Source organism: Variovorax sp. dw_954 (assembly GCF_018449755.1).
In the GTDB taxonomy this organism is placed as follows: domain Bacteria; phylum Pseudomonadota; class Gammaproteobacteria; order Burkholderiales; family Burkholderiaceae_C; genus Variovorax.
In genome coordinates this window covers 1-228,152 of sequence record NZ_JAAVVD010000007.1, presented here as the reverse complement: position 1 = coordinate 228,152, position 228,152 = coordinate 1, and the positions used below count along the sequence as shown (strand labels likewise).

The window sequence follows — 228,152 nt, the reverse complement described above, 5'->3', positions numbered from 1 at the left end:
AACAGTTCCTCCCCGAAGGCCGGCGACAACATGCTGCCGCCGGAGCCCGCCGTGCCGTGCAGCACGAGCACCGCCTCATTGGCGGGCGAGCCGAGCGTGGTGTAGTGCAGGCGCACCTCCGGCAGGACCTCGCCGGTGCTGAAGCGGAAGTCTTTCGCGACCCAGTCACCCTCGCTCGCGGGCGGCAAGGCGGCGGCCGATGCGGTGAGCGCGACGGATGCAAGGAGGAACAGGGCAGCGCAGGCCCGGCGCAGTGTTGTTGTCATGGGGTGTCTCCGTGAAAGCCGCGGTCGCGGCCAGGCCACTTTAGGCACGACATCGAGCGCTTGCCCATCAGGGAGTGCACCGAGGTGCGATGACGCCCCGCACCGACACAAGGCACGCTCGCGGGTTGGCACCATTTGCGTGCGGCCCCGTTTTTGCTTGAATCCCTCGCACTGCTCTCCCTCTCTCCATCGGATCCCAGAATGAACAAGCGTCAGTTGATCAAGAATTTCCTCGCCGTGTCGGCCCTGGGCCTGGGCCTCGCCGCCACGGCCATTGCCCAGACCGCCACGCCCATCAAGTTCCAGCTCGACTGGCGCTTCGAAGGCCCCGCTGCCCTCTTTCTGCACCCCGCCGCCAAGGGCTACTTCAAGCAGGCCGGCCTGGACGTGACCATCGACGCGGGCAACGGCTCGGGCGGCGCCGTCACGCGCGTGGCTTCGGGCGCCTACGACATGGGCTTTGCCGACCTGGCCGCGCTGATGGAATTCCACGCCAACAACCCCGACAGCCCGAACAAGCCGGTCGCGGTGATGATGGTCTACAACAACACGCCGGCGTCGGTCATGGCGCTCAAGAAGAGCGGCATCACCAAGCCCTCCGACCTCAACGGCAAGAAGCTGGGCGCGCCGGTGTTCGACGCAGGCCGCCGCGCGTTCCCGATCTTTGCCAAGGCCAACAACATCACCGGGGTCAACTGGACCGCGATGGACCCGACGCTGCGCGAAACCATGCTGATGCGCGGCGACATCGACGCCATCACCGGCTTCACGTTCACCTCGCTGCTGAACCTGGAAGCGCGCGGCACCAAGGCCGCCGACGTGGTGATCCTGCCCTACGCCGATAACGGCGTGAAGCTGTATGGCAACGTGATCATCGCGTCGCCCAAGCTCATCAAGGAGAACCCGGCCGCCATCAAGGCTTTCCTCGCCGCCTTCACCAAGGGCGCGAAGGAAGTCCTCGCGAACCCGGCCGTGGCCGTCGAGTCGGTGAAGGCGCGCGACGGCATCATCGACAGCGCACTCGAGACGCGCCGGCTCAAGCTGGCGATCGACACCGTCATCAACAGCCCCGATGCACGTGCCGAAGGCTTCGGCGCGGTGAACTCGGGGCGGCTGTCGCTCATGGCATCGCAGGTGTCCGACGCCTTCAACACCAAGAGCCGCGTGAACCCGGATGCGGTGTGGACCGCGGCCATGCTGCCGCCCGCCGCCGAGCTGAACATCCTGCGCAAGTGATGGGCGCCGCCGACGCGACGCCCGAAGCGCCCTTCGTCGACTTCCAGGACGTCTGGCTCGCCTACAACGAGGAATTGCTCCGCGCCAATCACTTCGCGGTCGAGGCCATCGACCTGAAGGTGAAGCGCGGCGAGTTCATCGCCATCGTCGGGCCGTCGGGCTGCGGCAAGTCGACCTTCATGAAGCTGGCGACGGGGCTGAGGATGCCCTCGATCGGCAGGATCCGTATCGATGGCGCACCCGTGACGGGGCCGCTCAAGATCTCGGGTATGGCTTTCCAGGCGCCGTCGCTGTTGCCCTGGCGCACGACCGTGGACAACGTGCTGCTGCCGCTGGAGATCGTCGAGCCCTATCGCTCGTCGTTCAAGGCCAGGCGCAAGGAATACGTGGAGCGTGCGCGCAAGCTGCTGCAGAAGGTCGGCCTGGCCGGCTATGAAGACAAGTTCCCGTGGCAGCTTTCCGGCGGCATGCAGCAACGCGCGAGCATCTGCCGCGCGCTCATCCACGAGCCGAAGATGCTGCTCCTCGACGAGCCCTTCGGCGCGCTCGACGCGTTCACGCGCGAGGAGCTATGGTGCATCCTGCGCGACCTCTGGACCGAGCAGCGGTTCAACGTGATCCTGGTCACGCATGACCTGCGCGAGTCGGTGTTCCTGGCCGACACGGTGTATGTGATGAGCAAGAGCCCGGGGCGCTTCGTGGTCCGGCGCGAGATCGACCTGCCGCGCCCGCGTGAGCTGGAACTGACCTACACCAAGGAGTTCACCGACATCGTGCTGGAGCTGCGCGGGCACATCGGCGCCATCCGAAATACCGGCATCGGCGCGGCTCAAACCGCGGCGGCGGTTTCGCCATGAAGAACAGCAGGCAGATCGAGCGCTGGTCGCCGTGGATCCTGCTGGTGGCAGTGCTGGTGCTGTGGCAGGTGATCTGCGCGGGCTTCGAGGTGTCGGAGTTCATCTTCCCGAGCCCGTGGCGCATCTGGACCCAGTTCTGGGAGTTCAAGCTGATCATCGCGGGGCACGCGTGGCGCACCTTCTGGGTGACGATGGCGGGCTTCGGCCTGGCGATCGTGGTGGGCGTGCTGCTGGGCTTCGTGGTCGGCAGCTCGCGCCTGGCCTATGCAGCGATGTACCCGTTGATGACCGCGTTCAACGCGCTGCCGAAGGCGGCCTTCGTGCCGATCCTGGTGGTGTGGTTCGGCATCGGCGCGGGCCCTGCCATCCTGACCGCGTTCCTCATCAGCTTCTTCCCGATCATGGTCAACATCGCCACCGGGCTGGCCACGCTGGAGCCGGAACTGGAAGACGTGCTGCGCGTGCTCGGCGCGAAGCGTTGGGACGTGTTGATGAAGATCGGCCTGCCACGCTCCATGCCCTACTTCTACGCCTCTCTCAAGGTGGCGATCACGCTGGCGTTCGTGGGCACGACGGTGAGCGAGATGACGGCGGCGAATGAAGGCATCGGCTACCTGCTGATCTCGGCCGGCTCGGCCATGCAGATGGGGCTGGCCTTTGCGGGGCTGGTGGTGGTGGGCGCGATGGCGATGGTGATGTACGAGATCTTCAGCGCGATAGAGAAGCACACGACGGGCTGGGCGCACCGCGGTTCACAGGGCGAGTGAGTCGGGTCTTCTTCCCCTCCCCTCCGGGGAGAGGGAGCAAATCCCGGCGATGCCCATGGCGCTGAGGTCGAGCGGCTCGACGGGCCCGGATGTCGGATTCGGCGGGAACTGGCACCGGAAATCGGGCACTTCATCGGATTCGGCTGGAGCCGCCTCCTGGCCCGTCCTAAGCTGCGCAGATCCACGTTGGCCTTGACAGCCGGCGGCAATGATGTCAAACCGGCGCGCAGCCCCCAGCGTGGGAGGCGAACAGGCTCCGCGAAGACTCCTGGCTCGAGGCTCGCATGCGAGATCGGCCGATAACCACAGGATCAAAGGCAATGTCATGGCCGGTGTTCCGTTCCAGCGCCATCGCTCGTGGTTCGAGAACGTCGCGATCTGGCTGACGGCCGGCGTCGCCTGCGCGCTGATGCTCGCGTCGTTCGAAAGCCTGTGGCTCTTCTTCCTCGAGTCCTTCTCGGACGCGTGGCCTGAGTTTGCCTGGTGCTTTCTGCGTGCCCTGGTGGCGGTGGCGGCATTGCTTCTGGTCTTGCGGCTCGGCACGGCATGGCTGCCCGAGCGCCGGGCGCTGCGCTGGCCGGCGTTGGCGCTGGTGATCTTCACGGCCGCCGCTGCGGGTTGGTTCGCCGAAGACGGCCTGACGCTTGTGCTGAGCGGCGAGCCCGTCTCGGATGGCGAGCGGCCCTACATGCTGCACACGATGTTCGTGCTCGCGCTGCTGGTGGGCGTGCTCGGTGAATATCGCTGGGCAAGCCTTCGCGCGGCGGCGGCGCTGCATGAAGCCGAATTGAATCGCGTCCGGCTGGAGAGCGAACTGGCGGCGGGGCGCTTGCAGGTGCTGCAGGCGCAGATCGAGCCGCACTTTCTCTTCAATTCGCTGGCTAACGTGCGCCGGCTGTTGCGCACGGACGGCAGGGCGGGCCGCGCGATGCTCGTCGACTTGATGCTCTACCTCGAAAGCGCGCTCCCGCGGATGCGCGACGACAGCTCGACGCTTGCGCGCGAGGCCGAGCTGATCCGGGCGTTCCTCGCCGTGCACCAGGTCCGCATGGGCGCGCGGCTCCAGTTTCACATCGACGTTCCACACGCTCTCGGCCGGCACATCGTGCCGCCGATGATGCTGCTGACGTTGATCGAGAACGCGCTGAAACACGGGTTGAGTCCGCTCGCCGAGGGCGGATCGATCAGCATCGTCGCCACCGAAGCCAACGACATGCTCGTGCTCCAGGTGGCCGATACGGGGCACGGTCTCGTGCCGGGGTCGGGCGGTGGCACCGGCCTGGCCAACATCCGTGCGCGCCTGAGGGCGATGTACGGTGCGGCGGCGGGCTTGTCGCTGCAACTCAACCAGCCGCGTGGTGTCGTGGCGCAAATTCACTTCCCTGTGCATGCGGTGTGAAGGTGCTCTCACACAAGAGACTCACGATGCCGCGCTCGTGCCTCGGCGCGTGGGCGGCGCGAGCCTGGCGTCGGATGGGTTGGCGGCACGTGCTGCTGGCGCTGCTGATCTCCATCGTGCGTAATGCAATCAATCCGCTCGGGGGGATTTTCTTTCCGCCAGTGGAACTGGTCGACCCCCTTGTTCCTTACCTCGAAGGCGCTTGGGCGGTCGCCAATATTCCAGTCATATATGCCGTGCTGATCGCCGACGAGGCTTTCGATGATGGTGTATCCCCGCTGCGTGCATACGGGTTGGCCGTCATCGCGCTCGTCGTTTTCGATCCGGCCATCACACGGCTGTACGGCCTTGTCTTCGAATTCCAACGATCCGCTGAACCGGGTCCAAGCAATTTCATCACGGGGCAGGATGAGGGCGTGGCACAGCTCGTGTGGTGGATGTTGGTCGCGTTGTACGAATTCGGCTTTGGCGTGTCGATCTACGCCTACTGGCGCGTCACGCAACGGACGACGCGCCGGGCCCAGGCTGCCGAAACCGAACGCGTGCGCAGCGAGCAGCGGGTGCAGACGGCGCGATTGCTCGCCCTTCAGTCGCGCGTCGAGCCGCAATTGCTGTTCGATGCGCTCCGGCGGGTTGGCGACTTGCACGATCGCGAACCACAGGCTGCAGATGCCTTGTTGGCCGAACTGATCACGTTGCTGCGCGCCATGCAGCCCGGTGGGGGCGCCGACACCTCCACCATCGAGCGGGAGTTTGCGCTCGTCGAGGCCTGGCTGCGGGTGTCGGGGAGTGCGGGGCGCGCGCGTAACCGAATCCGGCTGCACATGACGCCCGATAGCGCCAAGATCGGCATCGCTCCCATGCTGGTGCTGCCGCTGCTGCGCGAAGTGCTGGCGGTGCCGCGTGCCACGGAGGTCGAGTGGTGCCTGGACGCAGAACTCGTCGGGCAGCGTCTGATCGTCACGCTGCAGCCGAGCCCCGCTGACCTGACCGGGATCCCGGGCGTGCTGGCGCAGCCCAATCTCGCGCCGCTGCACGAGCAGCTCTGGCGGCTGTTCGGGCAGACCGCCCGCCTGGCCGTCTCGGCGGCCCCGCCGTGCCTGACGCTCGATCTGCCTCTTCTGCTGGGAGACCACGATGACCACGGCATTGATCGCTGAAGACGAACCGGTACTGGCCGCGGAAATCCGCGAGGAACTGGGGCGCCTGTGGCCCGGGCTGGTCATCTGCGCCATGGTGCACGATGGCCACGAGGCGCTGCGCCAGATCGAGCGGCATCGGCCGCAGGTGCTGTTCCTGGACGTCAAGATGCCGGGCCTCACCGGGATCGAGGTTGCGCGTGCGATGGGCACGCGCGCCCATGTGGTCTTCATCACGGCGTTCGACCAGTACGCGGTGCAGGCCTTCGAGGAGGGCGCCGTCGACTACCTGCTCAAGCCCCTCGACCCGGCACGCCTGGCGCGGGCGCTGCACCGCGTGAAGGAGCGCCTGGCCGCGCCGCCGGCCGACATGAGCGGCCTGCTCGAGCAACTCCAGCGTCGAGCCACCAGCGATCGCTTGCGCTGGATCACCGTCCTGCGCGGCGCGGACATCCACCTGATCACCGTGGAGGACGTCTGCTACTTCCGGGCCGACAACAAGTACATCGCCGTCGTCACGGCCGAGAGCGAATCGCTGATCACGACGCCGCTGAAGGAGTTGGTCGAGCGGCTGGATCCGGAGATGTTCTGGCAGATCCACCGCGGCGTGATCGTCAACATCAATGCGATCAAGAGCGTGCGGCGCGCGCTGGCAGGCCATCTCGATCTCCGCCTGAAGGAGCGTCCGGAGACGCTGCGGGTCAGCGCGGCAAACGCGCATCTGTTCAAGCACATGTAGCGCCATGAACTGGATTCGTCCGCGCCTGTCGCGGTTCGTCCGGGATTTCGGGGCGTTCGTCGGAAGAGCCCGCCGCTACGGGCGGCAATGCCTATGCTGGCACCGCGTAGCCGGGGCGCTTGACCATCGACGATCGTCGAGGCGAGGTGTACAGTGCCCTACCCCCCGGTCAACGTAGTCCACGGCCCGTATGTTCCAGAAGAACAGCGATGAATGCCCTTAGAAGGAAGACATCGGCAGTCTTGGTCGTCACCCTCTGCGCCGCCGCATCGCGGGCCCAAGCCTGCGGCGAAGTGATGCTTCGCGCGCTCGGTACGATGCGCTACCACGCCTTCGTGACCCACAATCCAGCGGCCATACTTCTGTACTCGGACGGTCCGGCGGGCAACGCCAGGCGCCCTGCGGCCACCGATGCCAGGCTCCATGACAACCTGGAGAAGGTGGGCCACAAGGTCAGCATGGCGCGAGGATCGGGCGAACTGGGGCATGCGCTGGCGCAGAATCACTACGACGTGATCGTCGCCTACGTAGACGACATGCTGGCAGCAACCGGCCAGATCGCGAAGGCCGCTCCCGAGCCAAAGCTGATCCCGGTGCTCGACGAGGCTTCGCACGAGCGCGAAATGCGAGCGCGCTTTCCGCGGCTCGTGACCGGGAACTTCAACGACCTGCTCAAGGCCATCGAGCAGGCGATGAGTGCCTAGCGAACCCACCGTGTGCTCGAAACACGAACGAGGGCGCCCCTCTCGGCGCATGGGGCTGCCCGTCCGTGGGGGCTTGCTGCCAACCTTGCTGACCACCATGGGCGCGATCTGCGCAATGCCGTGTGCCGCGCAGATCGGCAATGCCTTCGTGGTGCCCGCGCTCGATCTGACCGAGCAAGACAGCACCGCCAAGGGACACGGCTGGATGTCCATCGGCTATCAGAACACCTACATCGACGGTTTTTTCGCGCCGGTACCAGGCGGAAAAGCGCCGATTGGTGCTGTGCGAGTGCAAAGCCTCTCGCTCAACGCGGAATACTTCTTTGCGGACAGCTGGTCAGCGTACTTGGGCATTCCGTTCATCGAAAGCCGCTACGGCGGCGACTCGCCGCACTGCGTCTCCCAGGCGCCGCCGCAATGCCGAGGCGCAACGGTGCCCGTGCAGCCGCACCCCGAATCGAAATTCCTCGACGACGGCCATTACCACGGCACGTGGCAGGACTGGAACGTCGGCGTGGCCTATCACACCAATGTCGGCGACTATCTGATCAAACCGTCGGTCACGGCGTACATACCCAGCCACAACTACACCTTCTTCGCGCAAGCCGCGCCCGGCCAGGATTTGCGGAAACTGGAAGTCGCGGTGGAGGTCGCGCATCAATTCGAATTGAGCAATATCTATTACCGCGTGAACGTGGGTCACGTCTTCGCCGAGAAGACGCTGGGCCAAAGCATCGACCACAACCGGCTGGACCTTGAACTGGGCTACTTTCTCAACGATGCATGGACGGTCAAGGCGTTTGCTCTCGGCAAGAAGGGCCATGGCTACACCGGGGACTATGACCAGACCACCGAGCTCTGGTATCACCACGATCAGCGCGCCATGCACAACTACGCCAGTGTCGGCGCCGGTTTTGACTACCGCGTCGGGGAAAAGGACACGCTGTCCGTGACGGTGCAAAGGCTTGTCTGGGGACAATTCGTCTTCGACTTCAAGTATTCGATCGACGCCCACCTGACGCACTCTTTCTAGAGTGACGCGATGCCGGCGTTGCCCAGGAAGCGGTCCGACGCCGTCTCCACGAGGCGGCGCTGCACGAACGAATGGCGCGCGGCACCGGCGAGTTCCGCGTCCGGGACCGCTGCCAAGGTGTCTTGCGCGTGCGTGCCGAAGGGCGCGAAACTGAGGATCGCGATTCGCAGGATGGCGAGGAGCCCGTTGCGTGTCATGTCGACTCTCCGAGGGTGGCCTGGGATCAAAGGTACCCAGGTCCAGCACGAGCGGCCAGCCCGATCCGATGAATGCACGCCGGTACAGGACGAATCGAAACCTGCGTGGATCAACGCATGCCTGTGTCACCGGCGCGATCACGCAGAGCCTGAACGCCTGCTACGAAACCCAGACATCACTTCGCATCGCCAGCACGGAGACGGGCTCGACTCGCCCGCGAGTCGACACGGCGCCGAGGCCAGCTTCGTCGCCGCGGATTCTGGTTCGTCGCCCGGTTTGCCGCTTTCGTCGCTCCGGGATCGCGAGCGCCAGCGGGTTGCGCGATGCTGGCGCACGGATTCCAGGTCCCAAGGAGCAGCCGAATGATCGCCAAACGAACGATGATCCATCGTCTCCTCATGGATGAGCCGCTGAGCGAAGCGCCTGGCGCCCAGGTTGCTGTCCTCCTGGTCTTTGCCGGCTTCGAGTTCGATCCGCGGCGAGACGAGTTGCGCAAGGGCGGCGCCCCGATAGCGCTGCGGCCCAAGCCGCTCGCCTTGTTGCGGCATTTGCTGAAGAATCCCGCACGCCTGCTCATGAAGGATGAGCTGATCGCAGCACTGTGGGGCCCGACGGTGGTCACCGACGATTCGCTCGTTCAGTGCGTGGGAGATCTGCGTGCTGCTCTTGACGATCGGGACTTGCGCTTGATCAAGACCCTGCCGCGTCGTGGTTACATGCTCGACACCACCGTCGAGGTGGTAACGCCGGGACCTGTCAAGGCTGCTGCTGCGGCAACCCGACCAGTTTGGTTCCTCGGCACGTCCGCTTTCATGCCAGCGGACGCAGGCGAGATGGACCAAAGCCTGCTCGAGCTATTTCACGCGATGCCCCGTGAGAGTCGGCTAAAGCTGCTCTCGCTTCTCGTCAGGCCCGACCCTCGCAACGCTTTGTCTCGTCGGGCATAGCCCGGATTTGCCCCCTCTCCCCGAGGGGAGAGGGAGTAAAGCCCTGTCAAACTGCGCCGATGACCCAAGACCAGATCCTCCGCGCGCTGCGCCGCGCCAACGAAGTCGCCCAACGCGCCATGACCATGGGCCGCCACCCGTTCGGCGCGGTGCTCGTCGCCCCCGATGGCGAGACCGTCATCGCCGAGCAAGGCAACATCGACACCGTGCATCACGCCGAGGCCACGCTGGCGCGCACCGCCTCGCTCAACTACCCCGCCGATTACCTCTGGCAGTGCACGCTGGTCACTACCTTCGAGCCCTGCGCGATGTGCGCCGGCACCGCCTACTGGGCCAACATCGGCCGCGTGGTCTACGGCGCGGAAGAGGCGGCGCTGCTCGCGCTCACCGGCGACCATCCGGAGAACCCGACGCTGTCGCTGCCTTGCCGCGAGGTCTTCGCGCGCGGGCAGAAGAAGATCGAGGTGGTCGGGCCGGTGGCCGCGGTCGAGGAAGAAATGATCGCCACGCACCGCGGCTTCTGGGAGCGCCGGGGGCGGAGCTGAAGCTCTTCCCGCAGCCGCCTACCCAGCCGGAATCGTCACCAGCGGCATCACCTCCCTCGCCCCCGTCTCGGCCAGCGTGGACAGGATCATCACCATCGCGAAGGTGCGCTTGGACGGGATGTCGCGATCGTCGATCCAGAACCATTGGGTGCGGTAGGGCACCGCGACCAGCGCGTCCCCCGGTCGCTCCGCACTCGCCTTGATCTTCAGCAACCGCCCCAGCGTCGCGCTCGATGGCGCCTGGCTCGCACCGGCCCGGCCGTCGCGCAAATCGACCTCCGGCACCTCCACATATTCGCCCAGGCTCACGAGGATCTGCAGCATCGAACGCGTGAGCATCGCGATCTCGCCGGTGCTGGCAGACGCCGCGCCGAAGCCCACCCGGAATTCATTGCGGCCCGTGGTCAGGCGCAACAGGGTGCGCAGTTCCTGGAGCATGGCCTCTTCATCGGGCGAGCGTGTCCGCGAACTGAAGAACAGGACCACCGCCTGGTCGGCCTTGTCACCCTGCACCCGCATGCCCAGCACTTCCGAGTCCTGCAGCCTGCGCATCAGGTCGACCAATCGTTCATAGCGCCCGGCTTCCCGGCCGGTGCTGTCGATGCCGTTGACGCTGCGCACCACCACGCGCAGCACCAGGTCGATCGGCCAGCCCGCCTGCATGGCGAACAGCACGGCCGCCGGCGGAATCGGCGTGAGCATGCTGCGATTGAATTGCGCGCCAGTCAGCGGCGAATAGGTGATGGTCGGGCGGTCGGTCCACTTGCCCTGCGCGCCGAAACTCAGGTTGCTGGACGGCGGGACCAGCGTGTCATGGGCCCGCACGCCACCGAAGGACACGGTGCTTTCCAGCGTGTAGCCGCTGACGATCTGCGAGACCTCCAGGAACACCGGCATGTCGGAGTAGCGCGTGCGCACGATGTTGAGCAGCGTCTGCTCCTTCCACGAGCGCGCGACTTCGCCGTTGTAGTCGAAGCGGTCGCGCGCCACGGTGGGCGGGCCGACCCCCGCACAGCCCGCCAGCGACAGTGCGGTCATGCACAGCGGCGCCTTCAGGAATCGCCTGCGGTCGGACAAGGTCATGCGTTGCTCCTCGCGGTGCTGGCGCGGCCCGCGCTGCGCCGGGCGGCATGCTCGTTCGCGTTGTTGCGCGCGATCTTGAACGCAGGCCCGGTGGCGGTCAAGCGCCGCAGCGGCCACCTGAGGGCGCTCGGGTCTCATGCGACTTTGCAATCGAGCGCAGAACAAGGCGGAGCGCCGCAGGCAGTACCGCAGCACGGCAAGGCAACGCCGCCATGCGTTGGATTGCGAAGTCGTATCAGGCCCTGAGCGCGGCCTCGACGTCGCGGTGGAACCGGGCCGCGCCGCACTCCGTGGCGCCGAAGTACAAGGCCTCCTGCGCACCGCTGGCCAGCGTGGATTGCGCCGACACGCCCAGCGCGAAGTCCTCGTCGAGCGCACCCCAGAACGACGCCACGTTCTTGCGCCAGTAGTTGACGGACTTCTCGGTCGTCGGCAGTTCGGGCACCAGCGTGCTGCCGATCACGCGGCAGCGGTCCAGCGCCTCCGGCAGCACGGTGAACGCATTGGCATGGTCGCCCTCGTGCAGGATGAAGGTGGCCGGGAAGAAGTAGTAGATGATGTTGGCGTGCGGGCCGACCTGCCATTCGCCGGTGGGCCGCCCGCGCAGGCCTTCGATGCTGCGCTTGGGCAGGAACATGCGCTGGTGCTGCCGGTCGTGGTCTGCCACCAGCAGGTTGTCGTAGAACATCGGCGCAATGCTGTCGCGGTGCGCGTACTGGAAGTGATACGACTCGAGGTTGCCCTCGAACGGGATCTTCCAGTTGGTGGCGTTGTCGAACGCGCGTTCGCTCACCGGCTTCCAGCTGTCATAACCCCAGTTGCGCAGGTCGTTGCCGAAGCGACCGAGCCAGGCGGCCATGTCGATGGCACCGCTCTCGCCCGCCTTGACCACGCGCGGCACCACCCACACCAGCCCCAGTGCCTCTGCCACCGGCACGCGGGCCAGGGAGCAGTCCGATGCGGGCGCATGCGGGAACTCGTTCGCGTGCGGCCTGCCGCGCAAGGCGCCATCGAGGCCATAGGTCCAGCTGTGATAGGGGCAGATCATCACGCGCTGGCTCGACAGGCCCAGCGCCTTGATGCGTGCGCCCCGGTGGCGGCAGGCGTTGACGAAGGCATTGATCTCGCCGCCCTCGGCGCGCACGATGACCAGCGGAATGCCCGCCACGTCGACGGCGAACGTATCGCCGGCCTTGCCCAGCGATGCCGATGGGCACACGGCCAGCGGGTACTGCCGGAAGATCTTCTCCACTTCCTGCTGGTAGCGCGCCGCATCGAGGTAGCGCGACACCGGGCTGATATCGGGCTCGCCACGCTCGCTGCCTCTGGATTCGATCAGCGCGAGGGCGCGCTGGATCATTGCGACTTGTTCTTCGTGTCTCATTGGGGCTGTCTCCTGCCCCGGAATTCTGTCAGATCAATACCGTCTCGATCTCGGTCTTGACCTCCGTCATGAGCCGATGCAGCGGGCACTTGCCGGCCACGCGCAGCAACTCGGCGCGCTGGTCTTCACTGAGTGGGCCGGTGAGCTTCAGGGAAGTCTTCAGGCGATAGGTGCCCTGGCGCTCCTGCGAGTTGTCGCGATCGACCGTCACCTCGATGTCCTCCAGCGGCATCTGCTTGCGCCGCGCATAGAGCAGCACGGTGAGCGCCTTGCACGAGGCCAGCGAGGCGTCGTAGAGGTCGTGCGGCTCCGGGCCTTCGTCCTTGCCACCGCCCGCGGGCGACGCGTCCAGGGCGATCTCGTGGTTGCGGATCTTCAGGATGTGGCGCGTGCCGGCCATGTCGTCGCGACGTACCGTGATGCTCATGGGAACTCCTTTGTCTGGGGGCGGGTGGATCAGGCGCCACCATAGCGCTCTCCGCCTGCTTACTTGACGGGCGCAGCAACGGGCGGTGCTGCCGAAGGCGCTGCAGGCGCTACGGGCGTCGCGGGCGCCGGCGCAGGCGGTGCGGTGGAAGCAGCCGGCGCCGGCGCGGCCGCGGCCACCACCGTGGGCGTCAACTGGTAGCTCCAGGTCTCGCTGAGTTGCTTGCCGCCGCCGACCAGCGCCGCGCGCAGCTCGACAGGAATCTTCGGGTCCTTCACCTTGATGCGGATCGTCACGCGCCAGCCCTTGATCGTGGGATTGCGCTCCAGCGTGCTGCTGATCAGGTCGGCGTTGCCGTCCACGCTCACCTGCGGCGTCACTGCGGCATCGGCCGGCATCGCCATCGGCGACGGGCCTTCGAAGTCGATGAGGAAGGCGGTCGTTCCGTCGGGCTGGCGGATCAGGTTGGCCTGGGTCTGCTCGCCGGTGGTGTGGATGGTCTGGCGGACCCAGGCCAGGTTGCGCGGCATCAGCGCGGCCTCATCCAGGGTCCAGTGCATGCGGTAGTCGAACTGCAGGGCCTGGCCTGCTTCGGGCTGCACGTCGGGCGTCCAGAAGGCGACGATGTTGTCGTTGGTCTCGTCGGCCGTAGGCAGCTCGACCAGCTCGACCTTGCCCTTGCCCCAGTCGCCCTTGGGCTCGATCCAGGCGGTCGGCCGCAGGTCGTAGCGGTCCTTGAGGTCTTCGAAGCGGGAGAACTCGCGGCCGCGTTGCTGCAGGCCGAAGCCGCGCGGGTTCTCGACGCTGAAGGTGCTGATCGCGACGGCCAGCGGATCGTTGAGCGGACGCCACAGGCGCTCGCCGCTGCCGGTGTGGATGGCCAGCCCGTTGGAGTCGTGGATGGCCGGGCGGTAGCTGCGCTTGTCGGTCTGCTGGTTGGGGCCGTAGAGGAACATGCTGGTCAGCGGCGCGATGCCCAGCGTGCCGACCTTGCCGCGCATGAAGATGCGGGCCTGCACATCGAGCACCGTATCGGCGCCGGGTCGCAGGGTGAACTGGTAGGCGCCGGTCGCGCGTGGCGAATCCAGCAGTGCGTAGATCACCAGTTGCTGGTCTTGCGCCGCGGGCCGCTGCACCCAGAACTCGCGGAAGTTGGGGAACTCCTCGCCGCCCGGCGGCGCGGTGTCGATGGCCAGGCCGCGACCCGACAGGCCATACACCTGGTCCTTGCCGATCACGCGGAAGTAGCTCGCGCCCAGCAAGCTCATGATCTCGTCTTCCTTGCCGGGCTGGTTGATCGGGTACAGCACGCGGAAGCCGGCGTAGCCGAGGTTCTGCGTGGCGCTCTTGTCCAGCGACAAGCCGCCGAAGTCGAAGCGCTGCGCGTCGTACCTGATCTCGCTCACGTCGTTGCCGACGATCTCGTTGATGGTCACCGGCGCATTGAACTGCATGCCCTGGTGATAGAAGTTGAGCTTGAAGGGCGTGGGCTGGTCGCGCCATCCGAACTTCGCCGGCAGCGGCTGGATCTTCGCGTAGTCGGCGAACTGCATCTGCGCGAAGGCCGGCGGCAGGTTGCTCACCGGCGCCACGTAGGGCGTCGCCATCAGGTAGCGCGCCTTGGCCACCACGTCGTCGAGCGAGAAGGCATGGGCCTGGGCAACGCACAGCATCAGCGAAGCGGCAGCAATGCATTTCGAGGCGGTAGGCAGCGTGCGGCGCACGAGGCGCGCGGCGGCGATAGGTACCACTGAATCTCTCCTTTGGGAACGAACGCCAATGTAGCAAGCCATCGAGCAAATCCCACGCCAAGACCCCAATGCGGGGCAATGGCTGACAGTAGACTCCGCCTTTCTGCAACACCATCGCAGCGACGTAAATCGATACCCCGCCCGCCGGGACCACAAGACATTCATCGAATGAAAAAACTCTACGTGCTGGGTCTGGTTGCCAGCCTTGCCTGCCATTCGGCACTGGCCCAGACGGGCAGCACGCCCGCCTCGACGCCAGCCCCCGCCGCAGCGACCCCGCTGCTCAACGACAAGCCCGCCTTCATCGCCGAACTGATGTCGCGCATGACGCTCGACGAGAAGGTGGGCCAACTCCGGCTCATCAGCATCGGCGGCGACATGCCCCTCACGCGGCTGGCCGACGAGATCGCTGCCGGCCGCGTCGGCGGCACCTTCAACTCGGTCACGCGCAAGGACAACCGCCCGCTGCAGGATGCCGCTATCCAGCGCAGCCGGCTCAAGATCCCGATGTCCTTCGCGTATGACGTGGTGCACGGGCATCGCACGATCTTCCCGATCCCGCTGGGACTGGCATCGAGTTGGGACATGGACGCGATCACGCTGACCATGCGCACCGCGGCCATCGAGGCCAGCAGCGATGCGGTGGACATGAGCTTCGCGCCGATGGTCGACATCTCGCGCGACCCGCGCTGGGGCCGCACCTCGGAAGGCTTCGGCGAAGACCCCTACCTCGTTTCCGCCGCGGCGCGCGCGGCGGTCAAGGGCTTCCAGGGCGCATCGACGAAGAACGCCGACAGCGTGATGTCCGCCGTCAAGCACTTCGCGCTGTATGGCGCGGTCGAGGGTGGCCGCGACTACGCCACGGTGGACATGAGCCCGATGCGCATGTACCAGGATTACCTGCCGCCCTACAAGGCCGCGATCGACGCTGGCTCCGGCGGCGTGATGGTGGCGCTGAACTCCATCAACGGCGTCCCCGCCTCCTCCAACATGTGGCTGATGCAGGACCTGTTGCGCAAGGACTGGGGCTTCAAGGGCGTGGCCTTCAGCGACCACGGCGCCATCGTCGAGCTGATCCGCCACGGCGTGGCCAAGGACGAGCGCGAAGCGGCCAAGCTCGCGATCAAGGCCGGCATCGACATGAGCATGGCCGACGAGGTGTACCTGAAGGAACTGCCAGGGCTGGTGAAGTCGGGCGAGGTTTCCCAGCAGGAGATCGACAACGCCGTGCGCGAGGTGCTGAGCGCCAAGTACGACATGGGCCTGTTCCACGACCCGTACCGCCGCATCGGCAAGCCCGCCGACGACCCGGCCGACGTCAACGCCGAAAGCCGCCTGCACCGCGCCGAGACGCGCGACGTGGCGCGCAGGTCGATGGTGCTGCTGGAGAACAGGAAGCAGACATTGCCCTTGAAGAAGGCCGGCACCATCGCCCTGGTCGGCCCGCTGGCCGACGCGAAGATCGACATGATGGGCAGCTGGTCGGCCGCCGGCGTGGCGGCGCAGTCGGTCACCTTGCTGGAAGGCATGCGCAATGCGGTGGGCGACAAGGCGCGCCTCGTCTACGCGCGCGGCGCCAACATCACGACCGACGAGAAGATCGTCGAGTACCTCAACTTCATGAACTGGGACAAGCCGGAGGTCACGCAGGACAAGCGCACACCGGCAGCGATGATCGCCGAAGCGGTCAAGGTCGCGAAGCAGGCCGACGTGGTGGTGCTGGCCGTCGGCGAATCGCGCGGCATGTCGCATGAAAGCTCCAGCCGCGTCAGCCTCGACCTGCCGGCCGGCCAGCGTGCGCTGGTCACGGCCCTCAAGGCCACCGGCAAGCCGCTGGTGATGGTGCTGATGAACGGCCGCCCGCTGACGCTGGCGCGCGAGCAGAAGGAAGCCGACGCCATCCTCGAGACCTGGTACACCGGCACCGAGGGCGGCAACGCGATCAGCGACGTGCTGTTCGGCGACTACAACCCCTCCGGCAAGCTGCCCATCTCGTTCCCGCGCTCGCTCGGCCAGATTCCCACCTACTACAACAAGCCGCGCCTCGGGCGCCCGTTCACCGAGGGCAAGCCGGGCAACTACACCTCGCAGTATTTCGAGGAAGTGACCGGGCCGCTGTATCCGTTCGGCTATGGCCTGAGCTACACCGACTTCAGCCTGTCGGACGTGACGCTGTCGAGCAGGACGATGGCGCGCAATGCCAGGCTGGAAGCGAGCGTGACCGTGAAGAACACCGGCCAGCGCGCCGGCGAGACGGTGGTGCAGCTCTACATCCAGGACGTGGCCGCGTCGGTGGTTCGGCCGGTCAAGGAACTGAAGGATTTCCGCAAGCTGATGCTGCAACCTGGCGAGGAGAAGGTCGTGCGATTCACCATCGATGAAGACAAGCTGAAATTCTTCAACGCGCAACTGAAGTACGCCGCGGAGGCGGGCCAGTTCAACGTGCAGATCGGGCTGGATTCGGTGGCCGTGAAGCAAGAGGGGTTCGAACTGCAATGACCCAACCTTCCGGCCTCTTCGACAGCGGCGACGGCCAGATGCGCTGCAGCTGGAGCGCCGCCACGCCGCTCTACCAGCACTACCACGACAACGAATGGGGCTTTCCGGTGACGGACGACCGGCGCCTGTTCGAGAAGCTGTGCCTGGAGGGCTTCCAGGCCGGATTGAGTTGGCTCACCATCCTCAACAAGCGCGAGGCCTTCCGCGCCGCGTTCGCGAACTTCGAGGCCGAGAAGATGGTGCGCTTCGGCGAGAAGGACGTGGCGCGGCTGCTGGCCGACGCCGGCATCGTGCGGCATCGGGGCAAGATCGAGTCGGCCATCAACAACGCGCGCCGTGTGCTGGAACTGCGCGAGCAGCACGGTTCGCTGGCGGCGTACTGCTGGGGCTTCGAGCCCGACCCGAAGAGCAGGCCGAAGCGTTTCACGCTGGCCAATGTGAAGGCCATGACCACCTCGCCCGAATCGGTGGCGCTGTCCAAGGACCTGAAGAAGAAGGGCTGGACCTTCGTCGGGCCGACCACCATGTATGCGCTGATGCAGGCGATGGGGCTGGTCAACGACCACTTCGATGGGTGCCATGCGCGGGAGAAGGCGTTGAGGGCGCGGGCCGAATTGAAGGTGCCGAAGTAGCGATTGCGTGCTGCGCGCCGCGATCGAGGCGCGCATCGCCTCGCTGCGTTGAAGGTACGTGCCCGCGCTTGCCCCACCTTCGAAAGCCGCCCCGGACGAACCGCGCGGGCTACCTGCCAGGGCCGTGCGTCGGGAGACTCAGGACCCTACCAGAGCCGCCACCACTTGCGGCGCTGCGCCCGTCCCTGAGCCAAGGGCGCACCCATGGTGGTCGCGCCGCCAAGACGGCGGCGCATCTCGATCTCGTGCGCACGCGCGATGGAGCCCGCGTCGCGCGACCCCATCATCGACTTCCTGCGCCACAAGTGGGCGCGCGCCATCAGTTGGCTGTCGGAAAGTGCGCTGGGTTCGGTCATGGGGCGCATTCTGCGTGCGCCCGGCAACGCGGCGTATGTGGATGTGCTTGCATACAACACTTCGGCCCGCCCCGCCACGACATAGTTGCCCGCGGCGTGAACTATGTTGCATGGCGCGGCAGGAGGAGCCCGATTGCCGGGCACGTACCGTGCATGGCATATTGAAGACATCCAGGCGCCCCGCAGCGAACGCATGAACCCCGGCGACAACAACACATTCCCCCCGGAAACCTCTCTCGAAGAACGCGATGGCCGCTACCTGCGCAAGGCCATCGGCTGGTCGCATGCGGCTGCACGTCGCGGCAACCGGCCGTTCGGCGCCGTCATCGTCTCGGCCCACAACGAGGTGATCTGCGAGGCCTACAACAACACCGTCGAGACCGGCGACTGCACCGGCCACGCGGAGACCAACGCCGTGCGCGCGCTGGCCGGGCGCGGCCTCACGCGGGAGGACCTGGCGGGCGCCACGCTGTACGCGTCGGGTGAGCCCTGCGTGATGTGCGCCGGCGCCATCTTCTGGTCGAACATCGGCCGCGTGGTGTTCGGCATCGACGCCGCGCGACTGCGCGTGTTCCGCGGGGAGCGGCAGGACCAGCGCGATGCGGAGCTGTCCTGCCGCGATGTGTTCCGCGCGTCGCCGCATGCGATCGAATGCATCGGACCGGCGCTGCTGGACGAGGCGAGTGCGCCGCACGTGGGTGCGTGGAAGAGCTGATCTTCCGGTGACCAAGTGCTGCATCGCAGCACGAAAAACCAACCTTTAGTTGGGCGGCGGCACAAGCCCGCCCTGTTCGAATGCCTCCACCGCCGACCACAGGCGGACAGGAGACAAGCACATGATCGAACTGCAGGGCCGCAAGGCCCTCATCTCCGGCGCGGCGCAGGGGCTTGGCCTCGCGATCGCGCGGCTCTTCGTCGAGCGGGGCGCGCAGGTGATGCTCGCCGACATCGATGAAGCGGGCGCCGCGAAAGCCGCCGCCGACCTCGGGCCGCAGGCGCGCTCGGTACGCTGCGACGTCACGAAGGCTTCTGACTGGGCCGCCGCCATCGAAGCCACCACCACCGCCTTCGGCGGCCTCGACACGCTCATCAACAACGCCGGCATCGAGATCGTCAAGCCACTGTTCGACCAGACCGAGGAAGAGATCGGCCGGCTCATGAACATCAACGTGATGGGCGTGTTCCTCGGCATGCGCGCGGCGCTCGGCGCGCTGGTGGCGTCGGGCAAGGGCTCGGTGGTCAACATCTCGTCGCTGGCGGGCACCAATGGCGTGCCGCTGTTCGGTTCGTATGCGGCCTCGAAGGCGGCGGTGCTCCAGCTCACGCGCACGGCCGCAGCCGAGCTCAAGCCCACCGGCATCCGCGTCAACGCGGTGTGCCCCGGCTTCATCGGTACGGCGATGGTCGACCGGCTGATACCGACCGTCGAAGCCATCGTCGGCGTGCCCTTCAGCGCGCTGGTCGCGGTGAAGCAATTGCGACTCGGCACGCCGCAGGAGGTGGCCGAGATGACGGCCTTCCTCGCCTCCGACGCCGCCAGCTGGACCACCGGCTCCCACTACATCCTGGACGGCGGCCTGTCTGCCGGATTGCTATGAGCGCCGCTCGGCCGCCAGCAGGCGCTGGCACCGCAGTACGCAGCACGGAGGTTACCCAATGAGCACCAAGCTTCTTCAAGACAAAGTCGCCATCGTCACGGGCGCGGGGCGCGGGCTCGGCGAGGCCATCGCGCGTGCCTATGCGGCCGAAGGCGCGAAGGTCATCGTGTCCGACATCGATGCCGGCGCGGCGCAGAAAGTGGCGGGCTCGCTGTCGGGCGCCGTGGCGGTGGCTTGCGACGTGCGCGTGCCGGCACAGGTCGAGGCGCTGGTAGCGGCGGCCATCCGGCAGCATGGCCGGCTCGACATCATGGTGCCCAATGCCGGCATCGCCACGCTCTCGCCGCTGGCCGCGACCAGCTACGAGCAATGGCGTGAAGTGACTTCGGTCAACCTCGACGGCGTGTTCCTCTGCATCCGCTATGCAGCCCCGGCGCTGATCGCTGCGGGGGGAGGCGCGATCGTCACGATGGCCTCGGTCACGGCGAAGGGTGCCGTCCCGCTGATCGGCAGCTACGCCGCGGCCAAGGCCGGCGTCATGTCGCTCACGCAGACGGCCGCGGTCGAACTGCGCGCGCACAACATCCGCGTCAACGCGATCCTGCCGGCCTTCATCGAGACCGACATGGTCAGGCCGCGCAAGAAGGAGTTCGAGCAGATGCTCAACATCCCGGACTTTGATGCGGTGATCGCGCAGCGCCAGGGCCGCTATGGCACGCCCGAAGAAGTGGCGCACCTGGCCGTTTTCCTGGCCTCGGAGCGCGCCAGTTTCTCGAACGGCAGCGGCTTCGTCCTGGACGGCGGCGTGAGTTCGTCGCTGCTCTGATCTTTCCGCATCTGTCACCGTCACCAAACAAGGAGCACAACATGAGCGACAACAACAAGAAGCCCGTCGTCGTCTACGGCGCGAGCGGCTACACCGGCCGGCTGGTCTGCGAGTACCTGCGCGAGTTCGGCATCCCCTTCATCGCGGCCGGCCGCAGCGCCGACAAGCTCAACGCAGCGATGAAATCCAACGTCGCCGGCATCGAGACAGCAACCTACGAAGTCGTCGAAGTGGCGCACACGGTCGAGGCGTTGACCGCCCTCTTCACCGGCGCCTCCGTGGTGCTCAACACCGTCGGGCCGTTCGCCAAGTTCGGCCCCGAGGTGGTGGACGCCTGCCTGGCCGCGAAGTGCCACTACACCGACACCACCGGCGAACAGGACTGGCTCATCACGTTGGAAGCGAAGTACGGCGCCAGCTTTGCGCAAGCCGGCCTGCTGCTGTCGCCCGGCCTCGCGCAGATGTACACCACCGGCGAGATCGCCGCACAGCTCTGCCTGGAAACGCCGGGCCTCGACACGCTCGACATCGCCGTGTTCTGGGGCGGCAGCCCGACCATCGCGTCGACGCAGACCATCCTGGTCAACGCGGCCACGTCGAAGGCCTTCCACCTCTACCAGAACCAATACGTCGAATGGCAGCCCGACGCGGGCCTCTACAGCCTCGCCATCCCGGGCCAGCACGAGATGGCGCTGGCATTGCCCTGGGGCGGCACCTCGCATCCGGTGTGGTTCAAGAAGGATCCGCGCGTGTCCAACGTCAAGGTCCTGGGCGGCGTGTTCAACAAGCCGCTGATGCTGGGCGTGCCGCAGATCGTCGCGGCGGCGCTGAAGGCGACAGAAGGCATGAACCCGGACGACCGCTATGCCGCGCTGGCGCAGACGGCCGCGGGCGTGATGAACAGCATGCCGCCGCGCGAGAACCCGCGCCTGAACAAGTCGGTCGACTCGGTGCATGCGACCGGTCCGCTGGGTCGCGCGCACTGCGTGATCTTCGGCAACTGCAACTACAAGCAGACCGGCTTGCTGCAAGCCTATGCCGCGCATTCGCTGCTGCAACAGCCGCCGAAACGGGTCGGCTTCGCGTCGGGCTGCCAGGCATTCGGGCATCACGAACTGCTGGGTGTGCTGCGCAGCTTCGGCTTGGTAGCCAAGCCCGAGCTGACCGTGCACAACAACTGATGCGGACCCACCGATGACGACGAGCGCCCACGCGCCGCTGCGCACGCTGGCCGACGTCGAGGCGCTGGAGCAGTTGCCGATCGAGACCCGGCTGGAGCAGCCGGTGTCCAGCCATGCCGCCATCGCGCGGCAGGCCGAGGCCACGCCCGATGCGCCGGCGCTGACCTTCGTGCCGAGCGGTGATGCGGCCGACGGGGAAACGCGCTACGACTACGCCACGCTGTACCGCCGCGTCACGCAGGCGGCCAATGCGTTCATTGCGCTCGGCGTGGGGCGGACGGACGTGGTCTCGTACCTGCTGCCGAACCTGCCCGAAACGCACTTCGCGCTCTGGGGCGCCGAGGCAGCGGGCATCGTGAACCCGGTGAACCCGTTCCTCGAAGTCGAGCACATGGTCGGCATCATGAACGCGGCGGGCACGGTGGTGATCGTGGCGCTGGGCCGGCAAGAACAACCCGGCATCTGGGAAAAGGTCGAAGCCCTGCGCGACCGGGTGCCGACGCTGCGCGCCGTCGTGCGCGTGGGCGGCCATGGTCCCTGCCCGCCGTGGGCGCTGGACTTCGATGCGCTGCTGGCGCAGCAACCCGGCGACGCGCTGGTCGGCGCCGCGCCGCCGCAAGGTGACGACGTGGCCTCGTACTTCCACACCGGCGGCACCACCGGCACGCCCAAGCTGGCGCGCCGCACGCATTTCAACGAGGCGGCCAATGCCTGGGCCGTGTCGACCGCCCTTTCCATGGGGCCGCAGGACACGCTGCTGTGCGGCCTGCCGCTGTTCCACTCCAACGCGATGCTGATCACCGGGCTGGCGCCCTTCAGCGTCGGCGCGCATGTGGTGATGCTGTCGAGCGCGGGCTACCGGGATGCGCGCACCATCGGCGGCTTCTGGCGCTCGGTGGAACGCTACAAGGCGACCCTGTTCAGTTCCGTGCCAACGGTGCTGTCGGCGCTGCTCAACGTGCCGCGAGAGGGCGTCGACGTGAGCTCGTTGCGCTTCGCGGTCTGCGGCGCGGCGCCGCTCTCGATCGAATTGTTCAACCGCTTCGAGGCGGCCACCGGGCTCAAGTTGCTCGAGGGCTATGGCATGACCGAGGCCACCTGCGTGAGCTCTCTGAACCCGCGCGACGGGCACCGCGCCATCGGCTCGATCGGATTGCGCCTGCCCTACCAGCAGATGAAGGTCGCGCAGCTCGGCGCCGATGGCGAGCCGCAGCGCGATGCCGCGGTCGACGAGATCGGCACCATCCTGCTGCGCGGCCCGTACGTGTTCTCCGGCTACGTGAAAGACAGCGACAACAAGGGCATCTGCCTGGCCGACGGCTGGCTCAACACCGGCGACCTGGGGCGGCAGGATGCGCAAGGCTACTTCTGGCTGACCGGACGGGCCAAGGACCTGATCATTCGCGGCGGCCACAACATCGATCCCGCGATGATCGAGGAAGGCCTGATGCGGCACCTTGCCGTCGAGCTGGCCGCGGCGGTCGGCAAGCCGGACGGCCATGCGGGCGAACTGCCGATGGCCTACGTCACCTTGCGCAAGGGCGCAAGCTGCGATGCCGCCGAGTTGCTGGCGCACGCGCGCGCCGTGATCACCGAGCGTGCTGCCGTGCCGGTCGACGTGGTGGTGCTCGATGCGCTGCCGCTCACGGCGGTGAACAAGATCTTCAAGCCGAAGCTGCGCGAACTGGCGATCGAGAAGGCGCTGCGCGAAACGCTGCGCAAGGTGTGCGGGGATGTCGATGTCGAAGTGGCGGTGGCGCCGCATCCGAAGCACGGGCTGGAGGCGCGGATCGTGGCGCAGCGGCCTGGAGGTTCAGACGGCATGGCTCTTGTGCAGCAGGCCGAAGCGGAACTCGGGCGGCTTCCGGTGCGCTGGACGATCGACTGGAAGCCGACGTGAGCAGGCGCGTTCGCTCCACCGAGCGCTGACTTGATGCCGGGAATACGGGATCGGACTTGACCGTACGCGAAGGACGCGAAGGTTCCGCGAAGGACGCGAAAGGAAACCGAAAGATTCCTTCTGGATTTCCTTTTGTATTTTTTGCGTCCTTCGCGTTTCTTCGCGTCTTTCGCGTACGGTCAAGTCCGCATTCCAGCAACCGGCGAATCCCTGCAAACTCCATGTTCCAACGCTGACCAGCATCAGCCCAAACCAGAGGCAACAAACATGGCGCAAGGCAGCAGCGCAATGGGCAACGCAGGCGCCGCCGAGGCATCGGCCGCGGTGCTCGTCGAATCGCGGCTCGCGCCGCCACAGCTATCGCTTCGGCTGCTCGCACGTTCGCAGTTGTCCGCCCTGCTGCATGCGGGCCTCACGCGGCGCCTGCTGAGCGTCACCGCGCCAGCCGGCTACGGCAAGACCACCGCCCTCGCACAGTTCGTGTCGCAGCTCGACGCGCGCGGCATCACCACTGCATGGCTCAGCCTCGATGCCGAGGACAACGACCCGCTGCGCTTCCTGCGCTACCTGGCCGCCGCGCTGCACCATGCCGACGCGCGCCTCGGCCGCCACGCGCTGGCCCAGGCCGACGGCGGCAGCATGGCCTCGCCGGACGCCATCGTGGCCTCGCTGCTGCACGACCTGGTGAACCATGACCGGCGCCTGATTCTGGTGCTGGACGACTTCCACCTGGTGCAGCAGCAAGCCGTGCACCGCAAGCTCGAATGGCTGCTGGCGCACCTGCCGCAGAACGTCTGCCTGGTGATCGCCAGCCGCACGCGCCTGCCCTTGCAGGTGAGCCAGTTGCGCCTGCGCGGCGAGCTGCTCGAACTGGATGCCGCGCACTTCGGCCTCGGCCTCGACGAAGCCGCCGATTTCGTCGGGCGCGTGAGCGGCGCGCCGCTCGACCGCGCGCAGGTCGAGACGCTGCACGACCTCACCGAAGGCTGGATCGCCGGCCTGCAACTGGCCTCGCTCGCCCTGCGCGAGAGCGACGACCGCGGCGCCTTCCTCGCCGATTTCTCCGGCACCGACCGCGACATCACCGACTACCTCGGCGAGCAGGTGCTCGACAGCCTGCGGCCCGACCTGCGCGACTTCCTGCTCGACACCGCGGGCCTGGAGCGCTTCTGCGCCGAACTCTGCGATGAGGTGCTCGGCCGCCAGGACAGCCGCGCCATGCTGGCCGAGGTGCAGAGCCGCAACCTGTTCCTCTCGGGGCTGGACCGTTCCCGCACCTGGTTCCGGTATCACCACCTGTTCGCCGACTACCTGCGCGGCCGCAGCCGCGAGCGGCCCGGCGATGCGGCGCGCGCCATCAGCCTGCGCGCCAGCGACTGGTTCCAGCGCCATCGCCTGCCGCACGAGGCGGTGCGCTATGCGTTCGAAGGGCAGGACCTGGAGCGCGCGGCCGACCTGGTCGCCGACTTCTCCGCCGAACTGGTGCAGCACCGCGGCGAGCACGCGACCCTGCTGGCCTGGCTCACGCGGCTGCCGCAAGCCCTGGTTCATGCGCGCCCGAAGATCCGCACCGGCCACGCATGGTCGCTGGTGCTGACGCGACACTATCCGGAGGCCGAGCAGGAGTTGCGCGCGCTGGAAAGCGCTTGTGCGGAAGACGGTGACGATGACCTGCGCTGCGTGGTCGAGATGATCCGATGCGTCTACTGGGCCCACACCGGCGAGCCCTTGCTGGCCAAGTCGCGCAGCGAGGGCTGGCTCAAGTCATGGCCGCGTGCCAACGCCTTCCGCACCGGCGTGGTGGCCAACGTGCTGGCCAGCGGCTGCTGCGCCTCCGATGCCTTCGAACAGGGCCAGCAGGCGCTCGCCATCGCACGCCGCGCTTTCGAGGAGTGCGATGCCGACTACGGCCTGGCTTGGGCATCGGCGCTGGCCATGATGCTGGCCATGCGCCGCGGCGATTTCAACGATGCGATGGCGCAGGCCCGCACCGGCATCGCGACCGTGGAGCGCAGCCTGGGCCTCGCTTCGTACGCGGGCTCCATGCTCACGCTGCTGGCCGCGGAGGTCTGCTACGAGCAAGGCGACTTGCAGCAGGCCCGGCGCTTCATCGAGCTGGGCCTGCCCTTCATCGACGAGCACGGGCTGGTGGAGATGACGACCGCCGGCTACCTGACGCGGGCGCGGCTGTCGCGGCTGGCGGGCGACCCGGCCGCGGCCGATGCCTGCCTGCTCGAAGGCGAATCGCTCGGCCACCGGCTCAAGCTGCCACGCCTGGCGCGCATCCTCGCGGCGGAGCGCTGCACCTTGCGCCTCCAGGCCGGCGCGCTCGACGAGGCCCACAAGCTCGCGCAGTCCTACGGGCTGGTCGGCCCCGCCGCCACCGCGGTCGTGGATGAGGACGACAGCGTCTGCCTGCTCACACTGCGGCTGCGGCTCGCGGCCCAGCAAGGCGCAAGCCCCGCCGGTGCGCTCAACGATGCGATCCGGCGCGCCCAGCGCGACGGCCACCAGGCCCAACTCGCGCGGCTGCTGGCAATGAAGGCCATGCACCAGCACCGCGCCCTCGACCGCGCACAGGCGCTGCGCACGCTCGACGAGGCGCTCGCGCTCGGCGCCCGCTGCGGGCTGCTTCGAAGCTGGCTCGACGGCGATGCGCTCTTGCTCGACATGGTGGAGACGATCCACGCCAGCCGCGGCGACCTGCGCACAGCCAGCGGCAACCTTCGTCCAGCCAGCGCCGACAAGCTGGTGCCCCTCGCCTATCTCGAGCAACTGTTGCAAGCCGCCGGCCGCACCACGCCCCTGCCGCAACGGCCCGCCGCCGCGCGCAGCGAGACCGAGGAACTGACCGAGCGCGAACTCAAGATCCTGCGCCTGCTGAAGGCGGGACTCGGCAACCGCGAACTGGCGCAAAGCCTGTTCCTGTCGGAGGCCACGGTGAAATGGCACCTGCACAACATCTTCACCAAGCTCGGCGTGAAGAATCGCACCAGTGCGCTGGCGCGGGCGCAGGAGATCTCGTTGATCTGACCGCGGCCCACTACGCCATCAGCGCCTTCAACTTGTCGCTCAGCAAGGGCACGCTGCGCATCCTCACCCCCGTCGCGTCGAAGATCGCATTCGCCAGGGCCGCCGGCACCGGGCTTGAGGCCGCCTCCCCGGCGCCCAGCGGCGGCTCGTCGCGACGATCGATCAGCGCGATCTCGATGCGCGGCACCGCCGGGAAGCGCAGCAGCGGATAGCTCTGCCAATCGACGCTCGTGACGCGCGAGCGGTCGAAGGTGGTCTCCTCGTACAAGGTGCGCGACAGGGTCTGCAGGATGTTGCCTTCCACCTGCGCACGCACCGCGTCGGGGTTGATCATCAGCCCGCAGTCGTGCGCGCAGCAGACGCGCCGCACCGCGATCCGGCCGCTGTCGCGATCCACCTCGACCTCCATCGCCACCGCGACATGGGTCTCGCTGTTCTTGTAGTGGATGAAAGCCATGCCGCGGCCCATCGCGATGGCGCCGCGTGTCGGCGCGACACTGGGTGATGGCCGGGGCTTCCAGTCCATCATCTGCCCGACGCGGCGGATCACCTCCGCGCTGCGCGGGTTCGACACCTTCTGCAGCCTGAACGCCAGCGGATCGACCTTGGCCTTCGCCGCCAGTTCGTCGACGAAGCTCTCGACCGCGAAGCAGTTTGCCACCTTGCCCGGTGCACGGATGTTCGACGGCCGCAGAGGCGCCGGGCCGAGCCAGTGCGCCTTCACAACCACGGCCTTGGGCGCGTAGGGCGGATCGCCGTTCTGCGACACCAGGCCGGTCGACTGGCCGACCGGCTGGCGCATGCCCGCGGCGAGCGGCGACAGCAACGGAATCCATTCGAGGTTCGCGGTCGCGCGCGGCACCCACATGTCGGTCTGCCAGGCATCGATGCCGCCCTCGGGCGTGAGCGTCGCGGCCATGTCGAGCAGTTGCGGCGGGCCCTTCGGGTCCCAGCCGAGTTCGTCCTCGCGGCTCCACTGCACGCGCACCGGCTTGCCGACGGCCTTCGACAGCAGCACCGCATCGGCGGCGGCATCGTCGCTGCCGTTCATGCCATAGCAGCCGGGGCCGTCGAGGTAGATCACGCGCAGCTTGTCGCGCGGCACGTCTACCAGCGCGGCGAAGATGTTGAGGAAGCGGTGGCTCGCCTGCGACGCGGTCCACACCGTGCCCGCATCCGCGCGCACATCGGCCACCGCGCACGACGGCCCGATGGAACCGTGCGACTGGATCGGCCACGAATAGGTTGCGCGCAGCACGTCGGGCGCATCGCGCAAGGCATCGACGCGCGCGGCATCGCCCTTGGCCGTGATGACTTCCTCGGCCACGAACGGACCGCTGCGCGCCCAGTCGACCAGCGCGGCATGGCCGACCAGCGGCGCACTCTCGCTCCACTGCACCTTGAGTTCGCGCGCCGCGCGCACCGTGGCCCATTCGTCCGCACCGACAACGCCGACGAAATCCGCGATGCGGACCGCGCGCACGCCCGGCAGCCTGGCGACCGACGACTCGTCGACGGCCAGCACCTTCGCACCCACCGACGGCGGCCGCACGACGCGCCCGTGCAGCATGCCCTGCACCACCAGGTCATGCACATAGACATGCCGCCCCGTCACCTTGGCGGGAATGTCCGGACGCGGCAGCGACTGGCCGACCAGCTTGTAGTCGGCCGGCTTCTTCAGCGGCGCCTTCGGGTTCATCTTGACGTCGAAGCTGCGGCCACCGACCAGCGATGCAACGCCGACGCTGCGGCCATCGGCCGCGCTCACCTCGCCGCTGGCCAGCAACAGTTGCTCGACCGGCGCCTGCAGCCGCTGTGCGCCCAAGGCCAGCAGCGCCTCGCGCGCCGTCGCGGCGGCCTGGCGCAGTTGGACACCGCCGCGCATGATGCCGGTGCTGCCGGCGGTTGGTCCCTGGTCGGGCGTGAGTGCGGTGTCGCCTTCGATGAGTTCGATGCGCTCGACGCCGATACCCAGCTCCTCGCCCACCATCTGGCGGATCGCGATGCGATGGCCGGTGCCGAGGTCGACCTTGCCGGAATAAATGACCACCGTGCCGTCGGTGCCGATCGCGAGGAAGGAGTCGACGTTGTCGAGCGCCAGGCTGCGCGCTGCGCCCGCCGGTGCGCCCGCAGCCTGCCCAATTGCCGGGCCGCCCGGCGCCAGGCAGAAGCCGACGAAGAGCGCGCCGGCCTTGAGCGCGGCGCGGCGCGACAACGCGCCGGGGAGTGCGATCGCAGGGAGGAGATGCGCCATGGTCACGCCCTCCCCGCATCCGCCGCACGCTGCACTGCGCGCAGCACGCGGTCATGCGAGCCGCATCGACACAGGTTGCCGGCCAGCGCCTGCTGCGCCTGCTCGCGTGTGGGCCTGGGCGTGTGCGCCAGCAGCGCCACGGTGGACATCACCATGCCGTTGGTGCAGTAGCCGCACTGCGCGGCCTGCTCGGCGATGAAGGCGGCCTGCACCGGATGCGGCTTCGCGGGCGCGCCAAGGCCCTCGGCGGTGACGATGCGCTTGCCGGCCGCCGCGCCCACACTGGTCAGGCACGCGCGCGCCGCCGCCCCATCGAGCAGCACGGTGCACGAACCACACTGCCCCAGCCCGCAGCCGAACTTGGCCGCATGCAGGCCGAGGTCGTTGCGCAAGGCATAGAGCAAGGGCATGTCGGCGTCCCACGCGTCGATGGAACGCGGGGCGCCATTGATGTCCAGCGTGATGTTCGGCATGAACCCACTCCTTTGCAATTCATCGGGGAAGGGCAGCGTGCCACGCTTCGGTGGCACCGGCAATGGCGCTTTCGAGGGCCGGCGCCAAGGAGGCGCTGAACAAGTCCCCGCGAGGGCGCGCGCGTCGGCTCGGGATGGGATGCAAGGCGCGAACCGCAGCCATAGCCGAAGCTATGGCGAGGATTTGCAACGCCGCAGACCGCCCGAGCCGAGGATGCGCGGTCCGCGGAGGACTTGTTCAGAGCCTCCTAAGCTGGGGCCGCCGCCCGACCGGCGCCGCGCAGGCGCAGCACCTGCAGCACCATGCCGATCACGAGCACCACGAACACCACGCCGATCACCGGCTGCAGTCCCGGGTCTTCCGGGCCCGAGAACACCGGCGAGCCCGCGGGCAGCCGCGTCAGCGATTCGGTAAAGCCCGGGATCATGTGGAAGAAGAAGGTCAGGGTGTAGCTGAGGGTTTCGACGTACTTCGACGCCCGGCCGAACAGCGAGGTGCGCCCCGCCACGGCCGCGATCGCCAGCACGATCAAGGTCAGGATGCCCAGCGCATGCGGCTTGCCGAAGCCGCCATGCTGGAAGATGCCGAAGCCGGTGAGGCAGGTCAGCACGGTGGTCCAGATGTAGACCTGTCCCACCCGCGTGCCGGGCGGAATCTCCTTGTAGCGAAGCACGGCGATCACGGCCGCCGCGACCGCGACCAGGCTGATCGCCGTGTGAACGATGCCGAGGGATGTCAGTCCGAACATGGGCAGCTCCTCATCTTGAGAGACCGGCAGAATGGTCCGATCAGGCTGTGACACGCAAATATCGCGCCGAGCCTGGCGTGCAGCACGCTGGTGCAGCGATCATCGGCACTGTTGTGCCATCCAGCAACGGGGACAGGAAACCATGCGAAACGGAATCTACGAATCGAGCTTCACCACCGACAAGGGCATGCTGGGCACCGGCGCGGTGCTGATCCGTAACCAGCACGTCTACGGCGCGGACGACCTGCAGTTCTTTCGCGGTGAGATCGAGCAGGACGGCGAAGACCTGCGCGTCATCATGGAAGTCAATCGCCACAACTTCGCGGCCGCCTCCGCGTTCGGCGACGCCACCGTGTTCACGCTGACCTGGGTCGGCAAGTCGCTCGCCGACACGGAGTTCAGGATGAGTTGCCGGCCCGAGGGCGTGGAGGTGAAGGTGTACGTCTCTGGCCGATTGCTGAAGGAACACGAGTAGCACGCCCGCGACCGGCGGCGCAGGCCGGCGCGACGCGAAGTCTGGTTACATTCGACCGGCCGCCCTTCGCGCTTCGAGAGCGCTTCGATCCACGCGCCCGCCGGATGGACCTTCCGTCCGGCCACGCACCCGCTTCCCTCCATTCATGCCCTGGCACGCCCGCCTCCAACTCGACTACCAACAGGAATCCGGCCGCAGCGTTGCCCGTCATCGCCACGACGGGCCGCTGCGCATCCTGCAGAGCCTCTATCCGGAAGGCGACGCAATCTGTCACAACGTGCTGGTGCACCCGCCCGGTGGCCTGGTCGGCGGCGACACCCTGACCATCGACATCCACGGCGCGCCCGGCAGCCACGGCCTGCTGACCACGCCGGGCGCCACGCGCTTCTATCGCTCCGAGGGCGAGGTGGCGCTGCAGGACACGCGCATCCGGCTCGACGCCGATGCGCGCCTCGAATGGCTGCCGCTCGAAGCGCTCTGCTACAGCGGCTGCAAAGCGGAGAACCGCCTGCGCATCGAGGCAGCGCCGGGGGCGGAACTCATCGGCTGGGATGTGACGGCGCTGGGCCTGCCGAACGCCAGGCTGCCCTTCGAACGCGGCTCGCTGCTGCAGCACATCGAGGCGCCGGGCGTGTGGCTGGAACGCGGGCGCATCGACGCGAGCGACCAGCGCCTGCTGGCCAGCCCCATCGGACTGGCGGGGCACCGGTGCATGGCTTCCTTGTTCGTCGTGTCGGGCACGCCGATGGGAAAGGCGCGGCGCGATGCACTGCTGGAAATCGCGCGCGGGCTGGCCGATGCCGATGTGCTCGCCGAGAGCGCTGGCGCCACCAGCCCGCATGCGGAGATCGTGGTGCTGCGCGTGCTGGCGCCGCTGGTCGAGCCGGCGATGCAATTGCTGCGCCGCGTGTGGCAGGCCTGGCGCGCCGAACTGTGGAGACTGCCCGCGTCCAGCCCGCGCATCTGGGCGATGTAGCCCCGTCCAGGCGGACTCAGCGGCAGACGACCGTGGTGCCCACCGGCGTGCAGGTCCTGCCGTCGAGGCTCTTGTAGCGGTTCAAGGTGCCGGTGCGGTCGTAGTGATTGCCCTGCTTGTCGCTGCAGCCCGCGGCGTCGCAGTTGCGCAGGCGCGGACCCATGTTGCGCGGCGGAACGGGCCGGTAGCCGCCGTAGGGATAGCCGTAGTCGGCGACGACGGGGTCGCCGCCGTAGTCGCCGATGACGGGCGCCGGGGGCGCCGGCACCACGGCATGCGGGGGCGGCAGCGGGGCTGGCGCCGGGGTCGCAGGGCGGTCGGGCGGAACGGCATCGGACTCGCCGCGGTTCACCACCATCGGTTCCGGCAAGGTCAGGCGCGTGACCTTCGTGCTCGCAGGGCACTTGCCATCGGTGTAGCTCACATGACCCGCAGCGTCGGTGCAACGGACCACCTCGGCACTGCACAGCGGGCCGAACAGGCTCAAGGCAAGGAGGACGAGGATGCGGCGCATCGGACCACGATTGTGCGCCGGGGATGCGCGGCATGCATGCCGTCAGGGGCTTTGGGAAGGCCGCTCGGCGGTCTCGAGTCGATGTGGCTTTTCCATCTCGACTTGATCCCCCTGGGGGGCGGGCCGGGCGCAGGCCGGCCCTGGGGGCATCACCTCAGAACGGCGCGGACGCGTCCTCGGCCTCCGGCGTCTCGGCGCCGGGACGCGCCAGCAATTGATTCAGCAGGTTCGCCACCTGCTTGCGCAACGCGGTGTTCTCACTGGTCAGCTCCGCCACACGCTTGCGCAACGATTCCACGGTGTCCGCCGAGGGATCGGCCTTCTCCAGGGGCGTCTCCGCGTCAGCGGGCGCTTCCTCGCGTGGCTTGCGCTTGGCCTCGCGCACGCGCTTGGCGGCCTGCTTCAGTTCGTCCTTGCCGGCGGCCGCGGCGGCAACCTGCTCCTGCGCCGGCAAGCTGGCCACGGCCGCGCCCGCGCTCAGCGAGATCGTGCCGGCCTTGATCGCCTCGACCAGTTCGGGCGTGGCCTGCTTCTGGATCTTCTCGATCATCACGACCTGGCTGCTGCTCAGGCGCGCGGCCCGGGCCAGCGCCTCGCGGGAATCGAGCGGTTCGAGCGGCGGCACTGCGTGGTCGGCGCTGGCCGTTTCAGGCACAGCCGCGGTTGCCTCTTCCGTCGCGGGCGCCGCGGGAGGTGCGGAACGGCGCGCCGCCACGATCTCGCGCTTGCGCAGCGCCAGCACGCCGCGCTGGAAGTCGGAGATGCTGCGCCGTCCCAGGTGCTGGTCGATCATCCACAGGTGCACGTCCTCCATCGACTGGAAACGCGTGTTCTGCACCGTCTGGAAAGGAAGGCCGTGCTTCTGGCAGATGCCATAGCGGTTGTGGCCGTCGACCAGCACGTCGCCCCAGAGCACCAGGGCATCGCGGCAGCCTTCGGCCAGGATGCTGCGCTCCAGCGATTCGTATTCCTCCGGGGTCAACGGGTCGATATAGGCTTTGAGTTCTTCGTTGACGACGATGTCCATGGGGCGCGAGATCCGGGCAGTTGCAAAGGGGGCGCAATTGTAGAGATCCGCGCCGGAGGGGTCGTCAGGGAGCCTCAGGTGGCCGCCAGCGCCGGCCGGCGCCGCATGAACTCGGTGGCGTAGAAGGCCAGGGCCAGCGCCACATAGGCCCCGCCCAGCAGGCAAAGGCCCGTCCATCCGTGGAAGGTGTAGACCGCGGCCGCCAGGGCCGATGCCACGGCCGCACAGAGGAAGATGAAGGTCATGAACAGCCCGTTGAGCCGGCCGCGCAACTCGGGCGCCAGCACGTAGAGGCTGCGCAGGCTCAGCACCTGGCACAACTGCACCGCGCCGTCGAGCAGCACGCCCGCCGCCACCAGGCCGATCATCGAATGGAACCGGGCCGACACGGCGCCCAGCACAAAGGACAGCAGCGCGATCGCCATCGCGATGCCGGTCGCGGGTCGCGTCAGGCCCCGGTCCGCCAGCCGGCCCGACAGGGGCGCGGCCAGCGCACCCGCCGCACCCGCCAGCGCAAAGGCCGCGATGCCGCCCTGCCCCAGGCCGAACTCATGCGCCAGCAGCAAGGGCACGGCGGTCCAGAAGGTCTGGAAGGCCGCGAACATCATTCCCTGGTACGCGGCGCGCCGGCGCAGCACCGGTGTGCGCCAGGCGATGCCCGGCAGCGAGGCCATGGTGCGCGCATAGCCGACCGAGCCGTGCGGCTCGCGCCGGGGCAGCGCGCGCCACAGCACGCCGATCAACACCGTCATCAGCACCGCCGAGATGCCGAACACCGCGCGCCAGCCGAACGCCGCCGCCACGATGCTGGAAAACGGCCGCGCCAGCATGATGCCGGCGAGCAGCCCCGCCATGATGTTGCCCACCACCTTGCCGCGCGTGGCCTCGGGTGCGAGGTGCGATGCGAAGGGCACCAGCACCTGCGCCGCGACCGCGCCCGCGCCGACCAGCAGCGAGGCCGCCAAGAACCCGGCAGCCGAGGTCGAGAGCGTGATGCCGATCAGCCCCAGCACCGTGCCCACCAGCGCAGTGGTCACGAGTCGCCGGTTCTCGACCACGTCCGCCAGCGGCACGATGAGCAGCAGGCCGAGGCCGTAGCCCAGTTGCGTCAGCGTCATGATCAGGCCGGCAAGCCCGGCATGCAGGTCCAGGCTGAGCGCGATCGGCCCGAGCAGCGGCTGCGCGTAGTAGATGTTGGCCACGCAGAGGCCGCAGGCCACGGCGAACAGCCAGGTGAGAGCCGGGGAAAGGCCCGGAGCCGCGACGCGGCCGGAATCATGGGAGGGGGGACGGGGCACGGGAAGCCTTGTGGATGCGTTCCGGGGTCGACCCGGGGGCTGAAACCTTAGCATCCGTGCAATGACGGCGCAGCGCGCGGGGAATTCACGCAAGGCGCCGCCGGTCGCCATAATTTCCGTCCACTTCAAGGACTCGCCATGCCCCTCGTTCGCATCGACCTCGCCGCCGGCAAGAGCGCCGACCATCGCCGCACCATTGGCGATGTCATCTACGACGCCATGGTCAGCACCATCAACGTGCCGAAGAACGACCGCTTCCAGATCATCACGGAGCATGCGTCCGCGGATTTCATCGTCGACCCGACCTACATGGACATCGCGAGATCGCCGGACTGCGTCATCCTCCAGATCACGCTGAGCGAGGGGCGCACCGTCGAGCAGAAGCGCACGTTCTACAAGGCCATCGTCGACGGCCTGCATGAGCGGCTCGGCATGCGCCGCGAGGATGTGTTCATCAACCTGGTCGAAGTGCGCAAGGAGAACTGGTCCTTCGGCAATGGCGAGGCGCAGTACGCCGTCTGAACGCAGTCGCCCTGGACCTACCAAGCCTCACTTGGCATCTGTAGCACAACCGTGCTACATTCGAAGTCAATAGAGGGCCGAAACATGTCGACAACCACTATCCGCATCGAAGACGATCTCAAGGAGCGCATTGCTTCTGCCGCAGAGCGCGCGGGGAAGACTGCGCATGCCTTCATCGTGGAAGCAATCGCACAGACGGTCGAGCGGGTCGAAGCCGAAGAAGCGCTCCATGCCGTTGCGGAAAAGCGTTGGGCCAAGTTCCTGGCGACTGAAGAGACGGTGTCCTGGGACGAGGCGAAGGCTTATCTCGGTGCAAGGGCAAAGGGAGCCAAGCCGGCAAGGCCTGCGGCGCGACGGCTTGACCTGCCAACGAAGCCTGGATGACCCGCATTGAACTCGCCCCGGCGGTCTTCGATGACCTCGATCGATTCATCGACCACATGGAGCAATTCGAAGTTGCGAACTTCGCGCAGCGCATCAAAGATCTTGTCGCGGCGTTCGACATCCTTCGCCACAGTCCGTTGATCGGTCGGCCCGTGAAGAATGGCAGGCGCGAACTGCTCGTCGGCCGCGACTCATACGCCTATGTCGCGCGCTACCAATACATTCCAAACATTGACATGGTCCTCGTTCTTGCCCTTCGAAGCCAACGGGAATCCGGATTCAAACAAAAGCGACGATAGGCCGAACGGTTTCTACAACCCCCTGTTCGGATTGATCAGGTACTTCGTCCCCGTCGCCCGCTGGTTGTAGACCGCGATCGTGCCCAGGTCCAGCACGTCCGCCAGCGAGATCTCCTTCGAGTAGTGGCTTGCAAAGGTCGTCTTCAGTTCCGACGCCACACGCTGCTTGAGCACCTCCGCCGCGGCCGGCCCGATCTTGTTCAGGAACGGGAACAGCAGCCATCCGCCCATGCCCCAGGCCATGCCGAAATTGCGCACGAACTCCGTCGGACGCATGTCCAGGCCGCCGTAGAGGTACACCTGCTTGTGCGTGGCCGAGCCGTAGCGGCTGTATTCCCTGGCGGTCCTGTTGATCGCGGCTTCCATGCAGCCGAGGATCTGGCCGCCGAGCCTGCCGCCGCCGGTGGCGTCGAAGGCGATGGTGGCGCCAGTCTCGGCCAGTGCGTCGGTCAGGTCCTGCAGGAAGGTGGGCGCGCTCGAATCGCAGACATGCTTCACGCCCATTGCCTTGAGCAGGTCGGCCTGCTCCTGCTTGCGCACGATGTTCACCAGCGCGATGCCGTCCTTCATGCAGATGCGATTCAGCATCTGGCCGAGGTTGGACGCGGCTGCCGTGTGCACGAGTGCGGAATGGCCTTCGCGGCGCATCGTCTCGACCATGCCGAGCGCGGTCAGCGGATTGACGAAGGACGAGGCGCCGTCCACCGCCGTCGCGCCTTCGGGCAGCAGCAGCGTCTGCGCAACGGGCACGGCGCGGTACTGCGCATACATCGCCCCGCCAATGGCCGCCACCGTCTTGCCGAGCAATGCCTGCGCGGCCGGCGAGGAACCGGCCTCCACGACCACACCGGCGCCTTCATTGCCCACGGGCATCGATTCATCGAGCCGGCCGGCCATGGCACGCAGGCCGGCCTCGGGAACGCTGGCGGTGACGACGGGGCGATCCGCCGCCGAGCCCGATGCCTTGGCCGTGCTCATGTCGGCCGCGCCGAACAACAGCCCCAGGTCCGACGGATTCAGCGGCGAGCCCTTGACGCGAATCAGCACCTCGTCCGGTCCGGGCGCGGGCACCGGCACGCTGGCCAGCGACAGTTCAAGCTCGCCGTTTTTCTTGACGAGCGAACGCAGTTGCAGAGCCATGCGGTCTTCTGGAATGCTCATGAAAGTCGTGTCCTCTGGGTATCAACGGGGCGCATCGCCCTTGCGGTATTCGGCGGTCAGCTCATCGAGCCGTTGCTTGAGATCTGCGGGCAGCTGGTATTCGGCCGCGGCGAGCGTGGCATCGAGTTGCTCGGGCTTGCTCGCACCGAGCAGCGGCGCGGTGATCAGCGGGTTGGCCATCACCCAGGCGACGGAAAGCGTCGCGAGCGGCACGCCGGCTTCCTCGGCCAGCTTGTGCAGTTGGCTCACGGTATTGAAGCTGCGCTCGTTCCAGTAGCGGTCCTGGTACATCGAGCCGGCCGTGCCGAGCGTGAAGCGCGTGTTGTCCTCCGGCTTGGCGCCGGGCGCGTACTTGCCGGTGAGCAGGCCGCCGGCGAGCGGGTTGTAGGGGATCACGCCCAGGCCTTCCTCGCGCGCCAGCGGCAGCAGTTCGCGCTCGATCTCGCGGAACAACAGGCTGTAGCGCGGCTGCACCGACACGAACTGCGTCAGCCGCTTCACTGCCGCAATGCCGATGGAACGGGCGAGCCGGTACGACAGGAAATTCGACACGCCGATGTAGCGCGCGCGGCCTGAACGCACGATCACGTCCAGCGCCTCCAGGCTTTCGTCGAGCGGCGTGTTCGGGTCGTCGTGGTGAAGCTGGTAGAGGTCGACGTGGTCGGTCTGCAGTCGCTTCAGCGACACGTCGATCGCATCGAGCAAGTGCTTGCGCGAGTTGCCCTGGTCCCACGGATTGGGGCCGACCTTGTTGGCCGCCTTGGTCGCCACGATGAACTCGCTGCGCCGGCTCTTGCCCTGCTGGTTGAGCCAGCGGCCGATGATCTCCTCGGTGCGCCCGGTGGTCTCGACGGTGCCGCCGAGCGGGTACACGTCGGCCGTGTCGAGGAAGTTGATGCCGCCATCGGTGGCCTTGTCCAGGATGCGGAAGGACGTGGCCTCGTCGGTCTGCAGCCCGAAGGTCATGGTGCCCAGTGCAAGGCGCGACACGATGAGGCCGGTGCGGCCCAGGCGGGTAGTGGGGAGGCTCATGGGATGGCTCGCAGTGTTGGGGCGGCCATCTTAGTCAGCACCGCGAAATCGTGCTCGCGGCGTGCCAATCGCGCTCGGTCAGGCGCCTGCAGCCGCCTTCGCCCTGGCCGCCAGCGCGCCGAATTCCTCCTTGCCGAAGGCCGTGCCGAACATGCCCCAGCCGCCCTCCACCGCCTCGGTCAGCAGCACCCAGGTACGGGCCGGCAACGTCGCGTCGCCAGAGACCTTCGCGACGATCTCGGTCGCTTCCTTCACGATCTGCTTCTGCCCTTCGCGGTTCAGCGAGCCGGGCGGCGTGATGATCTGGATGCGCACCGTGCGAGCTTGCGCCGTGGCGGCCGTCTGCACTGCCGATGGCGCCATGCGGTGGATGTACGCCGCGGTGTTGTTCGTGTGGAATGGCCCGGGCGTTGCCACACCTTCGGCGCGCAGGACGGCCATCGAGAGGGCTTCGCCCAGTTCGCGGTCGGCGTCGGCGGGGAAGATGTCTGCGGCTGCGTAGACGTCGATCATGGGCATGGAAAGCTCCTTCGAGGGTTGACTATGATGGTGTGCATATATTCTTGACTATGACGATCATCATAGTCAAGCAATTATTCCAACGTGGAGAGAAATGCAATGGCAGCAGACGTTCGCAGCAAGATGGTCCTGGGCGCGGTGCAGTTGCTCGCCCAGCGCGGGCTGCAATCCACGTCGTTCTCGGAGGTGCTGGCGCTCACGGGTGCGCCGCGCGGCTCGGTCTATCACCACTTTCCCGACGGCAAGGACCAGCTCGTCGGCGCAGCGGTCGACCTGGCGGGCGATTTCCTGGTCGGCGCGCTGGAGCAAAAGGCCGGCGCGTCGGCCGAGGCTGTCACAGATCACTTCCTGGCGATCTGGCGCGCGGTGCTCACCCGCTCCGGCAACGGCGCGGGCTGCGCGGTGTTGGCGGTGACTGTCGCGACCGATTCACCGGCGCTGCTGGCGCATGCCACGAACGTGTTCCGCACCTGGCGCACGCGCCTGGGCACACTGCTTCAGCAAGGTGGCCTGACACCCGCCATCGCCCGGCAATTTGCCACCACGCTGATCGCCTCGGCTGAAGGTGCGGTGGTGTTGAGCCGCGCCGAGCAGGACATCGAACCTTTCGATACCGTGGCGAAGCAGTTGCGGGACCAGATTCGCAGGATGATGGCGGCGACCAAGGAGAAGGACAAGAAATGAGCATCTTCAACGAGCCCAAGATCGACTGCCACAACCATATCTTCGACCCCGTTCGTTTTCCGTACCAATCCGACACGCACTACCGCCCTGCCGGCCAGGAATGCGGCTCGGCGCAGCTCTTCATGCAGGTGCTCGATGCCTATGGCGTCGGGCATGCGCTGGTGGTCGGGCCCAACTCGGGCTACGACACCGACAACCGTTGCCTGCTCGATGCCATCGCGCAAAGCGGTGGGCGCTTCAAGGGCATTGCAGTGGTGGAGAACTACTGCAGCCTGGAGACGCTGGCGGCGCTGCAGGCGCAGGGCATCGTCGGCGTGGCGTTCAACCCGGCCTTCCTGGGCGTGGCCTACTACACCGGCACCGCGCCGCTGCTGAAGATGCTGCAGCAGCTGGGCATGCTGTTGCAGGTGCAGGTCGAGAAGGACCAGTTGCCGGACCTGCTGCCGCTGTTGAACGAATCGGGCGTGCGCATCCTCATCGACCACTGCGGCCGTCCGGAGCCGCGCGCCGGCCTGTCGAACCGGGCCTTCCAGGCGCTGCTGCAACTGGGCCGCAGCGGGCGCGCGTGGATCAAGCTGTCGGGGCTCACCAAGTTCTCGCACGAGCCGCATCCGCATGCGGACACGTGGCCGTTCATTCACGAGCTGGTGCGGGCCTTCACGCTCGATCGCTGCGTGTGGGGATCGGACTGGCCCTACCTGCGCGCGCCGGAGCGCGTCGAGTACGGGCCGCAACTCAAGCTGATCGAGCGGCTGTTCCCGGATCCGGTGGACCGGAACAAGCTGCTGTGGGACACGCCGCGGCAATTGCTCGGGTGGGCCTCAGACACTTAGCGCAAGAAGGTGTGAAGATTTCGTAGCGAGGGCGCCGAGGTCGGGCTGAGGACCGGAACCGCACTCTCGTGCGGTGAGGACCACAGGCCCGAGATCGGTGGCCGCAGTAGAAAGATTCACGCCTTCGATCAGGGCTTGGGATCCGCGAAGACTCGCTTCCAGTCGTTCTTCATGCTGACCACGACCCAGTTCCGGCGCACGGCCTCGTCCCAGGCCTTGTCCAGCTTGCCGAAAGGCGACGTGCGGTCGTAGGCGAACTCGCGTGCGGCATCGTCGTGGTGCACCAGCAGCGCAAGGCTGCGTCCGGGGCCGGCAACCGTGTACTGCAGCATCTGCAGGTCGCCGTCCGAATTGCCGAAGGCCAGGATGGGCCGCTGGCCGATGTGCATGTAGATGCCGACCGGCTTGCCCGGGCCGTCATTCAGGAAAGCCAGGCTGGGCTCACGCATCAGCGCGCCGTTGCCGTCGAACTTGACGCCCTGGGATGAGCCAACCACCTGCTCCGGCGGAATGCCATACACGGCCTGGCTCCAGGGGCGCATCACTTCCATCGTCCCGCCCGAGACGATGAAAGTCTTGAAGCCCTTGGCCCTCAGGTAGGCCAGCAGTTCGAGTTGCGGCTGGTAGACCGTCTCGATGTAGGGCCGCTTGAGGACCGGATGCCGCGCCGTGGCCAGCCACTGGCGCACGGCCTTGTCGTACTCGTCGACCGTCATGCCGCTGTTGCCCTGGACCAGCAGTTCGAGCAGCGGTTTCTCGCCGCCTGCCAGCGCGCCGCGCAGGTCGTTGGCGGCCAGCGCCTTGTAGACCGGGTTGTTGGCCCACTCCGGATGCTTCGGCGCGGCGGCGTTGACCTGGTCGATCATGAAGGCGAACTGCGTGTAGATGGGCTGCTCGGCCCACAGCGTGCCGTCGTTGTCGAAGGTGGCGATGCGCTGCGCCGGCGGCACGAAGCCTGGCGAGCCGTCCCGCGTCACGTCGTCGACAAAGGCGACGATCGCCTTCTTGGCCGGGCCGTCGTTCCACGACGGCAACGGGTCGCCGCCGCCGGCAACGCTCGCGCAGCCCGCCAGCAGGAGCGCGACACAGGCCGAAGTGAAGACCGCCGTGGCGTGTTGCCAGCCACGGGCAAAGGGGTTGGAGCTTTTCGGGGTCATGATGCGGCAGGCTAGCGGGCACGGGGCGATCCGGACATTGCCCTTTGGGGCAGAGCTTGCGTGCGTCGCGGCCCGGCTTCCGCCTCCGGCCGGTGCCTTCCGCGCAGCGCCGGCCCTTCGTGCCCGGCGACCGAGGCGCCAAGCGGCACCATCCGAAACGCGACGCGGGAAGATAATGCGAACTTCCTACCTATCTCAGCCTGGAATGCGCGCTTTCAGTGCCAATCAGTCGCCTGGTGAATGCATTGCGGCGGGTGCGCCGATGCGGGCGCGCGCGCCAATTTGCCGAAGGGCACCCTGCGGCGTTGCAGATGCTCGCCATGCACCCGGCATGGCAGTGCCTTGCGCCCTGCCCACTGTCCAGTGCGGCGCGCCGGCGAGACTTGCACCATGACGAAGTTCTGCGAATCCTGCCATTCGGCCAACAAGGACAACGCGAAGTACTGCACCGGCTGCAAGGGCAGGTTCTCGGGCTTCCGCTTTTCCGCCAATACCGTGGCCGCCGAATTTGCCGATACGCGCGAGCCATCGACGGCGATGTACCTGCCGCCATGGAAGCCGGAGCCGAACAGCGGCATCCCGACGGGCAAGATCCTGCTGGTGATGTTCGTGCTCTTGCTGGCCGGCGCCTTCGCATATTGGTATGCGCTGCGTCCTGAAGAGGGGCGCTTGCCGCTCAAGGGCCTCACCACCAACCTCGGGCAGACCACCGCAACGCCATCGGAACCCGCGCGGCCGGTGGTGATCATCGAGCACCGGGCCACGTCGCGGCGGCTCGTCGAAGGCCCGCCGCCGATGGATGCCGCAACGGCTGCAGCGCCCGGGACAGCTACCGCAGGCGCGACCCCTCCAAGGCAAAGACCTTGCACCGAGGCCCACGTGGCGCTGGGACTTTGCCCGAGGCGCTGAGCGGCGGTCTCCGGCATCGGCACAGGCGGCTGCACGCCGACGCCCTCTAGCGGCCCTGGTGCGTCAGCAACACATGCCCAAGCGCCAGCGAGGGGCAATATAGGAAGCTAAACTTCGTAGTTGTCCTGTCCAATGCTCGTCGATCCGGGAGACCCTTCCCATGCCCGCCCCATCCGCCGACCCGGCCACCGAAGCCGCCCATGCCCTGGCGGTCGACCTGCGCATGCTGGCGTCGCAGTTGCGCCGCCGGTTGCGGCAGGAGGCCTCTGTCGCCGACTGGACCGAATCCCAGCGTTCCACGCTGCTGAGACTGGAGCGCCAGGAGGCCGCCACGGTGACCGAGCTGGCGACGGCCGAAGGCGTGCGCTCCCAGTCCATGGGCGCCACCGTGGCCTCGTTGATCGAAGCGGGCTATGTCAAGGGCGCGCCAGACCCCGCGGACGGCAGGCGCACCCTGCTGTCGCTCACCCCGCAGGCACGCAAGACGATTCGCCAGGTTCGCGCCGCGCGTGAAGACTGGTTGCAGCGCACGATCTCGGCCCGCTACTCGCCGACAGAACAGAAGCAACTGAGATCCGCCGTGCGCCTGCTACAGCGCCTGCTCGATTGAAGCCGCCCCACTCCCACCGAAAGACTCCCATGCCCCTGTCCAGGCTCGACGCCCATCCCGCCCTCCTCCTCATCGACCTCCAGCAAGGCATCGTCGCCCTGCCGACGGCGCATCCCACGCCCGGCGTGGTGGCGCATGCCGCCGAACTGGCCGCCGCCTTCAGGCGCCGCGGCTGGCCGGTGGTGCTGGTGAACGTGGTAGGCGGTGCGCCCGGTCGCACCGACCCGCAAGCCGCGCGACCGGCGCCGGGCGCCGATTGGGCCCAACTCCTGCCCGAACTCGGTGCGCAAGCGCAGGACATCCGCATCAGCAAGAAGACCTGGGGCGCCTTCACCGGCACCGGACTGGAATCCGCCTTGCGCGAACGCGGCGTGACACAGGTCGTGCTGGCGGGCATTGCCACCAGCATCGGCGTCGAGTCGACGGCGCGGCAGGCGCATGAACTCGGCTTCCACGTCGCCCTGGTGGTCGACGCGATGACCGACCTCAACGAGCAGGCGCACGCGAACAGCCTGGCGCGCATCTTCCCGCGCCTGGGCGAGACCTGCCGCACACGTGACGTGCTGGCGCTGCTGGAAACCCTTTGAGCGAAACCTTCCGCTCGCTGCGCATCCGCAACTACCGCCTGTGGGCGGCGGGTGCGATGGTTTCCAACATCGGCACCTGGATGCAACGCACGGCGCAGGACTGGCTCGTCCTGACGCACCTGACCCACCACAACGCCACGGCCGTCGGCATCGTGATGGCGCTGCAGTTCGGGCCGCAACTGGTGCTGCTGCCCTTCACCGGGCTCGCCGCCGATAGGTTGAACCGGCGCAAGCTGCTGATGGCCACCCAGGCCGCGATGGGGACGCTGGCACTGGGCCTGGGCCTGCTCACCATCAGCGGCATGGTGCAGCTATGGCATGTCTACGTGTTCGCGCTGCTGCTGGGTTGCGTGGCGGCATTCGACGCGCCGGCGCGCCAGACCTTCGTGGCCGAACTGGTGTCCGATACCGATCTCTCGAACGCAGTGGCGCTTAATTCCACCTCCTTCAATGCGGCGCGCATGGTGGGCCCGGCCGTGGCCGGCATGGTGATCGCCGCCACCGGTCCCGGCGAAGCCTTCCTGCTCAACGCGCTGTCCTTCGTGGCCGTGCTCGTCTCACTGGCCTGCCTGCGCAAGAGTGAGCTGTTCTCGAGGCAGGGCCCGGTGGGGCGCAAGAGCGCGAGCCTGATGGAAGGCTTTCGCTATGTGTGGATGCGGCCGGATCTTCGCGCGGTGCTGGCGATGCTGTTCCTGGTGGCCACCTTCGGCCTGAACTTCCCGATCTTCATCTCCACCATGTCGGTCGGCGCCTTCCATGGCGGGCCGGGGCAGTACGGCCTGCTGTCCTCGACGATGGCGATCGGCTCGGTCACGGGCGCCCTGCTCGCGGCGCGCCGGGCGAAGCCGCGATTCGGGCTCCTCGTGCTCGGCTCGGCGGTGTTCGGCTTCGGCACCCTCGCTGCCGCGCTGATGCCGAATGTGATGGCGTTCGGCATGGCCCTGGTCGTCACCGGCGTGGCGGCGCAGACGATCACGACCTCCACCAACAGCCTGGTGCAGCTCTCGACCGAGCCCGCGCTGCGCGGCCGTGTCATCGCGATCCTGCTGGCGACGCTGCTGGGCAGCACACCCATCGGCGCGCCGGTGGTGGGCTGGGTCGCCGACACCTTCGGCCCGCGCTGGGCGCTGGGCGTGGCCGCCGCCGCGGGGCTGGCGTCCGCGGCCATCGGGTTGCGCTACCTGGTCAGACACCGCGGACTGCGGCTGCGCGTGGAAGGATGGCGGCTGCGATGGAGCATGCAGGCCGCTGCGAGCCCGGGGGCGGTGCGCGGGGGGGTGGCGGCGGAGGCGGCGGCAGAGTTGGCGGCAGCGGGGACGGAGGCGGGGCGCGTGGCTGGCTGATCGGCTGCAGGAGTGGGGGGACGCAGCGCGGGGTGGTGGCTGGACGCCGTGGTGTGCCGCCCTGACAAGATGGTGACGCAGGCCATCGCTGTGGACACAATGGCGCATGCAAGCGCTGCAACACATCGATCCGCGGTCCATGCTCGACACCTTGGTGAGCCTGGGCTCCGCCTTCATCCTCGGCGGGCTCATCGGGCTCGAAAGGCAGGTGCGACAGCGCACTGCCGGCTTGCGCACCAACACCCTGGTGGCGGTGGGCGCCGCCTCCTTCGTCGACCTGGCGCAGGGACTGTCGGGTGACGATGGCGCCGTGCGCGTGATCGCCTACGTGGTGTCCGGCGTCGGGTTCCTGGGCGCCGGGGCGATCATGAAGGAAGGCGCCAACATCTTCGGCATCAACACCGCGGCCACGCTCTGGGGCTCCGCCGCGGTGGGGGCCTGCGCCGGCGCCGACCGCATCGGCGAAGCCTTCGTGGCGGCGCTGTTCGTGCTGGCCAGCAACACGCTGCTGCGGCCCGTGGCCGACCGCATCAACCGCAAGCCGATGCGGGAAGAAGACAGCGAGGCCAACTACACGGTGCACGTGGTCTGCCAGAAGGCCGTGAGCGCCGAGGTGCACGACCGGCTGATCGAATGGCTCGAGGCGCAGGACTACCCCGCGCGCCATGTGGAGCAGAGTCCCTTCGGCCGGGAGGACGTGGAGACCCGGGTTGTCCTCTACGCCTCCTCGGTCGTCCCTGAACAGCTGGACGCGGTGATGGACAAGCTGGAAGCGCTGCCGGGCGTGACCCATGCGTTCTGGAATGCGAGCGCGCAGTCGTGACCAGGACGCATCTGCTTGCCGGTTCCTTGCCAGTCGCTGGACAGTCCACGTTGACGGCCATCCACGTGGTCGCCGAGTGCAAGCGCTTCCAGCCATGCGACTGACGCAGGCCCTGCCCCTGCGGACCTTCGGACTGGCGCGGTTGGCCGCGGGGGTGCTGGCCGCGCTCTGCATCGCCGCGCCCACGCTCGTCGTCGCGCAACAGGTCTTCCCCGGCGCCTCGTGGCACACGCCGGCCGACAACGGGCAGCCCAGTGGATGGTCCGCGGACAGGCTCAAGCTGGCGGATGACTATGCCGATTCGCTTCGCTCCGATGCCTACCTCGTGGTCCACCGCGGCGTGCTGGTGCATGCCTATGGGGACACCCGTCGGCCGATGAACCTCGCGTCGGTTCGCAAGAGCGTGCTGAGCGTGCTCTACGGCATCCAGGTGGATCGCGGCGTCATCGACCTGAACCAGACGCTGGGCACGCTGGACATCACGGACAAGGGCGGCCTGTCGGAGCGCGAGCGGACCGCCACGGTCCGGCAACTGCTGCAATCGCGCTCGGGGGTCTACCACGAGGCGGCTTACGAAACGCCGGAGGCGAAGAAGCGCCGGCCCGAGCGCGGCAGCCACGACCCCGGCGCCTTCTGGTACTACAACAACTGGGACTTCAACACGCTCGGCACCATCTTCCAGCGCCGCACCGGCCAGGACGTGTTCCAGGCCCTGAAGACCGACCTCGCCGAGCCCCTGCAGTTCGAGGACTTCCGCTACCCGCAAGACACGAAGTTCGAATACGAGCGCAGCTCGGAACACCCTGCCTACCTGATGTACCTGTCCGCGCGGGACCTGGCGCGCGTCGGGCTGCTGGTGAGCCGCGATGGCCAGTGGAACGGGCGCCAGATCGTGTCGACCGCCTGGCTGCGCGAGAGCACGAAGTCGTACAGCGCCGTGTTGGGCGGCAACGGGTACGGCTACATGTGGTGGCTGCCGTTCGTCGCATTCCCCGCATGGCGGCTGCCGGGCAACCATCCGCTGGTACTGGCGGACGGGGCCGGCGGCCAGTTCATGCTGATCGACCGGACGCGGGACATCGTGGTCGTTCATCGCGTGGACAACAGCAGGCTCTGGTACAGGCGCAACGCCGTGGATGTGGGTCAGTTCGCCGTGCTCGCCGCACGCATCATCGCGGCGGCGCCTGATGAGAAGTAGCGGGCAGCGCGTACCGACCGGGGGCGCGCCCTGCGGGAAAGCCGGCATTCGCATGCGCCTCGCACGCAGCACAATCGGCGCATTCCACGCTGAGAGCAAGGCCTCATGCAATCCGGCAAAGCCACCCAAATCCAACTCGACATCACGTCGGACCTGCAGAAGTGGCGCGCCTTCCTGGCCATTGCCGAACTCGGGAGCCTGACGCGCGCGGCGCTGTTCCTGGACAGCAACCAGTCGCTGCTGAGCCGTCACCTGAACGCGCTGGAGCGTGAATGCAAGGCCCGTCTCTTCAACCGCACCGGACGCGGCGTCGCGCTGTCGGACGTGGGCCAGCGCATCTTTCCTCTGGTGAAGGCCCTGCTCTCCGACGCCGAGCAACTGGAACTGGAAATCCACGGCGAGGCGCGCGAGCCAGCGGGGCGGGTCACCATCGGCTCGCTGCCCTCCATCACCAATCCGATCGTCGGGCGCCTGTTCAAGCAACTGCGCGATCGTCACCCCGGCATCCAGCTGAAGATCCTCGAAGGCTCCAGCGGGCAGGTGGAGGAATGGCTGGCCGATGCGCGCGTCGACATCGCGATCCTCTACCGCTACGGCACGGCGCTGCACGAGCAGGAGCAGGCGCTGGCCACGGTCGACAGCTACCTCATCGGCGCCGCGGGCGACCGGCTGACAGCGAAGCCGGAGATTCCCTTTTCGTCGCTGCATGAGCTGCCCTTCATCCTGCCGAGCGCGCCGAACGGACTGCGCACCGCGCTCGACGCGATGGCACGTCAGGAGCACATCACGCTGGCGCCGGTGCTGGAGGCCGATTCGCTGCCGCTCATGCGATCGACGGTCGCCGAGGCCCGGCTCTACACCGTGCTGCCCATCCACGCGGTGTGGACGGAAGTGCAGGAAGGCCGGCTGCAAGCCGCGAGGATCATCTCGCCGGCGCTGCAGCGGATCGTTTCCATGGCCTTGGCGCGCACCAAGGGACCGGGTCGCGCCGTGTCGGCGGTCGCGTCGGAAATCGTCAGCATCGTGGAAGACAGCGCACGCAGCGGCATGTGGCATTCCGGTGGGCACAGCGGCCCGTGACAGTCGACTTGACGAATGCAGGCTGGGCCACCGGGATGCAGGACAAGAAGCCCACTGGATGAGCCTCGCGTTGCACGACAGCGCATAGCAGCGTTGCGCCGGGCGCGAGTGCGCGCACGGTCCTTGTCCCCTAAGCTGGTTGGCAACAACCGACTCCAGGAGACACCTGCATGCCCCGAATTTCCCTGCCCGCCCCAGAGACCATGGACGCCGCGCAACGCGCCGTCTACGACAGGATCGTCTCCGGCCCACGCGGGCGCATCCAGGGTCCGCTGCGGGCCGCATTGCACAACCCGGAGCTCGCCGACAAATGGCAGGCCGTCGGCGCCTTGCTGCGCTATGGAACGTCCCTGCCACCGCGCCTGTCGGAGATTGCCATCCTCGTCACTGGGCGCGCCTGCAACTCGCCCTTCGAGTGGTACGCGCATCGCATCGAAGCCGAGAAGGCCGGCATCGAGCAGCCCATCATCGAAGCGCTCCTGGCCCAGACCGAACCGCCCGGCATGTCGCCGGACGACGCGGCCGTCTACCACTACGCCGTCGAGCTGAACCGGCACAACTCGGTGTCCGACGCGACCTATGCCACGGCACTCGCACGTTTCGGCGAGCGCACGGTGGTCGAGCTGACCGCGCTGGTCGGCTACTACACGATGGTCGCGATGACGCTCAACTGCCACGAGATCCCGCTGCCCGAAGGCGTGGCGCCGGCCTTTCCGTTGCCCCAGAAGGCCGCAATGCAATGAGCGCAGCGATCCCTGACACAGGCATGGCTGCTGCCGCGGGCTGGGACTGCCATGCCCACCTGTTCGGTCCCTACGAGCGCTTTCCGCTGGCCCCCGAGCGCAGCTACACGCCGCCTGAAGCGATCGAGTCGGGGTACCTGGCGCTGCTTGCGCGTCTTGGCCTGGCAAACGGTGTACTCGTGCATCCAAGCGCGTACGGCAAGGACCACGCGCTGCTGCTGCATGCACTCGCCGCGCAGCCCGCGCTGCGCGGTGTCGTCGTCATGCAACCGGGCGACGCACTGGCGCTCGCCGGCTTGCATGAACGCGGCGTGCGTGGTGCACGCTTCAGTCATCGCAGCGGACCCGGCGCCAACTTCGCAGGCAGCGCGTCATTCGACGACCTTCGTGCGCTGGCCCCCGCACTGGCCGATGCGGGATTGCATGCCGAACTCTGGACCGACTGCAAGGCCTTGCCTGCCATCGCGCCGCAGCTAGTGGACCTGCCGGTCCCGGTCGTGATCGACCACATGGGCGGCTTCGACGTCGATGCGGGCGTCGACGATGCGGGCTTCCGCACGCTGCTCGACCTGCTGGCCACCGGCAAGGTCTGGGTCAAGCTCTGCGCCTACCGCAACCTGCTGGGCTCACCGGACCGGGAAGCGGGACGGCCCTTCCAGCAGAAGATGATCGAAGCCAACCCCGAGCGCCTGCTGTGGGGCAGCGACTGGCCGCACCTGCGCGTGACGCCCGCGCCCGACGCCGCGCAATTGCTCGCCATGTTCAGAGACTGGGCGGGGAGCGAGGCCCTTGCGGACAGGGTGCTCCGCCTCAATCCGGAAGGGCTCTACCGATGAACGCAGCGGGCCGCCGCTGCGTCCGGATCGATCAACCGTCGACAGGCTCCGTGGCTTGAAAGGAAGGGCGGGCCTGCAAGCTTGCGAACCATTCGGCAAGACGCGGCGCAAGCGTGCGCCAGCCCAGTGATTCGAAGCGGTAATCGAGATACCCGAGCGCGCAGCCCAGCGTCACGTGGCCGATGGAGAAAGGCGCGCTGCCGATGAGTTCGGCCTCCGCGTCGAGCAGTGCCAGCGAAGCGCGGGCCTTGAGCTCGAAAGCGTCCACCAGCGCCTGCAATGGATGCGCGCGTTCGCGCTCGTTGCGCCACAGGATCAGCACATCGAGCAAGCCATCGCCCAGCGCGTGCCAGCGCAACGCTTGCCAGCGCGCCTCGCCCTGTGCCGGAAACAACGTGCCCCCCGCCCGGTAGTTCAGGTACTCGCAGATCACGATCGAATCGAACAGCGTCGAGCCGTCCTCGCGCACCAGCGTCGGGATCTTCGACAGTGGGTTGTCCGCCATGATGGCCGCGTTGGGCTTGAGCATGGCCGCCACCGAGCGCACGAGTTCGATCTGTGGCAGCAGGCCGAGTTCATGCGCGCAGATCATCACCTTGCGCACATAGGGCGACTTGGGCGACCAGTGCAGTTTCATCTTGGCCGTCATCAGATCGCTCCCGCGGTGTGCAATGACGCGATGCAGTCCGGGCTGTAGCCGAGCTCCGCCAGGATGGCGTCGCTGTGCTGGCCAAGCAAGGGTGGCGCGCTCCGTGTCTGCAGCGGCGATTCGGCAAAGCGCATGGGGCTCCCGACCTGCGGCACGTCGACCCCGCTCGGGTGCGGCACGTAGCGCAGCATCTCGCGCGCCTGGACCTGCGGTTCCTTGAACACGTCCGCCACGGTGTTGATCGGGCCGCACGGCACGCCGGCCTTGTCGAGCGCGGCGATCAGCCGGTCGCGCTCCCATTCGCCGAACACGTCGCGCAACATGCCCGACAGCTCGCCGATGTTGCGCACTCGCTGCGCATTGGTCGCAAAGCGTTCGTCCGCGATCCATTCCGGCCGCCCGAAGACTTCGCACAACTTCGCGAACTGGCCGTCGTTGCCGACCACCAGGATCACGTCGCCGTCCGCACAGGCGTACACGTCCTGCGGCTGGATGTTGGGATGCGCGTTGCCATTGCGGCGCGGCACCTTGCCGGAGACCAGGTAGTTCATCGCCTGATTGGACAAGGTAGCGACCTGCACGTCGAGCATCGCGATGTCGATGTTGTCGCCCACGCCGGTCTCGTTGCGCCGCGCCAGTGCGGCCAGCACCGAGACGGCCGTGTACATGCCGGTCATCAGGTCGACGATCGGGATGCCGACCTTCTGCGGCCCGCCGCCGGGTCGGCCGTCCTTCTCGCCGGTCACGCTCATCAGGCCGCCCATCGCCTGGATCAGGAAGTCGTACGCCGGCTGGTCGCGCCGGGGGCCGGTCTGGCCGAAGCCGGTGACCGAGCAATAGATGAGCCGCGGGTTGATCTCGCGCAACGAAGCCTCGTCGAGGCCGTAGCGCTTCAGCGTGCCGGCCTTGTAGTTCTCCAGCACGATGTCGGCCTTGGCGGCCAGTTCCTTGACGATGCGCTGGCCTTCGGGCTTCTCCAGGCTCACCGTGATCGAGCGCTTGCCGCGGTTGACGGCGAGGTAGTAGCCGGCTTCCTTCGTGTCCCTGCCATCGGCGTCCTTCAGGAACGGAGGGCCCCAGGTGCGGGTGTCGTCGCCGGCGCCGGGCCGCTCGACCTTGATGACATCGGCGCCGAGGTCGGCGAGGATCTGGCTGGCCCAGGGTGCGGCGAGGATGCGGCTCAGGTCGAGCACCTTGACGTGCGAGAGCGGGCCGTGGGGGGTGGTCATGCGATGTCTCCTTTGGTTGGAGACGATTCTGGAATTGCGATGCGCTCCGGACTACGCCCCGGGCGGCAACGCTGTGATGCGCCGCGGCGCATACCGGCGCGGCGCGTGGCGCCGGGTTGCATAGCAGCTATGCGCAGCAGGCGGGTGCGACGCAAGGGCCCTGTTCCTAAAGTCCATTCATCACGAAACAGGAGACATCCACCATGAATCGACTCATCAGATCCACCGCCGCACTGGCGCTTGCATTGGCCGCGACTTCAGGCTGGGCCCAGGCCTGGCCGACCAAGCCGATCCGCGTGATCGTGCCCTTCCCCGCCGGCGGCCCGGTGGACCAGACGGCGCGCTCGCTCGGCGCCAAGCTCAGCGGCTCCCTCGGGCAGCCCATCCTCATCGACAACAAGGGCGGCGCGGGCGGGTTGCTCGGCGCCGACGCGGTGGCCAAGTCGCCAGCGGATGGCTACACGCTGCTCTTCTCCTCTGCCGGCGCCCTGGCCATCGTGCCGCACATCGCGCCGACCATGCCGTACAACGCGGAGAAGGATCTGGTGGCCGTGACCCAGGCGCTCAAGGTGCCCGCCGTGCTGGTCGTGTCCGCCAACTCGAAGTACAAGACCTTTGCCGACCTCAAGACCGCCGCCACGGGCGATGCCAGCAAGATCAACTACGCCTCCGCGGGCAGCGGCACCACGCCGCACCTGCAAGCCGAACTGCTCAAGCGCGAAGCGAAGCTCAACATCAACCACATCCCCTACCGGGGCGCCGCGCCGGCGCTGACGGACCTCATCGGAGGGCAGGTGGACATGATGCTGGTGGACATCCCCGTGGTGCTGCCATTCCTCCAGTCGGGCAAGCTGCGCGCGCTGGCCGTGACCAACGCGAAGCGGATCCCGGTGCTCAAGGACGTGCCCACCATCGGCGAGCTGGGCTTTCCGAAGGCCGAGGCCTACAACTGGTACGGCATGCTGGCGCCGGCCCGCACCTCGCCCGAGATCATCGGCAAGCTCTACACCTCCGTCGGCGCCGCATTGCGCTCGCCGGAACTGAAGCTGCAGTTCGAGCAGCAGGGCGTGGAAGTCGTGGCCAGCAAGCCCGAGGAGTTCGGCGCCTTCATCGCCGCGGAATCGGAGCGTTGGGGCAGCCTGGCCAAGGCGGTGGGCGCCAAGATGGAATAAAAAAAGGCGGCCGAGATGGCCGCCTTTTTTCCTTCATCGGCTTCAGCGACTCGTGGCGAGCGCTGAAGCCTTTTTCTTTATGCCGTCACACGCCGCTTCGCGAGTTCCAGCTTGGCAATCGCATTGCGGTGCACTTCGTCCGGCCCGTCGACGATGCGCACGGTGCGCTGATGGGCGTAGGCCTCGGCCAGCCAGAAGTCCTGGCTGACACCGGCCGCGCCGTGCGCCTGGATGGCCCAATCGACCACCTTGCACGACATGTTGGGCGCCACCACCTTGATCATCGCGATCTCGGCGCGCGCTTCCTTGTTGCCCACGGTGTCCATCTTGTACGCCGCATTGAGCGTCAGCAGGCGCGCCTGGTCGATCAGGCAGCGCGACTCGGCGATGCGCTCATGCCAGACCGATTGCTCGGCCAGCGGCTTGCCGAAGGCAATGCGCGAGCGCAGGCGGTCGCACATCAGTTCCAGCGCACGTTCCGCCGCTCCGATGGAGCGCATGCAATGGTGGATGCGTCCCGGGCCAAGGCGACCTTGCGCGATCTCGAAGCCGCGGCCTTCGCCGAGCAGGATGTTGCCCACCGGAACGCGCACGTTCTCCAGCAGCACTTCCATGTGGCCATGCGGCGCATCGTCGTAGCCGAACACCGACAGGTGGCGCAGGACGCTCACGCCGGGCGTGTCGCGCGGCACCAGCACCATCGACTGCTGCGCATGGCGCGGTGCCTCGGTGTCGGTCTTGCCCATCACGATGTAGATCTTGCAGCGCGGGCTGCCGGCGCCCGAGGAGAACCACTTGCGGCCGTTGATGACGTACTCGTCGCCATCGCGCGTGATGGTGCACTGGATGTTGGTGGCGTCCGAGGACGCGACGGCGGGCTCGGTCATGAGGAAGCCGGAACGGATCTGGCCCGCGAGCAGGGGCTCGAGCCATTCGTCCTTCTGCGCCTCGGTGCCGTAGCGCTCGATGGTCTCCATGTTGCCGGTGTCGGGCGCCGAGCAGTTGAACACCTCGCCGGACCACGACACGCGACCCATGAGCTCGCACAGTGGCGCGTAGTCGAGGTTGGAGATGCCGGGCACGCCGCGATGTTCGTGCGGCAGGAACATGTTCCACAGGCCGGCCGCGCGCGCCAGCGGCTTCAGCTCCTCGATCAATGGCGAGACCTGCCAGGCGTTGCCGGCGCCGCGGAACGCATCCATCTCCTCGTGGTAGCGCGCCTCGTTGGGATAGATGTGCTGGTCGAAGAACTGCCGCATGCGGTGCAGCAGGTCCTGGGTCTTGGGGGATGGGTCGGCAAACATGGTGTGTCCTTGGTCTTGAAATGAGGCTGCGTCCGGTCCTGACGCTGCTGTTCAAGATTGGAACGCCGCCGATGGAAGAAGGCCGTCCCGCGTGCGACGCGTGACGACCGAGGGAAACCCGGAGGCCGGAGGTCAGTCGAGGCGCACGCCGGAGCGCTTCACCACCTCGGACCACCGGGCCGTATCCGTGCGAATCAGCGCTGCGAATTCCTTCGGCGTGCTCAGGCGAACGTCGATGCCGGCATCGGCCATCTGGCGAACGATGTCTGGCGACGACATGGCTGCGCCGATCTCGTCATGCCGCCTGGCGACGATGGCGCCGGGCGTGCCGGCGGGCGCGAGCACGCCGAGCCAGAGCGACATCTCGTAGTCGCTCATGCCGGGGGTCTCGGAGATGCTCGGCACGTTCGGCATCGACGGCAGGCGCTTGCGGCCGGTGACGCCGAGCGGGCGCACCTTGCCGGTCTTGACGTAGTCGACGAAGTTCGACGCGGTGTCGAACATCATCGAGGTGCGGCCGCCGAGGAAGTCGGTCATCGCGGGCGCACTTCCCTTGTACGGCACGTGGGTCAGGTCGACCTTGGCCAGGCTCTTGAAGAGTTCGCCCGACAGGTGGCTGGTGGTGCCGTTGCCCGCCGATGCAAAGCTCAGCTCGCCGGGCGCCTTGCGCGCAAGCGCGATGAGTTCGGCCACCGACCTGGCGGGCACGTCCGGACCGACCACGAGCAGGTTCGATGTGTTGTGCGTCAGCGTGATCGGGTCGAAGCTCCTGACGGGGTCGTAGCGCAGGTTCTTGTACAGGCTCGGGTTGATGGTGAGCGAACCCATGGTGGCGAACAGCAGTGTGTAGCCGTCGGGCGCCGAGGTCGCCACCGCTTCGGCACCGATGCCGCCGCCTGCCCCTGCGCGGTTGTCGATGACCACGGCCTGGCCCAGTCGCTCGGCCAGCTTCTGGCCCATCGTGCGCGCCATGAGGTCGGTCGCGCCACCGGCGGGGAATGGCACGACGAGCCGGATCGGCTTGTCCGGATAACCCGCCGCACGGGCGGGCAGCCCCAGCGCCGATAGGCCGAGCGATGCGCCGGCCAGGAGCATCCGGCGTCGGGTCGGGTGCGACGTGCCCCGCGCGCGGCAGGGCATGCGCGAATCCGCGGCCGTCATGGCTCAGCGCCCCGTGAAGACCGGCGCGCGCTTCTCGGCGAATGCGCGCTGCGCCTCCTTCGCGTCGTCGGTCTTGCCGATCAGCGCCGTCATGTCCTGCTCGTAGCGATAGCCGTCGCGCAGGCTCATGTCCTCGATCACGTTCAGCGTGTGCTTGCCCATGCGCGTCGACACCGGGCTCTTGGACGCGATGGTCGCGGCGAGTTCGAGTGCCTTGGGCATCAGGTCCTCCGGCGTGGTGCACTCCTCGATGATGCCCAGGCGATAGAGCTCCGCCGCCGGCACGCGCATGCCGGTCAACATCATGCGACGCAGGCGGGAGTGGCTGAACAGGCGCATCGCGTGGCGGCAACCTCCGAGCAGTCCCACGTCGACTTCGGGCAAGCCCAGCGATGCCTTTTCCGATGCGATCAGGATGTCGCTGGAAGCGGCCATCGCCACGCCCGAGCCCAGTGCGGCGCCGTTGATCGCGCAGATCACCGGCTTGGCGCACTCGCGGATCGCATGGAAGCATTCACGCGTGCGGCGCGAATGCGCGGGCAGGTCGCCGGGGCCCTTGATGACCGAGGCACGGCCCTTGAGGTCGGCGCCGGCGCAGAACACCTTGCCCGCACCGGTCAGCACGACGACGCGGACCTCGTCCATCTCGGAAATGCGGTCGAGCGCGAGCGTGAGTTCGTCGTTGAGGGTGCGCGTGAGCGCGTTCACCGGCGGTGCGTTGAGCGTGAGGGTGGCGACGAAGTTGTCGAGCGCGTAGTCGAGTTGGGTCAGGTCGTTCATGGTCTCCGTTTCAGGCGCGAAGCGCGCTCGTCTTGTGGGGTGCGGCCAGTCTATTGAACGGGCTGCGGTGACGAAGCCATCGCGCCGGCAGAGCTGGTATGCGCTATCTGGCAAGTCTCGATTCGCCGGCTTCCGCCTCGACATCTCTTGGTGGCTAGTGTTTCCCAGGAGAGCGGTATGGCCCAAAGATGGTTCTGTGGAGAGCGATAAACGACAGTTCACTTGCGCGCCCTGTTTTTCGAGCACGAGGCGCTCGAGGAAGCGCGGTTGGTGCTGCGCCAAGGATCCCCAGCCTCCGGACTGGGAGGCTGCGATACCGAGTCATGCCTACCCCGATACGTTCGGGGTATCGGGCATTCGGCCCCAGCCTCCAGATCGCGCACAACCCTTCTCAACGAGCCACACCGACTGCCCCCGCGCGCAAATCGGCGAATATCGGCTTCTCCATCGGCCATCTCCGACATCGTCACCATGATCCATCAACTCGAATTGGTTTCCCGACTTCTTCTGGCGGCTGCTCTTGGAAGCGTGATCGGCTTCGAGCGGGAGCGCTTGTCCTGGGCGGCGGGCCTCAGAACCCATATGTTGGTCTGCGTGGGTTCCGCGCTCGTCATGATCGTCTCGGCGTACGGGTTCCAGGATGTCCTGAATTCGGATCATGTGTCTCTGGATCCGTCCCGGGTTGCCGCCCAAGTGGTCTCGGGCATCGGGTTCCTCGGTGCCGGCACCATCCTGTTGCGCGGCGAGGTCATCCGCGGGCTGACCACGGCGGCAAGCCTGTGGTCTGTCGCGGCGGTCGGCCTGGCCATCGGCGGCGGCCTGTACACGCCGGCGATAGCGGCCACGATCATCATTCTTGCCATCCTTGCGGGACTGAAGCCCTTCGAAGAAAAGTACTTCGCGGCCAAGAAGGGACGAGTCTTCCGGCTCGCTGCAGCGCGCGGCACCTTGACGATGACCCATGTCAACACAGCTCTCGGACCTCGCAGCCGGCTGGTGAGGCAGTTCATCGTCCAGAGCCACTCTGAACTGGGGGAGCAGGACGAGATCAGCATCGCGTTCACGCGGCTTTCGCCAGCCGATGTGCAGTTCGTCCGGGACAAGCTCCAGTCGCTCGAAGGCGTCTCTGAAGTCACGGATACCGAAGCGACGCTGCAGTAGAGAAGTGCTTTGGGCGCCACGCGCTCGGGCAGAAGTAGCCGCAAAGCCCGGTGTGCGCCTGAGCGCGCCGTCCTCACCGGCTTGCGCAAGGCAACAAGGCAACGCATGCCCGCATCGGCCGCGCGGTAGCGCACACGGTGCCCCGGCGCGCGTCCTCTCATCCCCCTCGGCGCATTTCCGTACACCGCCAGTGCCCGCGCCGGTGCACCATAAAGCCGTGCTCCACACCGACATCCCCGCCCGCCTCGACCGGCTCCCGTGGTCGCGCTGGCACTGGCGCGTCGTGATCGCGCTCGGCGTGGCCTGGGTGCTCGACGGCCTGGAGGTGACGCTGGTCGGCTCGGTGGGCAGCGTGCTGGAACGGCCGGACACCCTCGGCCTCACTGCCGCGCAGATCGGCGGGGCAGGCTCGCTCTACATCGGCGGCGCGGTCGTCGGCGCGCTGGTGTTCGGCCGGCTCGCCGACAAGCTCGGGCGCAAGCGGCTGTTCCTGGCCACGCTGGTCGTCTACACGCTGGCGACGCTCGCCACGGCCTTCTCGCCCAGCTTCGCCTTCTTCGCGGTGTGCCGCTTCGTCACCGGTCTGGGCATCGGCGGCGAATATGCGGCCATCAACTCGGCCATCGACGAACTGATCCCGGCGCGCGTGCGCGGCCGTGTCAACCTTGCGATCAATGGCAGCTTCTGGATCGGCGCGGCGCTGGGCGCGGGCGTGAGCCTGGTGCTGCTCGACCCGCGCGTGCTCGGCCCGGTGTGGGGCTGGCGTGGGGGCTTCGCGCTGGGCGCGCTACTGGCCATCGCGATCCTGCTGGTGCGGCGCGACGTGCCGGAAAGCCCGCGCTGGCTGATCTCGCACGGCCGCGCCGACGAGGCCGACGCGATCATGGCGCGCATCGAGACAGAGGTGTCGGCGCAACACGGCCCTCTGCCCGCCGTCACCACGCGGCTGAGCTTCGTGCAGCAGGCCGCGCCGACGATCCGGCAGGTCGCCGACGTGCTGTTTCATCGCTACCGCCGCCGCAGCGTGGTGGCGCTCTCGCTGATGATTTCGCAGGCCTTCTTCTACAACGCGATCTTCTTCACCTATGCGCTGGTGCTGACGCGCTTCCATGGCGTGCCGGAAGGCCGCGTGGCGCTCTACATCTTTCCGTTCGCATTGGGCAACGTGCTGGGGCCGCTGCTCCTCGGGCCGCTGTTCGACCGGGTCGGGCGGCGCCGGATGATCGGCGCGACCTATGTGCTCTCGGGCGTCGGGCTGGCGCTGACCGGTGCCGCGTTCATGGCCGGGTGGCTCGACGCGCTGAGCCAGGCGCTGTGCTGGTCCGCGGTGTTTTTCCTGGCGTCGGCGGCGGCGAGTTCGGCGTATCTCACGGTGAGCGAGGTGTTCCCGCTGGAGATGCGGGCATTGGCCATCTCGGTCTTCTTCGCGGTGGGCACCGGGGCCGGGGGCTTCGCGGCGCCGTGGTTGTTCGGCCTGCTGATCGAGACGGGCAGCCGGGGCGCGGTGGCCGTGGGCTATGGCATCGGCGCCGCGCTCGTGATCGCTGCCGGGCTGATCGCTTGGCGCTACGCGGTGGATGCCGAGCGGCGATCGCTGGAGGACATCGCGCCGCCGATGGGTTCCGGCGGTTGATTCAGCCCTACCCAAGCGGCACGCTCGCCTCCTTCAACACGCGCAGCACGAAGCTCGACTTGCTGTGCCGGATGCCGGGAATCTTGTAGAGCTTCTCGCGCAGCAGCCGCTCGTAGTCGCGCGTGTCGCGCACCGCGATGCGGATGTAGTAGTCGTAGTCGCCCGAGACCAGGTAGGCCTCCTGGATCTCGGGGATGGTGGCGAGCACGCGGCCGAACTCATAGAGCGTCTCGTCGGTATGGCTCTCGAGCGTGAGCTGCACGATGACGAAATCGTTGTAGCCGAGCTTGGCTGGATCGAGGTCCACCGTGTAGCGCTTGATGACGCCCTGCGCCTCCAGCTTCTTGATGCGCGTCCAGCAGCTGGTGGCCGACAGCCCCACCATCGCGCCGATCTCCTGCAAGGTGTGGCGCGAGTCATCGCGCAGCACGCGCAGGATGGCCAGGTCGATGGGGTCCGTGGATTCTTCGGCAGGAGTGAGTTCTTGGCGATTGTTTTTCATCATTCAGCCCAAATGGGACGGAAATATGAAGCCTATTCTGCGCCGAACGCAGAAAAATGAAGGCATGGAACTGCTCGCAACCGAAGGTCTTTCCCCGGCACAGCCGGCCCGCCTGCGCAATGGCGCCGTCGCCCTGCTCGACACCCTGGTCGAATGCGGCGTCGATACGATCTTCGGCTACCCGGGCGGCGCCGCGCTGCCGCTCTACGATGCGCTGCACGGCGAGCCGCGGCTGCGCCACGTGCTGGTGCGGCACGAGCAGGCCGCCGTGCATGCGGCCGAGGGCTATGCGCGCACCACGGGCCGCGTCGGCGTGGTGCTGGTCACCTCGGGGCCGGGCGTGGGCAACACCATCACCGGGCTCCTCGATGCGATGAGCGACTCGGTGCCGGTGCTGTGCATCAGCGGGCAGGTCGCCACCGCCGCCATCGGCACCAGCGCCTTCCAGGAGAGCGACGCGCTGGGCATGTCGAGGCCGGTGACGAAGTGGAACCACCAGCCGCGCGTGGCGGACGAGATCCCGAACGTGATCCACCGTGCGCTCGACATCGCGGCATCGGGCCGGCCCGGGCCCGTGCTGGTCGATGTGCCGAAGGATGTGCAGCTCGCGCCCTTGCGCAATGCGCCCCTCGCGGCCGTGAAGCGCTCGCGCGCGCCGCGTACCGCCATGCCGCCGGCCGCGATGCTGCAACGCGCGGCGGACCTGCTCTCCACCGCGCGGCGGCCGATCGTCTACGGTGGCGGCGGGCTCGTGAACTCAGGCCCTGCGGCCTGCGAGGCTTTCACGCGGCTGGTGAGAAAGCTCGATGCCCCTTGCACGCTCACCTTGATGGGGCTCGGCGCATTCCCCGCATCGGACCCGCGCTTCATCGGCATGCTGGGCATGCACGGCGCGCTAGAGGCCAACCTGGCCATGCACGAGTCCGACCTGGTGGTGTGCATCGGCGCACGCTTCGACGACCGTGTCACAGGCAAGCTCGACGAGTTCTGCCCGCGCGCGCGCAAGATCCACATCGACATCGATCCGAGCAGCATCAACAAGGTGGTGAAGGTCGACGTGCCGATGGTCGGCGACTGCGGCGCGGTGCTGGATGCCTTGCTTGCGATGCCGCAACTCGAAGGGCTCGCCCCGCAGAGACTCGCACCGTGGTGGCAGCGCATCGAGCGTTGGCGGGGCGAGCGCTGCTTCGCCTTTACGCCGCGTGCCGGCGAGATCCTGCCCCAGCAGTTGATGCGCGCGCTGCAGCAGGCCGTGCAGGACCGCGACGCCATCGTCTCCACCGACGTCGGCCAGCACCAGATGTGGGCCGCGCAGTACCTTCGCTTCGAGCGGCCCGGTCGTTGGCTCACCTCGGGCGGCGCCGGCACCATGGGCTACGGACTGCCGGCAGCCATCGGCGCGCAGATCGCGCACCCCGATGCACTGGTGGTCTGCGTGAGCGGCGATGCGTCGGTGCTCATGAACATCCAGGAGCTCTCGACCGCGGCGCAGCACCGCACGCCCGTCAAGCTCGTGCTGTCGAACAACGGCTACATGGGCATGGTTCGCCAGTGGCAGGAACTGAACCACGGCAATCGCCTGAGCCACAGCTGGAACGAAGCGCTGCCGGATTTCGTGGCGCTGGCGAAGGCCTTCGGCTGGGGTGCGCGCCGCGTGTCGGACCCGGCGGAGCTCGAGGATGCGCTGGCCGAGTGCCTGGCCCATGACGGCGCGTTCTTCCTCGACGTGCGGGTGTCCGCGCAGGAGAACTGCTTTCCGATGATGCCGTCCGGGCATGGCCACCACCGGGTGATGCTGGCCAAGGACCGTTGGTACCAGGTCGAGGACGGGGAGAGGGCCGATTGATGAGGGGGAATCGTGCTTGCTTCCCGCCCTGACTCGTGGCACAAGCTGACGTTTGACATGATCCTGATGAGGTGAACCAACCATGTGTGATCTGAATGACCAGGAAGAACTGAAGAAATACACGCGCCGCGACTTCGCTGCATGGACCGCATCCGCCGGCCTGCTGTCGACGCTGCCCAGCGTGGCCAATGCCGTCGCCGTGACCGAGCGCGAGGTGACTATCACCACGCCAGATGGCAGTTGCGACGCGTACTTTGTCGCACCCACGGCGGGCGCCGCACCCGGCGTGCTGGTGTGGCCCGACATCTTTGGACTTCGCCCAGCCTTCAGGCAGATGGGGCGGCGCCTGGCCGAATCGGGCTACAGCGTGCTGGTGGTGAACCCCTTCTACCGGCAGAAGAAGGCGCCTACCGCGGCGCAGGGCGGCAAGACGCCAATCCCCGAAGTGTTGCCGCTGATGCAGGCGCTGACGCCGGCCATGCATCTGAGCGACGGGAAGGCCTTCGTGGCCTGGCTCGATGCCCAACGCGAGGTGGACAAGGCGCGCAAATTGGGTACCACCGGCTATTGCATGGGCGGGCCGATGGCGGTGCGTACGGCCACCGTGGCGCCCAACCGCGTGGGCGCCGTTGGAACCTTCCACGGCGCCGCCATGGTGACCGCCGCGCCCGACAGCCCGCATCGCCTGGTCGCCCAGACACAGGCGCGTTACCTGATTGCAGTGGCCCAGAATGACGATGCAAAGGAGCCCGATGCCAAGGTTGCCCTGCGCACCGCGTTCGACAGCGCGAAGCTGGCGGCCGAGGTGGAGGTCTACCCCGCGGCCCACGGCTGGTGCCCACCCGACACGCAGGTCTACGATGCCGCCCAGGCCGAACGAGCCTGGACGCGCCTGCTGGCGACATTCAGCACGGCGCTGGCCTGATCGCAGCGATCGGCTGACGAACCCACCCGGGGCGCGCAGTGTCCCGGCCGACGTTCCGCGCGTCGAAAAACTACCTCGACGTGATCACTTCGGCGTGAGCCGATACAAGCCGCCGTCGTGGTCGTCCTCGATTGGGCCGCCGATGGAGCCCGGCAGTTGATTCAGTTCGCCAGCGCGTGGTCGATGCCCGCCAGCACCCAGCCATTGCCAGCCGCCACGGCCGCCGCACGAACCGCCTGCAGCCGGGCGATCGCCGCCGCGTCGTGGCCCGACTTCGCCGCCGCGATGATGGCGCGCGCCCGCTCCACCATCAACGCGACCCAGGGCAAGGGTTCGACCTGGAAGCGCTGCTCCAGCAGGTCCGCATAGTGCAGCGCACGCGGCCAGTCGCGGGCCGCGAGGCAGGCCTCCATCGCGCTGCGGTAGAACCAGAGGTAGTTGTGCGCGATCCCGGTTTGCAGCAGCAAGGCTTCGCCTTCGGCGAGGTGCGCGACCCGTTCTTCGGCGGAATCCGCAACGCGCGCCAATGCACCTTCGAGCGCGGCGCCAATGAAGCCGAGGCCGGTCTGGCGCGCAAGCTCCAGCGCCAGGTCCAGGTCGCGGCGGGCCTGCGCGCGGTCGCCCCGCCGCAGGCTGTGGTCGGCGGAGAAGGACAGCACGGTCGCCTCGTAGCGCCGTGAACCGGCCAGTCGTGCGAGTGCAAGCGACTTCTCGGCCGACGCGGTGGCTTCCTGCAGGCTGCCCGACTCGGTGAGCAACTGGGTCAGCGAGGCATGCGCGAAGACCAGCACGGAAACGATGCCGAAGCGTTGCGCGTCCTCGCAGACCGACCGGGCCTCGGCAACGGCGGCTGGCAACTGGTTGGCATACCAGAGGCAGTGGCCGATCATGCAGCGGTTGGGGCCGGTGGTGCGGATCTGATCCTCGTCGCACAGCGCGACACAGCGCCTGAAGTAATCGAGCGCACTGGACATGCGGCCCTGGGCATAGCGCGCATCGCCAAGGCCGCTCAGCGCCCGCGCCTGGCTCTCCGGGTCGGCGCATTGCTCGGCCAATTGCAGCGCCAGGAGATGCTCCGCGTCGCATTCGGCGATCCGGCCCTGGGAGAAATAGAGATTGCCCTGCGTGTGATGGATTCGCGAGCGCTCGATGGGCAGGTCGAGCCGTTCGGCGATCGGCCGGGCCTCGCCGAGCGCCTGCATCGCCGCCGAGAATTCGCCGGTTACGCGGTAGCCGGCGGCGATGCCCATCAAGGCACGGCAGCGCAGCCGGTCGTCGCCGGCCAGTTCAAGCGCACGCTGGAAGGCGGCGATCGATTCGGCCGAGCGTCCGATCTCGCGCAGCATCTCGCCGCACAGCAGGGCCAGCTCGCAGCCGACCGCGGCATTGCCCCGCGCCGGGTGCGCTGCCACCGTGCCACCGCGCTCGGCCAGCCGCAACGCGCTTTCGAAGCGCAGGCGCCCGGCCTCTTGCGTCGCGGCGCGCAGGTAGGCCGCCGCGGCCGTCGCGTCCTCGGCCCGGTCGAGATGCTCGGCCTGCAGCACCGGATCGTCGTTGCCGAACCAGCGCGCGGCGGCCAGGTGCAGTTCGCGCCGCCGGCTCTTGAGCGTCGAGGCGTAGACAGCCTCCTGGATCAGCGCATGCGCGAAGAGGAAATCCGCACCGTCGGGCCGCACGATGTCCGCCGCCACCAGCACGTCGCAACGCGCGTCCGGCACGCCCGCGACACCGCGCAGGTTGGCGAGCGAGAAGCGCTTGCCGATCACCGCGGCGGCCTGCAGCACGGTGCGGTCGGGCCCCGCAAGGCGGTCCATGCGCTCCAGCACCAGGCTCTGGATGGTCGGCGGCACGGAAGGCAGGAGGCCGGGCGTCTCGCCGGCACGCGCGGTCCGCAGCAGTTGTTCGAGGAACAGCGGGTTGCCCTCCGCGCGCTCGATGCACATCAGCGCGAAGCGGCTCGTCGCCTCCACCAGCCCACCAGCCAGCAGGCGGGCCTCCTGCGGCCGCAGCGGCGCGAGATCAATGGTCATGAAAGCGCTGCCATGGATCGATGCCCGCCAGGCCTTGTCGATCGGATCGCCCTCGATGCGCGAGGTGAGCAGCAGGATCATCGGCGAGCGCGCGGCCGCCAGGGTGATCGCCGCCACCAGCCGAAGCAGTTCCGGCGAGGCCCAATGCAGGTCCTCGATCAGCACCAGTTGAGGACGCGCCGCGGCGGCCCGCTGCAGCAAGGCGCCCAGCGCCTCGCCCGCGCGCCGCTGGCGGGTGGCGTTGTCCATCGCCTCGAAGATCGCCTCCAGCGGCTTCGGTTGCGGCAGGCCGAGCCACTCGTTGACGAACATCACTTCGGCATCCGTCACCAGGCCGCGCGCAATGGCTGCCTGCAGCGCCGCGCTGCGCCGGCCCTCGTCGTCGGGCGCGCCCACCTGCAGCATCGCCTTCAGCAGGGTCGAGATGGCGTCCTGCCCCTTGCCCACGCCGAAGTCCAGCACCTGGCCCGAGGGCGTGTCGAAACCCATGTCGCGCGCACGCGCCTGGAACTCCTCCACCAGGCGCGACTTGCCGATGCCCGCATCGCCACGCACCAACACGGTCGCGCCGGCGCCCGTCTCGCGCACGGCATCCAGCGCACCGACGAGTTGCCCCAACTCGGCATGGCGTCCGACGAAGGGCATGCGTTCGCCGCGCGCCTGGCGCAGGCGGAGTACGCGCCACAGCTCCATCGGCGCGCCGAAGCCCTTCACCACCTGGCTGCCTGCGGCCTCCACCTCGACGCTGGCGGCGACCTCGCGGTACAGCGCATCGGAGATCAGCGTCTCGCCCGCCTGGGCCAGCGCGTCGAGCCGGGCGGCCAGGTTGACCGCGTCGCCGGTGACCGAATACTTGGCCTTGCCGCCGCCGCTGATCACCGCGGCCACCACCTCGCCCTTGGCGATGCCGATGTGCAGCCGCAGCGGCACGCCGTGGCAGTCCGGAACACCGGCAGCCGCGCCGTGCATCGCCAACGCGGCATGCAGCGCGCGCTGCGCATCGTTGCCATGCGCGACCGGTGCGCCGAAGACCGCCATGACGGCGTCGCCGGCCCGGTCGAGGACGCGGCCGCCGTGCGATTCAACGACGCCGTCCATGGCATCGAAAAAGCGCCCGAGCATGTCCTGGATCTGCTCCGGATCGGCGCTGGCGCACAGCGCGGTGTAGCCGGTGATGTCGGCGAAGAGCACGGCGGCCTGGCGCCGGTCCGCGGTGGCCGTGTCGGGCGCCGCCCAGACGTTGCGCGCGGGCTGCTGCGGCGGTTGCGCCGGGGCGAGTGCGGGCGGGACGACTGCTGGTGCGGCGACCGCTGGTGCAGCGCCCTGCGTCGGCGTGCCGCATTCGCTGCAGAACTTCGCCAAGGCCGCCAGCGCGTGGCCACAGTTCGCGCAATGGCGCGGCAGGGCCGTGCCGCATTCCGCGCAGAACTTGGCGCCCTGCGCATGCGGATGGCGACACTGTGGGCACTGCATCCGGCGAGTGTCATCCCTGTCGCGCGCCGTGTCGAGGGACGCGGGCCAATCTTCAGGGAGTCGAAGCCAAGCCCGCTGAACTTGGCACTTTGCCGGTTGTCAAACGCATGTCGCCGCGAACCGGTTCTTGATGCGACGACAGGAGGTAAACACCATGAAGCACGTGAAGCATTGGCAGGATCCCCTGAACGCCGCGCTCGGCATTTGGCTGATCCTCTCGCCCTGGCTGGTGGGCTTTCAGGACCAGTCGACTCCGACGATGAATGCGGTGGCGGTCGGGATCCTGCTGGGCGCAGCTGCACTGGGCGCGACCTTCGTGCCCCGTGCATGGGAAGAATGGACCGAAGGTGCATTGGGCTTGTGGATGCTCATCTCGCCCTGGGCGCTCGGCTTCGCGGCGATGCGCGATCCGATGATGAACGCCGTGGTCACGGGCATTGCCGTGGTGGTGCTGGCCGCGTGGGTGCTGGCGACCGACAAGGACTATGTCCACTGGCGCAGGCCGGCGCATTGACCGATTCGACAGGTTTCCAGCGCCAGTAGAACTGGCGTGCCGAGGCGTCAGCATCGGGCATACCGTGCGACAGCGATCGTCCTGAAGCCCGGTTCGTCGCACCCGGCTGCGGATGATGCGGGTGCCGGCCACCGACTGCGCTTGCAAGCGCGCCGGGGCCGCCCTATAAGAGTCGGCCGCAGTTCGACCGAAGGAGCACCTATGTCAGACGACCTGAGCCACTTCAAGCCCCTCGACCCGGGCCGCGTCAACGGCCACGATCCGGTGGAGATGCAGTACTGGTGCCAGCAGCTCCATTGCACGGAGGCGCAGTTGAAAGACGCGTTGACGAAGGTCGGCGACCACGTGACCGCGGTGCGCAATCAACTGGCCTCGAAGTGACGGCGCTTGCGTAGTTGGGTTGGACAGCTACAGCGCCGTCGATGGCCGCTGCGCCATGGCCGTCCGCCAGCGCTGCAGGTGCGGGTGCCCTTCCCCCGGCTTGACCTTCACGATGCGTGCGAAATCGACGGCCACCACCGCGGTGATGTCGGCAATGCTGAATCGATCCGAGGCAATGAAGTCGCGCCCGGCCAGGCGGTCGTTCAGCGTCACGAAGAACTGCTGCACCCTGGCCAGGCCGCGCTGGGCCAGTTCGGGAATCTGGCCATAGTCCACCGGCCCCGGCAGCGCGCGATTGGCCATGGCGGGCACGCTGTTGCGCAAGGCCTCGGCAATGGCGACCAGGCCCTCGAACTCCACGCGCCAGTTCCAGCTCGCGATCTCGGCCTTTTCAGCCGGCGTGCTGCCCAGCAGCGGCGGCTCCGGAAAGCGCGCCTCCAGCCAGGCAGTGATCGATGCGTTGTCGGTGAGAAGCAAGCCGTCGTCGGTCTGCAGCACGGGCACGGTGCACTGCGGATTCAACTTGCGGAAGGCCTCGCCGAGTTGCTCCCCGCTCCTCAGGTCCACCTGGACCGTTTCATGCGCCACGCCTTTTTCGGCGAGCAGGATGCGGGCGCGACGCGGGCTCGGCGCCGTGGCGCAGTCGTAGAGGGTGATCATGGTGTGGATGTCTCGTCCTGGTGGTTTTCGTTCTGGGAGGGAGTACGGCGTCAGCTCGCCGGTGCGAGCTTGTCCTGGGTCTGCGTGTCGAAGTCGGAGGCCTCATGGCGCTCGTGCAACTGGCTGGCAGGCTGGCCCCAGGTGCGGTTGACCATGCGTCCGCGCTGCACCGCCGGCCGCTTGGCGATCTGGTCGGTCCAGCGCAGCACGTTCGTGTATTCCTGCACCTGGAGGAACTCGCCCGACTCGTAGAGCTGGCCCTTGACGAGCGTGCCGTACCAGGGCCAGACGGCCATGTCGGCGATCGTGTAGTCATCGCCGGCCAGGTACGGGCTTTCCGCAAGGCGACGGTCCAGCACGTCGAGCTGGCGCTTGGTCTCCATCGCGAAGCGGTCGATCGCGTATTCGATCTTGCTCGGCGCATACGCGTAGAAGTGGCCGAAGCCACCGCCAAGGTAGGGCGCGGCACCCATCTGCCAGAACACCCACGACAGGCATTCGGCACGCGCGGCGCCACCAGCCGGCATGAAGGCGCCGCCGAATTTCTCGGCCAGGTACATCAGGATCGCGCCGGACTCGAACACGCGCACCGGCGCCGGCCCGCTGCGGTCCAGCAGCGCCGGGATCTTGGAGTTCGGGTTGACAGCCACGAAGCCGCTGCCGAACTGCTGGCCCTCGTTGATGCGGATCAGCCAGGCGTCGTACTCCGCGCCCTGGTGGCCCAGCGCCAGCAGCTCCTCCAGCATGACCGTGACCTTGACGCCGTTGGGCGTGGCCAGCGAATACAGCTGGAGCGGATGGCGACCGACCGGCAAATCCTTGTCATGCGTCGCACCGGCGATCGGGCGATTGATGTTGGCGAAGCGGCCGCCGCTGTCCTTGTTCCAGGACCAGACGGAGGGAGGCGTGTAGGGGGCATTCATGCGTTGGTCTTTTCAGGAGAGGAATTCAGGGTGCCGTGGCGCAGCCTTCGGGCTTGAACACGCGCGTGGTCGAAGCCGGGAACTTCGCGACCTTGTCGGCCGCCCGGCGAGGCCGCGGCAGCAACTCGCCGCCGCAGTTGGGACAACGTCCGGCCAGGCGCGTCTCGGCGCAGTCGCTGCAGAAGGTGCACTCGAAGGAGCAAATGCGGGCGGCTGCGTCGTCGGGTGGCAGGTCGCGGTCGCAGCATTCGCAACCTGGGCGCATTTGAAGCATGGCAGGAACCTCGGTCAGTTGGGTCGCTGCATTCTGCCTTTGGCTCGCGGATGGTGCCCGGGCTCTTGGCAAAGCCGCCCGTGGCTGCTACACAAGCCGCATGGCCACCTTCGAATGGATCATCGTGCTGCTGCTCGGCGCCGCGCTCCTTGCCGCGCTGGCGCGCAAGCTCGGCGCACCCTACCCCACCTTCCTCGCGCTGGGCGGCACGCTGCTCGCGTTCGTGCCCTCGAGCCCGAACTGGACGCTCGACCCGCATCTTGCATTGACGCTGTTCGTCGCGCCGGTGCTGGTCGACGCGGCCTACGACACCTCCTTGCGCGACCTGCGCCTGAACTGGCGGCCGGTGGCGGGCCTGGTCATCGCGGCGGTCGGCACCACCGTCCTCGCCGTCGCCTTCGTGGCCCGCTGGCTGGTGCCCGACATGCCGTGGCCCGTGGCGATCGCGCTGGGCGCCATCGTCGCCCCGCCTGATGCGGCCGCGGCCACCGCGGTGATGCGTCAGGTGAAGCTGCCGCACAAGCTGCTGAAGATCCTCGAGGGCGAAAGCCTGTTGAACGATGCGAGTGCGTTGCTCGTCTACCGGCTCGCCATCATGACGATGATGGCCGGGCACCTCGGCGTCGGCAGCGTTGCGCCGGTGTTCCTGTTGACGCTGTTCGGGAGCCTCGCGGCCGGCGTGGGCTGCGCCTATGTGCTGCGGCCGATGATGGGCGCGATCCACGACGTGCCGATCGCGCTGATCGTGCAGTTCGCGCTGGTCTTCGGCGTGTGGATCGCGGCCGAGGCGATCGGCCTCTCCGGCATCCTGACCCTGGTCGCCTACGCGATGGCGGTCGCGCGGAGCGGCTCGCAGATGGCCGCGCGCATGCGGGTGCCGATCTTCGCGGTGTGGGAGTCGGTGGTCTTCGTGCTGAATGCCTTCGCCTTCGTGCTCATCGGCATGCAGTTGCGGCCGATATGGACGCGACTCGAAGCCGGCGGCGGACAGGCGCACGCGCTGGTCACCGCGGCGGTGGTGCTTGTCGTCACGATCGCGGCGCGCTTTGCGTGGGTGATGGTCTATTACGCATTCAAGCGCCGGCGGGCCGATGCTTCGGCCGACCCATTGCGGCCGCGGCCGACCGTCGGCGGCGGCATCGTGCTGTCATGGGCGGGCATGCGCGGCATCGTCACGCTGGCCGCGGCCTTCGCGATTCCGGAGACGCTGCCCGACGGCACGCCCTTCCCCTTCCGCGACCTGGTGCTGCTGTGCGCCTTCGCGGTCGTGCTCGGCACGCTGGTGCTGCAGGGCCTGACGATGGCGCCGCTGATTCGTGCCATGGGCCTGACCGATGACGACCCGGTCGGACGCGAGATCCGGCTCGGGCGCACGCATGCGTACAGCACGCTGCTCGACGCGATCAAGGACGACGACACGCTGTCAGGCAAGCTGCTGCGCAAGGAATACGGCGCGGTGGTCGAGCTGAATTCGAGCCCTGCCGCGGATGCGCCGGTCGATGACGTCCCCGGCGGGCCGCTCCGGCGTCGTGCGATCGCGGTGGCACGGCAGCGTGCGTTCGAATTGAGGCGCGACGACGTGATCGGCGACGACGCCTACCGGGTGCTGGTGCAGGAGCTGGATTGGGCGGAACTGAGCGCGGGCGGCGGCAGGCAGGGCTGACACGGAACAGACGCCGCCACCAGCGCTCGCCGCGCCGCAGCGGCAATCGCCATCAACCCGCCGACGCTTCCCTTACCACCGTCGCCGGCGGCCTTGCCGCGGCCCGCGCGCTCGCGATCGACCACCCGAAGATGCCCATGCCGACCACGGCGAGCAAGGCGCCGACCCAGCCGGTCGAAGTCCAGCCCAGGCCGGCGCTGATCGCCAGCCCGCCCAGCCACGCACCGAGCGCGTTGGCCGTGTTGAAGGCCGAATGGTTCAGCGCCGCGGCCAGCGTCTGCGCGTCGCCGGCCACATCCATCAGGCGGATCTGCAGGGCCGGCCCGATCGCCACCGTGGTGCCGATCAGGAACACGCAGAGGCCCGCCGTGACCACGTGGTGCGCGGCAAAGGTGAAGGCCACGAGCACGAAGAAGGCATACACGAGCAGTCCGCCGATGGTCGTCGTCAGCGACTTGTCCGCCAGCCGCGCGCCGACCAGGTTGCCCGTGACCATGCCCAACCCGAACAGCGCCAGCACGAAGGGCACCCCGGCCACCGACATGCCGGCCACTTCGGTCAGCGTCGGCTTGATGTAGCTGAACACCGAGAACATGCCGCCGAAGCCGATCGCGCCGATGCCGAGCGTGAACCAGACCTGCTTGCGCTTCAATGCGCCAAGCTCTCGCCAAGGACTCGCACCGATGGCCGGCTGGATATCGGGAATGTCGCGCCGCAGCAGCGCCACCGCGATCAACGCGACGATGCCGACGAAGACGAAGGCCGCGCGCCAGCCGAACACCTGGCCGAGCCAGGCCGCGATCGGCACGCCGACCAGCGTGGCGCCGGTGAGCCCCAGCATGACCAGCCCCACCGCACGCGCACGCCGGCCGGGCGGCGCCAGCGCCGCGGCCACCAGCGCTGCCACGCCGAAGTAGGTACCGTGCGGCAACCCGGAGGCAAAGCGCAGCAGGTTGAGCGAGAAGTACCCCGGCGCCACCGCGCTCGCGAAATTGCCGAGTGCGAAGAAGGCCATCAGCGCGATCAGCAGCGTGCGCCGGTGCCAGCTCGCTGCGGCCACGGCCAGCACCGGCGCGCCGATCACGACGCCGAGCGCGTAGGCGCTGATCACATGGCCGGCCTGCGGGATGCTCACGCCGATGTCGCGCGCCACTTCGGGCAGCAGGCCCATGATGACGAACTCGCCCGTGCCGATGGCGAAGCCGCCGACGCCGAGCGCGAGGATCGCGCGCAGGAAGTTGACCTTGTCGGGATCGATGGACGGGGAATCCATGCCGTCGGGCATGGGAGTGGCAGCGTTCAAGACCGGTTCCTCCTGGGAGGCCCGGCGAAGACTGCGGGCCAGGCCGCGATTTTAGGGAAAACCCCTAAACCTTTGCTTCTCGTCGGAATCGGCCCGGGCTCTGCCCGGTCGCCCGCTCGTGTCGTGGCTGGCGCTGCGCCTTGGCGCCGATGCCCGCATCAGGTCGATGCCACCTGCACACCCGGCGCACCCGGCTCGACCGTGAAGCGCGCGATGCGAGTCACCGGCGAAGTCGCCAGCTTCACGTCGTCGACCGCCTGGAAGTCCACCGTGCAGCCGCGCACATCGAGCGACATCAGGGCATAGCCGCGAACGTCACCACGGCCGTAGCGCAGGTGCGGGTTCTTCGCGAGCAGGTTGGCGACTTTCGAAGGGCTCGGCCCTTCGGAGGTGATGGAGCCGCCCACGAACTCGGTGGCCACGGGCCTGCCGTCCGGCGTGCGCTTCAGGTCCGCCGCGAAGAAGGCGTGCACGTCGCCGCTGATCACCAGCGGGTTGCGGCGCGGGTCGGCGGCCAGTGCATCGAGCAGCCGGCCGCGAGCGGCGGCATAGCCGTCCCATCCGTCCATCCAGTAGCCGTGCTCCGGGCCGCTCTTGCGGTCGGCCTCGGCCATCAAGGTCTGTTGCGCGATGACGGTCCATCGGGTGGGCGGAAGTTGCAGTTCCTGCGCAAGCCAGGACTCTTGCGCCTTGCCGAAAAAGGAGCGCTCCGGCGCGAGCCGATCGGCGCAATCGGTCAGCGGCGAGGCGCTTCGCTTGATCAGGCAGGCGTGATGCGAGCGGTACTGGCGCCCGTCCATCAGCAGCACGTCGAGCATCTGGCCGAAGCGGTAGCGGCCGTAGATGGTCGTCGACGGGCCGCGCGGCCGCATGCGCATCGGAACGGGCATGTGCTCGAACCATGCCTGGTATGCGGCGGCGCGCATGGCCAGGAACTCGTCGGGGTCGACGCTGCGCGGCGATACGTCGTCGGTGTAGTCGTTGGCGACCTCGTGGTCGTCCCAGGTCACGAGCCACGGATGCGCGGCGTGGGCGGCCTGCAGGTCGGCGTCGGTCTTGTAGAGCGCATGGCGCGTGCGGAATCCGGGCAGGTCGGTCGGGATGCCGCCGGCGTGCTTGCGCACATGGCGCGAGCTCCAGGAGCTTTCGTAGATGTAGTCGCCGAGGTGCACCACCAGGTCGAGCGATTGGGCGGCGATGTCGCGATAGGCCGCGTAGAAGCCTTGCTCGAACTGCTGGCAGGAGGCGAACGCGAAGCGCGCGGGCGTGGCGGTGTCGTCCTCGGCGGGCGCAGTGCGCGTGCGGCCGACAGGGCTGCGCGCATTGCCCGCGGTGAAGCGGTACCAGTAGAAGCGCGCGGGCGCCAGGCCCTGCAATTCCACGCGCACCGAATGTGCCAGTTCCGCGGTGGCGCGCACCGTACCGCGTTGCACGATGCGCAGGAAGCGCTCGTCCTCCGCCAGTTCCCAGGCCACGTCCACCGGCGCATCGTCCATGCCGCCGGTTGGCTGGAGCGGATCGGGCGCGAGGCGGGTCCACAGCACCATGCCGTCCGGTCGCGGGCAGCCCGAAGCCACGCCGAGCGTGAAGGGGTCGCGCCCGCGCCAGGCCTGCGCATGCAGTTGCAGGAAGGGCTGGCCGAGCGATGCGGTCGCCAGGGCGCCGCCGAGAATGCGTCGGCGCGAGAGCGTGGGGAATGAAGTCGTCATGGCGAATCACACCGGCGGGATGCCGGCACGGCGCCAGTGTATTGAGGGAGGCGCTGATCAAGTCCTCCGCTGACCGCGCGCCGTGGCGGCAGCCTTGCCCGGAATCTCCTTACTGCGGCGCCATCGCCGTGCGAGCGCGTATCAGGTCGACGAAGCTTTGGAGCTCGGCGGGGTCGACATCCGAGATGGCCCAGGCGTTCATGCCGGCCGCGGACCAATGGACCAGGTTGTAGCCCTGGCGCGTCAGCCGTTGCGGGGGCTGGTCGCGCTGACCCGGCGCGGCCGGCCAGGTGAAGAGGTTGATGACATGCGAGCCATGCCCGTAGACCATCGCGGCCACGGTGCGGCCATCGATGTAGTCCAGCCTGCCTCCCGACATCGGAAAGCCCTGTTCGGCCAGGTCGATGACGGGCGGCGAGAAATCGATCTTGCCGGCGAACCAGGGCTTGACCGTGTGGTGGTTGGTCGCGCGGATGTCGGCCAGGTGATCGGCCAGCAGCGAGCGCACGTGGCTGGCGGTGACTTCGTCCTGGATGTCGTTCGTGGGCGGCGCCACGAGCAGGATGCTGGCGGCGATCCACGCGGTGGCGAGGCCGGCGCCAAAGAGCGCCAGCGATTCGAGCGCACGGCGCCAGCGCGCGGGCAAGCCGGCCCGAGCCTGCAGCGCCTGCGTCGTCTGCATCGTCTGCGGCATGCCCGCGCGAATGCGCTGGGCCAGCGCCTCCGGCGGCGCATGGCGCACCGCATGCTGGCGAAGCAGTTGCGACAGGGCGGTGTCTTCGGCGTTTTCCATGGTCTTCAGGCTTTCATTTCGCGCAGCGCGGCCGGGCTTGCAGTCGTTGTCGCCGTCGTCGCGGGTCGCTCGCCCTGCAAGGACTTTCGCAGCATCGCCCGGGCCCGGGAGAGGCGCGACATGACGGTGCCCACCGGCACGCCGGCCACGCGGGCGATGTCCTCGTAGCTCATCTCCTCCAGCTCGCGCAGCACGATGACTTCGCGGAAGGCAGGGGCCAGGTCCGCGATGGCCTGGTTGACGCGCGCGGCCTGGTCGCGGTGGTCGAGCAGGATGAGCGGGTCCGCATGGCTCGCGTCCGCCTGCGCCATGATCGCGTCGCTGTCGCGCACCTCGTCGAACTCGACCTGGTCGTCGAGATGACGGTTCTGCCGCAGCCAGTCATGGCAGGCATTGCGGACGATGCCCAGCAGCCATGGCCGCACGTCCTCGCCGCGCACGTCCTTGAAGAAACGGAAGGCGCGCAGGTAGGCCTCCTGCACCGCATCCTCTGCGCTGCGGTCGTCGCGCAGCAACCAGCGCGCAAGGTTGTACGCGGCATGCAGGTGCGGCATGACGGTGGCGTCGAAGGTTCTGGCGGTCGGGGTCAACGGCTGCTCTTGATCAGGGGACGGGGCGCAGGCCGGTTTTATTCCAATCCCGACCGACATGCACGGGCTTTGCGCGCACCGGGAATGCGGCGCGCTGGCGGCGCGTCATGCATGGGTCCATCCAACGAGGTTCGCCCATGCGTTTCATCCAACTTCCCTCCGTCCTGCTGCGCGGCGCCGTCGCCGCGGGCATCGCCATGTTGACAGCAACTGCCCTTGCCGCCGGGCCCAGGGTCTACGTCGGCAACTTCAAGGACAACACGGTCAGCGTCGTGGACATCGATGCGGCCAAGGTCGTCGCGACCGTGCCGGTGGCGGCGGGCCCCGACGGCATCGTGGTCAGCGCCGACGGCAAGAGCGTGTTCGTGAGCGGGTCCGGCGCCTCGTCGCTCAGCGTGATCGATGCGGGCAAGGACAGCGTCGGCAAGACCATCGAGGTCGGCAGCGGGCCGCAAGGGCTGGCGCTCGGGCCCGACGGCAAGCAGGTGCTGGTGGCAGTCAACGGCGCCGACCGTGTCGCGTTCGTCGACGTGGCATCCGGTGCGGTCGCCGATACGGTGCCCGTGCCGAAGCCCCACACCATCGCGATCAAGCCCGATGGCAGCCAGGCGTACGTGTCGTCGCAGCAGCCGGGCAGCTTTGCCGTGGCCATCGTCGACATGGCGACGCACAAGGTGAGCGGCGCCATCGCGCTCGACAAGCCGCCGCGCGACCTGGAGTTCTCCCCCGACGGCAAGCTGCTCTACCTCACGCTGGCCGGCGCGCCCGCGGTCCAGGTGGTCGATGCCGTCGCGAACAAGATCGTGGCGCAGATTGCCACCGGCGTCTCGCCGCACATCGCGCAGCACTTCGCTTCGCTGGCGCAAGGCGTGGTCGTGGTGCAGGGCCCGGGCGAACTCCAGTTCTTCGACCCCGCAACGAATGCGGTGGCACGCAGCATCGCGGTCGGCAAGCAGCCGCACTGGGTCGACATCACGCCGGACGGCAAGCGCCTCGTGGTCAGCAACGAAGGCGGCAATTCGATCAGCATCGTCGACCCCGCGTCTGGCCAGTCGCAGACGGTGGATGTCGGCAATGCGCCGCGCAAGGTCGCAATGCAGCATGCGTCCGCTGCCGGTCATGCCGACATGGGCGGCGGCGCCAAGGTATCGATCGCCAACTTCGCCTTCGTGCCGGGGCCGACGACCATCACCGCCGGCCAGAGCGTGACCTGGCGCAACGACGACGGCGCGCCGCATGGCGTCGCCTTCCAGGACAAGGCGCCCGGCGCGCCGCTGCTGCTGCCCGGCGAACAGTTCAGCCGCCGCTTCGACAAGCCCGGCAGCTACGAGTACGTGTGCTCCGTGCACGCGTACATGACGGGCGTGGTGGTGGTCAAGCCGGAGCCGGCGCGTCAGCTTTGAACATGAGCTTGATGCCGCGCACCGCCTGGCGGATGCGCGCCTCGTTCTCGATCAACGCAAAGCGCACATGCCCATCGCCATGGTCGCCGAAGCCGATGCCGGGCGACACACAGACCTTTGCTTCTTCCAGCAGCTTGCGCGAGAAAGCCAGCGAGCCCATGTCGCGGTACTGCGGCGGAATGCGCGCCCAGATGTACATCGAGGCCTTCGGCAGGTCGACCTCCCAGCCGGCTTCGGTCAGGCCCTTGTGGAGCACGTCGCGCCGGCGCTGGTACTGCGCGGCAATGTCCTTCACGCATTGCTGGTCGCCTTCCAGCGCCGCGATGGCCGCGACCTGCAAGGGCGTGAAAGTGCCGTAGTCGTGGTAGCTCTTGATGCGCGCGAGCGCGGCCACGAGGTCCGGGTTGCCGACCATGAAACCGATGCGCCAGCCCGCCATGTTGTAGCTCTTGGAGAGCGTGAAGAACTCGACCGCGACGTCCTTTGCGCCCGGCACCTGCATGATCGACGGCGCCTTCCAGCCGTCGAACACGATGTCGGCATAGGCCAGATCATGCACCACGAAGATGTCGTGCTTCTTCGCGAGCGCGACGACACGTTCGAAGAAGCCGAGCTCCACGCACTGCGCCGTCGGGTTCGACGGAAAGCCCAGCACGATCATCTTCGGCTTGGGGTAGCTGCCGCGGATGGCCTTCTCGAGTTCGGCGAAGAAGTCGACGTCTGGCGACACCGGCACCGAGCGGATGTCGGCGCCGGCGATGACGGCGCCGTAGATGTGGATCGGGTAGCTCGGGTCGGGCACCAGCACGGTGTCGCCGCGGTCCAGCGTGGCGAGCATCAGGTGCGCCAGGCCTTCCTTGGAGCCGATCGTGACGATGGCTTCGCTGTCGGGGTCGATGTCGACGGCGTAGCGGTCCTTGTACCAATGCGTGATGGCGCGGCGCAGTCGCGGGATGCCCTTGCTGGCCGAGTAGCCGTGCGTGTCGGGCCGCTTCGCGACTTCCGTGAGCTTGGCCACGATGTGCGCGGGCGTCGCGCCGTCGGGGTTGCCCATGCTCATGTCGATGATGTCTTCGCCCCGTTGCCGCGCCGCGAGCTTGAGCTCGGCCGTGATGTTGAAGACGTAGGGAGGAAGGCGGTCGATGCGCGCAAAGCGGCGCCTGCCTGACGAAGCGGAAGTCATGTGTGGAACTCTCACGTAAGCGCCCGGAACCGTCCGAGCGACGTGGCCTGCCGTGAGGGCGGGCCCGCGACGATCTTAGCGGGTTCAACCTGGAAAAAGCAGTTGGATGCGCCCGAGTGCGCCGTGATCGGCGCGCCAGGCAAGGCGCGAGAACGCGGCGGGCTGATGCCCGCAAGGCCGAGCAACGCCGCATGGCGCGTCGAGCGCGGTGCAATCGGGTGCATAGCGCTTTCACCTCATCGGTGAACGTGATCGAAGCCGGGAACGTCAAGGACCATGCTGCGTGTCTGAGGGTTCAGCGCGGTCAACTGCTTTTTCCAGGTTCAATGATCCGGCAGGCGAATTTCGGCCCACGCTTCGTCTTGCGGTGGGCCGCCATCTCCAAGCGGACCCGGATCCCAGGCAAGGCCTTCCTGCGAAATACCTGCCGCGCTGGCAGCGCTCCTGGAGACCAGGAAGCTGCCGCTCGCAGCTGTCAGTCTGCTGCGGATGCATTCGAGATCCTCGACCGGTCCGCCGACGATCGCCATCGTCGCGGCGCCGAGGGTCCCGACCACGACCCTGCCGCCGTGCATGGCCAACGACGAGCTTGCGTGCAGTCCCAGGTCCCGGGCGAGTTCGTGGCACAGGCTGGCCGCATCGGTGTCGATCCTGCGAGACACCGACAGCGCGCTGGCCGAAGCCGCCCGCGGGTCGTCGCCGCAGCGGAACAGGAGGATCCAGCTCGACGCTGCGTGCCTGAAGACTTCGGCGCGCGAGACGGCCGCTGCTTCGGCGATGGCCTGGAAGTGGCTGAGCGCATAGATCGCGTCATGCGCGGCTGCGCTCGGCGCGACCGAGCCGGTGTCGAGCCTGGCATCCAGCAGAAGCAGCACCGCCTCGAACTCCGTCGCACCGGATGACGGCTGTATCGCGGGCCGTCCCGCGCGCGCGCCGGACAGGATCGGCACGACTTCCACATTGCCCACGGGCCGCAACTGGCACGCGAGCCGGATCGTTCCCTTCGTCGCGGCAAGACGGTGCAGGGCCCGTGCCTCGTCCACCTGCGGATCGGGGCAGTGCGACACGCCTTCGATGACGCGGACCCGGCATGTCGTGCACCGGGCGCGCCCGCCGCACAGCGCCTGATGGGGAATGCCGAAGCTTCGGCTCGCCTCCAGCACCGACCAGCCGCGCGGCACGCTGACGGTCCGGTCCGGATAGGAGATCCAGACCACCGACTTGCGCCGCCGCTCGTTGAGGCTGCGCGCCATGCGGCCGACCACGATCAGCAGCAGCAATGCAAGGTAGGTCCAGTGCGCGTCACCGCCAGACTGGTCCAGGCGGGCTTCCTGCGCGGCGTCTCCGTACGGCGCCGGGATGACACGCCCGGACGACGGGGCGGACAGTTCCCTGCCCATGTTGACGAATCCCAGCGCGGCCAGCACCGGCAGCAGCAGCGCCGCACCGAACAGCGCGAGCTTGACGCGCTGCGATGAGACGCGGTGGCCGAATGCGAACCGGAGCCCCAGGCATCCGTGGATCCAGCCGGGCGCCAGCAGCCCGAGCGCCAGGCCCGATGCGCCGCCGGCCCAGAGTCCTGCTGCGACGCGCGCGTATTCCGCGGAAAGGCCGAACCTGTCGTGCGCATAGCGAGTGACGATGAAATGCGCGATCAACCCGATCGGCATCACGAGTCCCAGGATGATGCGGATGCCCTGGACCGGCGGCATGCGAAAGGTCCGCCGCTCGTAGACGGCGAACAGCGCCAAAGAGATATGGGTGGCCGCCGCGGCGTACAGGAGCACCGTGCCGGGCAGGCTGTGCCAGAAGCGCACGGTGAGCCGCAGCGCTTCCTCCGCGGTGTCCAGCGACACCAGTCCCAGTGCATGACAGGAAAGATGCACGGCCACGTAACTGAACAGCACCAGCCCGCTGGCCAGGCGCAGGTCGCGGCGGCTATGCGGAATGAAGCGCAGGACTCGTTGTGAGAGATCCACCAGATGTTGCCCGCAGGGTGAGTGAAGAGATGCAGAGGCCGGCCTGCGCAAAGCCGGTGGCTTCACGCGATGCGAGCGAGTATTTCGCGGATCCGGATCACGGCGCAAGTCGTGCCGCAAGGCAGCGGTCCGCAACAATGCCGGACCATCACGGGGGAATTGTCCAGATGAGAAACACCGCATCGAACCCAGAACTGCGAATCCGCGACGGGAGCGGCGAAGAGCTTCTCCAACTGGGGCAGCTCCTGGTCCGTGTCTATTCCAGCCTCCCCGGCTTTCCCTCGCCCACCGAGCAACCCGGCTACTACGAGATGCTGGCCAACATCGGTCGCTTCGCGGAGAAGCCCGGGGCCAAGGTGCTGGTGGCGCTGTCGCCTTCGGACGGGCTCGTGGGCGGCGTCGTGTACTTCGGCGACATGGCGCATTACGGCTCCGCCGGTACGGCAACGATTCCTTCCAGCAGGCGTTGCAGGTATTCGGATTCCGCCTGAAGTTCGGGTAATTCAACGTTGCCGCCCCACGACCTGCACGGTACGAATCCTGCAAGTTCTGCAACTGCAAGTACTCACTCTCCCCTGAGGGCTACACACTTGGTTGCGAGTCGGCGACGAGCGCACCGGGCCACGGGAGTTTTTGGGCTTCAATGAACCTCCGCTGCGGTTTCATCAACCCTTCTTCGAGAGGCTCTTATGCTCGACCGACGCACTCTTGCGGCCTGCCTTGTGCTTGCCGCCCCGTATGCTGCCTGCCTGGCGCAGAACACCTTCACGGCGGACACGTACTTTGACAACCGCTGGTACATCACGCCCTTCGGCGCGTACGTCCATCCGGACAGCAATCGCAATGCCGAAAACGGGTGGGGCGGAGGACTGGCCGTTGGCAAGCCGATCAACCCGTACTGGAATATCGAGCTGCGCACCCAGTACGAGCAGCTCGATGGCAGGCTTGACACCACCCGTGGCATCTTCGACACCCAGAACAAATACAAGAACTGGAGCGGCACGATCGACGCGCAGTGGTTCTTCCTGGGCCGGCAGGGGCTGAGCAAATGGCAGCTGAAGAGCGTGCAACCCTATCTGGTGGCCGGCATCGGTGCGATCGACAACAAGACGGAGACGGCATTCGCCGCCAACAGCAGCCATACGAGCTTCATGGCCAATGCGGGCATCGGTATCGTCTGGCCGTTTGCCAACTGGGGCCGCCTGGTGAGCGATGTGCGCTACCGCTATGTCGACAACGCCAACAACACCAGGCTGGCGAGCCGGAGCAGTTCGAACGACTGGCTGTTCACGGTGGGCCTGCAAATCCCCATCGGGGCCCCGCCGATGGTGGCGGCGGCGTCGGTCCCACCCCCGCCGATGGCGGTGGCCCCACCCCCACCGCCGCCTCCGCCAGCGCCAGTGCGCAACTTCAACCTGGCCGCCGACGGCACCTTCGAGTTCGACAAGGCCGTGCTGACACCGACAGGCCGCAGCCGCATCGACGCCATGCTGCAGGAACTCCGGTCCGCCGGTTTCCGGGCGCGCTCGATCGTCATCGTCGGCTACACCGACCCGCTCGGCGGCGTCGAGTACAACCAGCGCCTGTCCGTGGCGCGGGCCAATGCCGTGCGCGACTACATGTCGGCCCAGGGCGTACCTGCCGGTGTGATTCAGACCGAAGGCCGCGGCAAGACGGAGCTCAAGGTCACTGAAGCCGATTGCAAGGCACAGGGCAAGGCGAAAAAGCGCAGTGATCTCATCGCCTGCCTGCAACCGGACCGTCGCGTGGAGATCCACGCCACGGGCGAACAGGCCGGGCCCTGAGCTACGCCAGTCAACCTTGAAGACCCGTCCTGCCATCGGGAGAGACCGATGAAGGACGGATAGCCGGCAGGACCCGACCGGCCCCGGACGCCCGATGACAAGCCCATCGGGCGTTTTTCATTGGCGTCCCGCACGCGATGCCGCACGGCCGACCCGGCGCAACGGCCACGTGAACGCGCATTGCAACCGTTGATTTGTGTATTCCCGCGTAACCAACCGGCGCCGGCAATCGAATAATCCGTGCAGACCAATGCAACCGGCCTGTTTCCAGGGCGGCGCCATCCGACGGTTGGCGAAGCAGATCGATGAATTGGCCTCGCTGTTGTTCGATTGGAATCCGGCGCGCGCATGGGCCTTCATTGCGGACCGCCATGCATCGCCACACCAACATGAGGAGTGAAGCCATGCAGATCGATGAAGACAAGCTCAATGCCCTGATGGGCAGGATGGTCGCGGAGTTCGGTGCGCTGGCCGGCGCGCCACTGGTCATCCTCGGTGACCGGCTCGGGCTGTACAAGGCGATGGCCGGCGCCGGGCCGATGACGCTCGACCAGTTCAGCGACAAGACGGGCCTGCGATTGCGCTATGCGCAGGAGTGGCTCAGCGCACAGGCCGCGAGCGGCTTCGTCGATTACGACCCCAAGGCGCAGACCTTCGCGCTCTCGCCCGAGACGGCGCTGGTACTTGCCGACGACAACAGCCCGGCCTTCATGGTGGGTGGTTTCGAAGTCCTGATGTCGATGTTCAATGACATCGACAAGATCCAGAAGGCCTTTCGCGACGGCACCGGCCTCGGCTGGCATGAACACCATCCCGCCCTGTTCAGCGGCACCGAACGCTTCTTCCGGGCCGGCTACAACGCCAACCTGGAGCCGAGCTGGATTCCGTCGCTCGACGGCATGCGCGAACGACTGCAGGCCGGCGCACGCGTGGCCGATGTCGGCTGCGGCTTCGGCGCCTCGACCATCGTGCTAGCGCAGGCGTATCCGCAGTCGACCTTCGTCGGCTATGACTATCACGAGCCTTCGGTCAACGCCGCGCGCGAGCGCGCCGCTGCGGCGGGTGTCGGCGACCGGGTGCGCTTCGAGGTGGCGGGGGCGAAGACCTATCCGGGCAAGGACTTCGACCTGGTGGCTTTCTTCGACTGCCTGCACGACATGGGCGACCCGGTGGGGGCGGCGCGCCATGTGCGCGAGACGCTGGCGCCGGACGGCATCTGGATGATCGTCGAGCCCTTCGCCAACGATCGCCTGGAGGACAACCTGAATCCGGTCGGGCGCATCTTCTATTCCGCCTCGACGATGGTCTGCACGCCCTGCTCCCTGTCGCAGGAAGTGGGGCGCGGGCTGGGCGCGCAGGCTGGCGAGGAGCGCCTGCGCGAGGTGGTGGTGAAGGAAGGCGGCTTCACGCGCTTCCGGCGTGCGGCGCAGACGCCGTTCAACCTGGTGTTCGAGGCGCGGCCGTAGCCAGGCTGGCTATCGCGCGGCCGGCAGGAAGCTGCCCACCAGCCCCACGGTCGTCGCCGTGCTCTCTTCCATCAACCAATGCCCCGCGCCCGGCACCACTTCCTGCTGGACGTTGGTGGCGGCATTGCGCATGACGATCGCCATGTTCGCGCCAAATGACTTCTCGCCGCCGATGGCCAGCACCGGCATCGGAAGCTTGTTCTTCGAGAACGCAATGTTGTCGGCCACGTCCTTGGTCGCGATGGTGTTGAACTGCGCGAAGGCGGCGCGCATCGCGCCGGGTTGCGCGTACAGCTTCGTGTAGTGCCGCCGCGTCGCCTCGTCGATCTTCGACGGGGTGCCGGCGAACTCGTTCCAGAAGCGGTCGAGGTAGATGCGCTCGCGGCCCGCCACCAGTCGCTCGGCATTGGGGCCGCCGAAATTGAAGTGCCACAGCGCCGGCCACAGGATGATCTGGTCCCACGGCGCGATGCCCGGCACGGGCGCGTCCATCACGACCAGCTTGTCGACCTTGTCGGGGTAGCTGGCCGCATAGGCATACGCGACCATCGTGCCGATGTCATGGCCAACGACGTCGGTGTGGTCCTGCTGGAACGCCGTCACGACGGTGCGGATGTCGACGGCCTGCGACTTCTTGTCGTAGCCGCTCGTCGCCTTCGACGATTTGCCCATGCCACGCAGGTCGGGCACGATGACCAAGTGCGTCTTCGCCAGTTCCTGCGCCAGCGGCGCCCACATGTCGCCGGTGTCGCCAAAGCCATGAATGAGCACAACGGCCGGGCCGCTGCCCCCGGAGCGCACGAAGATCGTCGCGCCATCCGCCATGGCGACGGTCCGGTTCTTGAAGCTGCCGGGGAACGCAGGCTCGGCGCTGGCATTGCCGATGCAGAGTGCAGCAATCAACAGCGCCAGGAACGGCACGACGCGAATCTTCATGAGGGAACTCCAGTGGTGGCGACGAAATGGTCCGACGCAGTGTGATGGCTCGCGACGCCGCGCGCCAGCCATATTCGAAGTAGGTCGTCCAGGCTCGCCTCTCCACTTGGCGGGGTTCAGCGCACAGGTTCAGATCGCGACGAGTTGCCGCACGCCCTGCGCCTCCATGTCCTTGCCGAGGCCGCGCGCAATCACTTCGCCGCGCTCCATCACCATGTAGTCGTCGGCCAGTTCCTGCGCGAAGTCGTAGTACTGCTCGCACAGCACGATGGCCATGTCGCCACGATCGGCCAGCATGCGGATGACGCGCCCGATGTCCTTGATGATGCTGGGCTGGATGCCTTCGGTGGGCTCGTCGAGGATCAGCAGCTTGGGCTTGGGCGCGAGCGCGCGCGCGATGGCCAACTGCTGCTGCTGCCCGCCGGAGAGGTCACCGCCGCGGCGGTTGATCATCTGCTTGAGCACGGGGAACAGGTCGAACAGTTCCGACGGAATGGGCGTGCTTCCGCTCTTGTAGGCGAGGCCCATGCGCAGGTTCTCTTCCACGGTGAGCCGCGCAAAGATCTCGCGCCCTTGCGGCACGAAACCCATGCCGGCGCGCGCACGTTCGTAGGGGGTCTTCTTCTGGATTTGCTGGCCGTCGAACTCGATGCTGCCGCTCTTGATCGGCACCAGGCCCATGAGCGACTTGAGCAGCGTGGTCTTGCCGACGCCGTTGCGGCCGAGCAGCACCGTGACCTTGCCGAGCGTCGCGGTGAAGCTCACGTCGCGCAGGATGTGGGAGCCGCCGTAGTACTGGTGGACGTTCTTGACTGTGAGCATGGTTGTGTTCTCTTCGTGAGTCGTCGAATGCGATTGCGCTATGACGAGCGCCCGGTACGCGGTACGGGCCGTGCGACCCTGCTGCGCCGGCCGCTTCGCGGCTGCCCTGCGCTGCTCGCGTTTCGCGGGGTCCACATGAACTCGCTTCGCTCAAACAGCATGTGGCCCTGATCCGCGAAACACTGCGCTGCTCGGCGGCGCAGAAGGGATCGCCCAACCCTTACCGCGCACCGGGCTTGGGGGTGGCTCGGACGACATGCCCGTTTTTGGGGGCGGCAGCCCTCACCCCGGCCCTCTCCCAGAGGGAGAGGGAGGAAGACCGGGAGCCCGTCCACGGCGACGAATGATCGGAGGAAGGTCAAGGCGCTGTCCACCGCGGAGGCCGAGCGCGACACCAGCGCGTCCACGTCGGCGGGCGGTATGCGGTGCGGGTTGGTCGATCCCTTCTGCGCTGCCGAAGCGCGCAGCGTTTGGCGGATCAGAGCCACATGCTGTCTGAGCGAAGCGAGTTCATGTGGACCCCGCCGAACGCGAGCACTGCAGGGGAGTCGCGCAGCGACCAGCGCAGTAGGGTCGGCCGGCCCGTACCGCATGCCGACCGCCGACGCACCCCTAACCGACGCACCCCAGGCCGCCGCGCGCACCGCCCCCACACGCCTGTCAATGAACGACAAGTCAGCGCCCAAGATAAACCTCGATCACCCGCTCGTCGGACTGCACCTCGTCAAGCGTGCCTTGCGCAAGAACAGACCCATCGCAAAGCACCGTCACGATCTCCGAGATGGTCCGGATGAAGCTCATGTCGTGCTCCACCACCATCAGCGAATGCTTGCCCTTCAGCGTCAGGAACAGCTCCGCCGTGCGCGCCGTTTCTTCGTCGGTCATGCCCGCAACGGGCTCGTCGAGCAGCAGCAGCTTCGGGTCCTGCATCAGCAGCATCCCGATCTCCAGCCACTGCTTCTGCCCGTGGCTCAGGTTGCCGGCCATGCGCGCCACGCTGTCGCGCAGGTGGATTGTCTCCAGCACCTCCGCGAGTCGATCGCTCTGCTCCGAATCGAGCTTGAACAGCATCGAATGCTTCACGCCCTTGTTCGTCTTCAGCGCCAGCTCCAGGTTCTCGAACACCGTCAGTTGCTCGAACACCGTCGGCTTCTGGAACTTGCGCCCGATCCCCAGTTGCGCAATGTCGGCCTCGCGATGCCGCAGCAGGTCGATCGTGCTGCCGAAGAACACCGTGCCCGAGTCCGGCCGCGTCTTGCCCGTGATGATGTCCATCATGGTCGTCTTGCCGGCGCCGTTGGGGCCGATGATGCAGCGCAGCTCACCCGGCGCGATATCGAGCGACAGCTTGTTGATCGCCTTGAAGCCGTCGAAGCTCACGCTCACGTCCTCGAGGTACAAGATGCGGCCGTGCGTCACGTCCACTTCGCCTTCGGTCACGTGCCGGCCGAAGCCGGCCTCGCGGCCGCCCGATTCCGTCATGCCTTCGATGTCGATGCCTTCGTGGCGGGCGATGCGCAGCGCGCCCTCTTCCATCAGGTCCGGGGTCATGCGCGTGCTCCTTCGGGTTGGGCGGCGATCGACGACAAGGCCGCGGGCTCGACGCCTTCGGAAGTCGCGAGCGAGCGCTGTGCCTCCAGCCGCCCTTCGCTTAGTTCGGGGGCCGCGTCCTTCGGCGCCTTCATGCGCGCGATCCACTTCTTCACCAGGCCCACCACACCATCCGGCAGGAACAGCGTCACCGCGATGAACAGCGCGCCCAGGAAGTACAGCCAGTACTCCGGCGCCACCACCGTCAGCCAGCTCTTCGCGCCGTTCACGATGAAGGCGCCGATGATCGGCCCGATCAGCGTGGCACGCCCACCCACCGCGGCCCAGATCGCAATCTCGATCGAGTTGGCCGCGCTCATCTCGCCGGGGTTGATGATGCCGACCTGCGGCACGTACAACGCCCCCGCGACGCCGCACATGATGGCCGAGATGACCCAGATCGTGAGCTTGTAGGGCAGCGGGTTGTAACCCGAGAACATCACGCGCGTCTCGGCATCGCGGATGGCCTGTAGCACGCGGCCGAACTTGCTGCCGATCAGCCACTTGCCGAACAGGAAGAAGCCCAGCAAGGTGCAGCCGGTCAACACGAACAGCGTCATGCGCATGCTCTGCGTGGCGATCGGGATGCCCAGGATGCGCTTGAAATCCGTGAAGCCGTTGTTGCCGCCGAAGCCCGTCTCGTTGCGGAAGAACAGCAGCATCGCCGCGAAGGTCATGGCCTGCGTGATGATCGAGAAGTACACGCCCTTGATGCGCGAGCGGAAGGCGAAGAAGCCGAACACGAAGGCGATCAGGCCCGGCACCGCGACGATCAGGATCAGCGTCATCACGAAGCTGCCGCTGAAGGTCCAGTGCCAGGGCAGCGCCTTCCAGTCGAGGAACACCATGAAGTCCGGCAGGTCGCTCTTGTAGTTGCCGTCGCGGCCGATCTGGCGCATGAGGTACATGCCCATCATGTAGCCGCCGAGCGCGAAGAACATGCCATGGCCCAGCGACAGGATGCCGGTGTAGCCCCAGATCAGGTCCATCGCCAGCGCGCAGATCGCGTAGCACATGATCTTGCCGAGCAGCGCCACCGCGTAGTCGCTCATATAGAACATGCTCTCGTGCGGCACCCAGAGGTTCAGCACCGGCGCCACGGCGCACACGGCAATCAGCGCGATGCAGAAGGCCGTCCAGCCCTTGCCGCTCAGCAGCGGACCTTTGGGGGGTAGTGCAATCTTGCTCATGCTTCTGCGCTCCGGCCCTTCATGGCAAAGATCCCTTGGGGTCTCTTCTGGATGAAGATGATGATGAAGACCAGCACCGCGATCTTCGCGAGCACCGCGCCGGCCCAGCCCTCGATGAACTTGTTCAGGATGCCCAGGCCCATCGCGGCGTAGACGGTACCGGCCAGTTGCCCGACGCCGCCCATCACCACCACCATGAACGAATCCACGATGTAGTTCTGGCCAAGGTCCGGGCCGACGTTGCCGATCTGGCTCAACGCGCAACCCGCCAGGCCCGCGATACCGGAACCCAGCGCGAAGGCGTAGGTGTCGATGCGCGCCGTGTTCACGCCCATGCACGATGCGATCGGCCGGTTCTGCGTCACGCCGCGCACGAACAGGCCCAGCCGCGTCTTGCCGATCAGCCATCCCATCGCCAGCAGCACCAGCCCCGCGAAGATGATGATGCAGATGCGGTTCCACGGCAGCGTGACGTTGCTCAGCATCGTGAAGCCGCCGCTCATCCAGGCGGGGTTCTCCACGCCGACGTTCTGAGCGCCGAAGAAGGTGCGCACCAGTTGCTGAAGCATCAGGCTGATGCCCCAGGTGGCCAGCAGCGTCTCCAGCGGCCGGCCGTAGAGGAAGCGGATCACGCCGCGCTCCAGGATCGCGCCAACCAGCGCGGACGCCAGGAACGACACCGGGATCGCCGCCACCAGGTACAGGCCGAAGGCGGACTCCGGCAGGTACTTCTGGAAGATGCCCTGCATCACGTAGGTTGCGTAGGCGCCGATCATCATCAGTTCCCCGTGCGCCATGTTGATCACGCCCATCAGACCGTAGGTGATGGCCAGGCCGAGGGCGGCCAGCAGCAGCACCGAGCCCAGGCTGATGCCGCTGAAAATGGCATTGATGCGGTCGCCCCAGACCAGTGCGCCGTCGATGTTGGCAATGGCTTTCTGGAGCGCAGCCTTGACGTCGGGCTCGGTCTCGTCGGTCAAGCGCTCGTTCAGCAGCAGCTTGGTTTCCGGGCTCTTGCTTTCGCCGAGCGCGGTGGCCGCCGCGATCCGCTTGGTCTTGTCGGTGCTGTTCAGCAGCGATGCGGCACGCACCAGTTCGAGCTTGGCCTTGATGTTGTCGTTGGTCTCGATCGACAGCACTTTCTCCACCATCGGGATGCGCGATTCGTCAGGGTTCTTCAGCAGCGCATTGGCGGCTTCGAGGCGCACCGCCTCGTCCTTGCTGTTGACCAGCTTCAGCACCGATTGCGCCGCGTCGAAGGCGCCGCGCATGAGGTTGTTGTTCACCACGTCCTCGGCGTCGTCGGGCACCTTCAGTTCCGCGCCGGTCACGGGGTCGTAGCCCTTGTCGCCCTTCATCAGGAAGACCTTGTCGGCGGTGAACTTGACCGAATCGTCAGCCATCGCCTGGATGAAGGCCGAGGTCTTGTCGTCGGCCGTGGCAACGGCCTTGTTCAGCGCCGCGACGCGCTCCTCGGTCTCGCCGGAGGCGATCGCCTTCGCCTCTTCCGCGGTCAACGCATGGGCCGCGCCGGCCACCAGCAGCATGGCCGCGACTGCGCCCTCGAGAAATCGCCGGTACATGGCATTTGAGTGCATGGTTCCATCCAAAAAGAAGGCCCGCCCTTGCGGCAGGGAACGCAGCAAGGAACGGGCCAGAGGCTCCGCAATGCGCCCCGGTAAAGAGGCGCTTGGGCGAAGGCTTCTTACATCGACTTGCCAGCCGGGTAGTCAGGCTTCTTGTCGTTGCCTTCGATGTACGGGCTCCACGGCTTGGCCTTGACCGGACCCGGCGTCTTCCAGACCACGTTGAACTGGCCGTCGGCCTTGATCTCGCCGATGAACACGCTCTTGTGCAGGTGATGGTTCTTCTCATCCATCTTCGACACGATGCCCGAGGGCGCCGTGAAGGTCTGGCCCGCCATCGCGGCGACGACCTTGTCGGTGTCGGTCGACTTGGCCTTCTCGACGGCCTGCTTCCACATGTGGATGCCGATCCAGGTGGCTTCCATCGGGTCGTTGGTGAGCGGCTTGTCCATCTGGCCGGGGATCTTCTTTTCCTTGGCGTAGTCGCTCCACTGCTTGATCCAGGCCGCGTTGGTCGGGTTCTTGATCGACATGAAGTAGTTCCATGCGGCCAGGTGCCCAACCAGCGGCTTGGTGTCCACGCCGCGCAGTTCTTCCTCGCCCACCGAGAAGGCGACGACCGGCACGTCCTTGGCCTTCAGGCCGGCATTGCCCAGTTCCTTGTAGAAGGGCACGTTGGAGTCGCCATTGATGGTCGATACCACCGCCGTCTTGCCGCCTGCCGAGAACTTCTTGATGTCGGCCACGATGGTCTGGTAGTCGCTGTGGCCGAACGGGGTGTACTTCTCGTCGATGTCGGTGTCCTTCACGCCCTTGCTCTTCAGGTAGGCACGCAGGATCTTGTTGGTGGTGCGGGGATACACGTAGTCCGTGCCCAGCAGCACCCAGCGCTTGGCGCCGCCGCCTTCCTTGCTCATCAGGTAGTCGACAGCCGGGATGGCTTGCTGGTTGGGCGCGGCACCCGTGTAGAACACGTTCTTGCTCAGCTCTTCACCCTCGTACTGCACGGGGTAGAACAGCAGGCCGTTCATTTCTTCCAGCACCGGCAGCACCGACTTGCGCGACACCGAGGTCCAGCAGCCGAAGATGACGGCGACCTTGTCCTGGCCCAGCAGCTGCTTGGTCTTCTCGGCGAAGAGCGGCCAGTTCGAAGCCGGATCGACGACCACGGGCTCGAGTTGCTTGCCCATCACGCCGCCATGCTTGTTGATGTCGTCGATCGACATCAGCACCATGTCCTTGAGCGCGGTTTCCGAGATCGCCATCGTGCCCGACAGCGAGTGCAGGATGCCGACCTTGATGGTGTCGGCAGCGAATGCGGGCGCAGCGCCAAGGGCGGCAAGCGCGACGCTGGCGGTGAGCGCCTTGAGAGTGAATCGACGTTGCATGAGCATCCTTCTCCGGTGGTGGTTGAGTTTTTTCGCCAGCGCTTTGCTGACGATGGACGGAGTTTGCGGATGACATGGGTTGCCAGAAATACGCCGGGTGGCGTACAGGGCGGCTCGCGTAGCATGCCGCACCCGTTTCCTCCTGCCCCACATGACTTACGACCCATCGCTACCAAATTGGCAACTCGTGCTGCAGGCCATCGAAGCTCTTGGGGGACGAGCGACCGTCCCCGAACTCGAGGCTTACTTTCGCGAGAACTTTCCAGACCGGAATGTCATCAATGTGCGGCCCGACACGACGCTGCTCACGGTGAATGCAAACACGCGCGTCCACTACAGCGGTGGCAAGCTGCCGAGGCGAACCGACGCTGGGAACAAGTACGACAAGCTCTTTCGCCGGGCAGATGGCTCGTATGAGCTTTACGACCCCAAGATTCACGGGGTTTGGGAAATTGCACAGGACGCAAGCGGCACACGGAGCGTGCGGCAAGCCACAGACGTCCCGGCTGCTGGGCGCGCCGAACAAGTGGTCGCGCCGGTGGACGCGCCAGCGACGGAATCTTCGGCTGACGGCGGCGGCCGATTTGCCCTTGAAGCTCACCTTCGTGACTATCTCGCGCAAAACCTCGCGACCGTCCCCGATCTGCCCTCCCGGCTCACTCTCTTCGTCGATGAATCTGGCGTTCCAGGGGTGGAGTACCGAACCGAAGTCGGGGTCGTAGATATCCTCGCACGCGGCGATGACGGCGCGTTCTATGTACTTGAATTGAAGCTTGGCCGTGGACCGGATGCAGCACTCGGCCAGACGCTTCGCTATATGGGGTGGGTCAGACACCGGCTTGCCGGTGATCACGCCGTCTACGGAGTGGTCATCGCTGCCGAGATCTCGGACAAGCTCCGTTACGCGGCTTCTGTTGCAACGGGAATTTTCCTGATGGAGTACGACCTCAAGGTCGCGCTGCGAATCTCGAAGCCTGTGGGTGCCTGAGTCTCGATACAGGCAAGCAAGCCCCAAATCAGGACTTTGAAGGCGGGAGCATCCGGAACGCCCGCGCCACGAACGCCCACACCAGCTTCGACGCATCCGGCCCGCCCGCATCGCTGAACGCCAGCCGCGACGCGCCGCCACTCCAGGCATGCCCCAGCGACTCGACCTGGTACAGCGTGACGCAGACGCGCCCGCTGCGCCTGAAGTCCGTGACCCGCGCGGGATAGCGCTTGCCCCGCTGCAACAACCGCTCGGCGGCGGGGCGCGCGCCGCAAGCAGTCGCCCAAACCGCTGCCGCGTTCGTGGCGTTGCTGGCCGCAACGACCGCATCGCGGTCCCCGTGCAGCACCAGCATCGGCGGCAGGCTGGCGCCGACCACCGCCGCGCCGAAGGCCTTGCCCACGGCCACGGCCGGCACCAGCGGCACGCGCCGGCCGCTCATCGCGCCGATGGCCGTCGCGCTCGACCGCGCCGCACCCGGCGCCACGCCCGAATGCATGGCCACCGCCTTGAAGCGCGTCGGATACCGCGTGGCCAGCAGCGCCGCCATGCCCGCGCCGGCCGAGAGCCCCGCCACCGCCACGCGTTCGCGGTCGATCGGGTAAAGCAGGCTGACCTGGTCCACCGCCGTCATCAAGGTCGCGGCCTCGCGGTCCGCATGGCCGGAGCGCGTGTCATACCAGTTCCAGCAGCCCTGCGGATGGTGCAGCCTGTCCTGCTCGGGGTAGAGAACCATGAAGCCTTCGCGTGCGGCGATGCGGTTCATGCGGGTGCTTGCGGCAAAGTCGCGGCCGGTCTGGCCGCAGCCGTGCAGCATCACCATCAGCGGCATCTTTTCACCAGCGGCGAGTTCGACGTGCGGCCTGAACAGGTGGTAGCCGCGCGTGCCGCCCGGCCCCATCGCCATGCCGGTGAGCCAGTCTCCGTTGCCGGGCGGCGGCTTGCGCTGCTGCGCGGCCGCGCGCGCCACTTGCTTGCCCACCTGCTTCGCCAGGCGCTTGCTGGTGCCCACCGCAACCTTGGTGAGCGCCTTCAGGTTGCGCTGATACGCACGCGTGAGCGTGGAGGAAGAAGATCGACGTGCCACATGCCAACCGTAGCAGCTTCCGCGCCTCAGCGCGGTTCCGCTATGGTTCCAATAGCACGTGGGTCCCGGTGCCCGGGCGCGTGCCGTCGATTTCGTGGTGCCGGGTCGCTCAATAGATGTCCGGCACGTACATGTCCGCCGGCACCGGCTGGCGCAGGTAGTCCGCATTGCGCACCCGCGGCGGGAGCACCACCGGCGCATGCGGCACTTCCTCGTACGGAAACTGCCCCAGCAGGTGCGTGATGCAGTTGAGCCGCGCGGCCTTCTTGTCGACCGCCTGCACCACCCACCACGGCGCCTCGGGGATGTGCGTGCGCTCCAGCATGATCTCCTTCGCCTTGGTGTATTCCTCCCAGCGGCGGCGGCTTTCCAGGTCCATCGGGCTCAGCTTCCACTGCTTGAGCGGATCGTGGATGCGGCCGAGGAAACGCATGTGCTGTTCTTCGTCGGTGATGGAGAACCAGTACTTGATCACCTTGATGCCAGAGCGCACCAGCATGCGCTCGAACTCCGGCACCGAGCGGAAGAACTCCTCGTACTCGGCGTCGGAGCAGAAGCCCATCACGCGCTCCACGCCGGCGCGGTTGTACCAGCTGCGGTCGAACAGCACCATCTCGCCGGCGGCCGGCAGGTGCGTCACGTAGCGCTGGAAGTACCACTGCGTGCGCTCGCGGTCGTTCGGCGCAGGCAGTGCCGCGACGCGGGCCACGCGCGGATTGAGGCGCTGCGTGATGCGCTTGATCACGCCGCCCTTGCCGGCCGCGTCGCGCCCCTCGAACAGGATCACCACCTTCTGCCGGGTGTGCTGGACCCAGTCCTGCAGCTTCACCAGTTCGCCCTGCAGCCGGAACAGCTCCTTGAAGTAGTGCTGGCGCGCGGCCTTGTCGGCGCCGACGGGCGCGCCGTCCGCGTCGATCTCGCGGTCCTCGATCTCCAGTTCCAGCTCTTCGTCATAGCTGTCGATCAGGTCGCGCGCGATGCGATCCATCAGGGCGTCGTGGTCTTGCAGTGTGGCGGGCATCGTCGTCATGGCAGGTTCCTCCGGGAAAAGCGGCGAACTCCCGATGCTGACGCCGCCCCATGACTGATCCGTGACAGACAAGGCCGCGATCGCCGGCCGTCACACCACTGTCATGCAGCGGCGAGACGATGCCCACAACTTTTTTCAGGGAAACCGCCATGGCTTCGCTCGCCGACAACGCCCCGCTTTCGATCCACCCGCCCGCGACAGCGCGCCTCTCGCTCGACACCAGGCCCAGCCCGGTGACCTTGGTCGTGTTCGTCGGCCTGCTGGCCGCCGGGCTGCTCTACACGGCATGGAGCCTGGTCGAGGACGTGAGCGCCTCCGGCGCGCCGATGACGACCTGGGTGCCTTACCTGCTGCTGGGCGTGGCGTTGCTCATCGCGCTGGGCTTCGAATTCGTCAATGGCTTCCACGACACGGCCAACGCGGTCGCCACCGTGATCTACACCCACTCGTTGCCCCCCAATTTCGCGGTCGTTTGGTCGGGCTTCTTCAACTTCCTGGGCGTGCTGGTGTCGAGCGGCGCGGTGGCCTTCGGCATCATCTCGCTGCTGCCGGTGGAACTGATCCTGCAGGTCGGCTCCAGCGCCGGCTTCGCGATGGTGTTCGCGCTGCTGATCGCCGCGATCATCTGGAACCTCGGCACCTGGTGGCTCGGCCTGCCGGCGTCGTCGTCGCACACGCTGATCGGCTCCATCATCGGCGTCGGCATCGCCAACGCGCTGATGCACGGCCGCGACGGCACCAGCGGTGTCGACTGGTCGCAGGCCACCAAGGTCGGCTATTCGCTGCTGCTGTCGCCGCTGGTCGGCTTCGGCTGTGCCGCCCTGCTGCTGCTGGCGCTGCGCGCCTTCGTCAAGAACCGCGCGCTCTACGAGGAGCCGCGCGGCAACGCGCCGCCGCCGTGGTGGATCCGCGGCCTGCTGGTGCTGACCTGCACCGGCGTCTCCTTCGCCCACGGCTCCAACGACGGCCAGAAGGGCATGGGCCTGATCATGCTGATCCTGGTCGGCACCGTGCCGATGGCCTATGCGCTGAACCGCGCAATGCCGGCCGACAAGACCGTGCAGTTCGTGGCCGTGGCCGAACTGGCGCAAGGTGCAATGAACCGCACCGTTCCCACGTCGCTGCCGGCCGCCGGCGTGCCCGCCGCACGCGAGACGCTGTCGACCTACCTGCGCACCCGCGAATACGGCCCGACCGTGGTGCCCGCCATCTCCCAGCTCACCGGCAGCATCGCCGCCCAGGTGCGCGAGAACGGCTCGCTGGCCCAGTTGCCGGCCAGCGCCGTGGCCAACGTGCGCAACGACATGTACCTCAGCTCCGAATCGATCCGCCTGCTGGACAAGTCCGGCGCCGTGAAGTTCGAGGGCGACGCCAGGGCCGCCCTGACCGCCTACCGCCAGGAACTCGACGACGCGACCCGCTTCATCCCGCTGTGGGTGAAGGTGGCGGTCGCGATCGCGCTGGGCCTGGGCACCATGATCGGCTGGAAGCGCATCGTCGTCACCGTCGGCGAGAAGATCGGCAAGACGCATCTCACCTACGCGCAAGGCGCCTCGGCGGAACTGGTCGCGATGCTGACGATCGGCGCGGCGGACATCTACGGCCTGCCGGTGTCGACCACGCACGTGCTCTCCTCGGGCGTCGCGGGCACGATGGCGGCCAATCGCTCCGGCCTGCAATGGGGCACCTTGCGCAGCCTCGCCATGGCCTGGGTGCTGACGCTGCCGGTGGCGATGCTGCTGTCGGGCTCGCTGTACTGGCTGTTCACCAAGTTGTTCTGATCCTTGCCCTTGTTCCATGAACTCGCCGCCGCCAACTACGGCGGCGACGAAGCCGGCCTGATCTGCGGCTACCTGTTCGACCCGGCTGCGGCCGAGCCCTCGCGCGAGCTCGACTCGGCGCAGGCCGCGCAGTGGCTCGGCGCCGCGGCGCAGGCTCCAACCGGCGCCTACCTCTGGCTGCACTTCAACCTGAGCCACGCCCAGGCCGAGCGCTGGCTCATCCGCCATGCAGCCCTGCCCGACACCTTCTACGAAGCGCTGCGCGACGGCCTGCATTCAACCCGCATCGAGCGCGCCGACGATGCGCTGGTCGCCGTCATCAACGACGTGCATTTCGAGTTCGGCTTCGAGCCCTCGGACATCTCGACCCTGTGGATCAGCGTCGGCCCGCGCCTCGTGGTCACCGCGCGCACCAAGCCCCTGCGCTCCGTCGACGCGCTGCGCACGGCGGTCAAGGCGGGCGACGCCCCGCGCAGCAGCACCGAACTGCTCGAGCACCTGCTGCGCACCCAGGCCGAGGTGCTGATGAACATCGTGCGCGACGTCACCACGCGCATCGACGAGATCGAAGACAAGCAACTCGCCGGCCGCCTCGAACACAAGCGCGTGCGCCTCGGCGCGCAACGCCGCCTGCTGGTGCGGCTGCAGCGGCTGCTCGCACCCGAGCCGGCGGCGCTGTTCCGCCTGCTGCAGCGCCCGCCCCGCTGGATGGCCCATGCCGACGCCGACGAACTGCGCAGCGCCACCGAGGAGTTCTCGCTGGTGCTGCACGACATGCAGGCGCTGCAGGAGCGCATCAAGCTGCTGCAGGAGGAGATCGCCGCCAACGTCAACGAGGACAACAACCGCAGCCTGTTCGTGCTGACCGTGGTCACCGTGCTGGCACTGCCGATCAACATCGTCGCCGGCCTGCTCGGCATGAACGTCGGCGGCGTGCCGCTGGCCGAACACAAGCAGGGCTTCTGGATCGTGGTGGCCATCATCGCCACCTTCACCGGCCTCGCGGCCTGGCTGGCGCTGCGCAAGAAACGCTGAAAACACCAGTGCACGGCCCTTCGTTGCTATATTTTTCATAGCGTTTGGAATAGCGGCCATGCGCCCTGCACGCTCATTCGATCCGAAATAGAATCGAGGCGTGCCCTCCATCCTCAACGCCGATCTTCACTGCCACTCCGTGGTATCCGACGGCACCCTGACCCCCGAAGCGCTTGCCGAGCGCGCCGCGGCCAACGGTGTCGAACTCTGGGCCCTGACGGACCATGACGAGATCGGCGGCCAGCACCGCGCCGCCGCCGCGGCCCATGCCAACGGCATGAAGTACCTCACCGGCACCGAGATCTCCGTCACCTTCGCGAATGAAACCGTGCACATCGTCGGCCTGGGCTTCGACCCCGACGACGAAGGCATGAAGAAGGGCCTGGTCGCGACGCGCGGCGGCCGCGGCGTGCGGGCGCAGGAAATGTCGGAGGGCCTGGCCAAGGTCGGCATCCATGGGGCATACGACGGCGCGCTGAAGTTCGTCGGCAACCCGGAACTGATCTCGCGTACCCACTTTGCGCGCTTCCTGGTCGAGAGCGGCCACTGCAAGGACACGCACGAGGTGTTCCGCAAGTTCCTCACCGAGGGCAAGCCCGGCTACGTGCCGCACCGCTGGGCTAGCCTGAAAGATGCGGTGCACTGGATCACCGCCGCCAAGGGCGTCGCCGTCATCGCGCATCCCGGCCGCTACAAGTTCACCGCCAACGAGGAATACGCGCTGTTCCTCGAATTCAAGACGCACGGCGGCCAGGCGGTCGAGGTCGTCACCGGCAGCCACACGGCGGCCGAGTACGTCGAGTACGCCGACAAGGCGCTCGAATTCGGCTTCGCGGCCTCGCGCGGCAGCGACTTCCACAGCCCCGACGAAAGTCACATCGACCTCGGCAAGCTCCCACTGCTGCCCGGCAAGCTCACGCCGGTCTGGGAACTGCTCGAAGACCGAATCCAGTGAGCGCCCCCGAGCGCACGGCAACCGCCACGTCGCGGCTGCTCCAGGGCACTGCGCCGTTCGAAGGTGGCGAGGTCGGGGGCGAAGTGGTCAGCCTGCCAACACCCACCCCACGCGTCTCGAGCCCCGAGCGCGACCGCGAGTCGGAGCGAATCCTCGGGGCCATCGGCCTGGTGCTGCTGGCCATCGCCTGCTTTGCCACGCTCGACACCGCCACCAAGATTTCCGTCACCGCCGTTCCGGTACTGATGGGCGTGTGGTTCCGCTATGCGTTCCAGGCGGTCGCCACCACCGCCGTGCTGTTGCCGCTGCATGGCACGTCGCTGCTGCGTACGGCCCACCCCGGCTACCAGGTGCTGCGCGGTGCACTGCTGCTGGTCACCAGCGTGCTCGCCTTCCTGAGCCTGCGCTACATGCCGCTGGCCGAATTCACCGCCATCGTGCTGATCGCGCCGCTGGCGGTCACGCTGCTGGCCGCCACCACGCTCAAGGAGCATGTGTCGCCGCTGCGCTGGGCGCTGGTCGCGGGCGGCTTCGCCGGCACGCTGGTCATCCTGCGGCCGGGCGGCGGCACCTTCAGCTGGGCCATCCTGCTGCCGATCGGCCTGGTGCTGACCAACGCCTGCTTCCAGGTGCTGACCAGCAAGCTCGCGCGCACCGAGAACCCGCTGACCATGCACTTCTACACCGGCTGGGTCGGCACGCTGATCGCATCGGTCCCGCTGCCCTTCGTCTGGACCGCGCTGCCCTCCTGGCAATGGTGGGCGCTGCTGCTCATGATGGGCGCAGGCGGCACCATCGGCCACTTCTTCCTGATCCTGGCGTACCAGCGCGCGCCGGCCTCCACGCTCACGCCCTACCTCTACGCGCAGATCGCCTTCGCCATGCTGGGCGGCTGGGTCATGTTCTCGCACATCCCCGACCATGTCTCGCTGATCGGCATGGGCATGATCGCCGCCTGCGGCGCGGCCGGCGCATGGCTCACCGTGCGCGAACGGCGCATTCCGATCGAGCCCGCGGAGTCATGAAGCCACCTCGCGCCTGAGCAAGAATCCCCCATGGCCCAGTACTTCGAAGTCCACCCCGACAACCCGCAGCCGCGCCTGCTGAAGCAGGCCGCCGTGCTGCTCGCGCGCGGCGAGATCATCGCGGTGCCCACCGACTCCAGCTACGCACTCGTCTGCCACCTCGACGACAAGGACGCCGTCGACAAGCTGCGCCGCATCCGCCAGGTCGACGACAAGCACCATCTCACCCTGCTCTGTCGCGACCTGAGCGAGCTGGCCAACTACGCGCGGGTCGACAACAAGCAGTACCGCCTGCTGAAGGCCGCCACGCCCGGTGCCTACACCTTCCTGCTGGAAGCCACCAAGGAAGTGCCCCGCCGCGTGAGCCACCCGCAACGCAAGACCATCGGCCTGCGGGTGCCCGACTGCACCGTGCTGTGCGAACTCCTCGCGCTGCATGGCGAGCCGCTGCTCGCCACCACGCTCATCCCGCCAGGCGAGACCGAGCCCATGAATGACGCCCAGCAGATCCGCGAGCGCTTCGAGAAGCAGATCGGCGGCGTCATCGACGCAGGCGCCTGTCCGTCCGAGCCCACCACCGTGGTCGACCTCACGCCCATGGGCGCGGGCGACGAGCCGGTGCTGGTGCGGCGCGGTCGCGGCCCCTTGGGCGTGCTGGGCCTCTGAGACAATCCCTCGGGTGGATATACCAAACCTGATTCAAACCGTCCTGATCTACGCCCTTCCGGTGTTGTTCGCGATCACGGTGCACGAGGCCGCGCATGGTTATGCAGCGCGCTATTTCGGCGACAACACGGCATGGGCCATGGGCCGCGTCACGCTGAACCCGCTCAAGCACATCGACCCCGTCGGCACCATCCTGATGCCGCTGATGCTTTACTTCGCCACCTCCGGCACCTTCCTGTTCGGATATGCCAAGCCGGTGCCCGTCAACTTCGGCGCGCTGCGCCATCCCAAGCGCGACATGGTCTGGGTCGCGCTCGCCGGGCCAGCCTCGAACTTCGTGCAGGCGCTCTTGTGGGGCATCCTGCTGATCGCACTGGCCGCCAGCGGCGTCCGGGAAGAATTCTTCGTGCGGATGGCGCAGGGCGGCGTGCTGGTCAACCTCGTGATGTGGGCCTTCAACCTGTTCCCGTTGCCGCCGCTCGATGGCGGCCGTGTGCTGGCCGGATTGCTGCCGCGCGGCCGTGCACAGTACTGGCTCGCCCGCATCGAACCCTACGGCTTCTTCATCGTGATGGGGCTGGTGCTCGCGGGGGTTGTCAGCACGTATTGGCTGAGCCCGCTCATCGATGTCGGCTATGCCGTCATTCGCACCGTGCTCAGCCCCCTGGTCTCATTGCTCAGATAGTTCCCCCATGGCGACGACTGCCCCTCCCTCCCCCCTGCGCGTTCTCACCGGCATCACCACCTCGGGCACGCCGCACCTCGGCAACTACGTCGGCTCGATCCGCCATTCGGTGCGGCAAAGCGTGGCGCCCGGCGTCGAGACCTTCTTCTTCCTCGCCGACTATCACGCGCTCATCAAGGTCAACGACCCGCCCCTGATCCAGCGCTCCACGCTGGAGATCGCCGCAAGCTGGCTGGCCTGCGGCCTCGATCCCGAGCGCGTCACCTTCTACCGCCAGTCCGACATCCCCGAGATCCCCGAGCTGACATGGTTTCTCACTTGCGTCACCGGCAAGGGCCTGCTCAACCGCGCGCATGCCTACAAGGCCTCGGTCGACAAGAACACCGCCAAGGGCGACGACCCCGATGCCGACGTCAGCGCGGGCCTGTTCATGTACCCGGTGCTGATGGGCGCCGACATCCTGATGTTCAACGCGCACCAGGTGCCGGTGGGCCGCGACCAGATCCAGCACATCGAGATGGCGCGCGACATGGGCCAGCATTTCAACCACCTCTACGGCGAGCACTTCACGCTGCCCGAGGCGCTCATCGACGATGCCGTCGCCACGCTGCCCGGCCTCGATGGCCGCAAGATGAGCAAGAGCTACGGCAACACGATCCCGCTGTTCGCGCCCCGCGCACAGTTGCAGAAGCAGATCGCCAGCATCGTGACCGATTCGCGCGCGCCCGGTGAGCCCAAGGACACCGAAGGCTCCGCGCTGTTCCAGATCTACCAGGCCTTTGCCGACGAGCACGAAACCGAGGCCTTGCGCAAGGCCTTTGCGGAGGGCATCGGCTGGGGCGATGCCAAGCAGCTGTTGTTCGAGCGCATCGACCGCGAGATCACGCCGATGCGCGAGCGCTACGAAGCCTTGATGAAGGACCCCGCGCGCATCGAGGCCACGCTGCTCGCGGGTGCGGCCAAGGCACGCGCCCTGTCGCAACCCTTCATGGGCCGGCTGCGTCATGCAGTGGGCTTGCGCAACCTGGGCGCCGGGCAGCAGGCCGCCGGCAAGGCCAAGTCCGCGAAGACGGCTGCGCTGCCCAGCTTCAAGCAGTACCGCGAAAGCGACGGCCGGTTCTATTTCAAGCTGCTGGACGCACGCGGCGAGCTGCTGCTGCAGAGCCTTGCATTCGCCACGCCGCAGGAAGCCGGCCAGGCCATCGGCCTGCTGCAGCGCCAACGCAGCGCCGCGTTGGCAGCGCTGGCCGACCGCCTGCCACGACTACCTCCGGAGCGCGTCGACACCGTCGTCGAAGCACTCGATGCCCTCGCCGCAGCAAGCGAAGATAAGAAGAAATAGCTCGTTTTTACGCGCACTTAAACGCCGTAATTGAGGTAGTTCACCAAGCATTGCCCACGTACACTTGACGCATCATGAGCATTTACGTAATCGACGACCACCCCCTGATGCGTGACGCTATCGTCATGGTGCTGCGGCGCCTGCGTCCGGCCGAAAACATTGTCGAGCTCGACCGGCTCGACAAGCTGGCCAACGCCGTCAAGCAGCACGGCAAACCCGACCTCTTCTGCCTCGACCTGAAACTGCCGGACATCACCGGCGTGTCCGGCGTGGTGTCGGTCAAGCAGCTCTATCCCGATGTGCCGATCGCCGTGTACTCCGCCTCGCCCGCGGCCGACATGGAAGAGGCCTGCATCGAGGCCGGCGCCGACATCTACATCGAGAAGTCAGCCGGCTCCAGCGAACTGGCCGCCGCGCTGCGCGGCCTGCTGATGGCCGATTCGGAAAGCGAAGAAAGCGCCGCGGCCAGCGCGAGCACCGGCAAACTGTCCAAGCGCCAGACCCAGTTGATCGCCATGCTCGACAAGGGCATGAGCAACCGCGAGATCGCCACCGAACTCGACATCAGCGAGCACACGGTCAAGGTCCACCTGTGGCGCCTGTTCCGCCGGTTGGGCGTGAAGAGCCGCACGCAGGCGCTGCATCACGCCCGCAGCCATGGCCTTCTTTCCTCCGGCGCCATCTAGGCTCTCCCCCCGGCTCCGCGCCACTGCGTGGCGCTTCTCCCGCCCCGCATGGGGGGACGAGCCTGCGGCCGCAACAACGCTGGCGGTCCTCTCGAGTCGATGCGGCTTCGCCATCTCGACTCAATCCCTGCGCGGGGGGCCGGGCACCGCCCGGTCCTTGGGGCCTCTCAATCCACCGAATACGCACACTGGCCTGGGCGCCTCACGGCACCCGGGCCATCACCCCACCGATCCTGAAATCCGTGTCTGCGCTTGCGATTCGTCGGCGTCGTGAAGAGCGACGCGGAAGACGCTGCCGCGGCCCAGTCTTGATCGCACGCTGATCGGATGGCCCAAGGCGTGCGACAGGCGCGCGACGATGGCCAGCCCCAGGCCGAACCCATCGGAGGTGCCGGCGTGATCAGCCACCTTGTAGAACTCCAGGAACACGTCGCGCAGGTGCTCGCGCGCGATGCCGATGCCCGTGTCCCACACCTCGATACGCACCCCCTCGGGCGTGGCGCGCGAAGCCAGCAGCACGCCACCCTCGGCCGTGTACTTGATCGCGTTGGCCAGCAGGTTGCCGATCATGCGCCGCACGCGGATCGGGTCGGTCAGCACGGCGCCGCCAGTGGAATGCACCCGGAAACGCAGTCCCTTGGACTCGGCCACCGGGCGATACTGCAATTCGAGGTCGTGCAGCAGTTGCGTGACGTCGACGCGCTCGATGTGCAGCCGCACCTGCCCGGAGTCGATGCGGGCCAGGTCGAACAGCGAGTCGAACAGGGCATTCACCGCATGCGTCGCGCGCACGATCTTCGGCGCGATCTCCTCGACCAGGTCCGGCTCGTTGCGCAGCCAGTCCGCATAGAGCGAAAGGGCCAGCACCGGCTGGCGCATGTCGTGCGCGGCGCTGGCAAGGAAGCGGTTCTTCATCGCGACGGCCGACACCGCGGCCTGCCGTTGCTGCGTCAGCGAGTTGATGAGGATGTGGTTGTGGAACAGCAGTTCGAAGCTGTTGCGCGAGGTCTCGTGGATGCGGCGGCCGGCACGCAGCAGCAACCACCAATGCAGGATCGGCAACAGCAGGAAGCCATAGCTGAAGTGCAGTTCGACGAAGCGCAGTTGCACCACGCGGAACACCAGCGCGGTCATCATCGTGATGAACAGCGTGTTCACGTAGCGATGCAACAGCGGCGGATGCAGGGCGAGCCCGTTCAACGGGAAGGTCGCGACACCGGCCACCATGAGCCAGCACATGAATTGGCTGACCACCGGGACGCGCTCGAAAAAAATCAGTATCGAGAGCCCCCAGGCAAATGCGCTGGCGCTCCACAGAAACCGGTAGCGATGAACGAAGCGCTCCTGCGATGCAGCATCCGTCTCGGCAAAGCGCAGCGCATAGAGCCGCTCGCCCCAGACGCGGCAGCCGGTCGCGGTGACGCCGATCATCAGCCAGCCAAGGAGTTGCCAGGTCGGAACATAGCCCCAGCACAGGCTGACCATCGCCGGCATCAACGCCGCGCCGAACAGGTGCGAACCGCGCGCCGAACGCATCAGGCTGCGGATCAGTTCGCCACGAACCCACGGCTCGGCCTCATCCGCCGTGGCGGGCGCCGGCGTCAGGCTGGCAAACGAGGAATTGCCGAGCCCGGCGAAGGTTGATCCTCCTCTCATGACGAAACCCTGTTCAATTCGGCACCCACAAAAAAGCCCCGACGAGGGGGCCCTTGGTAACGGCGCAACGACCCATCAATGCGATGGTTCCCTTGTGCAAATCGCGGAGCATTTGAGCCAGTTTAACGCTGCGACATCGTCTGCAACAAAGGCAAACAACTAGATTGGCTGGCGGTGTGCGAATTGGCCAGAGCGTCGTAAGGGGAAAGAATTCACTCTGGGGAGTGGCTGCGGCAAGCGGCTCTTGCACAGCGCCCGGCATGGGGCCGAGTCTGCCGCCGTCGGCGCGCAACATCGGGCCCATTCCATGAACACATGAACACGCCCCTTCTTCAATAGTCGATGGCCTTTCGGGCGGCGGACCGCATCCCCGCCCCCTCGACTCCGCCTCCTCACGGCGACCCAGCCTGTTTCAGCCCTTGAAGGCAATTGACGCCAGCTCGAGCCGCGTATAAGGTGGATCGTTGGTCTCTTACTCGCCACGGAGGTAAGACCGGATGCCCCCTTCCCCAGTGCTGGTGCGAAGCGTCAAGCTGCTGGCTGCGGCGTGTGCTCTGACCAGCGCGGGCATTGCCAATGCACAGGATTCGGCCATACCGGCCTTCAAGACCGTGGACTCCATGGAAGCACGCGTGCAGGGCTGCGTCACCTGCCACGGACAAAGCGGACAAGGCACCAGCAACGAGTACTTCCCTCGCATCGCGGGCAAGCCGGCCGCTTACCTCTACAACCAGTTGGTGGCGTTTCGCGATGGCAAGCGCGAGTACCCGCCCATGAATTACCTCGTGGCCTACCTGCCCGATGCGTATCTCAAGGAAATTGCAGCGTACTTCGCGAAGCAGCGCCCGGCCTTCGAGGCGAAACAGCAAAGCGCCGCGGGGCCCGATGTGCTGGCGCGCGGGTCGACGCTGGCGCTGGGTGGCGACCCGAGCAAACAGCTGCCGGCATGCATGACCTGCCATGGCGCCGCCTTCACGGGCATGGAGCCGGGCATCCCGGGTCTCGCCGGCCTGCGCACTTCATACATCGTGGCGCAACTGACGCGTTGGCGAACCGGCAATCGCCAGGCCGCGCAGCCGGACTGCATGAAGCGCATATCGGATCGACTCACCGAGGCCGACGTGCATGCGGTCGCGACCTGGCTCGCGGCGCAAGATCCGCCACGTGATGCCGTGCCGGCGCCGGCCAACTTCCAGGGCATGCCTCTTTCCTGCGGCAGCCAGAAGCCATGAGACGCGGCACTCGCATCATCCTGATCGCGGTGGTCGCCGTGGTGGTGATCGTCGCGGGCGCCTTTGCGCTTTTCATGCCCGGCTACCTGCCTGTGGTTCCCGGTGCAGTGGCCGCCGATCCGACCACGCAGACGATCAGGAAGGGTGAATACCTCGCGCGTGCAGGCGACTGCGTGGCCTGCCATTCCGACCCGGGTGGCAAGCAGTTTGCGGGGGGCCGCCCCATGCCCACGCCCTTCGGCAATCTCTACGCGCCCAACATCACCAGCGACGACGAGACCGGAATCGGCAAATGGACGGCAGACGACTTCTACCGCATGCTGCACAACGGCCTCTCGCGCGACGGCACCCTGCTCTACCCTGCGATGCCGTTTGCCTCGTACACCAAGGTCACGCGCGAGGACTCCGACGCCATCTATGCCTACCTGATGTCTGTGCCACCGGTGAACCAGAAGAACCGCCCGCACGAGTTGCGCTTTCCGTTCAACCAGCGCGACTTGCTGATCGGCTGGCGCACCCTGTACTTCAAGGAAGGCGAGTACATGGCCGACAAGAGCAAGTCGGTGCAATGGAACCGCGGCGCCTATCTGGTGGAAGGGCTCGGGCATTGCGCGATGTGCCATACCGCGATCAACAGGCTCGGCGGCTCGAAGACCTCGCAGGAGTTCGAGGGCGGCATGATCCCCAACCAGAACTGGTATGCGCCATCGCTCACGTCGAACCGCGAAGCGGGCCTGGGCAACTGGAGCATCAAGGAGATCAGCGAGCTGCTCCAGGTCGGCATCTCGCCCAGGGCCACCGTTTATGGGCCCATGGCCGAGGTGGTCTACAACAGCCTGCAATACCTGAACGATGCAGATGTCGAAGCGATGGCGGTCTACCTGAAGGAACTGCCGCAGCACGACACGGGTGCGCCGCCGCCCAGCAGCGCGCGACTCGTAGCCCCGGAAGTGATGGAGCTCGGTCGCAAGATCTACGCAAAGCAATGCTTCATGTGCCACGGCGAGGAAGGCAAGGGCAACGCACCGTCGTACCCGCCGCTCGCTGCCAACCAGTCGATCACGATGTCGTCGCCGGTGAACTCGATTCGCATGGTGTTGAACGGCGGCTATGCGCCCGGTACGAAGAAGAACCCGCAGCCGCACGGCATGCCACCCTTCTCCCACATCCTCAACGATGACGAGGTGGCGGCCGTGGTGACCTACATCCGCGTGGCGTGGGAAAACAGCGGCACGCCCGTGACGCCTGCGCAGGTCAGCGAGTTGCGCCCGCTCATTCCGGAATAGACGAGGCCCGCACGATGGCAACTGAAGACGTCGACCCCAGCGAAGACGAACGCGTCGAGGAGATCCTGCGGCGCGGACCAGCGGGCGCGTTTGCCGTGGCCGGGCTCGCCACCTTCATCGTCGTCGCGTTGTTCTTCATCTTCTACTTCCTCGTCTACCTGCCGAGAGGAGCCATCCAGTGACCTCGGTGAATGCCGGCGCGCCACATGCATCGGAGGCTGTCGCTGTCGAGGCGGAACGCCGCTGGGCCATCGTCGTCGTACTCATCATCGCGCTGTTGCTCGTGATGATCATCTTCACCGGACTGCACTGGGCATCGATGCCGCCTTCGCGAGTGGAGACCATCGACCCGCGCAAGCTTCACATCGAAGGCGAGTTCGTGGAGAACAACCTGGGCACCACGGTGGCTGCGGACGGCAAGGTCACGGTGCGCCTGATCGCGCAGCAGTATTCGTTCGAGCCGCAATGCCTGGTGGTGCCCGCTGGCGTGCCGGTGACCTTCCGCGCGACGAGCACCGATGCCATTCACGGATTCGTCATCGACAGGAGCAATGCCAACGTGATGCTGGTGCCAGGCTTCATCGCGACTTTCACGGCCACCTTCGACAAGACAGGCGAGCGGCTGATGCCCTGCCACGAATATTGCGGCACGGGCCACGAGGCGATGTGGGGGCGCGTGCGGGTGATGGCGGCCGACGAGTTCCTGGCCCGCGCCAAGGGCGGAGAGAGGATGAGCTGTGTTCCTCGCTAGACGACTCGTGCTCGCGCATTTCTGGGTCGCCTTCGCGGCCTTCGCGGTCGCCATCCTGCTCGGCGAATGGCAGATGTACGTGCGCAGTCCGCTGAGCGCGTGGGTCAGCGACCCGGAGTACTACTACCGCTCGGTGACCGGGCACGGCACGGTGATGGGCTACGTGTTGCCGACACTCGTTGCGATGGGCTTCGGCTATGCCATCGTCGAGCTCGCGCTGAAGCAGCCGCTGGTCGGTTTGCGCTGGGCATGGGCCGGCTTCTGGCTCGCCATCGTCGGCACCGTGATGGCGGCGACGCCGGTGGCGCTGGGCCGCGCGTCGGTGCTCTTCACCTTCTATCCGCCGATGATCGGCAGCCCGTTCTACTACCTGGGCGTCGTGCTGGTGGTCGTGGGTTCGTGGATCTGGGTCGCCCTCATGGCCGTCAACCTGAAGGCGTGGAAGTCGAAGAACCCGGGCAAGGCGGTGCCGCTGGCGATGTTCGGCAATGTCGCCGGCGCCTACCTGTGGGCATGGACTTCGGTAGGAGCCGCGGTCGAGATCCTGCTGCTGATCCTGCCGGCGGCGCTGGGCCTGAAGGACACCATCGATGCCGGCCTCGCCCGGGTGTTCTTCTCCTGGACGCTGCATGCCATCGTCTACTTCTGGCTCATGCCGGCCTACATCGCCTTCTACACGATCGTTCCGCGCGCCATCGGCGGGCGGCTCTACAGCGACACGATGGGCCGCGTCGCCTTCGTGTTGTTCCTCGTGTTCTCGATGCCCATCGGCATCCATCACCTGTTCGCCGATCCGCAGGTGGGCGCCGGGTTCAAGTTCCTGCATGCGGTCTTCACCGCGATGGTGGCGGTGCCGACCTTCCTGACGGTGTTCACCATCGTCGCGTCGGTCGAGATCGCGGCACGGCTGCGCGGCGGCAAGGGGCTCTTCGGATGGGTCAAGGCGCTGCCGTGGGGCAATCCGATGATGCTGGCCGTCACCTTCTCCTTCATCATGCTGGGGTTTGGCGGTGCGGGCGGCCTCATCAACATGAGCTACCAGCTCAACGAGACGATCCACAACACGCAATGGGTGACGGGGCACTTCCACCTCATCTTTGCGGGTGCCATCGTCATCATGTACTTCATGGTGGCCTACGACCTGTGGCCGCAACTCACGGGCTGCAAGGCGCTTCCGGATTCGCTGGTGAAAGCACAACTCTGGCTGTGGTTCGTCGGCATGATCGTCATGACCTTCCCGTGGCACTGGGTCGGCCTGCTCGGCATGCCGCGGCGCATGGCGTACTTCGACTTCTCCAATCCAGCACTCGCCGGGCAGGGATGGACGCTGGTGGCAGGAACCATCGGCGGCCTGATGCTGGTGGTGTCCGCGCTGCTCTTCGTCTACATCCTGGCGCGCGCAGGCAAGGGTGAAGCCGCGCCGGCGCCCTTCACCTTCAGCACGGCCGTCCACATGCCTGCAGCCACGCCGATCGCCTTGAACGGCTTCGGCCTCTGGGTGTCGCTGATGATCGCGCTGACCGTCGTGAACTACGGCTTTCCGATCGCGCAGCTGGCGATGCTGAAGGACACCTCGGTCCCCGCCGTTCCCATCGGGGGACGATGATGCAGCAACCTGGCCTGTACGCGTGGAGCAACCCCTGGTTTCGCCGGAGCGTGCTGGGCCTGGGCGCGTTGGCCGTGGTCACGCTGCTGGTGGGCTTTGTCTGGCTGCCTTCGGTGCAGGCGGATTTCTCGGCCAAGGGCATCTGGGACAGCATCTGCCGCGCCGCGGGCGTGCCGAACCAATGGGGCACCACCGCGACCCCACCGAAGGCGAGCGCAGGAACGACCACTGTCGTGCTGACGCGCGACATGACGCGCTCAGGCGCGGGCGATTCGGTCGGTCGCGGTGCCACCATCGCCGTCCAGCAATGCAGCATGTGCCATGGCGCACAAGGCATGAGCGAAGCCAACGCGCCGAACCTCGCTGGGCAGTATCCGGAAGTCGTCATCAAGCAGTTGCATGACTACAAGCATGGCGCGCGGTCCAGCGCGTTCATGCAGACCGTCGCGCAGAAACTCAGCGACCGCGACATCCAGGACATCGCCGCCTACTACGACTCCCTGCCCAAGGCGCGAGCCGCTCCGGTGCGGGCTGACGAACCCGATGCCCCCCCTCTCGTTCGCGTGGGCGACCCGCTGCGCAACATCGCTCCCTGCGTGGCCTGCCATGGCGGCATCGACCACAAGATCGGTGCGCCGTGGCTGGAGGGCATGCCGAAGGAATACCTGTCGAGCCAGTTGAAGAACTTCGCCTCGGATGCGCGGCGCAATGACAGCTTCGGCCAGATGCGCAACGTGGTGCGTCCGATGACTGCCGACGAAGTCAACAGCGTCGCGGAGTTCTATGCCCGGCGCGAACCTGCAGTGGGTGTTCGCTGACGGCATACCGCGGGCACGCTGCACGGCCATTCGGTCAATGCACCGGGAAGGATGGCCCGCCGTTCGGCCGGTCGAAGTCCAGGCAGGGTCAGCATGTCAGTGACAGCGCAGTGCGGGCTTCGGATGCGCCCGCGCCGGTGCTTGCCGCGGCAGGCGCAACGCCTTCGGTCGGAGCGGCGCGCAGGGACGCGCAGGCGCGCACCATCGGGCCCCAGCGCTCGGCATAGGCCTGGATGGCCAGGCCGTCCTCGAAGGCCGACTCCAGCAGGAACAGTCCCGGCGCCGGGCTGGTGGCGCCGAGTTCGACCAGGACCGGCTTGAGCAAGCGCTCGGACGCCGTGCCATGGTTCGCCCGCGCACCCAGCATCAGTGGAACGGCGACCACGCCCTGCAAGCCGGAGCCGCCATCGAACTGGTCCAGGAACAGCTTGAGCAAGCCGCTGTACGTGCCCCTGAAGGTCGGGCTCGCGAAGATCACCAGTTGCGAACGCGCCACCGTGTCGACGGCTGCTTGAACCTTCGGGTCCTTCCAGCCCAGCAACGCCGGCCCGAGTTCGGCGAGTTCGATCACCATGTCGGCCGCGCGGCCGGTGAGCGCCGTTGCAAGCATCTGCGCGGCGCGTGCGGTGCGCGAGCGCAGCTTGGGATTGCCGACGACGATCGTTGTATTGAGGGACATGGTCGTCATTTGTGCTGCGGGGCGTCCAGCGCCGGATCCGGCCGGCCCAGGAAGAACTTCAATGCCATGCGCTGGATGAAGTTGCCGTAGGGCGGGTAGAACAGGTCGATCGGGAAGAATCGATGGCGCTTGAACACCGTCTTGGCATGCGACAGCTCGCGGAAGCCCTCTTCCCCGTGGTAGTTGCCCATGCCCGAGTTGCCGGTGCCGCCGAAGGGCGCATCGTGGTTCACCACATGCCAGCCCCAGTCGTTGATTGCAACGCCGCCCGAATGGGTGCGGCGCAGCAGGTTGTCGCGTTCGGCGCTGTCGTGGCTGAAGCAGTACAGCGCCAGTGGACGTTCGCGTGCATTGATGATGGCGATGGCCTCTTCCATCGTGTCGTAGGGAACGACCGGCAACAGCGGGCCGAAGAGTTCTTCCTTCATCACGAGCATGTCGGGCGTGACCTTGGTGATGATCTGCAGCGGCAGCGTGCGGTCATCGCCGACGGGCGCTGGCCCGCACGATTCGATGTGGGCACCCTTGGAATGGGCGTCGTTCAGCAGCCGCTTGATGCGCGTGAATTGGCGCCAGTCGACGATGGAGGTCAGATCGGGGTTGCCAACCGCCTTGCCCTTGTAGAAGCCCTTGAACGTGCGCGCCACGGCCTCGACGAATTCGTCCATGCGCTCGCGCGGCACCAGCGCGTAATCCGGCGCCACGCAGATCTGGCCCGCATTGGTCGCCTTGCCGTGCGTGATGCGCCTGGCTGCATCGGCCACGGGATAGTTGCGCGTGACGAGCGCCGGCGACTTGCCGCCGAGTTCCAGCGTCACGGGCGTGAGGTTCGCGGCCGCCGTGCGCATCACGATCTTGCCGATGGCCGGCGAGCCGGTGAACACGATGTGGTTGAACGGCAGCGAGGTGAATACGTTGGGGTCGAGCAGTTCCTCGCCGACCACGGCCACCAGGTCTTCCGCAAAGATCTCCGCCAGCAGGGTCTTGAAGACCGCATTGGTGGCCGGCGTCGCTTCCGGCATCTTGATCATCACGCGGTTGCCCGCGGCCAGTGCGGCGATGGCTGGCCCCAGCGCCAGGTAGATCGGGAAGTTCCACGGGGTGATCACGCCGACAACGCCCTTGGGCTGGTACATCACCTTGACGCTGTTGGACAGGAACAGCAGTTCGGTGCTGCGGCGGCTGGGCTTCATCCAGCGCTTCACATGGGAGATGGCGTGGTTCAACTCCAGCATCGAACCCAGCAGGTCGAGCATCTTCGATTCGGCGTGTGCGCGCTGGCCGAAGTCACGGCACATGGCGTCAGCCAGCACGTCCTGGTAGCGCGACAACTGTTGCTTGAGTGCCTTGAGCCGGTCGAGCCGCTCAACCGCCGTGGGAAAAGGGGCTGCCTGGAAGGCGGTTTGCTGCGCGCCAAATATCTGCGCAACGCGCTCGTTGGCCGCCAGAGTCGATGCCAATTGAAATGGTGAGTTGTTCATTCTGATCGTCTTTGTGAATGTGCCGCGGTCCGTGCCGTGTCTCTCGGCCCTGTATTGCAACGCTTGCAATGCCATAATTAAAATGAACACTCCAGATTGATAGTATTCACAGAAAGAATGTGTTTCTCTCGAAGCAAGGCACGCGCTTCGCCTGTCTGCAGAGTTCAGCCTGACTGGATGCGCCGCATCAACGCAGTCGGAGTGCGCGGCCAGCCCGGGCGCCCAAACCACGCACCACCAGCCACCACGGCAGCGATGCCGAGGCCGTACACCACGAGCGCGGCGCCCTGCGCTACGAAGACATGGACGAGCTCGCCCCCCCAGCGCAACGCGAGCCAGCCTCCCACACCGGCCACAGCCAGGCGAGCGAGGTTTGCCATCACGGGCCAGAACAGGCGCCCCGATCCTTGCGAGGCGAAATGCAACACCTGCCCGAGGCCGAAGAGGCCGTACAAGGGCCCCACGGTGCGCAGGTATTCGGTGCCGGCCTCCAGCATGGCGGGGTCGTTTCCGAACAGCATCAGCCAGGGGCGCGGAAAGGTCGCCGCTGCGAGGCCGATCGCTTCGGTAATGGCGAAGCACATCAGAGCCCCGATCCACGCGGCATTGAGGGCGCGTTCCCGTTGACCTGCACCGATGCAAGTGCCGACGATGGCCAACAGCGGTGCGCCAAAGCCGAACACCAGCGGCACCAGCAAATACTCGAGGCGCGCGGCCGTGCCGTAGCCTGCGATAGCGCCGGGGCCGAAATGCCCCGCCAGTGCCGTCGCGATGCCGATGGACAGGTTGGTGGCCACCGTCGCGATCGCGCCGACCAGGCCTACGCGCAGGATGTCGCGAAACAGCGGCCAGCGGAGCCGCACGCCGGCAAACCGTGGCATGAGCAGGCTGCGCGGCGAACGCAAGTAGATCCAGAGCGCGACTGTCCCGCCGAGGTAGTAGAGAAGCAGTGCTACCGCTCCTCCGGCAATGCCCATGCCGGGAATCGGCCCCCAGCCAAAGATCAGCAAGGGCGACAGTGGAACCAGCACGGCTACGCCGACGACGGTCACGTTGGCCGGCACTGCCATGTTGCCAGTGCCGCGCAACACAGCGGCCAGCGAGTTGAAAAGCCACACCAGCACCGCGCCGGCGAAGACCCAGTTCGAGTAGACCAGCGCAGCATCGAGTGATGCGTCGGTGCCGCCCATCTGCGCGTACAGCCAGCGCCCGCCCAGCAGCAACGCCAACGTGAACGCCAGCCCGAAGCCGAGCGCAATCACCATTGCGTGGAACACGAGCGCATCGGCATCGTCCCGGCGTTTGGCGCCGAGCGCTCGCGCAATCGAGGACGCAATGCCACCGCCTATGGCACCGGCCGAAGTCATCTGCATCAGCATGACGATCGGAAATACCAGCGCCATCGCCGCCAGGGCGTCGGTACCAAGCTTGCCGACGAAGTACGTTTCGATGAGACCGGAGCAGGCCTGCGCGACCATCACCAGCACGTTGGGGGCGGCGAGAAGCAGGACAGTCGGCACGATGGGCGCTTCCAGAAGGAGGCGCGTGCGCGGATCGACGGCACTCACCGGGCGACCTCGACCAAGGCCGATCGCTGCATCGGATCGGTCTCGCACACCGGCAGCTCTGCCGGCGCAGCGGATCCAGGGTGCCGGTGACGCCTCAGTAACTCGATCGTCCTCGCACATGCCTGTGCAGCTTCTGTGCCTTTGACTGAGAAGTGACGGTGGAAGTATTTGCGATGCTCCACGTGCTCATGGAAATGGTGCGGCGTGAGCACGGCTGAGAGTACCGGCACATTCGTTTCCAACTGCACCGCCATCAACGCGTTGACCACCGTGCCAGCAACGAACTCGTGACGATAGATCCCGCCATCCACGACCAATGCACATCCCACAATGGCGGCATACCGTCCAGAAAGTGCCAGGCGTTTCGCAACGAGCGGGATCTCGAACGCTCCTGGCACGCCGATCACATCGATGCGAGCGCGGGCAATTCCTTGGCGCTCCGCCTCATCGAGGAACGCGTCGCGTGCCTGATTCACGATGTCAGCGTGCCATTGGGCTTCGATAAACGCGACACGCTCTTCGTGGCTGGCCATGCGTGGTGCGGAATCTTCAGGAAGATGGTTGATTTGGTTCATGAGTAGCGAATTCGTGGAAACGGTAGATGTCCCGGTGACACCGAGCGAATGGGGCGTGAGCTGGTTTGGACTGCTTGCCAGCGCGCGGGCAAGCAGTGCCGGCGTCAGCCAGAAAAGAGGCCGCGCAGCATCAGCCCGATCACGGCCAGCTGACTGCGCAGGTAGCCGCTGTAACGAGGCAGGCCGTCCTGCGCGTCGCGCACGCGGCGGTGATAGAACATGTGCAGCGAAGCGGGTGGCAGCGCCTGGATGTCGGCGTAGTTGGCGGTGGGCACGAAGGCCAGCTTTGCCGGTCCGGCCAGGCCGAACTCCAGCACCGGCTTGCCGCACGATGCGCAGGTGCCCCGCTCGATGTTGGGCGGGAGCTTGTGCTTCTTGTAGACGACCTGCGCGCCCTCTTCCACCTCGACGTCGCGGGCACGCAGCACCGTCACATCCGAGAAAGGCTTGCCCGTGTAGGCCTGGCAGATCGTGCAGTGGCAGATGAAGCGCGCAAAGGGACGTGTGTTCACGCGGAAGCGGCTCGCGCCGCAGCCGCAGGACGCCGCCAAGGGCCTGAATTGCGTATCGGCCATGAGGATCACTCCGACACCAGCACGTTGGCGTACTTCTGGCGAAGGTCCACCTTCTGGACTTTGCCGGTCGCGCCCATCGGCACGGCGCCACTTCCGGAGACCGCGAAGTAAGCCTCCAGATGGCGGTGGTTGTTCCAGGCCACAGTGGCGACGCGGGTGCCGCGCGCCATGCCCAGCGCAGCCAGGGCCTTGGCCAGACGGCGCGAGCGCGCGCCGAGATCGCGGTAGGTGTAGCGAAACAGCGGTCCGTGCGTTTCGCGCGAAACGATCTCCACGTCCGGGAACTGCTGCTCCGCGTGCTCGAGCAGGCTCGACAGCAGCAGGGGACGATCCATCATCAAACCAAACATTTTTTGTCTCCAAAGAATCAGATTGCTTACTGCGGTTCCAGCTTGGTCGACTTGAACACGCGCCGGTAGCGCTCGATTTCGCTGGTGTAGAACTTGTCCAGCTCAGCCTGCGACATGGCGCGGGGCGACTGGGCGCCCGTGTCCTGTGTGCCCGTGCGCACGGCTGGCAGCTGGATGACTTCGTTCATCGCCGTGTTGATCGTGGCAACCGCGGCATCGGGCGTCGCCTTGGGCACCAGCACGCCGAGCCACAGGTCATAGGTGAAGTCCGGCAGGAGCTTGTGCTGGCTCATCAGCGGCAGTTCCGGGAACATCGGATGCGGCTCTCGCGAGGTGATGCCCAGAGCCTTGACCTTGCCTTCCTTCAAGAGACCCAGCGTGGGGCCGGCCAGGGTCCAGAAGGCGATGTCGATCTGCCCGCCGACGATGTCGGTGAAGAACTGGCTGCCGCCCTTGTAGGGCACGTGCACCATGTTCAGGCCCGTGCTCTGCGCGAACTTCGCACCCACCACGTGGAACAGCGAACCCGTGCCAGAGCTGCCGTAGGACACGCTGGGCCGCTTCTTCGCCCACGCGATGAACTCGTCGATGTTGCTGGCGGGGATGTCCTTGTTGACCAGCAGCACCAGCGAGCTCGAGGCGACCACCCCGGCCAGTCGCAGGTCTTCGGGCTTGTGCTTGACGGCTGCCAGGCCCATCGGCGCGAGCACCAGGTCCATTGGCGTGCCGAGCAGTTCGTAGTGACCGTCAGCGGGCGCGGAAAGCACCTTCTGGACGCCCAACGCGCCGCTGGCGCCGCCGACGTTCTCGACAACCATCGTCTGGCCCAGGCGCTTCTGGTATCCGGGCTGGATGAGGCGAGCGAAGTAGTCGCCCGAGCCACCCGCGGGATAGGGAACGACCAGCGCAACGTTCTTGGACGGAAAGGTTTGCGCCGTGGCGGCCAGGGCGATCAGGCCGCCCGCCAGCGCGACCGCGGCCGCCTCCAGGAATTTCATGACTCGCATGGTTTGTCCCTTTCGATTCGGTTGATTGATTGCCTTGCTTCAGCCCGGCACCGCACTGGTGGCCGTTGCGGATGCGGTGTCTTGTGGCTCGCGCGCCAAGCGCCACTGGGCCGCCTGCAACATCGAGCCTTCAAAGGAGCGGATGCCACTGCGAATAAGAAGGAGCGCCACCGAACCGGCGATGAGGAACACGATGAGCATTGATGTGCCGATCGCGTTGCGATCACCCAGCACGTAGTCGGTGATCAGGCCGATCGTGACCGGGCCGAGGCCTGCGCCCAGGAGGTTGAGTCCGCCGGTGTACATGGCAGCGACCTGGCCACGCATCGGCGCAGGGGTGATCTGCGCGACGATGGACGGGCCAACGCCGAACATGGAGAACGAGAAGAAGCAGGTGAAGCCCAGGAAGATGCCCGCAGCCAGCAACGTTGGCGCCAGAACCATGGCGCAGCCCGAAGACGTGATGCCCACGGCGCTCACCATCGCAACCCGCATGTAGCCGTGGGCAACGCCGCGCCGGATCCAGCGCTCACCCAGCCAGGAGGCCAAGAGCGTGCCGGCAGGTCCGACGACGAGCATCAGCACGCCCAGCAGCTTGCCGATCTCCTGGTAAGTCAAGCCGAAATGGCGCACGAAGTAGGTCGGCGCCCAGCCACCGAAGCCATACACGCACATGTTGAAGAAGCCGGCGCCCAGGATGAACGTGCCGATGGTGCGGCCATTCCTGGCGATGTATTGCATGACCTGCGACAGCGGGACGTCGATGGCCTTTGACGCCGGCTCCTGGCCGCCAGAGGGCCCCTTCTTCGCGACGCGCGGCTCGGGCACTGCCAGCATGAAGATTGCCACCACGACCCCCGGCAAACCCACCGCGATGAACGTCGCCTGCCACGGCTCGATGGCGCCCAGAAAAGGCAGCACCGGCCGGGACAGCGTGTACGCGCCGAGGATCAGGCCGCCTGCAAACAGGCCCACGCCGGAACCCACCGGCCCGGCGGCGCCAAAGACGCCCATGGCACGGCCGCGCTTGTCCGGCGTGAACAGGTCGGCCACCAGCGAGACCGTGCCCGGGATCAGCACGGCCTCACCCACCGCCACCGCAATGCGCGCGGCCAGCAGGTGCCAGTAGTCGTTGGCCAGGCCACTGGCGGCTGTCGCCAGGCTCCACACGGCAATGCCGATGGCGATGATCACGCGGCGGTTGCCCCGATCGATGAGCCGCGCGATCGGCAGGCCCATCACGCCATAGAAGGCCGCGAAGGTGAAGCCGTGGAGCAGGCCGATCAGCGTGTCGTTGACGCCCAGCGTCTTCTGGATCGGACCGACCAACAGGGTGAGGATCTGCCGGTCCATGATCGAGAAGATATAGGCGGCCAGGAGCACGACGACGGCGTACCACGCGCGCCCCGTACTGACCGTGGGCAGGCCTTCGCCGCCCCGGGTGATTGCTGCATGCATGTGTGCCTCTGCTTTGTCTGTTCTTGCCTGCAGCTCAGGCGCGAGCGGCCTGGACGTCGTCGCGCCAGATGTTGTTCTCGCGCCAGAAGTGCTCCTTGCGCCAGTGAACCGGCAGGCCATCCGAGGTGGAGCGGATCACGCGCTTGAGCAGCAACTTGAGCACCTGCGCCTCGCGGTAGTCGAGTTCGCGTTCCGCATCGGATTCGGCGGATTTGCCGAGCGCGAGCAGCTCGATGGCGTAGCTACGGCCCTCTTGCGTGAAGTGGACCGTGCGATCCTGCCCCTGGCCCTCGACGCGGATCAGTCCCTGATCCACAAGCGCCTGGATGTGGTCATCGCTCACCTCGTAGCCTGCAATGGCCACGAGTTGGGCCAGGTCATGGGCCGTGCGTCCATCGCCCATGCTCAAGACACTCAGGATGTTGTAGTCGACGTCGCGCAGGCCCTTGTCCTTCAGGTCCGCCTTGATCGGCATCAGGAGCTGGTAGTACGCACGCCCCAGCAGGTTTCCGAGCCAGTCGCCACCAAAGGTCGCGCTGACGTCCGTTTCATCGGCTTTCTTGAGCAGCAAACCGTAGTTCCCTCCGTGAAAAATCAATGGCGGCCGGGCGAAGTGGTCGAAGTTGAGCACCTCGCCCACGAAGATCACGTGATCGCCGCCGTCGTACTGGTAGGCGATGCGGCACTCGAAGCGTGCCGAGCAACCGTCGAGCAGCGGCACCTCGCCGTGGCCACGTGCCACCTTGGAGCCGGCGAACTTGTCGGTGCCGCTCTTGGCAAAGCGGTTCGACACGGCTTCCTGGTCCGCGGCCAGGATGTGCACCGCGAAGTATTCCGTGCCGGCGAAGGCGGCGATGCTGGATGAATTCTTGCCGAGGCTCCACAGCACCATCGGCGGTTCCATGGACACCGAGTTGAAGCTGTTGGCGGTCAGGCCGTAGTCCTTGCCGTCGGCACCGCGCGTGGTCACGATGGTGACGCCGGTGGTGAACGAGCCGAGCGCCTTGCGGAACTGGGCCTTGTCGATCGTTGCAGTCATGTCTTGTCTCCTGTGTTGATGTAGTGGACCGGCCGCGTTACTTCATGAGCAGCGGCATGACCAGGCGGCCGAAACGCTCGGCCTCTTCGTGGTGGGGATAGCCGGACAGGCAGAAGCCCGAGCAGCCGACGTCGATGAATTCCTGCAGTTGCGCCGCAACCTGTTGCGGGTTGCCGACCACGGCCACGCCGGCGCCGGGGCGCACTTCGGTGATGCCGGTCCAGAGGTGCGGGGTCATCTTGCGGCCGACGGTGTTCGACAGTTCCTTCTGGCGTGCGTTGGCCACGGAAGAGATGGAGCTCGCGAGTGACGCCACCATGGCCTTGGCACTGGCGGTTTCGTTGGCACCTTCGATCAGGCGGTCCGCGGCTTCCCATGCCTCGGCCTCGGTCTCGCGGCAGATGACCTGCAGGCGCATCGCGAACCTGATTTCGTTCTCGCGGCCGTACTTCGCGGCGCGCTGGCGCATCAGCTTGATTTCCTCGCGGATCTTCTCCGGGTAGTCGCCCCAGAAGAGATGCACCGCGGAGTGCTGCGCGGAGATTTCAGCCGCCTGTTCCGAGCCACCGCCCAGGAAGAAAGGCGGGTGCGGTTGCTGCAGGATCTTCGGCACGATCTTCGGACCGTCGACCTGGTAGTAGTCGCCCTTGAACTGGACCCCTTCCTCCGTCCACAGGCGCTTCATGAGGCGAACCTCTTCCTCGAGCTGCGCGTAGCGTTGTTCCTTCGAGCCGAACTGGCCTTCGGCCAACGCATCCTTTTCGCTGAGTCCCGCAATGAGGTTGAGGTAGACGCGACCGTTGGACAACCGGTCCATCGCCGACACCATCTTGGCGTGCGCCACCGGATGGAAATAACCAGGCTTGATGGCGACCAGCGCCTTGATCTTCTTCGTGCGGGCCAGCATGTAGGTGGCCGTGATCCAGGCGTCCCAGCAGAACGGCGTGACGGGCACGAGCATGTAGTCGAAGCCGGCAGTTTCTGCCGCCTGCGAGACGCGCTCGAAGTGCTCGAGCGATTGGGGAATGCTCTGCGACGGATCGCCGAACGCGCTCGTGTCGCCGAGTGTGGGCAGGAACCAGCCCATCGAAAGTTTGGGTGTGTTGGCCATGGATGTCTCCGTGTGGATGTCTGTTGAGGCCTCTATTGCACCGCCGGCAGAGTCATAAGTAAAATGAACTCTTTGGATGGAATGCATGCACAAATTGAATGTCGATAACTTCGACCTCAACCTGCTTGCCGTCTTCCTGAAGCTGTGGGAGACGCGCAGCGTCACGCGCGCGAGCGACAAGCTGGCCCTGAGCCAGCCCGCCATCAGCCACGCGCTGCGGCGCTTGCGCGATGCCCTCGGCGACGAGCTGTTCGTGGCCGGCAAGGAAGGGCTGGTGCCGACCGCGCGCGGCGAAGCACTGATCGGGCCCGTGCGGCAGGCATTGGTTCAGATCGGACTGGCCCTGCAGGCCGGCGAGAGCTTCGTGCCTTCGCTGGCGCAGCGCGAATTCCGCATCGCCGGCGGAGACCTGGTGGAGTTCGCGATCGCGCCGCAGCTCATCGAGGAGATCGGGCGCGATGCGCCCGGCATCCTCATCAAGCTGGTGCCGGTGCCCGAGGGCGAACTGGGCTACCAGATGCTGGAGGCCGGCGAGGTCGACGTGGTGCTGGACGGCACCGCCGTGAAGGGCTCCGGCGTGCGCAACGAGGTGGCGGCCAACATCGGCCTGGTCACGCTGATCTGGAAGCGCGAACAACTGACGAAGAAGCGCTTTCCGATGGATCTGTACCTCAAGCGCCCGCACATCGTCATTCGCCAGCCGGAGCGGCGCGGCAGCGTGGTCGACCAGACGCTGGCGGAACAGAACCTGCGCCGCCCCATCGGCGCGGTGGTGCAGCACTTCATCGCGATGCCGGTGATCGCGGCGCGCACCGGCTACATCTGCAATCTGCCAAGCGGCATGGCACCGATTTTCGCGAAGGCCTTCGACCTCAGCCTGCACCAGCCGCCAATCGACTTCCCGCTCGCCCCGCTCTACATCGCCTGGCACAAGCGCTTCGAGGCGGATCAGGCGCTCACCTGGCTCCTGCAGAAGATCCGGCAGGCGGTCGCAACCGTCGCGTGAACGCGCTCGCACGGCACACGGGCCAACAAAGCAAAAACGCCCCGAAAGGGGCGTTTTTACTGGCTACCTGGAGGAGAGGGAGGCAGTCAGATCATGCCTCGCAGGCCGCATGAATGCTAGGTTTTGCACGTGCCGCCCGGTGTCGATACCAACGGATATACCAACGGCGCAGCGCGACTGATCGAGGCCGCGTTGACCCCCGATCTGTGTAACATCCAGTGCGTCCAGCCGAGCAGCGATGACACTCAAAGATCACTACCGTGCCAACGGCACCCTCACTGCCGATCAAATCGAATACCTTCTTGCAGTAAACGAGGTGGTCAAGGCGATCGACGCCCGCAAGCTCATCTTCCAAATGATCCCCTTGAGCGAGACGCCGCTCTACAAGGCCATTGACGGCTTGCGGAACCGGCTGAGGCGTCTCCACCAACTGGCGGACATGGCAGCCCAGCCCGAGTACGCTCTTGCGAGTGAAATCGTTGGCGCCTATGGCGACCTTGAGGACATCGCCAGCTTGGTCGCTAAGGCGATTGGGCGAATAGACGCCGACATATTGGACTTCGTACAGGCGCTGCCTCGCACCATCGAGTGATAGCTTGCACCGCACAACTTCGTGCCGGCCCCTCCCAGGGGCTGGGGGGCTGACGGGCACCCTGCCACCCCCTCAAGGTTCCGCTCTTAGTGGAGGAGCAATTTTGAAGTCCTCAGAAAATCCGCGGCGCCCCAACCTTGTATTGCACTTGATAAGCAAATTTGAAAGCACAGCATGCCCAAGATGGACAAATACCCCCCACTTCTTTTACCAGTTTCCATCGCAATTTTTGTTTGCCTTTTCATAAATCTTGTCATCTTCGCAATATTTCGTGAAATTAGACAGACGGACGAATTTCACGCATTATTGCATGAAATCGGCCCCCTGGGCGTTGCCATTTTTCAATCATTCATAACTGCGATACCCGTCTGTCTACCCTTATATGTGTGGTATCGTCAAAAACAAAAACGTGCTGCATATCCCAGATCGCAAGACACGCAGATGGCGTCCCCAATGACCCAGTCAAAGGTCGTTCTACACGCAGGGGCCCCAACCGTTGCTAAGAAGCTGATTTCAATTGATGCTGCCGCATCCGTGATAGCTGCAAAACCTATAGCGATGAAAACCAAGGACCCGTTGCCGAACGCTCCGACCATCGCAACCGAAATAAATGAATCACATGAAATCCCTGAAGAGGATTCTTGGGCGCAAGCACTTTCTGAATTTGAGAGTTCTGGGCGCCGGCCCGGTGTCTATGCACGCGCATTTGCTGAAGCTAGCGGCGACGAGGCCGCTGCGAAGGCGAAATACTTGAACATAAGAGCGCACGAACTCCACGCCAACCATCTGCAGTTGGAGGCTGCGAGGCAAGTTGAGGAAAAGCAGCGCGCAGCGGAAGAGCGGCGCAAGGTAGAAGAGAGCGAAAGTGATTTCCAGAAGCAACAAAGAGCGCGCGCTGCGATAGTCTGGGGAAGGTGCCCAATGTGCGATTGGTTCTTGCCACTTGGCACCACGTCCTGCCCGCACTGCGATGCCACGCTCGGTGCTGGCGCAGCCTGGGATGTCATTCCCATAAAAGTGGATCAACGACTTGGACTGATTGAGCAGGCACTGACAAAACGGAAACAAATAACACCACGTCAACTATCAGACATGGTCGCCATGGCCGAGACCGATTTCTCGATCGTTTCGCTGCCAATCAAAGGCGATAGCCTGTTGCATAAAGCTGCAGAATTCGGACTCGAGTCTGAAGTTCAACACCTCCTTGCCATCGGCGCTGATTCAACGGCTTCCAACGCACAAGGAAAGCGACCAAGCGACGTGACAGCGTCCGAGGCCATTAAAGGGCTCCTTGCTGCGGCACAGGAACAGGCAGAGCCCAAGAATGCAATCAAGCCAAGACAAGAGGCACTTCCAAAAATCGCCTGGGCCCTGTGTCCTAAGTGCCACTGGTTCACGCCCTGCAATGCTGCATCGTGCACTGAATGCAATACCAAATTCGAGACAAAGGAAGGATGGAAAGTCATACCCATCCCAGATGCACAAATTCTTGATCAACTTGAGGTCAAGCTCGAAAGCAACTCTTATGTCTCAAAACATCAACTTGCCGACATAGTTCGCATGGCAGAAGGCGACCACTCGATAGTAGCCCTCACGATAGGCGGCGATAGCTTGCTGCACAAGGCTGCCGAGTTGGGCCTTGTCCCTGAGGTCGAGCGGCTGCTTGCGCTCGGCGCCGATCCCTCTGCATTAAACGTCCAAGGCAAGCGCCCGCGACAGTTGACCACCTCCGAGGCCGTCAAAAGGCTCCTTGCTGCGGCCGATGGTTAGCACCGGCCGGACGACACAGGCTCGATCTGCACTCGCAGACTTCTGTGAGCATGGGACAGTTGTGCGTGATGTTGGACAGGTGAACAAGGCGAGCGGTCTAGTTTTCTTGCGCCCATGCCAACCGGCCATAAGTCAACCCGCTGCCATACCAACACACGGTAGACGCCATACCAACATTCATACCAGCGCGAAACCGTGGATTGACAACCAGCCATGCGGACCGATACGGACGCAAAAAAGCCCGCTACAGAGGGAACTGTGCGGGCTTTTCACGTTTTCGCGAGCCGATGCGGACCGTCGAAAACTCACTTCTGGAGGAGAGGGAGGGATTCGAACCCTCGGTACTATCGCTAGTACGCCTGATTTCGAGTCAGGTACATTCGACCACTCTGCCACCTCTCCGGTGTCTGTCGAGCCTCAGATTATAGCAGCCACTTTCGACCACCTTGCACGTCAGGCGCGAAGAACCGCGAGACCGCCCAGGTAGGGCTGCAGCGCGGCTGGCACGTTGACCGAGCCGTCTTCGTTCTGATGGTTCTCCAGCACCGCGACCAGCGTGCGGCCGACGGCCAGGCCGGAACCGTTGAGCGTGTGCACCAACTCGTTCTTGCCCTGGGCGTTCTTGAAGCGGGCCTGAAGGCGCCGCGCCTGGAAGGCTTCGCAGTTGGAGACCGAGCTGATCTCCCGATAGGTATCCTGCGCGGGCAGCCACACTTCGAGGTCGTAGGTCTTGGTCGAGCCGAAGCCCATGTCGCCGGTGCACAGCAGCATCACGCGGTAAGGCAGTTCGAGCGCCTGCAGCACCGCCTCGGCGTGCGTGGTCATTTCCTCCAGCGCGTCATAGCTCTTTTCCGGGTGCACGATCTGCACCATCTCGACCTTGTCGAACTGGTGCTGGCGGATCATGCCGCGCGTGTCGCGACCGGCGCTGCCGGCCTCGGAGCGGAAGCACGGCGTGTGCGCCGTGAGCTTGATCGGCAATGCGGACTCGGCCACCACCTCGTCGCGCACGAAGTTGGTCAGGGGCACTTCGGCCGTCGGGATCAGGTAGAGCGCCGAATGGTCAGGCGCCGGTTCGCCGTCCTGGCCGCCCTTCTTCGCCGCGAAGAGGTCGCCCTCGAACTTGGGCAGCTGGCCGGTGCCACGCAGCGTGTCAGCGTTGACGATATAGGGCACGTAGCACTCGGTGTAGCCGTGCTGCTGCGTCTGCAGGTCGACCATGAATTGGGCCAGCGCACGGTGCAGCCGCGCGATCGGCCCCTTCATCGCGATGAAGCGCGAACCGGAAAGCTTGACACCCATCGCGAAGTCCAGGCCGAGCGGCTCGCCAAGGTCGACGTGGTCCTTCGGCGCGAATGAGAGCGGCGTGGCCGAGGCGCCGGCGCCACCCTTGGGCGCCCAGCGACGCATCTCGACGTTGCCATGTTCGTCTTCGCCGAGCGGCACGCTGGCATGCGGCAGGTTCGGAACGGCCAGCAGCAGGGCTTGCAGTTCGGGCTGGATCGCGTCGAGGCGCTTCGATCCGGACTCCTGTTCGGCCTTGAGCGCGTTGACCTCGGCCATCAGCGCATCGACCGATTCACCCTTGGCCTTGAGCGGTCCGATCTGCTTGTTCAGCGCGTTGCGGCGAGCCTGGATTTCCTCGGTGCGGGTCTGCAAGACCTTGCGCTCGGCTTCGAGCGCGGTGAACGCCTCGACGTTGAGGTAGGGCTGGTCCTTCTTGCGGGTCTCAAGGCGCGCGACGGCCGAAGCCAGGTCCTTGCGTAACAGTGTGATATCGAGCATGACTCGATTTTAGGGAGCAATGGGGGTGCGAATACGGGAACGGCGCTCGGCTGTCCGCATTCCATTTCATACGACGGCTCAGGCGTACACGCGACTGAAGCGCACGGCCTTACCATCGACCTGCTACCAACTCACAGGGGACACCGCATGGACGCCTATCTCTCTTTCGACGGCAACTGCGCCGAGGCCTTCGATTTCTACGGCAAGTGCCTGGGCGGCAAGACGCTGTACAGCATGACCTTCGGCGAGAGCCCGATGGGCGAGCAGACGCCGGCCGACTACAAGGGCAAGATCATGCATGCGACCTTCGAGGCGCAGGGCCGCAAGATCATGGGCTCGGACATGCCGCCGGGTATGCCCTTCGAGGGCTACAAGGGCTTCACGCTGTCGGTGCAGTCCGACGACGTGGAGGCCGGACGCAAGATGTTCGACGCGCTGGCCGAAGGCGGCAAGGTCACGATGCCCTACGAGCCGACCTTCTGGGCGGCCAGCTTCGGCATGCTGGTCGACAAGTTCGGCGTGCCGTGGATGGTCAACGTCGAGCGTCCGGCGCCGAAGGGCTGAAAGAAGCCCGACACCGAAGCGCCTTCGACGCCTCCCCATCCGTCAAGGGGGTGCGACCAGCGTCCCGGCAGAGCCGGCTCCGCGGGCACCCGCGAAGGAGCTTCGGATTCCCGACACCCCATGAGGCCGGCAAGCCCGCAGTCGCTCAAGCCAGGCTGGCCGGATCGACGTTGGCGCCACAAATGACCAGGCACACCTTCTCGCCGGCGCGCGGCACGTAGGCGCAAGTCTGCAGCGCAGCCAGCGGCAGCGCGGCGGCCGGCTCGACGGCCAGTTTCAATTCTTTCCAGAGCCACAGTTGCGCGGCGCGAATCGGCTCATCGGGCAGCAGCAAGGCAGTGCGCACCTGGCGCTGCGTGATCTGCCAGGCGATGGCTCCGATGCGCCGTGCGCCGAGCGAATCGGCCGCGACGCCGCCCACTTCCACATCGACCGGCTTGCCGGCTTCGCGTGCACGGAACAACGTCGGCGCGCGTTCGGGCTCCAGCGCGATGACGCGGCTGCGTTGTTCGAACCACGCGGCCAGGCCGCCAATGAGTCCGCCGCCGCCCACGCTGACGAGCACGGAGTCGGGCAGGCCGCCCTGCTGCTCGATCTCGCGGCCCAGCGTGCCGGCGCCGGCGACGACCTCGGGCTGGTCGTAGGCATGCGTCAGCAGCGCGCCGGTCTCGCGCTGGCGCGCGAGGCAGGCGGCGAGCGCGTCGGCATATTCCTCGCCCACGACGACCACATCGGCGCCCAGGGCGCGCAGTCTGGCGCGCTTGGCCTCGGGCGAGTTGCCCGGGAGGAAGACTTCGCATCGCACGCCGAGCGCGCGGGCCGCGGCCGCCGTCGCGATGCCGGCGTTGCCGCCCGAGGCGACCACCACGCCGCTGGCCGGAATGTCATGGGCCAGCAACCTGTTCATCATGCCGCGCGCCTTGAAGCTGCCGCTGACCTGCTGGTGCTCCAGCTTGAGCCAGAACTCGACGCCTTCCGCGGCCTCCAGGCCGAGCACAGGCGCTTGCAGCTTCCACAGCGGCGTCTCCCGCAGGAATCGCGCGGCGCGCGCATCGCGCAGGCGCTGCGCGGCGGCGTCGACTTCGTCGCGCCAGCGGATGTCGGCAAGCGCGCTCAACCGAGGTGTCCCGGCAGCGGTGGGTCGAGCCGAAGGCCCTTGGGCAGCGGGAACTTGGTGGTCTCCTCGATGCCGCCCATCTTGCGCACCGACACGGCGCCGAAGGCCCGGATCCGTTCGATCACCTCGGTCACCAGCACCTCGGGCGCCGAGGCGCCAGCGGTCAGGCCGATGCGGGACTTGCCTTCGAACCATTCGGCCCTGAGTTCGGTCGCGTCGTCGACCATGTAGCTCTCGGTGCCCAGGCGCTGCGCCAGCTCGCGCAGGCGGTTGCTGTTGGAACTGGTCGGGCTGCCGACGACGATCACCAGGTCGACCTGGGGGCTCATGATCTTGACCGCGTCCTGCCGGTTCTGCGTGGCGTAGCAGATGTCCTGCTGCTTGGGCTCGCGCACCGCCGGAAAGCGCTCGCGCACGGCGGCGGCGATCTCGGCGGCGTCGTCCACGCTCAGCGTGGTCTGCGTGACCACGGCGAGCTTTTCGGTCTGGCCCGGCTGCACGCGGGCCACGTCGGCAACGTCTTCGACCAGGTGGATGCCGCTCGACAGCTGGCCCATCGTGCCCTCGACCTCGGGATGCCCCTTGTGGCCGATCATGATGAATTCGTAGCCTTCCTTCGCGAGCTTGGCCACCTCGACGTGGACCTTGGTGACGAGCGGACAGGTTGCATCGAAGACGTCGAAGCCGCGCTCGCGCGCCTCCTGCTGCACCGCCTTGCTCACGCCGTGCGCGCTGAAGACGAGCGTGGCGCCCGGCGGCACTTCGGCCAGGTCCTCGATGAAGATCGCGCCCTTGTCCTTGAGCGTGTTCACCACGAAGGTGTTGTGCACGATTTCGTGGCGCACGTAGATCGGCGCGCCGAACTTGGCGAGTGCGCGCTCGACGATCTCGATGGCGCGGTCCACGCCCGCGCAGAAGCCGCGCGGCTCCGCCAGCAGGACTTCATCCAGGGTTCTGGTGCCGGTCTGATTGCTCACAGCACGCCGATCAATTGCACTTCGAAGGTCACGGGCTGGCCTGCGAGCGGATGGTTGAAGTCGAACTGCACGGCCGTGTCGTTCGAGTCGATCACGGCGCCGGCATAGCTGCCCATGCCGTCGGGGGTGGGGAACTGGACCACGTCGCCGATGGCGTAGCGCTCGTCGGGGTCGCCCATTTGCGCCAGCAGGGACTTGGCGACCCACTGCTGCATCTCGGCGTTGCGCTCGCCGAAGGCCTCGCCGGCAGCGAGTTCGAAGGTGGCGTGCGTGCCCTCTTCCAGCCCGATCAGGCGCTGCTCCATCGCGGGCGACAACTCGCCGGTGCCCAGCGACAGCGTGGCGGCCTTGTCGGCGAAGGTGTTGATGATGTCGCCCGCCGGCCCGGCCAGCCGGTAGTGCAGAGTGAGGAACGAGCCGGGCGTGACGACGGCATGGATGGTGGGGGCGGACAAGGTGGGCGTCTCTGTAAACTGGACCCGGTATTTTAGGGAGTGGGGTCAAAGACCCCTGGAGAACATGACATTCAAGGATCTGCCGGCCGAAATGCGCCCGCGGGAAAAACTGATCGCGCGTGGCGCAGGCGCGCTGGGCGACGCCGAACTGCTCGCCTTGCTGCTGCGCACCGGCATCGCCGGCAAGAACGTGCTGCAGTTGTCGCAGGAATTGCTGGATCGCTTCGACGGCATCGCCGGGCTGCTCAATGCCAGCCTGGACGACCTGAAGAGCATCAAGGGACTCGGCGGCAGCGCGAAACGGGCCGAGCTCAGTGCGGTGCTGGAACTGGCGCGCCGCGGCTTGGCCGAGCAACTCAAGAAGCGCGCGGTGTTCGACTCGCCGGATGCGGTCAAGCACTACCTCCAGCTGCATTTGGGGTCGCGCACGCACGAGGTCTTCGCGGTGCTCTTCCTCGATGCGCAGCATCGGCTGATCGCGATGGAGGAGTTGTTCCGCGGCACGCTGACGCAGACCAGCGTCTATCCCCGCGAAGTCGTCATGCGCGCGCTGCACCAGCATGCCGCCGCCGTCGTGCTGGCGCACAACCATCCGAGCGGCTGCGCGGAGCCGTCGCGCGCGGACGAATTGCTGACGCAGACCCTGAAAGCCGCGCTGGCTCTCGTCGACGTGCGGGTGCTGGACCATGTGATCGTCGGCAAGGGCGTGTCGCTGTCGATGGCCGAGCGGGGCCTGGTGTAGGGAAGGGCCTGCGCTATCGAGCGCGCCCCGCGCCCGTCTCGTAGGATGGAGGCAATGGCCTCCAAATCCTCCAGCAGTCTCAAGGCGCTCTCCGACCTGAAGACGATCCAGCGTTCGCTGGCCGAGCAGCGTGAACGCGAAGCCGCCGAAGCGGCGTTGCGTGCCGCCGCCGAAAAGAAACGGCTCGCCGAAAACGACTTGTTCTCGCGCGCCATCGGCGCCACGCAGCCCCTGCGGCGCAAGGCCGCGGTACCGCTCGCACCCGAGCCGCCGGCGCCAATTCCCGTGCAGCACCAGCTCGACGAGCAGCGCGTGCTGCGCGAATCGATCAGCGACGACTTCGACGTGACGACCCTGCTCGACGTCGACGACGCGATGAGCTTTCGGCGGCCGGGCATCGGCACCGACGTGACGCGCAAGCTGCGCGCGGGCGAATGGTCGATCCAGCGCCAGGTGGACCTGCACGGCCTGCGCAGCGACGAGGCGCGCGAGGCGCTCGGCGCCTTCATTCGCACGGCCCACAAGGCGGGCGTGCGCTGCGTGCGAGTGGTGCATGGCAAGGGGCTGGGCTCGCCGGGCAAGCAGCCGGTGCTGAAGACCAAGACGCAGCGCTGGCTGATCCAGAAGAACGAGGTGCTGGCGTTCGTGCAGGCGAAGCCCGCGGAAGGTGGGGCGGGGGCGCTGGTGGTGTTGCTGGCGCCTGTGGGGAAGTAAGCCTTACCTCCAGGCTCCGCAGCGTTGCGCGGCGCGCCTCGCGCCCCTGCAAGACGCCCCCCCGCGCGCGTGCCGCGGTGCTCTGCCAGAAGAGGCGGGGCCGCGCCTTTACAGCAAGGACTTAAGAGGCACCGCCGCATCCGCCACCACCGCTGCGTCCGGATTCTTTCCGGCTTCCAGCAGCTTGCGACTCATCATGTGATCGACCGGCGCGTTGACCGTTTCGACGCACACCAACCGCCCGTCGACGTAGTGGAAAAGCGAGAACGCATTCGGATTCGCGCCCGGTCCGGGCCGGCGCGCCGTGGTCATGCCCGGCGTGCCCTCGGCCGGCATCAGCCCAGCCATCTGCAGGCGCAGGCCGAGCTGGTCGGACCAGAACCAGGGCAAGGCGTCGTGCGGTTTCGGCGCGCCGGTGAGCGTGGCGACGGCGGTGCGAGCCTGGTCGTTGGCGTTCTGCACGGACTCCAGGCGCAACGCGCGGCCGGCGCGGCGATCGGGAAAGCGGGTGCAGTCGCCGACGGCGAGCACCTTCGCGTCGCTGGTCTGCATGTGCGCGTCGACCACGATGCCGTCCGCGCATTCGATGCCGGCGGCTTGCGCCAGCGTGGTTTCGGGGACGGCGCCGATGCCAAGCAGCATCAGGTCGACCGGCTGCTTCCGGCCATCGACCTCGACCGAGACGAGGCGATGGCCGTCGATCTCGAAGGCGCCCACTGTCGCGCCGAGCACGATGTCGATGCCGGCTGCACGGTGGGTGGCGAGCACATGCGCCGACAACTCGGGCGACACGGCGCGGCCGAGCAGACGCGGCGCCACCTCGATCACGCGCACCGTCTTGCCGAGGGCCTTTGCGGTGGAAGCGACCTCCAGTCCGATGAAGCCGCCGCCGAGCACCGTCACGTCCTGCGCCTCGAGCAGCCGGGTGCGCAGGCGCAGCGCCTCGTCGGCGGCGCGCAGCGAAACGACGTTGTCGATCAGGCTGGTCGACAGGCCCGCAAGCTGGCGCGCCCGGGTGCCGGTGGCCAGCACCATGCGTTCATACGGCAGCACTGCACCGGAACGCAGCGAGACGGTCTGCGCCGCGCGATCGATCGACGTCGCCGCATCGCCAAGATGCAGCGTGATGCCTGCATCGCGGTACCAGTCGGTGGCCTTGTGCGGCTGCATCGCTTCTTCGGCGCTCTTGAGGAAGGTCTTGGACAACGGCGGCCGATGGTACGGCTCGCACGGCTCTTCGCAGACGAGGTGCACCCGCGCGCCCTGCCCCGCTTCCACGAGGCCGGCGCACAGTTGTGCGGCGGCATGTCCGCCGCCGATGATGACGATGTTGTTGTGGGTGTCTTGGCTCATGAGATGGGTCTTCAAGGTGTTGTCAGCGGTTGCGCATCCAGTCGGCGGTCTGGAAGAACGAATTGCGCAGGCGCTCGCGCAGCGCTTCGGGCACGCCGGTCTCGCCCATCGCCTGGTCCATGCAGGCCAGCCATTGGTCGCGTTCCTTGATGCCGATGCTGTGGCCGCCGATGCTCTGCGGCAGGTGGCGCGCGCGCAGCATCGGATGGCCGAAGCGGTCGGTGTAGTGCTGCGGGCCACCGAGCCAGCCGCACAGGAACCAGAACAGCCGCTGGCGCGCGTTGTCGAGCGTGGTGCCGTGCACGGCGCGCAGCTGCGCGTAGGCGGGTTCGAGGTCCATCAGGTCATAAAAGCGCTCGACCAGCGCATGGACCTTGCCTTCCCCGCCGATCCATTCGAACGGCGTTGCGAACGGGGGTTTGTCTTCAATCTGCATGGGCGGGAGTATCCCCCGACGCGCGCGGCCCGGAGGGCGGTCGGGAACTCCTGGCGTTGCAATCGCCGATGCCGGGTATCCAGTCGCATATGGATATGCAGACAGGCGATTTAGCAATCGGCGGTTTTGTTGCTATGGTTTCGCCCCCGGCTTTCATTTCCCAGCGGAGAGAGAACAACACCATGCGTCACAGCTTCATCGCAGCGGCGATCGCCGCTTCCACCTTCCTGCTCGGCAACGTCGCCCATGCCGACCAACTGGCCGACATCAAGAAAAAGGGCGAACTCGTCGTCGGCGTGCTCGGCACCGACGAGCCCGCGACCTTCGTCGACCCCAAGACGCGCCAGATCGTCGGCTACGAAGTCGACCTGGTCGATGCCATCGCGAAGAAGATCGGCGTGAAGCCGGTGCTCAAGCAGATCGCCGTGGCGGCGCGCATTCCTGAACTGCAGCAGGGCCATGTGGACCTGGTGGCCGCCGGCCTCACGCACAACAAGGAGCGCGAGGCTCAGATCGACTTCTCGCTCACCACCTTCGTCACCGGCCAGAAGGCCATCGTGAAGAAGGACAGCGGGATCACCGACGTGCCGCAGCTTGCGGGCAAGAAGGTGCTGACGATTCGCGGCGGCACGCAGGAGCCGAACATCCGCAAGGCCGTGCCCAACGTCGAGGTGGTGACCTTCGATACGAGCCAGCAGGCCTTCCAGGCGCTGCAGCAGGGCAAGGGCGTGGGCTATGTCGACGACGAAGCGGCGCTCTTGCGCAGCTATGCCAAGCTCGGCCCGCAAAAGGCGCAGTACGTGGTGCTCAAGCAGAACCTGAGCACCGAGTCGCTTGCCATCGGCATCAAGAAGGGCGAGGCCGGGCTCAAGGCAGTGGTGGACGACACGCTGCGCGAACTCGAGAAGTCGGGCGAGGCCCAGAAGATCTTCGTCAAGTGGTATGGCCCGGATACCGCCTCGGGTTTCCAGTCGCGCGACTTCAAGTTCGATACCGACAAGATCGAGTAGGCCTGTAACACCGCGCTCAGGTCGATCCCGCTTTGAGCGCCGCGGGGGCGGGCCGCAACGCGACCCGCCCCTTGCCTTTCGGGCGAGGCCGCGCGCCTGCGTACCATCATGTCCGCGCACGCGCCCTTCGACACGCCGCCGATATCCCGATGCCCCTGTTCGACTACTCCCTTCTGCTGACAGGCAAGTACCACGACATGCTGGTCGCGGGACTGTGGCTGTCGCTGCAGCTGCTGGTGGTCGCGCTGGCGCTGGCGCTGCCGATTGCGCTGGTCGTGGCGCTGCTGCGGCTGTCGCCGCTGGCGCCGCTGCGCTGGCTCGGCTTTGCCTACGTCGAGTCGATCCGCAACATACCGCTGCTCGCGCACATGCTGTTCTGGTACTTCGGCGCGCCCGAGCTGCTGCCTGAAGGCATCAAGCAAACGCTCTACGCCGGCCACATCGAGGCCTACAGCGCGGTGATCGCGCTGGCGCTGTACACGGCGGCCTTCATGGCGGAGGACATGCGCAGCGGCATCCGCGCGATCCCCGCGGTGCAGTTCGAGGCCGGGCGCGCGATGGGCTTCAGCTACCTGGCCACCATGCGCCGCGTGGTGCTGCCGCAGGCGCTGCGCGTGACCGTGCCGCCGCTGATCTCGCAGACGCTGAGCCTGTGGAAGAACACCTCCATCGCCACCGTTATCGGCGTGGCCGAACTGATGTACCAGGCGGGCCAGGTCGAAAGCGCGAGCTTTCGCAGCGCCGAATCCTTCGCGTTCGCGAGCGCGGCCTACCTCACGGTGTCGCTGGCCATCACGGGGCTCGCGACCTGGTACCACCATCGCTTTCCGGTGAGGACCATATGAACGCCGCAACTGGAGGCCCTCGCTGATGCTGGACGTCATTCGCGACTATTGGGTGTACTTCCTCATCGGGCAGTACCCCAACGGGCCGCTCGGCGGGCTGGTGCTCACGCTGCTGCTGGCCTCCTGCGGCCTAGTGCTGGCGTTGCCGCTGGGCATCGTGCTCGGGCTGGCGCGCGTGAGCCCGTGGCGCTGGGTGCGTTGGCCGGTAACCGGCCTCGTGTTCGTGGTGCGCGGCCTGCCGTTGTTGATGGTGATCTTCTGGGCCTACTTCTTCCTGCCCAGCGTGACCGGCATCAAGACCGACCAGTTCACCACGATGCTGATCGCGCTGGTAGTGTTCGATGCGGCCTATCTTGCGGAGATCGTGCGCGCCGGCATCCAGGGCCTGCCGCGTGGACAGATGGAAACGGCCCGCGCGCTGGGCCTGGGCTACGGCCGCGCGATGCGCCTCGTCGTGCTGCCGCAGGCGCTGCGCAGCATGCTGCCCTCGCTGGTGAACCAGTTCGTCTCGACGATCAAGGAGACCTCGCTGGGCTACATCATCGGCCTGGCCGAGGTGTCGTTCATCGCGACGCAGATCAACACGCAGGTGTTCACCAAGCCGGCGCAGATCTACCTGATCCTGGGCGGCACCTACTTCATCCTCTGCTTCGGCCTGTCGCGCTTCGCCTACTGGCTGGAACGCCGGCTCGCACGCCGCGGCGTCCCTACTGTCATCCGCAAGGTGCCCGCATGATCGAGCTTGAAAAAGTCAACAAGTGGTATGGCAGCTACCACGCCCTCGTCGACGTGACGGAGACCATCCGCAAGGGCGAGGTGGTCGTCGTGTGCGGGCCTTCGGGCTCGGGCAAGTCGACGCTGATCCGCACCCTCAATCGGCTGGAGCCGATCCAGTCGGGCCGCATCGTGCTGGACGGCCAGGACATCCACGCACGCGGGCTCGACGTGAATGCGTTCCGCTCGCGCATCGGCTTCGTGTTCCAGCAGTTCAACCTGTTCCCGCACCTCACGGTGCTGCAGAACTGCACCATGGCGCCGATGCAGTTGCGCGGCCTCGGCCGCAAAGAGGCCGAGGAGCGCGCGATGGCCTTGCTGCAGCGCGTAGGCCTCGCGAACAAGGCCAACGCCTGGCCGAGCGAACTGTCGGGCGGCCAGCAGCAGCGTGTGGCCATTGCGCGCGCGCTCGCGATGCAGCCGCCGCTGATGCTGTTCGACGAGCCCACCAGCGCGCTCGACCCCGAGATGGTCGGCGAGGTGCTGCTGGTGATGCGCGACCTCACGCGCGACGGCATGACCATGGTCTGCGTGACGCACGAGATGGGCTTTGCGCGCGAGGTGGCCGACCGCGTGCTCTTCATGGACGAAGGCCGCGTGCTCGAACGCGCCACGCCCGACGACTTCTTCAACCGCCCGCAGCACCCGCGTGCGCAACAATTCCTCTCCGACATCCGCTCGCCCTTTGCGCGCGATGCATGACCAGCCCTGTATTCTTGTGAGTGCTTTCTCATCCGCTCGCACCGAAGCGGTGTCTTAAGCGGAGTGCGCATTTCGTGTGACGACGACCTCACTTTGTTCCGGTCGAATCCCTCAGTCCTCGATTCACTAAAATCCAGGCCACAAATAACCAGGGAGTTCTCGAATGAAGACAAGCGTCGCCGCAATAGCGGCAATCTCGGTTCTGTTCGTTACCGCATGCGGCGACAAGAAAGCAGCCAGTAAGGAAAACTTCAAAACGGCCATTCAAGCCTATTTCGACTCCAAGCCGGGCGCCTGCGTCGGCTTGCCGGACAAACAGATGCCGTTCAAGGTCGAGAGCGGCGGCTTCCGCGTCAGTCGAATTGATCAAGCTGACGCACTTGTCGAAGCGGGCTTGCTTAGTAAACGCGAAACCGAGGTTCCCTCCACGGGCTATTTCGGCCCCAACAAGATGGTTCCCGGCGTTGAATACAGCCTTACCGACGAAGGGGCGAAGCAAGTCGTCAAGAGCGCCGGCAGCGACTTCGACAAGCGGGATGGTTTCTGCGCAGGCAAGTACCAAGTGGTCGAAGTCATCAATTTCACCGATCCCGCAGAAGCTTACGGACAAAAGCTTTCGCAGGCCAACTATCGGTACAAAGTTGAAAGCCCGCCCGCTTGGGCAAAGCTGCCAAGGATGCAGGCGGTATTTCCCCAACTGGCGAAAGACATGAAAGACGATCCCGCCGACAAGGCCGTACTTGTCTCGACAAGCGAAGGCTGGCTGCACGAGCGAGTGTTTAAGGGCAAAGGCAACTGACATCGCTGCCTGCAGCAGGCGCCGAATCGCCGGGACGCAAGAGTCAGATCGCATTGGGTGGCGTCTTCCGTGGGATCGCAACTCCCCCATCGCCACACGCCTGCGACATCGAACGGAATGCACATCGTGACCTACGAATTACCCATCATCGAAATCTCGGCCCTTTTAGAGCCCGGCGACGCCCGCCAAGCCGTCGCCGCACAGATCCGCCAGGCCTGCCGCGCGCACGGCTTCTTCTACGTGACGGGTCACGGCGTCGATGCGGCACTGGTGCAGCGGCTCGAAGACCTCAGCCACCGGTTCTTCGAACTGCCCGAGGACACCAAGATGCAATGGCGCATGGCGCTGGGCGGGCGCGCCTGGCGCGGCTTCTTCCCGCTCGGCGGCGAGCTGACATCCGGACGGCCTGACTGGAAGGAAGGCCTCTACCTGGGCACCGAGCTGGCCGTCACGCACCCGCTGGTGCAGGCGAAGACGCCAGTGCACGGACCCAACCTCTTCCCCGACGTGCCGGACTTCCGCGAGACCATCCTCGACTACCTGGCTGCAGTCACGCAGCTGGGCCACACGTTGATGGAAGGCATCGCGCTGAGCCTGGACTTGCCGGCCTCGTACTTCGCCGAACGCTACACCTCTGACCCGCTGATCCTGTTCCGCATCTTCAACTACCCGACGCAGGCCGTGCCACAAGGGATGGACGTGCAATGGGGCGTGGGCGAACACACGGACTACGGCCTGCTGACGATCCTGCACCAGGACCATATCGGTGGCCTCGCCGTGCACACGCCCGCCGGCTGGATCGATGCGCCGCCGATCAAGGGTTCCTTCGTCTGCAACATCGGCGACATGCTCGACCGCATGACCGGCGGGCTCTACAAGTCGACGCCGCACCGCGTGAAGCGCAACACCTCGGGCCATGACCGCCTGTCGTTTCCGCTGTTCTTCGACCCGAACTTCGAGGCGCGCGTGCAGCGCATCGAGGGACTCGCCGGTGCGGACGCGCGCGACGACAGCACCGAGCGCTGGGACCGCGCCAACGTGCATGCCTTCAACGGGCGCTACGGCGACTACCTGCTCGACAAGGTGTCGAAAGTGTTCCCGCAGTTGCGCGACGAAGTTCTTTGAATCGAACCGCAAGCCGCCGGCGAGGCGGCATCTCGGTTGGTATGCTGCCTTCGCCTCACGCACTTGGGAGCTACCTTGACGACAACTTGCGGGATCTTCGGATTCGAGTTCACCCAGCCGTTTACGGCCGCCGGCCTGACCTTCACGCCGTTGTACTCGCACCCTCCCGTCGCGACGCAGGTTGCCCGCGACCCGGACGCCCACCACTTGACTGGCACCGTGCACGGGCTGAACCTCGCGGCCGACCAAGTCATCTATCGGCTGGAAGCAGTGCTCTCGTTCATCGAGCATCTCGACGTGCGCCTGAGCGAGCCGACCGCCGACGAAGCAGCGCTCACCGATCCGCGATCGCATTTCGACCAGGTCCAGCGTCATGGTCGCCGCCACAACGGCGGTGGCGCGGTGATCAACCCCGACTGGTTCGCGCCCCATCAGAGGGCCCGACACGACTTCATCCAGCGCGCGATGGACCGGCTCGCCGACGACGCGTTCTGCGAGGCAACCAAATTCCGGCTGCTCTTCATCAAGGCATCGGAGACCTTCCGCCAGCGCCAGCCGTTCATGGAGGTGACGTACTTCCTGCTGTACTCGGGTCTTGAGGCGTACGCGCGAAAGGTGCAGAACCACGTTGGCTCCAATGCCGTCAAGCCTATCGTTGCCATGCTCAAGGCGCACGGGTTCGACGTCTGCGCCCACGACCAGAAGAACCATGCACGGTCGATGACCACCTACTGGGGAATCCGAAACGCCATCTTTCACAACGGCGAGTTGGCGGGGACGGTTCGGGTGGACAATGTTCACGCGACGCTCCCGAGTGAGGAGTACCTCTATCACTTACAGATGCTCGTCTGCCTGACGATCATGAAGGCCATCGGGTTCGAGGACGCGCACCGGAATTGGGACTGCTGGATCGACTACAAGCCACACGGAAACCTGGGTCAGTTCCCCAGCGAGCTTGAGGCTCTGCTCGCCGCACATGGCTAGCCAACAATCGCCGTCTTCAAGATGTGTCCCTGACTACTCCGCCGCGCGCCTCAAGGTGTCTACCACCGGCCGCCGCAGCACCTCCCGCAAGCCCCACCAGCCCGCCGCCAGCGCCAGCACCGCCCCCGCCAGCGAGCCGAAGATGGGCACCCACGGCGACGCGGTCCAGGTGAACTCGAACACGTAGCGGGCCAGCGCCCAGCCGATCACCGACGCGACGATGCTGGCCAGGAAGCCGGCCAGCAATCCCACGCCCGCCAGTTCGGCACGCTGTACCTGCCGCAACAAGCTCGCACGCGCGCCGACGGCACGCATCACCGCGAACTCGCGCGCACGCTCCTCGCGCGTGGCGGTAACCGCAGCGAACAGCACCACCAGCCCCGCCGCGAGCGTGAAGCCGAACAGGAACTCGACCGCGCGAACCACCTGGTCGAGAACGCGCTGCACCTGCACGATGGTCGCGCTCATGTCGACGTTGGTGACGTTCGGGTAGGCCCGCACCAGCGCGTTGTCGAAGCCCTTGGTCTCTGGCGCGCGGAACGCACCCATGTAGGTGACCGGCACATCGGCGAGCGTAGCCACCGTGTACATCACGAAGAAGTTGGCATGCAGCGAGCCCCAGTCGACCTTGCGCAGCGAGGTGATGCGCGCCTCGCTCGGGATGCCGCCGATGTCGAAGCGCAGCTTGTCGCCGAGCTTCAGGCCGAGCGTCTCGGAAAGGCCTTCCTCCACGCTCACTTCGCCGGGCGCATCCGGCGTCCACCTGCCCGCCGTGATGCTGTTGTGCGGCGGCGCCTCGGCGCTGTTGCTGAGGTTGAACTCGCGGTCGACCAGGCGCTTGGCGCGGTCTTCGGTGTAGTCGTCGGGCGACACGGGCTTGTCGTTGATGGCCACCAGGCGGCCGCGAATCATCGGATACCAGTCGAACTTCCGGACGCCGGCATCGCGCAGGGATTTCTGGAAGTCGTTGCTCTGTTCGGGCATCACGTTGATCACGAACCGGTTGGGCGCATCCGGCGGCGTGGCGCGGCGCCAGCTCGCGACAAGGTCGGTGCGCAGCAGCACCAGCAGGACCAGCGCGAGCAGGCCCACCGCCAGCGCACTGACCTGCACCACCGCATACACCGGTCGCGCCGAGATCTGGCGCGTGGCCAGCACCAGCCAGCGCGGCGCGGTGCTCTCGTTGACGCTGCGCCGCAGGACCTTGACCGCAAGCCAGCTCAACAATGCGAACACCGCCACCGCCCCGGCAAAGCCGCCGACGGCGATCAGCCCGAGCTTGATGTCGCTGCTGGCCGCGATGAGCAATGCCGCGAAGCCGAGCACGCCAATGCCGAGCACCGTGACCGACGCCGGCTTGAGGCCGCCCACGTCGCGCCGGATCACGCGCAGCGGAGGCACCCTCGCCAGTTGCAGCACCGGCGGCAAGCCGAAGGCGAACAGCAGCGTCAACCCCATGCCGAGCCCGAATCCGACCGGCCACAACGTCGCCGCAGGCAAGGCCGTCTCGACCAGCCCGGCCAGCAGCACGACGAACGCATAGTGGATGCCGAAGCCCGCCGCCACGCCCAACGAACTGGCCACGAGCCCGACGACGGCGAACTCGAAGGCATAGGCGCCGGCGATGGTGCGCTGGCTCTGGCCCAGCACGCGCAGCATGGCGCAGTCGTCGAGGTGGCTGGCGGCGAATCCACGCGCGGCCAGCGCGACCGCGACGGCGCTGAGCAGCGCCGCGAGCAAGGCGACGAGGTTCAGGAATTTCTCCGCCCGGTCGAGCGTCTGGCGCATCTCGGGGCGCCCGCTTTCGAAAGACTCCAGGCGAATGCCGCGCAGCTCGCCCTTCTTGATGCCGGCGTCGACCTCGTCGCTGAACTGCTTGACGGCGCGCGCCTCGCCGGCCACTGCGAAACGATAGCTCACGCGGCTGGCCGGCTGCACGAGGCCGGTGCGCGCGACGTCGGCCTGGTTGAGCATCACGCGCGGCGCAAAGCTCATGAAGCCCGCGCCGCGGTCGGGTTCGAGCGTGATGATGCGGGCGATGCGCAAGTCCGTATCGCCGAGCAACACGCGGTCGCCGATCTTCAGCGCCAGCGATTCGAGCAGAGACGCATCGACCCATGCCTCGCCCGGCGCCGGCACGTCGCGCGTGGGCGCGCCGGGTGCGTCGGGCGTGGTCGCCGTCTGCACGCTGCCGCGCAGCGGATAGCCGGTGGTCACGGCCTTGAGCGCGACGAGCTTGGTGGCGCCGCCCTGTGCGTCGTCGGCGCGCGCCATGGTCGGAAAGCCATAGCTGCCGGTGGACTGCAGGCCCAGCGCATGCGCGCGCGCGATGAAGGCCTGGGGCGTCGGGTTGTCGCTGGCCAGCACGGCATCGCCGCCCAGCAACTGGCGGGCGTCGCGCTGCAATCCGCCCTTCAAGCGGTCCGCGAAGAAGCCGACCGCCGTGAGCGCCGCGACCGCCAGCAGCACGGCAACGATGAGCAGGCGCAACTCGCCGGCGCGCAGGTCGCGCCACAGCGTGCGCCAACCGAGGCGAAGGGATGCATTCATGCGCGACACCATAGCCGACCTACGGCGCCCCGACGAAACCCGGGCTTTCGAAGGCCTTTATTCGCGAGATGGCGCGTGTGGCGGCGCGTGCGACGGCCCGGCCAGTTCCGGTTGCAGCACCAGCCGCCCTTCCCCCGCGTAGCAAAGAAAGCGCCGGTTCGTCGCCCGCCCGATCGCGCAGAGCCCAACGCGCTGCGCCACCTCGTGCCCCATCTGCGTGATGCCGCTGCGCGAGACCACGATAGGTACGCCCATCTGCGCCGACTTGATGACCATCTCGCTGGTGAGCCGCCCGGTCGTGTAGAACACGCGGCCACGCGCGAGCGCGGCGGCCGGCTGCATGGCGATCCAGCCGGCGATGGTGTCGATGGCGTTGTGCCGGCCCACGTCCTCGACGAAGCATTGCATCGCCACGCCCTCATCAGGCTCCAGCGTGAACAGCGCGCAGCCATGCACCGAGCCGGCCGACTTGTACGTGCTCTCCTGGAGCCGGATCGCGTTGACCAGCGCATAGAGCTGCGCCTGCGTGAAGCGCGTGTCGGGCAGCTTCAGGGCGTCGATGCCGGCCATGAGGTCACCGAACACACTGCCTTGCCCGCAGCCGGTGGTCACGACCTTCTTCGCGGTGCGCTCCTCGATGCGATCGATGCCGGCGTGCGTCCGGACGGCCGCCGCGTTCACCTCCCAGTCGACCGTGATCGATTCGACATCGGACGCCGACTCGATCAGCCGCTGGTTGAGCAGGTAACCCAGCACCAGCAGTTCCGGCTGCGCGCCGAGGGTCATCAGCGTGACGAGTTCACGACGATCCACGTACACGGTGAGGTCGCGCTCGGCGGGGATGGAGACGGTGCCGCGCTCGCCGTGCTCGTCGATGACGGCCACCTCGCGCGTGAGCGGTGCAAGTGCGGTGGTCAGGCGGGGCAAGGGCTGCGCACGGAGGGGAATTGCTTCGGGCATGGCATCGGGCATGGACATGCCGGGCACGATAGCCCAAAAGCAATGCACCAGCCGGAGCTCAACTCACCTTCAGGCAGTCGCGCTGGGTGACCGAGAAATCGACCTGCTGATCACCCACCATGTAGAGGTGCCTGAACGTGACGCCGCGCGCCAGCAGCGCGCGCACATTGGGCGTGTTGCAGTTCTTGGCGGTGATGCGGCTTCGCAGCGCGGAGGAATCCACCCCACCGGGACGGATGTAGTGATAGGTGGCGACCCGCGAGCGCGACTCGTATTCGGCACCGATCAACGTGGCCTGGTCTCCCATTCGGATTGGCACCTGTTGCAGCACCCGCTGCACGCCGCTCTTCATGCCGGCTTCGAGTTCGGTGTCGCTCATGGTCGAGAGGCGGGACCGTTCGTCCGCGGCGGTGGCCGGTGCGCCGAGCGCCAGCAAGGCGAGTGCAAGTGCGATGTGCCGCAGGTGACAGCGATGGGTTGATGGGCGCATATGAAACGAAACTATGACTTTCGTATTCATCTGCGTCAACGAGCGATCGGCATACGCCGGATGGCTGGGGAAGGATGGAATGGCGAAATGAAGGCTGCTCGAAGCCTCGCCGGCCAGCTGCCGGGTCGCAGGTCGGGCCGCGATGTACGGTGCTTCTCGAAGAACTCGCGGCCGATGCTCGACGCGCCTACGAATCGATCAGCTTTTCCGCCTGCAACACCAGTTCCTGCGGGATCTTCAGTCCCAGCGCACCGGCGGTCTTGCGGTTGATGATCAGGTCGAATTTCGAGGGTTGCTCGATCGGCATGTCGGCCGGCCGCGCGCCCTTGAACACCTTGTCGACGTACTTTGCCAACTGCCGAAAGGTGTTGAAGGAATCGATGCCGTAGCTCATCAAGCCGCCGTCCCGCACGTTCTCGGGCAGGCCGAACATCGACGGCATGCGGTGCGCCAGGGCGAGCGCGGCGATCTGTTTTCCCGCGCTCCAGAGGAAGGCATCCGGCGAAACCGAAACGGCATCGGCCTGCTGTTGCGCCAGCGCGAGGAAGGCGCCGGGAAGCTCATCCGGCGTACTCGCGGTGGCAAAGAGAAGGCGCAGGTCCAGTTGCTCTGCGACGGGTTGCATCGTCGAGTGCACGCTCGGGTAGTTCGGGTTGGCCGGGTTCGACAGGACTCCGAGGCGCTTCAACCCCGGCACCATCTGCTTGAACAACTGGATCCGCTTGCCAGTCAGGTCGGCGGTGGAATTGGAGAGCCCGGTCATGTTGTGGCCGGGATGCGAAAGGCTGTCCGCGAAGCCTGAGCGCACCGGATCGGAAACGCTCTCGAAGACGATGGGAATGACGCTGGTCGCCCGCTGAGCCGCCAGGGCACCGTTGGTCGTGGAGGTCTCGATCAGGTCGACCTTGAGCGCGACCAGTTCCTCGGCGAGGCCCGGCAGACGCTCGACCTTTCCATCGGCATAGCGATCGACAAGCACATAGTCACGGCCCCTGGTGTAGCCGAGGTCTTGCATCGCCTCAAACAACACGTCGCCATAGGGCTTGCTTTGCGCGGAGGTGTAAGGGCTGAGGGTGCCCAGGGTCCGGGGCGCGCGTTGCGCGTGAACCCATGAAGACGCGGGCCATCCCAGTGACATGCCGACGAGCACATTACGACGATTGACCACGATGCCTCCTTCGAGCCGGTCGACGCGGCGCCGTGTGATGGCGCGCTTCGTCCAACATGTGAAGACCAACGCTCCCTGGGCAGTCATCTTACGGTCGCTCATGGCTTGCGGCCGACCCCGTGTACAAGCCGATTCTTTTCCACGAAAAAGGGCCGGTGTTGTGCACCGGCCCAGATCGCGTCTATTTGATTCGGGCCGGTCTCGATCCCATTTGCCCGCGCTATCTATGGATAGCCTTGATCAGGCCGAAGCAGGCTGCAACTTGCCTTCAGCCAGCGTCTGCTCACGCAGGCGGTCATATTCGGCCTTGGGCACCGGCACCGCATTCGGGTCGCCGAGGTCCTTCATCTGCACCCGATAGGTTTCACGGGCAGTCCAGGCCGCGATGGCCGCGACGACGCAGATGGCCAGGGTGATGGTGCCGATCATGACCGGGATGTTGGTCGCACCGGGAGGCGCCACGGCGACGAACAGGGCCGGCAACAGCGCAGTGACGAGCGTGCCGAGATTCTGCGAGATGGCCATGCCGGAGACACGGGTGCGGGTCGGGAACATCTCGGGGTAGAAGCTCGGGAAGATCGCGTTGTAGCCCTGGTAGACCACGCCCCACATCAGCAGCGAGAAGACGATGGCCATCGGCACGCTGTGGATGCTGATCGCATACAGGTAGCCGAAGGACAGCAGGCCCGCACCGATCGCACCGGCGATGATGGGAATGCGGCGGCCGATCTTGTCGGAGAGGTTGCCCACGAAGGGAATCACCAGCACCGCGACGATGTTGCCCATGACGGGAATCCACAGGTAGAGGTCTTTCTCGAAGTTGATGCCGTAGCCCGGCTGCACCGCGTAGGCCGCACCGAAGATGGTGGTGACGACGGGAATCACGTTCATCAGCGAGCAGCACATCACGCGCAGCATGTCGCGCCAGCTTTCCTTGACGGCCTGGATCACGGGCGCCTTCTGCACCTCGCCGCCGGCATCGACATCGACGAACGCGGGCGTCTCGTCGACTTCCTTGCGGATGATGTAGCCCGCGACGATCACGACGAAGCTCAGCAGGAACGGAATGCGCCAGCCCCAGCTGTTGAAGGCATCCTTGTCCATGTAGTGCGCGAGCGGAAGGAACACGGCGGCGGCGAGGATCTGGCCGGCCTGCACGCCCTGCAGCGTGAAACTGGCGAAGAAGCCGCGGCGGCCGAAGGGCGCGTGCTCCAGGATCATCGAGCTCGCGCCCGAGATCTCACCGGCGACCGCGAAGCCCTGGATCAGGCGCAGCGCGACGAGCAGCGCGGGCGCCCACAGGCCGACCTGGTCATAGGTCGGCAGCAGCCCGACCGCGATGGTCGAGAAGCCCATCAGGAACATGCACATGATCAGCACGTTCTTGCGGCCATGCGTGTCGCCCCAGTGGCCGAGCACGAAGGCGCCGATAGGGCGTGCGACATAGCCCACGCCATACGTCGCGAGCGACGCGATGATGGCGATCTGCGGGTCGCCCTTCGGGAAGAAGATCTGCGGGAAGATCAATGCCGCCGCGGTGGCGTAGATGAAGAAGTCGTAGTACTCCAGCGCCGAGCCGATCCAGCCGCTGGCCGTGGCTTTCTTCGACTGGTGCCTGCCTTGCGGCTCGTGATCCAGAGTTGTCATGGGTAGTCTCCTGTTGAAATGGGGTTACTGCTGCTGCGCCTGTGATGCCATGCGTGCGGGCGCGTTGCTGGCGCCATAGGCGTCGTAGGCATCGATTCGCTGCACCACCTCGAAGAACAGGCCGTTCTCGAAGCTTTCGGTATAGATGTGGAGGTAGGCGCCGGCGGCCGAGCGGTCGTACAGCACGCCGGCCGCGCGCATGTTCGCGAGCAGCGTAGGGTCGATGTCCATGCGAGTGGGCAGGTCGTCGTAGTAGTTGTCGGAGATCGGCACGAAGCGCAGGCCCTTGCCGCGCAGGCTGGCCACGGTCTCGAAGATGTCGGTGCAGTCCAGCGCGATGTGATGCACCGCGCCGCCGCCGGTGCGGCTCAGCGTCTGTGCGGTGCGGGTGCGCTGGCTCGTCGACACGTTGAGCACCAGGCGCACGCTGCGGTCGGCATTGGCCACGCCGCGGCTGCGGATCAGGCCGAAGGGGTCGGCCAGCTCCAGGCTCTCGCCGGTTTCGAGGCCCAGCACCGCGCGCGAGAACAGCACCCAGGTGTCGAGCTGGTCGAGTTGCAGGCCCAGCGCGACGTGGTCGATGCGCTGCAGGCCGGCGCCGGGCACGGCCGAGCTGTCGTCGAGGATGAAGTCGGCTTCGTACAGGCCGGTGTCGCCGAGCGACGACGAGACGAAGTGGACCAGGTTGCCGCCGGGCGCGATCATCGCGGGCACATGCAGCTCGTTCGGCCCGACCGGGCTGTCATGGCGCTGCGAAAGCATCGCGCTGGCGCGCTCGACGGCCGCCGCAGGATCGGCGCAACGAAGGCCGAGCGCGCATACCGAGGTGCCGTGCAGGTCGAAGCGACCGCGCGCAAACGATCCCGGTTGCGCGTTGACGATCATGTAGATGTCGCCTTGCAGATAGAGCACCACCGCCTTGGAACGGTGGCGCCCAACGCGCCGGAAGCCCAACTGCTCCAGCATCGTGCCCAGCGTCACGGCCGAGCTTTCGTCGGCGGCGAATTCGAGGAACGCGTAGCCCGACAGCTTCGGCGCGGCCGGCGGGTTGAACAGCTCGACCTGGTTCAGCGCACGTTGCGCCTTGCCGTCGGTCGTCGATGCCTTCACGAGGCGGTCGCGCGTCTGGCTTTCGAGGTACAGCAGCGAACGCATCGCATCGACCGCGGTGCGCTTGTTCGGCGTCTCGCGGAACACGTCGTTGAAGATTTCCAGCGACAGCGGCCCGGTGTAGCCGGCGAGCAGCGTCTTCTCCAGGAAGCTCACCATGTCGAACTCGCCCTGCCCCGGGAAGGACCGGTGATGCCGCGCCCACTGCAGCACGTCCATGGCCAGCAGCGGCGCATCGGCCATCTGCAGGAAGAAGATCTTGTCGCCGGGAATGTCGACGATGCCGGCCGGATCGTCCTTCAGCGAATAGGTGTGGAAGCTGTCGAGGATCAGGCCGAGGTTCGGATGATCGGCGCGCTTCACGATGTCCCAGGCCTGGCCGTAGAGCGAGGTCGCCTTGCCCCAGGCCAGCGCCTCGAAGCCCACGCGCAGGTTGCGCTGCTTCGCGCGCTCGGCCAGTTCGTGCAGTTGCTCTGCAGCCAGCGCCGGGTCGTTGATGACCAGCGGCGAGGTGTTGGAGCAGCACAGCACCAGTTCCGCGCCCATCGCCTGCATCACGTCGAACTTGCGCTCGGCGCGGTCGAGGTTGCGCTGGTGCTGCGCCGCTGGCATGCCTTCGAAGTCACGGAAGGGCTGGTAGAGGTCGATGCCCAGGCCCAGGTCTTCGGTGATCTTGCGGAGGTCGGCGGCGGCGCCGTTGAAATTGATGAAGTCGTTCTCGAACAACTCGATGCCGTCGAACCCGGCGGCAGCGATGGCTTCGAGCTTCTGGCGCAGCGTTCCGCTGAGCGATACGGTGGCGACGGATCTGCGCATGATCTCAGTCCTTGCGGCCGAAGCCGCGCTCCGCGATTGCCGCGCCGCCGCCAAACGCACCGGCTGGGCCGATGAGTGCTGCGCAATTTGTCTCTTTTGTGTTCATGGGGGGTACTGTGAAACCAGCAGTCACCGTTCACAATCTCCCCGAACCGCTCATCGATCGATCATCGATCGTCCTCGATCATTATTCGCGCCGATTAGGGGTTAGCCCCTACCCATGCCTCACGAGCCAAGTCCGACAAAGACGTTCTGCACGTCGTCGTTCGAATCGATCGCGGCCAGGAAGCTCTCCACTTCCTCCAGGTCCGCGGCGCTGAGGCTGGCCGGATCGATGGGGTTCTTCGGCTTGTAGCCCAGCTTGGCTGTCAACACGGTGAAGCCTTGCGCCGGCAGCGCGCGGCTCACGATGTCGAGGTCCGCATGTTCGGTGATGAACAGCGTGACGCCATCGTCGCTGGCCGGCTCGAAGTCCTGCGCGCCGGCCTCGATGGCGGCCACCTCCGGGTCCGCGCCGGGCTGCGCGGGCTCGGCCTCGATCATGCCGACGTGGTCGAAGTCCCAGGCCACGGATCCGGACGACCCCAGTTGGCCCTTGCGGAACAGCACCCGCATCTCCGGCGCGGTGCGGTTCACGTTGTCGGTCAGGCATTCGACCATCACCGGCACGCGGTGCGGCGCGAAGCCTTCGTACATCACATGCTCGAAGTGCACCGAATCGGCCCCGGTGCCCGAACCTTTCTTGATGGCCCGGTCGATGATGTCCTTGGGCATCGACACCTTGCGCGCCTGCTCCAGCACCAGCCGCAGGCGCGAGTTTCCTGCCGGGTCGGCCCCGGCACGCGCCGCGACCATGATGTCCTTGGCCAGGCGGCTGAACAGCCGGCCCTTGGCATTGGCGGCAATTTCCTTGCCCTTTGCTTTCCACTGTGCGCCCATGTCGTGTTCCTCATCGAAGGCCTTGAACGGGGCACACACGATGGCCCTAATGCCCCCGCGCGCCCACGCGTGACAACCCGTAGACCGCCTGAAGTATCGCCCCGCGCGACTGGCCCAGGGTGAGGCTCATCCAGCCCTCTTCCTCGCAGCAGAAGGCAGCGCGGATCTCGTCGCGCAGAGCCTGCTGCCGGGATTCGGGCGCATCGGGATGGCGGCGCAGCCACATGTCGGCGCGCAGCATGTGCAGCATGTCGATCAAGGGCACGGTGCCGAACTCGATCGCGATGGCGGCGGTCTCGGCATGCGGGCAGGCAGAGCGCAGCGTGTCGGGCCCCCGCCCCCAGGCATGTGTCGCCGCCGCCGCGCCTTCGCCCGGACAGGTGACATCGGCGCCCCACCAGGCCCGTGCGCGCTGCAGTTCATCGGCGCCGGCCTTGCCGATGCAGATCTTCTCCCCGTGCCCATAGGACCCCAGGCCCGCGTGAAAGTCGATCCAGCCGATGCGCTGGCAGCCCGCGCCGAATTGCGTGAAGACGCTTTGCAGCACCTGCGCGCTCCAGGCTTTGCGCCGTCCGCCGAAGCACATGCCGTCGGCATGGGTGTACTGCCCGGCCGTCACGAATTGCTGGAAGGCCGATTCGCCGCGATCGGCGATATAGCGCTCGATGGCCCGCTCGTTGGCGCGAGAAGCCATAGGGATTGATCGCATGGACGATGAGGATCGTCACGTCGAGCTTGCGCAGCAGTGCGTGCAGAGGCTTGTCATGCAGCAGCGCCAGTTGCGCGGCCGAACCGCAGAAGCCCTCGACGCCGTGCGTGCCGGAGGTGGTGACCAGCATGCTTGTCGAATGCGGTGGGCCGAGGCGCACGACATCCGTGGCCAGTTGCTCGTCCTCCAGTCCGCGATGGGTGGCCAGCAGGTGGCTTTGCACCGCGCTGTCGTTACGCGCCGCAGCGCGAAGGAAACGCACGCGCGCCTCGCCATAGGACGCTGAAAACCAGCGAGCGGCAATCATGCCTGCCAGCCCCGGTCAGGGATGGGCCGCGGAGATCTCCGGGGTTGGCCTGCGGTGGCGTGGCACCGGGTCGCAGAGGCGCTGGGCACGGCGTGCGGATGGGCTCATGTTGTTGTCTCCCGTTGCTTTTTGTATGCGCCGAATGCGGAGCCACCGACATTCGGGTCTTCTGGCGTGTGCTTTTTCATTATGTTGGAAGGTCGACGACATCGGCAAGCAGGAGCGTCCGCAGCAGCAGGGCTCACCCCTTCTGCCGCCACTCCCTGGGCGAACAGCCAAAGCGCTCGCGAAACGCCCGGCTGAAATGCGCCGCATCGTTGAAGCCCCTGCCGTAGGCGATCTCCGCCACGGGCCGCCCCGCCAGTCGTGGTTCCAGCAGATCGTGGCTGCAGGCCTCCAGGCGGCGCTCCCAGAGGTACTGCGCGGCCGTCATCGGCTCGTTGCGGAAGAGCCGATGGATGTGCCCGGCCGACATGCCCAGCCCGGCCGCCAGGCTGCCGATGGAAAGCGTCGGGTCCGACAGTTGCTCGTCGATGGATCGCTTGACGCGCGCCAGCTGCCAGGCGGTGAGTTGGCTCAGTCCGCGCGTGCGCGCGGCAGGCAAGGTCTGCAGGCCGGCGACAAGGATGCTCTGCACGCCGTGGGCGACCGCGCAGGCCGATGCCGGCTGCAGCGTATCGATGTCCTCGCGCAAGGTGCGGATCATGCTCATCATCAGGTGGCCCGCACCTTCGCGGCCCGAGACGGTCGTCGCGGTCAGCTTCTCGGTGTCGCGCAACGCGCTGCGCAATTGCTGGCCCGGCACCTTGAGCACGACCTGCTCGAAGTCGGCATCGAAGACCAGTTCGTACGGTCGCGTGGTGTCGTAGATGGCGAAGTCACCGACCTGCAGCAGCGCATCGCGGCCGTCCTGGCGCACGATGCCCGTGCCGCGCGCCTGGAAGGCGGCGAGGAAATAGTCGTCCGTCGAGCGCGCGATGTGCGAGGGCGTGCGCTTGACGTGCTGCGCGCCCGATGAGACGACCGACACGTTCAGCCCCGGCAGGTCATGCTGCACGATGCGTCCGTCGAAGGCGCCCCGCTCCGGCCGCTTCACCGGATCGCAGCCCAGTTGCACGTAGACGTTGCAGATCATGTCGGTCCAGTAGGCCAGCCGCTGCGAACGCGGCACCACGTCGGTGCTGAGCAGGTGGTTCATGGAGAAGGCTCCAAGGTTGCGATTGCGACGACACACCGGGACAAGAACGCTGCCAGTTTTGGACAAGGCGATTCGAGCCCGTCAATTTACGCTTGACGCAACCCGCATGCCACGGCGCCAACCCGCAGCGCCCCGCTTGCGGCGCCCGTTCCAACCAACCCGGAGATCGAGATCACCATGCCCAGCAAGACCCATCCCAAGCTTCGCGTCGCCGCCGTCCAGGCGGCCCCCGTATTCCTGGACCTGGACGCCACCATCGGCAAGACCATCGACCTCATGGGCCAGGCGGCGGCCCAGGGCGTCAAGCTGATCGCCTTCCCGGAAACCTGGATCCCCGGCTATCCGTGGTGGATCTGGCTCGATTCGCCGGCCTGGGGCATGCAGTTCGTGCAGCGCTACAACGACAACTCGCTGGTGCTCGGCTCGCCCGAGTTCGACCGCCTGCGCGACGCCGCACGCCGGCACAGGATCTGGGTCTCGACCGGCTTCAGCGAAAAGGCCGGCGGCAGTCTCTACATCGCACAGGCGCTCATCGACGACCAGGGCGACGTGGTGCAGACGCGCCGCAAGCTCAAGCCCACGCATGTGGAGCGCACGGTGTTCGGCGAAGGCGACGGCTCCGACCTGAGCGTGTGCGAGACGCCGATCGGCAACATCGGTTCGCTGTGCTGCTGGGAGCATCTGCAGCCGCTGAGCAAGTACGCGATGTATGCGCAGAACGAGCAGATCCACTGCGCCGCCTGGCCGAGCTTCTCGCTGTACCGCGGCGGCGCCTACGCACTCGGCGCCGAGGTCAACAACGCCGCCAGCCAGATCTACGCCGCCGAAGGCCAATGCTTCGTGATCGCGCCCTGCGCGACGGTCTCGCCCGCGATGAGCGAACTGCTGTGCACCGATCCGGGCAAGCAGCAGATGCTCCTGAAGGGCGGCGGCTTCGCGCGCATCTACGGCCCGGACGGCTCGCCGCTGGGCGCCAACCTGCCGGAAGACCAGGAGGGCCTGGTCATCGCCGACATCGACCTCGGCATGATCTCGCTGGCCAAGGCGGCCGGCGACCCGAGCGGCCACTATTCACGGCCCGATGTCACGCGCCTGCTGTTGAACAAGACCCGCCGGGAGCCCGTGGTCTACCAGCGCGCCGCCGAGCCGGAGTCCACCGGCTTCGAGACGCTTCACGCCGATGGCGTTTAGAAGTTCTGCGGCTTGAGTTCGCCGGCCTTGTTGGCCTTGGCGGCCGCGTCCCGGCGCGCCTTGCGGGCCGCAGCCTTGTCGCTCGCTGACACCTTCGGCTTCGCGGTGGGAACGGTCTCGATGCCTTCCGCAGGCAGCGGGTTCTTCGACGCCTCGGAGCCTTCAACCTTGCGCTCGGTCCTCGCAGCGGCCTTGTCGCCGGACGAAGACTTGGGCCTCGCGGCAGGGATGGGATCGATGCCCTCTGCCGGCAGCGGGTTCTTCGCCGCCTCGGCGCCCTCCTTCCTGCGCTCGGCCTTGGCGGCGGCCTTGTCGTCGGTGGTCTGCGCCTGGGCGCCCAGGGCCAGCAACTGGCTCGAAGCGATAGCAATGGAAAGGGCAAGCATCCTCATCTCGAACTCCTTGAAGTGAACATTGTTTGATACGCGCGGAATCGGCCATTGGATTGCACGCTACACGGCTATGTGCCCGAACCCGGCCGCTCAATGGCAACGAGGCGTTACAGCGGCGCGGCACGACGGCCATCAGGCCTCCTCGGGCTCGTCGCCCACCAGGTAGTCGATTTCCACGAAAGCTTCCACCTCGCGCTGCCACCGCTCGGTGAGGAACATGGTGTGCACGGGATGCGCGTCGTAGCGGTCGAAGGCGGCCTGGTCGGCGAAGTCCATGAGCAGGCCCCAGTCGAATTCACTCTTGGCGCTGACCTGCCGCACGCACTTGAAATTGCGCACATCCGGAATCGCCGGGCCGAGCTTCATGGCCCGCGCGAGGAAGTCTGCCTCGGCGATGGAGCCGTGTGGATGCTTGAGCCTGAAGAAAACGGTGTGCCGGATCATTGCGCCAGGATTTGTCTTGCCTCCCCGGTTCCTGTTCCGTAACCCGCCGCCGCCATGGGCATGCCGCCGCGCTGGATTCGCACTGCGCAGTACTTGAATTCCGGAATCTTTCCGAAGGGGTCGAGCGCGGCATTGGTCATGAGGTTGGCCGCGGCCTCATAGTAAGCGAAGGGCACGAAAACCGCACCCTGCGGCGTGCCGTCGTCGCGACGAATGTGGATGGCTACCTCGCCCCGGCGGGATGCGATGGTGATGACGTCGCCGGCTTCCAGCCCGAGCTTCGCCAGGTCGGCCTGGCACATCGAGGCCGTGGCCATCGGCTCCAGCGCGTCGAGCACGGTGGCGCGGCGCGTCATGCTGCCGGTGTGCCAGTGCTCGAGCTGGCGGCCGGTGATGAGCACGAAGGGGTAGTCGGCGTCGGGGCGTTCGTCGGCCGGGATGATGTCGGCCGGGACCAGCTTCACGCGGCCGGTAGCGGTCGGGAACTTCTCGATGAACACGGTGGGCTGGCCCGGGTCGTCTTCGGTCAGGCACGGATAGGTCACGCTGGACTCGCGCTGCAGCCGATCCCAGGTGATGCCCTTGATGGCCGCATGCATCGCCAGGCGCATCTCGTCGTAGACCGCGGCCACGCCGGATTCGACGCCTTCGTAGTTCCACTCCAGGCCCATGCGATGGGCGATCTCCTGGATGATCCAGAGGTCGGCCCTGGCATTGCCCGGCGGGTCCAGCGCACGCTTGCCGAGCTGCACCATGCGGTCGGTATTGCTCACCGTGCCGGTCTTCTCGGGCCATGCGCTCGCGGGCAGCACCACGTCGGCCAGCCAGGCGGTCTCGGTCATGAAGATGTCCTGCACGACGAGGTGTTCCAGGCTGGCCAGTGCGTGGCGCGCATGGTTCAGGTCCGGATCGCTCATCGCGGGGTTCTCGCCCATGATGTACATGCCGCGGATCTTGTGCGGATCGCTGTCGGGCGCAAGCGCCTTGTGCATGATCTCGACCACCGTGTAGCCGGGCTTCTCGTCGAGCTTCATGCCCCAGAAGTCCTCGAACCACGCATGCGCGTCGGCGTTGTCGACGCGCTGGTAATTGGGGAACATCATCGGGATCAGCCCCGCGTCGCTCGCGCCCTGCACGTTGTTCTGGCCGCGCAGCGGATGCAGGCCGGAACCCGGCTTGCCGATCTGGCCGGTGACCGTGACCAGCGCGATCAGGCAGCGTGCGTTGTCGGTGCCGTGGATGTGCTGGCTGATGCCCATGCCCCACAGCACCATCGCGCCCTTGGCGGTGGCAAAGGCGCGCGCGACTTCGCGCAGCGTCTCGGCCGGGATGCCGCAGATCGGCGCCATCGCCTCGGGGCTGTAGCCCTTCACGTTGTCGCGCAACGCCTCGTAGTTGCTGGCGCGGTTGCGGATGAATTCCTCGTCGACCAGCCCTTCGTCGATCACCGCATGGATCAGCGCGTTGAGCATGGCCACGTCGGTGTCGGCCTTGAACTGCAGCGTGCGCCAGGCATGCTTGCCGATGTCGGTGATGCGCGGGTCGGCCAGCACGATCTTCGCGCCGCGTTTGGCGGCGTTCTTCATCCAGGTGGCGGCCACCGGATGGTTGGCGGTCGGGTTGGAACCGATGACGAAGATCAGCTCGGCATGCTCTACGTCGTTGACCTGGTTGCTCACCGCGCCGGAGCCCACGCCTTCGAGCAGGGCCGCCACGCTGGAGGCATGGCACAGGCGCGTGCAGTGGTCGACGTTGTTGCTGCCGAAGCCGGTGCGCACCAGCTTCTGGAACAGGTAGGCCTCCTCGTTGCTGCCCTTGGCCGAGCCGAAACCGGCCAATGACTTCTTGCCGTGGGTGTCGCGCAAGCTCTTCAGCTTGCCGGCGGCGAGCGCCAGCGCCTCGTCCCAGGTGGCTTCGCGGAAGGTGTCGTGCCAGTCGCCGGGGCGCGGCGTGTCGCCGTAGGCCTTGGGCATGCCGGCCTTGCGGATCAGCGGCACGGTGAGGCGTTGCGGATGGTGCGCGTAGTCGAAGCCGAAGCGGCCCTTCACGCACAGGCGGCTGTGGTTGGCGGGTCCGTCGCGGCCGTCGACGCTGACAATCTTCTCGTCCTTGACGTTGTAGGTGATGAGGCAGCCGACGCCGCAGAACGGGCAGACCGAATCGACCTTGCGGTCGACGACCTGCGAGCCGATGTGGCTCTTGGGCATGAGCGCGCCGGTCGGGCAAGCCTGCACGCATTCGCCGCAGGCCACGCAGGTGCTGTCGCCCATCGGGTCGTCGAGGTCGAACACGATCTTGCTGTGCTCGCCGCGCATGGCATAGCCGATGACGTCGTTGACCTGCTCCTCGCGGCAGGCGCGCACGCAGCGGTTGCACTGGATGCAGGCGTCGAGGTTGACGGCCATGGCGGGGTGGGAGACGTCGGCCTTGGGCTGTTCGCGGCGCAGGGCCTTGAGCTGGGGGCGGACGGTGATGCCGAGGATGTCGGCCCAGGCGCTGAGTTCGCCGTGCTGGCCGATGGGCCGGCCCTCACCCCGGCCCTCTCCCGCAAGCGGGATAGGGAGATGACTTGCCCCCTCTCCTGCAAGCGGGTGAAGGAGTGGACTTACCCCCTCTCCCGCTTGCGGGAGAGGGTTGGGGTGAGGGCCGGCCCCCTTCAACACCCCTCCATCGTTCCACTTGTACCCCCCATCCGGCATGTCCGACAGCAGCATCTCCACCACCATCTTCTGACTTTTCACCGCGCGATCGCTGCAAGCCTGTACTTCCATCCCCGCCGTCACATTGCGGCAGCAGCTCGGCGCCAGCGTGCGTTCGCCCTTCAACTCGACGACACAGGCCCGGCAGTTGCCGTCCGGCCGCAGCCCTTCCTTGTAGCAAAGGTGCGGAATGTCGACGCCCGCGCGCTTGGCGGCGACCAGGATCGTGTCGCCTTCGAAGGCTTCAACGGTGCGTCCGTCGAGCGTGAACTCGATGACTTGCGGCAGCAACTCCGCGAGATGGGTCGGAGCGTTCATGATGTCCCCACGCTTGTCGCTTCGTGTCCGGCGGCGTTCATGCAATCTCCTGCGGAAAGTACTTCTGCACACAGCGGATCGGATTGGGCGCAGCTTGCCCGAGTCCGCAAATCGACGCATCCCCCATGACCTGCGCAAGGTCTTCCAGCGTGTCGTTGTCCCACGTGCGGGCCTGCATCAGGGCGGCGGCCTTGGCCGTGCCGACGCGGCAGGGCGTGCATTGGCCGCAGCTTTCATGCTCGAAGAAGCGCATCACGTTCAGGGCCGCATCGCGGGCACGGTCGTGCTGGCTCAGCACCATGACCGCGGCCGAGCCGATGAAGCAGCCATGCGGCTGCAGCGTATCGAAGTCCAGCGGGATATCGTTCATGCGCGCGGGCAGGATGCCGCCCGAGGCGCCGCCGGGCAGGTATGCATGCAGGGTGTGCCCGTCCAGCATGCCGCCGCAGTATTCGTCGATGAGTTCCTGCACTGTGATGCCAGCGGGTGCGAGCTTCACGCCGGGCAGCTTCACCCGACCGCTCACGCTGAAGGAGCGCAGGCCCTTGCGGCCATGGCGACCGAAGCCGGCAAACCATTGCGGGCCCCTCTGGACGATGTCGCGCACCCAGTAGAGCGTCTCGAAGTTGTGTTCCAGCGTGGGCCGGCCGAACAGTCCGACCTGCGCGATGTAGGGCGGGCGCATGCGCGGCTCGCCCCTCTTGCCCTCGATGCTTTCGATCATCGCGGACTCTTCGCCGCAGATGTACGCGCCGGCGCCGCGCCGCAATTCGATCGTCGGCAGGTGGCACGGCGGGTCGGCCTGCAACGCGGCCAGTTCCTGCTGGAGCAGGCGGCGGCAATCGTGGTATTCGTCGCGAAGGTAGATGTAGCAGGCTCCGATGCCGACAACCCGCGCCGCGATCAGCAAGCCTTCGAGGAAGCGATGCGGATCGCGCTCCAGGTAGGTGCGGTCCTTGAAGGTGCCGGGTTCGCCCTCGTCGATGTTGATCGCCATGAGCTTGGGTGCAGGCTGGTCGCGGACGATGCGCCACTTGCGCCCGGCCGGAAAACCCGCGCCGCCCAGGCCACGCAGGCCGGAATCTTCCATGGCCTTGACGATCGCCTCGGCATCCTGCTGCCCGCTGTCCAGCGCGGCAGCGAGGGCATAGCCGCCGTGGGCGCGGTAGGTAGCGTAGTCGGTGTGGGGCGGGATGGCGTCGATCGCTTGCGGCGGCGGTGAAACGCCCTGCTCCGCCAGCGCGGCCGGGTCGAAGTGGATCGCCGTTTTGGCGGGCCGGGCCGGCGCCGGTGTCGCGCCCTGGACGCGTTCCACCGCCAGCAGCACGGTGCTGGTCGTGGCCAGCGGCACCGCGCCCTGATCCACCAGCGCAGCGGGCGCCTGCTCGCAGCGCCCGATGCAAGGCACTGGAATCACGCGCACATCGCCATGCCCGGCGGCGCCCAGCAAACGCGGCAAACGCGTCAGCAGCTCACCCGCGCCGGCCAGCTCGCAGGACAGGCTGTCGCAGACCCGCACCGTCAGTCCGGGCGCCTGCTCGTCGCCGCGCAGCACTTCGAAGTGGTGATAGAAGGTCGCGACCTCGTAGACCTCGGCCATCGGGATCTTCATCTCGGCGGCCAGCGCCACCAGGTGGCTGTCGTGCAGGCCACGGTGCGCGTCGTTGAGGATGTGCAGGTACTCGATCAGCAGGTCGCGCGGGTGCCCGCCATCCGGCCGCGGCCCGATGAGTTCGCGCACGCGTTGCAGCGCGCCCTCCTCGGGCTGCCGGCCCTTGAGCTTGCTCTTGCGGCGGATGCGATCACGCAACTCGTCGGGCGTGGCGAGCGGGATCGCCCTGGGTTCTGCCTGGGTGGCTGGGTGTTGCATGTGCCTCGCCTTGCCAGCCACCATGGCCAGCGCTTGTCTCTCGGACCAGTCTATCCATCTATCGAGCTTCTGGACATCGCCGTTGCGGGGCGCACCCGGCAGACCCTTGTGGCGCTTGTCCAGACGCTACCTGGCGATTCCGTGTCGATGTGGCTCAGCCTGCTCGACTCGACCCGCAGGGCCGCGCCGGGCGCGTCCCTTCCCTCGGGGGCGGAAGGTGTGAAGATTCCGTAGCGAGGCCGTCAACGCCGGGTCGAGGCACGGAGCCGTACTCCAGCGCCGCGACAACGCAGTTGCGGCGCAGGCTGACAACTGCGCGCAGCGTCCGTCATGCCGGAGCCAACACCGCAGACCCGGGATTGGCGGCCGCGCAGGAATATTCGCACCTTCAGCTGAAGAACTTCGCGGCGCTGATCAAGGTGCGGTAGACGCCCCAGGCCAGCGGAATGCCGACCGCCGCCCAGGCCAGCAGCGTCACGAGCGGGCTGACGCTGCCCGTCGCACCGCTCAGGGCCGAGCCCGCTTCGGAGGCCGCAGCCCGCTCATGGGCCAGCCGCTTTTCATTGGCGAGTTCCGCATCGCTCATGAAGTGCTTGTCAGCCACCGGGCGCACCATCAGGTTGCAGATCAGGCCGATCACCAGCATGCCGACCAGGATGTACATGGTCTGGTTGTAGACCTGTTCGCGCGGGATGCCGAGGCCGAGCTGGTATTCGCGCATGTAGTTCACTACCACCGGCCCCAGGATGCCCGCCGTGGCCCAGGCCGTCAGCAGGCGGCCGTGGATCGCGCCCACCATCTGCGTGCCGAACAGGTCGGCCAGGTAGGCCGGCACCGTGGCGAAGCCGCCGCCGTACATCGACAGGATGATGCAGACCGCGCCGACGAACAGCAGCTTGCTGCCCGCCGCGGCCGATCCGGGGATACTGGCGTAGAGGATGCCGCCGAGGATGAAGAAGATCGTGTAGGTCAGCTTGCGACCGAGCTTGTCCGACAGGCTGGCCCAGAAGAAGCGGCCGCCGATGTTGAACAGCGACAGCAGGGCCGCGAAGCCGCCTGCCACCGTCGCGATGGCCGCGAGTTGCGTCTTGTCGAGTTCACCGAATTTCTTCGCGACGCCGATCAGGTTGCCGCCGAAGACTTCCTGCAGCATCGGCGAAGCCATGCCGATCACGCCGATGCCGGCGCTGACGTTCATGCACAGCACCATCCACACCAGCCAGAACTGCGGAATGCCCCAGACCTTCGACACGTGCACGTGGCGCTGCGTGATCATGGCGTTGGTGTTCTGCGCCACCGGCGGCGTCCAGCCTTCCGGCTTCCAGCCCGTGGCCGGCACCCGGTAGCCGAAGGCGCCCCCGAGCATGAACACGAAGTAGATCAGCGCCATCGCCACGAAGGTCTGCATCACGCCGACGTCGGTGGGGGTTGAGAAGTACTTCATCAGGTCCACTGCCAGCGGCGAGCCGATCATCGCGCCGCCACCAAAGCCCATGATGGCCATGCCGGTCGCCATGCCGCGGCGGTCCGGGAACCACTTGATCAGCGTGCTCACTGGCGAGATGTAGCCCAGCCCCAGGCCGATGCCGCCGATCACGCCGGAGCCCAGGATCATCATCCAGAACTGGTGCGTGTGAATGCCCAGCGCCGAGATCAGCATCCCGCCGCACCAGCACACCGCCGACACCACGCCGGCCTTGCGCGGGCCGGCATGCTCGAGCCAGCCACCCCACAGCGCGGCCGCGCAACCGAGGAACACGAAGAACAGCGTGTACATCCAGCCCAGCGTGGCCACGTGCCAGTCGCAGCCCGTGGCGAACAGTTCCGCGAAGAAGCTCATGTCCTTCGGGCAGGCGGCGCCCGCGCCGGCCGCGGTGAGCTGCTTGGAAAGCGGCAGCCAGAACACGGAGAAGCCGTAGGCCATGCCGATGCACAAGTGGATCGCGAGCGCCGCCGGTGGCACAAGCCATCGGTTGAAGCCCGGGCCCGCGATGATGCGCGCCTTGTCCAGAAGGCCGGGCTCGCCGCCCGTCATGCCATTGCCGCGATCTCCTTCGAGAACGCCTGCGGAAGAACCTGCCATGTCGATACTCCTGTTGTCTTCAAGCCGCTGCTCGCAACGGCGCCGTGAAAGCATTCTTGTAACAGATTGTTTAAGAAAAGTTCACCACGAGACTCATTCAATAAACAAACGGGCAGGTGCGCAATAGGGTGTTGTAAGCAGACTCCCCAAGGCAATTCCACGCGCAGCGGCCCCGTTGCAGGGTGACCGCGAGCTGACGCGATCACGACCCGTGTGTTTCTGAAACAACACTTGTGTCGTGAAACTGGGCGGCGTTTTTGTCCCTCCCCGCCGCGAGCGTGGGACGGCGGGCCGGGCACCGCCTGCTCTTCGGGCCTCTCAGGTGTTCTTGCTGATCGTGATGGTCGGAAACTTCGCCGAGAAGTCCTTCGCCTTCTCCGCGATCCCCACCGCCACGCGCCGCGCGATGTCCTTGTAGATCGCGGCCACCGGGCCGTCCGGGTCAGCCGCCACCGTGGGCGTGCCGCTGTCGGCCTGCAGACGGATGTTGATGTCCAGCGGCAGCGCGCCGAGGTAGTCCATGTTGTATTGCGCGGCCATCTTCTTGCCACCTTCCGCGCCGAAGATGTGCTCCACATGGCCGCAGTTCGAGCAGACGTGCACGGCCATGTTCTCGACGATGCCGAGGATGGGCACGCCCACTTTCTCGAACATCTTGATGCCCTTCTTCGCGTCGAGCAGCGCGATGTCCTGCGGCGTCGTCACGATCACCGCGCCCGTCATCGGCACGCGCTGCGACAACGTGAGCTGGATGTCGCCGGTGCCGGGCGGCAGGTCGACGATGAGGTAGTCGAGGTCCTTCCAGTTGGTCTGGCGGAGCAACTGCTCCAGCGCCTGCGTGGCCATCGGGCCGCGCCAGATCATGGCTTCGTCCTGGTCGACCAGGAAGCCGATCGACATGACCTGCACGCCGTGGTTCTCCATCGGCATCATCGTCTTGCCGTCTTCGCTGGAAGGGCGGCCCTGGATGCCGAGCATCATCGGCAGGCTCGGTCCGTAGATGTCGGCGTCGAGCAGACCCACGCTGGCGCCCTCGGCCGCCAGCGCCAACGCCAGGTTGGCCGCGGTCGTGCTCTTGCCGACGCCGCCCTTGCCAGAAGCCACGGCGATGATGTTCTTCACACCGGGCAGCAATTGCACGCCCCGCTGGACCGCATGCGAAAGCACTCGCGTCTGGATGTTGACCGACACATTGCCCACGCCCGGCACGCTGCGCGCAGCGTCGACCAATGCCTTGCGCAGGGACGCATGCTGGCTGCGCGCCGGATAGCCCAGCTCCACGTCGAACGAGACGTCGCTCCCCTCGATCTGCAGGTTCTTCAGCGCGCGCGTGCTGACGAAATCCTTGCCCGTGTTCGGGTCCTGGACCGACTGCAGCGCCGCAGTCAGTTCCCCTTGCGTAAGTGCCATTGCTCAAACTCCTGAATGGCGGATAGTCTAGTGGCGCTCGTATGCCCTCTGAATCGCCCGCCCAAACAAGTGCCGCCGCGCCTATCCAACAACTTGCATCGCCCCCTTCCACCGGCCTGCTCATGACGGGCGGCGGCGCGCGCGCCGCCTACCAGGTCGGCGTGCTCCAGGGCATTGCCAGGATCCGCCGCAGCGCAGGCGCCAAGCAGGGGCCGAACCCCTTTCCGATCATCGCCGGCACCTCCGCCGGCGCCGTCAACGCAGCCGCCCTCGCCTGCGGCGCGGACGACTTCGACGTTGCGGTGCGCCGCATCGCGGAGGTCTGGCGCAACGTGCGGGCCGAGCAGGTCTACAAGGCCGACACGCTCGCGCTGCTGGGCAGCGGCGCGCGCTGGCGCCTGGTGCTGGGGCTCGGCCGCTTCGTCGCGACGGTGCTGCGCATCAAGCCGCGCTCCCTGCTCGACAACGCACCGCTGGCCGCATTGCTGAAGCGCATGGTGCCACTGGAGCGCCTGCCCGAATTGATGCGCGCAGGTCATTTGCAGGCGCTGGCCGTGACCGGGTCCAGCTACAGCTCGGGCGAGCACGTGACCTTCTACGAGTCGGCCACGCCGACGCAAGCCTGGGTGCGATCGCAGCGGCTCGCGATGCCCTGCACCATCTCGCACGAACACCTGCTGGCGTCATCGGCCATCCCCTTTGTGTTCCCGGCCGCGGCGCTGAAGATGCACAACCACGTCGAGTACTTCGGCGACGGCTCGATGCGGCAGACCGCCCCCATCTCGCCGACCATCCACCTCGGCGCCACACGCGTCCTCGTGATCGGCGCCGGCCGCATGACCGAGCCGCGCGAACAACTCCCACCCAACACCCTGACCGGCTACCCCTCGCTCGCGCAGATCGCGGGGCATGCCATGTCCAGCATCTTCCTGGACGCACTGGGCGTGGACGTCGAGCGCTTGCGCCGCATCAACAACACTCTGGCGCTGATTCCACCCGAGTTGCGCGCCCGGAGCGCGCTGCGCCCGCTCGAGCTGCTGGTGATCTCACCGTCAGAGCGCATCGACGCGATCGCCGCGCGCCACGTGGACGCCCTGCCCGGCCCGGTGAGACGATTGTTCGGCGGCCTGGGTGCCGGCGGCTCGCGCGACGTGAAGGGTTCAGCGCTTGCGAGCTACCTGCTGTTCGAGCCCGGCTTCACGCGCGAGCTGATGGCCTTGGGCCGCGCCGACACGCTGCGCCAGCGGCATGAAGTCCTGCGCTTCTTTGATTGGGCTCAGTAACTGTTGCGGCCGATGCCGAAATAGCTGACGCCCGCCTCCCGCATCGTCTCCGGCTCGTACAGATTGCGCCCGTCGAAGATCACCGGCGCCTTCATCACCGCCTTGAGCCGCTCCAGGTTGGGGCTGCGATACGCCTTCCATTCGGTCACGATGACCAGTGCGTCGGCGCCTTCCAGCGCGGCCATCGGGTCGGTCGCGAATTCGATCTGCTCGATGCAGGCGGGTGCGTCGGCAAAGTCCTGTGGCAGCACGCGCTGGGTCTCGTGGACTGCCACCGGATCGTGCGCCACGATGCGCGCACCGGCGCGCGCCAGCGCACCCAGCAGCACCCGGCTGGGCGCCTCGCGCATGTCGTCGGTGTTGGGCTTGAGGGCCAGCCCCCAAACCGCGAAGGTCTTGCCGTGCAGGTCGTTGCCGAAGCGCTCGAGGATCTTGCGCACGAGGACGTGCTTCTGCGCGTCGTTGACCGCCTCGACCGACTCCAGCACCTGCAGCCGCTGCCCGTACTCGCCCGCGGAACGCATCAGTGCCTGCACGTCTTTCGGGAAGCAGCTGCCGCCATAGCCCGTGCCGGCATACAGGAAGCTGTAGCCGATGCGCGGGTCGGAGCCGATGCCCTGGCGCACCATCTCGATGTCGGCGCCCACCTTGTCGGCCAGGTTGGCCAGTTCGTTCATGAAGCTGATGCGCGTGGCCAGCATCGCGTTGGCCGCGTACTTGGTGAACTCGGCCGACTTCACGTTCATCACGCGCATGCGCTCGTGGTTGCGGTTGAAAGGCGCGTACAGCTTGCGCATGGCGGCGAGCGCGTCGTGGCCGTCCTCGTTGTCGTCCACGCCCAGCACGATTCGGTCGGGCCGCATGAAGTCCTCGACCGCCGCACCTTCCTTCAGGAACTCCGGATTGCTGACGACGGCAAAGCGCTGGGCAGCCAGGCCGCGTTTCGTCAGCTCTTCGCGGATCGCCGCACTGACTTTCTCCGCGGTGCCCACGGGCACGGTCGATTTATCCACGATGACCTTGAAGCCGTTCATGTGACGGCCGATGCTGCGCGCGGCGGCCAGCACGTATTTCAGATCGGCGCTGCCGTCTTCGTCGGGTGGCGTGCCGACCGCGATGAACTGCACGTCGCCATGCGCAACCGCGGCTTCGACGTCGGTCGAGAAGGTCAGGCGCTTGGCGGCCACGTTCGAATGCACGAGGTCGGCCAGGCCGGGCTCGTAGATGGGAATGCCGCCGCTGTTGAGCGTCTGGATCTTGACCGGATCGAGATCGAGGCAGAAAACGTGATTGCCGAGGTCGGCCAGGCACACGCCGGTGACGAGCCCGACATAGCCGGTGCCGATGATGGTGATGTTCATGAATGCAATGGTTGAGCGCGGGCAGCGCAACATGCATATTGTGAAACGCCTGCAACCTGCGTTTCCGCGTAGGCAATGTTTTGGGGATCGACGCCGGCTGGGCCACCTGCGACCCCGCCGATGCGCTTCCGGGTCGTCGCGAGCCTCGTGGGGCCAGATCTGGACTGCGGCCTCGTCTACATCGGGCGCCGAACGCATCGGCGCCAAATTCAGGCTTGAGAGGCCCCCAAGACCGGGCGGTACCCGGCCCGCCCCCGCGGGGGATTCAGCCGGGATGGCGAAGCCACATCGACTCAAGAGATCAGGACTGCGCCGTCTCGTCGGCGAAGCGCCGCCGCTGGCGGATCGGCCGCGCCGGATTGCCCGAATACACAGTCCAGGGTTCCAGCTTGCCGAACACAACGGCGCGCGCACCGACCACCGCCCCTTCACCGATGCGCGCGCCCGGGCCGACGAAGGCCTCGGCCGCGACCCAGGCGTGGGCGCCGATGGTGATGGGCTTGGCCTCCAGCTGGAACAAGGGCGTGTCGAAGTCGTGGGTGCCGGCGCACAGGTGAGCGCCTTGCGAAACCAGCGCCTTGCGCCCGACGGTGATCGTGCCCATCGAATAGACGTTCACGCCGGGCCCGATGATCGCGCCCTCGTGCATTTCGAGATTGGCCGGATACCAGACCTTGGCGCTGCCGCGCACGTCGCTGCCGGGCGCCATCCTGGCCCCGAAGGCACGCAGCAGAAAGCGGCGCCAGGGGTGCAACTGGCGTGGCGTCCAGCCGGCGCCCAGTCGCCAGACCGGAATCCAGACCGCGCGCAGCAACCGGTTGCCAAGGGAGAAACTCGGGCCGCCGTTGGCGAGCCCCGATTTGCGGGCGTCAAGAATGGTCACGGGAAGGGAGGCCAGGAAGACCGGGTGTAGTTCGAAGGTTCAGGAAGGCCTATTGTTTGCGCAATCTCCTGCACGGCGCCAGCGACCAACCGGCATAGCCGAAGGGTCAGTCGCCAAGTATTTCGCCGAGCGGTTGCAAATCTTCGACCCGGTCGCACACCGCCTTCACGACCATCATGATCGGGATGCCGAGCAGCAGTCCCCACACGCCCCACAGCCAGCCCCAGAAGATCACGCCCACGAACACCGCCACGGCGTTCATGCTGCTGCTGCGGCTGGTGAGCCAAGGCGTCAACAGGTTGCCGACCAGGGTGTGGATCACCAGCGAGATGCCGCCTACCAGCAATGCCATGTCGACCGTGTTGAACTGCATGAATGCGACCAGCGCCGACAGCGCCATCATGATGATCGAGCCGATGTACGGAATGAGGTTGGTCACCGCGGCGATGATTCCCCACACGGCCGCGTTCTGCATGCCAAGGGCCCAGAACGACAGCCAGGTCGCCACGCCCACGATGGCACTGGTGAGGATCTGCACCAGAAGATAGCGCTCGATATGGCCGGTGATGTCGTCCAGCACATGCACGGTGATCTTCTTCTTTTGCAGGCTGGGCCCGGTGATCTTGACCAGCTTGCGGCGGAATGTGTCGCCCGAGGCGAGCGCAAAGAAGGTCAGGAAGGCCACCAGCGTGAGCTGCCCTGCCGCGCCCAGAATGCCCAGCGTGCCGGTCAACAGGTAGTCGCGCACATTGATCGCCGGCTTTTCGACCACGACCCGCGCTACGCCCCTCTGGGCCGCAGTCTTGGCCGAACTCTCGCTGGCGGCCTGCTCGAGCTGTGTCGCGGCCTGCTGCACGTTGTCGAGCGTGCCCGGGCGTACCGGGCCATGCGGGCGCACCGCCAGGCGCAGCTTCTGGGCGGCGACCGGGAGCGAATCCAGCAATTCACCCGCGCTGTCCGCCAGCGAATAGACCGTGGCGCCGAACGCGCCCCCGATGGCCAGCAACACCAGTCCGGCTCCCAAGGCTCGGTGCACATGCCAGCGCGCCAGCCGCTCGACCACAGGCGCCAGCGCATAGGTCAGCAGCAGGCTCAGCATGAGCGGGATGAACACGGCCGAAGCCCAGTGCAGCGTGAAAACCGTTGCCAGCACGACCAGCACGACCAGCGACGCGCTGCGAACGTCGACCGGCATGTGCAGCATGATCCGATCCTGCGCAGGCTCGATCGGCTCGACTGATTCGAGCGACTCGATGAGATTGGGCAAGGGCTCCTCTGCAGGATCCGCCTTCACGGACGGCCCGGGGCGCTCCGGCACCGGCAGTGCGCTCATCGCAAGTCCTTGAGCGCGTCGCGCACCACCGCCAGTTGCCGCCGCGACACCACCACCGGCTCGGCAATGCCGCGCAGCCGCAGCGCCCAGCCGTCGATGTCCTCGCCGTCGTCGTATTTCTCCAGCGCCCGCATCGCCGAGCGCGCGACCAGCGCATTGCGGTGGACGCGCACGAACCGGTCGGGGTAGCGCTCCTCGATCTCGGCCAGGCTGGCGTCATAGATGTGGCTGCGCGAGGGCGTGCGCACCGTGAGGTACTTGAACTCGGACTTGAGATACACGACCTCCGCCACCGGCACCCGTTCGGCCCGGCCGCGGTCCTGTATCAGGAACACCTCTTCGTTCGGGTCCGGCAGCGCCGCCCGCTTTTCCTTGAGGTAGCGCTCGGCTTTCTGCAGCGCCTGCTGCAGGCGCTCGGCGCGCACCGGCTTCGTGAGGTAGTCGACCGCATCCAGCTCGAAAGCAGTGACCGCGTGGCCTGAGTGCGCCGTCACGAAGACGATCGCCGGCGCGTCGGCCCGCCCTCGCAACACCCGCGCGAACTCGGTGCCATCGACGCCCGGCATGTGGATGTCGAGCAGCACGAGGTCGGCGGGCGTCTCGTCGAGGCGCTGCTCCGCTTCCGTGGCCTGCGCCGCCTCGCCGATCACATCGGCGGCAGGGGCATGGCATTCGGCCAGCAAGGTGCGCAGGCGCGAACGCGCCAGCGGCTCGTCATCGACGATCAAGGTACGCAACGAACTCATCAATCAATTGCCCTTCATGACTTGGCCGGGATGTCTATTCGCACCCTGTAGCTCCCCTGATCCACGCCCGCTCGAAACTGCGCCTGCACATCGTGCAACAGGCGCAGCCGGTCGCGCACATTCGCCAGCGCGATGCCGTGGCCGCGCGGCAACGGTTCGTCGGCCCACCGCAGTGGCGGCAGGCTGTTGATGACCTCGATCACCACCATGCCGCCGCGCCGCTCGGTCCGGATGCGCAGCGTGGCGCCCTCGGGGCTGGGCTCCACGCCATGCTTCACGGCGTTCTCCACCAGCGGCTGCAGCAGCAGCGGGGGCAGTTTCGCCCCGCTTGCGTTGGGGTCGATCTGCCAGTTGATGCGAAGGCGTCCGCCGAAGCGCACCTGCTCGATGGCAAGGTAGCGCTCGGCCAGGGCAATCTCGTCGGCCAGCGTCACGGCCTCGTTCGGGTCGGCCAGCGCGCGGCGGAAGAGTTCGGCCAGGTCTTCCAGCATGGTCTCGGCCTTGGCAGGCTCCTCCCGCACCAAGGCGATGGCGGAGTTGAGCGTATTGAAGAGGAAGTGCGGGCGAATGCGGGCCTGCAGTTCCTCGAGCCGTGCCGTGGTGGCCGCCGGCGTGCGGCCACGGGCGCGCAAGACCAGTACCGTGATCGCGACGCCCGCCAGCAACGCCCCGGCCAGCCCGCTCGCGAGCCACGGCGCCACCGGCAGCACGCCGGTCAGCCGCAGCAGGCCGCAGCCATACAGCGCCGACAGCACGCCGAGCAGCACGCCGATCGAATACTGGGCCAGGCGCGGCAAGCGCGCCAGCAGCTTCTTCAAGGCGCAGGCCAGGATCAACCAGAGCAAGGTGGCCGGCAACGCGCCCCCGGTCATCGTTGCCAGCAGCCCGAGCCAGTCCTGCGGGCCCGTCGCCACGAACATGGCGCCCACGCCGACCACCACCTCCACGAACAGCACCGCCCGGAAGACCGTGCCCACCTGGCAGGCGTCGAACAGCACCACGCGCGGGCTCGCCGGCGCGCGACTTGGCCCCGCGGACCCGCTCGATGGGGCCGCCGATGGGCTGGCCGAAGGTGCGGCCGATAAAATCGACAGGTTGCGCATCACTGATACATGGCGTGACAACCATTATTGCCTCCACCTGCCCGCCATGACCCAAAACCAACTCGACAAGAAATCCGAAGCCTGGTCCGCCCTGTTCTCCGAACCGATGAGCGACCTGGTCAAACGCTACACCTCCAGTGTCGGCTTTGACCAACGCCTTTGGCAGGCGGATATCGAGGGTTCGCTGGCGCATGCCGGCATGCTCGCCGCAAAGAAGATCATCAGCACGCAGGACCACGCCGCGATCGAAAGCGGGATGAAGCAGATTCGTGAGGAGATCGAGGCCGGCAAGTTCGAGTGGAAGCTGGACCTGGAAGACGTCCACCTCAACATCGAGGCGCGCCTGACCCAGCTGGTCGGCGATGCCGGTAAGCGCTTGCACACCGGCCGCAGCCGCAACGACCAGGTAGCAACCGACGTGCGCCTGTGGTTGCGCGGCGAGATCGACCTGATCACCGACCTGCTGGGCGACCTGCAGAAGGCGCTGGTCGACATCGCCGACAAGAACGTCGAAGTGATCCTGCCAGGCTTCACGCATCTGCAGGTGGCCCAGCCGGTGAGCTTCGGCCACCACATGCTGGCCTATGTCGAGATGTTCTCGCGCGACGCCGAACGCATGGCCGACGTGCGCAAGCGCCTGAACCGCCTGCCCTTGGGCGCCGCGGCGCTGGCAGGCACGAGCTATCCGCTGGACCGCGAAATGGTCGCGAAGACACTGGGCATGGACGGCGTCTGCCAGAACAGCCTCGATGCGGTGAGCGACCGCGACTTCGCGATCGAGTTCACCTCGGCCGCATCGCTGGCGATGATCCACATCAGCCGCTTCAGCGAGGAACTGATCCTCTGGATGAGCCAGAACTTCAGCTTCATCCAGATCGCCGACCGCTTCACGACCGGCAGTTCGATCATGCCGCAGAAGAAGAATCCGGACGTGCCCGAACTGGCACGCGGCAAGACCGGTCGCGTGGTCGGTCACCTGATGGGCCTGATCACCTTGATGAAGGGCCAGCCGCTGGCCTACAACAAGGACAACCAGGAGGACAAGGAGCCGCTGTTCGACACGGTCGATACGCTGAAGGACACGCTGCGCATCTTTGCCGAGATGGTCGGCGGCATCACGGTCAAGCCCGAAGCGATGGAAAAGGCCGCGCTGCGCGGCTATGCCACAGCGACCGACTTGGCCGACTACATGGTGAAGAAGGGCCTGCCCTTCCGCGACGCGCACGAGGCCGTGGCGCATGCCGTGAAGGCCGCGATCTCGCACAACGTCGATTTGTCGGAACTGCCGCTGAAGGTGCTGCAGGAGTTCAATCCGAAGATCGAGAAGGACGTGTACGAGGTGCTGAGCCTGCGCGGCTCGCTGAATGCGCGCAACACGCTGGGTGGGACGGCGCCGGCGCAGGTGCGGGCGCAGATTGCGCGGCATCGTCAGCGGTTGGGGTAGTTCGCTTGTTGGTTGCAGGGGGCGATTTCGTTCCCACTGCGGAGAGCGCCCGGCATGCCAAGCGCGCTGGTCGCCTTCACTGTGCCGGCCCCTTCGGGGCTCCCCTGCGGTGCTCGTCATTCGCGGGGTCTGGCTCGAACTCGCTACGCTGCGCTCCGCTCAGACAATCGCCAGCCCTGATCCGCGAACGACTGTGCTCCTCGGCGGCACAGAGGCGGCGCCCATCGCGCTCGGCATACCGGGCTTAGTTGATCGAAGGTCGGTATGCCCCGCAACGCAAAGTCAACCGGCCGGCCAGTTCACTTTGCTCGAACGCGCGGCCGCTCGTCGGGACGAGAAATCGGTGATGGGCGATGACCCAAGGGAAACGGCAAGCGAGCCAGTGACGGCTACAGACCTCACACCCTCCGTCGGGGTTGCACGATCGGCTTGGTCGGCTCGTACGCCTTGAGTCCCTCGTCGGCAGTCAATATTTGCACATGAAAGCGAGCAGTTGCGTAGTACTCGGCAACGGCCTTGATAGTCGCGTCGCCGATGCTCATTGACGCGGCTGCAAGTGGTGGCCAATCGTTCGCGAGAGACCGAAGCGCATCTGTATCCCAAAGCACCGATTGTTCGCTGAATGCGGCCCACGGGCTTTTGGAATCCGCAGCTGCGGCAAGATGCTGGCCCAACTTGGACGCAAGCGCAAACCGGTCGCCAGTGCACTGGGCAATGTGGTTGCCAGTTTCGATCAAGGTCGCGATCGGCAGCACGAACGTACTTCCCTGTGCTTCTTCAGCCTTCAATAGAGCATCGATCCGTGCATGATCCCAAAGATCGGCAGCCGGACCTGCGGTGTCCTTTCCGGGTACCCGCAGCCAACAGCAGAGGACCGACGTATCCAATACCAGCACGCGGCTAGCCATTGCTGTTCTCTACCGACTCAGCAAAATCGAATGCCTGTTGAAATGATTTTTCAATCAGGCCCTTACTGGACAGGCGCCCGAGAGTTCCTTGAGCGAGAAGTTTCGGCAGCTGTTTAATGTCTTCCAGAAGAGTGAGTTCGCTGTTGCCGGTCCTTGCATCACGGTGAGCCACGGTGATGAACGCGACCATACTTGGCCCCATCGCATCAAGAAGAGCGGGATTGTGCGTGGTGGCTAGGACGTCGACCTTTCTTTGCGCTCCAACGGTCTTAAGCACGTCGAGCAGCATGTTCGCCCTTGACGGATGTAGGCCGTTGTCCACCTCTTCGATAACAAGTAGGCTACCTGCCGGGCGCGTCAGCAGCGCGGTCAGTATCGCCAGGAAACGCAACGTGCCGTCTGACATTCCACGGGCATCGACAGTCGGCGGCGCACCGTGCCCAATCCAGTTCTCTTCGCTGTACAACATTGCATCGGAATTAAACTTGCCGACGGTCTCCGCGTACACACGTTGAATGTCGCGTTCAGGGAGTTTGCTGGCGTAACGGGTCAGTACCTCTTCAATTTCTTGCTGCTTGGGTGCGGGCAGAGCGGCAATGACCCCCGCGATATTCTTGGCATCAGAGTCTAGTTTGTCTGCAAGCGGCGAGTACCCGCGCATATGGGAAGGGATCGGATCTAGGATGAATATCTCGCGCAGCGAACCCACCACTTCGCCAATCCCGTCCTGAATTTCCTGCCGAAGCTTTTGGCCGACCAATTGAAAAAGGAGCGGCTGGGTCCTACCTAGTTCGCGACGTGTGCCCTGCTTCTCGTTATAAAGACGAGCGACTATCGTAGGAGCAGACTCAGCGCACGGATCAGTGCGAAAGAGCTTAATGGTTCCCACAGCTGATCGTCGCCTGCCATCCTTACCTGGCCGATACCTCGTGCGGAATAGCTGCTCAGCAGCAACTTCGCAACGCGAATCGGCGATACGACATTCCAGTCGATAGTGATAGTCCGTCAATTCGTCAGCACGGCATACGGCGGAAAGGGCAAAGAGGGAGCCTGGTCGCCGCGCAGCCCACTCCACGCCACCCCGCAGGGCCGACAACGCCCCGTCTCCCTGTAGTGCAGACGTTAGCAATGCACCCCCAGCAATTCGATTCAGAAAGGCCAAGGCGTCTAGCGCGTTGGATTTCCCGCTGGCGTTAGTGCCAATGATCACCGTTAGTGGGTCAAGCTGAAGTTCTGAACGTTCGTAGCTCTTCCAGTCCTCAAGTTCAAGCTTCGTGATCATGGTATTTCGACTTAGTTTGCTCGTTCAGCAGGCCGCACGCCTTTATCGCAGAGCGCGAATGCCGATATCAACGGCTGGTGGATCAGGCAAGTCTACTTGGAGGCTCGCATTAACATGCAGCACAGCATGGCGTTGCACGGTGGTTGAACGCTTAGAACGACAAGAAGGGGCAAGTCGGAGAGCGGCGGGATATGTCAGACTTCCGATCGCCAGTCGTATCGAGAATGTCTTGTTGCGTTGCCTCTCTCAAAGGGGTCGCTTTAACTGGAGTTTTTGCGATCGGGACACGCCATCATCAGTTCAGGTTGTCGGTCGATGCGTGCGGCGAGGGACCGAATTGCTGTCCAGCAGCGTGCTCTCTGCCATGACCGATACGTTGCGCAGGCACCCTTCACCTGCTGCGCTCGAACGCTTCATTCCGTTGGCACGCGAAGGAGCAGTCATACATTGGATTTGTACGAACAAACACCCCTGGAGCCCGGCATGCGGTGCGCGCTGGGCGCCGCCTCTGTGCCGCCGAAGCGCGCAGCGTTTGGCGGATCAGGGCCACATGCTGTTTGAGCGAAGCGAGTTCATGTGGACCCCGCCGAACGCGAGCACTGCAGGGGAGCCGCGAAGCGGCCGGCACAGTGAAGCCGCCCGGTGCGCACCGCATGCCGGGCGGACTCCGAAGCGTGCGCGAACAGTCGCTTCAGGTACCCAGGTGGACGTTCCGACTGGACCGCCCCAGCGACTACGCGTCCACCGTGCTGAGCGCCATCGCCGCCGCCGCCCGCGACGAGGCCACCAATCCGAAGTATTCCGACATGGCTGCAGCAGCGCCATCCGCATCCCGCGCGCGCAGGCATGACAACACCTGCCAGCGCAATGGCGTCAGGGCCGGCAGATAGATGGTTGGCGCTTGCGAACGGGCGAGGTGCTCCGACACCGTGTACTCGAGGATGGTGGTCAGCGACTGCGCAACCACGGCCAGCATCTCGTTGTGCGCCGCCGTCGTCAGTTGCTTGAAGAAGGTGATGGCAGCCTCCGTTCGATGCACCATGTCGCCATCCGCGGCGTAGAGGTCCAGCGCACGAAGGTTCTGCTCGATGGCCTCGAAGTCCGCCGGCTGCGCGGCTTCGCAGGCCAGCCGAACCAGGCTGACATGCACGGCCGCACGCGCCTGCACCAGTTCCGCCTCTGAATCGTTGCTCTTGACCGCAAGCGCCCGCAGCGACTGAGCCAGCATCATGTAGGCGCCCTTGTAGAAGACCAGCGCATCCTCGTCGCTGCTCTGCTCGAAATCCTGCACCTGCCCGATGAAGACGACGTGGTCCCCGGCCTCGTGCCGGGCGAACACGCTGCACTGGAAATTCGCGATGCAATCGGCGAGCACCGGCGAGCCGCCCCAACCCGCGGCATAAGGCACGCCTTCGAACTTCTGGGCCATGGTCTTGCTGCTGCTCGCGAAACGACCGGACAAGCCGTCCTGCCGGTGCGACAGCACGTTGATCGTGAACTGCTCGGTCTGCCGGAAGATGTCGATCGACTTGCTGTTGTTGCGCAGGCTCCAGAGCACCAGCGGCGGGTCCAGCGAAACGGAGCTGAAGGAGTTGCAGGTCAGTCCGACGGGCTGGTCCTGCGCATCGGACGTGGTGATGACGGCGACGCCGGTCGGGAAGCAGCCGAGGGCGTGTCGGAAGCTCTTGGCGGTGGGGTCTTGTTGCGTTGTGCTCATGTCTTGTCTCCAGGGGATCGGTCCTGGAAAGTCTAGGAGCAGCCCCCGAAAGAGAAGCGCATAGCAGTTATCGCGGATCGGTCGCGGGCGGCTCCGATGGCGGCTTGCGAAGCTGCCAGACCTCGGTCTCCAGCAGGCGGTCGACGTCCTCGCGGATGTAGCGGAACAACTGCTTCATGGCCTTGGTCGCGGGCCGTTTGGTCGACATGGCCACCGACAGCACGCTGGGCACGGTCGGGTTGACGATGGGTCGCGCACCCAGCAAGCCTTGCGACACGTGGTACGACACCGAACCGAAGGGCAGGAAGGTGTACGCATAGCCTTCCTCGGCGAAGCGGATGAGGGAATGGATGCCCTCGACCTCCAACGCGATGTTCGGTTGCACCGAGATCAGCGCCGCCGCCGAATCGATCACGTCTCGCAGGCCGTGCAGGGGACTGGGCAGCACCAGCGGCAACTTCAAGGCCTCGGCCAGGTCGATGGGCTCGTCCGACTGCAGCGCGCCCTGCCCGGCGGCGCCGACCAGCATCAGCTCGTCCTCGAACAGCGTCTCCAGCGCCAGCTTGGCCCGCTTGGGCGCGTTGTAGACCACCGCCACATCGACCTGGCCGGTGATCAGCCATTCGAGGACGTAGCCGCTGATGGCGTCGCGCACGCGCAGCGACACCTCCGGGAAGTCCTGCCTGAAGCGCGCCACGAGCGGCACCAGCAGCGTCTCCGCCAGCATCGGCGGGATGCCCAGCACCACGCTGCCCGCAGTGGTCTTGCGCAAGGCCTGCATGTCGCGCACGGCGACGTCCGCGCGATCCACGATGTCGGTGGCCGAGCCGAGGAAGCGCTCCCCGGCCTCGGTCAGCGTGACCCCATGCCCGGTGCGGCGCAACAAGGGCAGCCCCAACTCCTCCTCCAGCAGTTGCAGTTGCCGGGTCAGCGCCGACTGCGTGACGCCGACAGAGACCGATGCCCGCGACAGGCTCTCGGCGGAGGCGATGGCGATGAAGTAGCGGAGTTGGCGCAGGTCCATTGCGGCCTTCGGGTGTTGGTCCTGGCCCGCATGGTAGGGCCTGCGGGCGATTTTCGGCATCGGACGCATACCTGTTATCCGTTGTCGCGCCCCACCCCATCGACAGATAGTTGCCGCTCCCATACAAGAACTTCGAGCCATGAACACAACGAGAGACACGAATTTACCGAAGGAAGTCCGACTGCTGTCGGTGACTTCCATCCTCGGCTACGGCTTCCCCGAATCCGCGTTGCAGGCCGGCATGGCCCGCGACCCCGACCTCATCGGCGCGGACGCCGGCAGCACCGATCCCGGTCCCTACTACCTCGGGGCAGGCAAGGCCTTCTGCTCACGCCTGTCCATCAAGCGGGACACCCGACTGATGCTGCTGGCGGCCGTTCCACGCGGCATCCCGGTATTGATCAGCACGGCGGGCGGCGCCGGTGGCGAACCGCACCTGCAGTTCATGGCCGAACTGGTGCGGGAAATCGCCCGCGAGGAAAAGCTCGACTTCAAGCTCGCGCTGATCCATGCCGAACAAGACCCCGGATTCATCAAGCGCCAACTGGCAGACGGCAAGGTGAAGTCCGCCTCCAAGCGCCCGCCGCTGACGGACGAACAGGTCGACCGCGCCGAGCGCATCGTGGGCCTGATGGGCCCAGAGCCCTACATCCGTGCGCTGGACGACGGCGCCCAGGTCATCCTGGCCGGGCGCAGCACCGACCCCGCCCCCTGGGCCGCCGGCGTGCTGCGCGGCGGCCTTCCGCCGGCCGTGGCCTGGTACGCCGGCAAGATGCTCGAATGCGGCGCCGAGCCGGCCGCGCCCAAGCGCGACGGCTGCCTGCTGGCACGCGTGTTCGAGGACCATGTGGACCTGGAGCCGACCAATCCTGAGCAGGCCTGCACCCGCCTGTCGGTGGCCAATTTCGCGCTGCACGAGAACCCCAGCGCGATCCACCACCACGAACCCGGCGGCATGCTGGACACCTCCGCCTGCAAGTTCGAGCAACTGACTGACCGCATCGTGCGGGTCAGCGGCATGCAATGGAAGCCAGCGGACGTCTACACCATCAAGATGGAAGGCGTCGAGCGTGTCGGCTATCGCGCCATCGCCATGTGCGCCACCCGCGATCCGGTGCTGATCCGCGACATCGACGACTACCTGGTGCGGGTGCGTGCGATCGTCGACGAGAAGACCCGCAACTTCGGCGTGCCCGAAGGCGGCTACAAGCTGGCGATCCGCTGCTACGGCCTCAACGGCGTGATGGGCGAGCGCGAGACGGTCACCACCACCACGGCTCATGAGCTCAGCTTCATTCTGGAGGCGATGGCGCCGACGCAGGAAGTGGCGAATGCGGTGATCGCCATCTCGCGCACCACCATCCTGCATGCCGACTTTCCGGGGCGCTTGTGCAAGGAAGGAAACATGGGCATCCCCTTCTCGCCGGCCGACGTGGAACTGGGCGCGTCCTACGAGTTCAGCGTCTATCACATCGTCGACGCGGAAGACCCCTACCACCTGTTCCCGATCGAACACGCCCACGTGAAAGGCATGCAAGCATGACCCGCATCCGAGACCTCGCCAGCGTCTGCAAGAGCAAGAACGCCGGCCCCTTCGAGCTGACCATCGACGTCATCTTCGGCTCCGACGAACTGTTCGAGCGGGTGCAGTCCACCGGCATCCTCAATGCCGCGCTGTTCGCCAGGCTCTACCGCGTGGAGGAGTCGCAGGTGCTGTTCATGCCCTATGCCCCGGCACGCGCCTTCAAGGCGACGCTGCCCCGTTTGATCCCGGCCGGCGCCTTCGGCGACAGCGACGTCTACGGCGCGCAGCAACACGCGCCGTTGCTCGAAGTCGACATCCCCGACTGAAGCGCCGCCCATCGACTACCAAGGAGACAACCCAATGACCCAAGACCGCAAGATCAGCCTCATCGGTTTCATGCAGGCGCAGAACTGTTCGACCTACCCCGGCAGTTGGCGCCATGTCGCCACCGACCCCGCCTACCTCACGCCCGAGTACTACCAGAACATCGCGCGCGTGCTGGAACAGGGCATGTTCGACATGGCTTTCTTCGACGACCGGCTGGCCATGCCCGACATCTACTCCGGCGACCATGCGCAGACGGTGGCGGCCGGCGTGCGTGCGATCAAGCTCGACCCGCTGGTGGTGCTGTCGGCCATGGCCGCGGTGACCACCCGGCTCGGCCTGGGCGCAACCTACTCCACCACCTACTACGAGCCGTACCACGTGGCCCGCACCTTCGCGACCTTCGACCTCATGAGCAAAGGACGCGCTGCATGGAACGTGGTCACTTCGCTCAACGATTCGGAAGCCGCCAACTTCGGCCACGCGGAGCACCTGGAACACGACCTGCGCTACGACCGCGCCGACGAGTTCCTGGAGACCACGCTGGGCCACTGGGACACCTGGCAGGAGGGCGCGCTGGTCAACGACAAGGAGACCGGCGAGTTCGCGCACCCCGACAAGGTCAAGCGCCTCGACCATCGCGGCGACTTCTTCAATTCGCGCGGGCCGTTCACCGTGCCGCGCTCGGTGCAAGGTCAGCCGGTGCTGATCCAGGCCGGGCAGAGCGGCCGCGGCCGCGCCTTCGCGGCGCGCTGGGGCGAGCTGATCTTCGTGGTCTATCCCAACCTGGCCATGGCCAGGAAGCAGTACGCCGAGATGAAGGGCGCCATCGCCGAGGCCGGCCGCGACCCGGCCAAGGTGCGCATCGCGACCGCCTGCCACGTGGTGGTCGGCGAGACCGACGAGATCGCCCGCAAGAAATTCGAGTACATCGATTCGCTGGCCCAACCCATCGACGGCCTGGCGCTGATCTGCGAAGTGCTCAACACCGACTTCGCCACCCGCGACATGGACGAGCCCTTCTCCGATGAGGACATGGCCGCCATCTCGGGCTGGCAGACCTTCCGCGACCGCGTCGTCACGCTGTCGGGCAAGAAGAATCCGTCGGTGCGCGACTTCGTGGACTTCTCCAAACGCGCCCGGGTGAACGAGTTCAACGTGTTCATCGGGTCACCGAAGACCGTGGCCGACGAGATGGAGAAGTGGTTCACCGAGGGCGGTTGCGACGGCTTCGTGCTGTCGCCCACCCACATGCCCGGCAGCTACGAGGACTTCGTGCGCATGGTGGTGCCCGAACTGCAGCGCCGCGGCCTGGTACGTACCGAATACGAGACCACCACGCTGCGCGGCCACCTCGGGCTGGAAGCGCCGAAGAGTGGGGACTGGAAGCGCCTCAGCGGGCCGGAATCGAAGGCAGCGGCGGACAAGGGTGTCAAGGCGGTCGCTGCATGAAGCCGTGCGGCCCTGCTTTCTCATAGAGCGGGAGCCTTGCACTCCCGGCCGGCCAGGTTGCGACCTGGCCGATCACACCCCTCATCAGCCGCACAGCGTCCAACGCTTGCGGCTGTTCGGGGGCTTCTCTTTTTTTGACCGACAGGTCACGCAGGGTCTCGGGCCTTGGTCTCTCCGAGGTAGCCGCAGGTGCCTGGGCAAACTGCCTTCGGTCATGACTCGATAGACACAACTCACAGGAGCAAACGAAATGAAAGACATGCAACTCGGCGCCAGCGACACGGTCGCCATCGTCGGTGCCGGCCTCGTGGGCGCAGGATGGGCCGTGGTCTACGCTCGCGCCGGCCTGAACGTGAAGGTGTTCGATGCCAATCCGGAGATCACCCGCAAATCGATTCCGCTCATCGAGGGGCAACTGGCCGGGCTGCATCGCCACGGCCTGATCGCGGAGGACCCGGCTGTCATCCTGTCTCGCATCACCACGGCATCGACACTGGCCGAGGCCGTCGAAGGCGTTGCCTACGTGCAGGAATCCGTGCTGGAACGCGTGGACGTGAAACGGCAATTGATGATCGACCTCGACGCGATCGCCTCGCCCGACCTGATCGTGGGCAGCTCCACTTCGGGCATCCCCGGATCGGCGTTCGCGCTGGGGCTGTCGCTCTCGCCGCGCATCCTCATCGTGCACCCGGTCAACCCGCCGTACCTGGTGCCGGTGGTCGAACTGGTGCCTTCGCCAGAGACCTCCGCTGCCACCGTCGAATTCGCCGAGGCGCTGATGAAGGCGGTGGGCCAGACGGTGGTGCATGTGCGCAAGGAGGTCGAGGGTTTCGTGTTGAATCGCCTCCAGGCCGTGCTGTTGCGCGAAGCCTGGGCGCTGGTCGACGAAGGCGTCGCGAGCTGCGAAGACATCGACAAGACGGTGCGCGACGGCCTGGGCTGGCGCTGGTCCTTCATGGGCCCCTTCGAGACCATCGACCTGAATGCGCCCGGCGGCGTGGCCGACTACGCCGTGCGGCTGGGGCCGCTCTATCAGCGCATCGCGGCGTCACGCCAGCACGAACAGCCGTGGGATGAAACCTTGATCAAGCAGGTGGAGGCCCAGCGCCGCGTGCATCTTGGACATGGGGACCTGGAATCGCGCCGCGCCTGGCGCGATGAGCGCTTGATGGCCTTCGCCGCTGCGCGCCGCAGCACGCATCCGGAAGGTTGAAGCGCCGCAGGATCCGCATTGAAAGCGGATCCTGCGAGTTCTCAGTTGGCGCTGATCTTCGCCTTCTTGACGATGGCATCCCAGCGCGTCAGGTCGGCCTTGATCTGGCCTGTGAACTGCTCGGATGTATTGCCCACGGGCTCCAGTCCGGCGGCAATGTAGCGGTCCCGGTAGGACGGCGTCTCGACCACGGTCTTGATGGCGCCCTGCAACTGGTCGACGATCTGCTTGGGCGTGCCGGCCGGCGCCAGGATGCCGAACCAAGAGTTGAGGTCGAAGCCCGGCACGCCGGATTCGCTGAAGGTGGGCACGTTCGGCAGCGCGGCGGCTCGCTTGGGGGCGGAAACGCCCAGCGCCTTCACCTTGCCCGACACCACGAAGGGATACGCGGTTGCCACCGCCGTGTAGACCATCTTGACGTGGTCGCCCATGACGGCCGTCATCGCCGGCGCGCCGCCCGCATAGGGAATGTGGCGCAGGTCGATGCCGTACTGGATGTTCATCATCTCGCCCGCCGCATGAGGCGTGCTGCCCACACCCGTAGTGGCGTAGTCGAGATAGCCCGGCTTGGCCTTGGCGAGCGCGATCATCTCCTTCACGTCCTTCGCCGGCAGGTTGTTGTTGGCGACCAGCAGCAGCGTGGAATCGGCGATCTTGCTGACGGGCACGAAGTCCTTCAGCGTGTCGAAGCCGACGTTGGGATACACCGAGGGGTTGATGGTCAGGGTGCCGTCATAGCCCAGCAGCAGCGTGTAGCCGTCGGGCTTGGCGGCGGCCACTGCGCGCGTGCCGATGTTGCCGGCAGCGCCCGGGTGGTTCTCGACGATGATCGTGTACTTGAATTGCTGCGTCAGCCCCTCGGCCAGCCAACGCGCGGAGAGGTCCGCCGCACCGCCCGGCGAATACGGCACGATGAGCTTGATGGTCTTGTTCGGATACGCCTGGCCGTGCGCCACCGTGGCGAGCAGAAGCATTGCCGAGGCAATGGCGGTCTTGAGGTGTTTCATGTCTTTGCTTGTCTCCGTTTGGATGAGCGCATCCGTGCGCTATCGCACTTGCTTGAATGAGTATCTGCAGTTGTCTGCAGCGGTGTGTCGATACCTGATATGCGTCAGGCCGCCGTCCACCCGCCGTCCAGCATCAGGGCGCTGCCCGTCATGAGGCTGGACGCGTCGCTGGCTAGGAACACGATCGGGCCCATGACCTCGTCGATACGTCCGAGTCGACCGAGCGCGATCCGATCGACCACGAACTGGCGGAACGTGGCGTCCTCGAACATCGGCGCGGTGAGGGCCGTCTCGATGAAGGTCGGGCACAGCGTGTTGACGCGGATGCCGGACGGCCCCAGCTCCCACGCCAGCGCCTTGCTCATGCCCTCGACCGCGTGCTTGGTCGCGCAGTACAACGTGCGGCGCGGGCTGCCCACATGGCCCATCTGCGACGAGACGTTGATGATCGAGCCCGCCTCCCCCGCGGCCTGCAGCGAACGCGCGACTTCGCGGGACATGTAGAACGTGGCCTTGACGTTGAGCGCGAACACCGCGTCGATATCCTCGTCCTGCGTGTCCACGAGCAGCTTGGGCCGGTTCATGCCCGCGTTGTTGACGAGGACATGGAAGGGCGGGCGCGAGCCGATCTCCTTGGCAACCGCTTCGGAATCGGTCACGTCGAGCACGATGAATTCAGCGACACAGCCCTGGTCGCGAATGGCCGCACAGCCAGCCTCAAGCTCGGCCTGCGAGCGCGCAGCCAGCGTGACCTCCGCGCCCGCGTGGGCGAGCGCAGAAGCGGCGGCCAGCCCCAGGCCGCGGCCAGCGCCGGTGACCAGCGCGCGCTTGCCTTCGAGCCGGAAGCCGCCGAAGCTCGGCAAGGCCCGCATGGCCGTCATGCCTCCAGCGCCGGAACCGGTTCGTACCACGGAACCTCGGCGCGCGTGCCGTATCGGCGCACGCGGATGTTGGCCTGCTCGCCATGACCTGCGAAGTTCTCCATGTGGCACAGGCGCGAGCAGTATTCGCCGATGGTGGCGCTGGCCTCGTCCGTCACCACGCGCTGAAAGGTGCAGGTCTTGAGGAACTTGCCGACCCACAGGCCACCGGTGTAGCGCGCCGCCTTGTTGGTGGGCAGCGTGTGGTTGGTGCCGATCACCTTGTCGCCGAAGGCGACGTTGGTGCGCGGGCCGAGGAACAACGCGCCGTAGTTGGTCATGTTGTTCAGGAAGTAATCCGGGTCGCGGGTCATGACCTGCACATGCTCCGACGCGAGTTCGTCGGCCTTCTGAAGCATTTCCGCGTCGGAGTCGCAGACGATGACCTCGCCGAAGTCGGCCCAGCTCTTCGCGGCGATCTCGGCCGTCGGCAGGATCTTCAACTGCCGCTCGATCTCGGCCATGGTGGCGTGGGCCAGGGCTTCGCTGGTGGTCAGCAGCACGGCCGGCGTGGTCAGTCCGTGCTCGGCCTGACCCAGCAGGTCGACCGCGCAGATTTCGCCGTCGACCGAGTCATCGGCAATCACCAGGGTCTCCGTCGGGCCTGCGAACAGGTCGATGCCGACCCGGCCGAAAAGCTGCCGCTTGGCCTCGGCCACGAACATGTTTCCCGGGCCGACCAGCATGTCGACCGGCGCGATGCTGGGCGTGCCGACGGCCATGGCGACGACCGCCTGCACGCCGCCGAGCACCAGGATCTCGTCGGCGCCCGCAAGGTGCATCGCTGCCACGATCGCCGGATGCGGTTCGCCGTGGAACGGCGGCGCCGTTGCCACCACGCGCTTCACGCCGGCGACCTTGGCCGTGAGCACGCTCATGTGCGCCGACGCGAGCAGCGGGTACTTGCCGCCGGGGATGTAGCAGCCGACCGCATTGATCGGTATGTGCCGGTGCCCGAGGAAGACGCCGGGGCGGGTCTCGACTTCGACGTCGAGCATCGAGTTGCGCTGGATCTGCGCGAAGTTGCGCACCTGCTTTTGAGCGAAGCGGATGTCCTCGAGTTCGCGTGCCGACAGGCTGTTGATCGCCTTCTCGATGTTCGCCTGCGACAGCCTGAAGTCGGCCGGATCCCAGTTGTCGAACTTCCTGCTGTACTCGCGCACGGCCTCGTCGCCGCGCGTCTCGATGTCGCGAATGATGGTCTCGACGGTGCCGCGGACCTTGGCGTCGTCGTCTGCGCGGGCCTGGACGTCGCGTCCGCGCTTGAGGTAGCGAATCATGGGTATCTCCTTTTGGTTGATGGCCCCGATTGAACCGGCCATCACGCTGCGATTCGCGCATATCAGCTATCGGTTGCGAGCAGCGCGAGGCGATTTCACACTTTCCCCACCAGTGCAAACCGGCTGGAGAACGAACGGAGACACACCCATGCGATACAGCCTGCCTGCAAGGCCCCAGCCCTGCTACTCGCGTCCAACAACAGTCGCCCTTCGCTAAAGCCATGGACGACCTGATCCTCGAGACGAAGGGACTGTGCAAGCAGTTCAAGGGATTCGCCGCGGTGAGTGACGTGGCCCTGCGCGTCAGGCGCGGCACGATCCACGCCGTCATCGGCCCGAACGGCGCCGGCAAGACCACGCTGTTCAACCTGCTGACGAAGTTCCTGCCGCCCAGCAGCGGCACCATTCACTTCAACGGCAAGGACATCACGAAGGACAACGCGGGCCAGATCGCACGCCAGGGCATCGTGCGCTCCTTCCAGATCTCGGCCGTGTTCCCCAGGCTGACGGTGCTCGAGAACGTGCGCGTCGCGCTGCAGCGCAAGGCCGGCCTGGCGACCCAGTTCTGGCGTTCCGAGCAATGCCTGCGCAAGCTCGATGCGGCTGCGATGCAGCTGCTCGAGGACGTGGACCTGGCCAGCTTCGCCAACGCCGCCACGGTCAACCTGGCCTACGGCCGCAAGCGCGCGCTGGAGATCGCCACCACCCTGGCGATGGACCCCGAACTGATGCTGCTCGACGAGCCCACCGCCGGCATGGGCCATGAGGACATCGACACCGTCACCGAACTGATCCGCAAGGTTGCGGCGAGCCGGACCATCGTGATGGTGGAACACAACCTGGGCGTGGTGTCGACGCTGTCGGACACCATCACCGTGATGCAACGCGGCTCCGTGCTGGCCGAGGGGCCGTACGACGTCGTGTCGCGCAATCCGCAGGTCCTGGAAGCGTATGTGGGAGTCACGGAAGATGTCTAAGCCGACCTCACGGCAGGACGCCGCCGTCCCCCTGCTCATCCGCGGCCTGCATGCCTGGTACGGCGAATCGCACGTGTTGCACGGCGTCGACCTCGAAGTGCGCCGCGGCGAACTGGTCACGCTGCTGGGCCGCAACGGCGCGGGCCGCAGCAGCACGCTGAAATCCATCATGGGCATGGTGGGCGAACGGCGCGGCTCCATCGTGATCAACGGCACCGAGACCATCGCCATGGCGCCGCACCGCATGGCCCCGCTGGGCGTGGGCTACTGCCCCGAGGAGCGGGCCATCTTCGCGTCGCTGTCGACCGAGGAGAACCTGCTGCTGCCGCCGGTGCTGCAGGACGGCGGCATGAGCACCGCGGAGATCTACCAGATGTTCCCGAACCTGCTGGAACGTCGCCACAGCCCCGGAACGCGGCTGTCCGGCGGCGAGCAGCAGATGCTGGCGCTCGCCCGGATCCTGCGCACCGGCGCCAACCTGCTGCTGCTCGACGAGATCACCGAAGGGCTGGCGCCGGTCATCGTGCAGTCGCTCGGCCGCGTGCTGCGGTTGCTGAAGGAGCGCGGCTTCACGATCGTGCTGGTCGAGCAGAACTTCCGCTTTGCCGCCGGCCTGGCGGACCGGCACTACTTCATCGAGCACGGCCGCGTGAAAGCCGTGCTGGACAAGACCGAAGTGGCGCAGCGCGCCGATGAACTGCACCAGTGGCTGGGCGTTTGAGCCACCCGAATCCCTAGCGATCCACAACCGAGACACGGAGATATCCAACATGAAATCGAATCCCCTGCGTTCCCTCGCGATAGGCCTGACCGCTGCCTCCCTGGCCTGTGCGCTCCATGCGCAACCGGCATCGAAGGTGTCGGACGGCGTGGTGCGCATCGGCGTGCTCACCGACATGTCCGGCGTCTACTCGGACCTCGCCGGGCCGGGCTCCGTGACCGCGGCCCAGATGGCGGTGGAGGACTTCGGCGGCAAGGTGCTGGGCACGCCGGTCGAAGTGATCTCCGCCGACCACCAGAACAAGCCCGACCTGGCCGCCAACACGGCGCGCCAATGGTTCGACACACGGCAGGTCGATGCCATCTTCGACCTGGTCAGCTCGCCGATCTCGCTGGCCGTGATGGAGATTGCCCGACAGAAGAACAAGATCGCGTTCGTGAACGGGTCGGGCACCTCCCGCGTCACCAACGACAGCTGCAATGCCAACACCGTGCATACGTCGTGGGACAGCTATTCGCAGTCGTACAGCATGGTCGACGCGATCGCCAAGCAGGGCGGCGACACCTGGTTCTTCGTGACGCTCGACAACGCGGGCGGCCAGAGCGTCGAGAAGGATGGCATCGAAGCGGTGAAGGCCGCGGGCGGCAAGGTGGTCGGCAGCGTGCGCTTCCCGCTGAACACGCCGGACTTCTCGTCCTACGTGCTGCAGGCGCAAGCCTCCAAGGCCAAGGTGATCGGACTCATCGCGTCGGGCGCGGACACCGTGAACGCAGTCAAGGCCATCAACGAATTCGGGCTGACGAAGCAGCAGAAGGTCGCGGCACTCGTGACCTTCCTGCCCGAGATCCACAGCCTCGGGCTGGAGGCAGCGCAGGGCCTGATCCTGAACGAGGCCTTCTACTGGGACACCGATGCCGACACGCGCAAGTTCTCGGAACGCTTCTTCGCGAAGACCAGGAAGATGCCGGACTCCGTCCATGCGGGCGTCTATTCGTCGGTGACGAACTACCTGCGCTCGGTCCAGGCCGCCGGCACCGACGACACCGCCGCGGTCATGAAGAAGATGAAGGAGACGCCGCTGAACGACTTCTATGCGCGCAACGGTTCGCTTCGCGAAGACGGGCGCCTGATCTACGACATGCGGCTCGTCCAGGTCAAGAAGCCGTCCGAATCGAAGAAGCCCTGGGACTACTACAACGTGCTCGCCACCATCCCCGCGGCGCAGGCCTTCCAGCCGCTGTCGAAGAGCACCTGCGGCCTGGTCAAGAAGTAAGCGACACCCACCATGGACATCTTCGGCGTTCCTCACCAGGCCTTGCTGGGACAGGTGTTCATCGGGCTGGTCAACGGCTCGTTCTACGCCATCCTCAGCCTCGGCCTGGCCATCATCTTCGGCCTGCTCAACGTCGTGAACTTCGCCCATGGCGCGCTCTACATGATGGGTGCGCTGGTCACGTGGATGGGGCTGAACTACCTCGGGCTGAACTACTGGGCGTCATTGCTTGTCGCACCGCTCGTGGTCGGCTACTTCGGCATCCTGTGCGAGCGGACCATGATCCGCCGCCTGCGCAAGCTCGACCCGATCTACGGCCTGCTGCTGACCTTCGGCATGGCCCAGGTCGTGCAGAGCCTGGCCAGCAATTCCTATGGCGTGACGGGCCTGGCCTACAGCCCGCCTGCGCTGCTGCAGGGCGCGACTAACGTCGGCTTCATGCGGCTGCCGAACTACCGTGCCTGGGTGGTCTTCGCATCGATGGCAGTGTGCCTCGCGACCTGGTACGGCATCGAGCGCACGCGGCTGGGCGCCTACCTGCGCGCCGGCACGGAGAACCCGGGCATGGTGCAGGCCTTCGGCATCAACCTGCCGCTCATCGTGACGATGACCTATGGCTTCGGCGCGGCGCTGGCCGCATTCGCCGGCGTGCTGGCCGCGCCCGTGATGCAGGTCAGCCCGCTGATGGGCGCCGACATCGTCGTGGTGGTGTTCGCCGTGGTGGTGGTCGGTGGCATGGGATCGATCCTGGGATCGATCGTGACCGGGCTCACGCTGGGCGTGGTCGAAGGCCTGACCCGCGTGTACTACCCGCCCGCATCGAATGTCGTGATCTTCGTGATCATGGCCGTGGTGCTGATGTTCCGACCCTCCGGCCTGTTCGGCCAGCAGAAGTGAGTGAATCGACGTGACCCTACCGACAACACCTGCCGTCCCGACTGCCGGCGCCCACCTGCGAACCCCGGTGCTGCTCGCGCTGCTGGCTCTGGGCCTGCTCGCGCCGCTCGCGGTGTACCCGGTCTTCATGATGAAGATCTACTGCTTCGCGCTCTTCGCCATGGCGTTCAACCTGCTCTTCGGGTTTGCCGGCCTGATGTCGTTCGGACATGCGGCGTTCCTGGGCAGCGCCGCCTACGTGACCGGCTACGCGGTGAAGAGCCTGGGCTTCCCGCCCGAGCTTGGCATCCTCGCGGGCACCTTGGCGGCCGCGCTGCTCGGGCTGGTGGTCGGCCGGCTCGCCATCCGGCGCGAAGGCATCTACTTCTCGATGGTGACCCTGGCGCTGGCGCAGATGGTCTACTTCATCTGCGTGCAGGCGCCGTTCACCGGGGCCGAAGACGGCATGCAGGGCATCCCGCGCGGGCATCTGCTGGGCTTCATCGACCTGGACAACATGTTCGCGATGTACTACTTCGTGCTCGCGATCTTCCTGTTCGGCTTCTTCGCCGTGTACCGCATCGTGCATTCGCCCTTCGGCCAGGTGCTCAAGGCGATTCGCGAGAACGAGCCCCGTGCCATTTCGCTCGGCTACGACGTGCAACGCTACAAGCTCGTGACCTTCGTCCTGTCGGCCGGGCTGGCGGGCCTGGCCGGCGCCACGAAGACGCTGGTGTTCCAGCTCGTGACCTTGACCGACGTGCACTGGGCGACTTCCGGAGAAGCCGTGCTGATGACGCTGGTGGGCGGATTGGGCACGATCTTCGGGCCCTTCGTCGGTGCCGTGGTGGTGGTGTCCCTCGAGCACCACCTGGCCGGGCTGGGATCGTGGGTCACGCTCATCATGGGGCTCATCTTCATGGCCTGCGTGCTAATGTTCCGCGAAGGCATCGTGGGGACGTCGAAGGCGCTATGGCTCCGGCGCAGGCCGCTGCCGAACCCGCCCACGGAAGCTCCCCTCACCGCAGAGGCCTGATCGCGCGACATGGAAAAATTCGATCCCCAATACAAGAAGAGCAACTTCCCGCAGATCCGCCCGGAGTGGCTGGCGCTTCGGCAGGAGGCCGTGCTGCAGCCGGAACAGCGCATCGTCGACGCGCATCACCACTTCTGGGACGAGGAGTCCGCGCCCTACCACGCGGACGACCTGATGGCCGACATCGCGACCGGCCACGCCGTCGAGGCGACGATCCTGGTGGAAGGCAAGGCACGCTACCGGGCTGGCGGTCCAGCGCACCTGCGACCCGTTGGCGAAACCGAGTTCGCCGCGGCGCAAGCCGAGCGCGCGGACGGCCGGGGCGTGCGCTTGTGCGCGGGCATCGTGGCATGGGCCGACCTGCTGCTCGGCCCGGAAGTCGAGGAGGTGCTGGACGCCCATGCCGAGGCTGGCAAGGGCCGGTTTCGCGGCATTCGCAGCCGTGCCGCCTGGAGCGACGATGCCGCGCTCAGCGGACCCGCCGACGGGCCACCGCAAGGATTGCTGCTGGACCCCCTCTTCCAGCAAGGCGTCAAGGTCCTGGCCCGCCTGGGCCTGAGCCTGGACGTGTGGGTCTACCACACGCAACTGGCCGACGTGGCCCAGCTCGCGCGCGATTGCCCCGAGGTTCAGATCGTGCTGAATCACGTCGGTGGCCCCCTTGGAATCGGCCCTTTCAAGGGCCGGCGTGCAGAGGTGTTCGAGGTCTGGCGGGCGGGAATGGCGGAACTGGCGCGGCACGGCAACGTCGCCGTCAAGCTCGGCGGGCTGGGCATGCCCCGCACCGGCTTTCCTTTCGCCTCTGCCGAGACACCTGTGCCGTCGGAAGAGCTTGCGTCCGCATGGCGCCCCTATGTCGAAGCCTGCATCGATTCCTTCACGCCGGCGCGCTGCATGTTCGAAAGCAACTTCCCGGTGGACAAGGGCATGTGCAGCTACCCCGTGCTATGGAACGCCTTCAAGCGTCTGGCGGCCGGCTATTCGCCGGATGAACGCGATGCGCTTTTCCGCGGGACGGCCATGCGCGCCTACCAGCTCGACGCGAAACAGACCGCCGGGTGACGCATCGCTCGGAGGCCTCGGCCGGAGATCCATAAGCAGGCGAAGTCGTTCGGGTTTCGAACGAGCGGCAACCCGTCCGAACTGGCCCTACATCGCGCGATAGAAGATGTAGTCCGCCTGGTACTTCACCACCTGCTTCTCACCCATGTTGCCGCCCGCGCACGGCATTGCGGGCGCCACGCCGCCTTGCGTCGCCACGCGCTGGATGTAGCTCACGCCCTGCATCCTGCCGGTACCCGTCGCCGGGTTGGCCTTGACCAGCTGGTGGGGAATGTTGCCCGTGCCGTTCGGCGCCACGGCGACCTGGGTGGCGGTCACTTTCGAGCCGTCCATGGCTTCCCACGTGGCCGGCGGGCCGTAGTACTTGCCGACCTGGGCGCCCATGCGATCCATCAGCTTCGCATCCGGGCCGACGAAGACCCATTCGTGCTCGCCGGGCATGCTCGCCTTCACGCGGCATTCGTAGGTGATGTCGCCGGCGCCGACGGTTTCCATCGCCACCGCGTGGCCGGCGGGCACCTTGACGGCATCGGGCAGCATGGCCTGGGAATACATCGCGGGCTTGGCGCCCATGCCGGCGCAGGCGGCGAGGCTGACGGCGGCCACCAGAGGCAGGAGGGTGCGGAGTTGCATGATCGAGTCCTTCATGTTGAGAAAAGTGGTGACTGGCACGAGCGCGCCGCCGTTGTTTTGCGTCGTGTTCGCGGCCACCCATGTGAACTACGCACGCGCGAGGCAATCGGATTCACGGCCGCCTCTGAATCTGCAGGGGGATCAGGGCCGTATCCATGGCATGCGGCGCCATGCTCCACAATCCACCGATGACCCCTGCGAGCCCGGATGCCGAACTGATGGCACTGATCGACCGCGTCGGCCTGCACGACGAAGCGGCGCTGCGCCAGCTCTACGAGCGCGTGTCGCCGCGGCTGTTTGGCCTGGCCATGCGCGTGGTCCGCCAGCGCGAATGGGCAGAGGACGTGCTGCAGGAGACTTTCCTGACGATCTGGCGCGTGGCGGTCGATTACCGTGCCTCGCTGAGTCCGCCCATGGCCTGGATGGGTTTGATCGTGCGCAGCCGCGCGCTCGACATGCTGCGCAAGCGCACGGCCGACCGCAGCAAGGTCACCGACGAGTTCGACGAGACCATGGCCGAGACGATGGCCTCCGACGCGCCGACGCCGCAGGACCTGGCCGACGCCAGCGAACAGGCCTGGGCGCTGCACCAATGCCTGGGCCAGCTCGAAGGGCGACAGCGCGAAGTGGTGAGCCTGGCCTACCTGCGCGACCTGACGCATGGCGAACTGGCCGAGCAACTCAAGCTGCCGCTGGGCACCGTCAAGACCTGGATCCGGCGCGGCCTCGAGAAGCTGCGCAACTGCATGGCGCGCATCGCGTGAACGAGGGCTGCACATGAACATCGCCGCCCATCCCGAACTGCTGGACCTGCTGGCCGCGAACTATGCCGTGGGCACGCTTCGCGGCGGCGCCCGTCGCCGCTTCGAAGCCATGGCGCGCACGCAGGCGCCGGTGCGCGCGGCCGCGCTGATGTGGCAGGACCGGCTCGCCGGCATGGCCGAACTGCAACCATCGGTGGTGCCGGATGCCGTCGTGTGGACGCGCATCCACAACCTGATCGAGGCGGAGCGGGAAAGCGAAGCCATCGCACGCCAGCGCGCCGCAGCACCGGCACCTTCCGCGCCCGCTGGCGGCTGGCTGCGCAGCCTCGCGCTGTGGCGCGGCGCAAGCCTGGCGGGCGCGCTCGCCACCATCATCGCGGTGGTCGCCGGCCTCGACTTGCAGCGGCAACTGCAGACCACGCCCGCGGTGCAGTACGTGGCCGTTCTGGCCGACGACAAGGCCACCGCATCGATGCTCGTGACCTTCGACCCGAAGCGCAACCAGCTGGTGCTGCAGCGCCTCGGCAGCTATCAACCCGGCGCGGACAAGTCCCTGCAGCTCTGGGCGTTGCCGCCGGGTGGTGCGCCGCGCTCGCTGGGCGTGCTGGGCGACGGGCCGGCCTTGAAGCTCACGGCCACCGAAGCCAACCTGCGCGCCATCCCGGCTCTGGCCATCAGCCTCGAGCCGCGCGGCGGCGTGCCGAGCGAGCGCGGTCCGACGGGGCCGGTGCTGTTCCATGGGCCGTTGATTGAAAAGACTCTCTGAGCGTCCGTGAACACAAGCATCTCCCGCATGTCGGCCGGCGCGCACTGCGCGCCCCGCGCAGTCCTGGTCGCACTGGCGCTGTGCGGCGCGTTGGCCGCGCAGCTTGTGCAGGCGCAGGAAGCGCCCGCCACAGCCACTGCCACGACTGCCGAAGCCTCGGCGCGCGCTCGCTGGCAAAGCGAGCTGTCGGCCTTCGCCCAAGCTGACCGCGAACACCCGCCAGCGGCCGATGGCGTGGTGTTCGTGGGCAGTTCCACGATCCGCTTCTGGACGCACCTGGCGGCCGACTTTCCCGCGCAGCCCGCGATCCTCAACCGCGGCTTCGGCGGCTCCACCATGGCCGACTGCAGCCTGCTGGCGCGCGAACTGGTGGTGCGCCACAAGCCGCGCCAGGTGGTGGTCTATGCGGGCGACAACGACTTGGCCGAAGGGCAATCGCCATTGCAGGTGATGACGAGCCTTGCGCGCTTCATGGCCGCCGTGCGCGCCGAGCTTCCGGGTGCGCGCATCAGCTTCATCTCGGTCAAGCCGAGCCCCTCGCGTGCGACGCTGCTGCCGAAGATGCGCGAGACCAACGACATCGTGGCGGCGTACCTCCGAACCCAGGCCAACAGCGAATACATCGACACCTTCACGCCGATGCTCGGCGCCGACGGGCAACCGCGCGTGGAACTGTTTCGCGCCGACATGCTGCACATGAACGACGCCGGCTACCGCATCTGGCAGTCGGTGGTTGCGCCGCACCTGTTGCCGCCCTGAATCCGGGAGCAGGCGGCGACTTCTGCGAACCCTTTGCGACTTCTGCGTTCGGCTGCCCGCTCCCATCTTCAGGAACTTCGCCGCTCCCACCAGAGCGTGACGCGCGCCACGGCGTACAGCCACGCGAACACCACGGCGATCAGCACCGCGTCGCCCCACGCCGGCCGGGCCAACTGGTTGCTGCCATAGAAGGCGAGCGTCAGCAGCACCGCCAGCAGGTGGGCACAGAACACCGGCAAGGAGGCCGAGCCCATCGCTTCGAGCGGGCGCAGCCAGCGTCGCGGCAAGCGCTCGATCAAGCCAGGGCCGAAGCGCACCGCGAGCACGCCGAGCGCCGCCAGGTTGATGACCCGGAACGGCCCGAGTTGCCACTTGTCGAACAGCAGGTTCATGGCCACGTCGCCGCCGTACGGCGCCTGCCCGTCGTCGCCGAAATGGCGCCACGCGAAGCAGTACACCGCCACCGCGATGGACGGCACGACCACCCACCACGGGAAGTGCAACGGCCGGGCGTCGTGCGCCTGGCGCCCCATGCCGATCCACAAGCCGGTGAACCAGACGAACTGCCAGGCGAAAGTGTTGAACGACCCCATTTCCTCGTACGGCACCGACAGCCCGAACTCCCTCACGGCGAGCCCGTAGGCCCACTCGCTGAGCCCGAACTGCGCCATCGCCCATAGCGCGACGCTCGCCAGCATCACCAGCGCCCAGCCATGCCGCAACGCGTAGCCCAGCACCCAGGGGCTCAACAGCATGAAGAAGATGTACATCGGCAGGATGTCGAGCAGCGGCGGCTCGTAGACCAGCAGCAGCCCGCTCAGGAAGGCGTCGCGTGGCTGCGCGAGGTAGTACGAGACGAGGTCGGTCACGGCCGGCTGGTCGAAGCGCACGCCCAGGCCGGCAATCACGGTGAACAGCAGCAACAGGGTCGCGGCCTGCGCCAGCCACACCTTCAACGCCCGCCGCGCAAAGGCCCATCGCATCGCCGCGATGCCCTGGCGCTGCGCGAGGCGGCTGTAGACAAGGCCCGACACATAGGCCGACAGCAGCACGAATCCCTCGGCCGCCGAGACCCAGCCGAAAGGCTGCCCCAGCGGATCGGTCAGGCGCGACGGCAGGTGCGTGAGCGTCATCAGCACGAGCATCAGCCCGCGGAGGGCGTCGATTTCCCATTGACGCTTCATCGTGGTGACAGGCTGGAAAGGGCGTGGGCGCCAGAGGCAAAACGAGCGATGCTACAGGCTTCGCGAGTCGATTCAGCCCGGCTTAAGCGGCGAAAGGACAATCGAGCCTCCCCTCCCACATTCCGGACCACCATGCGCCTGCTGCTCGTAGAAGACGACACCATGATCGGCGAGGCGCTGCTCGACCTGCTGCGTAGCGAGAACTATGCGGTCGACTGGGTGCGCGACGGCGAGATGGCCGACACCGCCCTGCGCGCCCACACCTACGACCTGATGCTGCTGGACCTGGGCCTGCCGCGCCGCGACGGCATTGATGTGTTGCGCAGCCTGCGCGCGCGGCGCGACAGCGTGCCGGTGCTGATCGCCACGGCGCGCGATGCGGTCGGCGACCGCGTGGCCGGCCTCGACGCGGGCGCCGACGACTACGTGGTCAAGCCCTATGACATGACCGAGTTGCTGGCCCGCATCCGCGCATTGATCCGCCGCCGCGCCGGCCATGGCGAGCCGGTCTTCGCGCACAAGGGCGTGACGCTCAACCCTGCCACGAAAGTCGCCACACTCAACGGCCAACCGGTGACGCTCTCCGCGCGCGAATGGGCCGTGATCGAGCCGTTGATCGCGCGGCCCGGGGTGCTGCTGTCGCGTGCGCAACTGGAGGAAAAGCTCTACAGCTGGAAGGACGACATCAGCAGCAATGCCGTCGAGGTCTACATCCACGGCCTGCGCAAGAAGCTCGGCGCGGGGCTCATCCAGACCGTGCGCGGCCTCGGCTACATGGTGCCGCGCGAATGATGAACGCAACGCGCGGCGCCCATCACTCGCTGCGCGGTCGGCTGCTGCGCTTCGTGCTTGCGTCGATCCTGCTGGCCGGGCTCGGCCTGGGCATCACGACCTACCGCGGCGCCTTGCGCGATGCCGATGCGCTGTTCGACCTGCACCTGCAGCAGATGGCCCACACGCTGCGCGGCAGCACCATGCTCGGCACCACGGCCGATGGCGACTACGGCGAGGAAGGCTACGACGTTTTCGTGCAGATATGGGGACCGGACGGCACGCAGGTGTTCCGGTCCGCCCGCGCCGCGCTGCCGCCGCAGGCCGTGCTGGGTTTTTCCGACGCGACGGTGGACGGCACGCGCTACCGCGTCTATTCGCTGCAGACGCCGCTGCAGACCGTGCAGATCGCACAGGACATGGACGCGCGCCAGTCCCGCGCCAGGAGCCTGGCGCTGCGCGCGACGCTGCCGCTGGCGCTGATGGCGCCGTTGTTGATGCTGGCGGTCGGCTGGATCATCACGCGTTCGCTGGCGCCGGTGAAGCGCATGCAGCGCGAGGTCGCGGGCCGGGCCGACGATGACCTCTCGCCCCTGCCCGAGCAGGGCTTGCCCGACGAGGTGCGGCCGCTGGTGCGAGAGTTGAACCTGCTGTTCCGGCGCGTCAGCGGCGCCTTCGAAGCGCAGAAGAACTTCGTGGCCGACGCGGCGCATGAACTGCGCTCACCGCTCACCGCGCTCAAGCTGCAGGCCGAGTCGCTGCGCCGCGCCGGCGACGAGGCCAGCCGTGAGCAGGCCACGGTGCGCCTGCAACAGGGTATCGACCGCTCGATCCGGCTCGTTGGCCAGTTGCTCGCGCTGGCGCGGCAAGAGACGACGACGACGCCGGCCGATGACCCGCGCCAGTCGATCGACGTGGAGACCCTGGTCGCCGAAGCCATCGCCGCCGTGCTGCCGCAAGCGCAGCAGCGCGACATCGACGTCGGACTGGCCGCGTCGGTGCCCGCGCAGGTGAAGGGCCAGCCTGCCGCGCTGCACATCCTGCTCGGCAACCTGCTCGACAACGCGGTGAAGTACACGCCGGTGAACGGACGCGTCGACGTGAGCATCGCGTCGGAAGCCGATGGGACAACGGTGCTGCGCGTGGAAGACAGCGGCCCCGGCATTCCGGAAGCGGACCGCGACCGCGCCTTCGACCGCTTCTACCGCGCGGCCGGCGTCGAGGCCAGCGGCAGCGGCTTGGGCCTGGCGATCGTGCAGGCGATTGCGCAGCGCCACGGCGCCACGGTGGAGCTTGCGAAGTCGGATCGGCTGGGCGGCTTGAAAGTGAGCGTGTCGTTTCCGGCCGCGGCGCCGGCCGCCTGAGGCCGCTTCCTGTCAGCCCAGCAGGAACTGGTCGAGCGGATCGCGCAGGCGATTCTTCGCGATCCGCTTGAAGCCCTTCGGCGTCGGGTGCAGTTCGTTGGCCAACCACTGCTCGTCGGTCGAGCCGGGAGCCTCCGGCAGTTCGCCCGCCGTCAGGACCGCGACGAGTGGTCCCAGCGAAGCCTCCTTCGCCAGTTCGACTTGCGCCAGGTGCAGCTTGTTCACCAGGCTCTTGAACACGTCGCGCCGCAGTTGCTCGGGCACCTGGGCGATGTCCATCGGCACCTTGAGCCATTTGCCGGGGCCGAAGAAACCCTGGCCTGTCGGCCATGCGTTGTCGTAGTTATGCATGACGACGGGTGCCGTCTTGTTGTGCGCACGGAAGCGCACGATGACCTCGCGGTACGCGTTCATGATGCCGGTGATCACTGCGTCGGGCTGAACGAGTGCGAAGCAATCTTTCACCGTGGTCGCGGCGCTGCAATTGGTGTTGAGCAAGCGCAGGAAGTCGTCCTGCCCCGCAACGTCGTTGCCGCCGCCGCTGAGCATCAGGACCTTGCAACCGCGTGCGTACATGTCGAAGCCCAGGTTGATCGTCTTGCGCATGCCTTGCGACCACTCCGCTGCCTCGGCGCCATTGCGACCGATGACGACGAAGCTCTCCGACGCGAACAACGCGCCGATCTCGGTCGCGAGGTTGTCGATCGGGTACCACCACCATGAGTCCCCGATCATCAGGACCGAGCCGGGTGCGCCCGCCTGCAGGGCGGTGTGAACTCCCCAGAAGACGTTTGACATCGGGTCTACCTCCTCGCGTTGAATGTTTCTCGAATTCGTCGCAAGCCACTCTATCCATGGCCTGCGTGGTCCCCATCCCTCTTCGTGGGGAGGCAACACGCGCATGCGGGCAAGGCGTTCCGGTTAAGCCCCTTCTAAGCCAGCCTCTCCAACATTGCGTCATCCACTTCACAAGGACTGACCCCATGCGACTCGAATCCCTCACCCCTACCCGCCTGATGCTGGCACTCGTGACGGCGGGCGTCATCGGCGGCGCCAGCGTCTCGGCGCTCGAAGGGACCCACGCCATTGCGGCAACGCCACCGGTGGCCACGGCGACCACCACCACCGGCATTCCGGTGGCGTTGCCCGACTTCTCGCAGATCACCGCGCAGAACGGCCCGGCGGTGGTGAACATCAGCGTGGTCGGCACGCGCACCGCCGACGAAACGGCGAGCAGCGACGACGGCAACCCGTTTGCCGATGGCGATCCGTTCGGCGAGTTCTTCAAGCGCTTCGGCGTGCCGGGCATGCAGCAACCCGGCAGGCGCGGCCAGCGTGGCGCGCCCTCGCAGCCCGAGGGCCAGACCGTGCGCGGCCAGGGCTCCGGCTTCATCGTGAGCGCGGACGGCATCATCCTGACCAATGCGCACGTGGTGAAGGGCGCCAAAGAGGTGACGGTCAAGCTCACCGACCGGCGCGAACTCAAGGCCAAGGTGCTGGGCGCCGACCCCAAGACCGACATCGCGGTGCTCAAGGTCGAGGCCAGGAACCTGCCGGTGGTCAAGCTCGGCAGTGTCGAGGACCTGAAGGTCGGCGAATGGGTGCTGGCCATCGGCTCGCCCTTCGGCTTCGAGAACACGGTGACGGCCGGCGTGGTGAGCGCCAAGGGCCGCTCGCTGCCGGATGACAGCGCGGTGCCCTTCATCCAGACCGACGCGGCGGTGAATCCCGGCAACTCGGGCGGCCCGCTGTTCAATGCGCGCGGCGAGGTCGTGGGCATCAACTCGCAGATCTACAGCCGCACCGGCGGCTACCAGGGCGTGTCCTTCGCGATCCCGATCGACCTGGCCAGCAAGATCGAGAAGCAGATCGCCGCGACGGGCAAGGTCGAGCATGCGCGGCTGGGCGTGTCGGTGCAGGAGGTCAACCAGACGCTGGCCGATTCCTTCAATCTCGACAAGCCTGAAGGCGCGCTGATCGCGAACGTCGAGAAGGGTGGGCCCGCCGACCAGGCCGGCCTGCAGACAGGGGACGTGATCCGCAAGGTCGACGGCAAGCCGATCGTCTCCTCGGGCGACCTGCCGGCGGTGATCAGCATGGCGATGCCGGGCTCGAAGGTGCAACTCGACATCTGGCGCAAGGGCAGCGCCGAGACGATCACGGCCAGGCTCGGCAATGCCAACGACAAGGCCGAGAAGGTCGCGAGCACGAAGGATGCGGCCGACCAGGGCAAGCTGGGCCTCGCATTGCGCCCCCTGCAGCCGGACGAGCGGCGCGAAGCCGGGGTCGACAACGGCCTGGTGGTCGAGGCCGCGCGCGGACCGGCTGCCATGGCTGGCGTGCAGGCCGGCGACGTGCTGCTGGCGGTCAACGGCACGCCGGTGCGCAGCGTGGACCAGGTCAAGGACGTGATGAGCAAGTCGCCGAAGTCGGTGGCCTTGCTGGTGCAGCGCGGGGACGACAAGATCTTCGTGCCGGTGCGGATCGGCTGACGGCGGTTGCAGGGGTGGGCCGAGGGGCGACGGGTAGCCCCTTCCGCGAATGTCCCCCGGCCTGCGGCCTCCTCCTTTATTTCGCTGCAGGGGCTACCCGCCGCCCCTCGGCCTGGGCACGGTCGGGCTTCATCGCGACACTCCAAGCGCCCCGGTATCCTCAGAGCCACCGGAACACGGCAAGACTGCCAAAAAACGCACGTCGCAGAACTGTCACAGATTGTTAGATAGCGGCGCGGTTTCGGCTACGCTCCTGCTGTGTTCTATGCAATCCCCCTCGAAAGCAAGCCGACCTGGCGCAACCCGCCATGGCTCACGCTGCTGTTGATCCTCGTCAACGTTGCGATCTTCTTCGGCCCGCAACGCACGCAGGAGAAAGCCGAGCAGCGCGCCACCGCCTACTACCTCTCCACACCGCTGGCCGACTGGGAGCTTCCGCCCTTCGTCACTCACCTGGAGCAGACCGGCAGCCGCTTCGCGAAGCAGGCGCGCGAGGTGTTGCGCCGCGGGGAACAGCGCGGCGAACTGGTGCAGTTGATGCACACGGAGCGCAAGTTCGAGACGCGGCTTCGCGCCGACAAGGTCATCCTCGCGGACGACCCGCGCCATGACGAATGGAAGGCCCTGCGCGCGGACTACGAACGCATGCTGCCCGCGCCCTTCACCGACCGCTGGTCACTGGATTTCGCCGATGGCGCGGCGCCGCAACCGCTCACCTGGCTGACATCGGCCTTCCTGCACGCCAGCGCCAGCCATCTCATCGGCAACATGGTGTTCCTGTTCCTGTTCGGCTTCACCGTCGAACTGGCGCTGGGCCGCGCCACCTACCTGGGCTTCTATGTGCTGGGCGCGCTGGGCGCCTCGGCCATGGCGATGTGGGCCTATGGCGGGCGCGGCGGCTACGGATTGGGCGCCTCGGGCGCGATCGCGGCCTTGATGGCGATGTATGCGCTGATCTACAAGCTGCGCCGCATCCGGTTCTTCTACCAGTTCTTCTTCTACTTCAACTACATCACCGCGCCGGCGCTGATCCTGCTGCCGATCTGGATGGTCAACGAGTTCGTGCAGCACGTTACCGGCCACACCGGTGTCGGCTACATGACCCACCTCGGCGGATTGCTCACCGGCACGTTGTTGATGCTGCTGTGGCCGGCGGCGCGGCGCAGCAAGCCGGTGGTGGCGCCGGTGGCGCCGCCAGATCCGTTCCATGACCACGTCGAGCGTGCCACGCAGTTCAGCGCGCGGCTGCAGTTCGACCGCGCTGCCGTCGAATGGGCAGCCGCTGCCAGGCTGAGGCCGGAAGACCAGCCCACGCTGCGCGCGTTCTTCAACACCGCGCGCCTGCATCCTTCGAGCAACGCCTTCCACCGCGCGGCCAAGCAGATCTTCCGCTTGAAGGACGGCAGCGAGGCCGCGGTCGAATTCCAGCACGAGAGCTACAAGGTCTACCTCGACCAGGCCAAACCGTCGGTGCGGCTGAAACCGCGCGACATGGGCCGGCTGGCGGTACGCTTTGCCCGCGGCGGACACATGGACGATGCGCGCCGGCTGTGCCAGGCGCTGTTGTCCAGTGCGCCGGATGACGGCGCGACCGTGGAGGCGCTGACCATGGTCGCCTCTTGCGAATGGCACGCCGGCCAGCGCGAACAGGCGCTGAACTGGCTGCCGCAATTGCAGAAGCTGGCGCCGGCCCATCCGGTGACCCGCATGCTCGTCGCTTGAGTGCGGCATTGGCCAGTTACAGGGCACCAAGGCAGGTGCGACGTGCGGCCCTGGTTCTGGATGCATCATTGCGACTAAAACATTCAGCGGAGCATCGTCATGAAGCAAATCGCCCTCCTCCCACTCGGCCTTGCGCTGGCGCTCGCGGCCTCGGCAACGATGGCCGACACGATCAAGAAGCCCGGGCTCGACAAGCTCGCCGCCTCGCAACAAGCCTCGCCTTCGACCGACTTCAACGCATTCCTCGACGCGGCAGCCAAGGCCGACCCGTCCCTCCAGCCTGCCGTCGATGCGTACCGCAAGAAGGCCCCGCTCGCCGGTGACGACCTCACGAACATCGGCCGCCTGCTCGGGCTCTACAACCGGCTGCGCAACCACGACGCGGTGATTGCCGCCACGGCGCGCATGGTCGCGATCCCGACGGTGCGCGACGACAAGATCCCGCCGCACGAGAGCAAGGCCATCATCGAGTTCGGCACCCTGGTCGAAGGCATGGCCCGTGACTTCGACCTGCAGTTCCGCAACGTCGACAACCGCATCTTCGAAGTCAAGCTGCCCGCCAACACGGCTTCAGCCGGCGGGGAGTTCGGCATCCTCACGCACGCCGACGTGGTGCCGGTCGTGGCCGACGAATGGGTGCTGGACGACGGCACCAGGCTCGACCCCTTCAAGCTCACGCGCGTGGGCGACTACCTCTATGGCCGCGGCACCATCGACGACAAGGGCTCGATCGCGGCCGTGCTGTTCGCGATGAAGACCGTGAAGGACAGCGGCCTGCCGCTGGATCGCACCATCCGCCTCATGATCGAGACCACCGAGGAAGGCGATGGCAGCGCGATGAAGTACTACCGCGCCAGGAATCCGCTGCCCGACTACAACATCGTGCTCGACAGCAAGTACCCGGCCGTGGTGGCTGAGAAGGGCACCGGTGCGTTGAAGGTGTTCTTCCCGGCCGAGCCCACCGACGGCACGACGACCACGATCGTTGCCATGGCCGGCGCGGCGATCGCCAACACGGTCCCGCAGACCGCGACCGCGAAGCTGAAGGGCGGCGACCTGGCGACCGTCGCCGCGAAACTGAACGCCGCCAAGGCCGCCTTCATCCAGAAATACGAAAGCCAGGGCGGCAAGTTCGCGATCGATGTCGCGCAGGGTGCCGACAGCGTGGACGTGAAGGTCACCGGTGTCTCCGCCCACGGCTCGCGTCCCGAGGAAGGCGTGAACCCGCTGCCACGCCTGGCGTTGTTCCTGCAGGAGTCCGGCGTGCCGCTGACGAACAACCACTACGCGAAGGCGGCGAAGTACCTGGTCGACCTCTACGGCACCGGCTACCTCGGCGAGAAGATGGGCCTCGGCTACAAGGACGACTTCATGGGCCCCTTGACCTTCTCGCCCAACCTCATCCGCGAGAACGACGGCAAGCTCGAAGTCACGGCCAACGTGCGCATGCCGCGCGGGCGCACGCCCGAGGAACTCCAGAAGGCCGTCACCGCCAAGGTCGACGCCTGGGCCGCGACCAACACCGCGAAGCTCACCATCGACTACAACCAGGGCGACTGGATGGCGCGCGACCCCAAGGGTGCGTGGCTCTCCACGCTGCTCAACATCTTCGGCGACACCACCGGCCTCGAGGCCAATCCCGTGCCCACCGCCGGCAGCACCACGGCCAAGCTGATGCCCAATGCCATCAACTTCGGCCCGGCCATGCCCGGCAAGAAATACACGGCGCACAACGCCAAGGAATTCAAGGAAGTGGCCGACCTGGACGCCGACATGCAGATGTTCACCGAGATGCTCGTGCGCATCGGGAACCTGAAGCAGATGCAGTAGGCGACGGCTCGGCTCACGCCTGGCCTGCGGGCTCCGGCAACCCGGGCAGTTCGCGCACCTGGCCGTCGCCGATGAACGCGCCGCCCACCAGCATCCGGAAAACCGCATCTCGCTGGAACCTCGGCAATGCCAGGGCCGGTGCCAGGAACTCGATCTGCACGGGATGCGACTTGCCGCGCCGCACGGTCTCGCCGGGGCGGACGAACCAGCGTGCGGAGAAGCCGTCGTTGCCGACGACGAGTGCGCAACGGTGCTCGCCGACTGCCACCGGCACGTCCTCGCTGGGCACCGATGCGGCGCGCAAGGTGAGATCGACCCGCGCATGCGCATGGAAGGTCTCGGGCCCGCCGAAGGTCTGCGGCTCGGGCGCGGGTGGACGGCGCATGCGGGCAATCAACCACCCGATGATGTTGCCGACGATCGGCAGCCACAGCAGCATCAGCAAGGTCCCGATGTCGCGCAGCATCGAACCCTGCGCCGCGAACTGCCGCAGCAGCGCACCTCCCACGGCCACGCACAGCAGGACGATCACGATCAGCTTGCGCCGGGACTGGATGGTTGTCATGCCCGGATCGTATAGGGCGCGAACTGGGCCTGGCCGGCGGTCTCGGACAAGGACTCGGGCTGAACCGGGCCACCGACCTCGACAAGAGGGGCGGGCTCCCTGTGGGTCAGGACCCGGCGCTGCTGGAGTCCGCAGCCCGCGCCATGGTGCGGCGCGCCTGCAGCACGACCGGCAGATCCACCATGTGGCCATCCAGTTGCACGGCCGCTCCCTCTGCCGCGGCATCGGCGGCGATCACGCGGCGTGCCCATTCCAGTTCCTCCTCCGTCGGGGCCAGCGCCTGGTGGAGCACGGCCACCTGGCGCGGGTGGATGCAGAGCTTGCCGCCGAAGCCGTAGCGCAGTGCGCGCCGGGCATCGGCGCGCAACCGGGCTTCGTCGTCGATCTGCACCGTCACGCCGTCGATGGCGGGTGCAAGACGGTTCAAGCGCGTGGCGATGGCGACCGCGAAGCGCAGCGGCGCGAGTTCGCTTTCCGAGTCGTCGCACTGGATGCCGGTATCGGCCATGAAGTCGATGTGCCCGACCGCGACCCTCAGCACACCGGCCGCGGCGGCCAGTGAAGGAAGGGCGGCATAGCCTGCCGCGCTCTCGATGATCGGCAATGTGGCGATGCCGTCCAGGCGCGCATGCACGCCAGCGAGCACCTGTGGCGATTCGGCCTTGGGCACCATGACGGCGGCAGGCGCCGGGCGCAATCCCTTCAACCATGCCAGGTCGTCTTCACCCGCTGCCGTGTCGGATGGGTTGATGCGTACGACCCATGGCACGTCGCAGTCCTGCAGCAGCGCCCACTCGCGTTCGATGGCGGCGCGAGCCGACGCCTTGTCCGCGGCAGGTACGCTGTCCTCCAGGTCCAGGACGACGGCGTCGGCGCCGCTGCGCGCGGCCTTCTGGAAACGCTCCGGCCGGTTGCCCGGCACGAACAGCAGGCTGCGCGCCTGGGCGCAGCGTTTCAGGTGATTCATGGATGTCACCCGTTCTCCTAGATGGCTTTGGCGCTTCGCATCGTCTCGATCGCGTCCGGACTGAAGCCCAGTTCCGCGAGGATCGATGCGGTGTGTTGACCGAGTGCGGGCACGGCGTCCATGCGCGGCGAAAAGGCTTCGCTCTGGCCGGGCGGCAGCAGCGAAGGAACTGGTCCTGTCGGCGTCTCTACCTGGGTCCAGCGTCCACGCGCCTGCAGCTGGGCATGGTTCCACACGTCCCGCATGTCGTTCATGTGTGCGTTGGCGATCTGCGCCTCGTCGAGGCGCGCAATCACCTGCTCGGCGCTGAGCGGCGCAAAAGTCTCCACGATGAGGGCACGCAGTGCCTGCCTTGCCGCCGTGCGCTTCGAGTTCGACGCGAATCGTTCGTCCGTTGCGAGTTCCGGCTGTTGCAGCACGACGCGGCAGAAGGCCTCCCACTCGCGCTCGTTCTGCAGGCCCAGCATCACGGTCTTGCCGTCCCCAGTCGGGAACGGGCCGTAGGGAAAGATGGTCGCGTGCGCGGCACCGGCGCGCGGCGGCGGCGCCGCGCCGTCGAAGGCGTAGTAGAGCGGGTAGCCCATCCACTCGACCATGCTTTCCAGCATCGAGACGTCGATGCGGCAGCCCTGGCCGGTTCGGCCACGCTGGATGAGCGCCGACAGGATGTTGGTGTAGGCGTACATGCCCGCCGCGATATCGGCGATGGAACAGCCGGCCTTCGCGGGCTCGTCCGGCGAGCCGGTGATCGACAGGAAGCCCGACTCGCTCTGGATCAGCAGGTCATAGGCTTTCTTGTCGCGGTACGGGCCCTTGTTCCGGGGGTCGTCGCCGTAGCCCGAGATGTCGCAGACGATGAGCCGCGGGTGCTTCTCGCACAGGGCCTCGTACGACAGGCCGAGGCGCGCCGCCGCACCCGGGGCCAGGTTCTGCACCAGCACATCCGCGCCGTCGATCAGCCTGGCCAGCACATCCTTGGCCTGCGGCTGCTTGACATCGAGCGTGAGGCTTTCCTTGGAGCGGTTGGTCCAGACGAAGTGCGATGCCATGCCGCGCACGCGCTCGTCATAGGCGCGCGCGAAATCGCCGCTGCCGGGCCGCTCGACCTTGATGACGCGCGCGCCGAGGTCGGCCAGTTGCCGCGTGCAGAAGGGCGCCGCGATGGCGTGCTCCAGCGTGACGACGGTGATCCCGTCGAGGGGTCGCATGGTCGGGTTCATCAGAAGGATCGCGGCAGGCCCAGCAGGTGCTCGGCCACGTACGAAAAGATCAGGTTGGTCGAGATCGGCGCGACCTGGTACAGGCGCGTCTCGCGGAACTTGCGCTCGATGTCGTATTCGTTGGCGAAGCCGAAGCCGCCATGCGTCTGCATGCAGACGTTGGCCGCCTCCCACGAGGCCTTGGCAGCGAGGTACTTCGCCATGTTGGCTTGCGCGCCACAGGGCTGGTTGGCGTCGAACAGTTCGGCCGCCCTGAAGCGCATGAGGTTGGCCGCCTCGATCTCGATGAACGCGTCCGCGATCGGGAACTGCACGCCCTGGTTCTTGCCGATGGGCCGGTCGAACACGATGCGTTCGTTGGCGTACTTGGTGGCCCGGTCGATGAACCAGTAGCCGTCACCGATGCACTCGGCCGCGATCAGCGTGCGCTCGGCGTTCAGGCCGTCGAGGATGTACTTGAAGCCCCTGCCTTCCTCGCCGATGAGGTTCTCCTCGGGGATCTCGAGGTTGTCGAAGAACAGCTCGTTCGTCTCGTGGTTCACGAGGTTGGGAATGGGCCGCACGCTCATGCCGTTGCCGATGGCGTGCTTCAGGTCGACGATGAAGATCGACATGCCTTCGGACTTCTTCTTGACCTCGGCCAGCGGCGTGGTGCGGGCCAGCAGGATCATCAGGTCGGAATGCTGCACGCGCGAGATCCAGACCTTCTGGCCGTTGACGACGTAGCGGCCGTCCTTCTTCACGGCGGTGGTCTTGATCTTGGTGGTGTCGGTGCCGGTAGTCGGCTCGGTGACGGCCATGGACTGGATGCGCAGCTTGCCCGCGGCGATGGGCGGCAGGTACCTGTCCTTCTGCGCCTTGCTGCCGTTGCGCAGCAGCGTGCCCATGTTGTACATCTGGCCGTGCACGGCGCCGGAGTTGCCGCCGCTGCGGTTGATCTCTTCCATGATCACGGTCGCGGCGGTCAGTCCCAGGCCGGTGCCGCCGTATTCCTCCGGGATCATGGCGGCGAGCCAGCCGGCTTCCATCAGGGCGTCGACGAACTTCTCGGGGTAGGCGCGCTGCGCGTCGACCTTGCGGAAGTATTCGTCGAGGAACTGCGAGCACAGGTGGCGCACGGCATCGCGGATTTCCTGGTGCTCGTCGGCTTCGTTCAACATGAATCGTCTCCTTGAATGTTGTTCATTGATGTTCAGGCGAGGGTCGCGCTGGCTTCCATCGCCAGCGCGCCATCGGTGTGCTGGGCCCAGAGCTGCACGGTGCGGCCGTCTTCGCTGCGGCGGCCGCAGACCTGGAAGGGCGTGAGGTCGAAGGTCGGCTTCACGGCCCGGAAGGTGAAGCGGGCCACCGTGGCGTCGGGCAGGTTGCGGCGCAGCAGGTCGAGCAGCAGCGTCGCGATCAGCGGGCCGTGCACGATGAGGCCCGGATAGCCTTCGACTTCGGTGACATAGCGGCGGTCGTAGTGGATGCGATGGCCGTTGAAGGTCAGCGCCGAATAGCGGAACAGCAGCACGTCGTCGGGCTGGATGGTGCGCACCCACTCGTGTTCTGCGGGCGCGGCCTGAACGGGCGGCACCGGGTCGCCGGGCTTCGGGTTGTCGCGGTAGACGATGTCGTGCTCCTCGACGATCGCCACGCCTTGCTCGTCGGAGATCTCGTGGTGCGCGCGCACGAACACCAGCGAGCCGCTGCGCCCTTCCTTGCCGCTCACATCGGCGATGCGCGAATCGCGCCGGATGCTGCTGCCTACCGCCAGCGGGCGCAGGAAGTCGATGCGGCTGCCCGCCCACATGCGACGCGGCAATGGCACCGGCGGCAGGAAGCCGCCACGCTTCGGATGGCCGTCGACCCCGATCTCCGATTGCCGCTGCATCGGCAGGAAGTACAGCCAGTGCCAGCACGGCGGCACCGGGTCGCCCGCATGCGGCGCCGCGTCGTCGCGGTCCAGCGTGGCGGAGAGCCCCTGCACCGGCGCCGCCGTGGCGATGTCGGTGCGTGATTCGGTGCGGCCGATCCAGCTGCGCAGGTGTTCGATGTCGATGGTCATCCAGGGTCTCCGATGTGTTCTTGTGGCCGTCAATTCTGGTTGGCGTGGCGCTATTTGTGAAATACATTGTCAGCCTACGCGCTAGACGAGGAACACATAGCCATGGAACTGCGCCAGCTGCGCTACTTCGTCGGGGTTTGCGAGGCCGGCAGCCTGTTGCAGGCGGCCAGCCGGCTGCATGTGGCGCAGCCTGCGCTCGGCCAGCAGATTGCGGCGCTGGAACATGAAGTGGGCGGCAAGCTGTTCGAGCGTTCCAGCCGCGGCATGGCGCTGACCGAGGCCGGGCGCGTCTTCCTGGAACATGCACGCGTGGTGCTGGCCGACGTGGAGCGTGCGCGCCTGTCGGTGCGCGACGCCAACGCCGTGCCGCGCGGCGACGTCGCCATCGGCCTGCCCACGACCATCGCGCTGCTGGTGACGGTGCCGCTGCTGAAGGCCTGCCGCGAGCGGCTGCCGCACGTTCGGCTGAAGGTGGTCGAGGCTTACAGCGGCTTCCTGAGCGAATGGCTGCGAGGTGGACGGCTCGACCTGGCGATCCTCTTCGGCGATGCGTCGGAGCCCACGCTGGCCAAGCGCGCGCTGCTGGAAGAACGGCTGGCGCTGGTGACCCATGCCAATGGACCGCGTACCGCTGCGCGCATCTCGCTGGCCAAGGTGGCGGCCCATCCCCTGGTGCTGCCCGGCCGCGAGCACGGGCTGCGCCGCATCATCGACCAGGCGTGTGCTGCGGCATCGATCGAACTCGACGTGATCGCCGAGATCGAATCGCTGACGAGCGTGAAGAAGGCGGTCGAGGCGGGCATCGGCAGCACCATTCTTTCGATGTCTTCGGTCGCCGAAGAAGTGGCGGCCGGAAAGCTGCGCGCCGCCACCATCACCGATGAAGGCATGACGCGGCGCGTGGTGTGTGCGACCAATTTCGCACGCCCTTCAACGCCGGCCGCCGCGGCGGTCATTGCGCTGGCGATGGAACTGATCCAGCAGATGGTGAAGTCCGGCGCATGGCCGGCGCGCTGGATCGAGAAGGTGTAAATCCTTCTGCCGGTGGTGGGCCGATCTACAACTCCAGCCCGGGTGCCTTGTCGACCTCTTCGGGCTTGTATATCTTGTGCTGCGCCGCCGGCCCGATCGCATCCGTGACCACGACCATGCGCCAGGGATCGCCCTTCTTTGCGCAGGTTCGTTCCTCGTCCGTCAGCTTGAACGTCTTCACCCCCGGCGCGGTGCCCTTCACCGCGAGCTTGAGCAAGGTCTTGCCCTTCTTGTCCGTCACTTCGATGTCGTAGCCCAGCTTCTGGCTGGACACGTTCTCGGGCTTGTAGCCGTAGCCCGCGAAATGCTTCGTCAGATATTCGATCGCGGCCGCGTGCACCGATTCCGGGGTGATGTCGCCGGAGGGGACTGCCTGCACCGCGACGGGCGGAACACTGCCACGCGCCCGTGCGGCCTTCACTTCATCTTCGTTCGGCAGCCACCCGCGCGGGCCGCGCACCAGCACCGCCACCTTCTCGTCGGCATCCCACGCGGCTACATGCCATTCCTGCTCGTCCTGCACGCGCACCGACACCTTGGCGGCCTTGTCGGTCTCCAGGCCGGCGATGGCGACCCGATTGGTCTGCAGCACGGCCCGCACGCTGAGGCCCAGGTCCAATGAACGCTTGAGCAGTTGCAGCCGGTCCTTGGCGCGTTGCGATTGCAAGGCGGTCCGCTCGCCGCCGCCGCCCAGCCGGTGGTGCGTGTCCAGCGACTCCAGGTAGAACCAGCGCCCGCCGGCGCCGACGCTCACGAACTCGGCCCAGATCGTGATGATGACGTTGTCGCCCGATGCGAGCCAGGCCTGGTCGGACGCTTTCTCGCGCGCATCGAACACGCCCATCCTGGAGATGATGTCCACGGGCGTGCGTTTCTCGCCCGTCAGGCGCTTTTCATTGATGACCGCGATGACCGCGGGGTCGACTTCTTTGTCCATGGGGAATGACTGGCTTGAATGGGGGGACGCGGCCACGACAGCGGGCCGCCCGGACGCGTATTGTCGCGGGCCAGCGTCACTTTCCAACGTGACTCGCCGACTGTGGGCGCCGGGTGATGCCAGGGCACCCGCGGAGCCGGCTTTGCCGGGCCGCTGGGTGCGTCCCCTCGAGGGGCTGAGGGCCGCGGCTCCGAGCCTGCCTGCGTAGGCTTGGACGGCCGCAAGAGCAGCCGCCTCTGGCGGCCGCACGTGGCGCCGAAGGCGCATTCGGGGGTGGGCTTGTTTCAGCCAGCCAGGGTCGCGCCGCGCGTCGTCGGATCGTCGTCGCGCAGCAGCCAGCGCACCTCCTCGGTCTGCGGCGTCTTGGGGTAGCGCTTCTTCATGACATCGAGGATGGGCTTGGCCAGGTCGCGCCGGTCCAGGCCCTGGATGAGCACCCGCGCGGCCAGTTCGTAGGCATCCGGAATCGACGCGTGTCCGGCGTAGCGCTTGTCGAAGCCCTTGAGCAAGGCCAGCGCGGCGCGCGCATCCCCGGCGCGCCATTGCAGTTGCGCGAAGCTCACCACGTTGCCGGGGTTCACGCAGAGGAAGTTCGGGTCCTTGGCAACGCAGGTCGCATGGACCGACATCGCCTCGGACTCGAACTTGCCGCGCATCAGCAACTCGATGAAGGTCTTGCCGTGCCGCAGCAGGTCCTCCGGCTTGCCGGCCACGGCCAGCACGCGGTGATAGCGGCGCTGCGCATACACATCGTCCTCGGCCACGCGCGCCGCGTCGTAGGCGATGCCGAGTGCGATGTCGGCCTCGCCGTGCTCGATCAGGTCGGCCACGTGGGCGTCGATGGCGCGTGCTTCCTCCGACGCGTCGCGCTCGGCCGGGGTGGCCCGCGACACGAAGCGCACATCGATGCCCAGCGCATCGTGGTACTGGTACATCGCATAGCCCAGCAGCGCCGCCATGGCCCAGCTGAAGTACACGATCGCGAAATTCACCAGCGGCAGCAGCATCCACGGCTTGACCAGCGGCGCCAGCATCGGCACCGCGATCTCCGTGCCGCCGCTCAGGAAGAACAGGAAGGCCCACAGCGCGAGGTAGGGCCAGCCCATCGCCCGCACCACGGCCCACCACTGCGCCGGGTTCAGCGCCTCGCCCACGCTGGCTGTCTGCGCCAGCACCACCACGATGGCTGGCAGCGCCAGCGAGGCCAAGCCGTAGGCCGCGATCGCCAGGTTCTTCGACAGCATGCCGCAAGCGGCCGTCACCGCGCCCATCACCAGCAGCACGGCGAACAGCTTCCACGGCAGCCCGACCAGGTCCGGGTCGCCCTGCGCCGGAAAGTCGCGCGTGTGCAGGAAGCCTTGCGAGCTGAAGTGGATGACCGTGAAGGCGTAGCGGCTCGCCGCCAGCAGGATGCCGATCTCCACCAGAATGTCGACGAAGGGCAGCGGGATGACGAAGACAATCAGGCTCGACACCGCGAGGAGCGCCGCATACAGCAGCGGCTCCCATTGCAGAGGGAACAGGAAAAACCGGGGCAATCGCAACCAGAATGGCGTGATGGCGGCGTCGGCGCGCCCGCGCGTTGGAGTCATGGCACTGCGTCCTTTGGTACTCGTTCGCAAGTGTATCTATCTGTGAACCAGGCGTGCCAGTCCTTTGGTCGTTGAGGAGAGACCGTTTGAATATTCAGAAGAAGGTCGTGGCCGCCTGCGTGCTGGCCGGCGTCGCGTTCGGTGCCCAGGCGCTGCAGATCACAGGCGTCACGCCGCAAGGCGAGGTCGCCCGCGTGCGTCAGCTCGTCGCAAGGTTCGACCAGGCCGCCGTCAACTTCGGCGACCCCAAGGCGCCGGCGCCGCTGGCCCTGAGTTGCACCGAGGCGGCCGGCTCCAAGGGCACGGGCCGATGGCTCAACGAGAAGCAGTGGGTCTACGACTTCGAGAACGACCTGGGCCCGGGCGTGCGCTGCACCGTCACCCGGGTCGCCGGCTTCAAGTCCGCCTCCGGCGCGGAGTTGACCGGGGCCGCGAGCTGGCAGTTCAACACCGGCGGGCCCTTCGTGCGCAGCGTGCACCCCGGTGGTGGCCGCATCGACGAGCAGCAGTTCTTCCTGCTCGAACTCAACGGCGCCGCCACCTCGCAGAGCCTGCTGGCCAACATGTGGTGCCAGGCGGAAGGCATCGGGGAGCGCATTCCGGTGGTCGCACTGGCCGACGCCGACCGCGCCGCCCTGCTGCAATCGATGAGTGCCACCGAGCGCGCCGCCAAGGAGCCGCTGCGCTTTGCCACGGTGCGCTGCAACCGCACGCTGCCGCCATCGGCCAAGGTGCAACTGGTCTACGGTGCCGGCGTGGCCACGCCCTCGGGCGTCGCCAACAAGGTGGAGCGCCGCTTCGCCTTCCAGGTGCGCGAGCCCTTCGCGGTGTCATTCACCTGCGAGCGCGAAAACGCCCAGGCTGCCTGCCTGCCGCTGCGCCCCATGACGCTCACCTTCAATTCTCCGGTGACGCGCGCCCTGGCCGCACAGATCGCATTGAAGGGCGGTGGCAAGTCCATCGCGCCCAAGTTCGATGACGAGGGCAATGCCAACGCCGATGCACTGGTCGATTCGGTGAGCTTCCCGGCGCCCTTCCCCGAGCAAACGCCCTTCACCATCGAACTGCCGGCCGGCTTCAAGGACGCGTCGGACCGCGCCCCGGCATCCCCCGGCACCTTTCCGATGAAGGTGGCGACCGGCGCGATGCCACCGCTTGCCAAGTTCGCGGCCTCGCCCTTCGGCGTGGTCGAGCGCTTCGCCGAGCCGGGCGGCGTGGCCGTGATGCCGGTGACCGTGCGCAACGTGGAGCCTGCCCTCCGCCTGCAGGCGCTCACGCCGGGCAAGGTGAGCGACCTCAACCCGCAGACCGACGGCGAAATCATCGCGTGGTTCCGCAAGGTGCGCCGCTACGACAACAACTACACCGTCAACCGCAAGGTGGCCGCGCGCGATGTGAAGGGACCGCTGCCGAAGTTCATCGACAAGGACGATACCGAGAGCGTCCAGACGCGCATGTTGTCCCTGCTCAACGGCCAGGCCGGCGTGAAGGCGCTGGACATGCCCAAGGCCGAAGGCGGCGACCCACGTCCGTTCGAAGTGGTCGGCATTCCGCTGACGCCCGGCTTCCATGTGCTGGAGATCGCGTCGCAGAAGCTCGGCGGCTCGCTGCTCGACGAACGCTACGGCGCCGACCGCACGATGTACGTGCGCACCAGCGCGCTGGCGACCAACCTGGCCGTGCATTTCAAGCTCGGACGCGAGAACGCCGTGGCCTGGGTGACCACGCTCGACAAGGGCAAGCCGGTCGCCGGTGCGAAGGTGCGCGTGTCGGGCTGCGACGGCAAGGCGCTTGCCGATGGCACCACCGATGCCAACGGCCTGGTCACGCTCAAGGACCTCTCCTCCGAAGCACCGAAGTGCCCCGGCGACGGCGGTGAGGACGATGTCGACTACGGCGGCGGCGCGTACTTCGTGAGCGCCCGCGCGAAGGACGAAGCCGGCACCGAAGACCTCGCCTTCACCTGGAGCGACTGGCAGCGCGGCATCGAGCCCTGGCGCTTCAACGTGCCGACCAGCCTGGATCCCGAGCCTGACCGCATCGCCCACACCATCTTCGACCGGACGCTGCTGCGCGCCGGCGAAACGGTGTCGATGAAGCACATCATCCGCACGCAGAACACCGCCGGCTTCGGCCTGCCCGAGAGCGCGCCCGACACGCTGGTGGTGACGCACACCGGCAGCGGCCAGCAGTTCACGCAGGCGCTGAACTGGCGCAGGACCGCGACTGGCGGGCAGAGCGCGGAGAACACCTTCGCCATCCCGCCCGCCGCCAAGCTCGGCGTGTACGAGGTAATGCTGCGCAACGGCAAGGACAAGCCGGAGGGCGGTGACTACGAAGACGGCCGCCGCAACAGCTACAACACCGGCAGCTTCCGCGTCGAGGAATTCCGCCTCCCCGTATTGGAAGGCCGGGTTGCGCCGACCGACAAGAACCCGCTCGTCGCAGTGACGTCGGTGCCCACGGATGTGCAGGTCAACTACGTGGCCGGCGGCGGCTCGGCCAACCTCCCAGTGCGCGTGTCGGCCCTCGCGCGCTCCAGGTCGATCAGCTTTGCCGACTATGAATTGTTCAGCTTTGCGCCACCGCAAAAGCAGGCCACCACCGGCACCAACGCCGACGAGGAAGCTGCTGCCTCCGACGACGCCCGCGTGGTCGCCGACAAGCTGCCCGTGACGCTGGACCGCAACGGCGCCGGCAAGGTCACGGTCGACAAGCTCCCGTTGTCGAAGGCGCCGCGCGAACTGCTGCTCGAAGCAAGCTACTCCGACCCGAACGGCGAGGTGCAGACCCTCCGCAGCACGCAGACGCTGTGGCCCGCCGCGGTCATCGCAGGCATCAAGACCGAGAGCTGGATCTCGACCGACAAGAAGCTCAAGTTCCAGGCACTCGCACTCGATCTCGCCGGCAAGCCGCTGGCCGACGTGCCCATCGACGTCAAGGCCACGGCCGTCATTACCACCAGCAGCCGCAAGCGCATGGTCGGCGGGTTCTACACCTACGACAACAAGACCGAGACCAAGGACCTCGGCAGCGTCTGCAAGGGCAAGAGCGACAGCCGCGGACTGCTGTTGTGCGACGCGTCGCTCAGCGAACCCGGCCGCGTCGAACTGGTCGTCAACGCCAGCGACAAGGAAGGCCGCAGCAGCCTCGCGGCCAACTCGGTCTACGTGACCAAACAGGGCGAACTCTGGTTCGGGGGCGAGGACAACGACCGCATCGACGTGCTGCCGGAGAAGAAGAGCTACCAGCCCGGCGAAGTCGCCCGCTTCCAGGTGCGCATGCCGTTCCGCTTCGCCACCGCGCTGGTGGCGGTGGAGCGCGAAGGCGTCATCGAGACGCACGTCGTGCAACTCAACGGGCAGGACCCGACCGTCACGCTGGAGGTCAAGCCCGAATGGGGGCCGAACGCCTACGTGAGCGTGATGGCGCTGCGCGGCCGGCTGCGCGAGGTGCCGTGGTACAGCTTCTTCACCTGGGGCTTCAAGTCGCCGCGCGAGTGGTGGACCGCCTACTGGTACGAAGGCCGCGAATACGTCGCGCCGACCGCGCTGGTCGACCTGAGCAAGCCGGCGTACCGGCTCGGCCTGGCGGAGATTCGCGTGGGCACCAAGGCGCACCAGATCGAGGTGAGCTTGGCCACCGACAAGCCGAGCTACCCGGTGCGCGGCAAGGCCGAGGTCACCATCACCGGCAAGCTGCCCGACGGCAAGCCCGCGGCCGGCGCTGAAGTGGCCGTGGCCGCGGTCGACCAGGCCTTGCTGGAACTGATGCCCAACACCAGTTGGAACCTGCTCGACGCGATGCTGCAGCGGCGCAGCTGGGGCGTGAGCACGTCGACCGCGCAGATGGAAATCGTCGGGCGCCGGCACTACGGCCGCAAGGCGGTGCCGGCCGGCGGCGGTGGCGGCAAGGGCCAGACGCGCGAGCTGCTGGAAACGCTGCTGCTGTGGAACCCGAAGATCGTGCTCGACGCCAACGGTCAGGCCAAGGTGACGGTGCCGCTGAACGATGCGCTGACGACTTTCAGGATCGTGGCCGTAGCCGACGCGGGCACCGGCCTCTTCGGCACCGGCCAGACCAGCATCCAGGCAACGCAGGACCTGCAGATCATCAGCGGCCTGCCGCCGCTGGTGCGAGAGGACGACCAGTTCCGCGCACAGGTCACGCTGCGCAACACGACGCAGAAGCCGATGAAGGTGATCACCACGCCGCGCGCCACCCTGATCACGCTGGAAGCGCAGACGGTCGACATCCCCGCCGGGGAATCGCGCGAGGCAGCGTGGAACGTGACGGCGCCCGCGCAGCTGGCGCAGACCCGCGCCGAAGCGATCCTGTGGGAGATCTCGGCGAAGGACACGCTGGCCGGTGCGGCGGATGCGCTGAAGGTGCGCCAGCGCATCGTGCCCGCCGTGCCGCTCACGGTGCAGCAGGCCACGCTGGTGCAGGTCGACGGCGCTTTCACGCTCGACGTCGCACCGCCCGCCGACGCACTGCCGGGCCGCGGCGGCCTGCGCCTGTCGCTGCAGCCCAGGCTCGCCGAAGGGCTGCCCGGCGTGCGCGACTGGTTCGCCAGCTACCCCTTCGCCTGCCTCGAACAGAAAACCAGCAAATCGGTCGGCCTGCGTGACACGAAGATGTGGCAGGGCGTGCTCGCGCAACTGCCGAGCTACCTGGACGGCGACGGCCTGGCGAGCTACTTCCCGCCGCGCGATGGCGAGAGCAATCGCGGCAGCGACACGCTCACGGCCTACCTGCTGGCGGCCACGAATGAGGCATCGGCCATCGACCCCGCCTTCGCGATCGCCGACGATGTGCGCGCGCCAATGGAGGCCGGCTTGATCGCCTTCGTCGAAGGCCGCATCCAGCGCGAGTTCTGGAGCCCGCGCAAGGACCTCGACGTGCGCAAGCTGTCCGCGCTCGAAGCCTTGTCGCGCTACGGCAAGGCGCAGGCCCGCATGCTCGGCAGCATCACCATCGCGCCCAACCAGTGGCCCACCAGCGCCGTGATCGACTGGCTGCAGATCCTGCAACGCGTGAAGGACGTGCCCAAGCGCGACGAGCGCATCGCGGAGGCCAACAACATCCTGAAAGCGCGCCTGAGCTACCAGGGCACCAAGCTGGTCTTCAGCACCGAGCAGGACGACTACTGGTGGTGGCTGATGACCAACGGCGACGTCAACACCGCGCGCCTGATGCTCGCCGTGATGGACGACCCCGAGTGGAAGGACGACATGGGCAAGCTGGCCAACGGCTTCATCGGGCGGCAGCAAGGCGGCGCCTGGCACACCACGACGGCCAACCTGTGGGGCGGCCTGGCGCTGGAGAAGTTCTCGAAGAAGTTCGAGGCCACGCCGGTCGCCGGCATCACCGCCGCGACGCTCGGCGCGATGAAGGCGCAAGTCGACTGGGGCAAGGTCGAGCGCATCCAGACCGGCGATGCCGGGGGCGCGCCGAACCAGACGTCGGCCTTCGGCGCGCCCGCGTCGCCGGGCAACCTGCGCAACAACAGCATGTTCATACCGTGGCCCAACCCGCCGACCACGCGCGATTCCCTGCAGGTCACGCAGACCGGCACGGGCAAGCCGTGGCTCACGATGCAGTCGGTGGCCGCCGTGCAATTGAAGGCGCCGTTCGCGGCCGGCTATGCGATCAAGAAGACCATCACGCCGGTCGAGCAAGCCACGTCGGGCCAGTACACGCGCGGCGATGTGCTGCGGGTGTCGCTGGAGGTGAACGCCAGCGCCGACATGACCTGGGTCGTCATCACCGACCCGATCCCGGGCGGCGCGACGATCCTCGGCGGCGGGCTGGGGCGGGACTCGCAGATTGCGACGCAGGGCGAGAAGAAGACCGGCGCTGGTTGGGCTGCTTTCGAGGAGCGATCCTTCGAGTCGTTCCGCAGCTACTACGAGTACCTGCCGAAGGGCGTGGTGAAGATGGAATACACGGTGCGGTTGAACAACGTCGGCGACTTCGCGCTGCCGCCTAGCCGGGTGGAGGCGATGTATGCGCCTGAGATGTTTGGGGAGGTGCCGAATGGGCGGGTGAAGGTGGAGGCCGGCAAGTGAGACTTGCACCTCAACGATCAGCTTTGCATCGTTGCGAATTCGGGGGCGATCTCCCCCGAGCCTGACGTCATGACCGTACGCTCCCTGCACAAGACTTCGGCGATCGTCATCGCGGCGTTTGCATGCCTGCATCTCGCGAATCATCTCGTCTCGCTTGCCGGCGTGCCCGCGCACATCGAGTTCATGAAAGCCGCGCGCGTCATCTACCGGCAGCCCGCGGTTGAAGTGCTCCTGCTGCTGTGCGTCGCGGCCCAGGTCTGCAGCGGGCTTTGGCTCTTGGTTCGCGGCTGGAAGCAACGGAAAGGCGCGGTCGCATGGTTGCAGGCCCTCTCCGGTGCCGTCCTCGCGTCTTTCCTGCTCATTCACGTGGGTGCCGTGCTGTTTGCGCGCACGGTGCTGGACCTCGACACGAACTTCTATTTTTCCGCGGCGGGGTTCCATGTTCCGCCGTACCAGTTCTTCTTCGCGCCCTATTACTTCTTCGCCGTCCTGGCGCTGTTCACGCACATCGGTTGCGCGGTCTACTGGCACTTGAAGTCCACATCTCCGCGTATTCGTCGCCTGTCGGTCGCGCTGCCGATGCTGGTCGGCTTCGTTGTTTCATCGCTCCTCGTACTTTCGCTCGCCGGCAAGATCCAGCCGGTTGACGTTCCCGCGAAGTACAAGGCGACCTACTCGTTCTTCAGCACTTCCTCACCATGAGCAACATGGCACTTCTCATCATCGACGTGCAACAAGGCTTGTGCGAAGGCGAACACAACGCCTTTGAATCGGCGCTTGTCATCGACAGGATCAACGCGGTTTCCGCCAAGGCCCGGGCAGCGGGCGTTCCGGTGGTCTTCATCCAGCATGAAGACGACAGCCTCTTGAAACACGAAACGCGCGAGTGGCAACTCGCGCAAGGGCTTCACGCGGAACCCGCCGACCTTCGCATTCGCAAGACCACGCCCGACTCCTTCCTGCGGACCGGGCTGGAAGCCGCCTTGAAGGAACGCGATGTCGTCGAGCTGGTCATCTGCGGCATGCACACCGAGTTCTGCGTCGACACGACAACGCGCCGCGCCCTCGCGTTGGGCTATCCGGTCCTGCTGGTAGCGGACGCACACACGACCGAGGGCAATGCATTCGTGACGCCCCGGCAAGTCATCCAGCACCACAACGCGACGCTCACCAACATCTCGAGTTTCGGCCCCAGGGTGCTAACGATGTCCAGCGTCGCGATTCGCTTCGACGCTTGAAAGCATTCCGACTTGAGAGCCTGCAATGGCCCGCACTCGTCCCGTTGCATCGAACGTGAGGGCGCCCCATGTCGCGTGCCGGACGTGCCTGCCACGGCCCGCCCTCCCTCCCTCCTCCGGGTGATCCCGAGCGGCCGTTTCTCGCGCATGCTCGGTCAAGCCCCATGGAGGTTTCATGTCCCTGCTTCCCCCTACGCGCGAGCTATTGAGCTACCTGCAGAAGAATCCGTCCGCCCGTTCGCAGATTGCCGCGCCGCCGAACGCGACGGTGCTCTATGCCGGCGAATTCATGCGGCCGATGTGGAAGGACCTCGAGGCGCTCAAGAGAACGAATCCGGCCTTCGCCTCCAAGCAGATGCTGCCGGATGTGCTGGCACGCATCCTGTGCCCCGGCCAGCCGCATCCGAACCTGCTGGCATGGGTCAAGGCACTCGACGCCCTGGCGCCGTGGAAGGAAAACGGCTTCATCGCCTGGCGCGCGTTGTCCGGCATCTTCGCGGCCAACGCGGTGGGAAGCGTGTCCTTCGCAATCGGCTCGAAAGTAACGAAGGACGACAAGGTCTTCGCAGCGACCGAACTGCCAGTCCTGCTGCGAAACACCAAGGTGGACCCGGTAACCCGCGACATCCTGGCCTACTACCAGCGTTGCGTGCAGACGGGTGAACGCGCCATCAACTTCGGGTTCACGGCAGGCTGAAAAAAGCGGAGCAGCCCCGCGACTGCTCCGCGCTCGCCGCCCTCAATGCCCGGACGCCGACGAAGCCCCCAGCCCCGTCTCCGACCTGACCTGCTGCGCCGGAAACGCCGCGCGCTCCTGCTGGGCCTGCTTGCTGCGGTCCAGCACCGAGAACAGCCAGATGCCCACGAAGCCGATGGTCATCGAGAACAGCGCCGGCGAGGCATACGGGAACAGCGCCGAGCCCTTGGGATACCCCAGCGTCGCCTCCCACACCGAAGGCGAAACCACTGTCAGCGCAACCGACGAGATCAACCCCAGGAACCCGCCGATCACCGCGCCGCGCGTGGTGCAGTCTTTCCACAGCACCGACATGAACAGCACCGGGAAGTTGGCCGACGCGGCCACCGCGAAGGCCAGCGACACCATGAACGCGATGTTCTGCTTCTCGAAGGCGATGCCCAGCAGCACGGCCACGACACCCAGGCAGACGGTCGTGATGCGCGACACCTTCAGTTCGGCGGCGCTGTCGGCCTTGCCCTTCTTGACCAGCGTCGCGTAGATGTCGTGCGAGACGGCCGATGCACCCGACAGCGTCAGGCCCGCAACCACCGCGAGGATGGTCGCGAAGGCCACCGCCGAGATGAAGCCGAAGAACACGTTGCCGCCCACCGACTTGGCCACCAGCACGGCCGCCATGTTGGCCGCCCCGCCGCCGCCCTTGATGGTGCCGGTTGCCACGTCCGCGAACTCGGGGTTGGTCAGCACCAGCGTGATCGCGCCGAAGCCGATGATGAAGATCAGCAGGTAGAAGTAGCCGATCCACGTCGTCGCCCAGAACACCGACTTGCGCGCCTGCTTGGCATCGGGCACGGTGAAGAAGCGCATCAGGATGTGCGGCAGGCCGGCTGTGCCGAACATCAGCGCCATGCCGAAGGAGATGGCCGAGATCGGGTCCTTCACGAATCCGCCCGGCCCCATGATGCTGAGCCCGATGGCCGCGGCCTCCTCGGGACTCTTGCCGCCGTTGGCCGCGATCTGCGTGCGCACTTCCACCGACTTGGCGAACAGCGCCTCGGGGCTGAAGTTGAACTGCGCCAGCACCATGATCGCCATGAAGGTCACGCCGGCGAGCAGCATCACCGCCTTGATGATCTGCACCCACGTGGTCGCGGTCATGCCGCCGAAGAGCACGTACACCATCATCAGTACGCCGACGATCACCACCGCCACGATGTAGTCGAGACCAAACAGCAGCTTGATGAGTTGCCCCGCACCGACCATCTGGGCGATCAGGTAGAACGCCACCACCACCAGGGTGCCGGAGGCCGCGAAGGCGCGGATCGGACCGGGCTGGAAGCGGTAGCCCGCCACGTCGGCGAAGGTGAACTTGCCGAGGTTGCGCAGGCGCTCCGCCATCAGGAAGGTGATGACCGGCCAGCCGACCAGGAAGCCGATCGAATAGATCAACCCGTCGTAGCCGGTCGCCATCACCGCGGCCGAGATGCCGAGGAAGGATGCCGCCGACATGTAGTCGCCCGCGATCGCCAGGCCGTTCTGGAAGCCGGTGATGCCGCCGCCGGCCGTGTAGAAGTCGGAAGCCGACTTGGTCCTGCCCGCCGCCCACTTGGTAATGAACAGCGTCAACACCACGAAGGCCATGAACATGCCGATGGCGATCCAGTTGGTCGGTTGCTTGTCCGCCTGCCCGACGTCGCCGCCCGCGGCCATCGCCGCGCCGGCGCCGAGCAGCAACGCCGCAGCGGTTGCGAATGATTTGACGCAATGGCGGCTCATGGCTTCGCTTCCTCGATGATTTCCGCGGTCAGGCGGTCGAACTCGCCGTTGGCGCGACGGATGTAGATCGCCGTGATGACGATGGTGAAGACGATCACGCCCAAGCCGATCGGTATGCCGATGGAGGTGACGCCCTTGCCGATCGGTTGCGCCAGGAAGGGCTTGTTGAACGCGATGAGCGCGATGTAGCCGTAGTAGACGACCATCATCAACGCGGCCAGCAACCATCCGAAGGCATTGCGTTTTCGTCGCAGCTCGAGGTACTTGGGATTCGACTGGATCTTCTGGACGGCGGGATCGAGCATGCGTTTGTCTCCGTTGATGGGTGGATTCGGCGCGATTCTGGGTCGCCGCCTTCAGCCCCGGGGATGGACGCAAAGATTCGTCACATTGGTGGTACTTCTCGGGCGAATTCCCGCCCTGTTCGGCGGTCCGATCGCCCGATCCTCGGGTTCTATTTCAAGCCCAAGTCACGGCCGCCGCGAACATGTAGCCCGCGCCGTAAACCGTCTTGATGATGACCGGATCATGCGGATCAACTTCGATCTTGCGGCGCAGGCGCGAGATGCGCACGTCGATGCTGCGGTCGGTCGGCAGCAGGTCGCGCGCGCCCATCAACTGCTCGCGCGTGAGGATCTGGTGCGGCCGCTCGACGAAGCAGCGCAGCACCTGCGTCTCGGCGGTGCCCAGCAGGTGCTCGCTGCCGTCCGGCGAGCGCAGTATGTTGGCCGCGCAATCGATTCGCCAGCCCAGGAAGCTGGCATAGCGCCGCTGCTGCGCGCCGGACGTGCCGTTCGACGACATACGCCGCCGCAGGATGCTGCGCACCCGCGCCACCAGTTCGCGCGATTCGAAGGGCTTGGTCATGTAGTCGTCGCCGCCCAGTTCCAGGCCCATCACGCGGTCGGCCGTGTGGCCGCGCCCGGTGAGGATCAGCACGCCGGCGCTGGTCTGCGTCGTGATGCGGCGCACCAGGTCGATGCCGTCCATGTCCGGCAGGCCGAGGTCGACGATGCACAGGTCGGGCTGTTCGGTCTGCATGCGGCGCAGCATGCTGGTGCCGGTCTGGAAGCCTTCGGCGTTGAAGCCGAATTCCGTCAGCGCGTTGAGCACCAGCTTGGTCACGGCCGGGTCGTCCTCGACCACGAAGATCAGGGACCGGGGTGCGCTTTCGTCGCGCGGCGGAAGGGTGACGTGCGTGCTCATGCTCTGCTTGCCTCGATCGCATCGGCCAGTTGCGCCGGAGTGAAGGGCTTGACCAGCCATGGCACGCCGGTCACGGCATGGTCGCCGGCGGCATTGCCGCTCATCAGCACCACGGCCTGCGCCAGGTGCAGCTGGCGCGCGGTGGCCGCGACTTCGCGCCCGTCGACGCCGCCCGGCATCGCCACGTCGGACAGCAGCAGCGCGATGTCGGAGGTCTGCCGCAGCAGGGCCAGCGCCTCGACGCCGCTGTCGGCCTCCAGCACCGCATAGCCCATGTCGAGCAGGGTGCGCCGCACCACGCGGCGGACCTGCGCATCGTCGTCCACCAGCAGCGCGAGGCCACGCCGCCCCGGGGCCTCCGGTGCGCCGGCCGGCGCGGGGCGGTCGAGGCCAGGGCGCTCGCTCGCCGGCAGCCAGAGCGAGATGGTGGTGCCGCATCCCGGCTCGCTGCGCACGTCGATCGCGCCGCCCGACTGCTTGACGAAGCCATAGACCATCGCCATGCCCAGCCCGGTGCCGCTGCCCGGCTGCTTGGTGGTGAAGAAGGGCTCGAACATGTGGGCCATGGTGCGGGCGTCCATGCCGCAACCGTTGTCCTGCACGTCGATTCGCACGCAGTCGCCCGGCGTGGTCTGGAGCGCGGCGGCAGCATCGGCATCCAGGTGCGCCGGCCGCGCGCGCAGCGTGACCTGGCCGCCGGACGGCATGGCATCGCGCGCATTCAGCACCATGTTGAGAATGGCCTGTTCGAGCTGGGCCGCGTCGATCCAGATGCCGAGCGACTGTGCCTCCACGTCGACACCCAGGTGGATGCGTTCGGGCAAGGAATGCCGGACCAGCCCTTCGACCGCGCGCAGCACCGTCGCCGCGTCCACCGCCCCTGCCTGCAAGGGCTGGCGGCGCGCGAAGCGCATCAGCCCCTTGACCAGGTCGGCGCCGCGCCGCGAGGCATCGAGCGCGGGCTGGATGTATTCGGGCACGTTGGGGTCGTCGGGGTACGCGTCCTTCAAGGCCGCGAGATTGCCGATCACGACGGTCAGGATGTTGTTGAAATCGTGCGCCAGCCCGCCCGTGAGGTGGCCCAGCGCTTCCAGCTTCTGGGTGCGCGCCAGCAACTCCTGCGCGCGCCGCTGCTCGGTGATGTCGAAGGTCAGCTCGAAGCAGCCGGCCACCGTGCCGTCGCTCGCGAATTCAGGGACGAGCGAGGTGCGCACGGCCCGCCGCTCACCGGTGTGGATGACCAGTTCGTACTCGAAGGTGACGGATTCGCCCGCGACCGCGCGAAGTACGTGAGGCTTGACCAGGGCGTAGACCTCGTCGCCGAGGAAGGCCCTGGCGCTGACGGTCTCCGGCCGCGTGGTGTCGATGCCGAACCACCCGTGGTAGCCGCGGTTGAGATAGTTGTACACCCGACGCCGATCGAAGTACGCCACCAGCGCCGGGATGGAGTCCATCACCAGCCGCATGCGCTGTTCGCTGCTGACCAGTTCGGCGGTGCGCGCCACCACGCGGGTTTCCAGTTCGGCGTTCTGCTGCCGGATCGTGCGCTCCGCGCGGCGCTGCGCGGTGACGTCGGAATACAGCGTGACGAAGCCGTGGCCGGGCAGCGGCTCGCCATGGATGTGGAGCACGCAGCCGTCCGGGCGGGTGCGCTCGAGGTCGTGCCCCATGAAGGTACGGGCCGCGGCCACGCGCTCGGCCACCAGCGCCTCGGGGTCGCCAGGGCCGTATTCGCCGCGCCGGGCGTTGTAGCGGATGAAGGTCTCGAAGGGCGTTCCCATGCGCGCCATGCCCTGGGGGAAGTCCAGCAGCCGCTCGTAAGCGCGGTTCCACGCCACCAGCCGCAGGTCGGCGTCGAAGATCGACAGGCCCTGGTCGAGCAGGTCGAGCCCGGCCTGCAGGGTCTGGTAGCGCGCCAGCGGGGCCGTCTCCGCGGCGGCGAATTCGTTGTCTCTCAAGTTGTCTCCCAGCCGTGCGTCGATGACGCGATCGCCAACATTCGATTTATAGCCCAGCGGAGCCCTGCAAACATTCGTCATATTTCGAGCCGACTGCTGCAAAGTTCACCGCGCATGCTCCGGTTCCATTGTTGAACGCTTCAAGGAACACATCATGGACCTCGCAACGACAGCCGTCGCAACCCCCGCGACCTACCCGCCCTCGAACGAAATCGTGCGCAACGCGCATGTCTCCGGCCGCGCCGCCTACGACAGCCTGGTGGCCGAGGCCGAGGCCGACCACGAGGCCTACTGGGCCCGCCTGGCGCGCGAGTTCATCACCTGGAAGACGCCGTTCACGACGGTGCTGGACAGCAGCAACGCGCCCTTCTTCAAGTGGTTCGAGGACGGCACGCTCAACGCCTCCTACAACTGCCTGGACCGCAACATCGAGCGCGGCCTCGGCCAGAAGACGGCACTCATCTTCGAGGCCGACGACGGCGCCGTGACCCACGTGACTTACGCGGACCTGCTGGAACGCACCTGCCGCACCGCCAACGCACTGCGCTCGCTCGGCGTGAAGAAGGGCGACCGCGTGGTCATCTACATGTCGATGTCGATCGACGGCGTGGTGGCGATGCAGGCCTGCGCACGCATTGGCGCGATCCATTCGGTGGTGTTCGGCGGCTTCTCCTCGCAGGCGCTGCGCGACCGCATCGCCGACACCGGCGCGGTGGCGGTGCTCACGGCCGACCAGCAGGTGCGTGGCGGCAAGCAGCTTCCGCTCAAGGTCGTGGTCGACGAAGCGCTGGCGCTGGGCGGCTGCGACAGCGTGCGGCATGTGCTGGTCACGCGGCGCACCGGCGCCGACGTGCCGTTCACGGCGCCGCGCGACCTGTGGATCGCAGACCTGCTGGCCGTGCAGCCGGCGACCTGCGAGCCCGAGTGGGTGAGCGCGGAGCATCCGCTGTTCCTGCTCTACACCTCCGGTTCCACCGGCAAGCCCAAGGGCGTTCAGCACTCGACCGGCGGCTACCTGCTGCATGCCGCGCTGACCTGCAAATGGACATTCGACCTCAAGCCGGAAGACGTGTTCTGGTGCACTGCCGACATCGGCTGGGTCACCGGCCACACCTACATCGCCTACGGGCCGCTCGCGCTCGGCGCGACCGAGGTAGTGTTCGAAGGCGTGCCCACCTACCCGGATGCCGGCCGCTTCTGGCGGATGATCCAGGACCACCTGGTCACCGTTTTCTACACCGCGCCCACGGCCATCCGCTCGCTCATCAAGGCCGCGGAAAGCACGCCAACGGCACACCCGCGCAACTACGACCTGTCGAGCCTGCGCATCCTCGGCTCGGTCGGCGAGCCGATCAACCCGGCCGCCTGGGAGTGGTACCACCAGCACATCGGCGGCGGCCGCTGCCCCATCGTCGACACCTTCTGGCAGACCGAGACCGGCGGCCACATGATCACGCCGCTGCCCGGCGCGCACGACCTGGTGCCCGGCTCCTGCAGCCTGCCCTTCCCCGGCATCAGCGCCGACGTGGTCGACGAAGCCGGCAACCCGGTCCCTTGGGGCCAGGGCGGCATCCTGGTCGTGAAGAAACCCTGGCCCGCGATGATCCGCAACGTCTGGGGCGACCCGGAGCGCTACAAGTCCAGCTACTACCCGCAGGACTTCCAGGGCCGCTACTACCTCGCCGGCGACGGCGCGATTCGCGACGCCGTGACCGGCAACTTCACCATCACCGGCCGCATCGACGACGTGCTGAACGTCAGCGGCCACCGCATGGGCACGACGGAGATCGAATCGGCGCTGGTGTCGTGCACCAAGCTCGTGGCGGAAGCCGCCGTGGTGGGCCGCCCCGACGACACCACGGGCGAGGCGATCTGCGCCTTCGTCGTGCTCAAGGGCGCGTTGCCCGCCGGCAAGGAGGCCGCCGCCGTCGCGGCCGAACTGCGCAGCTGGATCGCCCGCGAGATCGGCCCGATTGCCAAGCCGAAGGACATCCGCTTCGCGGAGAACCTGCCCAAGACGCGCAGCGGGAAGATCATGCGGCGGCTGCTGCGCTCCGTGGCCAAGGGGGAGACTTCGACCCAGGACACGTCGACGCTGGAGAATCCGGCGATCCTGGAGCAGTTGGGGCAAGCCTACTGAAGAAGGCGCGAAAACTTCGGGCCCGGGATGGTCGAGATCGCCGACCGGGCCTCACCCTCGCGACGGCGCAAGGGCCGGCTTGCTATAAACGCGGCTGGCTCCAAAACGCTTTCAATCGAGGCAATTCGTGGCATTGGTCTGGTCGCATTCGATCGACGACATCGACTGGGATGAACTCTCGGCGCTCTACCGTGCCGCACCGCTTGGCGACAAGCGGCCGGACTGGCTCCAGGGTGTATTCACGCACAGCATGTTCCGTTGCTTCGTGCGCGATGACGGCCGGCTGGTCGGCGCGGGCCGGGCGCTCGCGGATGGCGCCGACTGCTCGTACATCTGCGACGTAGCCCTGTTGCCAACGCATCAGGGCATGGGCCTCGGGCGGCAGATGTTGTCGAAGCTGGTGGACCTTTCAAAAGGGCACCGGAAGATCCTCCTGTATTCGGTGCCGGGCAAGGAGTCGTTCTATCAATCACTCGGCTTCCGGCGCATGACGACGGCCATGGCGATCTTCGAGGACCAGGGGCAGGCGTCGCGGCGCGGGTATCTGGAAGACACCTGACCGATGCACATCCGAATCGACGACCTTCGCGGCCCTGAGATCCATGCCCTGCTCGACGAGCACCTGCGCAACATGCGGGCGATCTCGCCGCCCGAGAGCGTGCACGCGCTGGACCTCGACGCGCTGCGCCAGCCCGACATCACCTTCTGGACGGCCTGGTCGGGCGACGCGCTGCTGGGCTGCGGCGCACTCAAGGAATTGAGCCCGACGCACGGCGAGATCAAGTCCATGCGCACGCCCGAGGCCCACCGACGCAAGGGCGCCGGCCGCGCCTTGCTCGCACAGATCATCGAGGAAGCACGCCGACGCTCTTACGCTCGCCTGAGCCTGGAGACCGGGCCCATCGCGACCTTCCAGCCCGCGCACAAGTTGTACGCCAGCTTTGGCTTCACTTACTGCCCGCCCTTCGGCGACTATGTCGAAGACCCGCACAGCGCTTTCATGACCCGCCTGCTATTCACCGAGGAGACCTGATGCTCGACCTTGCCACGCTGCAGAAATTCCTGGACCCGGTGTTCCCGGGCCTCATGGGCGTCAAGCTCGCCGAGGTCGCGCCCGAGCGCGTGCTCGCGACGATGGAAGTCCGGCCCGACCTGTGCACCTCCGGCGGCATCCTGCATGGCGGCGCCTACATGGCATTCGCCGACACGCTGGGCGCCGTCGGCACGGTGCTGAACCTCGCACCTGGCAAGAAGACGACGACCACCGATTCCAGCACCAAGTTCATCGCGGGGGCCCGTGTCGGCACGGTGGTCACCGGCGAGAGCCTGGCGCTGCACCGGGGCCGCACGACGATGGTCTGGCAGACCACGATCAAGAACGCTGACGGCAAGCTGTGCGCGGTGATCACGCAGACGCAGCTGGTGCTGGACGGGGCGAGCTGAAAAGGGCCTGGCACCTACGTCGCGAGAGCCCCGGAAGCCAGAGTGCGGGTCCCACCGGACCCGCAACACAAGGAGACCCACGATGCCCATCCAACTCGACCACACCATCGTCCCCACGCGCCACAAGCTCGCATCGGCAAGGCAACTGGCCGAACTGCTCGGCGTCCCCTGGGCGGAGACCTCCCTCGGCCCCTTCTCCCCGGTATTCGTCAACGATGGCCTGACGCTCGACTTCATCGATACCGATGAAGACTTCCCCATCCATCACTTCTGCTTCCGCGTGAGCGAGGCGCAGTTCGACGCGATCCTCGGCCGCATCCAGGCCGCGGGCATCCCCTACCGCAGCACGGTGACCGGCCCGATGAACATGCAGATCAACACCGAATACGGCGGCCGGATGGTCTACTGGAACGTGCCCGACGGCCACCAGTGGGAGATGCTGACGGTGAGCTATGCGCGCCCCGCGCCTCGCGATTTCCTGCACACGCGCCTGATCGATGCGCCGCGCGAGTTGGTGTTCAGCGCCATCAGCCACCCCGAGCACCTCGCACGCTGGTGGGGGCCCCGGGGCTTCTCCAGCACCTTCCGCGGTTTCGACTTTCGCAAGGGCGGCGCGTGGCGCTTCACGCTGCACGGCCCGGACGGCACCGACTATCCGAACGAGAACACCTTCGCCGACATCGTGCCGCTGAAACGCGTGGTGATCGAGCACATCGCCTCCCCCCACCACTTCATCCTGACGATCGACCTGGCAGACCAGGGCCAGCGCACCCTGGTCACTTGGCGCCAGGCCTTCGACACGCCGGAGGAACGCGATCGCGTGGCCCACGTCGTGGTCGAGGCGAACGAGCAAAATCTGGATCGGCTCGCCGACGTGGTGCGAGACATCCAGACCACTCCACAGGGAAAGCCATGACCAGGCTGATTGCACTCTTCATCGCCCTCCTCGCCGCATCCGCGTCGAGCCACGCGCTCTCCTGCGACGAACTCAAGGCCGAGATCGACCAGAAGATCAAGGCAGGCGGCATCGCCAGCTTCACCTTGACCATCGCCGATGCCGCATCCAGCGAGCCCGGCCGCGTGGTCGGCACCTGCGGCAACGGCAAGAGCAAGATCCTCTACGTGGCGGCGGCCGGGTCAGCGGGCGCCAGCCTTCAGGCCACGTCGACCACCAAACGGCCGGCCGTGCTCACCGAATGCAAGGCGGGCTTCACCGGCCCTGATTGCATGACGCGGATCGGCAGCCAGTAGACCCACCAGACGCACCGGGAGCACGCGCATGTGCAGGAACATCCGAACGCTTTTCAATTTCGAGCCGCCGGCCACCGAGCAGGAAATCCGCGACGCCTCGCTGCAGTTCATCCGCAAGCTGAGCGGCTTCACCGTGCCATCGAAAAGCAACACCGAGGCCTTCGACCGCGCCGTGGAGGAAGTGGCGGCCACGGCGCGGACGCTGATCCGGTCGCTCGTGACCACGGCCGAGCCGCGTGACCGGGAAGTCGAGGCGCAGCGAGCCAAGGCCCGGTCGGCCGCGCGCTTCGGCGAACGCGCCTGAAGGTGATTCTTTTCGCTGTCGCCAGGCCGTGAGTCGACGGCCTACGCCTTCGTGTCGCCCGGTTGCGGCCCCTCGTAGCCTTCGATGATCACGAGGTCGAGGGTCGAGACCGAGGTGCGCAGCTTGAGGGCCGCCTGGTACTCCGGCGATTTCCAGCAATCGAGGGCGGCCTGGTGCGACGGGAACTCGATCACGACGTTGCGCGAGCGGCTGATACCTTCGGGATTCTCGAACGGGCCGGCACGCACGAGGAAGTGCGCGCCGTACTTGCGGAACGGCTCCGCATTGGCCGCGATGTAGGCCTTGTATTGCTCCGGGTCGGAGACGTCGACGCGCGCGATCCAGTAACCCTTGGGCATGTGAGGCTCCGATTCGTGAGATGCGTTGATGGAGCCTCACGATAGGTTCAGCGGCCCGGCGTGGCAAGGCCGGGCATCAGGCGCGCGACATCCCGCTTCAGCGATACGCGGGATTGTCCGGCGCCCGGTCGTAGCGATTGGGCACGCCGTCGCCGTCGCGGTCACGATCACCGCGGCCGCGTGCATGAGGCGGCGGCTCGGCGCGCGAGTAGCCCGCGTCGTAGGGCACGGCGACGCATCCCGACAAGGCGGTGATGGCCGCTGCGGCCAGCAAGAGAACTGTTTTCTTCATGGTGTTTCCTTTTCTTTCACAGCCTTCACAATGGCCGCCGGGCCCGCGCGCAACAACGCCGCATCTGCCCGTATTCGAGTAGTCCCCAGACCCATGCGTCCTCCCCCGAGCCGCCGTCCATTGCCGTTGATCGCCATCGCCATCCTGTTGGCGATGACGGTGCCGCACGCGCAGGCGGTGCCGGCCTTCGACGAGGTGCGGCGCGACTTCCATCCCTCCGACGTGCGCGTACTCGACCGCGATGGCGAGCTGCTGCAGCGCGTGCGCACCGACGCCACCGTGCGGCGCGGGCAATGGGTGGCGCTGCCTGACGTGTCGCCCGCCTTGCGCAGCGCGATGCTGCTGTCGGAAGACAAGCGCTTCCATGAGCACAGCGGTGTCGACTGGCGCGCCGTGTCGGCGGCCGCGTGGGGCAATCTCTGGAACACGCGCACGCGTGGCGCATCGACCATCACCATGCAACTGGCCGGCCTGCTCGATGAAGACCTGCGCCAGGGCGCGGGCGGGCGCAGCCTGTCGCAGAAAGTCGGCCAGACCCTCGATGCGCAGCGACTGGAGCGCACCTGGCGCAAGGACCAGATCCTCGAGGCCTACCTCAACACCGTGCCGTTCCGCGGTGAAGTGGTCGGCATCGACGCCTTGTCGCGGACGCTGTTCGGCAAGGCGCCGAGCGGGCTCGACGCGCGCGAGGCCGCACTGGCCGCGGCACTGGTTCGCGCGCCCAACGCCAAGCCAGCGCAGGTGGCGCAACGGGCCTGCGAGCTGCTGCGAACGATGGAACAGACGGGCCCGGATCTCCGCCAGGCCGACTGCGACGCGATGGACATGTTCGCCAGCGCGGCCCTGCAGCGCCGCGTGTTCGATTCGAGCGAAGGCATCGCACCGCACCTCGGGCGCCGCGTCGCGAACAACGCGAATGGCGCAGAGAGCATCCGCACGACCTTGCGCGCGCCGCTGCAACGCTTCGCGCTCGGCGCCTTGCAGCGACACCTGCGCGAATTGCGCGGTCGCGAGGTGGAGGACGGCGCACTGGTCGTGCTCGACAACGCCAACGGCGAAGTGCTGGCATGGGTCGGCTCGTCGGGGCCGCTGAGCCAGGCGGCCGAGGTCGATGGCGTGCTGGCGCAGCGCCAACCCGGCTCCACGCTGAAGCCGCTGCTCTACGCGCAGGCGATTGCCGAGCGGCGGCTCACGGCCGCATCGCTGCTGGACGATTCATCGGCGCAGATCAGCACGGCCAGCGGTCTCTACATCCCGCAGAACTACGACCGGCTGTTCAAGGGCCATGTGTCGGTGCGCACCGCGCTCGCCTCGTCGCTCAACGTGCCGGCCGTACGCACGCTGGTGATGGTGTCGCCCGAGGCGTTCGCGCGCCAGTTGCGCGCGGCGGGCTTGCCGCTGCGCGAGAGCGGCGACTATTACGGCTACAGCCTGGCGCTGGGGAGTGCGGAGGTGTCCCTGCTGGCGTTGACGAACGGGTACCGAACACTCGCCAACGGTGGCCGCTACAGCCCGACGCGGGACGTGGTGCAGGCCCAGCCGGGCGCCGTCCAGGGCCGGCAGGCGATCGACGAGGGCGCGGCCTTCATCGTGGGGGACATCCTCAGCGACGCCAATGCGCGTGCGCGCACCTTCGGCCTGGACAGCGTGCTGGGCACCCGTTTCTGGACGGCCGTCAAGACCGGCACCAGCAAGGACATGCGCGACAACTGGGCCATCGGCTGGTCGCAGCGCTACACGGTCGGCGTGTGGGTCGGCAATGCCAGCGGCGCGCCGATGCGGGACGTGAGCGGCACCAGCGGCGCGGCGCCGGTGTGGGCCGACCTGATGGGCTTCCTGCACCGGCACGAACCCAGCCGCGCGCCATCGCCGCCGGCCGGCCTGGTGCAGGCGAAGGTCACGTTCGGCGCCAGCGCCGACGCCGACGCCGACGCCGACGCCGACGCCGACGCCGGGCCGCTGGAGGCGGCGCGCAGCGAATGGTTCCTGCCAGGCACCGAACAAGCGCTGTTCGCGATCGAGCCCGCCACGGGCGACAGGGCAGCGGCGCGCATCACCGCACCGGCCGACGGCACCATCCTCGCGCTCGATCCGGACATCCCGCCCAACCGCCAGCGCGTGAGCTTCGAGGCCACCGGCCGCTCAGTCCGCTGGCGCATGGACGGCAAGCCCTTCTCGCGCGAGAACAGCGTGCAATGGCTGCCCTGGCCCGGCCGTCATGTCGTGCAGCTGACCGATGCGCAGGGCACGGTGCTTGACGAGATCCGGCTCGAAGTCCGCGGCGCCGGCGTCAAGGGCGGCAGGGCGGCGCGCGGGCCTTGACCCCACCCCGGCACGGGCGAGGCCGTTCGCCGATCATCCAGCGCTGCATTCCACGCGCATCTCCATGAAAAAGAACACCCACCGTCCGCTGGTCATCGCCGCGGTCATGGCCTCGATGGCCATGGTCGCGATCGAGGCCACCATCGTCTCCACCGTGATGCCCCGCATCGCTTCCGACCTCGGCGGCCTCGGCCTCTACAGCTGGGTCTTCGCATCCTTCCTGCTCGCGCAGACCGCGATGACGGTGGTTTTCGGCAAGCTCTCCGATCTCTACGGCCGCAAGCCGGTGATGCTGACGGGCATCGCGATCTTCCTCACGGGCTCGGTGCTTTGCGGCTTCGCATGGTCGATGCCGGCCATGATCGCCTTCCGCCTGCTGCAGGGCATCGGCGCCGGCGCGGTCCAGCCCATGGCGCTCACGATCGTCGGCGACCTGTACCCGGCGCGCGAACGCGGCAAGGTGCAGGGCTACCTCGCCAGCGTATGGGCTGCGTCGTCGGTGCTGGGGCCGCTGGCGGGCGGGCTGATCGTGAGCAACTTCTCGTGGGGCTGGATCTTCTGGATCAACGTGCCGATCGGCATCGCGGCCGCGGCCGGTTTCTGGTGGTTCCTGCACGAGACTCCCGCAGTCCGCCGCGCGTCGATCGACATCCCCGGCGCGATCCTCTTCACCGTGGGCATCGCGGCGCTGATGATCTGTCTCACCGAGTTCGGCCTGGGCCAGCCCGGCGTGGCATGGGCCTGGGCCGGCCTGTTCGCCGTCGTCGCCTTGCTGTTCATCGCGCAGGAGCGGCGCGCCGCCGATCCGATGGTGTCGCTGCGGCTGTGGGGCACGCGCGTGATGGCGACGCTCAATGGCTCCGCGCTGCTCGGCGGCATGGCGCTGATGGGCGCGACCAGCTTCGTGCCGATGTACGTGCAGGTGGTGCTCGGGCAGACGCCCGTGGTCGCGGGCCTGATGCTCACGATGGTTACGCTGGGCTGGCCCATCGGCGCGACGCTGGCATCGCGTACCTTCCTGCGCTTCGGGCTGTGGCGCCTGATGATCGTGGGCGGAGTGCTGCTGCCGCTGGGCACCGCGGTGTTCGCGCTGCTGGAGCCTGGCCATCCGCCGATGCTGGCCGGCGTGGGTTCCTTCCTGCTGGGCCTGGGCATGGGCCTCGTGAGCCTGTGCTCGCTGATCATCATCCAGGAGTCGGTGGACGTGGCCCAGCGCGGCATCGCCACGGCCTCCAACGTGTTCTCGCGCAACCTCGGCAGCGCGCTCGGCGCGGCGTTCTTCGGCGCGGTGTTCAACTTCGGCCTGGCGCGGCTGCATGGCGGCCAGTCGATTCCCGAGGACCAGCTTCGCCACCTGTTGCGCGAATCGACCGTGCAGGCCGCGGCCGATTCGGTGACACGGCTGGCGCTCGGCGGCGCACTGCATCTCACCTTCGTCGCCTTGTTGCTGACCAGCGTGGGAACGATCGTGCTGGCGCTGATGCTGCCCAGGGGCGGCGTGATCGGGAGCATGCGGGAGGTGCCGAAGGCATCCTGACCCGCGCCGGCCAGGAAGGCTCCTTCGTCAGTAGGTCTTGTACGGCAGGAACTTCCCCGACAGCACCACGTTGACGCGGTCGCCCTTCGGATCGGGCGTGCGCGTGATGTTCATGCTGAAGTCGATCGCGCTCATGATGCCGTCGCCAAATTCCTCGTGGATCAGTTCCTTGATCGTGGTTCCGTAGACGCTGACCATCTCGTACCAGCGGTAGATCAGCGGGTCGGTCGGCACGGCGGTGGGCAGCGAGCCCTTGTACGGCACGACCTGCAACCACTTCTGCTCCTCGGCGCTGAGGCCGAAGATCTTGCCGACGATCTTGGCTTGCGCGGCGTCGAGCGTCATCTGGCCGAGGCAGGCGGCCGTCACCCATTCCTTCGACAGGCCGACTTTCTTCGCGACATCGGCCCACTGGATGCCCTTGGCTACCTTGACGGTGATGATCTTTTCGGTGACGTCGTTGCGGTTCATGGTTTGGCTCCTTCTGGATTGAGGCGCTTCGAGGCAAGCAACTGGCGTGCCGTCCTCGTGCTTCCCGGGGAGCGCCCGGCAGACCATGCCCTCCGGTCGCCTTCACTGTGACGGTCGCTGCGCGACTCCCCTGCGGTGCTCGCGTTTCGCGGGGTCCACG

209 protein-coding genes, 1 tRNA gene and 2 pseudogenes (1 of these 212 running past the window's edge) are annotated in these 228,152 nt (G+C 66.8%); 109 read left to right on the top strand and 103 right to left on the bottom strand.

From position 1 onward, the window contains the following. Positions 1-266, bottom strand: partial view of an alpha/beta fold hydrolase gene (locus HB681_RS13950; RefSeq protein ID WP_213955416.1) — the 5' portion only. 799 nt of this gene lie to the left of the window's left edge; only the first 266 of its 1,065 coding nucleotides appear in the window; it begins with the start codon at positions 264-266; the stop codon falls past the left edge of the window. 201 nt (positions 267-467) lie between these two features. On the opposite strand from HB681_RS13950, the gene HB681_RS13945 reads away from it, so the two are divergent. The 8 genes from HB681_RS13945 (at position 468) to HB681_RS13910 (ending at position 8,140) form a co-directional block, all read left to right on the top strand. Next, entirely contained in the window at positions 468-1,502 is a 1,035-nt protein-coding gene (locus HB681_RS13945) for an ABC transporter substrate-binding protein (protein WP_213955415.1), read from the top strand. Next, on the top strand, positions 1,502-2,359 hold the full coding sequence (locus tag HB681_RS13940) for an ABC transporter ATP-binding protein (RefSeq protein WP_213955414.1): 858 nt from the start codon (positions 1,502-1,504) through the stop codon (positions 2,357-2,359). The genes HB681_RS13945 and HB681_RS13940 overlap by 1 nt, the downstream gene beginning before the upstream one ends. Next, entirely contained in the window at positions 2,356-3,126 is a 771-nt protein-coding gene (locus tag HB681_RS13935) for an ABC transporter permease (protein ID WP_213955413.1), read from the top strand. The genes HB681_RS13940 and HB681_RS13935 overlap by 4 nt, the downstream gene beginning before the upstream one ends. Positions 3,127-3,364: 238 nt before the next feature. Then, a complete protein-coding gene (locus HB681_RS38730) occupies positions 3,365-4,525 on the top strand; it encodes a histidine kinase (protein WP_213955412.1) in 1,161 nt (386 codons plus the stop codon). A 26-nt stretch (positions 4,526-4,551) separates the two neighbouring features. Then, positions 4,552-5,685 (top strand): histidine kinase, encoded by a 1,134-nt coding sequence (locus HB681_RS13925; protein WP_213955411.1) that lies wholly within the window; start codon positions 4,552-4,554, stop codon positions 5,683-5,685. After that, a complete protein-coding gene (locus HB681_RS13920; protein WP_213955410.1) occupies positions 5,663-6,403 on the top strand; it encodes a LytTR family DNA-binding domain-containing protein in 741 nt (246 codons plus the stop codon). The genes HB681_RS13925 and HB681_RS13920 overlap by 23 nt, the downstream gene beginning before the upstream one ends. Positions 6,404-6,612: 209 nt before the next feature. Next, a complete protein-coding gene (locus tag HB681_RS13915; protein ID WP_213955409.1) occupies positions 6,613-7,107 on the top strand; it encodes a hypothetical protein in 495 nt (164 codons plus the stop codon). A gap of 85 nt (positions 7,108-7,192) precedes the next feature. Next, positions 7,193-8,140: a hypothetical protein gene (locus tag HB681_RS13910; RefSeq protein ID WP_213955408.1), complete on the top strand. Its 948-nt coding sequence runs from the start codon at positions 7,193-7,195 to the stop codon at positions 8,138-8,140. Here HB681_RS13910 and HB681_RS13905 read toward each other — a convergent pair. Further along, the gene (locus HB681_RS13905) at positions 8,137-8,337 is read right to left on the bottom strand and encodes a hypothetical protein (protein WP_213955407.1); all 201 of its coding nucleotides are present in this window, start codon (positions 8,335-8,337) and stop codon (positions 8,137-8,139) included. The two genes, HB681_RS13910 and HB681_RS13905, sit on opposite strands and share 4 nt — an antisense overlap. 363 nt (positions 8,338-8,700) lie before the next feature. Here HB681_RS13905 and HB681_RS13900 point away from each other — a divergent pair, with 363 nt between their 5' ends. After that, entirely contained in the window at positions 8,701-9,285 is a 585-nt protein-coding gene (locus HB681_RS13900; protein ID WP_213955406.1) for a winged helix-turn-helix domain-containing protein, read from the top strand. 59 nt (positions 9,286-9,344) lie between these two features. Then, positions 9,345-9,830, top strand: coding sequence for a nucleoside deaminase (locus tag HB681_RS13895; RefSeq protein WP_213955405.1), 486 nt, complete (start codon positions 9,345-9,347; stop codon positions 9,828-9,830). Positions 9,831-9,848: 18 nt separating this feature from the next. Here HB681_RS13895 and HB681_RS13890 read toward each other — a convergent pair whose 3' ends face one another. From HB681_RS13890 to HB681_RS13875, 4 genes are all read right to left on the bottom strand, one after another. Further along, positions 9,849-10,913 (bottom strand): hypothetical protein, encoded by a 1,065-nt coding sequence (locus HB681_RS13890; RefSeq protein WP_213955404.1) that lies wholly within the window; start codon positions 10,911-10,913, stop codon positions 9,849-9,851. A 235-nt stretch (positions 10,914-11,148) separates the two neighbouring features. Next, positions 11,149-12,297 carry an aromatic ring-hydroxylating dioxygenase subunit alpha gene (locus tag HB681_RS13885; RefSeq protein ID WP_213955403.1) on the bottom strand — a complete coding sequence of 383 codons (1,149 nt, stop codon included), beginning with the start codon at positions 12,295-12,297 and terminating at the stop codon, positions 11,149-11,151. Positions 12,298-12,325: 28 nt separating this feature from the next. After that, positions 12,326-12,724 (bottom strand): OsmC family protein, encoded by a 399-nt coding sequence (locus HB681_RS13880; protein WP_213955402.1) that lies wholly within the window; start codon positions 12,722-12,724, stop codon positions 12,326-12,328. 59 nt (positions 12,725-12,783) lie between these two features. Then, a complete protein-coding gene (locus tag HB681_RS13875) occupies positions 12,784-14,397 on the bottom strand; it encodes a glucan biosynthesis protein G (protein WP_213955486.1) in 1,614 nt (537 codons plus the stop codon). Positions 14,398-14,643: 246 nt separating this feature from the next. On the opposite strand from HB681_RS13875, the gene bglX reads away from it, so the two are divergent. Then, on the top strand, positions 14,644-16,974 hold the full coding sequence (gene bglX / locus HB681_RS13870) for a beta-glucosidase BglX (RefSeq protein WP_213955401.1): 2,331 nt from the start codon (positions 14,644-14,646) through the stop codon (positions 16,972-16,974). Positions 16,975-17,012: 38 nt separating this feature from the next. Continuing rightward, positions 17,013-17,606, top strand: a complete 594-nt coding sequence (locus HB681_RS13865; protein WP_256734942.1) for a DNA-3-methyladenine glycosylase I — start codon at positions 17,013-17,015, stop codon at positions 17,604-17,606. Between the two features lie 146 nt (positions 17,607-17,752). On the opposite strand, the gene HB681_RS13860 is transcribed toward HB681_RS13865, so the two are convergent. Next, positions 17,753-17,962, bottom strand: a complete 210-nt coding sequence (locus tag HB681_RS13860) for a hypothetical protein (RefSeq protein WP_213955399.1) — start codon at positions 17,960-17,962, stop codon at positions 17,753-17,755. A 193-nt stretch (positions 17,963-18,155) separates the two neighbouring features. On the opposite strand from HB681_RS13860, the gene HB681_RS13855 reads away from it, so the two are divergent. The 6 genes from HB681_RS13855 to HB681_RS13830 all read left to right on the top strand — a co-directional run bounded on the left by HB681_RS13855 (position 18,156) and on the right by HB681_RS13830 (position 26,500). Next, positions 18,156-18,677 (top strand): nucleoside deaminase, encoded by a 522-nt coding sequence (locus HB681_RS13855; protein ID WP_213955485.1) that lies wholly within the window; start codon positions 18,156-18,158, stop codon positions 18,675-18,677. A 121-nt stretch (positions 18,678-18,798) separates the two neighbouring features. Further along, positions 18,799-19,560 carry an SDR family oxidoreductase gene (locus HB681_RS13850; RefSeq protein WP_213955398.1) on the top strand — a complete coding sequence of 254 codons (762 nt, stop codon included), beginning with the start codon at positions 18,799-18,801 and terminating at the stop codon, positions 19,558-19,560. 58 nt (positions 19,561-19,618) lie between these two features. Further along, positions 19,619-20,386 carry a glucose 1-dehydrogenase gene (locus HB681_RS13845; RefSeq protein WP_213955397.1) on the top strand — a complete coding sequence of 256 codons (768 nt, stop codon included), beginning with the start codon at positions 19,619-19,621 and terminating at the stop codon, positions 20,384-20,386. A gap of 41 nt (positions 20,387-20,427) precedes the next feature. Further along, the gene (locus tag HB681_RS13840; protein ID WP_213955396.1) at positions 20,428-21,567 is read left to right on the top strand and encodes a DUF5938 domain-containing protein; all 1,140 of its coding nucleotides are present in this window, start codon (positions 20,428-20,430) and stop codon (positions 21,565-21,567) included. A gap of 13 nt (positions 21,568-21,580) precedes the next feature. After that, a complete protein-coding gene (locus HB681_RS13835) occupies positions 21,581-23,467 on the top strand; it encodes an acyl-CoA synthetase (RefSeq protein ID WP_213955395.1) in 1,887 nt (628 codons plus the stop codon). A 267-nt stretch (positions 23,468-23,734) separates the two neighbouring features. Continuing rightward, the gene (locus tag HB681_RS13830; RefSeq protein WP_213955394.1) at positions 23,735-26,500 is read left to right on the top strand and encodes a LuxR C-terminal-related transcriptional regulator; all 2,766 of its coding nucleotides are present in this window, start codon (positions 23,735-23,737) and stop codon (positions 26,498-26,500) included. A gap of 10 nt (positions 26,501-26,510) precedes the next feature. Here the strand turns inward: HB681_RS13830 and HB681_RS13825 are convergent, their stop codons facing one another. The 3 genes from HB681_RS13825 to HB681_RS13815 all read right to left on the bottom strand — a co-directional run bounded on the left by HB681_RS13825 (position 26,511) and on the right by HB681_RS13815 (position 29,976). Next, entirely contained in the window at positions 26,511-28,754 is a 2,244-nt protein-coding gene (locus HB681_RS13825; protein ID WP_213955393.1) for a molybdopterin cofactor-binding domain-containing protein, read from the bottom strand. Positions 28,755-28,756: 2 nt separating this feature from the next. Next, positions 28,757-29,227, bottom strand: coding sequence for a (2Fe-2S)-binding protein (locus HB681_RS13820; RefSeq protein WP_213955392.1), 471 nt, complete (start codon positions 29,225-29,227; stop codon positions 28,757-28,759). Positions 29,228-29,475: 248 nt separating this feature from the next. Beyond that, on the bottom strand, positions 29,476-29,976 hold the full coding sequence (locus HB681_RS13815) for a hypothetical protein (protein WP_213955391.1): 501 nt from the start codon (positions 29,974-29,976) through the stop codon (positions 29,476-29,478). A gap of 142 nt (positions 29,977-30,118) precedes the next feature. On the opposite strand from HB681_RS13815, the gene HB681_RS13810 reads away from it, so the two are divergent. Then, a complete protein-coding gene (locus HB681_RS13810) occupies positions 30,119-30,451 on the top strand; it encodes a hypothetical protein (protein WP_213955390.1) in 333 nt (110 codons plus the stop codon). Between the two features lie 145 nt (positions 30,452-30,596). Then, on the top strand, positions 30,597-31,427 hold the full coding sequence (locus tag HB681_RS13805) for an urease accessory protein UreD (protein ID WP_213955389.1): 831 nt from the start codon (positions 30,597-30,599) through the stop codon (positions 31,425-31,427). A gap of 16 nt (positions 31,428-31,443) precedes the next feature. Here HB681_RS13805 and HB681_RS13800 read toward each other — a convergent pair whose 3' ends face one another. From HB681_RS13800 to HB681_RS13790, 3 genes are all read right to left on the bottom strand, one after another. Beyond that, positions 31,444-31,941 (bottom strand): DUF4124 domain-containing protein, encoded by a 498-nt coding sequence (locus tag HB681_RS13800; RefSeq protein ID WP_213955388.1) that lies wholly within the window; start codon positions 31,939-31,941, stop codon positions 31,444-31,446. Between the two features lie 154 nt (positions 31,942-32,095). After that, entirely contained in the window at positions 32,096-32,968 is an 873-nt protein-coding gene (locus HB681_RS13795) for a plasmid replication/partition related protein (RefSeq protein ID WP_213955387.1), read from the bottom strand. Between the two features lie 74 nt (positions 32,969-33,042). After that, entirely contained in the window at positions 33,043-34,266 is a 1,224-nt protein-coding gene (locus HB681_RS13790; protein ID WP_345944676.1) for an MFS transporter, read from the bottom strand. A gap of 138 nt (positions 34,267-34,404) precedes the next feature. Between HB681_RS13790 and HB681_RS13785 the strand changes: the two genes are divergently transcribed. From HB681_RS13785 to HB681_RS13775, 3 genes are all read left to right on the top strand, one after another. Beyond that, positions 34,405-34,788: a tautomerase family protein gene (locus HB681_RS13785; RefSeq protein ID WP_213955385.1), complete on the top strand. Its 384-nt coding sequence runs from the start codon at positions 34,405-34,407 to the stop codon at positions 34,786-34,788. Positions 34,789-34,872: 84 nt separating this feature from the next. Continuing rightward, a complete protein-coding gene (locus tag HB681_RS13780; protein WP_213955384.1) occupies positions 34,873-35,172 on the top strand; it encodes a DUF1778 domain-containing protein in 300 nt (99 codons plus the stop codon). Beyond that, on the top strand, positions 35,169-35,471 hold the full coding sequence (locus tag HB681_RS13775) for a type II toxin-antitoxin system RelE/ParE family toxin (RefSeq protein ID WP_213955383.1): 303 nt from the start codon (positions 35,169-35,171) through the stop codon (positions 35,469-35,471). The genes HB681_RS13780 and HB681_RS13775 overlap by 4 nt, the downstream gene beginning before the upstream one ends. Positions 35,472-35,483: 12 nt before the next feature. Here the strand turns inward: HB681_RS13775 and HB681_RS13770 are convergent, their stop codons facing one another. The 3 genes from HB681_RS13770 to HB681_RS13760 all read right to left on the bottom strand — a co-directional run bounded on the left by HB681_RS13770 (position 35,484) and on the right by HB681_RS13760 (position 38,183). Then, entirely contained in the window at positions 35,484-36,611 is a 1,128-nt protein-coding gene (locus HB681_RS13770) for a zinc-binding dehydrogenase (protein WP_213955484.1), read from the bottom strand. Positions 36,612-36,653: 42 nt separating this feature from the next. Further along, positions 36,654-37,664, bottom strand: coding sequence for an aldo/keto reductase (locus tag HB681_RS13765; protein ID WP_213955382.1), 1,011 nt, complete (start codon positions 37,662-37,664; stop codon positions 36,654-36,656). 78 nt (positions 37,665-37,742) lie between these two features. After that, positions 37,743-38,183: a tautomerase family protein gene (locus HB681_RS13760; RefSeq protein ID WP_213955381.1), complete on the bottom strand. Its 441-nt coding sequence runs from the start codon at positions 38,181-38,183 to the stop codon at positions 37,743-37,745. Positions 38,184-38,282: 99 nt separating this feature from the next. Between HB681_RS13760 and HB681_RS13755 the strand changes: the two genes are divergently transcribed. Together HB681_RS13755 and HB681_RS13750 are read left to right on the top strand one after the other, a co-directional pair. Beyond that, on the top strand, positions 38,283-38,867 hold the full coding sequence (locus tag HB681_RS13755) for a TetR/AcrR family transcriptional regulator (RefSeq protein ID WP_213955380.1): 585 nt from the start codon (positions 38,283-38,285) through the stop codon (positions 38,865-38,867). Then, positions 38,864-39,700 (top strand): amidohydrolase family protein, encoded by an 837-nt coding sequence (locus HB681_RS13750; RefSeq protein WP_213955379.1) that lies wholly within the window; start codon positions 38,864-38,866, stop codon positions 39,698-39,700. The genes HB681_RS13755 and HB681_RS13750 overlap by 4 nt, the downstream gene beginning before the upstream one ends. A gap of 128 nt (positions 39,701-39,828) precedes the next feature. Here the strand turns inward: HB681_RS13750 and HB681_RS13745 are convergent, their stop codons facing one another. Next, positions 39,829-40,857, bottom strand: coding sequence for an HAD family hydrolase (locus tag HB681_RS13745; RefSeq protein ID WP_213955378.1), 1,029 nt, complete (start codon positions 40,855-40,857; stop codon positions 39,829-39,831). A 390-nt stretch (positions 40,858-41,247) separates the two neighbouring features. Between HB681_RS13745 and HB681_RS13740 the strand changes: the two genes are divergently transcribed. The 9 genes from HB681_RS13740 to HB681_RS13700 all read left to right on the top strand — a co-directional run bounded on the left by HB681_RS13740 (position 41,248) and on the right by HB681_RS13700 (position 48,986). After that, a complete protein-coding gene (locus HB681_RS13740; RefSeq protein ID WP_213955377.1) occupies positions 41,248-41,766 on the top strand; it encodes a hypothetical protein in 519 nt (172 codons plus the stop codon). Between the two features lie 160 nt (positions 41,767-41,926). Next, positions 41,927-42,376, top strand: a complete 450-nt coding sequence (locus HB681_RS13735) for a MarR family transcriptional regulator (protein ID WP_213955376.1) — start codon at positions 41,927-41,929, stop codon at positions 42,374-42,376. Between the two features lie 29 nt (positions 42,377-42,405). After that, complete coding sequence (locus tag HB681_RS13730; protein WP_213955375.1) at positions 42,406-42,963, top strand: cysteine hydrolase; 558 nt, start codon at positions 42,406-42,408, stop codon at positions 42,961-42,963. Further along, entirely contained in the window at positions 42,960-44,306 is a 1,347-nt protein-coding gene (locus tag HB681_RS13725) for an MFS transporter (protein WP_213955374.1), read from the top strand. Before HB681_RS13730 ends, HB681_RS13725 begins: the two co-directional genes overlap by 4 nt. 106 nt (positions 44,307-44,412) lie before the next feature. Then, entirely contained in the window at positions 44,413-45,129 is a 717-nt protein-coding gene (locus tag HB681_RS13720) for an MgtC/SapB family protein (RefSeq protein WP_213955373.1), read from the top strand. Positions 45,130-45,205: 76 nt separating this feature from the next. After that, a complete protein-coding gene (locus tag HB681_RS13715; protein WP_213955372.1) occupies positions 45,206-46,327 on the top strand; it encodes a serine hydrolase in 1,122 nt (373 codons plus the stop codon). 105 nt (positions 46,328-46,432) lie between these two features. Then, positions 46,433-47,407 (top strand): LysR substrate-binding domain-containing protein, encoded by a 975-nt coding sequence (locus HB681_RS13710; protein WP_213955371.1) that lies wholly within the window; start codon positions 46,433-46,435, stop codon positions 47,405-47,407. Positions 47,408-47,577: 170 nt separating this feature from the next. Continuing rightward, the gene (locus HB681_RS13705) at positions 47,578-48,150 is read left to right on the top strand and encodes a carboxymuconolactone decarboxylase family protein (protein WP_213955370.1); all 573 of its coding nucleotides are present in this window, start codon (positions 47,578-47,580) and stop codon (positions 48,148-48,150) included. Continuing rightward, positions 48,147-48,986 carry an amidohydrolase family protein gene (locus HB681_RS13700; protein WP_256734933.1) on the top strand — a complete coding sequence of 280 codons (840 nt, stop codon included), beginning with the start codon at positions 48,147-48,149 and terminating at the stop codon, positions 48,984-48,986. Before HB681_RS13705 ends, HB681_RS13700 begins: the two co-directional genes overlap by 4 nt. Before the next feature lie 31 nt (positions 48,987-49,017). On the opposite strand, the gene HB681_RS13695 is transcribed toward HB681_RS13700, so the two are convergent. Further along, positions 49,018-49,635: a glutathione S-transferase gene (locus HB681_RS13695; protein ID WP_256734932.1), complete on the bottom strand. Its 618-nt coding sequence runs from the start codon at positions 49,633-49,635 to the stop codon at positions 49,018-49,020. Beyond that, on the bottom strand, positions 49,635-50,864 hold the full coding sequence (locus HB681_RS13690; protein WP_213955369.1) for a CaiB/BaiF CoA-transferase family protein: 1,230 nt from the start codon (positions 50,862-50,864) through the stop codon (positions 49,635-49,637). Before HB681_RS13690 ends, HB681_RS13695 begins: the two co-directional genes overlap by 1 nt. Positions 50,865-51,067: 203 nt before the next feature. Between HB681_RS13690 and HB681_RS13685 the strand changes: the two genes are divergently transcribed. After that, the gene (locus tag HB681_RS13685) at positions 51,068-52,036 is read left to right on the top strand and encodes a tripartite tricarboxylate transporter substrate binding protein (RefSeq protein WP_213955368.1); all 969 of its coding nucleotides are present in this window, start codon (positions 51,068-51,070) and stop codon (positions 52,034-52,036) included. Positions 52,037-52,113: 77 nt separating this feature from the next. Here HB681_RS13685 and HB681_RS13680 read toward each other — a convergent pair whose 3' ends face one another. The 3 genes from HB681_RS13680 to HB681_RS13670 form a co-directional block, all read right to left on the bottom strand. Then, positions 52,114-53,340, bottom strand: coding sequence for an acyl-CoA dehydrogenase family protein (locus HB681_RS13680; protein WP_213955367.1), 1,227 nt, complete (start codon positions 53,338-53,340; stop codon positions 52,114-52,116). 132 nt (positions 53,341-53,472) lie between these two features. Continuing rightward, positions 53,473-54,501, bottom strand: a complete 1,029-nt coding sequence (locus tag HB681_RS13675) for a tripartite tricarboxylate transporter substrate binding protein (RefSeq protein WP_256734931.1) — start codon at positions 54,499-54,501, stop codon at positions 53,473-53,475. Positions 54,502-54,504: 3 nt separating this feature from the next. Next, positions 54,505-55,281: an enoyl-CoA hydratase/isomerase family protein gene (locus HB681_RS13670; protein WP_213955366.1), complete on the bottom strand. Its 777-nt coding sequence runs from the start codon at positions 55,279-55,281 to the stop codon at positions 54,505-54,507. A 471-nt stretch (positions 55,282-55,752) separates the two neighbouring features. Here HB681_RS13670 and HB681_RS13665 point away from each other — a divergent pair, with 471 nt between their 5' ends. Together HB681_RS13665 and HB681_RS13660 are read left to right on the top strand one after the other, a co-directional pair. Next, entirely contained in the window at positions 55,753-56,442 is a 690-nt protein-coding gene (locus HB681_RS13665) for an MgtC/SapB family protein (protein ID WP_213955365.1), read from the top strand. A 217-nt stretch (positions 56,443-56,659) separates the two neighbouring features. After that, positions 56,660-58,075, top strand: a complete 1,416-nt coding sequence (locus tag HB681_RS13660; RefSeq protein ID WP_345944675.1) for an MFS transporter — start codon at positions 56,660-56,662, stop codon at positions 58,073-58,075. 7 nt (positions 58,076-58,082) lie between these two features. Here HB681_RS13660 and HB681_RS13655 read toward each other — a convergent pair whose 3' ends face one another. Further along, positions 58,083-58,577: an Lrp/AsnC family transcriptional regulator gene (locus HB681_RS13655; RefSeq protein ID WP_213955363.1), complete on the bottom strand. Its 495-nt coding sequence runs from the start codon at positions 58,575-58,577 to the stop codon at positions 58,083-58,085. 64 nt (positions 58,578-58,641) lie between these two features. Between HB681_RS13655 and ilvB the strand changes: the two genes are divergently transcribed. Together ilvB and HB681_RS13645 are read left to right on the top strand one after the other, a co-directional pair. Continuing rightward, positions 58,642-60,423 carry a biosynthetic-type acetolactate synthase large subunit gene (ilvB, locus tag HB681_RS13650; RefSeq protein WP_213955362.1) on the top strand — a complete coding sequence of 594 codons (1,782 nt, stop codon included), beginning with the start codon at positions 58,642-58,644 and terminating at the stop codon, positions 60,421-60,423. A gap of 82 nt (positions 60,424-60,505) precedes the next feature. Next, entirely contained in the window at positions 60,506-61,348 is an 843-nt protein-coding gene (locus tag HB681_RS13645) for a dienelactone hydrolase family protein (RefSeq protein WP_213955361.1), read from the top strand. Positions 61,349-61,509: 161 nt separating this feature from the next. Here the strand turns inward: HB681_RS13645 and HB681_RS13640 are convergent, their stop codons facing one another. Then, positions 61,510-64,851: an adenylate/guanylate cyclase domain-containing protein gene (locus tag HB681_RS13640; protein ID WP_213955360.1), complete on the bottom strand. Its 3,342-nt coding sequence runs from the start codon at positions 64,849-64,851 to the stop codon at positions 61,510-61,512. Positions 64,852-65,005: 154 nt separating this feature from the next. On the opposite strand from HB681_RS13640, the gene HB681_RS13635 reads away from it, so the two are divergent. Together HB681_RS13635 and HB681_RS13630 are read left to right on the top strand one after the other, a co-directional pair. Beyond that, positions 65,006-65,365, top strand: coding sequence for an SPW repeat protein (locus HB681_RS13635; protein WP_213955359.1), 360 nt, complete (start codon positions 65,006-65,008; stop codon positions 65,363-65,365). A gap of 201 nt (positions 65,366-65,566) precedes the next feature. Then, the gene (locus HB681_RS13630) at positions 65,567-65,746 is read left to right on the top strand and encodes a DUF3606 domain-containing protein (RefSeq protein WP_213955358.1); all 180 of its coding nucleotides are present in this window, start codon (positions 65,567-65,569) and stop codon (positions 65,744-65,746) included. A 27-nt stretch (positions 65,747-65,773) separates the two neighbouring features. Here HB681_RS13630 and HB681_RS13625 read toward each other — a convergent pair whose 3' ends face one another. The 3 genes from HB681_RS13625 to HB681_RS13615 are packed head-to-tail and all read right to left on the bottom strand — an operon-like array spanning position 65,774 to position 67,603. Next, positions 65,774-66,406, bottom strand: coding sequence for a glutathione S-transferase (locus tag HB681_RS13625; RefSeq protein ID WP_213955357.1), 633 nt, complete (start codon positions 66,404-66,406; stop codon positions 65,774-65,776). 50 nt (positions 66,407-66,456) lie between these two features. Next, complete coding sequence (yghU, locus tag HB681_RS13620) at positions 66,457-67,329, bottom strand: glutathione-dependent disulfide-bond oxidoreductase (RefSeq protein WP_213955356.1); 873 nt, start codon at positions 67,327-67,329, stop codon at positions 66,457-66,459. A gap of 25 nt (positions 67,330-67,354) precedes the next feature. Beyond that, entirely contained in the window at positions 67,355-67,603 is a 249-nt protein-coding gene (locus tag HB681_RS13615; RefSeq protein ID WP_213955355.1) for a DUF1272 domain-containing protein, read from the bottom strand. Between the two features lie 100 nt (positions 67,604-67,703). Here HB681_RS13615 and HB681_RS13610 point away from each other — a divergent pair, with 100 nt between their 5' ends. Continuing rightward, a complete protein-coding gene (locus tag HB681_RS13610) occupies positions 67,704-69,266 on the top strand; it encodes a cation:proton antiporter (protein WP_213955354.1) in 1,563 nt (520 codons plus the stop codon). Between the two features lie 52 nt (positions 69,267-69,318). Here the strand turns inward: HB681_RS13610 and HB681_RS13605 are convergent, their stop codons facing one another. The 4 genes from HB681_RS13605 to HB681_RS13590 all read right to left on the bottom strand — a co-directional run bounded on the left by HB681_RS13605 (position 69,319) and on the right by HB681_RS13590 (position 73,661). Then, positions 69,319-70,551 (bottom strand): MFS transporter, encoded by a 1,233-nt coding sequence (locus HB681_RS13605; protein ID WP_213955480.1) that lies wholly within the window; start codon positions 70,549-70,551, stop codon positions 69,319-69,321. Between the two features lie 176 nt (positions 70,552-70,727). Next, complete coding sequence (locus HB681_RS13600) at positions 70,728-72,278, bottom strand: alkaline phosphatase D family protein (RefSeq protein ID WP_213955353.1); 1,551 nt, start codon at positions 72,276-72,278, stop codon at positions 70,728-70,730. Positions 72,279-72,387: 109 nt separating this feature from the next. Next, on the bottom strand, positions 72,388-73,071 hold the full coding sequence (locus HB681_RS13595) for an anti-sigma factor (protein ID WP_213955352.1): 684 nt from the start codon (positions 73,069-73,071) through the stop codon (positions 72,388-72,390). A 5-nt stretch (positions 73,072-73,076) separates the two neighbouring features. Continuing rightward, positions 73,077-73,661, bottom strand: coding sequence for a sigma-70 family RNA polymerase sigma factor (locus HB681_RS13590; protein WP_213955351.1), 585 nt, complete (start codon positions 73,659-73,661; stop codon positions 73,077-73,079). A 137-nt stretch (positions 73,662-73,798) separates the two neighbouring features. Between HB681_RS13590 and HB681_RS13585 the strand changes: the two genes are divergently transcribed. Further along, positions 73,799-75,064 carry a plastocyanin/azurin family copper-binding protein gene (locus HB681_RS13585; protein ID WP_213955350.1) on the top strand — a complete coding sequence of 422 codons (1,266 nt, stop codon included), beginning with the start codon at positions 73,799-73,801 and terminating at the stop codon, positions 75,062-75,064. Here HB681_RS13585 and alaC read toward each other — a convergent pair. Further along, on the bottom strand, positions 75,036-76,247 hold the full coding sequence (gene alaC, locus HB681_RS13580) for an alanine transaminase (RefSeq protein WP_213955349.1): 1,212 nt from the start codon (positions 76,245-76,247) through the stop codon (positions 75,036-75,038). The genes HB681_RS13585 and alaC overlap by 29 nt on opposite strands. Before the next feature lie 323 nt (positions 76,248-76,570). Further along, positions 76,571-78,292 carry a 2Fe-2S iron-sulfur cluster-binding protein gene (locus HB681_RS38725; protein ID WP_213955348.1) on the bottom strand — a complete coding sequence of 574 codons (1,722 nt, stop codon included), beginning with the start codon at positions 78,290-78,292 and terminating at the stop codon, positions 76,571-76,573. Positions 78,293-78,393: 101 nt separating this feature from the next. Between HB681_RS38725 and HB681_RS13570 the strand changes: the two genes are divergently transcribed. The 3 genes from HB681_RS13570 (at position 78,394) to HB681_RS13560 (ending at position 81,497) form a co-directional block, all read left to right on the top strand. Beyond that, positions 78,394-78,717: a hypothetical protein gene (locus HB681_RS13570; RefSeq protein WP_213955347.1), complete on the top strand. Its 324-nt coding sequence runs from the start codon at positions 78,394-78,396 to the stop codon at positions 78,715-78,717. A gap of 198 nt (positions 78,718-78,915) precedes the next feature. Then, positions 78,916-80,031 (top strand): OmpA family protein, encoded by a 1,116-nt coding sequence (locus tag HB681_RS13565; protein ID WP_213955346.1) that lies wholly within the window; start codon positions 78,916-78,918, stop codon positions 80,029-80,031. A 404-nt stretch (positions 80,032-80,435) separates the two neighbouring features. Then, positions 80,436-81,497, top strand: a complete 1,062-nt coding sequence (locus HB681_RS13560) for a class I SAM-dependent methyltransferase (protein ID WP_213955345.1) — start codon at positions 80,436-80,438, stop codon at positions 81,495-81,497. Positions 81,498-81,506: 9 nt separating this feature from the next. Here HB681_RS13560 and HB681_RS13555 read toward each other — a convergent pair whose 3' ends face one another. From HB681_RS13555 to urtA, 6 genes are all read right to left on the bottom strand, one after another. After that, positions 81,507-82,433, bottom strand: coding sequence for an alpha/beta hydrolase (locus HB681_RS13555; RefSeq protein ID WP_213955344.1), 927 nt, complete (start codon positions 82,431-82,433; stop codon positions 81,507-81,509). Between the two features lie 129 nt (positions 82,434-82,562). Further along, positions 82,563-83,255, bottom strand: coding sequence for an urea ABC transporter ATP-binding subunit UrtE (urtE, locus tag HB681_RS13550; protein WP_213955343.1), 693 nt, complete (start codon positions 83,253-83,255; stop codon positions 82,563-82,565). 675 nt (positions 83,256-83,930) lie between these two features. Further along, a complete protein-coding gene (gene urtD / locus HB681_RS13545; protein ID WP_213955342.1) occupies positions 83,931-84,806 on the bottom strand; it encodes an urea ABC transporter ATP-binding protein UrtD in 876 nt (291 codons plus the stop codon). Beyond that, positions 84,803-86,035, bottom strand: a complete 1,233-nt coding sequence (urtC, locus tag HB681_RS13540; protein ID WP_213955341.1) for an urea ABC transporter permease subunit UrtC — start codon at positions 86,033-86,035, stop codon at positions 84,803-84,805. The genes urtD and urtC overlap by 4 nt, the downstream gene beginning before the upstream one ends. Further along, positions 86,032-87,582, bottom strand: coding sequence for an urea ABC transporter permease subunit UrtB (urtB, locus tag HB681_RS13535; RefSeq protein WP_213955479.1), 1,551 nt, complete (start codon positions 87,580-87,582; stop codon positions 86,032-86,034). Before urtB ends, urtC begins: the two co-directional genes overlap by 4 nt. A 158-nt stretch (positions 87,583-87,740) precedes the next feature. Then, entirely contained in the window at positions 87,741-89,009 is a 1,269-nt protein-coding gene (gene urtA / locus HB681_RS13530; RefSeq protein WP_213955340.1) for an urea ABC transporter substrate-binding protein, read from the bottom strand. Positions 89,010-89,160: 151 nt separating this feature from the next. Here urtA and HB681_RS13525 point away from each other — a divergent pair, with 151 nt between their 5' ends. After that, positions 89,161-89,997, top strand: a complete 837-nt coding sequence (locus tag HB681_RS13525) for an endonuclease NucS domain-containing protein (RefSeq protein WP_213955339.1) — start codon at positions 89,161-89,163, stop codon at positions 89,995-89,997. 28 nt (positions 89,998-90,025) lie between these two features. Here HB681_RS13525 and HB681_RS13520 read toward each other — a convergent pair whose 3' ends face one another. Together HB681_RS13520 and ppk2 are read right to left on the bottom strand one after the other, a co-directional pair. Further along, on the bottom strand, positions 90,026-91,084 hold the full coding sequence (locus HB681_RS13520; protein WP_213955338.1) for a PHB depolymerase family esterase: 1,059 nt from the start codon (positions 91,082-91,084) through the stop codon (positions 90,026-90,028). Positions 91,085-91,193: 109 nt separating this feature from the next. Continuing rightward, entirely contained in the window at positions 91,194-92,114 is a 921-nt protein-coding gene (ppk2, locus tag HB681_RS13515; protein ID WP_256353906.1) for a polyphosphate kinase 2, read from the bottom strand. A gap of 149 nt (positions 92,115-92,263) precedes the next feature. Between ppk2 and HB681_RS13510 the strand changes: the two genes are divergently transcribed. The 8 genes from HB681_RS13510 to HB681_RS13475 all read left to right on the top strand — a co-directional run bounded on the left by HB681_RS13510 (position 92,264) and on the right by HB681_RS13475 (position 100,289). Next, entirely contained in the window at positions 92,264-93,895 is a 1,632-nt protein-coding gene (locus HB681_RS13510) for an inorganic phosphate transporter (RefSeq protein WP_213955337.1), read from the top strand. Between the two features lie 3 nt (positions 93,896-93,898). After that, positions 93,899-94,930: a transporter gene (locus tag HB681_RS13505; protein WP_213955336.1), complete on the top strand. Its 1,032-nt coding sequence runs from the start codon at positions 93,899-93,901 to the stop codon at positions 94,928-94,930. Between the two features lie 100 nt (positions 94,931-95,030). Further along, positions 95,031-95,885, top strand: coding sequence for a 3',5'-nucleoside bisphosphate phosphatase (locus tag HB681_RS13500; RefSeq protein ID WP_213955335.1), 855 nt, complete (start codon positions 95,031-95,033; stop codon positions 95,883-95,885). A gap of 149 nt (positions 95,886-96,034) precedes the next feature. Beyond that, positions 96,035-96,910, top strand: coding sequence for a DMT family transporter (locus tag HB681_RS13495; RefSeq protein WP_345944680.1), 876 nt, complete (start codon positions 96,035-96,037; stop codon positions 96,908-96,910). 30 nt (positions 96,911-96,940) lie between these two features. Next, the gene (locus tag HB681_RS13490; protein ID WP_213955334.1) at positions 96,941-97,576 is read left to right on the top strand and encodes an L-threonylcarbamoyladenylate synthase; all 636 of its coding nucleotides are present in this window, start codon (positions 96,941-96,943) and stop codon (positions 97,574-97,576) included. 13 nt (positions 97,577-97,589) lie between these two features. After that, complete coding sequence (locus HB681_RS13485; protein WP_213955333.1) at positions 97,590-98,261, top strand: site-2 protease family protein; 672 nt, start codon at positions 97,590-97,592, stop codon at positions 98,259-98,261. 7 nt (positions 98,262-98,268) lie between these two features. Next, positions 98,269-99,603 (top strand): tryptophan--tRNA ligase, encoded by a 1,335-nt coding sequence (locus HB681_RS13480; protein WP_213955332.1) that lies wholly within the window; start codon positions 98,269-98,271, stop codon positions 99,601-99,603. A gap of 74 nt (positions 99,604-99,677) precedes the next feature. Then, complete coding sequence (locus tag HB681_RS13475) at positions 99,678-100,289, top strand: response regulator transcription factor (RefSeq protein WP_213955331.1); 612 nt, start codon at positions 99,678-99,680, stop codon at positions 100,287-100,289. A gap of 219 nt (positions 100,290-100,508) precedes the next feature. On the opposite strand, the gene HB681_RS13470 is transcribed toward HB681_RS13475, so the two are convergent. Next, positions 100,509-101,945, bottom strand: coding sequence for a HAMP domain-containing sensor histidine kinase (locus tag HB681_RS13470; protein WP_213955330.1), 1,437 nt, complete (start codon positions 101,943-101,945; stop codon positions 100,509-100,511). Positions 101,946-102,442: 497 nt separating this feature from the next. Here HB681_RS13470 and HB681_RS13465 point away from each other — a divergent pair, with 497 nt between their 5' ends. From HB681_RS13465 to HB681_RS13440, 6 genes are all read left to right on the top strand, one after another. Continuing rightward, positions 102,443-103,177, top strand: coding sequence for a c-type cytochrome (locus tag HB681_RS13465; RefSeq protein WP_213955329.1), 735 nt, complete (start codon positions 102,443-102,445; stop codon positions 103,175-103,177). A gap of 74 nt (positions 103,178-103,251) precedes the next feature. Continuing rightward, positions 103,252-104,463: a cytochrome c gene (locus HB681_RS13460; RefSeq protein WP_256353945.1), complete on the top strand. Its 1,212-nt coding sequence runs from the start codon at positions 103,252-103,254 to the stop codon at positions 104,461-104,463. 14 nt (positions 104,464-104,477) lie between these two features. Next, positions 104,478-104,645 (top strand): hypothetical protein, encoded by a 168-nt coding sequence (locus tag HB681_RS13455; RefSeq protein WP_213955327.1) that lies wholly within the window; start codon positions 104,478-104,480, stop codon positions 104,643-104,645. 5 nt (positions 104,646-104,650) lie between these two features. Beyond that, entirely contained in the window at positions 104,651-105,214 is a 564-nt protein-coding gene (locus HB681_RS13450; protein WP_345944679.1) for a cytochrome C oxidase subunit II, read from the top strand. Next, a complete protein-coding gene (locus HB681_RS13445; RefSeq protein ID WP_345944673.1) occupies positions 105,201-106,820 on the top strand; it encodes a cbb3-type cytochrome c oxidase subunit I in 1,620 nt (539 codons plus the stop codon). The genes HB681_RS13450 and HB681_RS13445 overlap by 14 nt, the downstream gene beginning before the upstream one ends. Further along, positions 106,817-107,638, top strand: a complete 822-nt coding sequence (locus HB681_RS13440) for a c-type cytochrome (RefSeq protein ID WP_256353904.1) — start codon at positions 106,817-106,819, stop codon at positions 107,636-107,638. Before HB681_RS13445 ends, HB681_RS13440 begins: the two co-directional genes overlap by 4 nt. Before the next feature lie 88 nt (positions 107,639-107,726). Here HB681_RS13440 and HB681_RS13435 read toward each other — a convergent pair whose 3' ends face one another. The 10 genes and pseudogenes from HB681_RS13435 to HB681_RS13395 form a co-directional block, all read right to left on the bottom strand. After that, positions 107,727-108,317 carry an NAD(P)H-dependent oxidoreductase gene (locus HB681_RS13435; RefSeq protein WP_213955326.1) on the bottom strand — a complete coding sequence of 197 codons (591 nt, stop codon included), beginning with the start codon at positions 108,315-108,317 and terminating at the stop codon, positions 107,727-107,729. A 5-nt stretch (positions 108,318-108,322) separates the two neighbouring features. Then, positions 108,323-109,798 carry a coniferyl aldehyde dehydrogenase gene (locus HB681_RS13430; RefSeq protein WP_213955325.1) on the bottom strand — a complete coding sequence of 492 codons (1,476 nt, stop codon included), beginning with the start codon at positions 109,796-109,798 and terminating at the stop codon, positions 108,323-108,325. A gap of 164 nt (positions 109,799-109,962) precedes the next feature. Further along, positions 109,963-111,366: an MATE family efflux transporter gene (locus HB681_RS13425; RefSeq protein ID WP_218508483.1), complete on the bottom strand. Its 1,404-nt coding sequence runs from the start codon at positions 111,364-111,366 to the stop codon at positions 109,963-109,965. Next, complete coding sequence (locus tag HB681_RS38080; protein ID WP_218508208.1) at positions 111,363-111,941, bottom strand: 6,7-dimethyl-8-ribityllumazine synthase; 579 nt, start codon at positions 111,939-111,941, stop codon at positions 111,363-111,365. Before HB681_RS38080 ends, HB681_RS13425 begins: the two co-directional genes overlap by 4 nt. A 104-nt stretch (positions 111,942-112,045) precedes the next feature. Next, a complete protein-coding gene (locus HB681_RS13420) occupies positions 112,046-112,516 on the bottom strand; it encodes a GFA family protein (protein ID WP_213955323.1) in 471 nt (156 codons plus the stop codon). Between the two features lie 80 nt (positions 112,517-112,596). Continuing rightward, positions 112,597-112,866: pseudogene (locus tag HB681_RS13415) on the bottom strand (AMP-binding protein); the annotation flags it as partial. Positions 112,867-112,892: 26 nt separating this feature from the next. Next, positions 112,893-113,873 (bottom strand): tripartite tricarboxylate transporter substrate binding protein, encoded by a 981-nt coding sequence (locus tag HB681_RS13410; RefSeq protein WP_213955321.1) that lies wholly within the window; start codon positions 113,871-113,873, stop codon positions 112,893-112,895. A gap of 39 nt (positions 113,874-113,912) precedes the next feature. Beyond that, the gene (locus HB681_RS13405) at positions 113,913-115,331 is read right to left on the bottom strand and encodes an MFS transporter (RefSeq protein ID WP_213955320.1); all 1,419 of its coding nucleotides are present in this window, start codon (positions 115,329-115,331) and stop codon (positions 113,913-113,915) included. Positions 115,332-115,365: 34 nt separating this feature from the next. Next, positions 115,366-116,370, bottom strand: coding sequence for a flavin reductase (locus tag HB681_RS13400; RefSeq protein ID WP_213955319.1), 1,005 nt, complete (start codon positions 116,368-116,370; stop codon positions 115,366-115,368). 37 nt (positions 116,371-116,407) lie between these two features. Then, positions 116,408-117,481, bottom strand: a complete 1,074-nt coding sequence (locus tag HB681_RS13395) for an LLM class flavin-dependent oxidoreductase (RefSeq protein WP_213955318.1) — start codon at positions 117,479-117,481, stop codon at positions 116,408-116,410. Positions 117,482-117,566: 85 nt separating this feature from the next. On the opposite strand from HB681_RS13395, the gene HB681_RS13390 reads away from it, so the two are divergent. The 3 genes from HB681_RS13390 (at position 117,567) to HB681_RS13380 (ending at position 120,849) form a co-directional block, all read left to right on the top strand. Then, complete coding sequence (locus HB681_RS13390) at positions 117,567-118,487, top strand: LysR family transcriptional regulator (RefSeq protein WP_213955317.1); 921 nt, start codon at positions 117,567-117,569, stop codon at positions 118,485-118,487. Between the two features lie 238 nt (positions 118,488-118,725). Next, positions 118,726-119,079: a hypothetical protein gene (locus HB681_RS13385; protein WP_213955316.1), complete on the top strand. Its 354-nt coding sequence runs from the start codon at positions 118,726-118,728 to the stop codon at positions 119,077-119,079. Positions 119,080-119,253: 174 nt separating this feature from the next. Next, positions 119,254-120,849 (top strand): hypothetical protein, encoded by a 1,596-nt coding sequence (locus HB681_RS13380; RefSeq protein WP_213955315.1) that lies wholly within the window; start codon positions 119,254-119,256, stop codon positions 120,847-120,849. Between the two features lie 312 nt (positions 120,850-121,161). Here HB681_RS13380 and HB681_RS13375 read toward each other — a convergent pair. Next, positions 121,162-121,251, bottom strand: a tRNA-Ser gene (locus HB681_RS13375). A gap of 51 nt (positions 121,252-121,302) precedes the next feature. Next, the gene (gene serS, locus HB681_RS13370; protein ID WP_213955314.1) at positions 121,303-122,634 is read right to left on the bottom strand and encodes a serine--tRNA ligase; all 1,332 of its coding nucleotides are present in this window, start codon (positions 122,632-122,634) and stop codon (positions 121,303-121,305) included. A gap of 147 nt (positions 122,635-122,781) precedes the next feature. On the opposite strand from serS, the gene HB681_RS13365 reads away from it, so the two are divergent. Further along, positions 122,782-123,198, top strand: a complete 417-nt coding sequence (locus HB681_RS13365) for a VOC family protein (protein ID WP_213955313.1) — start codon at positions 122,782-122,784, stop codon at positions 123,196-123,198. A 145-nt stretch (positions 123,199-123,343) separates the two neighbouring features. Here HB681_RS13365 and HB681_RS13360 read toward each other — a convergent pair whose 3' ends face one another. Genes HB681_RS13360 through HB681_RS13350 form a run of 3 tightly spaced genes read right to left on the bottom strand, consistent with a single transcriptional unit; the run spans position 123,344 to position 125,732 of the window. Further along, the gene (locus tag HB681_RS13360; protein ID WP_256353943.1) at positions 123,344-124,258 is read right to left on the bottom strand and encodes a threonine/serine dehydratase; all 915 of its coding nucleotides are present in this window, start codon (positions 124,256-124,258) and stop codon (positions 123,344-123,346) included. Positions 124,259-124,311: 53 nt separating this feature from the next. After that, on the bottom strand, positions 124,312-125,292 hold the full coding sequence (gene ispH, locus HB681_RS13355) for a 4-hydroxy-3-methylbut-2-enyl diphosphate reductase (RefSeq protein WP_213955312.1): 981 nt from the start codon (positions 125,290-125,292) through the stop codon (positions 124,312-124,314). Further along, on the bottom strand, positions 125,289-125,732 hold the full coding sequence (locus HB681_RS13350; protein WP_213955472.1) for an FKBP-type peptidyl-prolyl cis-trans isomerase: 444 nt from the start codon (positions 125,730-125,732) through the stop codon (positions 125,289-125,291). The genes ispH and HB681_RS13350 overlap by 4 nt, the downstream gene beginning before the upstream one ends. Positions 125,733-125,811: 79 nt before the next feature. On the opposite strand from HB681_RS13350, the gene radC reads away from it, so the two are divergent. Continuing rightward, positions 125,812-126,489, top strand: a complete 678-nt coding sequence (gene radC / locus HB681_RS13345) for a DNA repair protein RadC (RefSeq protein WP_213955311.1) — start codon at positions 125,812-125,814, stop codon at positions 126,487-126,489. Between the two features lie 54 nt (positions 126,490-126,543). Further along, a complete protein-coding gene (locus tag HB681_RS13340; RefSeq protein ID WP_213955310.1) occupies positions 126,544-127,203 on the top strand; it encodes a Smr/MutS family protein in 660 nt (219 codons plus the stop codon). A 108-nt stretch (positions 127,204-127,311) separates the two neighbouring features. Here the strand turns inward: HB681_RS13340 and HB681_RS13335 are convergent, their stop codons facing one another. Together HB681_RS13335 and HB681_RS13330 are read right to left on the bottom strand one after the other, a co-directional pair. Further along, the gene (locus HB681_RS13335; protein ID WP_213955309.1) at positions 127,312-128,556 is read right to left on the bottom strand and encodes an FAD-dependent oxidoreductase; all 1,245 of its coding nucleotides are present in this window, start codon (positions 128,554-128,556) and stop codon (positions 127,312-127,314) included. 22 nt (positions 128,557-128,578) lie between these two features. Next, a complete protein-coding gene (locus tag HB681_RS13330; protein ID WP_213955308.1) occupies positions 128,579-128,992 on the bottom strand; it encodes a group II truncated hemoglobin in 414 nt (137 codons plus the stop codon). A gap of 182 nt (positions 128,993-129,174) precedes the next feature. Between HB681_RS13330 and HB681_RS13325 the strand changes: the two genes are divergently transcribed. The 7 genes from HB681_RS13325 (at position 129,175) to HB681_RS13295 (ending at position 135,231) form a co-directional block, all read left to right on the top strand. After that, a complete protein-coding gene (locus tag HB681_RS13325) occupies positions 129,175-130,002 on the top strand; it encodes an ABC transporter substrate-binding protein (RefSeq protein ID WP_213955307.1) in 828 nt (275 codons plus the stop codon). 149 nt (positions 130,003-130,151) lie between these two features. Next, positions 130,152-130,847: an amino acid ABC transporter permease gene (locus tag HB681_RS13320; RefSeq protein ID WP_213955306.1), complete on the top strand. Its 696-nt coding sequence runs from the start codon at positions 130,152-130,154 to the stop codon at positions 130,845-130,847. A gap of 25 nt (positions 130,848-130,872) precedes the next feature. Beyond that, on the top strand, positions 130,873-131,583 hold the full coding sequence (locus HB681_RS13315; RefSeq protein WP_213955305.1) for an amino acid ABC transporter permease: 711 nt from the start codon (positions 130,873-130,875) through the stop codon (positions 131,581-131,583). Continuing rightward, the gene (locus tag HB681_RS13310; RefSeq protein WP_213955304.1) at positions 131,580-132,323 is read left to right on the top strand and encodes an amino acid ABC transporter ATP-binding protein; all 744 of its coding nucleotides are present in this window, start codon (positions 131,580-131,582) and stop codon (positions 132,321-132,323) included. Before HB681_RS13315 ends, HB681_RS13310 begins: the two co-directional genes overlap by 4 nt. Before the next feature lie 163 nt (positions 132,324-132,486). After that, the gene (locus HB681_RS13305) at positions 132,487-133,122 is read left to right on the top strand and encodes a hypothetical protein (protein WP_213955303.1); all 636 of its coding nucleotides are present in this window, start codon (positions 132,487-132,489) and stop codon (positions 133,120-133,122) included. Positions 133,123-133,248: 126 nt separating this feature from the next. Continuing rightward, positions 133,249-134,247 carry a 2-oxoglutarate and iron-dependent oxygenase domain-containing protein gene (locus tag HB681_RS13300; RefSeq protein WP_345944672.1) on the top strand — a complete coding sequence of 333 codons (999 nt, stop codon included), beginning with the start codon at positions 133,249-133,251 and terminating at the stop codon, positions 134,245-134,247. A 75-nt stretch (positions 134,248-134,322) separates the two neighbouring features. Next, positions 134,323-135,231, top strand: a complete 909-nt coding sequence (locus tag HB681_RS13295; protein ID WP_213955301.1) for a hypothetical protein — start codon at positions 134,323-134,325, stop codon at positions 135,229-135,231. 33 nt (positions 135,232-135,264) lie between these two features. On the opposite strand, the gene HB681_RS13290 is transcribed toward HB681_RS13295, so the two are convergent. The 9 genes and pseudogenes from HB681_RS13290 to HB681_RS13250 form a co-directional block, all read right to left on the bottom strand. Beyond that, positions 135,265-137,781, bottom strand: coding sequence for an FtsX-like permease family protein (locus HB681_RS13290; protein WP_213955300.1), 2,517 nt, complete (start codon positions 137,779-137,781; stop codon positions 135,265-135,267). A 57-nt stretch (positions 137,782-137,838) separates the two neighbouring features. Continuing rightward, positions 137,839-138,741 (bottom strand): formate dehydrogenase accessory sulfurtransferase FdhD, encoded by a 903-nt coding sequence (locus tag HB681_RS13285; RefSeq protein ID WP_213955471.1) that lies wholly within the window; start codon positions 138,739-138,741, stop codon positions 137,839-137,841. Positions 138,742-138,799: 58 nt separating this feature from the next. Next, on the bottom strand, positions 138,800-139,177 hold the full coding sequence (locus HB681_RS13280) for a hypothetical protein (RefSeq protein ID WP_213955299.1): 378 nt from the start codon (positions 139,175-139,177) through the stop codon (positions 138,800-138,802). A gap of 241 nt (positions 139,178-139,418) precedes the next feature. Continuing rightward, positions 139,419-140,486 (bottom strand): ABC transporter substrate-binding protein, encoded by a 1,068-nt coding sequence (locus HB681_RS13275; RefSeq protein WP_213955298.1) that lies wholly within the window; start codon positions 140,484-140,486, stop codon positions 139,419-139,421. A gap of 153 nt (positions 140,487-140,639) precedes the next feature. Further along, positions 140,640-142,046: an MFS transporter gene (locus HB681_RS13270; RefSeq protein WP_213955297.1), complete on the bottom strand. Its 1,407-nt coding sequence runs from the start codon at positions 142,044-142,046 to the stop codon at positions 140,640-140,642. A 24-nt stretch (positions 142,047-142,070) separates the two neighbouring features. Next, on the bottom strand, positions 142,071-143,972 hold the full coding sequence (locus HB681_RS13265) for a sugar phosphate isomerase/epimerase and 4-hydroxyphenylpyruvate domain-containing protein (RefSeq protein WP_213955296.1): 1,902 nt from the start codon (positions 143,970-143,972) through the stop codon (positions 142,071-142,073). Between the two features lie 225 nt (positions 143,973-144,197). Beyond that, entirely contained in the window at positions 144,198-144,911 is a 714-nt protein-coding gene (locus HB681_RS13260; RefSeq protein WP_213955295.1) for a YebC/PmpR family DNA-binding transcriptional regulator, read from the bottom strand. Positions 144,912-144,957: 46 nt separating this feature from the next. After that, a pseudogene (locus tag HB681_RS13255) lies at positions 144,958-145,927 on the bottom strand (DUF2817 domain-containing protein). Positions 145,928-146,168: 241 nt separating this feature from the next. Next, entirely contained in the window at positions 146,169-147,125 is a 957-nt protein-coding gene (locus HB681_RS13250; protein WP_213955294.1) for a helix-turn-helix domain-containing protein, read from the bottom strand. Positions 147,126-147,302: 177 nt separating this feature from the next. On the opposite strand from HB681_RS13250, the gene HB681_RS13245 reads away from it, so the two are divergent. Beyond that, the gene (locus tag HB681_RS13245; protein WP_213955293.1) at positions 147,303-148,316 is read left to right on the top strand and encodes a carbon-nitrogen hydrolase family protein; all 1,014 of its coding nucleotides are present in this window, start codon (positions 147,303-147,305) and stop codon (positions 148,314-148,316) included. Here the strand turns inward: HB681_RS13245 and HB681_RS13240 are convergent. The 6 genes from HB681_RS13240 to apbC all read right to left on the bottom strand — a co-directional run bounded on the left by HB681_RS13240 (position 148,313) and on the right by apbC (position 157,532). Continuing rightward, positions 148,313-148,708: a hypothetical protein gene (locus HB681_RS13240; protein ID WP_213955292.1), complete on the bottom strand. Its 396-nt coding sequence runs from the start codon at positions 148,706-148,708 to the stop codon at positions 148,313-148,315. The two genes, HB681_RS13245 and HB681_RS13240, sit on opposite strands and share 4 nt — an antisense overlap. A gap of 132 nt (positions 148,709-148,840) precedes the next feature. Beyond that, positions 148,841-149,152 carry a Dabb family protein gene (locus HB681_RS13235; protein ID WP_213955291.1) on the bottom strand — a complete coding sequence of 104 codons (312 nt, stop codon included), beginning with the start codon at positions 149,150-149,152 and terminating at the stop codon, positions 148,841-148,843. Further along, positions 149,149-152,169 carry a formate dehydrogenase subunit alpha gene (gene fdhF, locus HB681_RS13230; RefSeq protein WP_213955290.1) on the bottom strand — a complete coding sequence of 1,007 codons (3,021 nt, stop codon included), beginning with the start codon at positions 152,167-152,169 and terminating at the stop codon, positions 149,149-149,151. Before fdhF ends, HB681_RS13235 begins: the two co-directional genes overlap by 4 nt. A 37-nt stretch (positions 152,170-152,206) precedes the next feature. Further along, positions 152,207-154,039: an NADH-ubiquinone oxidoreductase-F iron-sulfur binding region domain-containing protein gene (locus tag HB681_RS13225; protein ID WP_213955289.1), complete on the bottom strand. Its 1,833-nt coding sequence runs from the start codon at positions 154,037-154,039 to the stop codon at positions 152,207-152,209. Positions 154,040-154,427: 388 nt separating this feature from the next. Further along, positions 154,428-156,074, bottom strand: coding sequence for an OFA family MFS transporter (locus HB681_RS13220; protein ID WP_256353942.1), 1,647 nt, complete (start codon positions 156,072-156,074; stop codon positions 154,428-154,430). Positions 156,075-156,440: 366 nt separating this feature from the next. Beyond that, positions 156,441-157,532 carry an iron-sulfur cluster carrier protein ApbC gene (gene apbC / locus HB681_RS13215; protein WP_213955287.1) on the bottom strand — a complete coding sequence of 364 codons (1,092 nt, stop codon included), beginning with the start codon at positions 157,530-157,532 and terminating at the stop codon, positions 156,441-156,443. Positions 157,533-157,573: 41 nt separating this feature from the next. Here apbC and HB681_RS13210 point away from each other — a divergent pair, with 41 nt between their 5' ends. After that, complete coding sequence (locus HB681_RS13210; protein WP_213955286.1) at positions 157,574-158,815, top strand: patatin-like phospholipase family protein; 1,242 nt, start codon at positions 157,574-157,576, stop codon at positions 158,813-158,815. Here the strand turns inward: HB681_RS13210 and HB681_RS13205 are convergent. The 5 genes from HB681_RS13205 to HB681_RS13185 all read right to left on the bottom strand — a co-directional run bounded on the left by HB681_RS13205 (position 158,809) and on the right by HB681_RS13185 (position 164,241). Beyond that, a complete protein-coding gene (locus HB681_RS13205; protein WP_213955285.1) occupies positions 158,809-160,176 on the bottom strand; it encodes a UDP-glucose/GDP-mannose dehydrogenase family protein in 1,368 nt (455 codons plus the stop codon). The genes HB681_RS13210 and HB681_RS13205 overlap by 7 nt on opposite strands. Before the next feature lie 301 nt (positions 160,177-160,477). Continuing rightward, positions 160,478-161,059, bottom strand: a complete 582-nt coding sequence (locus tag HB681_RS13200; RefSeq protein ID WP_345944671.1) for a putative colanic acid biosynthesis acetyltransferase — start codon at positions 161,057-161,059, stop codon at positions 160,478-160,480. Positions 161,060-161,165: 106 nt separating this feature from the next. Beyond that, on the bottom strand, positions 161,166-162,392 hold the full coding sequence (locus HB681_RS13195; RefSeq protein ID WP_213955284.1) for an AI-2E family transporter: 1,227 nt from the start codon (positions 162,390-162,392) through the stop codon (positions 161,166-161,168). Beyond that, complete coding sequence (locus HB681_RS13190) at positions 162,389-163,138, bottom strand: LytTR family DNA-binding domain-containing protein (protein ID WP_213955283.1); 750 nt, start codon at positions 163,136-163,138, stop codon at positions 162,389-162,391. Before HB681_RS13190 ends, HB681_RS13195 begins: the two co-directional genes overlap by 4 nt. 14 nt (positions 163,139-163,152) lie before the next feature. After that, complete coding sequence (locus tag HB681_RS13185) at positions 163,153-164,241, bottom strand: histidine kinase (RefSeq protein WP_213955282.1); 1,089 nt, start codon at positions 164,239-164,241, stop codon at positions 163,153-163,155. A 46-nt stretch (positions 164,242-164,287) separates the two neighbouring features. On the opposite strand from HB681_RS13185, the gene argH reads away from it, so the two are divergent. Continuing rightward, a complete protein-coding gene (argH, locus tag HB681_RS13180; protein WP_213955281.1) occupies positions 164,288-165,685 on the top strand; it encodes an argininosuccinate lyase in 1,398 nt (465 codons plus the stop codon). A 398-nt stretch (positions 165,686-166,083) separates the two neighbouring features. Here the strand turns inward: argH and HB681_RS13175 are convergent, their stop codons facing one another. The 4 genes from HB681_RS13175 to HB681_RS13160 form a co-directional block, all read right to left on the bottom strand. After that, entirely contained in the window at positions 166,084-166,593 is a 510-nt protein-coding gene (locus tag HB681_RS13175; protein WP_213955280.1) for a hypothetical protein, read from the bottom strand. Then, positions 166,586-167,875: an ATP-binding protein gene (locus HB681_RS13170; protein WP_213955279.1), complete on the bottom strand. Its 1,290-nt coding sequence runs from the start codon at positions 167,873-167,875 to the stop codon at positions 166,586-166,588. Before HB681_RS13170 ends, HB681_RS13175 begins: the two co-directional genes overlap by 8 nt. Positions 167,876-168,608: 733 nt before the next feature. Next, on the bottom strand, positions 168,609-169,592 hold the full coding sequence (locus HB681_RS13165; RefSeq protein ID WP_213955278.1) for a flavin reductase: 984 nt from the start codon (positions 169,590-169,592) through the stop codon (positions 168,609-168,611). Between the two features lie 67 nt (positions 169,593-169,659). Beyond that, entirely contained in the window at positions 169,660-170,676 is a 1,017-nt protein-coding gene (locus HB681_RS13160; protein WP_213955277.1) for a LysR substrate-binding domain-containing protein, read from the bottom strand. A gap of 79 nt (positions 170,677-170,755) precedes the next feature. Here HB681_RS13160 and HB681_RS13155 point away from each other — a divergent pair, with 79 nt between their 5' ends. The 4 genes from HB681_RS13155 (at position 170,756) to HB681_RS13140 (ending at position 175,130) form a co-directional block, all read left to right on the top strand. Then, complete coding sequence (locus HB681_RS13155) at positions 170,756-172,159, top strand: acyclic terpene utilization AtuA family protein (protein ID WP_213955276.1); 1,404 nt, start codon at positions 170,756-170,758, stop codon at positions 172,157-172,159. Next, positions 172,156-172,467 carry a DUF4387 domain-containing protein gene (locus tag HB681_RS13150; RefSeq protein ID WP_213955275.1) on the top strand — a complete coding sequence of 104 codons (312 nt, stop codon included), beginning with the start codon at positions 172,156-172,158 and terminating at the stop codon, positions 172,465-172,467. Before HB681_RS13155 ends, HB681_RS13150 begins: the two co-directional genes overlap by 4 nt. A gap of 34 nt (positions 172,468-172,501) precedes the next feature. Continuing rightward, on the top strand, positions 172,502-173,917 hold the full coding sequence (locus HB681_RS13145; protein ID WP_213955274.1) for an LLM class flavin-dependent oxidoreductase: 1,416 nt from the start codon (positions 172,502-172,504) through the stop codon (positions 173,915-173,917). A gap of 250 nt (positions 173,918-174,167) precedes the next feature. Further along, positions 174,168-175,130 (top strand): 3-hydroxyacyl-CoA dehydrogenase, encoded by a 963-nt coding sequence (locus tag HB681_RS13140; protein WP_256734930.1) that lies wholly within the window; start codon positions 174,168-174,170, stop codon positions 175,128-175,130. 41 nt (positions 175,131-175,171) lie between these two features. Here the strand turns inward: HB681_RS13140 and HB681_RS13135 are convergent, their stop codons facing one another. From HB681_RS13135 to hisD, 3 genes are all read right to left on the bottom strand, one after another. Beyond that, the gene (locus HB681_RS13135; RefSeq protein ID WP_213955273.1) at positions 175,172-176,137 is read right to left on the bottom strand and encodes a tripartite tricarboxylate transporter substrate binding protein; all 966 of its coding nucleotides are present in this window, start codon (positions 176,135-176,137) and stop codon (positions 175,172-175,174) included. 104 nt (positions 176,138-176,241) lie between these two features. Then, positions 176,242-177,009, bottom strand: a complete 768-nt coding sequence (locus HB681_RS13130) for an SDR family oxidoreductase (protein ID WP_213955468.1) — start codon at positions 177,007-177,009, stop codon at positions 176,242-176,244. 5 nt (positions 177,010-177,014) lie between these two features. Next, a complete protein-coding gene (gene hisD, locus HB681_RS13125; RefSeq protein ID WP_213955272.1) occupies positions 177,015-178,337 on the bottom strand; it encodes a histidinol dehydrogenase in 1,323 nt (440 codons plus the stop codon). A 221-nt stretch (positions 178,338-178,558) separates the two neighbouring features. On the opposite strand from hisD, the gene HB681_RS13120 reads away from it, so the two are divergent. From HB681_RS13120 to HB681_RS13095, 6 genes are read left to right on the top strand one after another with little or no spacing between them, the layout of a single operon-like run. After that, complete coding sequence (locus tag HB681_RS13120; protein ID WP_213955271.1) at positions 178,559-179,314, top strand: ABC transporter ATP-binding protein; 756 nt, start codon at positions 178,559-178,561, stop codon at positions 179,312-179,314. After that, a complete protein-coding gene (locus HB681_RS13115) occupies positions 179,307-180,035 on the top strand; it encodes an ABC transporter ATP-binding protein (RefSeq protein WP_213955270.1) in 729 nt (242 codons plus the stop codon). Before HB681_RS13120 ends, HB681_RS13115 begins: the two co-directional genes overlap by 8 nt. Before the next feature lie 49 nt (positions 180,036-180,084). Beyond that, on the top strand, positions 180,085-181,308 hold the full coding sequence (locus HB681_RS13110) for an ABC transporter substrate-binding protein (RefSeq protein ID WP_213955269.1): 1,224 nt from the start codon (positions 180,085-180,087) through the stop codon (positions 181,306-181,308). A gap of 12 nt (positions 181,309-181,320) precedes the next feature. Then, the gene (locus HB681_RS13105) at positions 181,321-182,205 is read left to right on the top strand and encodes a branched-chain amino acid ABC transporter permease (protein ID WP_213955268.1); all 885 of its coding nucleotides are present in this window, start codon (positions 181,321-181,323) and stop codon (positions 182,203-182,205) included. A 55-nt stretch (positions 182,206-182,260) separates the two neighbouring features. After that, a complete protein-coding gene (locus tag HB681_RS13100) occupies positions 182,261-183,220 on the top strand; it encodes a branched-chain amino acid ABC transporter permease (RefSeq protein ID WP_256734937.1) in 960 nt (319 codons plus the stop codon). A gap of 9 nt (positions 183,221-183,229) precedes the next feature. Further along, the gene (locus HB681_RS13095; RefSeq protein ID WP_213955267.1) at positions 183,230-184,282 is read left to right on the top strand and encodes an amidohydrolase family protein; all 1,053 of its coding nucleotides are present in this window, start codon (positions 183,230-183,232) and stop codon (positions 184,280-184,282) included. An 87-nt stretch (positions 184,283-184,369) separates the two neighbouring features. Here HB681_RS13095 and HB681_RS13090 read toward each other — a convergent pair whose 3' ends face one another. After that, on the bottom strand, positions 184,370-184,915 hold the full coding sequence (locus HB681_RS13090) for a DUF3455 domain-containing protein (protein WP_213955266.1): 546 nt from the start codon (positions 184,913-184,915) through the stop codon (positions 184,370-184,372). A gap of 188 nt (positions 184,916-185,103) precedes the next feature. Between HB681_RS13090 and HB681_RS13085 the strand changes: the two genes are divergently transcribed. Genes HB681_RS13085 through HB681_RS13075 form a run of 3 tightly spaced genes read left to right on the top strand, consistent with a single transcriptional unit; the run spans position 185,104 to position 187,204 of the window. After that, entirely contained in the window at positions 185,104-185,679 is a 576-nt protein-coding gene (locus tag HB681_RS13085) for a sigma-70 family RNA polymerase sigma factor (RefSeq protein WP_213955265.1), read from the top strand. 13 nt (positions 185,680-185,692) lie between these two features. Further along, positions 185,693-186,445 (top strand): anti-sigma factor, encoded by a 753-nt coding sequence (locus tag HB681_RS13080; protein WP_213955264.1) that lies wholly within the window; start codon positions 185,693-185,695, stop codon positions 186,443-186,445. Between the two features lie 6 nt (positions 186,446-186,451). Beyond that, positions 186,452-187,204: an SGNH/GDSL hydrolase family protein gene (locus tag HB681_RS13075; RefSeq protein WP_345944670.1), complete on the top strand. Its 753-nt coding sequence runs from the start codon at positions 186,452-186,454 to the stop codon at positions 187,202-187,204. Between the two features lie 68 nt (positions 187,205-187,272). Here the strand turns inward: HB681_RS13075 and opgC are convergent, their stop codons facing one another. Beyond that, entirely contained in the window at positions 187,273-188,388 is a 1,116-nt protein-coding gene (gene opgC / locus HB681_RS13070; RefSeq protein ID WP_213955263.1) for an OpgC domain-containing protein, read from the bottom strand. A 132-nt stretch (positions 188,389-188,520) separates the two neighbouring features. Between opgC and HB681_RS13065 the strand changes: the two genes are divergently transcribed. Further along, the gene (locus tag HB681_RS13065; protein WP_213955262.1) at positions 188,521-189,180 is read left to right on the top strand and encodes a response regulator; all 660 of its coding nucleotides are present in this window, start codon (positions 188,521-188,523) and stop codon (positions 189,178-189,180) included. Then, positions 189,177-190,523, top strand: a complete 1,347-nt coding sequence (locus HB681_RS13060; RefSeq protein WP_213955261.1) for an ATP-binding protein — start codon at positions 189,177-189,179, stop codon at positions 190,521-190,523. Before HB681_RS13065 ends, HB681_RS13060 begins: the two co-directional genes overlap by 4 nt. Positions 190,524-190,535: 12 nt before the next feature. Here the strand turns inward: HB681_RS13060 and HB681_RS13055 are convergent, their stop codons facing one another. Continuing rightward, positions 190,536-191,321, bottom strand: coding sequence for a GDSL-type esterase/lipase family protein (locus HB681_RS13055; RefSeq protein WP_213955260.1), 786 nt, complete (start codon positions 191,319-191,321; stop codon positions 190,536-190,538). A gap of 185 nt (positions 191,322-191,506) precedes the next feature. Here HB681_RS13055 and HB681_RS13050 point away from each other — a divergent pair, with 185 nt between their 5' ends. From HB681_RS13050 to HB681_RS13040, 3 genes are all read left to right on the top strand, one after another. Next, positions 191,507-193,015, top strand: coding sequence for a DegQ family serine endoprotease (locus HB681_RS13050; protein WP_213955259.1), 1,509 nt, complete (start codon positions 191,507-191,509; stop codon positions 193,013-193,015). Positions 193,016-193,273: 258 nt separating this feature from the next. Next, positions 193,274-194,737 (top strand): rhomboid family intramembrane serine protease, encoded by a 1,464-nt coding sequence (locus HB681_RS13045; RefSeq protein ID WP_213955258.1) that lies wholly within the window; start codon positions 193,274-193,276, stop codon positions 194,735-194,737. Positions 194,738-194,836: 99 nt separating this feature from the next. Then, positions 194,837-196,567 carry a dipeptidase gene (locus HB681_RS13040; RefSeq protein WP_213955257.1) on the top strand — a complete coding sequence of 577 codons (1,731 nt, stop codon included), beginning with the start codon at positions 194,837-194,839 and terminating at the stop codon, positions 196,565-196,567. Positions 196,568-196,580: 13 nt separating this feature from the next. Here the strand turns inward: HB681_RS13040 and HB681_RS13035 are convergent, their stop codons facing one another. The 5 genes from HB681_RS13035 to HB681_RS13015 form a co-directional block, all read right to left on the bottom strand. Beyond that, positions 196,581-197,132, bottom strand: a complete 552-nt coding sequence (locus tag HB681_RS13035) for a hypothetical protein (RefSeq protein ID WP_213955256.1) — start codon at positions 197,130-197,132, stop codon at positions 196,581-196,583. 106 nt (positions 197,133-197,238) lie between these two features. Beyond that, positions 197,239-198,099, bottom strand: coding sequence for a CoA ester lyase (locus tag HB681_RS13030; RefSeq protein WP_213955255.1), 861 nt, complete (start codon positions 198,097-198,099; stop codon positions 197,239-197,241). Positions 198,100-198,116: 17 nt separating this feature from the next. Beyond that, positions 198,117-199,307 (bottom strand): CaiB/BaiF CoA-transferase family protein, encoded by a 1,191-nt coding sequence (locus HB681_RS13025; protein ID WP_213955465.1) that lies wholly within the window; start codon positions 199,305-199,307, stop codon positions 198,117-198,119. 11 nt (positions 199,308-199,318) lie between these two features. Continuing rightward, positions 199,319-200,479 carry an acyl-CoA dehydrogenase family protein gene (locus tag HB681_RS13020; protein ID WP_213955254.1) on the bottom strand — a complete coding sequence of 387 codons (1,161 nt, stop codon included), beginning with the start codon at positions 200,477-200,479 and terminating at the stop codon, positions 199,319-199,321. A 32-nt stretch (positions 200,480-200,511) separates the two neighbouring features. Then, positions 200,512-201,366 (bottom strand): MaoC family dehydratase N-terminal domain-containing protein, encoded by an 855-nt coding sequence (locus tag HB681_RS13015; RefSeq protein ID WP_213955253.1) that lies wholly within the window; start codon positions 201,364-201,366, stop codon positions 200,512-200,514. Positions 201,367-201,468: 102 nt separating this feature from the next. On the opposite strand from HB681_RS13015, the gene HB681_RS13010 reads away from it, so the two are divergent. Next, positions 201,469-202,398, top strand: a complete 930-nt coding sequence (locus HB681_RS13010; RefSeq protein ID WP_213955252.1) for a LysR substrate-binding domain-containing protein — start codon at positions 201,469-201,471, stop codon at positions 202,396-202,398. Positions 202,399-202,423: 25 nt separating this feature from the next. Here HB681_RS13010 and HB681_RS13005 read toward each other — a convergent pair whose 3' ends face one another. Further along, a complete protein-coding gene (locus HB681_RS13005) occupies positions 202,424-203,335 on the bottom strand; it encodes a DUF3883 domain-containing protein (protein WP_213955251.1) in 912 nt (303 codons plus the stop codon). A 284-nt stretch (positions 203,336-203,619) separates the two neighbouring features. Next, a complete protein-coding gene (locus tag HB681_RS13000; protein WP_213955250.1) occupies positions 203,620-204,927 on the bottom strand; it encodes a hypothetical protein in 1,308 nt (435 codons plus the stop codon). A 92-nt stretch (positions 204,928-205,019) separates the two neighbouring features. On the opposite strand from HB681_RS13000, the gene HB681_RS12995 reads away from it, so the two are divergent. The 4 genes from HB681_RS12995 to HB681_RS12980 all read left to right on the top strand — a co-directional run bounded on the left by HB681_RS12995 (position 205,020) and on the right by HB681_RS12980 (position 212,933). After that, a complete protein-coding gene (locus tag HB681_RS12995; protein WP_345944678.1) occupies positions 205,020-210,998 on the top strand; it encodes an MG2 domain-containing protein in 5,979 nt (1,992 codons plus the stop codon). Positions 210,999-211,001: 3 nt separating this feature from the next. Continuing rightward, positions 211,002-211,700 (top strand): hypothetical protein, encoded by a 699-nt coding sequence (locus tag HB681_RS12990; protein WP_213955249.1) that lies wholly within the window; start codon positions 211,002-211,004, stop codon positions 211,698-211,700. Positions 211,701-211,705: 5 nt separating this feature from the next. Beyond that, positions 211,706-212,236, top strand: a complete 531-nt coding sequence (locus HB681_RS12985; RefSeq protein ID WP_256353898.1) for a cysteine hydrolase family protein — start codon at positions 211,706-211,708, stop codon at positions 212,234-212,236. Positions 212,237-212,411: 175 nt separating this feature from the next. Beyond that, entirely contained in the window at positions 212,412-212,933 is a 522-nt protein-coding gene (locus HB681_RS12980; RefSeq protein WP_213955247.1) for a hypothetical protein, read from the top strand. A 42-nt stretch (positions 212,934-212,975) separates the two neighbouring features. Here the strand turns inward: HB681_RS12980 and HB681_RS12975 are convergent, their stop codons facing one another. The 4 genes from HB681_RS12975 to HB681_RS12960 all read right to left on the bottom strand — a co-directional run bounded on the left by HB681_RS12975 (position 212,976) and on the right by HB681_RS12960 (position 217,873). Next, the gene (locus tag HB681_RS12975) at positions 212,976-214,709 is read right to left on the bottom strand and encodes a cation acetate symporter (RefSeq protein ID WP_213955246.1); all 1,734 of its coding nucleotides are present in this window, start codon (positions 214,707-214,709) and stop codon (positions 212,976-212,978) included. Then, complete coding sequence (locus HB681_RS12970) at positions 214,706-215,014, bottom strand: DUF485 domain-containing protein (RefSeq protein WP_213955245.1); 309 nt, start codon at positions 215,012-215,014, stop codon at positions 214,706-214,708. The genes HB681_RS12975 and HB681_RS12970 overlap by 4 nt, the downstream gene beginning before the upstream one ends. A 154-nt stretch (positions 215,015-215,168) precedes the next feature. Then, entirely contained in the window at positions 215,169-215,915 is a 747-nt protein-coding gene (locus HB681_RS12965; RefSeq protein ID WP_213955244.1) for a response regulator transcription factor, read from the bottom strand. Continuing rightward, positions 215,912-217,873, bottom strand: coding sequence for a PAS-domain containing protein (locus HB681_RS12960; RefSeq protein WP_256353897.1), 1,962 nt, complete (start codon positions 217,871-217,873; stop codon positions 215,912-215,914). The genes HB681_RS12965 and HB681_RS12960 overlap by 4 nt, the downstream gene beginning before the upstream one ends. A 154-nt stretch (positions 217,874-218,027) precedes the next feature. On the opposite strand from HB681_RS12960, the gene acs reads away from it, so the two are divergent. The 7 genes from acs to HB681_RS12920 all read left to right on the top strand — a co-directional run bounded on the left by acs (position 218,028) and on the right by HB681_RS12920 (position 223,011). After that, complete coding sequence (acs, locus tag HB681_RS12955) at positions 218,028-220,013, top strand: acetate--CoA ligase (protein WP_213955242.1); 1,986 nt, start codon at positions 218,028-218,030, stop codon at positions 220,011-220,013. Positions 220,014-220,140: 127 nt separating this feature from the next. Beyond that, positions 220,141-220,572 carry a GNAT family N-acetyltransferase gene (locus HB681_RS12950; protein ID WP_213955241.1) on the top strand — a complete coding sequence of 144 codons (432 nt, stop codon included), beginning with the start codon at positions 220,141-220,143 and terminating at the stop codon, positions 220,570-220,572. 3 nt (positions 220,573-220,575) lie between these two features. Further along, positions 220,576-221,046: a GNAT family N-acetyltransferase gene (locus HB681_RS12945; protein WP_213955240.1), complete on the top strand. Its 471-nt coding sequence runs from the start codon at positions 220,576-220,578 to the stop codon at positions 221,044-221,046. Next, entirely contained in the window at positions 221,046-221,456 is a 411-nt protein-coding gene (locus HB681_RS12940; protein ID WP_213955239.1) for a PaaI family thioesterase, read from the top strand. Before HB681_RS12945 ends, HB681_RS12940 begins: the two co-directional genes overlap by 1 nt. An 82-nt stretch (positions 221,457-221,538) precedes the next feature. Further along, on the top strand, positions 221,539-222,372 hold the full coding sequence (locus tag HB681_RS38075; protein ID WP_256353896.1) for an SRPBCC domain-containing protein: 834 nt from the start codon (positions 221,539-221,541) through the stop codon (positions 222,370-222,372). Then, a complete protein-coding gene (locus HB681_RS12925; protein ID WP_213955238.1) occupies positions 222,369-222,707 on the top strand; it encodes a DUF1161 domain-containing protein in 339 nt (112 codons plus the stop codon). Before HB681_RS38075 ends, HB681_RS12925 begins: the two co-directional genes overlap by 4 nt. A 28-nt stretch (positions 222,708-222,735) precedes the next feature. Next, positions 222,736-223,011, top strand: coding sequence for a DUF2277 domain-containing protein (locus HB681_RS12920; protein WP_213955237.1), 276 nt, complete (start codon positions 222,736-222,738; stop codon positions 223,009-223,011). A gap of 41 nt (positions 223,012-223,052) precedes the next feature. Here the strand turns inward: HB681_RS12920 and HB681_RS12915 are convergent, their stop codons facing one another. Together HB681_RS12915 and HB681_RS12910 are read right to left on the bottom strand one after the other, a co-directional pair. Continuing rightward, complete coding sequence (locus HB681_RS12915; protein ID WP_213955236.1) at positions 223,053-223,370, bottom strand: DUF1330 domain-containing protein; 318 nt, start codon at positions 223,368-223,370, stop codon at positions 223,053-223,055. A gap of 97 nt (positions 223,371-223,467) precedes the next feature. Continuing rightward, positions 223,468-223,662 (bottom strand): hypothetical protein, encoded by a 195-nt coding sequence (locus tag HB681_RS12910; RefSeq protein WP_213955235.1) that lies wholly within the window; start codon positions 223,660-223,662, stop codon positions 223,468-223,470. Between the two features lie 153 nt (positions 223,663-223,815). Here HB681_RS12910 and pbpC point away from each other — a divergent pair, with 153 nt between their 5' ends. Next, entirely contained in the window at positions 223,816-225,984 is a 2,169-nt protein-coding gene (gene pbpC / locus HB681_RS12905; protein ID WP_256734936.1) for a penicillin-binding protein 1C, read from the top strand. A gap of 64 nt (positions 225,985-226,048) precedes the next feature. Next, complete coding sequence (locus HB681_RS12900; RefSeq protein ID WP_213955233.1) at positions 226,049-227,521, top strand: MDR family MFS transporter; 1,473 nt, start codon at positions 226,049-226,051, stop codon at positions 227,519-227,521. 27 nt (positions 227,522-227,548) lie between these two features. On the opposite strand, the gene cynS is transcribed toward HB681_RS12900, so the two are convergent. After that, the gene (gene cynS / locus HB681_RS12895) at positions 227,549-227,992 is read right to left on the bottom strand and encodes a cyanase (protein WP_213955232.1); all 444 of its coding nucleotides are present in this window, start codon (positions 227,990-227,992) and stop codon (positions 227,549-227,551) included. Positions 227,993-228,152: the final 160 nt, after the last annotated feature.

Excerpts from the sequence above, each read along its gene's own strand:
- HB681_RS38080 (WP_218508208.1), bottom strand. The coding sequence starts at position 111,941 with ATGAACCAAATCAACCATCTTCCTGAAGATTCCGCACCACGCATGGCC.
- HB681_RS13695 (WP_256734932.1), bottom strand. The coding sequence starts at position 49,635 with ATGACGGCCAAGATGAAACTGCACTGGTCGCCCAAGTCGCCCTATGTG.
- HB681_RS13025 (WP_213955465.1), bottom strand. The coding sequence starts at position 199,307 with ATGCGACCCCTCGACGGGATCACCGTCGTCACGCTGGAGCACGCCATC.
- apbC (WP_213955287.1), bottom strand. The coding sequence starts at position 157,532 with ATGGCACTTACGCAAGGGGAACTGACTGCGGCGCTGCAGTCGGTCCAG.
- HB681_RS13510 (WP_213955337.1), top strand. The coding sequence starts at position 92,264 with ATGGCTTCGCTCGCCGACAACGCCCCGCTTTCGATCCACCCGCCCGCG.
- HB681_RS13030 (WP_213955255.1), bottom strand. The coding sequence starts at position 198,099 with ATGAATCACCTGAAACGCTGCGCCCAGGCGCGCAGCCTGCTGTTCGTG.
- alaC (WP_213955349.1), bottom strand. The coding sequence starts at position 76,247 with ATGACTTCCGCTTCGTCAGGCAGGCGCCGCTTTGCGCGCATCGACCGC.
- HB681_RS13020 (WP_213955254.1), bottom strand. The coding sequence starts at position 200,479 with ATGTTGAACGAAGCCGACGAGCACCAGGAAATCCGCGATGCCGTGCGC.
- HB681_RS13240 (WP_213955292.1), bottom strand. The coding sequence starts at position 148,708 with ATGAGGATGCTTGCCCTTTCCATTGCTATCGCTTCGAGCCAGTTGCTG.
- HB681_RS13155 (WP_213955276.1), top strand. The coding sequence starts at position 170,756 with ATGAACACAACGAGAGACACGAATTTACCGAAGGAAGTCCGACTGCTG.
- HB681_RS13460 (WP_256353945.1), top strand. The coding sequence starts at position 103,252 with ATGCCCGGCTACCTGCCTGTGGTTCCCGGTGCAGTGGCCGCCGATCCG.
- HB681_RS13815 (WP_213955391.1), bottom strand. The coding sequence starts at position 29,976 with ATGTTCGGACTGACATCCCTCGGCATCGTTCACACGGCGATCAGCCTG.
- HB681_RS13040 (WP_213955257.1), top strand. The coding sequence starts at position 194,837 with ATGAAGCAAATCGCCCTCCTCCCACTCGGCCTTGCGCTGGCGCTCGCG.
- HB681_RS13825 (WP_213955393.1), bottom strand. The coding sequence starts at position 28,754 with ATGGCGCATCTCCTCCCTGCGATCGCACTCCCCGGCGCGTTGTCGCGC.
- HB681_RS13730 (WP_213955375.1), top strand. The coding sequence starts at position 42,406 with ATGCCCCTGTCCAGGCTCGACGCCCATCCCGCCCTCCTCCTCATCGAC.
- HB681_RS13665 (WP_213955365.1), top strand. The coding sequence starts at position 55,753 with ATGATCCATCAACTCGAATTGGTTTCCCGACTTCTTCTGGCGGCTGCT.
- HB681_RS13755 (WP_213955380.1), top strand. The coding sequence starts at position 38,283 with ATGGCAGCAGACGTTCGCAGCAAGATGGTCCTGGGCGCGGTGCAGTTG.
- HB681_RS13065 (WP_213955262.1), top strand. The coding sequence starts at position 188,521 with ATGCGCCTGCTGCTCGTAGAAGACGACACCATGATCGGCGAGGCGCTG.
- HB681_RS13880 (WP_213955402.1), bottom strand. The coding sequence starts at position 12,724 with ATGAGCATCACGGTACGTCGCGACGACATGGCCGGCACGCGCCACATC.
- HB681_RS12975 (WP_213955246.1), bottom strand. The coding sequence starts at position 214,709 with ATGAGCCGCCATTGCGTCAAATCATTCGCAACCGCTGCGGCGTTGCTG.
- HB681_RS13840 (WP_213955396.1), top strand. The coding sequence starts at position 20,428 with ATGAGCGACAACAACAAGAAGCCCGTCGTCGTCTACGGCGCGAGCGGC.
- HB681_RS13820 (WP_213955392.1), bottom strand. The coding sequence starts at position 29,227 with ATGCCGAACATCACGCTGGACATCAATGGCGCCCCGCGTTCCATCGAC.
- HB681_RS13170 (WP_213955279.1), bottom strand. The coding sequence starts at position 167,875 with ATGATCACGAAGCTTGAACTTGAGGACTGGAAGAGCTACGAACGTTCA.
- HB681_RS13785 (WP_213955385.1), top strand. The coding sequence starts at position 34,405 with ATGCCCCTCGTTCGCATCGACCTCGCCGCCGGCAAGAGCGCCGACCAT.
- HB681_RS13220 (WP_256353942.1), bottom strand. The coding sequence starts at position 156,074 with ATGACGGGCGGCGAGCCCGGCCTTCTGGACAAGGCGCGCATCATCGCG.
- HB681_RS13850 (WP_213955398.1), top strand. The coding sequence starts at position 18,799 with ATGATCGAACTGCAGGGCCGCAAGGCCCTCATCTCCGGCGCGGCGCAG.
- HB681_RS13115 (WP_213955270.1), top strand. The coding sequence starts at position 179,307 with ATGTCTAAGCCGACCTCACGGCAGGACGCCGCCGTCCCCCTGCTCATC.
- HB681_RS13165 (WP_213955278.1), bottom strand. The coding sequence starts at position 169,592 with ATGAGCACAACGCAACAAGACCCCACCGCCAAGAGCTTCCGACACGCC.
- HB681_RS13845 (WP_213955397.1), top strand. The coding sequence starts at position 19,619 with ATGAGCACCAAGCTTCTTCAAGACAAAGTCGCCATCGTCACGGGCGCG.
- HB681_RS13690 (WP_213955369.1), bottom strand. The coding sequence starts at position 50,864 with ATGACCACCCCCCACGGCCCGCTCTCGCACGTCAAGGTGCTCGACCTG.
- HB681_RS13780 (WP_213955384.1), top strand. The coding sequence starts at position 34,873 with ATGTCGACAACCACTATCCGCATCGAAGACGATCTCAAGGAGCGCATT.
- HB681_RS13640 (WP_213955360.1), bottom strand. The coding sequence starts at position 64,851 with ATGCAGTGCCCACAGTGTCGCCATCCGCATGCGCAGGGCGCCAAGTTC.
- acs (WP_213955242.1), top strand. The coding sequence starts at position 218,028 with ATGGACCTCGCAACGACAGCCGTCGCAACCCCCGCGACCTACCCGCCC.
- HB681_RS13405 (WP_213955320.1), bottom strand. The coding sequence starts at position 115,331 with ATGCATGCAGCAATCACCCGGGGCGGCGAAGGCCTGCCCACGGTCAGT.
- HB681_RS13000 (WP_213955250.1), bottom strand. The coding sequence starts at position 204,927 with ATGACTCCAACGCGCGGGCGCGCCGACGCCGCCATCACGCCATTCTGG.
- HB681_RS13400 (WP_213955319.1), bottom strand. The coding sequence starts at position 116,370 with ATGACTGCAACGATCGACAAGGCCCAGTTCCGCAAGGCGCTCGGCTCG.
- HB681_RS13185 (WP_213955282.1), bottom strand. The coding sequence starts at position 164,241 with ATGCGCAACCTGTCGATTTTATCGGCCGCACCTTCGGCCAGCCCATCG.
- HB681_RS13160 (WP_213955277.1), bottom strand. The coding sequence starts at position 170,676 with ATGCCGAAAATCGCCCGCAGGCCCTACCATGCGGGCCAGGACCAACAC.
- HB681_RS13480 (WP_213955332.1), top strand. The coding sequence starts at position 98,269 with ATGGCGACGACTGCCCCTCCCTCCCCCCTGCGCGTTCTCACCGGCATC.
- HB681_RS13105 (WP_213955268.1), top strand. The coding sequence starts at position 181,321 with ATGGACATCTTCGGCGTTCCTCACCAGGCCTTGCTGGGACAGGTGTTC.
- HB681_RS13560 (WP_213955345.1), top strand. The coding sequence starts at position 80,436 with ATGCAGATCGATGAAGACAAGCTCAATGCCCTGATGGGCAGGATGGTC.
- urtD (WP_213955342.1), bottom strand. The coding sequence starts at position 84,806 with ATGACCCCGGACCTGATGGAAGAGGGCGCGCTGCGCATCGCCCGCCAC.
- HB681_RS13945 (WP_213955415.1), top strand. The coding sequence starts at position 468 with ATGAACAAGCGTCAGTTGATCAAGAATTTCCTCGCCGTGTCGGCCCTG.
- urtC (WP_213955341.1), bottom strand. The coding sequence starts at position 86,035 with ATGAGCAAGATTGCACTACCCCCCAAAGGTCCGCTGCTGAGCGGCAAG.
- HB681_RS13875 (WP_213955486.1), bottom strand. The coding sequence starts at position 14,397 with ATGCTGTGCGTTGCCCAGGCCCATGCCTTCTCGCTCGACGACGTGGTG.
- HB681_RS13250 (WP_213955294.1), bottom strand. The coding sequence starts at position 147,125 with ATGAACCACCTGCTCAGCACCGACGTGGTGCCGCGTTCGCAGCGGCTG.
- HB681_RS13760 (WP_213955381.1), bottom strand. The coding sequence starts at position 38,183 with ATGCCCATGATCGACGTCTACGCAGCCGCAGACATCTTCCCCGCCGAC.
- HB681_RS12920 (WP_213955237.1), top strand. The coding sequence starts at position 222,736 with ATGTGCAGGAACATCCGAACGCTTTTCAATTTCGAGCCGCCGGCCACC.
- pbpC (WP_256734936.1), top strand. The coding sequence starts at position 223,816 with ATGACGGTGCCGCACGCGCAGGCGGTGCCGGCCTTCGACGAGGTGCGG.
- HB681_RS13265 (WP_213955296.1), bottom strand. The coding sequence starts at position 143,972 with ATGCGCAGATCCGTCGCCACCGTATCGCTCAGCGGAACGCTGCGCCAG.
- HB681_RS13080 (WP_213955264.1), top strand. The coding sequence starts at position 185,693 with ATGAACATCGCCGCCCATCCCGAACTGCTGGACCTGCTGGCCGCGAAC.
- HB681_RS13055 (WP_213955260.1), bottom strand. The coding sequence starts at position 191,321 with ATGTCAAACGTCTTCTGGGGAGTTCACACCGCCCTGCAGGCGGGCGCA.
- HB681_RS12980 (WP_213955247.1), top strand. The coding sequence starts at position 212,412 with ATGTCCCTGCTTCCCCCTACGCGCGAGCTATTGAGCTACCTGCAGAAG.
- HB681_RS13865 (WP_256734942.1), top strand. The coding sequence starts at position 17,013 with ATGCGCTGCAGCTGGAGCGCCGCCACGCCGCTCTACCAGCACTACCAC.
- HB681_RS13570 (WP_213955347.1), top strand. The coding sequence starts at position 78,394 with ATGAGAAACACCGCATCGAACCCAGAACTGCGAATCCGCGACGGGAGC.
- argH (WP_213955281.1), top strand. The coding sequence starts at position 164,288 with ATGACCCAAAACCAACTCGACAAGAAATCCGAAGCCTGGTCCGCCCTG.
- HB681_RS13210 (WP_213955286.1), top strand. The coding sequence starts at position 157,574 with ATGCCCTCTGAATCGCCCGCCCAAACAAGTGCCGCCGCGCCTATCCAA.
- HB681_RS13770 (WP_213955484.1), bottom strand. The coding sequence starts at position 36,611 with ATGGCTCTGCAACTGCGTTCGCTCGTCAAGAAAAACGGCGAGCTTGAA.
- HB681_RS13810 (WP_213955390.1), top strand. The coding sequence starts at position 30,119 with ATGCGAAACGGAATCTACGAATCGAGCTTCACCACCGACAAGGGCATG.
- HB681_RS13915 (WP_213955409.1), top strand. The coding sequence starts at position 6,613 with ATGAATGCCCTTAGAAGGAAGACATCGGCAGTCTTGGTCGTCACCCTC.
- HB681_RS13340 (WP_213955310.1), top strand. The coding sequence starts at position 126,544 with ATGGCCTCCAAATCCTCCAGCAGTCTCAAGGCGCTCTCCGACCTGAAG.
- HB681_RS13750 (WP_213955379.1), top strand. The coding sequence starts at position 38,864 with ATGAGCATCTTCAACGAGCCCAAGATCGACTGCCACAACCATATCTTC.
- HB681_RS13275 (WP_213955298.1), bottom strand. The coding sequence starts at position 140,486 with ATGACTGCCCAGGGAGCGTTGGTCTTCACATGTTGGACGAAGCGCGCC.
- HB681_RS13630 (WP_213955358.1), top strand. The coding sequence starts at position 65,567 with ATGTCAGACGACCTGAGCCACTTCAAGCCCCTCGACCCGGGCCGCGTC.
- HB681_RS13090 (WP_213955266.1), bottom strand. The coding sequence starts at position 184,915 with ATGCAACTCCGCACCCTCCTGCCTCTGGTGGCCGCCGTCAGCCTCGCC.
- radC (WP_213955311.1), top strand. The coding sequence starts at position 125,812 with ATGACATTCAAGGATCTGCCGGCCGAAATGCGCCCGCGGGAAAAACTG.
- HB681_RS13335 (WP_213955309.1), bottom strand. The coding sequence starts at position 128,556 with ATGAGCCAAGACACCCACAACAACATCGTCATCATCGGCGGCGGACAT.
- HB681_RS13270 (WP_213955297.1), bottom strand. The coding sequence starts at position 142,046 with ATGACAACTCTGGATCACGAGCCGCAAGGCAGGCACCAGTCGAAGAAA.
- HB681_RS13140 (WP_256734930.1), top strand. The coding sequence starts at position 174,168 with ATGAAAGACATGCAACTCGGCGCCAGCGACACGGTCGCCATCGTCGGT.
- HB681_RS13920 (WP_213955410.1), top strand. The coding sequence starts at position 5,663 with ATGACCACGGCATTGATCGCTGAAGACGAACCGGTACTGGCCGCGGAA.
- HB681_RS38075 (WP_256353896.1), top strand. The coding sequence starts at position 221,539 with ATGCCCATCCAACTCGACCACACCATCGTCCCCACGCGCCACAAGCTC.
- HB681_RS13800 (WP_213955388.1), bottom strand. The coding sequence starts at position 31,941 with ATGCGCCGCATCCTCGTCCTCCTTGCCTTGAGCCTGTTCGGCCCGCTG.
- serS (WP_213955314.1), bottom strand. The coding sequence starts at position 122,634 with ATGCTCGATATCACACTGTTACGCAAGGACCTGGCTTCGGCCGTCGCG.
- HB681_RS13795 (WP_213955387.1), bottom strand. The coding sequence starts at position 32,968 with ATGGACATCGTCGTCAACGAAGAACTCAAAGCCTATATCGACCCGTTG.
- HB681_RS13595 (WP_213955352.1), bottom strand. The coding sequence starts at position 73,071 with ATGGAAAACGCCGAAGACACCGCCCTGTCGCAACTGCTTCGCCAGCAT.
- HB681_RS13675 (WP_256734931.1), bottom strand. The coding sequence starts at position 54,501 with ATGACGGCCGCGGATTCGCGCATGCCCTGCCGCGCGCGGGGCACGTCG.
- HB681_RS13700 (WP_256734933.1), top strand. The coding sequence starts at position 48,147 with ATGAGCGCAGCGATCCCTGACACAGGCATGGCTGCTGCCGCGGGCTGG.
- HB681_RS13010 (WP_213955252.1), top strand. The coding sequence starts at position 201,469 with ATGGAACTGCGCCAGCTGCGCTACTTCGTCGGGGTTTGCGAGGCCGGC.
- HB681_RS13745 (WP_213955378.1), bottom strand. The coding sequence starts at position 40,857 with ATGACCCCGAAAAGCTCCAACCCCTTTGCCCGTGGCTGGCAACACGCC.
- HB681_RS13095 (WP_213955267.1), top strand. The coding sequence starts at position 183,230 with ATGGAAAAATTCGATCCCCAATACAAGAAGAGCAACTTCCCGCAGATC.
- HB681_RS13420 (WP_213955323.1), bottom strand. The coding sequence starts at position 112,516 with ATGGCCGATACGCAATTCAGGCCCTTGGCGGCGTCCTGCGGCTGCGGC.
- HB681_RS13775 (WP_213955383.1), top strand. The coding sequence starts at position 35,169 with ATGACCCGCATTGAACTCGCCCCGGCGGTCTTCGATGACCTCGATCGA.
- HB681_RS13860 (WP_213955399.1), bottom strand. The coding sequence starts at position 17,962 with ATGACCGAACCCAGCGCACTTTCCGACAGCCAACTGATGGCGCGCGCC.
- yghU (WP_213955356.1), bottom strand. The coding sequence starts at position 67,329 with ATGAATGCCCCCTACACGCCTCCCTCCGTCTGGTCCTGGAACAAGGAC.
- HB681_RS13655 (WP_213955363.1), bottom strand. The coding sequence starts at position 58,577 with ATGAAAAACAATCGCCAAGAACTCACTCCTGCCGAAGAATCCACGGAC.
- opgC (WP_213955263.1), bottom strand. The coding sequence starts at position 188,388 with ATGAAGCGTCAATGGGAAATCGACGCCCTCCGCGGGCTGATGCTCGTG.
- HB681_RS13305 (WP_213955303.1), top strand. The coding sequence starts at position 132,487 with ATGAAGACAAGCGTCGCCGCAATAGCGGCAATCTCGGTTCTGTTCGTT.
- HB681_RS12910 (WP_213955235.1), bottom strand. The coding sequence starts at position 223,662 with ATGAAGAAAACAGTTCTCTTGCTGGCCGCAGCGGCCATCACCGCCTTG.
- HB681_RS13015 (WP_213955253.1), bottom strand. The coding sequence starts at position 201,366 with ATGACCATCGACATCGAACACCTGCGCAGCTGGATCGGCCGCACCGAA.
- HB681_RS13615 (WP_213955355.1), bottom strand. The coding sequence starts at position 67,603 with ATGCTTCAAATGCGCCCAGGTTGCGAATGCTGCGACCGCGACCTGCCA.
- HB681_RS13195 (WP_213955284.1), bottom strand. The coding sequence starts at position 162,392 with ATGAGCGCACTGCCGGTGCCGGAGCGCCCCGGGCCGTCCGTGAAGGCG.
- HB681_RS13320 (WP_213955306.1), top strand. The coding sequence starts at position 130,152 with ATGCCCCTGTTCGACTACTCCCTTCTGCTGACAGGCAAGTACCACGAC.
- bglX (WP_213955401.1), top strand. The coding sequence starts at position 14,644 with ATGAAAAAACTCTACGTGCTGGGTCTGGTTGCCAGCCTTGCCTGCCAT.
- urtB (WP_213955479.1), bottom strand. The coding sequence starts at position 87,582 with ATGCTGCTGGTGGCCGGCGCGGCCCATGCGTTGACCGCGGAAGAGGCG.
- HB681_RS13925 (WP_213955411.1), top strand. The coding sequence starts at position 4,552 with ATGCCGCGCTCGTGCCTCGGCGCGTGGGCGGCGCGAGCCTGGCGTCGG.
- HB681_RS12925 (WP_213955238.1), top strand. The coding sequence starts at position 222,369 with ATGACCAGGCTGATTGCACTCTTCATCGCCCTCCTCGCCGCATCCGCG.
- HB681_RS13410 (WP_213955321.1), bottom strand. The coding sequence starts at position 113,873 with ATGCGAGTCATGAAATTCCTGGAGGCGGCCGCGGTCGCGCTGGCGGGC.
- HB681_RS13555 (WP_213955344.1), bottom strand. The coding sequence starts at position 82,433 with ATGAAGATTCGCGTCGTGCCGTTCCTGGCGCTGTTGATTGCTGCACTC.
- HB681_RS13325 (WP_213955307.1), top strand. The coding sequence starts at position 129,175 with ATGCGTCACAGCTTCATCGCAGCGGCGATCGCCGCTTCCACCTTCCTG.
- HB681_RS13600 (WP_213955353.1), bottom strand. The coding sequence starts at position 72,278 with ATGACGACTTCATTCCCCACGCTCTCGCGCCGACGCATTCTCGGCGGC.
- HB681_RS13145 (WP_213955274.1), top strand. The coding sequence starts at position 172,502 with ATGACCCAAGACCGCAAGATCAGCCTCATCGGTTTCATGCAGGCGCAG.
- HB681_RS13835 (WP_213955395.1), top strand. The coding sequence starts at position 21,581 with ATGACGACGAGCGCCCACGCGCCGCTGCGCACGCTGGCCGACGTCGAG.
- HB681_RS13490 (WP_213955334.1), top strand. The coding sequence starts at position 96,941 with ATGGCCCAGTACTTCGAAGTCCACCCCGACAACCCGCAGCCGCGCCTG.
- HB681_RS13390 (WP_213955317.1), top strand. The coding sequence starts at position 117,567 with ATGCACAAATTGAATGTCGATAACTTCGACCTCAACCTGCTTGCCGTC.
- HB681_RS13735 (WP_213955376.1), top strand. The coding sequence starts at position 41,927 with ATGCCCGCCCCATCCGCCGACCCGGCCACCGAAGCCGCCCATGCCCTG.
- HB681_RS12985 (WP_256353898.1), top strand. The coding sequence starts at position 211,706 with ATGGCACTTCTCATCATCGACGTGCAACAAGGCTTGTGCGAAGGCGAA.
- HB681_RS13225 (WP_213955289.1), bottom strand. The coding sequence starts at position 154,039 with ATGCAACACCCAGCCACCCAGGCAGAACCCAGGGCGATCCCGCTCGCC.
- HB681_RS13150 (WP_213955275.1), top strand. The coding sequence starts at position 172,156 with ATGACCCGCATCCGAGACCTCGCCAGCGTCTGCAAGAGCAAGAACGCC.
- HB681_RS13365 (WP_213955313.1), top strand. The coding sequence starts at position 122,782 with ATGGACGCCTATCTCTCTTTCGACGGCAACTGCGCCGAGGCCTTCGAT.
- HB681_RS13430 (WP_213955325.1), bottom strand. The coding sequence starts at position 109,798 with ATGAACAACTCACCATTTCAATTGGCATCGACTCTGGCGGCCAACGAG.
- HB681_RS13765 (WP_213955382.1), bottom strand. The coding sequence starts at position 37,664 with ATGAGCCTCCCCACTACCCGCCTGGGCCGCACCGGCCTCATCGTGTCG.
- HB681_RS13130 (WP_213955468.1), bottom strand. The coding sequence starts at position 177,009 with ATGCGGGCCTTGCCGAGCTTCGGCGGCTTCCGGCTCGAAGGCAAGCGC.
- HB681_RS13050 (WP_213955259.1), top strand. The coding sequence starts at position 191,507 with ATGCGACTCGAATCCCTCACCCCTACCCGCCTGATGCTGGCACTCGTG.
- HB681_RS13805 (WP_213955389.1), top strand. The coding sequence starts at position 30,597 with ATGCCCTGGCACGCCCGCCTCCAACTCGACTACCAACAGGAATCCGGC.
- HB681_RS13005 (WP_213955251.1), bottom strand. The coding sequence starts at position 203,335 with ATGGACAAAGAAGTCGACCCCGCGGTCATCGCGGTCATCAATGAAAAG.
- HB681_RS13710 (WP_213955371.1), top strand. The coding sequence starts at position 46,433 with ATGCAATCCGGCAAAGCCACCCAAATCCAACTCGACATCACGTCGGAC.
- fdhF (WP_213955290.1), bottom strand. The coding sequence starts at position 152,169 with ATGAACGCTCCGACCCATCTCGCGGAGTTGCTGCCGCAAGTCATCGAG.
- HB681_RS13475 (WP_213955331.1), top strand. The coding sequence starts at position 99,678 with ATGAGCATTTACGTAATCGACGACCACCCCCTGATGCGTGACGCTATC.
- HB681_RS12970 (WP_213955245.1), bottom strand. The coding sequence starts at position 215,014 with ATGCTCGATCCCGCCGTCCAGAAGATCCAGTCGAATCCCAAGTACCTC.
- HB681_RS13525 (WP_213955339.1), top strand. The coding sequence starts at position 89,161 with ATGACTTACGACCCATCGCTACCAAATTGGCAACTCGTGCTGCAGGCC.
- HB681_RS13330 (WP_213955308.1), bottom strand. The coding sequence starts at position 128,992 with ATGCAGATTGAAGACAAACCCCCGTTCGCAACGCCGTTCGAATGGATC.
- HB681_RS13895 (WP_213955405.1), top strand. The coding sequence starts at position 9,345 with ATGACCCAAGACCAGATCCTCCGCGCGCTGCGCCGCGCCAACGAAGTC.
- HB681_RS13205 (WP_213955285.1), bottom strand. The coding sequence starts at position 160,176 with ATGAACATCACCATCATCGGCACCGGCTATGTCGGGCTCGTCACCGGC.
- HB681_RS13260 (WP_213955295.1), bottom strand. The coding sequence starts at position 144,911 with ATGGGCGCACAGTGGAAAGCAAAGGGCAAGGAAATTGCCGCCAATGCC.
- HB681_RS13455 (WP_213955327.1), top strand. The coding sequence starts at position 104,478 with ATGGCAACTGAAGACGTCGACCCCAGCGAAGACGAACGCGTCGAGGAG.
- HB681_RS13740 (WP_213955377.1), top strand. The coding sequence starts at position 41,248 with ATGACGAAGTTCTGCGAATCCTGCCATTCGGCCAACAAGGACAACGCG.
- HB681_RS13085 (WP_213955265.1), top strand. The coding sequence starts at position 185,104 with ATGACCCCTGCGAGCCCGGATGCCGAACTGATGGCACTGATCGACCGC.
- HB681_RS13465 (WP_213955329.1), top strand. The coding sequence starts at position 102,443 with ATGCCCCCTTCCCCAGTGCTGGTGCGAAGCGTCAAGCTGCTGGCTGCG.
- HB681_RS12965 (WP_213955244.1), bottom strand. The coding sequence starts at position 215,915 with ATGAGCACGCACGTCACCCTTCCGCCGCGCGACGAAAGCGCACCCCGG.
- hisD (WP_213955272.1), bottom strand. The coding sequence starts at position 178,337 with ATGATTCGCTACCTCAAGCGCGGACGCGACGTCCAGGCCCGCGCAGAC.
- HB681_RS13470 (WP_213955330.1), bottom strand. The coding sequence starts at position 101,945 with ATGAGAGGAGGATCAACCTTCGCCGGGCTCGGCAATTCCTCGTTTGCC.
- HB681_RS12940 (WP_213955239.1), top strand. The coding sequence starts at position 221,046 with ATGCTCGACCTTGCCACGCTGCAGAAATTCCTGGACCCGGTGTTCCCG.
- HB681_RS12900 (WP_213955233.1), top strand. The coding sequence starts at position 226,049 with ATGAAAAAGAACACCCACCGTCCGCTGGTCATCGCCGCGGTCATGGCC.
- HB681_RS13290 (WP_213955300.1), bottom strand. The coding sequence starts at position 137,781 with ATGAATGCATCCCTTCGCCTCGGTTGGCGCACGCTGTGGCGCGACCTG.
- HB681_RS13900 (WP_213955406.1), top strand. The coding sequence starts at position 8,701 with ATGATCGCCAAACGAACGATGATCCATCGTCTCCTCATGGATGAGCCG.
- HB681_RS13635 (WP_213955359.1), top strand. The coding sequence starts at position 65,006 with ATGAAGCACGTGAAGCATTGGCAGGATCCCCTGAACGCCGCGCTCGGC.
- HB681_RS13440 (WP_256353904.1), top strand. The coding sequence starts at position 106,817 with ATGATGCAGCAACCTGGCCTGTACGCGTGGAGCAACCCCTGGTTTCGC.
- HB681_RS13625 (WP_213955357.1), bottom strand. The coding sequence starts at position 66,406 with ATGATCACCCTCTACGACTGCGCCACGGCGCCGAGCCCGCGTCGCGCC.
- HB681_RS13035 (WP_213955256.1), bottom strand. The coding sequence starts at position 197,132 with ATGACAACCATCCAGTCCCGGCGCAAGCTGATCGTGATCGTCCTGCTG.
- HB681_RS13285 (WP_213955471.1), bottom strand. The coding sequence starts at position 138,741 with ATGCCCGAAGCAATTCCCCTCCGTGCGCAGCCCTTGCCCCGCCTGACC.
- HB681_RS13190 (WP_213955283.1), bottom strand. The coding sequence starts at position 163,138 with ATGAGTTCGTTGCGTACCTTGATCGTCGATGACGAGCCGCTGGCGCGT.
- urtE (WP_213955343.1), bottom strand. The coding sequence starts at position 83,255 with ATGCTCACAGTCAAGAACGTCCACCAGTACTACGGCGGCTCCCACATC.
- HB681_RS13855 (WP_213955485.1), top strand. The coding sequence starts at position 18,156 with ATGAACCCCGGCGACAACAACACATTCCCCCCGGAAACCTCTCTCGAA.
- HB681_RS13385 (WP_213955316.1), top strand. The coding sequence starts at position 118,726 with ATGACACTCAAAGATCACTACCGTGCCAACGGCACCCTCACTGCCGAT.
- HB681_RS13905 (WP_213955407.1), bottom strand. The coding sequence starts at position 8,337 with ATGACACGCAACGGGCTCCTCGCCATCCTGCGAATCGCGATCCTCAGT.
- HB681_RS13135 (WP_213955273.1), bottom strand. The coding sequence starts at position 176,137 with ATGAAACACCTCAAGACCGCCATTGCCTCGGCAATGCTTCTGCTCGCC.
- HB681_RS13940 (WP_213955414.1), top strand. The coding sequence starts at position 1,502 with ATGGGCGCCGCCGACGCGACGCCCGAAGCGCCCTTCGTCGACTTCCAG.
- HB681_RS13245 (WP_213955293.1), top strand. The coding sequence starts at position 147,303 with ATGCCCAGCAAGACCCATCCCAAGCTTCGCGTCGCCGCCGTCCAGGCG.
- HB681_RS13585 (WP_213955350.1), top strand. The coding sequence starts at position 73,799 with ATGCGTTTCATCCAACTTCCCTCCGTCCTGCTGCGCGGCGCCGTCGCC.
- HB681_RS13605 (WP_213955480.1), bottom strand. The coding sequence starts at position 70,551 with ATGCCCGACGGCATGGATTCCCCGTCCATCGATCCCGACAAGGTCAAC.
- cynS (WP_213955232.1), bottom strand. The coding sequence starts at position 227,992 with ATGAACCGCAACGACGTCACCGAAAAGATCATCACCGTCAAGGTAGCC.
- urtA (WP_213955340.1), bottom strand. The coding sequence starts at position 89,009 with ATGCAACGTCGATTCACTCTCAAGGCGCTCACCGCCAGCGTCGCGCTT.
- HB681_RS13645 (WP_213955361.1), top strand. The coding sequence starts at position 60,506 with ATGTGTGATCTGAATGACCAGGAAGAACTGAAGAAATACACGCGCCGC.
- HB681_RS13670 (WP_213955366.1), bottom strand. The coding sequence starts at position 55,281 with ATGAACGACCTGACCCAACTCGACTACGCGCTCGACAACTTCGTCGCC.
- HB681_RS13435 (WP_213955326.1), bottom strand. The coding sequence starts at position 108,317 with ATGTCCCTCAATACAACGATCGTCGTCGGCAATCCCAAGCTGCGCTCG.
- HB681_RS13685 (WP_213955368.1), top strand. The coding sequence starts at position 51,068 with ATGAATCGACTCATCAGATCCACCGCCGCACTGGCGCTTGCATTGGCC.
- HB681_RS13380 (WP_213955315.1), top strand. The coding sequence starts at position 119,254 with ATGCCCAAGATGGACAAATACCCCCCACTTCTTTTACCAGTTTCCATC.
- HB681_RS13610 (WP_213955354.1), top strand. The coding sequence starts at position 67,704 with ATGGCCACCTTCGAATGGATCATCGTGCTGCTGCTCGGCGCCGCGCTC.
- ppk2 (WP_256353906.1), bottom strand. The coding sequence starts at position 92,114 with ATGACGACGATGCCCGCCACACTGCAAGACCACGACGCCCTGATGGAT.
- HB681_RS13395 (WP_213955318.1), bottom strand. The coding sequence starts at position 117,481 with ATGGCCAACACACCCAAACTTTCGATGGGCTGGTTCCTGCCCACACTC.
- ilvB (WP_213955362.1), top strand. The coding sequence starts at position 58,642 with ATGGAACTGCTCGCAACCGAAGGTCTTTCCCCGGCACAGCCGGCCCGC.
- HB681_RS13705 (WP_213955370.1), top strand. The coding sequence starts at position 47,578 with ATGCCCCGAATTTCCCTGCCCGCCCCAGAGACCATGGACGCCGCGCAA.
- HB681_RS13565 (WP_213955346.1), top strand. The coding sequence starts at position 78,916 with ATGCTCGACCGACGCACTCTTGCGGCCTGCCTTGTGCTTGCCGCCCCG.
- HB681_RS13890 (WP_213955404.1), bottom strand. The coding sequence starts at position 10,913 with ATGACCTTGTCCGACCGCAGGCGATTCCTGAAGGCGCCGCTGTGCATG.
- HB681_RS13315 (WP_213955305.1), top strand. The coding sequence starts at position 130,873 with ATGCTGGACGTCATTCGCGACTATTGGGTGTACTTCCTCATCGGGCAG.
- HB681_RS13120 (WP_213955271.1), top strand. The coding sequence starts at position 178,559 with ATGGACGACCTGATCCTCGAGACGAAGGGACTGTGCAAGCAGTTCAAG.
- HB681_RS12945 (WP_213955240.1), top strand. The coding sequence starts at position 220,576 with ATGCACATCCGAATCGACGACCTTCGCGGCCCTGAGATCCATGCCCTG.
- HB681_RS13175 (WP_213955280.1), bottom strand. The coding sequence starts at position 166,593 with ATGGCTAGCCGCGTGCTGGTATTGGATACGTCGGTCCTCTGCTGTTGG.
- HB681_RS13310 (WP_213955304.1), top strand. The coding sequence starts at position 131,580 with ATGATCGAGCTTGAAAAAGTCAACAAGTGGTATGGCAGCTACCACGCC.
- HB681_RS13720 (WP_213955373.1), top strand. The coding sequence starts at position 44,413 with ATGCAAGCGCTGCAACACATCGATCCGCGGTCCATGCTCGACACCTTG.
- HB681_RS13110 (WP_213955269.1), top strand. The coding sequence starts at position 180,085 with ATGAAATCGAATCCCCTGCGTTCCCTCGCGATAGGCCTGACCGCTGCC.
- HB681_RS13235 (WP_213955291.1), bottom strand. The coding sequence starts at position 149,152 with ATGATCCGGCACACCGTTTTCTTCAGGCTCAAGCATCCACACGGCTCC.
- HB681_RS12915 (WP_213955236.1), bottom strand. The coding sequence starts at position 223,370 with ATGCCCAAGGGTTACTGGATCGCGCGCGTCGACGTCTCCGACCCGGAG.
- HB681_RS13060 (WP_213955261.1), top strand. The coding sequence starts at position 189,177 with ATGATGAACGCAACGCGCGGCGCCCATCACTCGCTGCGCGGTCGGCTG.
- HB681_RS13885 (WP_213955403.1), bottom strand. The coding sequence starts at position 12,297 with ATGAGACACGAAGAACAAGTCGCAATGATCCAGCGCGCCCTCGCGCTG.
- HB681_RS13935 (WP_213955413.1), top strand. The coding sequence starts at position 2,356 with ATGAAGAACAGCAGGCAGATCGAGCGCTGGTCGCCGTGGATCCTGCTG.
- HB681_RS13830 (WP_213955394.1), top strand. The coding sequence starts at position 23,735 with ATGGCGCAAGGCAGCAGCGCAATGGGCAACGCAGGCGCCGCCGAGGCA.
- HB681_RS13680 (WP_213955367.1), bottom strand. The coding sequence starts at position 53,340 with ATGTTTGCCGACCCATCCCCCAAGACCCAGGACCTGCTGCACCGCATG.